At 51.4% G+C, this 230,686-nt stretch carries 202 protein-coding genes, 1 tRNA gene, 2 other RNA genes, 4 pseudogenes, 2 riboswitches and 2 other annotated features (1 of these 213 cut by a window edge); of the genes and pseudogenes, 87 read left to right on the top strand and 122 right to left on the bottom strand.

Annotation, left to right across the window (positions count from 1 at the left end):
- Nucleotides 1-3 precede the first annotated feature (3 nt).
- From MYB54_RS12175 to ihfA, 16 genes are all read left to right on the top strand, one after another.
- Nucleotides 4-1,227: an L-lactate MFS transporter gene (locus MYB54_RS12175; RefSeq protein WP_248720817.1), complete on the top strand. Its 1,224-nt coding sequence runs from the start codon at nucleotides 4-6 to the stop codon at nucleotides 1,225-1,227.
- Between the two features lie 251 nt (nucleotides 1,228-1,478).
- On the top strand, nucleotides 1,479-2,816 hold the full coding sequence (gene ugpB, locus MYB54_RS12170; RefSeq protein WP_104212035.1) for a sn-glycerol-3-phosphate ABC transporter substrate-binding protein UgpB: 1,338 nt from the start codon (nucleotides 1,479-1,481) through the stop codon (nucleotides 2,814-2,816).
- Between the two features lie 30 nt (nucleotides 2,817-2,846).
- Nucleotides 2,847-3,695, top strand: a complete 849-nt coding sequence (locus tag MYB54_RS12165) for a glycerophosphodiester phosphodiesterase family protein (RefSeq protein WP_248720816.1) — start codon at nucleotides 2,847-2,849, stop codon at nucleotides 3,693-3,695.
- Nucleotides 3,696-3,858: 163 nt separating this feature from the next.
- Nucleotides 3,859-4,740, top strand: coding sequence for a protease HtpX (gene htpX, locus MYB54_RS12160; RefSeq protein ID WP_010297866.1), 882 nt, complete (start codon nucleotides 3,859-3,861; stop codon nucleotides 4,738-4,740).
- A gap of 354 nt (nucleotides 4,741-5,094) precedes the next feature.
- On the top strand, nucleotides 5,095-6,261 hold the full coding sequence (gene ogl / locus MYB54_RS12155; protein WP_010275714.1) for an oligogalacturonate lyase: 1,167 nt from the start codon (nucleotides 5,095-5,097) through the stop codon (nucleotides 6,259-6,261).
- 213 nt (nucleotides 6,262-6,474) lie between these two features.
- Nucleotides 6,475-7,266 (top strand): DNA-binding transcriptional regulator KdgR, encoded by a 792-nt coding sequence (gene kdgR, locus MYB54_RS12150; RefSeq protein ID WP_010297863.1) that lies wholly within the window; start codon nucleotides 6,475-6,477, stop codon nucleotides 7,264-7,266.
- Nucleotides 7,267-7,509: 243 nt separating this feature from the next.
- The gene (locus tag MYB54_RS12145; RefSeq protein ID WP_205592785.1) at nucleotides 7,510-7,773 is read left to right on the top strand and encodes a YebO family protein; all 264 of its coding nucleotides are present in this window, start codon (nucleotides 7,510-7,512) and stop codon (nucleotides 7,771-7,773) included.
- A 127-nt stretch (nucleotides 7,774-7,900) separates the two neighbouring features.
- The gene (locus MYB54_RS12140; protein ID WP_039275153.1) at nucleotides 7,901-9,301 is read left to right on the top strand and encodes an amino acid permease; all 1,401 of its coding nucleotides are present in this window, start codon (nucleotides 7,901-7,903) and stop codon (nucleotides 9,299-9,301) included.
- A gap of 255 nt (nucleotides 9,302-9,556) precedes the next feature.
- A complete protein-coding gene (gene thrS / locus MYB54_RS12135; RefSeq protein WP_014915262.1) occupies nucleotides 9,557-11,485 on the top strand; it encodes a threonine--tRNA ligase in 1,929 nt (642 codons plus the stop codon).
- Between the two features lie 2 nt (nucleotides 11,486-11,487).
- Nucleotides 11,488-12,030 (top strand): translation initiation factor IF-3, encoded by a 543-nt coding sequence (gene infC / locus MYB54_RS12130; protein ID WP_071822580.1) that lies wholly within the window; start codon nucleotides 11,488-11,490, stop codon nucleotides 12,028-12,030.
- 95 nt (nucleotides 12,031-12,125) lie between these two features.
- Complete coding sequence (gene rpmI / locus MYB54_RS12125; RefSeq protein WP_010275699.1) at nucleotides 12,126-12,323, top strand: 50S ribosomal protein L35; 198 nt, start codon at nucleotides 12,126-12,128, stop codon at nucleotides 12,321-12,323.
- A 43-nt stretch (nucleotides 12,324-12,366) separates the two neighbouring features.
- The gene (rplT, locus tag MYB54_RS12120) at nucleotides 12,367-12,723 is read left to right on the top strand and encodes a 50S ribosomal protein L20 (RefSeq protein WP_005968887.1); all 357 of its coding nucleotides are present in this window, start codon (nucleotides 12,367-12,369) and stop codon (nucleotides 12,721-12,723) included.
- A gap of 85 nt (nucleotides 12,724-12,808) precedes the next feature.
- Nucleotides 12,809-12,933, top strand: a sequence feature (Phe leader region).
- Complete coding sequence (gene pheM, locus MYB54_RS12115; RefSeq protein ID WP_106120997.1) at nucleotides 12,814-12,858, top strand: pheST operon leader peptide PheM; 45 nt, start codon at nucleotides 12,814-12,816, stop codon at nucleotides 12,856-12,858. Its footprint overlaps the feature before it by 45 nt.
- Before the next feature lie 108 nt (nucleotides 12,934-13,041).
- On the top strand, nucleotides 13,042-14,025 hold the full coding sequence (gene pheS, locus MYB54_RS12110) for a phenylalanine--tRNA ligase subunit alpha (RefSeq protein WP_014915263.1): 984 nt from the start codon (nucleotides 13,042-13,044) through the stop codon (nucleotides 14,023-14,025).
- 14 nt (nucleotides 14,026-14,039) lie between these two features.
- A complete protein-coding gene (gene pheT / locus MYB54_RS12105; RefSeq protein WP_039286701.1) occupies nucleotides 14,040-16,427 on the top strand; it encodes a phenylalanine--tRNA ligase subunit beta in 2,388 nt (795 codons plus the stop codon).
- Nucleotides 16,428-16,431: 4 nt separating this feature from the next.
- Nucleotides 16,432-16,728, top strand: coding sequence for an integration host factor subunit alpha (ihfA, locus tag MYB54_RS12100; RefSeq protein WP_009112984.1), 297 nt, complete (start codon nucleotides 16,432-16,434; stop codon nucleotides 16,726-16,728).
- A gap of 60 nt (nucleotides 16,729-16,788) precedes the next feature.
- Here ihfA and MYB54_RS12095 read toward each other — a convergent pair whose 3' ends face one another.
- The 4 genes from MYB54_RS12095 to nadE all read right to left on the bottom strand — a co-directional run bounded on the left by MYB54_RS12095 (nucleotide 16,789) and on the right by nadE (nucleotide 20,991).
- Nucleotides 16,789-17,205 carry a nitrous oxide-stimulated promoter family protein gene (locus MYB54_RS12095; protein ID WP_039275136.1) on the bottom strand — a complete coding sequence of 139 codons (417 nt, stop codon included), beginning with the start codon at nucleotides 17,203-17,205 and terminating at the stop codon, nucleotides 16,789-16,791.
- A 134-nt stretch (nucleotides 17,206-17,339) separates the two neighbouring features.
- A complete protein-coding gene (locus tag MYB54_RS12090; RefSeq protein WP_248720815.1) occupies nucleotides 17,340-19,058 on the bottom strand; it encodes an ABC transporter ATP-binding protein in 1,719 nt (572 codons plus the stop codon).
- 132 nt (nucleotides 19,059-19,190) lie between these two features.
- Nucleotides 19,191-20,078, bottom strand: a complete 888-nt coding sequence (gene yddG, locus MYB54_RS12085; protein WP_205563574.1) for an aromatic amino acid DMT transporter YddG — start codon at nucleotides 20,076-20,078, stop codon at nucleotides 19,191-19,193.
- Nucleotides 20,079-20,166: 88 nt separating this feature from the next.
- Nucleotides 20,167-20,991, bottom strand: a complete 825-nt coding sequence (gene nadE, locus MYB54_RS12080) for an NAD(+) synthase (RefSeq protein WP_039469241.1) — start codon at nucleotides 20,989-20,991, stop codon at nucleotides 20,167-20,169.
- A 225-nt stretch (nucleotides 20,992-21,216) separates the two neighbouring features.
- Here nadE and osmE point away from each other — a divergent pair, with 225 nt between their 5' ends.
- Entirely contained in the window at nucleotides 21,217-21,546 is a 330-nt protein-coding gene (osmE, locus tag MYB54_RS12075) for an osmotically-inducible lipoprotein OsmE (RefSeq protein WP_039275129.1), read from the top strand.
- Nucleotides 21,547-21,691: 145 nt separating this feature from the next.
- Here the strand turns inward: osmE and MYB54_RS12070 are convergent, their stop codons facing one another.
- The 11 genes and pseudogenes from MYB54_RS12070 to MYB54_RS12020 all read right to left on the bottom strand — a co-directional run.
- Nucleotides 21,692-23,086, bottom strand: coding sequence for an L-cystine transporter (locus MYB54_RS12070; protein WP_039489631.1), 1,395 nt, complete (start codon nucleotides 23,084-23,086; stop codon nucleotides 21,692-21,694).
- A gap of 240 nt (nucleotides 23,087-23,326) precedes the next feature.
- Nucleotides 23,327-23,833: pseudogene (locus tag MYB54_RS12065) on the bottom strand (metal-dependent hydrolase); the annotation flags it as partial.
- An 80-nt stretch (nucleotides 23,834-23,913) separates the two neighbouring features.
- The gene (paeX, locus tag MYB54_RS12060) at nucleotides 23,914-24,867 is read right to left on the bottom strand and encodes a pectin acetylesterase PaeX (RefSeq protein ID WP_205568261.1); all 954 of its coding nucleotides are present in this window, start codon (nucleotides 24,865-24,867) and stop codon (nucleotides 23,914-23,916) included.
- Nucleotides 24,868-25,201: 334 nt separating this feature from the next.
- Nucleotides 25,202-25,933 (bottom strand): oligogalacturonate-specific porin KdgM family protein, encoded by a 732-nt coding sequence (locus tag MYB54_RS12055; protein ID WP_014915273.1) that lies wholly within the window; start codon nucleotides 25,931-25,933, stop codon nucleotides 25,202-25,204.
- 247 nt (nucleotides 25,934-26,180) lie between these two features.
- Nucleotides 26,181-27,473 carry an ABC transporter substrate-binding protein gene (locus tag MYB54_RS12050; RefSeq protein ID WP_014915274.1) on the bottom strand — a complete coding sequence of 431 codons (1,293 nt, stop codon included), beginning with the start codon at nucleotides 27,471-27,473 and terminating at the stop codon, nucleotides 26,181-26,183.
- A 15-nt stretch (nucleotides 27,474-27,488) separates the two neighbouring features.
- Nucleotides 27,489-28,616 (bottom strand): ABC transporter ATP-binding protein, encoded by a 1,128-nt coding sequence (locus tag MYB54_RS12045; protein WP_010275619.1) that lies wholly within the window; start codon nucleotides 28,614-28,616, stop codon nucleotides 27,489-27,491.
- A 13-nt stretch (nucleotides 28,617-28,629) separates the two neighbouring features.
- A complete protein-coding gene (locus MYB54_RS12040; RefSeq protein WP_010275614.1) occupies nucleotides 28,630-29,535 on the bottom strand; it encodes a carbohydrate ABC transporter permease in 906 nt (301 codons plus the stop codon).
- Nucleotides 29,528-30,418, bottom strand: coding sequence for a carbohydrate ABC transporter permease (locus MYB54_RS12035; RefSeq protein WP_039286676.1), 891 nt, complete (start codon nucleotides 30,416-30,418; stop codon nucleotides 29,528-29,530). The genes MYB54_RS12040 and MYB54_RS12035 overlap by 8 nt, the downstream gene beginning before the upstream one ends.
- 47 nt (nucleotides 30,419-30,465) lie before the next feature.
- On the bottom strand, nucleotides 30,466-32,097 hold the full coding sequence (pelW, locus tag MYB54_RS12030) for a pectate disaccharide-lyase PelW (protein ID WP_248720814.1): 1,632 nt from the start codon (nucleotides 32,095-32,097) through the stop codon (nucleotides 30,466-30,468).
- A gap of 272 nt (nucleotides 32,098-32,369) precedes the next feature.
- Nucleotides 32,370-33,131: a 2-dehydro-3-deoxy-D-gluconate 5-dehydrogenase KduD gene (gene kduD, locus MYB54_RS12025; RefSeq protein ID WP_010299965.1), complete on the bottom strand. Its 762-nt coding sequence runs from the start codon at nucleotides 33,129-33,131 to the stop codon at nucleotides 32,370-32,372.
- Nucleotides 33,132-33,214: 83 nt separating this feature from the next.
- Nucleotides 33,215-33,424, bottom strand: a pseudogene (locus MYB54_RS12020) (5-dehydro-4-deoxy-D-glucuronate isomerase); the annotation flags it as partial.
- A gap of 308 nt (nucleotides 33,425-33,732) precedes the next feature.
- Between MYB54_RS12020 and MYB54_RS12015 the strand changes: the two are divergent.
- Nucleotides 33,733-34,065 carry a cupin domain-containing protein gene (locus MYB54_RS12015; protein ID WP_010275594.1) on the top strand — a complete coding sequence of 111 codons (333 nt, stop codon included), beginning with the start codon at nucleotides 33,733-33,735 and terminating at the stop codon, nucleotides 34,063-34,065.
- Between the two features lie 95 nt (nucleotides 34,066-34,160).
- Here MYB54_RS12015 and hxpB read toward each other — a convergent pair whose 3' ends face one another.
- A complete protein-coding gene (gene hxpB, locus MYB54_RS12010) occupies nucleotides 34,161-34,826 on the bottom strand; it encodes a hexitol phosphatase HxpB (RefSeq protein ID WP_039286670.1) in 666 nt (221 codons plus the stop codon).
- A gap of 294 nt (nucleotides 34,827-35,120) precedes the next feature.
- Here hxpB and MYB54_RS12005 point away from each other — a divergent pair, with 294 nt between their 5' ends.
- Nucleotides 35,121-35,669, top strand: a complete 549-nt coding sequence (locus tag MYB54_RS12005) for a YniB family protein (protein WP_014915280.1) — start codon at nucleotides 35,121-35,123, stop codon at nucleotides 35,667-35,669.
- An 87-nt stretch (nucleotides 35,670-35,756) separates the two neighbouring features.
- Here MYB54_RS12005 and MYB54_RS12000 read toward each other — a convergent pair whose 3' ends face one another.
- The 5 genes from MYB54_RS12000 to MYB54_RS11980 all read right to left on the bottom strand — a co-directional run bounded on the left by MYB54_RS12000 (nucleotide 35,757) and on the right by MYB54_RS11980 (nucleotide 40,532).
- Complete coding sequence (locus tag MYB54_RS12000) at nucleotides 35,757-36,617, bottom strand: fructosamine kinase family protein (protein WP_039500846.1); 861 nt, start codon at nucleotides 36,615-36,617, stop codon at nucleotides 35,757-35,759.
- Between the two features lie 396 nt (nucleotides 36,618-37,013).
- Nucleotides 37,014-37,871: a metal ABC transporter permease gene (locus tag MYB54_RS11995; RefSeq protein ID WP_039469265.1), complete on the bottom strand. Its 858-nt coding sequence runs from the start codon at nucleotides 37,869-37,871 to the stop codon at nucleotides 37,014-37,016.
- The gene (locus MYB54_RS11990) at nucleotides 37,868-38,731 is read right to left on the bottom strand and encodes a metal ABC transporter permease (RefSeq protein WP_039514761.1); all 864 of its coding nucleotides are present in this window, start codon (nucleotides 38,729-38,731) and stop codon (nucleotides 37,868-37,870) included. The genes MYB54_RS11995 and MYB54_RS11990 overlap by 4 nt, the downstream gene beginning before the upstream one ends.
- Nucleotides 38,731-39,621 (bottom strand): manganese/iron ABC transporter ATP-binding protein, encoded by an 891-nt coding sequence (locus MYB54_RS11985; RefSeq protein ID WP_205537903.1) that lies wholly within the window; start codon nucleotides 39,619-39,621, stop codon nucleotides 38,731-38,733. Before MYB54_RS11985 ends, MYB54_RS11990 begins: the two co-directional genes overlap by 1 nt.
- Complete coding sequence (locus MYB54_RS11980; protein WP_039469270.1) at nucleotides 39,618-40,532, bottom strand: metal ABC transporter substrate-binding protein; 915 nt, start codon at nucleotides 40,530-40,532, stop codon at nucleotides 39,618-39,620. Before MYB54_RS11980 ends, MYB54_RS11985 begins: the two co-directional genes overlap by 4 nt.
- A 949-nt stretch (nucleotides 40,533-41,481) precedes the next feature.
- Here MYB54_RS11980 and MYB54_RS11975 point away from each other — a divergent pair.
- The 3 genes from MYB54_RS11975 to rlmA all read left to right on the top strand — a co-directional run bounded on the left by MYB54_RS11975 (nucleotide 41,482) and on the right by rlmA (nucleotide 42,808).
- Nucleotides 41,482-41,598 (top strand): DUF2627 domain-containing protein, encoded by a 117-nt coding sequence (locus MYB54_RS11975; protein ID WP_085996916.1) that lies wholly within the window; start codon nucleotides 41,482-41,484, stop codon nucleotides 41,596-41,598.
- A gap of 41 nt (nucleotides 41,599-41,639) precedes the next feature.
- Nucleotides 41,640-41,849, top strand: a complete 210-nt coding sequence (gene cspE, locus MYB54_RS11970; RefSeq protein ID WP_005968829.1) for a transcription antiterminator/RNA stability regulator CspE — start codon at nucleotides 41,640-41,642, stop codon at nucleotides 41,847-41,849.
- Nucleotides 41,850-41,977: 128 nt separating this feature from the next.
- Complete coding sequence (gene rlmA / locus MYB54_RS11965; RefSeq protein WP_248720813.1) at nucleotides 41,978-42,808, top strand: 23S rRNA (guanine(745)-N(1))-methyltransferase; 831 nt, start codon at nucleotides 41,978-41,980, stop codon at nucleotides 42,806-42,808.
- Nucleotides 42,809-42,875: 67 nt separating this feature from the next.
- Here rlmA and mntP read toward each other — a convergent pair whose 3' ends face one another.
- From mntP to manX, 5 genes are all read right to left on the bottom strand, one after another.
- On the bottom strand, nucleotides 42,876-43,448 hold the full coding sequence (gene mntP / locus MYB54_RS11960) for a manganese efflux pump MntP (RefSeq protein ID WP_010275549.1): 573 nt from the start codon (nucleotides 43,446-43,448) through the stop codon (nucleotides 42,876-42,878).
- 8 nt (nucleotides 43,449-43,456) lie between these two features.
- Nucleotides 43,457-43,675: riboswitch (yybP-ykoY riboswitch) on the bottom strand.
- Nucleotides 43,676-43,872: 197 nt separating this feature from the next.
- Nucleotides 43,873-44,331 (bottom strand): DUF986 family protein, encoded by a 459-nt coding sequence (locus MYB54_RS11955; RefSeq protein WP_039500856.1) that lies wholly within the window; start codon nucleotides 44,329-44,331, stop codon nucleotides 43,873-43,875.
- A 61-nt stretch (nucleotides 44,332-44,392) separates the two neighbouring features.
- A complete protein-coding gene (locus MYB54_RS11950) occupies nucleotides 44,393-45,235 on the bottom strand; it encodes a PTS mannose transporter subunit IID (RefSeq protein WP_014915287.1) in 843 nt (280 codons plus the stop codon).
- Nucleotides 45,236-45,249: 14 nt separating this feature from the next.
- Nucleotides 45,250-46,047 (bottom strand): PTS mannose/fructose/sorbose transporter subunit IIC, encoded by a 798-nt coding sequence (locus tag MYB54_RS11945; RefSeq protein ID WP_014915288.1) that lies wholly within the window; start codon nucleotides 46,045-46,047, stop codon nucleotides 45,250-45,252.
- Between the two features lie 178 nt (nucleotides 46,048-46,225).
- Nucleotides 46,226-47,194, bottom strand: coding sequence for a PTS mannose transporter subunit IIAB (manX, locus tag MYB54_RS11940; protein ID WP_248720812.1), 969 nt, complete (start codon nucleotides 47,192-47,194; stop codon nucleotides 46,226-46,228).
- Between the two features lie 569 nt (nucleotides 47,195-47,763).
- Between manX and MYB54_RS11935 the strand changes: the two genes are divergently transcribed.
- The 6 genes and pseudogenes from MYB54_RS11935 to MYB54_RS11910 all read left to right on the top strand — a co-directional run bounded on the left by MYB54_RS11935 (nucleotide 47,764) and on the right by MYB54_RS11910 (nucleotide 69,476).
- Complete coding sequence (locus MYB54_RS11935) at nucleotides 47,764-49,320, top strand: TerC family protein (RefSeq protein WP_075278093.1); 1,557 nt, start codon at nucleotides 47,764-47,766, stop codon at nucleotides 49,318-49,320.
- A 467-nt stretch (nucleotides 49,321-49,787) separates the two neighbouring features.
- Nucleotides 49,788-50,180: pseudogene (locus tag MYB54_RS11930) on the top strand (POTRA domain-containing protein); the annotation flags it as partial.
- Between the two features lie 114 nt (nucleotides 50,181-50,294).
- Entirely contained in the window at nucleotides 50,295-56,930 is a 6,636-nt protein-coding gene (locus tag MYB54_RS11925; protein ID WP_248720811.1) for a filamentous hemagglutinin N-terminal domain-containing protein, read from the top strand.
- Entirely contained in the window at nucleotides 56,893-68,658 is an 11,766-nt protein-coding gene (locus MYB54_RS11920) for a hemagglutinin repeat-containing protein (protein ID WP_248720810.1), read from the top strand. The genes MYB54_RS11925 and MYB54_RS11920 overlap by 38 nt, the downstream gene beginning before the upstream one ends.
- Before the next feature lie 4 nt (nucleotides 68,659-68,662).
- Nucleotides 68,663-69,061, top strand: coding sequence for a barstar family protein (locus tag MYB54_RS11915; RefSeq protein ID WP_014915292.1), 399 nt, complete (start codon nucleotides 68,663-68,665; stop codon nucleotides 69,059-69,061).
- Nucleotides 69,062-69,200: 139 nt separating this feature from the next.
- The gene (locus tag MYB54_RS11910) at nucleotides 69,201-69,476 is read left to right on the top strand and encodes a DUF6966 domain-containing protein (protein ID WP_014915293.1); all 276 of its coding nucleotides are present in this window, start codon (nucleotides 69,201-69,203) and stop codon (nucleotides 69,474-69,476) included.
- Nucleotides 69,477-69,596: 120 nt separating this feature from the next.
- On the opposite strand, the gene sdaA is transcribed toward MYB54_RS11910, so the two are convergent.
- The 3 genes from sdaA to pabB all read right to left on the bottom strand — a co-directional run bounded on the left by sdaA (nucleotide 69,597) and on the right by pabB (nucleotide 73,389).
- Complete coding sequence (gene sdaA / locus MYB54_RS11905; RefSeq protein ID WP_039496103.1) at nucleotides 69,597-70,961, bottom strand: L-serine ammonia-lyase; 1,365 nt, start codon at nucleotides 70,959-70,961, stop codon at nucleotides 69,597-69,599.
- 395 nt (nucleotides 70,962-71,356) lie between these two features.
- Entirely contained in the window at nucleotides 71,357-71,950 is a 594-nt protein-coding gene (locus tag MYB54_RS11900; protein ID WP_205567059.1) for a CoA pyrophosphatase, read from the bottom strand.
- Nucleotides 71,947-73,389: an aminodeoxychorismate synthase component 1 gene (gene pabB, locus MYB54_RS11895; RefSeq protein WP_248720809.1), complete on the bottom strand. Its 1,443-nt coding sequence runs from the start codon at nucleotides 73,387-73,389 to the stop codon at nucleotides 71,947-71,949. The genes MYB54_RS11900 and pabB overlap by 4 nt, the downstream gene beginning before the upstream one ends.
- 143 nt (nucleotides 73,390-73,532) lie before the next feature.
- Between pabB and MYB54_RS11890 the strand changes: the two genes are divergently transcribed.
- The gene (locus tag MYB54_RS11890; RefSeq protein ID WP_039275178.1) at nucleotides 73,533-73,781 is read left to right on the top strand and encodes a YoaH family protein; all 249 of its coding nucleotides are present in this window, start codon (nucleotides 73,533-73,535) and stop codon (nucleotides 73,779-73,781) included.
- Between the two features lie 47 nt (nucleotides 73,782-73,828).
- Here the strand turns inward: MYB54_RS11890 and MYB54_RS11885 are convergent, their stop codons facing one another.
- Nucleotides 73,829-74,173, bottom strand: a complete 345-nt coding sequence (locus MYB54_RS11885) for a RidA family protein (protein WP_248720808.1) — start codon at nucleotides 74,171-74,173, stop codon at nucleotides 73,829-73,831.
- Nucleotides 74,174-74,402: 229 nt separating this feature from the next.
- On the opposite strand from MYB54_RS11885, the gene yoaA reads away from it, so the two are divergent.
- The 5 genes from yoaA (at nucleotide 74,403) to rnd (ending at nucleotide 81,084) form a co-directional block, all read left to right on the top strand.
- Complete coding sequence (yoaA, locus tag MYB54_RS11880; RefSeq protein ID WP_039496115.1) at nucleotides 74,403-76,322, top strand: DNA repair helicase YoaA; 1,920 nt, start codon at nucleotides 74,403-74,405, stop codon at nucleotides 76,320-76,322.
- 115 nt (nucleotides 76,323-76,437) lie between these two features.
- The gene (gene tsaB / locus MYB54_RS11875) at nucleotides 76,438-77,139 is read left to right on the top strand and encodes a tRNA (adenosine(37)-N6)-threonylcarbamoyltransferase complex dimerization subunit type 1 TsaB (protein WP_205604886.1); all 702 of its coding nucleotides are present in this window, start codon (nucleotides 76,438-76,440) and stop codon (nucleotides 77,137-77,139) included.
- A gap of 99 nt (nucleotides 77,140-77,238) precedes the next feature.
- Nucleotides 77,239-77,862, top strand: a complete 624-nt coding sequence (locus tag MYB54_RS11870; protein WP_010275504.1) for a Slp family lipoprotein — start codon at nucleotides 77,239-77,241, stop codon at nucleotides 77,860-77,862.
- A gap of 201 nt (nucleotides 77,863-78,063) precedes the next feature.
- Nucleotides 78,064-79,749 carry a long-chain-fatty-acid--CoA ligase FadD gene (gene fadD, locus MYB54_RS11865; protein WP_014915302.1) on the top strand — a complete coding sequence of 562 codons (1,686 nt, stop codon included), beginning with the start codon at nucleotides 78,064-78,066 and terminating at the stop codon, nucleotides 79,747-79,749.
- A 210-nt stretch (nucleotides 79,750-79,959) separates the two neighbouring features.
- Entirely contained in the window at nucleotides 79,960-81,084 is a 1,125-nt protein-coding gene (rnd, locus tag MYB54_RS11860; protein ID WP_205604885.1) for a ribonuclease D, read from the top strand.
- Nucleotides 81,085-81,354: 270 nt separating this feature from the next.
- Here rnd and minE read toward each other — a convergent pair whose 3' ends face one another.
- From minE to minC, 3 genes are read right to left on the bottom strand one after another with little or no spacing between them, the layout of a single operon-like run.
- Nucleotides 81,355-81,624: a cell division topological specificity factor MinE gene (minE, locus tag MYB54_RS11855; RefSeq protein WP_005968801.1), complete on the bottom strand. Its 270-nt coding sequence runs from the start codon at nucleotides 81,622-81,624 to the stop codon at nucleotides 81,355-81,357.
- Between the two features lie 3 nt (nucleotides 81,625-81,627).
- The gene (gene minD / locus MYB54_RS11850) at nucleotides 81,628-82,440 is read right to left on the bottom strand and encodes a septum site-determining protein MinD (RefSeq protein ID WP_010299911.1); all 813 of its coding nucleotides are present in this window, start codon (nucleotides 82,438-82,440) and stop codon (nucleotides 81,628-81,630) included.
- Nucleotides 82,441-82,460: 20 nt separating this feature from the next.
- Nucleotides 82,461-83,147, bottom strand: a complete 687-nt coding sequence (minC, locus tag MYB54_RS11845) for a septum site-determining protein MinC (protein ID WP_039500867.1) — start codon at nucleotides 83,145-83,147, stop codon at nucleotides 82,461-82,463.
- Nucleotides 83,148-83,283: 136 nt separating this feature from the next.
- Here minC and MYB54_RS11840 point away from each other — a divergent pair, with 136 nt between their 5' ends.
- The 4 genes from MYB54_RS11840 (at nucleotide 83,284) to MYB54_RS11825 (ending at nucleotide 85,543) form a co-directional block, all read left to right on the top strand.
- Complete coding sequence (locus MYB54_RS11840) at nucleotides 83,284-83,541, top strand: YcgL domain-containing protein (protein ID WP_039464169.1); 258 nt, start codon at nucleotides 83,284-83,286, stop codon at nucleotides 83,539-83,541.
- 342 nt (nucleotides 83,542-83,883) lie between these two features.
- Nucleotides 83,884-84,540, top strand: coding sequence for a fumarylacetoacetate hydrolase family protein (locus MYB54_RS11835; protein ID WP_010275479.1), 657 nt, complete (start codon nucleotides 83,884-83,886; stop codon nucleotides 84,538-84,540).
- Between the two features lie 119 nt (nucleotides 84,541-84,659).
- Nucleotides 84,660-85,106 carry a cysteine cluster protein YcgN gene (gene ycgN / locus MYB54_RS11830; protein WP_248720807.1) on the top strand — a complete coding sequence of 149 codons (447 nt, stop codon included), beginning with the start codon at nucleotides 84,660-84,662 and terminating at the stop codon, nucleotides 85,104-85,106.
- Nucleotides 85,107-85,345: 239 nt separating this feature from the next.
- A complete protein-coding gene (locus MYB54_RS11825) occupies nucleotides 85,346-85,543 on the top strand; it encodes a DNA polymerase III subunit theta (RefSeq protein ID WP_010275471.1) in 198 nt (65 codons plus the stop codon).
- A 202-nt stretch (nucleotides 85,544-85,745) separates the two neighbouring features.
- Here MYB54_RS11825 and dsbB read toward each other — a convergent pair whose 3' ends face one another.
- Together dsbB and nhaB are read right to left on the bottom strand one after the other, a co-directional pair.
- On the bottom strand, nucleotides 85,746-86,276 hold the full coding sequence (gene dsbB / locus MYB54_RS11820; protein ID WP_039286627.1) for a disulfide bond formation protein DsbB: 531 nt from the start codon (nucleotides 86,274-86,276) through the stop codon (nucleotides 85,746-85,748).
- A gap of 195 nt (nucleotides 86,277-86,471) precedes the next feature.
- Nucleotides 86,472-88,052 carry a sodium/proton antiporter NhaB gene (gene nhaB / locus MYB54_RS11815; RefSeq protein WP_205592799.1) on the bottom strand — a complete coding sequence of 527 codons (1,581 nt, stop codon included), beginning with the start codon at nucleotides 88,050-88,052 and terminating at the stop codon, nucleotides 86,472-86,474.
- Nucleotides 88,053-88,282: 230 nt separating this feature from the next.
- On the opposite strand from nhaB, the gene fadR reads away from it, so the two are divergent.
- A complete protein-coding gene (fadR, locus tag MYB54_RS11810; protein WP_010275449.1) occupies nucleotides 88,283-89,002 on the top strand; it encodes a fatty acid metabolism transcriptional regulator FadR in 720 nt (239 codons plus the stop codon).
- Between the two features lie 104 nt (nucleotides 89,003-89,106).
- Here fadR and MYB54_RS11805 read toward each other — a convergent pair whose 3' ends face one another.
- From MYB54_RS11805 to MYB54_RS11770, 8 genes are all read right to left on the bottom strand, one after another.
- Nucleotides 89,107-90,648: a SpoVR family protein gene (locus MYB54_RS11805; protein WP_039279593.1), complete on the bottom strand. Its 1,542-nt coding sequence runs from the start codon at nucleotides 90,646-90,648 to the stop codon at nucleotides 89,107-89,109.
- Nucleotides 90,649-90,890: 242 nt separating this feature from the next.
- Nucleotides 90,891-91,790: a tagatose-bisphosphate aldolase gene (locus MYB54_RS11800; RefSeq protein WP_040038184.1), complete on the bottom strand. Its 900-nt coding sequence runs from the start codon at nucleotides 91,788-91,790 to the stop codon at nucleotides 90,891-90,893.
- Between the two features lie 37 nt (nucleotides 91,791-91,827).
- Nucleotides 91,828-92,361 (bottom strand): P-loop nucleotide/nucleoside kinase family protein, encoded by a 534-nt coding sequence (locus MYB54_RS11795; RefSeq protein ID WP_205545535.1) that lies wholly within the window; start codon nucleotides 92,359-92,361, stop codon nucleotides 91,828-91,830.
- Nucleotides 92,358-92,795, bottom strand: coding sequence for a PTS sugar transporter subunit IIA (locus MYB54_RS11790; protein ID WP_205545536.1), 438 nt, complete (start codon nucleotides 92,793-92,795; stop codon nucleotides 92,358-92,360). The genes MYB54_RS11795 and MYB54_RS11790 overlap by 4 nt, the downstream gene beginning before the upstream one ends.
- Nucleotides 92,796-92,801: 6 nt before the next feature.
- Nucleotides 92,802-93,080, bottom strand: a complete 279-nt coding sequence (locus MYB54_RS11785) for a hypothetical protein (RefSeq protein WP_205545537.1) — start codon at nucleotides 93,078-93,080, stop codon at nucleotides 92,802-92,804.
- Between the two features lie 44 nt (nucleotides 93,081-93,124).
- Nucleotides 93,125-94,462, bottom strand: coding sequence for a PTS sugar transporter subunit IIC (locus MYB54_RS11780; protein ID WP_014915314.1), 1,338 nt, complete (start codon nucleotides 94,460-94,462; stop codon nucleotides 93,125-93,127).
- 13 nt (nucleotides 94,463-94,475) lie between these two features.
- Entirely contained in the window at nucleotides 94,476-94,769 is a 294-nt protein-coding gene (locus tag MYB54_RS11775; RefSeq protein ID WP_039288047.1) for a PTS sugar transporter subunit IIB, read from the bottom strand.
- Nucleotides 94,770-94,779: 10 nt separating this feature from the next.
- The gene (locus MYB54_RS11770) at nucleotides 94,780-95,760 is read right to left on the bottom strand and encodes a 6-phosphofructokinase (protein ID WP_205592801.1); all 981 of its coding nucleotides are present in this window, start codon (nucleotides 95,758-95,760) and stop codon (nucleotides 94,780-94,782) included.
- Between the two features lie 484 nt (nucleotides 95,761-96,244).
- Between MYB54_RS11770 and MYB54_RS11765 the strand changes: the two genes are divergently transcribed.
- On the top strand, nucleotides 96,245-97,498 hold the full coding sequence (locus MYB54_RS11765; RefSeq protein ID WP_205592802.1) for a D-amino acid dehydrogenase: 1,254 nt from the start codon (nucleotides 96,245-96,247) through the stop codon (nucleotides 97,496-97,498).
- 37 nt (nucleotides 97,499-97,535) lie between these two features.
- On the opposite strand, the gene MYB54_RS11760 is transcribed toward MYB54_RS11765, so the two are convergent.
- From MYB54_RS11760 to yeaG, 4 genes are all read right to left on the bottom strand, one after another.
- Nucleotides 97,536-98,735, bottom strand: a complete 1,200-nt coding sequence (locus tag MYB54_RS11760; protein ID WP_180788787.1) for a multidrug effflux MFS transporter — start codon at nucleotides 98,733-98,735, stop codon at nucleotides 97,536-97,538.
- Nucleotides 98,736-98,924: 189 nt separating this feature from the next.
- Nucleotides 98,925-99,335: a hemerythrin domain-containing protein gene (locus MYB54_RS11755; protein WP_014915318.1), complete on the bottom strand. Its 411-nt coding sequence runs from the start codon at nucleotides 99,333-99,335 to the stop codon at nucleotides 98,925-98,927.
- A 139-nt stretch (nucleotides 99,336-99,474) separates the two neighbouring features.
- Nucleotides 99,475-100,749 carry a YeaH/YhbH family protein gene (locus MYB54_RS11750; RefSeq protein ID WP_010275403.1) on the bottom strand — a complete coding sequence of 425 codons (1,275 nt, stop codon included), beginning with the start codon at nucleotides 100,747-100,749 and terminating at the stop codon, nucleotides 99,475-99,477.
- Between the two features lie 36 nt (nucleotides 100,750-100,785).
- Entirely contained in the window at nucleotides 100,786-102,720 is a 1,935-nt protein-coding gene (yeaG, locus tag MYB54_RS11745) for a protein kinase YeaG (protein ID WP_010275400.1), read from the bottom strand.
- 455 nt (nucleotides 102,721-103,175) lie between these two features.
- Between yeaG and MYB54_RS11740 the strand changes: the two genes are divergently transcribed.
- Entirely contained in the window at nucleotides 103,176-103,925 is a 750-nt protein-coding gene (locus MYB54_RS11740; protein ID WP_039277523.1) for a MipA/OmpV family protein, read from the top strand.
- Between the two features lie 157 nt (nucleotides 103,926-104,082).
- Nucleotides 104,083-104,934, top strand: coding sequence for an aldo/keto reductase (locus MYB54_RS11735; RefSeq protein WP_205592803.1), 852 nt, complete (start codon nucleotides 104,083-104,085; stop codon nucleotides 104,932-104,934).
- A gap of 62 nt (nucleotides 104,935-104,996) precedes the next feature.
- Here MYB54_RS11735 and MYB54_RS11730 read toward each other — a convergent pair whose 3' ends face one another.
- Nucleotides 104,997-105,866, bottom strand: a complete 870-nt coding sequence (locus MYB54_RS11730; protein ID WP_039514915.1) for a D-hexose-6-phosphate mutarotase — start codon at nucleotides 105,864-105,866, stop codon at nucleotides 104,997-104,999.
- A 107-nt stretch (nucleotides 105,867-105,973) separates the two neighbouring features.
- On the bottom strand, nucleotides 105,974-106,969 hold the full coding sequence (gapA, locus tag MYB54_RS11725; protein WP_010295247.1) for a glyceraldehyde-3-phosphate dehydrogenase: 996 nt from the start codon (nucleotides 106,967-106,969) through the stop codon (nucleotides 105,974-105,976).
- A 344-nt stretch (nucleotides 106,970-107,313) separates the two neighbouring features.
- Between gapA and msrB the strand changes: the two genes are divergently transcribed.
- The gene (gene msrB / locus MYB54_RS11720) at nucleotides 107,314-107,733 is read left to right on the top strand and encodes a peptide-methionine (R)-S-oxide reductase MsrB (protein WP_029367374.1); all 420 of its coding nucleotides are present in this window, start codon (nucleotides 107,314-107,316) and stop codon (nucleotides 107,731-107,733) included.
- Nucleotides 107,734-107,869: 136 nt separating this feature from the next.
- A complete protein-coding gene (locus MYB54_RS11715; protein ID WP_010275380.1) occupies nucleotides 107,870-108,148 on the top strand; it encodes a YeaC family protein in 279 nt (92 codons plus the stop codon).
- A 51-nt stretch (nucleotides 108,149-108,199) separates the two neighbouring features.
- Here the strand turns inward: MYB54_RS11715 and pncA are convergent, their stop codons facing one another.
- The 3 genes from pncA to sppA all read right to left on the bottom strand — a co-directional run bounded on the left by pncA (nucleotide 108,200) and on the right by sppA (nucleotide 111,969).
- Nucleotides 108,200-108,847: a bifunctional nicotinamidase/pyrazinamidase gene (gene pncA / locus MYB54_RS11710; RefSeq protein WP_014915323.1), complete on the bottom strand. Its 648-nt coding sequence runs from the start codon at nucleotides 108,845-108,847 to the stop codon at nucleotides 108,200-108,202.
- A gap of 18 nt (nucleotides 108,848-108,865) precedes the next feature.
- Nucleotides 108,866-109,885 (bottom strand): asparaginase, encoded by a 1,020-nt coding sequence (gene ansA, locus MYB54_RS11705; RefSeq protein ID WP_203450450.1) that lies wholly within the window; start codon nucleotides 109,883-109,885, stop codon nucleotides 108,866-108,868.
- Nucleotides 109,886-110,118: 233 nt separating this feature from the next.
- The gene (gene sppA, locus MYB54_RS11700; RefSeq protein WP_039286598.1) at nucleotides 110,119-111,969 is read right to left on the bottom strand and encodes a signal peptide peptidase SppA; all 1,851 of its coding nucleotides are present in this window, start codon (nucleotides 111,967-111,969) and stop codon (nucleotides 110,119-110,121) included.
- 268 nt (nucleotides 111,970-112,237) lie between these two features.
- On the opposite strand from sppA, the gene MYB54_RS11695 reads away from it, so the two are divergent.
- From MYB54_RS11695 to MYB54_RS11685, 3 genes are all read left to right on the top strand, one after another.
- Nucleotides 112,238-112,789, top strand: coding sequence for an NAD(P)H nitroreductase (locus MYB54_RS11695; protein ID WP_205592804.1), 552 nt, complete (start codon nucleotides 112,238-112,240; stop codon nucleotides 112,787-112,789).
- Between the two features lie 96 nt (nucleotides 112,790-112,885).
- Nucleotides 112,886-114,811: a DNA topoisomerase III gene (locus tag MYB54_RS11690; RefSeq protein ID WP_205565978.1), complete on the top strand. Its 1,926-nt coding sequence runs from the start codon at nucleotides 112,886-112,888 to the stop codon at nucleotides 114,809-114,811.
- On the top strand, nucleotides 114,808-115,095 hold the full coding sequence (locus tag MYB54_RS11685; protein WP_010275356.1) for a YnjH family protein: 288 nt from the start codon (nucleotides 114,808-114,810) through the stop codon (nucleotides 115,093-115,095). Before MYB54_RS11690 ends, MYB54_RS11685 begins: the two co-directional genes overlap by 4 nt.
- Before the next feature lie 94 nt (nucleotides 115,096-115,189).
- On the opposite strand, the gene xthA is transcribed toward MYB54_RS11685, so the two are convergent.
- Complete coding sequence (xthA, locus tag MYB54_RS11680; protein WP_205592805.1) at nucleotides 115,190-115,996, bottom strand: exodeoxyribonuclease III; 807 nt, start codon at nucleotides 115,994-115,996, stop codon at nucleotides 115,190-115,192.
- A 411-nt stretch (nucleotides 115,997-116,407) separates the two neighbouring features.
- Nucleotides 116,408-116,503: riboswitch (glycine riboswitch) on the top strand.
- Between the two features lie 21 nt (nucleotides 116,504-116,524).
- On the opposite strand from xthA, the gene MYB54_RS11675 reads away from it, so the two are divergent.
- Entirely contained in the window at nucleotides 116,525-117,151 is a 627-nt protein-coding gene (locus MYB54_RS11675; RefSeq protein WP_039277547.1) for a trimeric intracellular cation channel family protein, read from the top strand.
- A gap of 185 nt (nucleotides 117,152-117,336) precedes the next feature.
- Here MYB54_RS11675 and MYB54_RS11670 read toward each other — a convergent pair.
- The 5 genes from MYB54_RS11670 to MYB54_RS11650 form a co-directional block, all read right to left on the bottom strand.
- A non-coding RNA gene (locus MYB54_RS11670) (RtT sRNA) lies at nucleotides 117,337-117,466 on the bottom strand.
- Between the two features lie 43 nt (nucleotides 117,467-117,509).
- Nucleotides 117,510-117,639: non-coding RNA, RtT sRNA (locus MYB54_RS11665), on the bottom strand.
- Between the two features lie 43 nt (nucleotides 117,640-117,682).
- Nucleotides 117,683-117,767: transfer RNA gene (locus MYB54_RS11660), tRNA-Tyr, on the bottom strand.
- A gap of 155 nt (nucleotides 117,768-117,922) precedes the next feature.
- Entirely contained in the window at nucleotides 117,923-118,771 is an 849-nt protein-coding gene (gene purU / locus MYB54_RS11655) for a formyltetrahydrofolate deformylase (RefSeq protein ID WP_010275347.1), read from the bottom strand.
- A gap of 83 nt (nucleotides 118,772-118,854) precedes the next feature.
- Nucleotides 118,855-119,322, bottom strand: a complete 468-nt coding sequence (locus tag MYB54_RS11650) for a YchJ family protein (RefSeq protein WP_180774146.1) — start codon at nucleotides 119,320-119,322, stop codon at nucleotides 118,855-118,857.
- Nucleotides 119,323-119,454: 132 nt separating this feature from the next.
- Between MYB54_RS11650 and rssA the strand changes: the two genes are divergently transcribed.
- From rssA to galU, 3 genes are all read left to right on the top strand, one after another.
- The gene (gene rssA, locus MYB54_RS11645; RefSeq protein ID WP_039500906.1) at nucleotides 119,455-120,360 is read left to right on the top strand and encodes a patatin-like phospholipase RssA; all 906 of its coding nucleotides are present in this window, start codon (nucleotides 119,455-119,457) and stop codon (nucleotides 120,358-120,360) included.
- An 84-nt stretch (nucleotides 120,361-120,444) separates the two neighbouring features.
- Nucleotides 120,445-121,461 carry a two-component system response regulator RssB gene (rssB, locus tag MYB54_RS11640; protein ID WP_010275338.1) on the top strand — a complete coding sequence of 339 codons (1,017 nt, stop codon included), beginning with the start codon at nucleotides 120,445-120,447 and terminating at the stop codon, nucleotides 121,459-121,461.
- Between the two features lie 205 nt (nucleotides 121,462-121,666).
- The gene (gene galU, locus MYB54_RS11635; RefSeq protein WP_014915333.1) at nucleotides 121,667-122,578 is read left to right on the top strand and encodes a UTP--glucose-1-phosphate uridylyltransferase GalU; all 912 of its coding nucleotides are present in this window, start codon (nucleotides 121,667-121,669) and stop codon (nucleotides 122,576-122,578) included.
- A 147-nt stretch (nucleotides 122,579-122,725) separates the two neighbouring features.
- Here the strand turns inward: galU and hns are convergent, their stop codons facing one another.
- Nucleotides 122,726-123,133 (bottom strand): histone-like nucleoid-structuring protein H-NS, encoded by a 408-nt coding sequence (gene hns / locus MYB54_RS11630; RefSeq protein WP_010275331.1) that lies wholly within the window; start codon nucleotides 123,131-123,133, stop codon nucleotides 122,726-122,728.
- 662 nt (nucleotides 123,134-123,795) lie between these two features.
- Between hns and MYB54_RS11625 the strand changes: the two genes are divergently transcribed.
- Nucleotides 123,796-124,392: a thymidine kinase gene (locus MYB54_RS11625; RefSeq protein WP_015840216.1), complete on the top strand. Its 597-nt coding sequence runs from the start codon at nucleotides 123,796-123,798 to the stop codon at nucleotides 124,390-124,392.
- A 154-nt stretch (nucleotides 124,393-124,546) separates the two neighbouring features.
- On the opposite strand, the gene adhE is transcribed toward MYB54_RS11625, so the two are convergent.
- The gene (adhE, locus tag MYB54_RS11620; RefSeq protein WP_248720806.1) at nucleotides 124,547-127,222 is read right to left on the bottom strand and encodes a bifunctional acetaldehyde-CoA/alcohol dehydrogenase; all 2,676 of its coding nucleotides are present in this window, start codon (nucleotides 127,220-127,222) and stop codon (nucleotides 124,547-124,549) included.
- Between the two features lie 1,081 nt (nucleotides 127,223-128,303).
- On the opposite strand from adhE, the gene oppA (MYB54_RS11615) reads away from it, so the two are divergent.
- The 6 genes from oppA (MYB54_RS11615) to oppF all read left to right on the top strand — a co-directional run bounded on the left by oppA (MYB54_RS11615) (nucleotide 128,304) and on the right by oppF (nucleotide 135,663).
- Entirely contained in the window at nucleotides 128,304-129,902 is a 1,599-nt protein-coding gene (gene oppA / locus MYB54_RS11615) for an oligopeptide ABC transporter substrate-binding protein OppA (protein WP_240346708.1), read from the top strand.
- A 191-nt stretch (nucleotides 129,903-130,093) separates the two neighbouring features.
- Complete coding sequence (gene oppA, locus MYB54_RS11610; RefSeq protein WP_014915336.1) at nucleotides 130,094-131,731, top strand: oligopeptide ABC transporter substrate-binding protein OppA; 1,638 nt, start codon at nucleotides 130,094-130,096, stop codon at nucleotides 131,729-131,731.
- 53 nt (nucleotides 131,732-131,784) lie between these two features.
- Entirely contained in the window at nucleotides 131,785-132,705 is a 921-nt protein-coding gene (oppB, locus tag MYB54_RS11605; protein ID WP_205592806.1) for an oligopeptide ABC transporter permease OppB, read from the top strand.
- Nucleotides 132,706-132,716: 11 nt separating this feature from the next.
- On the top strand, nucleotides 132,717-133,625 hold the full coding sequence (gene oppC, locus MYB54_RS11600; RefSeq protein ID WP_039500911.1) for an oligopeptide ABC transporter permease OppC: 909 nt from the start codon (nucleotides 132,717-132,719) through the stop codon (nucleotides 133,623-133,625).
- 11 nt (nucleotides 133,626-133,636) lie between these two features.
- Entirely contained in the window at nucleotides 133,637-134,632 is a 996-nt protein-coding gene (locus MYB54_RS11595) for an ABC transporter ATP-binding protein (RefSeq protein WP_039286583.1), read from the top strand.
- A complete protein-coding gene (gene oppF / locus MYB54_RS11590) occupies nucleotides 134,629-135,663 on the top strand; it encodes a murein tripeptide/oligopeptide ABC transporter ATP binding protein OppF (RefSeq protein ID WP_039286581.1) in 1,035 nt (344 codons plus the stop codon). The genes MYB54_RS11595 and oppF overlap by 4 nt, the downstream gene beginning before the upstream one ends.
- A 69-nt stretch (nucleotides 135,664-135,732) precedes the next feature.
- On the opposite strand, the gene MYB54_RS11585 is transcribed toward oppF, so the two are convergent.
- Together MYB54_RS11585 and cls are read right to left on the bottom strand one after the other, a co-directional pair.
- The gene (locus MYB54_RS11585) at nucleotides 135,733-136,056 is read right to left on the bottom strand and encodes an HI1450 family dsDNA-mimic protein (RefSeq protein ID WP_039286579.1); all 324 of its coding nucleotides are present in this window, start codon (nucleotides 136,054-136,056) and stop codon (nucleotides 135,733-135,735) included.
- A gap of 55 nt (nucleotides 136,057-136,111) precedes the next feature.
- Nucleotides 136,112-137,572 carry a cardiolipin synthase gene (cls, locus tag MYB54_RS11580; protein WP_010275301.1) on the bottom strand — a complete coding sequence of 487 codons (1,461 nt, stop codon included), beginning with the start codon at nucleotides 137,570-137,572 and terminating at the stop codon, nucleotides 136,112-136,114.
- 190 nt (nucleotides 137,573-137,762) lie between these two features.
- Between cls and MYB54_RS11575 the strand changes: the two genes are divergently transcribed.
- Nucleotides 137,763-137,939 carry a YciY family protein gene (locus MYB54_RS11575; RefSeq protein WP_085996914.1) on the top strand — a complete coding sequence of 59 codons (177 nt, stop codon included), beginning with the start codon at nucleotides 137,763-137,765 and terminating at the stop codon, nucleotides 137,937-137,939.
- An 87-nt stretch (nucleotides 137,940-138,026) separates the two neighbouring features.
- Here MYB54_RS11575 and MYB54_RS11570 read toward each other — a convergent pair whose 3' ends face one another.
- Both MYB54_RS11570 and MYB54_RS11565 read right to left on the bottom strand, forming a co-directional pair.
- Nucleotides 138,027-139,700: a Tar ligand binding domain-containing protein gene (locus MYB54_RS11570; protein ID WP_014915340.1), complete on the bottom strand. Its 1,674-nt coding sequence runs from the start codon at nucleotides 139,698-139,700 to the stop codon at nucleotides 138,027-138,029.
- Nucleotides 139,701-139,831: 131 nt separating this feature from the next.
- A complete protein-coding gene (locus MYB54_RS11565; protein ID WP_014915341.1) occupies nucleotides 139,832-140,128 on the bottom strand; it encodes a YciI family protein in 297 nt (98 codons plus the stop codon).
- A gap of 265 nt (nucleotides 140,129-140,393) precedes the next feature.
- On the opposite strand from MYB54_RS11565, the gene tonB reads away from it, so the two are divergent.
- Nucleotides 140,394-141,152, top strand: coding sequence for a TonB system transport protein TonB (tonB, locus tag MYB54_RS11560; RefSeq protein ID WP_014915342.1), 759 nt, complete (start codon nucleotides 140,394-140,396; stop codon nucleotides 141,150-141,152).
- A 102-nt stretch (nucleotides 141,153-141,254) separates the two neighbouring features.
- Here the strand turns inward: tonB and yciA are convergent, their stop codons facing one another.
- The 3 genes from yciA to MYB54_RS11545 all read right to left on the bottom strand — a co-directional run bounded on the left by yciA (nucleotide 141,255) and on the right by MYB54_RS11545 (nucleotide 143,218).
- Entirely contained in the window at nucleotides 141,255-141,677 is a 423-nt protein-coding gene (gene yciA, locus MYB54_RS11555; RefSeq protein ID WP_010275288.1) for an acyl-CoA thioester hydrolase YciA, read from the bottom strand.
- Nucleotides 141,678-141,696: 19 nt separating this feature from the next.
- The gene (locus tag MYB54_RS11550) at nucleotides 141,697-142,266 is read right to left on the bottom strand and encodes a septation protein A (protein WP_010275285.1); all 570 of its coding nucleotides are present in this window, start codon (nucleotides 142,264-142,266) and stop codon (nucleotides 141,697-141,699) included.
- A gap of 199 nt (nucleotides 142,267-142,465) precedes the next feature.
- Entirely contained in the window at nucleotides 142,466-143,218 is a 753-nt protein-coding gene (locus MYB54_RS11545; protein WP_010275282.1) for a YciC family protein, read from the bottom strand.
- 350 nt (nucleotides 143,219-143,568) lie between these two features.
- Here MYB54_RS11545 and ompW point away from each other — a divergent pair, with 350 nt between their 5' ends.
- Nucleotides 143,569-144,201 carry an outer membrane protein OmpW gene (ompW, locus tag MYB54_RS11540; protein ID WP_014915343.1) on the top strand — a complete coding sequence of 211 codons (633 nt, stop codon included), beginning with the start codon at nucleotides 143,569-143,571 and terminating at the stop codon, nucleotides 144,199-144,201.
- A 211-nt stretch (nucleotides 144,202-144,412) separates the two neighbouring features.
- Here the strand turns inward: ompW and MYB54_RS11535 are convergent, their stop codons facing one another.
- The 7 genes from MYB54_RS11535 to MYB54_RS11505 form a co-directional block, all read right to left on the bottom strand.
- Entirely contained in the window at nucleotides 144,413-145,141 is a 729-nt protein-coding gene (locus tag MYB54_RS11535; protein ID WP_014915344.1) for an oligogalacturonate-specific porin KdgM family protein, read from the bottom strand.
- A gap of 385 nt (nucleotides 145,142-145,526) precedes the next feature.
- Complete coding sequence (trpA, locus tag MYB54_RS11530) at nucleotides 145,527-146,333, bottom strand: tryptophan synthase subunit alpha (RefSeq protein WP_014915345.1); 807 nt, start codon at nucleotides 146,331-146,333, stop codon at nucleotides 145,527-145,529.
- Nucleotides 146,333-147,526, bottom strand: a complete 1,194-nt coding sequence (trpB, locus tag MYB54_RS11525; protein ID WP_174435753.1) for a tryptophan synthase subunit beta — start codon at nucleotides 147,524-147,526, stop codon at nucleotides 146,333-146,335. The genes trpA and trpB overlap by 1 nt, the downstream gene beginning before the upstream one ends.
- 13 nt (nucleotides 147,527-147,539) lie before the next feature.
- On the bottom strand, nucleotides 147,540-148,907 hold the full coding sequence (gene trpCF, locus MYB54_RS11520; RefSeq protein ID WP_014915347.1) for a bifunctional indole-3-glycerol-phosphate synthase TrpC/phosphoribosylanthranilate isomerase TrpF: 1,368 nt from the start codon (nucleotides 148,905-148,907) through the stop codon (nucleotides 147,540-147,542).
- Between the two features lie 7 nt (nucleotides 148,908-148,914).
- Nucleotides 148,915-149,913 (bottom strand): anthranilate phosphoribosyltransferase, encoded by a 999-nt coding sequence (gene trpD, locus MYB54_RS11515; protein WP_014915348.1) that lies wholly within the window; start codon nucleotides 149,911-149,913, stop codon nucleotides 148,915-148,917.
- A gap of 83 nt (nucleotides 149,914-149,996) precedes the next feature.
- On the bottom strand, nucleotides 149,997-150,575 hold the full coding sequence (locus MYB54_RS11510; RefSeq protein ID WP_010275261.1) for a glutamine amidotransferase-related protein: 579 nt from the start codon (nucleotides 150,573-150,575) through the stop codon (nucleotides 149,997-149,999).
- Entirely contained in the window at nucleotides 150,575-152,137 is a 1,563-nt protein-coding gene (locus tag MYB54_RS11505) for an anthranilate synthase component 1 (RefSeq protein ID WP_014915349.1), read from the bottom strand. The genes MYB54_RS11510 and MYB54_RS11505 overlap by 1 nt, the downstream gene beginning before the upstream one ends.
- A gap of 31 nt (nucleotides 152,138-152,168) precedes the next feature.
- Nucleotides 152,169-152,273: a sequence feature (Trp leader region), on the bottom strand.
- Nucleotides 152,274-152,481: 208 nt separating this feature from the next.
- Between MYB54_RS11505 and rnm the strand changes: the two genes are divergently transcribed.
- The 3 genes from rnm to rluB all read left to right on the top strand — a co-directional run bounded on the left by rnm (nucleotide 152,482) and on the right by rluB (nucleotide 155,220).
- The gene (gene rnm, locus MYB54_RS11500) at nucleotides 152,482-153,378 is read left to right on the top strand and encodes an RNase RNM (RefSeq protein WP_164671837.1); all 897 of its coding nucleotides are present in this window, start codon (nucleotides 152,482-152,484) and stop codon (nucleotides 153,376-153,378) included.
- A 167-nt stretch (nucleotides 153,379-153,545) separates the two neighbouring features.
- Complete coding sequence (locus MYB54_RS11495) at nucleotides 153,546-154,166, top strand: L-threonylcarbamoyladenylate synthase (RefSeq protein ID WP_014915351.1); 621 nt, start codon at nucleotides 153,546-153,548, stop codon at nucleotides 154,164-154,166.
- Between the two features lie 169 nt (nucleotides 154,167-154,335).
- Nucleotides 154,336-155,220 carry a 23S rRNA pseudouridine(2605) synthase RluB gene (gene rluB / locus MYB54_RS11490; RefSeq protein WP_014915352.1) on the top strand — a complete coding sequence of 295 codons (885 nt, stop codon included), beginning with the start codon at nucleotides 154,336-154,338 and terminating at the stop codon, nucleotides 155,218-155,220.
- Nucleotides 155,221-155,301: 81 nt separating this feature from the next.
- On the opposite strand, the gene cobO is transcribed toward rluB, so the two are convergent.
- Nucleotides 155,302-155,892 carry a cob(I)yrinic acid a,c-diamide adenosyltransferase gene (cobO, locus tag MYB54_RS11485; protein ID WP_039315090.1) on the bottom strand — a complete coding sequence of 197 codons (591 nt, stop codon included), beginning with the start codon at nucleotides 155,890-155,892 and terminating at the stop codon, nucleotides 155,302-155,304.
- Nucleotides 155,893-155,909: 17 nt separating this feature from the next.
- On the bottom strand, nucleotides 155,910-156,671 hold the full coding sequence (locus MYB54_RS11480; protein WP_039529032.1) for a YciK family oxidoreductase: 762 nt from the start codon (nucleotides 156,669-156,671) through the stop codon (nucleotides 155,910-155,912).
- A 356-nt stretch (nucleotides 156,672-157,027) separates the two neighbouring features.
- On the opposite strand from MYB54_RS11480, the gene sohB reads away from it, so the two are divergent.
- Nucleotides 157,028-158,074: a protease SohB gene (gene sohB, locus MYB54_RS11475; RefSeq protein WP_248720805.1), complete on the top strand. Its 1,047-nt coding sequence runs from the start codon at nucleotides 157,028-157,030 to the stop codon at nucleotides 158,072-158,074.
- Between the two features lie 75 nt (nucleotides 158,075-158,149).
- Here the strand turns inward: sohB and MYB54_RS11470 are convergent, their stop codons facing one another.
- On the bottom strand, nucleotides 158,150-158,419 hold the full coding sequence (locus MYB54_RS11470) for a YciN family protein (protein WP_039276201.1): 270 nt from the start codon (nucleotides 158,417-158,419) through the stop codon (nucleotides 158,150-158,152).
- Between the two features lie 369 nt (nucleotides 158,420-158,788).
- Here MYB54_RS11470 and topA point away from each other — a divergent pair, with 369 nt between their 5' ends.
- Both topA and cysB read left to right on the top strand, forming a co-directional pair.
- Complete coding sequence (topA, locus tag MYB54_RS11465) at nucleotides 158,789-161,389, top strand: type I DNA topoisomerase (RefSeq protein ID WP_039517280.1); 2,601 nt, start codon at nucleotides 158,789-158,791, stop codon at nucleotides 161,387-161,389.
- 380 nt (nucleotides 161,390-161,769) lie between these two features.
- On the top strand, nucleotides 161,770-162,744 hold the full coding sequence (gene cysB / locus MYB54_RS11460) for an HTH-type transcriptional regulator CysB (protein ID WP_005968651.1): 975 nt from the start codon (nucleotides 161,770-161,772) through the stop codon (nucleotides 162,742-162,744).
- A 130-nt stretch (nucleotides 162,745-162,874) separates the two neighbouring features.
- Here cysB and dtpA read toward each other — a convergent pair whose 3' ends face one another.
- The 11 genes from dtpA to MYB54_RS11405 form a co-directional block, all read right to left on the bottom strand.
- Nucleotides 162,875-164,392: a dipeptide/tripeptide permease DtpA gene (gene dtpA, locus MYB54_RS11455; RefSeq protein ID WP_248720804.1), complete on the bottom strand. Its 1,518-nt coding sequence runs from the start codon at nucleotides 164,390-164,392 to the stop codon at nucleotides 162,875-162,877.
- A gap of 689 nt (nucleotides 164,393-165,081) precedes the next feature.
- Nucleotides 165,082-165,717 carry an endonuclease III gene (gene nth / locus MYB54_RS11450; protein WP_248720803.1) on the bottom strand — a complete coding sequence of 212 codons (636 nt, stop codon included), beginning with the start codon at nucleotides 165,715-165,717 and terminating at the stop codon, nucleotides 165,082-165,084.
- Nucleotides 165,714-166,421 (bottom strand): electron transport complex subunit E, encoded by a 708-nt coding sequence (locus MYB54_RS11445; protein WP_119871647.1) that lies wholly within the window; start codon nucleotides 166,419-166,421, stop codon nucleotides 165,714-165,716. The genes nth and MYB54_RS11445 overlap by 4 nt, the downstream gene beginning before the upstream one ends.
- On the bottom strand, nucleotides 166,418-167,047 hold the full coding sequence (gene rsxG, locus MYB54_RS11440) for an electron transport complex subunit RsxG (protein WP_039555000.1): 630 nt from the start codon (nucleotides 167,045-167,047) through the stop codon (nucleotides 166,418-166,420). Before rsxG ends, MYB54_RS11445 begins: the two co-directional genes overlap by 4 nt.
- Before the next feature lie 10 nt (nucleotides 167,048-167,057).
- Entirely contained in the window at nucleotides 167,058-168,113 is a 1,056-nt protein-coding gene (rsxD, locus tag MYB54_RS11435; RefSeq protein WP_119871646.1) for an electron transport complex subunit RsxD, read from the bottom strand.
- A complete protein-coding gene (rsxC, locus tag MYB54_RS11430; RefSeq protein WP_248720802.1) occupies nucleotides 168,114-170,384 on the bottom strand; it encodes an electron transport complex subunit RsxC in 2,271 nt (756 codons plus the stop codon).
- Complete coding sequence (rsxB, locus tag MYB54_RS11425; RefSeq protein ID WP_010275193.1) at nucleotides 170,377-170,955, bottom strand: electron transport complex subunit RsxB; 579 nt, start codon at nucleotides 170,953-170,955, stop codon at nucleotides 170,377-170,379. The genes rsxC and rsxB overlap by 8 nt, the downstream gene beginning before the upstream one ends.
- Nucleotides 170,955-171,536 carry an electron transport complex subunit RsxA gene (rsxA, locus tag MYB54_RS11420; RefSeq protein WP_011093834.1) on the bottom strand — a complete coding sequence of 194 codons (582 nt, stop codon included), beginning with the start codon at nucleotides 171,534-171,536 and terminating at the stop codon, nucleotides 170,955-170,957. The genes rsxB and rsxA overlap by 1 nt, the downstream gene beginning before the upstream one ends.
- A 216-nt stretch (nucleotides 171,537-171,752) precedes the next feature.
- Nucleotides 171,753-171,968 carry a transcription modulator YdgT gene (ydgT, locus tag MYB54_RS11415; protein WP_010275188.1) on the bottom strand — a complete coding sequence of 72 codons (216 nt, stop codon included), beginning with the start codon at nucleotides 171,966-171,968 and terminating at the stop codon, nucleotides 171,753-171,755.
- A 293-nt stretch (nucleotides 171,969-172,261) separates the two neighbouring features.
- Nucleotides 172,262-173,767 carry an L-arabinose isomerase gene (gene araA, locus MYB54_RS11410; RefSeq protein WP_248720801.1) on the bottom strand — a complete coding sequence of 502 codons (1,506 nt, stop codon included), beginning with the start codon at nucleotides 173,765-173,767 and terminating at the stop codon, nucleotides 172,262-172,264.
- Nucleotides 173,768-173,804: 37 nt separating this feature from the next.
- Nucleotides 173,805-175,490 (bottom strand): ribulokinase, encoded by a 1,686-nt coding sequence (locus MYB54_RS11405; protein WP_248720800.1) that lies wholly within the window; start codon nucleotides 175,488-175,490, stop codon nucleotides 173,805-173,807.
- 373 nt (nucleotides 175,491-175,863) lie between these two features.
- On the opposite strand from MYB54_RS11405, the gene MYB54_RS11400 reads away from it, so the two are divergent.
- The 7 genes from MYB54_RS11400 to MYB54_RS11370 all read left to right on the top strand — a co-directional run bounded on the left by MYB54_RS11400 (nucleotide 175,864) and on the right by MYB54_RS11370 (nucleotide 183,672).
- Nucleotides 175,864-176,847 carry an arabinose ABC transporter substrate-binding protein gene (locus MYB54_RS11400; protein ID WP_039464013.1) on the top strand — a complete coding sequence of 328 codons (984 nt, stop codon included), beginning with the start codon at nucleotides 175,864-175,866 and terminating at the stop codon, nucleotides 176,845-176,847.
- Between the two features lie 111 nt (nucleotides 176,848-176,958).
- Nucleotides 176,959-178,482, top strand: coding sequence for an L-arabinose ABC transporter ATP-binding protein AraG (gene araG, locus MYB54_RS11395; protein WP_014915366.1), 1,524 nt, complete (start codon nucleotides 176,959-176,961; stop codon nucleotides 178,480-178,482).
- 18 nt (nucleotides 178,483-178,500) lie between these two features.
- On the top strand, nucleotides 178,501-179,487 hold the full coding sequence (gene araH, locus MYB54_RS11390; protein WP_014915367.1) for an L-arabinose ABC transporter permease AraH: 987 nt from the start codon (nucleotides 178,501-178,503) through the stop codon (nucleotides 179,485-179,487).
- 62 nt (nucleotides 179,488-179,549) lie between these two features.
- Nucleotides 179,550-180,482 carry an arabinose operon transcriptional regulator AraC gene (gene araC / locus MYB54_RS11385; protein ID WP_010275170.1) on the top strand — a complete coding sequence of 311 codons (933 nt, stop codon included), beginning with the start codon at nucleotides 179,550-179,552 and terminating at the stop codon, nucleotides 180,480-180,482.
- Nucleotides 180,483-180,596: 114 nt separating this feature from the next.
- Nucleotides 180,597-181,643 (top strand): oxidoreductase, encoded by a 1,047-nt coding sequence (locus tag MYB54_RS11380; RefSeq protein ID WP_014915368.1) that lies wholly within the window; start codon nucleotides 180,597-180,599, stop codon nucleotides 181,641-181,643.
- A gap of 329 nt (nucleotides 181,644-181,972) precedes the next feature.
- A complete protein-coding gene (locus tag MYB54_RS11375; RefSeq protein ID WP_014915369.1) occupies nucleotides 181,973-182,965 on the top strand; it encodes a bile acid:sodium symporter family protein in 993 nt (330 codons plus the stop codon).
- Between the two features lie 242 nt (nucleotides 182,966-183,207).
- Nucleotides 183,208-183,672 (top strand): SgcJ/EcaC family oxidoreductase, encoded by a 465-nt coding sequence (locus MYB54_RS11370; RefSeq protein ID WP_014915370.1) that lies wholly within the window; start codon nucleotides 183,208-183,210, stop codon nucleotides 183,670-183,672.
- Nucleotides 183,673-183,751: 79 nt separating this feature from the next.
- Here the strand turns inward: MYB54_RS11370 and add are convergent, their stop codons facing one another.
- From add to manA, 4 genes are all read right to left on the bottom strand, one after another.
- On the bottom strand, nucleotides 183,752-184,768 hold the full coding sequence (gene add, locus MYB54_RS11365) for an adenosine deaminase (protein ID WP_014915371.1): 1,017 nt from the start codon (nucleotides 184,766-184,768) through the stop codon (nucleotides 183,752-183,754).
- Between the two features lie 121 nt (nucleotides 184,769-184,889).
- Nucleotides 184,890-185,867 (bottom strand): arsenic resistance protein, encoded by a 978-nt coding sequence (locus tag MYB54_RS11360; protein WP_248720799.1) that lies wholly within the window; start codon nucleotides 185,865-185,867, stop codon nucleotides 184,890-184,892.
- A gap of 102 nt (nucleotides 185,868-185,969) precedes the next feature.
- A complete protein-coding gene (locus tag MYB54_RS11355; RefSeq protein WP_039496204.1) occupies nucleotides 185,970-187,529 on the bottom strand; it encodes a YdgA family protein in 1,560 nt (519 codons plus the stop codon).
- An 88-nt stretch (nucleotides 187,530-187,617) separates the two neighbouring features.
- Nucleotides 187,618-188,790: a mannose-6-phosphate isomerase gene (manA, locus tag MYB54_RS11350; RefSeq protein ID WP_180784315.1), complete on the bottom strand. Its 1,173-nt coding sequence runs from the start codon at nucleotides 188,788-188,790 to the stop codon at nucleotides 187,618-187,620.
- Between the two features lie 238 nt (nucleotides 188,791-189,028).
- Here manA and fumC point away from each other — a divergent pair, with 238 nt between their 5' ends.
- Nucleotides 189,029-190,426: a class II fumarate hydratase gene (gene fumC, locus MYB54_RS11345; protein WP_014915375.1), complete on the top strand. Its 1,398-nt coding sequence runs from the start codon at nucleotides 189,029-189,031 to the stop codon at nucleotides 190,424-190,426.
- Between the two features lie 63 nt (nucleotides 190,427-190,489).
- On the opposite strand, the gene tus is transcribed toward fumC, so the two are convergent.
- Both tus and MYB54_RS11335 read right to left on the bottom strand, forming a co-directional pair.
- Entirely contained in the window at nucleotides 190,490-191,425 is a 936-nt protein-coding gene (gene tus / locus MYB54_RS11340; protein WP_248720798.1) for a DNA replication terminus site-binding protein, read from the bottom strand.
- Between the two features lie 168 nt (nucleotides 191,426-191,593).
- The gene (locus MYB54_RS11335) at nucleotides 191,594-192,862 is read right to left on the bottom strand and encodes an MFS transporter (RefSeq protein WP_014915377.1); all 1,269 of its coding nucleotides are present in this window, start codon (nucleotides 192,860-192,862) and stop codon (nucleotides 191,594-191,596) included.
- A 114-nt stretch (nucleotides 192,863-192,976) separates the two neighbouring features.
- Here MYB54_RS11335 and MYB54_RS11330 point away from each other — a divergent pair, with 114 nt between their 5' ends.
- The 4 genes from MYB54_RS11330 (at nucleotide 192,977) to MYB54_RS11315 (ending at nucleotide 197,780) form a co-directional block, all read left to right on the top strand.
- Nucleotides 192,977-193,873, top strand: a complete 897-nt coding sequence (locus MYB54_RS11330; RefSeq protein WP_010275135.1) for a LysR family transcriptional regulator — start codon at nucleotides 192,977-192,979, stop codon at nucleotides 193,871-193,873.
- Between the two features lie 300 nt (nucleotides 193,874-194,173).
- Entirely contained in the window at nucleotides 194,174-195,391 is a 1,218-nt protein-coding gene (mlc, locus tag MYB54_RS11325) for a sugar metabolism global transcriptional regulator Mlc (RefSeq protein ID WP_039511393.1), read from the top strand.
- A 133-nt stretch (nucleotides 195,392-195,524) separates the two neighbouring features.
- A complete protein-coding gene (gene bioD / locus MYB54_RS11320) occupies nucleotides 195,525-196,190 on the top strand; it encodes a dethiobiotin synthase (RefSeq protein WP_010296067.1) in 666 nt (221 codons plus the stop codon).
- Nucleotides 196,191-196,292: 102 nt separating this feature from the next.
- Entirely contained in the window at nucleotides 196,293-197,780 is a 1,488-nt protein-coding gene (locus MYB54_RS11315; RefSeq protein WP_014915378.1) for an MDR family MFS transporter, read from the top strand.
- Between the two features lie 61 nt (nucleotides 197,781-197,841).
- On the opposite strand, the gene MYB54_RS11310 is transcribed toward MYB54_RS11315, so the two are convergent.
- The 11 genes from MYB54_RS11310 to MYB54_RS11260 all read right to left on the bottom strand — a co-directional run bounded on the left by MYB54_RS11310 (nucleotide 197,842) and on the right by MYB54_RS11260 (nucleotide 209,098).
- Nucleotides 197,842-198,141 (bottom strand): DUF1161 domain-containing protein, encoded by a 300-nt coding sequence (locus MYB54_RS11310; RefSeq protein WP_014915379.1) that lies wholly within the window; start codon nucleotides 198,139-198,141, stop codon nucleotides 197,842-197,844.
- Between the two features lie 104 nt (nucleotides 198,142-198,245).
- Entirely contained in the window at nucleotides 198,246-198,857 is a 612-nt protein-coding gene (locus tag MYB54_RS11305) for a hypothetical protein (RefSeq protein ID WP_248720797.1), read from the bottom strand.
- 143 nt (nucleotides 198,858-199,000) lie between these two features.
- Complete coding sequence (locus tag MYB54_RS11300; RefSeq protein WP_014915381.1) at nucleotides 199,001-199,351, bottom strand: DUF1283 family protein; 351 nt, start codon at nucleotides 199,349-199,351, stop codon at nucleotides 199,001-199,003.
- A 270-nt stretch (nucleotides 199,352-199,621) separates the two neighbouring features.
- Nucleotides 199,622-200,371: a bifunctional NADP-dependent 3-hydroxy acid dehydrogenase/3-hydroxypropionate dehydrogenase YdfG gene (gene ydfG / locus MYB54_RS11295; RefSeq protein ID WP_248720796.1), complete on the bottom strand. Its 750-nt coding sequence runs from the start codon at nucleotides 200,369-200,371 to the stop codon at nucleotides 199,622-199,624.
- Between the two features lie 207 nt (nucleotides 200,372-200,578).
- Nucleotides 200,579-201,763, bottom strand: coding sequence for a pyridoxal phosphate-dependent aminotransferase (locus MYB54_RS11290; RefSeq protein ID WP_248720795.1), 1,185 nt, complete (start codon nucleotides 201,761-201,763; stop codon nucleotides 200,579-200,581).
- Between the two features lie 309 nt (nucleotides 201,764-202,072).
- Nucleotides 202,073-203,290, bottom strand: a complete 1,218-nt coding sequence (locus MYB54_RS11285; RefSeq protein ID WP_248720794.1) for a glycosyltransferase family protein — start codon at nucleotides 203,288-203,290, stop codon at nucleotides 202,073-202,075.
- 1 nt (nucleotide 203,291) lies between these two features.
- A complete protein-coding gene (locus tag MYB54_RS11280) occupies nucleotides 203,292-204,146 on the bottom strand; it encodes a mannosyl-3-phosphoglycerate phosphatase-related protein (protein ID WP_014915387.1) in 855 nt (284 codons plus the stop codon).
- A gap of 203 nt (nucleotides 204,147-204,349) precedes the next feature.
- Nucleotides 204,350-205,312 (bottom strand): GlxA family transcriptional regulator, encoded by a 963-nt coding sequence (locus tag MYB54_RS11275; protein WP_039517331.1) that lies wholly within the window; start codon nucleotides 205,310-205,312, stop codon nucleotides 204,350-204,352.
- Between the two features lie 45 nt (nucleotides 205,313-205,357).
- On the bottom strand, nucleotides 205,358-206,134 hold the full coding sequence (locus tag MYB54_RS11270) for an MBL fold metallo-hydrolase (RefSeq protein WP_180791876.1): 777 nt from the start codon (nucleotides 206,132-206,134) through the stop codon (nucleotides 205,358-205,360).
- A 206-nt stretch (nucleotides 206,135-206,340) separates the two neighbouring features.
- Entirely contained in the window at nucleotides 206,341-208,179 is a 1,839-nt protein-coding gene (locus MYB54_RS11265) for a coiled-coil domain-containing protein (protein WP_248720793.1), read from the bottom strand.
- A gap of 28 nt (nucleotides 208,180-208,207) precedes the next feature.
- The gene (locus tag MYB54_RS11260) at nucleotides 208,208-209,098 is read right to left on the bottom strand and encodes a hypothetical protein (protein WP_248720792.1); all 891 of its coding nucleotides are present in this window, start codon (nucleotides 209,096-209,098) and stop codon (nucleotides 208,208-208,210) included.
- A 235-nt stretch (nucleotides 209,099-209,333) separates the two neighbouring features.
- Here MYB54_RS11260 and pptA point away from each other — a divergent pair, with 235 nt between their 5' ends.
- Nucleotides 209,334-209,564 carry a tautomerase PptA gene (gene pptA / locus MYB54_RS11255; RefSeq protein ID WP_014915392.1) on the top strand — a complete coding sequence of 77 codons (231 nt, stop codon included), beginning with the start codon at nucleotides 209,334-209,336 and terminating at the stop codon, nucleotides 209,562-209,564.
- Between the two features lie 21 nt (nucleotides 209,565-209,585).
- On the opposite strand, the gene yddG (MYB54_RS11250) is transcribed toward pptA, so the two are convergent.
- The 3 genes from yddG (MYB54_RS11250) to MYB54_RS11240 all read right to left on the bottom strand — a co-directional run bounded on the left by yddG (MYB54_RS11250) (nucleotide 209,586) and on the right by MYB54_RS11240 (nucleotide 213,600).
- The gene (gene yddG, locus MYB54_RS11250) at nucleotides 209,586-210,497 is read right to left on the bottom strand and encodes an aromatic amino acid DMT transporter YddG (protein WP_248720791.1); all 912 of its coding nucleotides are present in this window, start codon (nucleotides 210,495-210,497) and stop codon (nucleotides 209,586-209,588) included.
- A 211-nt stretch (nucleotides 210,498-210,708) separates the two neighbouring features.
- Complete coding sequence (locus MYB54_RS11245; RefSeq protein ID WP_205595137.1) at nucleotides 210,709-212,205, bottom strand: pyridoxal phosphate-dependent decarboxylase family protein; 1,497 nt, start codon at nucleotides 212,203-212,205, stop codon at nucleotides 210,709-210,711.
- 9 nt (nucleotides 212,206-212,214) lie between these two features.
- Complete coding sequence (locus MYB54_RS11240; RefSeq protein ID WP_248720790.1) at nucleotides 212,215-213,600, bottom strand: diaminobutyrate--2-oxoglutarate transaminase; 1,386 nt, start codon at nucleotides 213,598-213,600, stop codon at nucleotides 212,215-212,217.
- Between the two features lie 516 nt (nucleotides 213,601-214,116).
- On the opposite strand from MYB54_RS11240, the gene MYB54_RS11235 reads away from it, so the two are divergent.
- Entirely contained in the window at nucleotides 214,117-214,344 is a 228-nt protein-coding gene (locus MYB54_RS11235) for a hypothetical protein (protein ID WP_248720789.1), read from the top strand.
- 64 nt (nucleotides 214,345-214,408) lie between these two features.
- Here MYB54_RS11235 and MYB54_RS11230 read toward each other — a convergent pair whose 3' ends face one another.
- The gene (locus tag MYB54_RS11230) at nucleotides 214,409-215,701 is read right to left on the bottom strand and encodes a glycoside hydrolase family 10-like protein (RefSeq protein ID WP_248720788.1); all 1,293 of its coding nucleotides are present in this window, start codon (nucleotides 215,699-215,701) and stop codon (nucleotides 214,409-214,411) included.
- Nucleotides 215,702-215,706: 5 nt separating this feature from the next.
- Complete coding sequence (locus MYB54_RS11225; protein ID WP_014915398.1) at nucleotides 215,707-215,994, bottom strand: VF530 family protein; 288 nt, start codon at nucleotides 215,992-215,994, stop codon at nucleotides 215,707-215,709.
- A 187-nt stretch (nucleotides 215,995-216,181) separates the two neighbouring features.
- Here MYB54_RS11225 and MYB54_RS22090 point away from each other — a divergent pair.
- Nucleotides 216,182-216,274 (top strand): annotated as a pseudogene (locus tag MYB54_RS22090) (DUF6500 family protein); the annotation flags it as partial.
- On the opposite strand, the gene MYB54_RS11215 reads toward MYB54_RS22090, so the two are convergent.
- The 3 genes from MYB54_RS11215 to MYB54_RS11205 all read right to left on the bottom strand — a co-directional run bounded on the left by MYB54_RS11215 (nucleotide 216,264) and on the right by MYB54_RS11205 (nucleotide 218,217).
- Nucleotides 216,264-216,716: an SDR family NAD(P)-dependent oxidoreductase gene (locus tag MYB54_RS11215; RefSeq protein WP_248720787.1), complete on the bottom strand. Its 453-nt coding sequence runs from the start codon at nucleotides 216,714-216,716 to the stop codon at nucleotides 216,264-216,266. The pseudogene MYB54_RS22090 and the gene MYB54_RS11215 sit on opposite strands and share 11 nt — an antisense overlap.
- A gap of 198 nt (nucleotides 216,717-216,914) precedes the next feature.
- Complete coding sequence (locus MYB54_RS11210; RefSeq protein ID WP_248720786.1) at nucleotides 216,915-217,211, bottom strand: YciI family protein; 297 nt, start codon at nucleotides 217,209-217,211, stop codon at nucleotides 216,915-216,917.
- Between the two features lie 199 nt (nucleotides 217,212-217,410).
- Nucleotides 217,411-218,217, bottom strand: a complete 807-nt coding sequence (locus MYB54_RS11205) for an SDR family oxidoreductase (protein ID WP_180788745.1) — start codon at nucleotides 218,215-218,217, stop codon at nucleotides 217,411-217,413.
- Nucleotides 218,218-218,337: 120 nt separating this feature from the next.
- Between MYB54_RS11205 and MYB54_RS11200 the strand changes: the two genes are divergently transcribed.
- Nucleotides 218,338-218,652 (top strand): DUF1349 domain-containing protein, encoded by a 315-nt coding sequence (locus MYB54_RS11200; RefSeq protein ID WP_248720785.1) that lies wholly within the window; start codon nucleotides 218,338-218,340, stop codon nucleotides 218,650-218,652.
- Between the two features lie 548 nt (nucleotides 218,653-219,200).
- On the opposite strand, the gene MYB54_RS11195 is transcribed toward MYB54_RS11200, so the two are convergent.
- Together MYB54_RS11195 and MYB54_RS11190 are read right to left on the bottom strand one after the other, a co-directional pair.
- Nucleotides 219,201-219,440 (bottom strand): hypothetical protein, encoded by a 240-nt coding sequence (locus MYB54_RS11195; protein WP_014915401.1) that lies wholly within the window; start codon nucleotides 219,438-219,440, stop codon nucleotides 219,201-219,203.
- A 507-nt stretch (nucleotides 219,441-219,947) separates the two neighbouring features.
- Nucleotides 219,948-220,283: a nuclear transport factor 2 family protein gene (locus MYB54_RS11190; protein WP_014915402.1), complete on the bottom strand. Its 336-nt coding sequence runs from the start codon at nucleotides 220,281-220,283 to the stop codon at nucleotides 219,948-219,950.
- Nucleotides 220,284-220,439: 156 nt separating this feature from the next.
- On the opposite strand from MYB54_RS11190, the gene MYB54_RS11185 reads away from it, so the two are divergent.
- A complete protein-coding gene (locus tag MYB54_RS11185; protein ID WP_039314991.1) occupies nucleotides 220,440-220,706 on the top strand; it encodes a YjbD family protein in 267 nt (88 codons plus the stop codon).
- Between the two features lie 41 nt (nucleotides 220,707-220,747).
- Here the strand turns inward: MYB54_RS11185 and MYB54_RS11180 are convergent, their stop codons facing one another.
- The 7 genes from MYB54_RS11180 to MYB54_RS11150 form a co-directional block, all read right to left on the bottom strand.
- Complete coding sequence (locus tag MYB54_RS11180) at nucleotides 220,748-221,596, bottom strand: HTH-type transcriptional regulator ArgP (protein ID WP_014915404.1); 849 nt, start codon at nucleotides 221,594-221,596, stop codon at nucleotides 220,748-220,750.
- Between the two features lie 221 nt (nucleotides 221,597-221,817).
- Nucleotides 221,818-223,791: a methyl-accepting chemotaxis protein gene (locus MYB54_RS11175; RefSeq protein WP_100016896.1), complete on the bottom strand. Its 1,974-nt coding sequence runs from the start codon at nucleotides 223,789-223,791 to the stop codon at nucleotides 221,818-221,820.
- A gap of 156 nt (nucleotides 223,792-223,947) precedes the next feature.
- Nucleotides 223,948-224,448 (bottom strand): GNAT family N-acetyltransferase, encoded by a 501-nt coding sequence (locus MYB54_RS11170; RefSeq protein ID WP_248720784.1) that lies wholly within the window; start codon nucleotides 224,446-224,448, stop codon nucleotides 223,948-223,950.
- A 136-nt stretch (nucleotides 224,449-224,584) separates the two neighbouring features.
- Nucleotides 224,585-225,781, bottom strand: a complete 1,197-nt coding sequence (locus MYB54_RS11165; RefSeq protein ID WP_248720783.1) for an MFS transporter — start codon at nucleotides 225,779-225,781, stop codon at nucleotides 224,585-224,587.
- Between the two features lie 136 nt (nucleotides 225,782-225,917).
- On the bottom strand, nucleotides 225,918-226,475 hold the full coding sequence (locus MYB54_RS11160) for a TetR/AcrR family transcriptional regulator (protein ID WP_248720782.1): 558 nt from the start codon (nucleotides 226,473-226,475) through the stop codon (nucleotides 225,918-225,920).
- Between the two features lie 104 nt (nucleotides 226,476-226,579).
- Nucleotides 226,580-226,975, bottom strand: coding sequence for a cytochrome b562 (locus MYB54_RS11155; RefSeq protein WP_248720781.1), 396 nt, complete (start codon nucleotides 226,973-226,975; stop codon nucleotides 226,580-226,582).
- Nucleotides 226,976-227,281: 306 nt separating this feature from the next.
- Nucleotides 227,282-227,710, bottom strand: a complete 429-nt coding sequence (locus tag MYB54_RS11150) for an OsmC family protein (RefSeq protein ID WP_248720780.1) — start codon at nucleotides 227,708-227,710, stop codon at nucleotides 227,282-227,284.
- 319 nt (nucleotides 227,711-228,029) lie between these two features.
- Here MYB54_RS11150 and MYB54_RS11145 point away from each other — a divergent pair, with 319 nt between their 5' ends.
- From MYB54_RS11145 to MYB54_RS11135, 3 genes are all read left to right on the top strand, one after another.
- Nucleotides 228,030-228,719 (top strand): expansin EXLX1 family cellulose-binding protein, encoded by a 690-nt coding sequence (locus tag MYB54_RS11145; protein WP_010275007.1) that lies wholly within the window; start codon nucleotides 228,030-228,032, stop codon nucleotides 228,717-228,719.
- A 288-nt stretch (nucleotides 228,720-229,007) separates the two neighbouring features.
- A complete protein-coding gene (locus MYB54_RS11140) occupies nucleotides 229,008-230,420 on the top strand; it encodes an SrfA family protein (RefSeq protein ID WP_248720779.1) in 1,413 nt (470 codons plus the stop codon).
- Between the two features lie 2 nt (nucleotides 230,421-230,422).
- Nucleotides 230,423-230,686: the 5' portion of a virulence factor SrfB gene (locus MYB54_RS11135; protein WP_039286484.1), read on the top strand. 2,724 nt of this gene lie beyond the right edge of the window; 264 of the gene's 2,988 nt are visible here — the first part of the coding sequence; it begins with the start codon at nucleotides 230,423-230,425; its stop codon lies beyond the right edge, outside the window.

The following is a 230,686-nucleotide window of genomic DNA, read 5'->3' as shown; positions in this document are numbered from 1 at the left end:
CCCATGAATACCAAACCAGTTAACCGGGGATTGATCGTCCTCGGTACGATCATCACCCAAATGGGACTCGGCACGATTTACACCTGGAGTTTATTCAACCAGCCGCTGGTGGACAAATTTGGCTGGACGCTGAGCTCCGTTGCGACGACGTTTTCCATTACCAGTTTCTGTCTGGCCTTTGCCACGCTGTTTGCCGGTAAATTTCAGGAGCGTATTGGTCTGCGTCGCTTAACGATGATCGCTGGTATCGCACTGGGTGCGGGTCTGATGGCGAGTGCGGTAAGCCCGTCGCTAACGCTGATTTATCTGCTGATGGGCGTTGTTGTCGGTTTTGCTGACGGCACGGCATACATCACGACGCTGTCCAATCTGATCAAATGGTTCCCTAACCGGAAAGGGTTGATTGCGGGCATTTCTGTTGGCGCCTTTGGTACCGGAAGCCTGCTGTTCAAATACGTAAACAGCTTTTTGATTGCGGAAGTCGGTGTGTCAGAAGCCTTTTTCTACTGGGGCATTATTGTCATGGCGATGATTTTGGTTGGTAGCTCACTGCTGAAAGAACCTGCTGTAGTACCGGTTCAACAGGCTGCGGTTCAGGGGCAGGCGCGTGATTTCTTGCTGGCTGAAATGTTGGCGACCAAAGAATCGTATTTGCTGTTTATTATCTTCTTCACCGCGTGCATGAGCGGCCTGTATTTGATTGGCATTGTGAAAGATATCGGCGTGCAAATGGCCGGAATGGATATGGCAATGGCGGCCAATGCCGTGTCTGCGATTGCGATTTTTAATACCGTTGGACGGATTGTGCTTGGGGCGCTTTCCGATAATGTCGGACGTATGCGGGTGATCAGTTTTACCCTGTTCGTGACGATCCTGGCGGTGTCCGTGATGACATTCCTGCCGCTTAACCCGCTTCTGTTCTTTACCTGTGTCAGCGCCATTGCCTTCTGCTTTGGCGGCAATATCACCGTGTTCCCGGCGATTGTTGGCGATTTCTTCGGCCTGAAAAATCACAGCAAAAACTACGGCGTGATTTATCAGGGGTTCGGTATCGGTGCATTGTCTGGCTCGTTTATCGCCGCTCAGCTTGGTGGCTTCCAGGCTACCTTTATGGCCATCATCATTATGTCTGTCGTTTCGCTGCTGATCACTCTGTGGGTTAAACCACCGAAACATCAACCCGTTGCTGCTTCAATGCGTACGGATATGGCACACGCACAGAGCTAACCGAATACCGTGGCGGGCAGTCGAAGGGCTGTCCGCCACAACGTTTTTCTGACATAAGGTTTTTCTGCTACACGATTTCCCCTCTCTTACCTGCTGAAATATCGCGATACAGTTCATCACCTTCCCAGTCATCTACGTGTCACAGGCGAACTCTAGCGTCATTATCAGCACACCTTTTTCCTAAAACACGTTTTCCAAAATGAAATTTTCCTAAAAAAACGCGATTTTTAAATCGTACCGGAGAAAACATCATGATGATTCGGTTTAGGTTCACGTCTGTTTTTTTGATGCTGTTAAGTGTGGTCTTGCTCATTCCGCTGTCTGCCAGGGCGGCGGTTGAGCTGACGTTTTGGCATAGCATGGACAGCAACCTGAACACGGAATTAATACGGCTGGTCAACCGGTTTAATGAATCTCAGACGGCGTACCACGTTGAGCCTATCTACAAAGGCAGCTATGAACAGACGCTGGCCGCTGGCATTGCCGCTTATCGCACGGGTAACGCGCCGGATATTTTGCAGGTTTATGATGTCGGTACACCGAATATGATGCACAGCGGGGCGATTATCCCGGTGTTCGATCTGTTCAATCAGGTTGGTATCGATAATGACGAAAAAGCCTTTTTGCCTGCGGTGGGACTGTTTTACAGCGACAGTCAGACCGGACACCTGATTTCCCAACCGTTTAACAGTTCCACCCCCGTTCTCTACTACAACAAAGATGCGTTTATTAAAGCGGGGCTCGATCCTGATAAGCCGCCACGCACCTGGAATGAACTGGCATACGACGCGATGCGGCTGCGCGAGAGTGGAATGACATGCGGTTATACGAATGCAGGACAGCAGGGCTGGATATTACTGGAAGCCTTTAGCGTCTGGAACGGATTGCCGATTGCGACGAAAAACAATGGCTTCGATGGTGTCGACGCGCACCTGTTGGTGAACGGTCCGTTGCAGGTCGCCCACATCACCCAGCTTGCGGAGATGATGAAGAAGAAGGCGTTCAGCTATTTCGGCCGCAATGATGAAGGCACTACACGCTTTTATAACGGCGACTGCGGCATATTGACTACCTCATCGGGCGGGTTACGCAAGATTCAGAACTATGCCAAATTTCACTACGGTGTAGGCATGCTGCCTTACAGCGAGGAAGCGAAAGGCGCGCCGCAGAATACGTTCATCGGAGGGGCAAGCCTTTGGGTCATGAAAGGGAAAGCAGCATCGCATTATCAAGGGATCGCTGAATTCCTGCATTTCCTCACGCTGCCGGAAAATGCCGCCGAATGGCATCAGATGACGGGCTATCTACCGGTGACACAACCCGCTTACGAACTCACTCGCGATCAGGGATTTTATGCCCGATACCCCGGCAGCGATGTTGCGTTGAAACAACTCACTAATAAACCGCCACTGCCTTATACGCGCGGGTTCCGCTTGGGCAACATGCCACAAATTCGCACCATCATGGATGAAGAACTGGAGAAGGTCTGGGCAGAGCAAGAAACGCCGCAGCAGGCCCTGGACAATGTGGTTTCTCGGGGCGATCTCCTGTTGCAGCATTTCGCGCAGTCGGTTTCCCGTCACTCGTGACATTTCCCGTTTATTTGGAGTTTTCGACAGATGACAAGGCAAAATAGAGGCATAACTCAGGACGTAATTGCGGCGCAAAACGCGACGGTTCTGGCAGTAGCGCATCGTGGCGTTTGGGATTCGGCACCGGAAAATTCGCTGGCGGCGCTGCGTGAGGCGATTCGTCTGGGCGTTGATATCGTGGAGATGGATGCGCAATTGACGGCTGATAGCCACGTTGTCGTGATTCATGATGATACGCTCGATCGCACGAGCGATATGCGCGGCTGCATTGGCAAGATGACGCTGGCGGAGATTCGTCAGGCACGTCTACGCGGGAGCGATGGCGGTTCTGCATGGTCATTGAGCAACGAAAAAGTCCCGTTGCTGTATGAAGTTCTCGAAGAAGCGCGAGGACGTATTGTCATCAATGTGGATGTCAAACATGAGCACGAATTTGGTGTGATCGCCCGCGATATCCGCGATAAAGGCCTGAGTGCTGGCGTGATTATGAAAAGCCCGGTTGATCTTGCCTCTGCCCGTTTTCCCATTGCCTCACCGTCGCGGGATACCCAGGTGCCCTACATGCCGATGATCCACCTCAAACGGGGGAAAACCGTCGATATTTTGCGACAGATTGATGATATTGGCGTCGGCATTGTGGAAGCCAATTTTGATCATATTGATGCGGTGACCGAAGCGTATGCCGAGTTTCAACGGCTTGGGGTTCGGATTTGGGTGAACACGCTGGATTGCTCGCATTCGCTCGACTATAGCGACACACGAGCCTTAGCTGAACCTGACGCCGTATGGGGCGCATTAATTCGCGCGGGGGTGGGGGCGATTCAGGTGGATCACGCTGCCGAATTTATCGAGTTTCGGTCAACGTTGTCGCGCTGACATATCAGGATTGACAGCAGGCAGGATGCCGCTTTCCTTTTGAAAAGTGTAAAGTTATGTGGATTTAGTAACTGAAAAGTTAAGAATGCTTGAAAATGCCACGGCAACCCATACGATGTATGGGTGCAAACTTTATCTTTCTGCAAGAGGAAATCAGACCTTTATGATGCGTATTGCGCTTTTCCTGATCACCAACCTGGCGGTGATGTTGGTTTTCGGGCTGGTACTCAGCCTGACGGGAATTCAGTCCAGCAGTGTCCAGGGCTTAATGATTATGGCTGGGCTGTTTGGCTTTGGCGGTGCGTTTGTTTCACTGCTGATGTCTAAATGGATGGCGTTACGGTCCGTTGGCGGTGAAGTCATTGAACAACCACGTAACGAAACTGAACGCTGGCTGATGGAAACGGTTCGTTCACAGTCACAGCAGGCTGGGATCGCGATGCCACAGGTGGCAATCTACCATGCACCGGACATCAATGCGTTCGCAACGGGAGCCCGTCGTGATGCGTCGCTGGTGGCCGTGAGTACTGGTTTACTGCAAAACATGAGCCGTGACGAAGCGGAAGCCGTTATCGCGCATGAGATTAGCCACATCGCGAATGGCGACATGGTGACCATGACATTGGTTCAGGGGATCGTAAACACCTTCGTTATCTTTATCTCTCGTCTCATCGCGCAAGTCGTTTCCGGTTTCCTGTCCGGCAACCGTGACGAAGGTGAAAGCAGTAACGGTAACCCATTGGTTTACTTTGCTGTCGCCACCGTGCTGGAACTGGTGTTTGGTATTCTTGCCAGCATCATCACCATGTGGTTCTCACGCTACCGTGAATTCCATGCGGATGCCGGTTCAGCCAAGTTGGTGGGGCGTGAGAAAATGATCGCTGCACTGCAACGCCTGAAGACCAGCTATGAGCCGCAGGAAGAGAGCAGCATGATGGCTTTCTGCATTAACGGAAAATCGAAATCCTTCAGCGAACTGTTCATGTCACACCCGCCGTTGGATAAGCGTATCGAAGCGCTGCGCTCCGGCGAATACCTGAAGTAATTTACGATATTATCTTCTACCGTTATCTTCCCAAAGGCCCATTCGGGCCTTTGTTATTTCTGTGTTTATTGGTTCATCGCTCCTGCGTTTTCTCCGCCCGAATGTTTTCATTAGGTCTGAAACAGGTGGTGAAAATATGAAGAATGTTTTATAAAATAAAACCACGATCACGGAAAAATGAAACATTGTTTCTATAATGCCGATATAACAGGCGTCTCGCGTGAGATTGGTGGCCTGATTTTTGAACAACCGGTGTCGGGATGACCGATTTATCGGGCGATCGAAATGTCAGGTTATCGAAGAGTATGCGCGTGTGGCGTCAGATTCTTCATGATAAGTTCTAAGGATTTACGGATGGCCAAAGGTAACAAGATCCCCCTAACGTTTCATACCTACCAGGATTCAGCAACCGGCACCGAAGTTGTGCGCTTAACCCCGCCCGATGTTATCTGCCATCGCAACTATTTCTACCAGAAGTGTTTCTTCAATGACGGCAGCAAGCTGCTGTTTGGTGCTGCATTTGATGGCCCGTGGAATTACTATCTGCTGGATTTAAAAGAGCAGAGCGCCACGCAGCTGACGGAAGGCAAAGGCGACAACACCTTCGGTGGCTTCCTGTCTCCGAATGACGATGCGCTGTATTACGTTAAAAATACCCGTAATCTGATGCGTGTCGATCTGGCTACGCTGGAAGAGAAAACGATTTATCAGGTGCCTGACGATTGGGTCGGCTACGGTACCTGGGTTGCCAACTCCGATTGCACCAAAATGGTCGGTATTGAGATCAAAAAAGAAGACTGGAAGCCACTGACCGATTGGAAAAAATTCCAGGAATTCTATTTCACTAATCCTTGCTGTCGTCTGATTCGCGTCGATTTGATAACGGGCGAAGCGGAGACTATCCTTCAGGAAAATCAGTGGCTGGGTCACCCAATCTATCGTCCGGGTGATGACAACACCGTGGCTTTCTGCCATGAAGGCCCACATGACCTGGTTGATGCGCGTATGTGGTTCATCAATGAAGATGGCACCAACATGCGTAAAGTGAAAGAGCATGCTGAAGGCGAAAGCTGCACCCACGAATTCTGGGTTCCAGATGGCTCTGCGATGATTTACGTCTCTTACCTTAAAGACGATACCAATCGCTACATCCGCAGCATCGATCCGGTTACGCTGGAAGATCGCCAACTGCGCGTAATGCCGCCGTGTTCTCACCTGATGAGTAACTATGATGGTACGCTGCTGGTAGGTGATGGTTCTGATGCGCCGGTCGACGTGCAGGACGATGGCGGTTACAAAATTGAGAACGATCCGTTCTTGTATGTTTTCAATCTGAAAACAGGCAAAGAACATCGCATTGCACAGCACAATACATCCTGGGATGTGTTGGAAGGCGACCGTCAGGTTACTCACCCACATCCTTCCTTTACACCGGATAATAAACAAGTTCTGTTTACTTCTGACGTAGATGGAAAGCCTGCGCTGTATCTGGCGAAGGTTCCTGATTCAGTCTGGCACTAATAATACTAATAAATCCGCGTCACATTTTATGGCGCGGATTATTTTAAAATATTTTCTTACATATTATTTTATTAAGTCTCTGACACGGTTATTTCTCAAACTTAACTTGATTATCGTTATTGCTCCATTGCCATAATCAAAGCGTTCCCTTTATACTAAAACCATTGTTCTATTTTTTTTAAAACAAAAAACCTGAGTAGGGTAACCACAAAAATGGCTAGTGCAGATTTAGATAAACAACCCGATTCCGTGTCGTCCGTTTTAAAGGTTTTTGGTATTTTACAGGCATTAGGTGAAGAGAGAGAAATTGGTATTACCGAGCTTTCTCAGCGCGTCATGATGTCCAAGAGTACCGTTTACCGCTTCTTGCAGACGATGAAATCCCTGGGCTATGTTGCGCAGGAAGGTGAATCAGAGAAATATTCGCTGACGCTCAAGTTGTTTGAACTTGGGGCAAAAGCATTGCAGAACGTAGATTTAATCCGCAGTGCGGATATACAGATGCGTGAGTTGTCTGCACTAACGCGGGAAACGATCCACCTTGGCGCGTTGGATGAAGACGGCATCGTTTATATCCACAAGATTGATTCGATGTATAACCTGCGTATGTATTCACGCATTGGCCGCCGCAATCCGCTGCACAGTACCGCAATTGGTAAAGTGTTGTTGGCATGGCGCGATCGCAGCGAAGTGGAAGAGGTTCTATCGACCGTCGAATTCACTCGCAGTACGCCACACACGCTGTGCTCTGCTGAAGCGCTTCTCAACCAATTGGATGTCGTGCGTGAGCAAGGCTACGGAGAAGACAACGAAGAGCAAGAAGAAGGGCTGCGTTGCATCGCCGTGCCAGTATTCGATCGCTTTGGCGTGGTGATTGCGGGCCTCAGTATTTCTTTCCCAACGATTCGTTTTTCAGAAGAAAATAAACACGAATATGTCGCTACGCTGCACACCGCAGCGAGAAATATCTCTGAGCAAATGGGCTACCACGATTACCCTTTCTGATATTCCCTATCAATGCCTGAGCCTGTCCTTGCCGACAGGCTTTTTTATGGCGTGTCATCCCTGGTCGCCCCCCTGCGGGCCGTCGCAAGCGATGTCGAAAAACGTTCCTTTTATACCAACACGATAGCGATGCGTACCAACACGATGCGAATAACGGATAGGGTTGGGTATCGAACTTGGCTATGCCACGGTGGTAAGATAGCTCACAGGTACCTGTCATAAGTGGTTATAAGTGGAGTCGTTGTGAACATATTAGAAGTGGTTTTTGTCTTGCTGATTGTGCTGCTGGCCGCGCTGGTCTGGTTTTTTGTTAATCGGGCGAGTGTCAGAGCGAATGAGCAAGTGAAATTGCTGCAAGAAATCGTAGAGCAGCAACGCCAGCAGTTAGCGTTATTGAAAAAATTGTTGCCCCAGAATGCAGAGAAAAGTGAGACTGAGGCGCTTGCCGCTGAGCGCGATCGTGATGATGTGGAGTTAACGTTTAAAAGTGTCATCCCGGAACGTTAATGGCTCAATCACTGTGTAACGCGTAAAACACCTATCCTTTTGCCTGCTTACGTCATCCTTCATGCTGATGGCGTAAGCAGGCATTGTTATAAAATGAAGAAGGCTTTACAGGAAGCACAAAAACAACATGGCAAATGCTCAAAACAACATAGCAAACGATCAACAGGAATTGGTTCTAAAACGAGGGTTAAAGAATCGACATATTCAACTGATTGCGCTGGGTGGCGCGATTGGTACCGGATTGTTTTTAGGGATATCGCAGACTATCCAAATGGCAGGTCCGTCCGTTTTATTGGGCTATGCAATTGCCGGAATGATTGCGTTTCTGATTATGCGGCAGTTGGGTGAGATGGTGGTGGAGGAGCCGGTAGCGGGTTCGTTTAGTCATTTTGCCTATAAGTACTGGGGCGATTTTGCTGGCTTTCTGGCTGGCTGGAACTACTGGGCGATGTTTATTCTGGTAGGGATGGCTGAACTGACGGCCGTGGGAATTTATATTCAATACTGGTGGCCTGAAACGCCAACCTGGCTGTCCGCCGCGATATTCTTCGTGCTGATCAACCTTATCAATCTGGTTAATGTGCGGATGTTTGGGGAAACGGAATTCTGGTTCGCCCTGATCAAAGTGCTTGCCATCGTTGGGATGATTGTCTTCGGTAGTTGGTTGCTGCTAAGTGGCAACGGCGGTGAAACGGCAACGGTGCGTAACTTATGGATCCATGGCGGATTCATGCCGAATGGCGCAAGCGGATTGATCATGGCGATGGCGGTGATCATGTTTTCATTCGGCGGTTTGGAATTGGTGGGTATTACCGCTGCCGAAGCGGCCGATCCGAAGCGTTCTATTCCGCAGGCGACCAATCAGGTGGTTTATCGCATCCTGATTTTCTATATCGGCGCGCTGTCTATTTTGTTATCGCTTTATCCGTGGGGAAAGGTTGTCGATGGCGGGAGTCCGTTTGTCCTGATTTTCCATGCGCTGAATAGCAACATGGTGGCAAACATACTTAATATCGTCGTGCTAACGGCGGCGTTATCGGTTTATAACAGCGGCGTGTACTGCAATAGCCGGATGCTTTACGGTTTGGCAAAACAGGGAAATGCGCCGAAATCTCTCGCGAAGGTCAACGCGCGTGGTGTTCCCGTTCGTTCTATCGTGCTGTCAGCCTTAGCAACGTCGTTTGGCGTGGCGATCAACTATCTGATGCCAGGCAAAGCCTTTGAACTGTTGATGGCGCTGGTGGTGTCGACGCTGGTGATTAACTGGATCATGATCTGCTTTGCGCACCTGCGTTTTCGTCAGGCGATGATAGAGAAGGGCATTGTTCCTGCATTTAAAGCCTTCTGGTATCCGTGGGGTAACTACCTGTGTCTGGCATTTCTGGCGGGGATTCTGGTGATTATGCTGCTTTCGCCAGGAATTCGCATTTCGGTCATCTTAATTCCGTTCTGGATTGCCGTTATTTGGCTTGGTTTCCGATTCTCCCGCAAAAATAATGCCGCGATGAAGTCGGTGCAGACACAGTAACTCCCCGTAGCCTGTTCATCATGATGTAAAGATGAACAGGCCACTATCCGGCTTTAACACACCACTTATAAGGTGTATTATTGCCCCGACGTTATCCATGTCACGCTAATGCGCACCTTTAGTGTTCGCATCATGTGTATATATTTCACAGAGTAAAGAGAAATAGCATGGCTAACACTTTTGATTTTCAATTGATATACGATTTTTTGCATGTGAGCTTTCGTGTGGCTCACCACTGTAAATAAGGGAATTATAATGCCAGTTATCACCCTTCCTGATGGAAGTCAGCGTCATTACGACCACGCCGTTTCTCCCCTCGATGTTGCACTTGATATTGGTCCCGGTCTGGCAAAAGCCTGTATCGCAGGACGTGTCAATGGCGAGCTGGTTGACGCCAGCGATAAGATCGATACCGATGCGCAGTTAGCCATCATCACCGCTAAAGATGAAGCCGGTCTGGAAATTATTCGCCACTCCTGTGCGCACCTACTGGGCCATGCGATTAAACAACTGTGGCCAGATACCAAAATGGCGATTGGTCCTGTTATCGATAACGGTTTTTACTATGACGTTGATATCGACCGTACCCTGACTCAGGAAGACATTGAGCTGCTCGAAAAGCGTATGCATGAGCTTGCTGACACTGACTATGACGTCATTAAGAAAAAAGTCAGTTGGCAAGAAGCGCGCGATGCGTTCGCTGCACGCGGTGAGACCTACAAAATGGCGATTCTGGATGAGAACATCAGTCGTGATGATCGTCCGGGTCTGTATCACCATGAAGAATACATCGATATGTGCCGTGGTCCGCACGTACCGAATATGCGTTTCTGCCACCATTTCAAATTGCAGAAAACGTCCGGCGCTTACTGGCGTGGCGACAGCAAAAACAAAATGCTGCAACGTATCTACGGCACCGCATGGGCAGATAAAAAGCAACTAGCTTCTTATTTGCAACGTCTTGAAGAAGCGTCTAAGCGCGACCACCGTAAGATCGGCAAACAGCTTGACCTGTACCATATGCAGGAAGAAGCGCCAGGTATGGTGTTCTGGCACAACGACGGCTGGACGATCTTCCGCGAGCTGGAAGCGTTTGTGCGCATGAAGCTGAAGTCGTATCAGTATCAGGAAGTAAAAGGTCCATTCATGATGGACCGCGTGATGTGGGAAAAAACCGGTCACTGGGAAAACTATAAAGAAGCGATGTTCACGACGTCATCAGAAAACCGTGAATACTGCATCAAGCCAATGAACTGCCCAGGCCACGTACAGATTTTCAATCAGGGATTGAAATCATACCGCGACCTGCCGCTGCGTATGGCTGAGTTTGGTAGCTGTCACCGTAATGAACCGTCAGGCTCTCTGCATGGCTTAATGCGTGTGCGTGGCTTCACTCAGGATGATGCGCACATATTCTGTACGGAAGAGCAGGTTCGTGATGAAGTGAACAGCTGCATCAAGATGGTGTATGACATGTACAGCACCTTCGGTTTTGAAAAAATCGTGGTGAAACTGTCTACTCGTCCTGAAAAACGTATTGGTAGCGATGAGATGTGGGATCGCGCTGAAGCCGATTTGGCGGCCGCGTTGACTGAAAATAACATCGAGTTCGCCTATCAGCCGGGTGAAGGGGCGTTCTACGGCCCAAAAATTGAATTTACCCTGCATGACTGTTTGGATCGTGCGTGGCAGTGTGGTACGGTGCAACTCGACTTTTCATTACCGGGCCGTCTGAACGCGTCTTACGTTGGCGAAAGCAACGAGCGTCAGGTTCCGGTTATGATTCACCGGGCTATTTTGGGATCAATGGAGCGTTTCATCGGTATTCTGACCGAAGAATTCGCTGGTTTCTTCCCGACCTGGTTAGCCCCGGTTCAAGCGGTGATTATAAATATCACTGATAGCCAGTCTGATTATGTCAACGAATTGACCCGAAAACTGCAAGAAGCGGGCATTCGTGTAAAAGCAGACTTGAGAAATGAGAAGATAGGCTTTAAAATCCGCGAACACACTTTACGCCGTGTTCCCTATATGCTGGTTTGTGGCGACAAAGAGGTCGAGGCAGGAAAAGTTGCTGTCCGTACTCGTCGTGGTAAAGACCTTGGGAGCATGGATGTCAGTGAAGTCATCAGTAAGCTGCAGCAAGAGATTCGCAGCCGTAGTCTTCATCAATTGGAGGTATAGGTATTAAAGGCGGAAAACGAGTTCAACCGGCGCGTCCTAATCGCATCAACAGAGAGATTCGCGCACATGAGGTACGCCTATCAGGCGTCGAAGGCGAACAGCTGGGCATCGTAAGTCTAAATGAAGCATTAGAAAAAGCCGAAGAAGCAGGTGTTGATTTAGTTGAAATCAGTCCGAACGCCGAGCCGCCGGTTTGCCGAATTATGGATTACGGCAAGTTCCTTTATGAGAAGAGTAAGGCCACAAAGGAACAGAAGAAAAAACAAAAAGTTATTCAGGTTAAGGAAATTAAATTCCGACCTGGTACCGATGATGGCGACTATCAGGTCAAACTACGCAACCTGATTCGCTTTCTTGAAGATGGTGACAAAGCTAAAATCACACTGCGTTTTCGCGGTCGTGAAATGGCGCACCAACAGATTGGTATCGAAGTGCTTAACCGCGTTCGTGACGATCTGAGTGAACTGGCAGTGGTCGAATCCTTCCCATCGAAGATCGAAGGCCGTCAGATGATCATGGTGCTAGCACCGAAGAAGAAACAGTAAGGCATTCAAGTAGCAAGACCGTACAACCTTTGTGTTGTACGGCTTTGTTCGCCTTATCTGATTCGTTTTATTAACAATGCGAAGTGGAAATAACAATGCCAAAGATTAAAACAGTACGTGGCGCCGCTAAACGCTTTAAAAAAACCGCAAGCGGTGGCTTTAAGCGTAAGCATGCTAACCTGCGTCATATTCTGACCAAAAAGTCAACTAAGCGTAAACGTCACCTGCGTCCAAAAGGTCTGGTCTCCAAAGGGGATCTGGGTCTTGTTATCGCATGTCTGCCGTACGCATAAGTAACCTTTTTTTAATTCAGAATAAGACTTTAGGAGAGAGCATATGGCTCGCGTAAAACGTGGTGTAGTTGCCCGTGCACGTCACAAGAAAATATTGAAACAAGCGAAAGGTTACTACGGTGCCCGTTCGCGTGTTTATCGTGTTGCCTTCCAGGCAGTAATCAAAGCTGGCCAATACGCTTACCGCGACCGTCGTCAACGTAAACGTCAATTCCGTCAGCTGTGGATTGCACGTATCAATGCGGCAGCTCGTCAAAACGGTTTGTCTTACAGCAAATTCATCAACGGCCTGAAAAAAGCCTCTGTTGAAATTGACCGTAAGATTCTGGCTGATATCGCAGTATTCGATAAGTTAGCGTTCAGCGCGCTGGTCGAAAAAGCGAAAGCAGCACTGGCGTAAGTCAGTTGAGAGAGGGAGCTTTGGCTCCCTCTTTTCGTCGAGCTCTACACTTTCCGTTTTTATTATTTATAAGACAAAGGTAACGCAAGTATGAACGCTGCTATTTTCCGTTTCTTTTTTTACTTTAGCGCCTGAATTCAGGGGGCTTTGCGCGTAAGAAAAGAAACGAAAAGTAGCGCTTAAGCCTCCCCATAGGGAGGCTTTTTTGTTTACAATAATCGGTTTTTACTCTTGTTTTTAGTAACATTTATCGTTTTGAGTAAAACGACATTCTTCAATCATGACCGTTGGCCACATAGGCAGAAAAAGAGGAACACAATGCCACATCTCGCAGAGCTGGTTGCCAAAGCCAGAACAGCTATAGAAGAGGCTCAGGATGTTGCCGCACTGGAAAATGTGCGTGTCGAATATCTGGGCAAAAAAGGTCACTTAACCCTTCAGATGACCTCGCTGCGCGAGTTGCCGGCTGAAGAGCGCCCTGCTGCTGGTGCTGTCATTAACCAGGCTAAGCAAGACGTTCAGGACGCGCTGAATGCCCGTAAGCACATGCTGGAATCCGCTGAGTTAAATGCGCGTCTGGCGCAAGAAACCATCGATGTTTCCCTGCCGGGCCGCACCATTGAAAATGGTGGCCTGCATCCGGTGACCCGTACCATCGATCGCATCGAAACCTTCTTCGGCGAGCTGGGTTTTTCCGTGGTAACCGGGCCAGAAATCGAAGACGATTATCACAACTTTGATGCGCTGAATATTCCAGGGCACCACCCTGCGCGTGCTGACCACGACACGTTTTGGTTTGATGCGACACGTCTGCTGCGTACACAGACGTCTGGCGTTCAGATTCGTACCATGGAAAAGCAGCAACCGCCTATCCGCATCATCGCGCCTGGTCGCGTTTATCGTAACGATTACGATCAGACCCACACGCCGATGTTCCATCAGATGGAAGGGTTGATCGTCGATAAAGACATCAGCTTCACCAACCTGAAAGGCACGTTGCATGATTTCCTGCGTAATTTCTTTGAGGAAGATTTGCAGGTTCGCTTCCGTCCGTCTTATTTCCCGTTTACTGAACCGTCTGCTGAAGTGGATGTGATGGGTAAAAACGGCAAATGGCTGGAAGTTCTGGGCTGCGGCATGGTGCACCCGAATGTCCTGCGTAATGTCGGTATCGACCCAGAAGTGTATTCCGGCTTCGCGTTCGGTATGGGCATGGAGCGTCTGACGATGCTGCGCTATGGCGTGACCGATCTGCGTGCATTCTTCGAAAACGATCTGCGTTTCCTCAAACAGTTTAAGTAAGGCGGGTATACATCATGAAATTCAGTGAACTCTGGTTACGCGAGTGGGTAAACCCGGCGGTTGACAGTGAAACGCTATCTGAACAGATCACGATGGCAGGGCTGGAAGTGGATGGCGTTGAGCCTGTTGCTGGCGCATTCCACGGCGTGGTTGTCGGTGAAGTGGTTGAATGTGGGCAGCACCCGAACGCAGACAAACTGCGTGTGACGAAAGTCAATGTCGGCGGTGAGCGCCTGCTGGACATCGTCTGTGGCGCGCCGAATTGCCGTCAGGGCCTGAAAGTGGCTGTGGCGACGGTCGGTGCCGTCTTGCCGGGCGATTTCAAAATTAAAGCCGCCAAGCTGCGTGGTGAACCGTCTGAAGGCATGCTGTGCTCATTTTCCGAGTTAGGTATTTCCGACGATCACGACGGCATCATTGAACTGCCAGCAGACGCGCCGATTGGCACGGATATTCGTGAGTACCTGAAGCTGGATGACAACGCGATTGAAATCAGCGTGACGCCAAACCGTGCTGATTGCTTAGGCATTATCGGTGTGGCGCGTGATGTGGCCGTGTTGAATCAGCTGGCGTTGAATGAACCGACTATTGAGCCCGTTGCTGCGACGATTCAGGATACCTTCCCGATTCAGGTCGATGCGCCGCAGGCATGCCCGCGTTACTTAGGCCGTGTGGTGAAAGGCATCAACGTTAAGGCGGCAACGCCACTGTGGATGCGCGAAAAGCTGCGCCGTTGCGGTATTCGTTCTATCGATCCGGTTGTTGATGTGACGAACTACGTTCTGCTGGAACTCGGCCAACCAATGCACGCGTTCGATCTCGACCGTCTCAACGGCGGCATTATCGTGCGTATGGCGACAGAAGGCGAAACGCTGACGCTGCTGGATGGTAACGAAGCGAAGCTGAACGCGGATACGCTGGTTATCGCTGACCAGCAGAGTGCGCTGGCGATGGGCGGTATCTTTGGCGGCGAGCATTCTGGCGTCAATGAAGAAACGCAAAATGTTCTGCTGGAATGCGCTTACTTCAACCCGCTGTCAATTACCGGACGCGCACGTCGTCACGGTTTGCACACCGATGCGTCTCACCGCTACGAGCGTGGTGTCGATCCGGCGTTACAGCATAAAGCTATTGAGCGCGCGACTCGCCTGCTGATCGATATCTGCGGTGGTGAAGCCGGTCCGGTCGTTGATGTGACTAGCGAGGCAGATTTGCCAGCTCGCGCAACGATTACGCTGCGCCGTGAGAAACTGGATCGTCTGATTGGCCATGTGATTGCCGATGAGCACGTGGGCGATATTCTGCAGCGTCTGGGCTGTAACGTTGCGAAAACCGATGCAGGTTGGCAGGCGACGGCACCGAGCTGGCGCTTCGACATGGAAATTGAAGAAGATTTGGTTGAAGAAGTCGCGCGTATTTACGGCTACAACAACATTCCGAATATTCCGACTCAGGCTCCATTGATCATGACCTCGCATCGCGAAGCGTCACTGTCATTGAAGCGCGTGAAGACATTATTAGTCGATCACGGCTACCAGGAAGCAATTACTTACAGTTTTGTTGACCCGAAAATTCAGGGATTAATCCACCCTAATGAAGCGTCGCTGAGCTTGCCGAGCCCGATATCCGCAGAGATGTCGGTGATGCGTTTATCGCTGTGGAGCGGCTTGCTGAGCGCGGCAGTGTATAACCAAAACCGTCAACAAAGCCGACTGCGCCTGTTTGAAAGCGGTCTCCGTTTTGTACCGGATACCAGTGCTGACCTGGGTATTCGTCAGGATCTGATGCTGGCGGGTGTGATTACTGGCACGCGTTATGAAGAGCATTGGGATCTGGCGCGTCAGGCCGTTGACTTCTATGATTTAAAAGGCGATTTGGAAGCGGTACTGGCATTGACGGGCAAGTTGTCTGATGTTGAGTTCAAAGCCGAAAACAATCCGGCATTGCATCCAGGACAAAGTGCTGCTATTTATCTGTGCGGAGAACGCATTGGATTTATTGGCGTTATTCACCCAGAACTGGAGCGCAAGTTGGATCTTAACGGACGCACCGTGGTGTTCGAATTGTTGTGGGATAAGGTTGCAGACCGCGTATTGCCTGAGGCGAACGAGGTTTCCCGCTTCCCGGCGAACCGTCGCGATATCGCCGTTGTGGTCGCTGAAAATGTCCCTGCGGGCGATATTTTGGCCGAGTGTAAGAAAGTTGGCGCAAATCAGTTAGTTGGCGTAAACTTATTCGACGTGTACCGAGGGAAGGGCGTAGCGGAAGGTTATAAGAGTCTGGCTATCAGTCTGACCCTGCAAGATACCACGCGTACACTGGCAGAAGAGGAAATTGCCGCTACCGTTGCAGAATGCGTAGCAGCATTAAAACAGCGATTCCAAGCATCCTTGAGGGATTGAACCTATGGCGCTTACTAAAGCTGAAATGTCAGAATACCTGTTTGAGAAGCTCGGGCTGAGCAAACGGGATGCCAAAGAGCTAGTCGAGCTGTTTTTTGAAGAAGTTCGTCGCGCTTTGGAAAATGGCGAGCAGGTCAAGTTGTCAGGTTTTGGCAATTTTGATTTGCGAGACAAGAACCAACGTCCGGGACGTAACCCAAAAACTGGCGAAGATATTCCGATTACGGCGCGCCGTGTGGTCACGTTCCGTCCGGGGCAAAAGCTAAAAAGCAGGGTAGAGAACGCCTCTCCCAAAGAGTAACAGAGTCACCCAAAAAGGCCGCGTAAGCGGCCTTTTCCTATCTTATTCGCCTCATTTTGCCTATTTCAACGTCGATTCGGTATCTGCTGGTGCCGTATGCTGCGAGGCTAAACGCGTTGCTCGTCCATTTGGCGCAGCCTCTTTTTTCGGATAGTCCGGCACTGGCCGATGATCGTCAATTAAATGGCGTATTGCCAGAATCGGGTGGCGCAACAACATCCGCGGCCCCGACCAGCGCATAATCGCTTTGATCGCCTCACGTCGGGCGGGTTGATAGCAGTGAATGGGGCAATGCTTACACGCGGGTTTATCTTCACCGAATTGACAGCGTTCCAGACGCTTGATGGCGTAGTTGAATAAGTCTTTATGCTGCGTGTTATCGCCGGTTTCAGGATGATGCTTTTCATACAGCTCGATCATCAATCCGACGGTACGGATCTCCCGCTGTCGGTATTTTCCCAGGGGTTTTCTCGCCATGGCGTCATGTCCTGATGAAATCATAATAGATGTATTTTAAATGCAATTTATTGCGAGGGGAACCACTGAAATCACATCTATGTAGGAAAGCAGAGAGAAAAAGGCGAGGATAACCTCGCCGGGGAAGGTCGTAATCAGGCGTGACCGAACTGCGCCTGATGTAATCTGGCATAGATGCCACTTTGCTCCAGCAGCACCTGATGGCTGCCTTGCTCAATAATGCTGCCGTTATCTACCACCACAATGCGTCCCGCGTTCTGTATGGTTGCCAACCTGTGGGCGATGATCAACGTGGTACGCCCTGCGGAAAGCTCGCTGAGCGATTGCTGTATCGCCTGCTCTGTCGCGGTATCCAGTGCGGACGTTGCTTCGTCCAGAATCAGGATTGGCGGATTTTTCAGGAAGATGCGCGCGATAGATAAACGCTGCTTTTGCCCACCCGATAATTTAACGCCTCGCTCGCCGACCACGGTATCCAGCCCGTCAGGCAGATTTTCGATCAGCTCATCTAGCCGTGCACGCCGTGCGGCGTCCATGATTTCGTCATCGCTGGCATCAAGTTTACCGTAGGCGATGTTTTCCCGAATGGTACCGCCGAACAGGAAAACATCCTGCTGTACGATGCCGATTTGACTGCGCAGCGACGCCTGCGTCATCTGGCGGATATCCATGCCGTCAATGGTGATGGCGCCGCTGGTTAAATCGTAGAAACGGGGAAGCAGAGAACAAAGCGTGGTTTTGCCCGCACCGGAGGGGCCAACAAACGCCACGGTTTCCCCTGCGCGAATCGACAGGTCAATATTACGCAGAATCGGACGATCGGCAGAATACCCAAAGCTCACCTGATTGAACCGGATATCACCTTTCAGCGGCCCGGCATCATGCGCATCGGGGGCGTCGGCAATCTCAGGAACGGTGTCGATCAGTTGAGTAAAACGTTTGAAGCCCGCAATCCCTTTGGGATAGCTCTCCAGCACCGAGGTAATTTTGGCGACAGGTCGGAAAAACACTTCAATCAGCAGCAGGAAGCCGATAAAACCACCGTAGCTGAGTTCGCCCTGAATGACATACCAAATCCCGGCCAGCATTACGATAAGCTGTATCAGGCGCGTGCTGAGGTAGCTGAGCGTCATACTGGCGGTCATGATGCGATAGGCCTGCAACTTGGTACGGCGGTAGTTTTCGTTATCGTTAGAGAACAGTTTCTTCTCATGCGCTTCATTAGCAAACGCTTTAACGACGCGAATACCGCCAACGCTCTCTTCAATGCGGGCGTTGAAGTTGCCAACCTGACCAAAGAGTTGACGCCACGTCTCCGTCATGCGAGCGCCATAGCGGCTGACGAGAAACGTCATGAAAGGCACGATAATAATCGTCAGCAGCGCCAGATTCAGGTGAACCGTCGCCATCAGGATGAACGCACCAATAAACGTCATGATCGCGAGGAAGAGGTCTTCCGGGCCGTGGTGGGCAATTTCCCCGACTTCTTCCAAATCTTTGGTGACGTGGGTGATGATATGGCCGGTCTTCATATTGTCGTAGTAACGGAACGGCAAATTTTGCAGATGCTCAAAGGCCTGCCGCCGCATATCGGTTTCAATACCCACGCCTAGCGCATGTCCCCAATAGTTGACGATGGCCATCAGCGCGGTATTCAGCAGGTATACCGCCAATAGTGCCACTGACGCCAACAGGATCAGCGACCAGTCCTGAGCGGGTAATAATTTGTCGATGAACGCTTTAATCGCCATCGGAAACCCTAATTCAAGCAGGCCAGCGATAATGGCACAGCCGAAGTCGAGGACGAACAACCCTTTGTAAGGGGAATAGTAGGAAAAGAAACGCCTTAACATGTGTGACTATTTTTTAGGTAACGAAATGTGGAGATGACTATAGCAGGTTAGCGTGAAGAATGTGACCGCGAGCAGATTAGGGTTTTTTATTGGACGGAAAATTTAGCCGAAAAGCATGGGGATAGCTGCGAATCAGCTTGTGGGTGTACGTGTCGCATACCAGCAGAGTAGCGAACCTGCAGTGACCATGACGACGCCTTGCCAGAATGATATAGCGGGCGTGATATTGAGCCAGAGCGCGGCTAATAGTGTGGAAAGCACGGGCGTAAAATAAGAGGCGGTTGCCAGCAACGTCAGGTTGCCATGCTGAATACCGATATTCCAGACGGAATAGGCTAATGCGGTCGATGTTCCCATAAAGAGCAGTTGCAGCGAACTTGGTAAGGTTAATGAAATCGCCCCTTCGGCACTGAAGGCGTACTGAATCCAGAGCAGGAATGAGGCGACGAAAAAGAACAGCGAGACGCCGCTTTTACCCTGTCCGTAACGCCTGGTGATATTGCAGTAGAGCGCCCAGGTCAGGGCCGCAGAAAACGCCAGGCTGTAGGCCAACGGGTTAGCTAAGATGTTGTTCCACAGGAGTTCTGGTGTCCAGTCGCTTTCTCCTTTCATAATCCACACGATGCCGCCCAGCGAGAGCGCAAGGCCGGGCCAGAGCAGGAAACGACTTTTCTGCTGATTGATAAAAAGAGAAAAAAACACGGTCAAACTGGGCCACAAATAGTTAATCATCCCTATTTCTATCGCCTGCATGCGGCTATCCGCTAGCCCGATGGACAGCGACAGAAAGATCTCGTAGCAGACAAACATTGCGCCGCCTGCGAACAAATAGACTCTGGGCAGAGTCTTAATGCGGGGAAAACCGTAAAAGGCCAATAGACACAGTGTGCTGGTGGAGTAAATCATTGCGGCACCGCCGATGGGGCCGAGTGCTTCTGTCAGGCTACGGATAAGTCCGACGGATGTGCTCCATAAAACGATCGCCAGTAAGCCCGTGAGCGTGGCGCGCTGTGACGTCATATTCATACCTGGTTATGAAGTCTGTGCAAAAGAAACTAAGAGCAAACCAGACGCCGTTATCTGCATCCGGTTTGCTTATCACAATGATTTATCGCCAGAAATCATCAAAAACGGTAATCGGCGGACGACGCTTGTGTTCAGTTTTGCGATACCAGTTTTCGATAATGGCCGCATCCTTAGCTTCGATCTGCTTGCCTTCCAGATAGTCGTCGATCTTTTCATAGGTGACACCCAGCGCGACTTCATCGGGGAGAGACGGGCGGTCTTCTTCCAGATCGGCGGTAGGGGCTTTGGTATAAAGATGAGAAGGGCAGCCAAGTTCGCGCAGTAGCGCTTTACCCTGACGCTTATTCAACCGGAAAATCGGGTTGATATCGGTACCGCCATCACCGTATTTGGTGAAAAAGCCCGTTACCGCCTCTGCTGCATGATCGGTGCCGACGACAAGCCCGGCATTCATGCCCGCGATGCTGTACTGCGCTTTCATGCGTTCTCTGGCTTTCTCGTTGCCTTTTACAAAATCGGAAAGCTCCACGCCAATGGCACGTAAAGTGGCTTCACTGGCTTCAATCGCCGGCTTGATATTGACGGTTAATACGCGGTCTGGTTGGATAAAAGCGATGGCGTCCTGACAGTCGGCTTCATCCGCCTGCACGCCGTAAGGCAGTCGAACGGCGATGAACTGATAGCGAGAGTTTCCGGTCTCATTACGTAATTCCGTGATAGCCGTCTGGCACAGTTTGCCGGTCAGCGTAGAGTCCTGACCACCGCTGATGCCCAAAACTAACGACGTAACGAACGGGTGAGCATTCAGATAATTCTTTAAAAAATCAACGCTAACACGGATTTCCTGTGCTGGATCGATGCTGCTTTTCACTCCCAACGCAGTGATAATGTCGTTTTGTAATGACATGCCATCCCCTCCTGAACTTATTGATACTGCAAAAGAATTATTACGATTGCCTGAGTGTAAAACGAATTGGCGTGAAGAAAAAGAACAAGCTGTCAGGTAGTCATTTTCCCTATAGATAACCGGTTTTTGACTATCGGCCAATATGTTACATCCCTGCGTTATGATTTGAAAAAGTGGTCGCCGCCGACTAGCCTTAGGGTGACCCATTAATAATGAGGTGATGAGATGAAGAATAACAGATTACTGGTATGTATTGCGGCAGCTGGTGCTGTCATGCTGGCGGGATGTTCGGCTTATAACAAGGCAGAAAGCTATGTCAATGAGCCCGTGGTGAAAGATGTGAAAGTGGGAATGACGAAGCAGCAGGTTCATCAACTTGCAGGTAGCGGAGTAGAAAAACGTCTGGTAAATGCCAAAGGCACCTGTAGCGATTATCTGCTGAAAAACCGTGATGGCACAGCGCAGAACTATTTCGTTAGTTACAACGAAACGGGCCATGTTCTCAATAAAGGCTTCCAGAGCTGCCAGGCTTACGATACTAACCCGCAGCGCTAACTAGCCCGATGGCACGATATCGTTATTAGAAAAGTGTCATAAAAAATGTAGGGACCGTTTTTCAACGTTGTGCAGCAACGGCCCATCATAAAAAAACGCCGATAGCATCAGCCATCGGCGTTTTCTTTTGTGCAGCAAATGCGGCTTAGCGGTGCGTCAACTCAGCGTCATCCTGTGCGTTGAAAACCGTTTTGTCCGTCTGCTTCATCAACTGGCTGGTGACAGTACCGGCCGTCATAGATCCGCTGACGTTAAGTGCGGTACGACCCATATCGATCAGCGGCTCAATGGAGATGAGTAGCGCGACAAGCGTTACCGGCAGCCCCATCGCGGGTAGAACGATTAACGCGGCAAAGGTGGCTCCACCGCCCACACCGGCTACGCCAGCAGAACTGATGGTGACGATACCGACCAGCGTCGCGATCCAGACAGGATCCAACGGGTTGATGCCAACTGTTGGTGCGACCATCACGGCCAGCATTGCTGGGTAAAGCCCCGCACAGCCGTTCTGACCGATTGTCGTGCCGAAAGACGCCGCAAAGCTGGCGATAGATTGCGGCACGCCAATACGGCGCGTTTGCGCTTCAATGCTGAGTGGAATTGTTGCCGCGCTGGAACGGCTGGTAAACGCGAACGTCAGGACAGGCCAGACTTTGCGATAAAAACGGGCCGGATTGATGCCTGTGAACGACAGGATCAGCGCATGGACGCCGAACATAATCGCCAGCCCCAGATAGGACGCGACAACGAAGCTGCCCAGCTTGAGGATGTCTTGCAGGTTAGAACTGGCGACCATTTTGGTCATCAGCGCCATGACGCCGTAGGGGGTCAACTTCATCACCAGACGAACGAGTTTCATCACCCAGGATTGCAGCGTGTCAATGGCGGTTAAAACGCGTTCGCCTTTGACCGCGTCATCTTTCAGCAGCTGTAACGCCGCAACGCCGAGGAACGCAGCGAAGACGACGACGCTGATGATAGACGTCGGGTTCGCGCCGGTCAGCTCAGCAAACGGGTTTTTAGGAATAAATGACAGGATAAGCTGAGGCACGTTAAGGTCAGCGACTTTACCAGCATAGTTGCTTTCAATCGCCGTTAATCGCGCGGTTTCTTGTGCACCTTGCACCAGCCCGGTCGCCGTCAGGCCAAACAGGTTAGTCACAAAAACACCGACCAACGCGGAAATCAGCGTGGTGATCAACAGGGTAGAAAGCGTCAACACGCTTATTTTCCCTAATGATGAGGCATTATGCAGCTTGGCAACGGAATTGAGGATGGAGATAAAGACCAGCGGCATGACGATCATCTGTAACAGCTGCACATAGCCATTACCTACGATGTTAAACCATGAAATGGACTGCTTAACAACCGGGTTGTCACCACCATAAATCAGATGCAGTGCCAGACCAAATAGCACCCCGACAACCAAACCCAGCAACACTTTCTTTGCCAGACTCCAGGATGGGTTACGGCTGACGTAACCTAATCCGAGCAGTAATACGACAAATAGCAGAATATTTATGAGTAGCGGAAAATTCATCCGACTTTGCTCCCTATCAGTGAATCGCGTCATGCTGCCCACGATCTCGCGCGGTAGTGGAGATCGGCGGAGGGAGCGTGATTTTTTGCGATGAAAAATAACAAACGCGCACAGGATAGCAGGTCTTTTGCCATCATGTTACAGGGATATGTCTGACGGTAAGTAACGCTGTTACTTCACGTATTGAAAAAGGTAGGTTTGCGCGGACTGTAAAAAGCGAAATGACTGCTCATAGGTGCAGCAATCCAGATTCTTTTGTGGCTGATACAGCGAAAAGCCGATACAGGCAAGACACAGAAAGCGTTCCAACTGATTGCCTTTTTGGCTGTTTAAAATCGGCAAGCGGAAACGCCAGCGACAGGGCCAGAGCAGAGGAACGCCAGAGGGCGTCAGCATATCCGCGAGAATGTGGCTCAGATAACCGACGATCATGGCATGGTAGGCATCGGTCGGAATCGGCCAGTCTGGCGGCAGGCGCGTCTGAATAAAGAAAATACCGGCGGCGATGGCAAGGAGGCTGTGCGTAAACCCGCGATGGCCAAAGAGGCGGGCAATGGGCGAAGAAAGCCACTTCAGGCGCTGCCCGAGGACGGATTTAGGGTGATCGATATCGGGCAGCAGCGCGGTAAGGAGTGCACCGGGAATAATGTGCCACCAGTCTCCGGTAGCCAGCGCAGGCGATAGCTCAACTTTCTTAGCCAGAATCGCGCAGGCAACAGAAAACAGCAGGTGTCCTTCCGCAGTCATGAAACTTCTCAAATAAAACTGTTATTTTATACAGTATAAGAGATTATCCCTGTCTGCGGAAGCCGTGACGGCGTAACGATTTATTTCGACGGTTCGTTACTTACAGGTAAGACTCGCAGCCAATTGTCCAGCAACTGAGGCCAGGCTGCCGCTGGAAGTCCTTTGGTACCGCGCAGGCCGAAACCGTGTTTCCCCTTCTCAAAGAGATGCATTTCGACGGGGATCTGTTTTTCCCGCAGCGCGCTGAACATCACCAGACTGTTATCAACCGACACTGACGGATCGTCAACGGCATGCACCAGAAACGTGGGTGGCGTCTGAGCGGTAACCTGCTTCTCTGGAGAATAACGCAGCACCTGTGCTTCCGTCGGCTGCTCACCGATTAACTGTTTGCGCGAACCAGCGTGCGCAATATCCGCCTGCATCGAAATGACGGGGTACATCAGCACCATGAAATCAGGGCGTGCGCTTACGCTGTCAATGGCATCCGTCGCGGGGTAAACGGACTGGGCGAAGCGGGTTCCCAGGCTGGCAGCAACATGACCACCCGCGGAGAATCCCATAATACCAATACGCTGTGGGTTAATGTGCCACTTCTCGGCGTTGGCCCTCAGGGTTCTGATTGCTCGCTGTGCATCGGCTAACGGGGCGTCAGCGCCTTCTTTATGGCCTTCTCCGGGCATGCGATAGGTCATCACGAAAAGGGTGTAGCCCTGTTGATTAAAGAACGGTGCCAGATCGCTACCTTCCTTATCCAACACGACGCGCTGGTAAGAACCGCCAGGCGTAATGAGTAACGCCATACCATTGGGCTTCTCTGCTGGATAAACGGTAATTTCGGGGCTGCGAATCCCGGTTGCTGCCCGATCGGGAAGAGAGGGATCTTTACTCCGCTCGACCACTTGCGGCTGTAGCGTTGAAGAAGAGGCTCCCGGCGCTTCGCCGTGTGGCCAGACAGGAAAAACAGGTTGAGCGTAACTTAATCCATTTACAGACATCATAATGGCCCCGACAAGCAGAGAACGAACAATCATGATAGATCACCTGACAAAGGGAAGGAGGGGGAAAATCGTTGGGCGATGATAAAAAATAGGGTAGCCATCACATCGGAGAAAAAATGACTACCCTGAACCGCAAACTTTAATAAAGAAATAACATTCATACACGAAGAGGGTAAATCAGACACAGCAATTTCAACAGCTAAAACGCATTTAACGACACCACATGTAACAACGAAACGTAACTAACTTGCTTAACCTACGACGGACATCATAATAAAGGGACGTTAATGATAAAACTGAGTAAATCAATTAACACTAACATCCCTTTTGCCAACTAATAATGCTTATTTAAATAACAAGCCCGTTATTAGAAGCTGTATTGCACACCAACACGGTAACGAGTTTGACGATCATCGTTGGTACCAGAGTCAGCGATATTACCGATCGCCATATAAGGCTTCCAATTCTTATCGATTTTGTAGGAAAGCTTCACATCATGATCGATTTTCCAAGTTTCGAAATCAGATTGATAAAAACCTGCTTTGTTTGCTTTTTTATAATCCAGTTCGTAATCAACCTGGAAATCTTTCAGGAATTTATAGCTAACAACGGCAGTTAAATTGTATCCATTCTCTGAAGTATTTCTTCCACCAATACTGCCGCTGTTACGCTTATAATATGGACGATAGCGCAGTGAGGTAGACAGATCGTCAGTAAGATTCACTTTACCGCGGAGGTAAGGGCGGTAGTTGTTAGAGGTAGAGTTTGAATCTAAAGAGAAACCTGGTTCCAAAGAAAAGGTTTTATTGAAGTTGTAAACATAGCTGGCAACCACTTCAGTACCGTTGCTGACGGTTTCATGATACGGTTTATTTGGTGTTACGCGGTTTCCAACAGTGCTGTTATTGGGCTCGCCGTTTTTCCATTTTGCTTCAACGGAAAGGCCAAAACCATTAGCAAAACGGTGAGACATTGAAATACGATCTTTATGATCGCCTTTAGCGGTATCTTGCATTTCATGACGGTAATCGATTGTCACAGCCATTGCATTCACACTAATTAATGACGTAACTGCCAGAGCTAGTAATTTAAATTTCATTGTTATATTCCCTATTGGTTAGGATATCTCTAATAAAAAACACGCATTATGCTTTTTGGGACAAGTTCTATTTTATTTATTATTAAACTACGTTCTGTGATCGAGATCGTCTTGGGTAACAAAAAGTAAAATGGGGTTTCAAATTGTGAGGGAGATCGAATTGAATATCGCGGTTGTTTTAATTTAAATGAAAAATCCCTGCCGTCAGTGCGGCAGGGATGAATTACAGTCTAAAACGGGTACAACATTATTTCATTGCGCGTTTCAGAATACGTTCAGATTGACGCTGGAAGTATTTCGCAGCATCTTCCACAGATTTCTGACCGTAATCGATAGACTGGATGGTATCACCAAACAGAGAAACGATTTGCGGGTCATCGAAATAAGGGGAAACAGCAACTTCATGCGGCAGAGACAGCGCCAGTTTCAACCCGGCAACGGCTGGTGCATCATCTTTGATCACGCCATCAGCAGTCAGCTGAGCCACAGCGGCTTTACTCAACGGTACACCACGTTCCAGACCCAGAGCCTGAGCACCTTCTTTGCTGTTCAGCAGGAAGTTGATCAACTGAGCAGACTCTTTAGGATGCTTGGTTGACTTACCGATAGACAGCATCTGTGCTGGTTTGAAGAACAAGCCGGCATCTTTTGCACCTGGCAGCATTGGGTAGCTACCCAATTCCAGTTTTGCTGGTGGTTGCAGGTTGTCAGAGTACTTAGTGATAGTGGAGTTCCACATGTAAGTACCAGACCACTCGCCGTTGATCCATGGCTTCATTTCATACATGTTGCTCTTACCGAAAGACGCATAGTATTTCGCATCAGGCATGACATGGCTGTCGATCAACTTCTTATACATGCCAAAGAATTCAGCCCATTGCGCATCGCTATAGGCGAATTTCTGACCTTTTACATCAATCGCTGGAATGTTGTACTTCTGAACCATATAAGAGTTCAGCAGTGCCAGAGAATCTTGGTGTTCCAATACGATAGGGTAGTATTGGTCGCCCAGTTTTTCTTTGAACACTTTACCGGCGTTCAGCAGCTCGTCCCACGTTTTCGGATATTCCAGACCGGCTTTTTTCCAGCTTTCGGTGTTGAAATAGAAGACGCGAGCCGTAACGGAAATCGGGATACCGTTCAGTTTCCCTTCGACCGTGGTGTTTTGCAGTTCTTTTGACTCGAACTGGGTCAGATCCAGAGAATCTTTAACCTTGTTCAGGTCATAAAAACCCGTGCCGTTCTTAGAGAAAATCGGCAGCCAGTTCCAGTTGGTCTGCATCACATCTGGCTCGGTGTTACCGGCAATCTGTGTTGTCAGACGAGACAGGTGACCATCCCAGCCAGTATATTCCGCTTTCACGGTGATGTTCGGGTGCTGCTTGTGGAACTCTTCAATGGCTTTGAGCGTCTGCTGGTGACGGCTGTTGCCGCCCCACCAGGACATTCTCAATTCAACATTATCAGCGGCTAAAGAGGGCATTGCCACTAACGACGCCAGAGATGAAGCTATTAACGTGTGTAGGATCGCTTTTTTCATCGGTTACTACTCCTGTTAAAGAGAGATATTTTTTTCTGTTTTTGCATCAAAAATATGGCATTTTTCCATGTCGAACTGGAAATACACCGGACGATGCAGTCCCTTCTCGATAATCAGCCGACCTTCGTCATAAGGAATACGGCTGGTTAATTCAAAGCCATCAACTTTAATGTACATAAAGAATTCGTGACCCATGTTTTCTACGCGAACCAACTCACCCTGTGAGTGGCTGCCTTCAAATGGCGTATCTGACACGGAAACATAGTCTGGGCGAACACCGAAGAAGACGTCTTGTCCGATATAGCTGCGGACTTTGTCTTGTTTTGCAGCATTTAACACCAGCGCGTTATTCCCAACCACAACGCCAATCTGACCGTCTTTCTCGACCAGTTTGCACGGTTTAATGTTCATTTCTGGTGAGCCAATGAAGCCAGCAACGAACATATTGACAGGGAAGTGGTACAGGTTATCCGGTGTATCGACCTGCATGATGTGACCGAGTTTCATCACGCAAATACGGTCACCCATGGTCATTGCTTCAGTCTGATCGTGGGTAACATATACGCTTGTCGCCGCTTTACCGCTTTTCTTCAACTGCTTATGCAGGTCAGAAATACGGATACGCATGGATGCACGCAGTTTGGCATCCAGGTTTGACAACGGTTCGTCAAACAGGAACACATCTGGTTTTTTAACGATGGCGCGGCCTACGGCCACACGCTGTGCCTGACCACCAGACAGCTGGCGTGGCAGACGATCCAGCAGATCTTCCAGCTCCAGAATTTTGGCCGCTTCGGCGACCTGCGCTTCAATTTGATCTTTAGGCATTTTGCTCAGCTTCAGACCAAACGCCAGATTCTCTTTTACCGTCATGTGAGGGTAGAGGGCGTAGTTCTGGAACACCATGGCAATCCCGCGATCTTTCGGCGCCAGATTGTTAACAACGCGCTCGCCGATACGTACTTCACCGCCGCTGATGGTTTCCAGACCTGCCAGCATACGCAGCGTAGTGGATTTCGCACAGCCAGACGGGCCGACGATAACCATGAATTCACCGTCTTTAATCGTCAGGTCGATGCCGTGAACGGCTTTGAAACCGTTGGAGTATACTTTTTCCAGTTTATTGAAAATAACTTCAGCCATGATAAATCCTCTATTAACCTTTAATTCCGCTGCTGGTCACGCCTTGTACGAAGTAGCGCTGTGCCAGGAAGAAAACAATAATGGATGGCAGAATGGAGATGCTGGACATGGCCAGGATTTCATTCCACGGAGCGCCTTCAGTAACGTCGATAGACATTTTCAGCGCCAGCGCAATCGGATATTTATCCACGCTATAGACATAAATCAGCGGACCGATGAAGTCGTTCATTGACCACATGAACTGGAACAGCGCAACAGAGATGATGGCTGGTTTCAGAATCGGCACGACCACATACCACAGCACCTGGAAGGAGTTACAGCCATCGATCTGAGCGGCTTCTTCCATATCACGTGGTACACCACGCAGGAACTGGATCAGCATGAACACAAAGAACCCTTGTGTTGCAAACGCCAGCGGCAAGTACAGTGGCAGATAGCTGTTCAGCATGCCCATTTCGCGGAACATGAGGTACTGAGGAATCAACAGTACGGTGCTTGGCAACAGCATGGTGGTGATCAGTGTCGCGAACCAGAAGCCCTTCCACGGAATGTCAAAGCGAGCGAAGCCATAAGCCACAATCACCGAGGAAATAACGGTCAGAACCACTTTCGGAATCACGTACTGGAAAGTGTTAATCATGTAGTGACCGAAATTGTATTCCGTACCGGTTTTCCAACCGTTAACGAAACCATCCCAAGTGGCGTGAGCAGGCCACAGACCCAACGTGGTGAAAATCTCATGGTTCGGTTTGAACGACGCTGAGAACATCCACGCTAGTGGATAAAGCATCAGTAAACCAACGAACAGCAGTATCACGTAACGAATGGCGGCACTGAGTTTTTCTTTACGCAGCGTGCGGCGTACTTCTGCAGCAGCAACTTCTTGTGCTGTAGTCAGGTTTGAATGCATGTCAGCCATTTTTTCCTCCTTTATCAGCGGAGTAGAACACCCAGTATTTCGACGACTTAAAGGAGATAGACGCAAATACCGCAACAACCAGGAACAGAACCCATGCCAAGGCAGCACCATAACCCATATCGAAATACTTGAACGCCGTATCATAGATATAGAGCGAGAACAGATAGGTGTAGTGCGTTGGACCGCCGCCAGTAATGACGTAAGGTGCCGTAAACTCCTGGAATGCCTGAGTGGTCTGCATGATAAAGTTAAAGAAAATAACTGGCGTAATCAGCGGTACCGTTACTTTCAGGAACATTTGCCATTTGGATGCACCGTCGATCATTGCCGCTTCATACTGAGATTGCGGAACGTTCTGCAATGCAGCCAGGAAGATAACCATCGCGGAACCGAACTGCCATACGCGTAACAGCGTTACTGACATCAGTGCCAGCGACGGTTCGCCCAGCCAGTTGATGGCATCAAAGCCAAACACGCCGAGGAAGCTGTTTAACAAGCCATCGATGGCGAACAGTGCACGCCACAGAACGGCAATGGCCACGCTGCTGCCCAGAATAGAAGGCACATAGTAAGCAGTACGGAAGAAACCGATACCACGTAATTTGAAATTAAGTACAAACGCAATTAACAGTGCGAAGATTAATTTCAATGGAATGGTCAGAAATACATAGGCAAAGGTGACGCCCATGGATTTCCAAAAGAGATCATCCTCCATGAACATACGGTGATAGTTTTCTAACCCCGTAAATTCAGGCGGATTGATCAAGTCATACTCAGTAAAACTGAGGATAAATGACGAAACAAAGGGGAAAGCGGTAAAAACTATCAGCCCTATAATATAGGGGGAGATATAGGCTAACCCCAGCATTCTGTTTTCATTCATAATGCTTACCTATTGATTAATTGTGAACCATTAAAAAAAACATAAAATTAAGCTGTTAATAACTCTGGATAAATTAATTCCACGTCATAAACAATTCTATTTTCCCCGTTAACGTGAAAATCACCGTGAACATATCCACCTTGTGTCAGGTACGGCGGGATATCGTTTAATTTGTTGCGACAAGCGGCAACGAAAGTCAGTAAAGCCAGCGGATAGGTATCATCCAGACGAACATAACGATGCTGTGCGGAGCGAACGAACAAACCACGATGGAAGTGTTGTTCAAACAGAACGCCAGCCAACTGCGCGGCGTAATGTGCCCAGGATTCTGATTGTTTGTGATCGGCCAGTTCAATGACGGTCAACAAGAGTAACGGGCTGGCGATGTGCTGAATGTCTTCTTTATTCAGCCGCGTCAGCATGGTGTTAACCAGTGCGTACAGGTCCTCATCGCCACTCAGGCGATAAGCACGAACCAGCGGTAATAAATAATCACCTTCTAATGCAAACGGCTTTAATTCCGTACCCGCTTTACCATAATAGCCATCGCGTTTAAAACGGTAGCCAGTCATGTCCTGGCCGTTGTTCCACATTGGGCGCAGTGTATTGCTGGTGACATCGTAGGCGTACTGATAGTAATTTTTTAACCCTGAAATAACCCAGTCCAGAATTTCTGCATCAGGCTGCGTGCGGAGAATATCCAACATTGCCAGTGGGTTATCAATCAGCAGTGGGCGCATGTCGCGGAACAGCACATTGGCTTCGCGCGCGATTTCACCGAACTCTGGGCCAAACTGACGTTGGGCGCGATCGCCAAACCAGGACTGCGTCTGGTTGTCGTCTTCTGGTACCGGCTGGCGCTGCTGTGGTGAACTGAACTGATACACCGGCATACCGGTTTCTGGGTTGCGTGCCAAAACGTATTGGCGATAAAGATGCTTACCCCAGGCCGCGGCGTGGCTATCGCCTGTGTATTCTGCGTATTTGAACGCGGCATAAATCAGGTCTGTGCCAGCATTAACAAAAGTCAGTCCTTTCGTTAATGGCAGAACAGGCCACTGTGCCGGATCGACGACGTCATGGCGGGCATGCAGGAACACGTTTGGATCGCGTTTTTTGCTGTAATCACCATGACGACCCAGATCCAGTGAATCCCAGTCTTCAACGTGCGCGTTCCAGAAACCCTGAAAGAAATTCAGCGTCTTTTCCGCATTAACACGGTGCAACAACGCGTAATAGGGAAGGTGGTGCTTTAATTCATGCACTTGAGCTTTGGATTCTGGCCCTTCTCCTGCCAGCGTATCCAGATTAATAAAGCGGTGACCGCCCCAGAAGAACAGGCCGCTATTATCATCAACGAAATGATCCAGGAAATATTCGCTTTGTGCGATAGCGTGCTGCTGGTAACTCTCATTACCCGTAACGACGCTCATGGCACACAGCGTTCTTAGCCAATTTTGCTGGCTGGCAAAATTAGAAATAGGTGCGCTATGTCCATCTGGGAATTGCCACACCGCAGGTGCATAATTTTCCACATCAAAACCGTCAGCCAATAATAAGGTTGGCTGACTTTGGCTGCGGCCTTTATCCTGAACGCAGGCAATGTGGCTATCGAGTGCTGCAACCCATTCGTCGAGCTGCGATTTCCTGCTGGTGTATAAGCTTTCAAAAATACTCATGGAGTACCTTCTTATGGAACCGTGGAACAGTTCCTTATAAATAGAAACACTGTTTTGATTGATTATATTGCGCTATTAACCTTGTCGTCATGCACGCAATATCGAAAGTGTGATCAAAGTCGGAACGTTGTTTTGATTTTTTTTAAGAAAGGATTTTGGCAGGAGAAAGAATCATGAAAAACGAAATAAGAACTTGAAAAACAAATAAAAAGCACAACCGAAATTGTGCTTTTTATCGTAGGTTGGCGAAATGCCGCTAAGAAAAATTGCGCTTAGCGAGCCAGCCAGCCACCATCAACGGCAATCGTGTAACCATTGATGTAGTCAGATGCGCTGGATGCCAGGAAGACAGATGGGCCCATCAGATCCTGCGGCAGACCCCAACGGCCAGCTGGGATACGATCCAGAATTTCTTTGCTGCGTTCTTCATCGGCGCGCAGTTGCTGGGTATTGTTGGTAGCCATATACCCCGGTGCAATGGCGTTGACGTTGATACCGTGTTTTGCCCACTCGTTCGCCATCAGACGGGTTACGCCCATAACAGCGCTTTTTGATGCGGTATAAGAAGGTACGCGGATACCACCCTGGAAGGACAGCATAGAAGCGATATTGATGATCTTACCGCCTTTGCCTTGCTTGATGAACTGGCGAGCAACGGTCTGAGACATAAAGAAAACGCTCTTAATGTTCAGGTTCATTACGTCGTCCCAGTTTTTCTCGCTGAAATCGATCGCATCTTCACGACGGATGATACCGGCGTTGTTGACCAGAATGTCAACGTGGCCAAATTCAGCAACAGCTTTCTCTACCAGCTCTGCATGACCAGAGACATTGCTCATGTCGGCGGTCAGGCTGAGGAAACGACGTCCCAATGCGGTGACTTTTTCGATAGTGTCTTTCGGTTCAACGATGTTGACGCCGACGATATCACAACCAGCCTGTGCCAGACCGATAGCCATGCCTTGACCCAAACCCGTATCACAACCCGTGATCAGAGCAACTTTACCTTGCAAATCAAAAGAATTTAAAATCATATCTGTAATCTCTCTATAAGCGACAAAATACTTAGTCGTTAGCTGTTACTGTAGGGAACACCGGTAATTCCGGTCGAAAGCGATTAACGTAACTCGCTAACCTTGACGTGATCCATGTCACCGAAAACGTGATTCTCGCCAACCATGCCCCAGATAAAGGTGTAGCGTCTGGTGCCAACACCGGAATGCATCGACCAGATCGGTGAAACCACCGTCCGCTCGTTTTTTATTACGCTATGACGGGCTTCCTGTTGCTGACCCATCATGTGGAAAACTGCCGTTTCATTACTTACTGTTTCTGGTGAAAGCGCCGGGCGAAACAGATGATGTCGCGTGGCAGTGACAACGTCACCTGTTCCTCAACCTGCCCGGTTCTTTCTTGTTATGCGGGATGATAGTTTGGATGGGATGTGAATTCAATAAAAATGAAATAATGTTTTATTTATTTCTTGAGGGCCGTCATGGTTTTGCTTAATTTATGTTTCTTCTGGTACTGATGTGGCTAAAATGTCGCAATCCATAATCATACCCTCGTTGTCGTACACGGTTTGTTGACGCAATAGAAGGTATGGGCAATAAAAGCGTTAGAGGAGAGATGACGATGAGAAGATACTTTATTGATGATGAAACGCCGTGGGAAGAACTGGGCGGTGGCATTAAACGTAAAATCATGACTTGGAGCGATGAGCTGATGATGGTTTACGTGCACTTTGATAAAGGTGCGATTGGTACGCCGCACTTCCATGAGATTCACGATCAGATTGCTTATGTTGCTGCTGGCAGCTTTGAAGTCGTGATCGAAGGTGAGAAACGTATCCTGAAAACCGGCGACGCCTATCTGGCAGTGAAAAACGAGATGCACGGCGTGGTCTCGCTGGAAGACGGCAGCGTCCTGATCGATGCTTTCTCGCCTAAGCGAGCGGATTTCCTGTAATGCTTCAAAGCGTGGTCAGCTAATAGACTGATCACGCTTTCGTCATATCCCGCGATGTCCGCTTTTCTATTCTTCTACTTCTTTATTCCTAATCCCTAGACTAAATGCTCAGCGGTCAGCTGATTCAGAGAGTCCAGCTTATAATCGGCTAGCGCCCAGCGTGCGTCATCGCGAAACTCAGCCTGTGGAATAACGATTGAACGCATACGTGCCGCCTTGGTTGCGATCATGCCGTTCACCGAATCTTCCAACGTCACACACTGTGTCGGAGGAACGCCGAGTCCGTTTGCCGCATTCAAATACACTTCTGGATGAGGCTTGCTATACGGCAGTGTCTCGGCGGACATTAAGACATCAAAGTAGTGCTCCAGATTAAACATTCGCAGCACCTGCTGCTGCATGCGGAGCGGTGAAGCGGAAGCCAGCCCGATTTTGAGATTCTGTTCACGACACAGTTGCAGCGCATGTTCGACGCCGGGCAGGAGGGGACGCTGTTCGGCAACGAGTTCAATGGCGCGATCGATAATACGGCGGACAACCTCGTCCCGGGCCGGTGCCGCCCAGGGAGAGCGTTGATACCAGAGTTCGACCACCATATCGATGCGTAAACCCAGAGTATCTTTCATGGATTCTCGTAGTGAAATATCGACGCCAAGCGAGGCGATAACCTCCAGTTCGGCTTTGTCCCACAACGGTTCTGAATCAATCAGCAGCCCATCCATATCGAAAATCGCCGCGCGTATAGAAGAATCAAAGGACATACCACTGGCTCCGTCAGCAAAGGAAAAGAAAATTTACTGGTAAACTATACCTTAATAAGTTGAGTTGCAGGGCACTACGCAAGCATTTTGAACAACGTGCAGTGCTGGGCGTCAGGGATAGCCCTTGGAAGGGCTCAACGTACACGTAGCGTGATGTATGACGGAGTAAATCGCTATTGTGGCCGATCAGGCGGTGCGGGAGATAAAGTGTTGACTGCGCGTAAAGTTACAGTAGGCTACCCGTCGTACTAAAACGATACATTATCGATGTTGCGTCGCTAAGAAGGGGTTCTCATGACGTATCAACAGGCTGGCCGTATTGCCGTCGTTAAACGCATTGCCGGATGGATCCTTTTTATCCCCGCGCTGCTTTCAACCTTCGTCTCGCTAGCTAATTATCTTTACGCTTATACCCAGAAAAAACAGGGTATTGACGCTGTTCTTCTGGATTTTGTGCACCTGATGGTCGATATGGTGCGCTTTAATACGCCTTTCCTGAATATTTTCTGGTACAACTCGCCAGTACCCGATTTTACGCGTTTTTTCAGTGGGGCGACGCTGATGTTTTGGCTGATCTACATCCTGATTTTTGTTGGCCTAGCTTTGCAGGTGTCGGGTGCCCGCATGTCGCGTCAGGCGAAGGCCATTAAGGAAGGCATTGAAGATCAACTGATTCTGGAAAAGATGAAAGTTGATGGCGGGAATACGCGTGAGACGCTGGAATCACGTGTTGTTGTTCCTGGACACACGATTTTTGTGCAATTCTTTCCGCTTTATATCCTGCCAGTGATTGTCGCGGGTATTGGCTATCTGGTGTTACGTTTATTAGGATTGCCAGTCTGATTGACGGTCTGGCGCAATGATTGCGCCAGACGCCGTATTCTTCTCACCTTTAGAGCAAACACCTCATCTTCGTGCAACTGTCCCACCTTAGATCAAAAGCTGCCGTTCAATGAGCTGTTGCGCTTCAACAATATGCTTGCCGCCGAAAAGATTGGCGCGGTTGAGCAGATAATAAATCTGGTAAATGGGCTGGCGATCGATAAAGCCTTTATCCAGCGGCCACACGCTCTGGTAACCGTCATAAATCTGCGGGGGCAGGGCCGGGTAGCGCGGCAGCATCGCTAAATCACATTCTCTGTCTCCCCAATAGCAGGCCGGATCGAACAGATAAGCGCCATCCTGACTATTCGCACAGTTATCTGGCCATAGGTCACCGTGCAGGAGCGACGGTTGAGGCTGATGTCCTGCCAGACGTTCCTCAACGCGTGCGATCAGCGTTTCAATGTGACCGAAATGCATCCCTTTTTCCGCCGCCAACTGCAACTGCCAACCAATGCGCTGTTCGGCAAAAAAGGTCGCCCAGCGCCGCTGCCAGCTGTTTGGCTGAGGCGTTGTTGAGAGGTCGTTATCGAAATCCAGCCCAAATTGTGGCTGGTCACTCCACTGGTGCAGGCGAGCTAACTGTTCACCCAAGCACCAGGCGCTGTGCGCATCCAACGGTTTGACGGGAAGATATTGCAGAAGCAGGAAACTGTTATCGCGTGAGCTACCGACCCCATAGACGGTGGGGACACGCACCGTATTACTGCGGCTCAGCAAATGAAGTTGATCGGCTTCAGCCGTGAATTTGGCCAGCATTTCACGACTATCGCATTTTACGAAGACGTCATGCTCGCCGTAGCGGACGTACCAGGCTGGATGTATTTCACCGCCGGATAATTCGCGACGATCCTGAATATCCGCAGCACCGTGATGTTCTTCCAAAAGTCGGCTGATAGCTTGCCACATAAGGTCATCCTCCCGTTGATGTTGCCTGATACTCTGCTGTTCACTGGGGTGATTCGTTTACGGTAACCCATTGAGCGCAATAAAAATGGAATCTATACCTCAAATAATTCGAGTTGCGGGAAGGCGGCAAGAAAGGGAATCCCGATGAGCTTACTCAAGTAAGTGATTCGGGTGAGCGAACGCAGCCAACGCACATGCAGCTTGAAGTATTACAGGTATATAGCACAGTGATAACCATCGGTGGAGATAGCGCGAAACAAGTATAGTCGGAATTAAACATCACGGAGTTAGGATGGCGCTCAATCCGTTGGATGAAAAAATAAAATAGGGATAAGTGACGTAACCGGCGGTTGTTTTCCGGTTACGTCATGCTAAGGGACTTGTAGAAAGAAAGGATTACAGTGAGTCGGTGATAGCCTGAGAGGTTGCCTGACGACGCAGTTTAAGCTGGTGGTAGGTCAGTGCTAGCGTAAAGAACAGGGCCTGAACGATGACGATGCAAGGGCCTGTGGCGCCATCGATGTAGAAACTGATCAGGGTGCCGGCAATACATGAAATGACGGAAACTAACGTGGCGACGAGAACCATCCGCTCGAAGCGCTTACAAACCATAAAGGCAATAATGCCCGGTGCAATCAGCATCGCAATCACCAGAATAACGCCGACTGCCTGTAAGGATGCGACAATCGTCATCGCCAGCAGGCTCAGCAATCCGTAGTGCAGCAGCTTAACGGGCAGGCCAATGACGCGGGCATGATTGGGATCGAAGCAGTACAGCATAAAATCTCGGCGCTTTAACAAGATGATGGCCAGCGTCACCCCAGCGATCAGTAAGATTTGCGTCAGCTCTTGCTGAGTGATACCCAGCACGTTACCAAACAGAATATGGTTCAGGTGCTGATCGGTATCGATACGCGCAAACATCACGAGCCCCAGCGCAAACATGCCGGAAAAGATGATCCCCATGACCGTGTCTTCTTTGACCCGACTGTGTTCCTTCACGTAGCCCGTTGCGACCGCACAAAAAATACCGGAAACGAAAGCCCCGATGACTAATGGGATCCCCAGTAAAAACGCGACAACGATACCGGGCAACACGGCATGGGAAATGGCATCACCCATTAGCGACCAGCCTTTCAGCACCAGATAACACGACAGCACGGCGCAGACCGTACCGGTGACGACAGCGGCGAGTAACGCACGCTGCATGAACGGGTAGGACAGGGGATCGATGAGCCAGCTAATGAGCGTCATAATGCATCTCCTGATTGATCGCGTAACCGCAGGCGGCGCGATGCCAGCAACCCGTGCTTGGGGGCAAAGACAAACGCCAACAGGAAGACGACGGTTTGCAACGTGACAATCACGCCGCCGGTTGCACCATCAAGGAAGAAGCTTAGATACGCCCCGACGGCGCTGGTGATCGCACCCAGTGCAATAGAAATGACAACCAGACGACCAAATCGATCGGTGAGCAGATAAGCCGTGGCACCCGGCGTAATCACCATCGCGATCACCAAAATCGCCCCGACAGTTTGCAACGCTGCGACCGTACAGGCACTGAGAAGCGTAAAGAACAGAATTTTCAGCTTCAGCGGGGAAAGGCCAATGGAACGGGCATGGTTCTCATCAAAGAACACAGCCAGCAGATCTTTCCATAGCAGGCAGAGAATCACGAACGTCACGCCGATGATGATTTCAACCTGCAGAATATCTTCGTCAGCAATACCCAAAATATTGCCAAAAATGATGGATTGCACGTTAACCGATGTCGGGTTGAGCGAAATAATCAGCAGGCCGACAGCGAAAAACGTTGAGAAAATAAAGCCGATAATCGCATCTTCACGCAATCGGGTAATGTGACGAATCAGGGTCATCGCCAGCGCGGCGAGCATGCCGGTAAAAAATGCACCTGCCGCGTAGGGCAAGCCCAACGCATAGGCTCCTGCGACACCGGGGACGACGGAGTGGGAAAGCGCATCGCCCATCAACGACCAGCCTTTCAGCATCAGGTACGCCGAAAGAAAAGCGCACACGCCGCCGACAATCGCGCTGACCCAGATCGCTTTGACCATGTAGTTATAGTTGAATGGCTGCAATAGGATATCGATCATCAGGGCTTTTTCTCCTCCGGTATCACGCGTGACGCAGGAGGATCGCTCTTGGTCGACCCATAGAACACGGCAGGACGTTCATCGTCTGTTAACACCGTCACCGAACGGACATCGTCATCATCGTGAAGATGAGATCCCCCGAGGTTGATGTGTCGCAGCACGCCACCGAACGTTTTCTCCAAATTGCTTTGGGTAAAGGTGCTGTGTGTCGGTCCTGCGGCTAAAACGGTGCGGTTGACCAAAATAACGTTGTCACAAAACTCAGGAACGCTACCGAGGTTATGGGTTGCGACCAAAATCAAATGCCCTTCATCGCGCAAGGTGCGAAGCAGGTCGATAATCGCGTTCTCTGTTTTAACGTCTACGCCAGTGAAAGGCTCATCCAGCAGCAACACGCTGCCTTGCTGAGCCAGCGCCCGTGCCAGAAAGACGCGTTTTTTCTGTCCACCGGACAGTTCGCCGATCTGGCGATGTTGCAGCGTTGATAACCCGACGCGCTCCAGCGACTCCGCGACAATAGCGCGGTCCTGTTTACTGGGAATACGCAGGAAATTCATTCTCCCGTAGCGTCCCATCATGACCACGTCGGAAACCAGAACGGGGAAATTCCAGTCCACGTCTTCTGTTTGTGGAACATAAGCAACCAGATTCTGTTTCAGTGCCTGGTAGATCGGTTGCTGGTTGAGCAGTACCTGCCCTGAGGTTGGTTTGACCAACCCCATGATGCTTTTGAACAACGTTGATTTTCCACTGCCGTTTACGCCAACCAAGGCGCAAATTGTACCGCCAGTCAGGGAAAAAGAGGCATGGCGAATAGCCTGATGCCCGTTGCTGTAAGTAACCGAAACATCATTGACTTCTAATGACTGTACTGCTCGATCACCACTCATTGATTAAATCCTTTAGCGATAGTTTCCACCGTCACTTTTAACAGGTCGATATAGGTTGGCACGGGGCCTTTCTCTGTAGAGAGCGAATCAACATACAGTACGCCGCCATATTTCGCCCCCGTTTCTTTACTGACCTGTTTTGCCGGCTTATCGGAAACGGTGCTTTCACTGAATACAACAGGGATTGCCTTCTCACGCACGGTATCGATAACCCGACGCACCTGCTGCGGTGAACCTTGTTCGTCGGCATTGATTGGCCAGAGGTAGACTTCATTGAACTGATAATCTTTTGCCAGATAGCTGAACGCCCCTTCACTGGTGACTAACCAGCGCTGCTGTTCTGGGATACGGGCAAGACGTTCACGCAGCGGCGCATCGAGAGCCTTAATTTTTTCCGCATAAGCTTTGGCATTACGGTTATACGTTTCTGCATTCGCAGGATCGGCTTGCACCAGACCTTTGCGGATATTTTCAATATAGATTAATGCGTTGGAGGGCGACATCCAGGCATGCGGGTTTGGGTTGCCATTATAGGCACCTTCGCGGATAGGAAGCGGCGTGATGCCTTCCGTCACCACAACAGCGGGTACATTTTTTACGTTCTCGAAAAAGCGTGTAAACCAACGTTCGAGATTCATGCCGTTCCACAGCACCAGCTGTGCAGATTGTGTTTTCACAATATCACGTGGTGTCGGTTGATAATCATGAATCTCCGCACCAGGTTTGGTGATGGACTCAACCGTCGCGGCATCGCCCGCAATATTCTGTGCGATATCCTGAATGATGGTAAAGGTCGTGATGACTTTAAGCTTTTCAGCCGCCTGAGCAGAGGTACTGGCTAAAAGCAGTAAAGCGCACGGCAGCGCGATGCGACGGAATAGGGCAGGTAAATGAGCGTGAAAACCAATCATGCGGATATCCTTACAAACCGTGAAAGTGTTACTTGAGAATAATTATCAATATCATTTAAGTCAAGAGGCAGAGAAGGGCGGGGAGTGAATATTTGAGGGTGTCTCATGACACAAGAAATCACTGTTCGCAGGCACGTAGCACGCACTTGCGCGGGTAAGGAACGCATCATGCTCCTTTGATAACAGAAATGTTGCTTTAATTTAATGAATCGTACTTAAGGTTACAACGAAAGTCTAACGGTAACGGTAGTGAACTGTCGCGCGACTATACATAGCTATACACATGGTGAAATTTACGCCAAAAGAAGAGAGAAATCTGATGCATCCTTAAGAAAATGCCGACGACTGCCGATAAACCATAAAGAATGTGAGAGATGTCTCTATTGGATACAAAAGGACTGTAAGTGATATGAGCACAAAATCAGAACGACGTTGGAAGCTGGCAAGTTTCGTTTTATTGACTTTTTTGGTGGCATTATTAGCGCTGTTGATTCAAAGCAGTTAATTCCTAACGTGACGAAATGTTAGGTTATAAATAATTTCTATTATGTAATGTATTAATGGAAAAGATACAGATAGCATAAAAATGACAATCGATTTTAAACATTGATATAAGCGCGCCTGCAGTCGGGCGCGCTTTTTTGTTAATGGCCAATATTCTTTCATAGCAGATCGCCAATTATAGCTTTTTGTTATGATTGCCGATGCCTCTGTGCCAGAAATGCGACGGTTGTCGCGTATTTTTTTGCATAATAGAATCTGACGTACGCTTATTGTGTCGTACCAGAAGCCGCCAGTTAATATAGGTGTCAGCGGGCATTATCGTGTATTAATGAATCAAGGATGGCGCGAATTTGTGCGGCATGTCCACGACTGATAAAAAAGCCCTTGCCATCGTTTACATAGTGTGTAATAACGCTTCTGGGTAAAACGAGGTACAGTTCTGTATATGAATGGCATTTTCAGTAAAGAAGACTTAAGTACAACCTTTAGTGTTGCATGCTGCTTCTCTGCCGATCCTTATCTTAGTGCCTCAAGCAGTAACGACTTTGGTTTGTCTGTATAACGCCTTTTTGGCGGTTTAAACAATTAAAGGAAATATTTGAAATGGCAAAGATTAAAGGTCAGGTTAAGTGGTTCAACGAGTCTAAAGGCTTTGGTTTCATCACTCCTGCTGACGGCAGCAAAGATGTATTCGTACACTTCTCTGCAATTCAAGGCAACGGCTTCAAAACTCTGGCTGAAGGCCAGAACGTAGAATTCGAAATTCAGGATGGCCAGAAAGGTCCTTCTGCAGTAAACGTCACTGCGCTGTAATTTTACAGCTCTGTTGCAAAACCCGCCATGGTGCGGGTTTTTTGTTGTCTGCGTTTTATCTGCACCAGTGATACTTTTATCTACACCTGTAATGAAATGAAGACGTTTTTAATGAGGAAAATGTGCCGATGAGTTATCAGTGTCCGCTATGCCAGTTACCTCTGGAGCGACACCCGCGGCAATGGACGTGTGGTAAACATAGCTTTGACTGTGCAAAAGAAGGGTACGTCAACCTGTTGCCGGTACAGTTTAAGCGATCAAAACAGCCTGGCGACAGTGTTGAAATGATGCAGGCGCGACGCAGCTTTCTTGAAGCCGGTCACTATCAACCGCTACGCGACGCCGTTGCGCAGCACGTTGATCGTATTGTGGCGGATGACGCTGCGGCGCTACTGGATATCGGCTGTGGCGAAGGGTATTACACTGCAGAGCTGGCCCATCGTCTCACATCGCGCAGAACGATGACGATATACGGGCTGGATGTTTCCAAAGCGGCGATTCAGCGCGCGGCAAAGCGGTATGACAACGTTGAATTTTGCGTTGCTTCCAGCCAGCGGTTACCTTTCCAGGATCAATCCCTTGATGCTGTAGTAAAAATCTATGCGCCGTGTAATGACGCGGAGTTGCAGCGCACTGTTAAGGTTGGCGGTTGGGTGGTGACGGTGTCTCCGGGGCCACGACATCTTTATCAACTGAAAGCAGAAGTTTATGATGAGGTGTTATTACACCCGAGCAAAGATGAAGTGCTCGCAGGCTTTCAGCTTATGGATCAACAAATGCTTGCGTACCCAATGTCGTTATCCGGGAGTGAGGCTGCGGCGCTATTGCAAATGACACCCTTTGCCTGGCGAGCAACGCCAGACGTTAGCGAGCGGCTGCAGGCGGTAGCCACGTTTAGTTGTGAAACGGATTTTATTATCCGCTTGCATCAACGCATTGATGGCGGTGCAGTAGCATAATCGCGAAGAATAAAAACGGGCAGCGCGATAGTCGGGCTGCCCGTTGATGTGAAGTATGACGGGTATATCAGGCGGCGTAGCCGAGGTGCTCGTACAAGATATTACAGCCGATACCAATCAGAACCAGCCCGCCCATCACTTCTGCTTTTTTGCCGAGAATCGGGCCGATATAGCGGCCAATCATCATTCCGAGCGTCACCATAATCATGGTGGCGCAGCCTATCACCATCGCAGTATGGAAAATATTGACCTGAAGGAAGGCCAGACCGACGCCGATTGCCATGGCATCCAGGCTGGTGGCGACGGCAGTACAGATCAGCAGCGCCAGACTATGATTTTTGACTTTTTCGCAGCGGCAGTCTGAAGAACCTTTGAGGCCTTCAACGATCATGCGACCACCCAGAATCAGTAACAGCGTAAAGGCAACCCAGTGATCCCATTCGAGAATATATTGGCTGGCAAAAAAGCCCAGTGCCCAGCCGATGAGCGGGGTGATAGCTTCAATAACACCAAAGATGAGACCGGTGCGAATGGCATCGCGGAAACGGGGGTTGTGCAGTACGGCACCTTTACCGATTGACGCGGCGAAGGCATCCATTGACATACCAAATGCTAGGATAAGAGTTGCTGACATATTCATTGTAAAATAGCCTCGGCTGGACGATTAACCATATACACGCAGATCATCCCCAACCCGATGACGATACTACGTGTCTATGGTCTCGCCTGCCAATCACGCTTGGCCGCCCGCACCACGTCTATGCTCCGATGATAGGAGATAAAACGAGTATGTTGATACGAGCATTTCTGATGAATTATTGTGAGTGTTAATTAATCAGAAATCGGCTACTCCCCAATGACGGCGCAACCTTACCATATTATTTATGATGCAAACAACACTAAAAGTTTTAAGTGTTAATAATGCAATTGATAATTATTTTCATTTGATTGCCGAAATAGAACGATCGTACAAAATAACGACAAGGTTAATGTGGTTAAAATACCATCTAAAGAGAAGGTGTATACTTGTGCTTATTTTAAATAATTTTTCTGATGAGTTTACCCTATTGATTCTCAACCATAAATTTATATATTTTTTCTAAATCATCAAGCTGCGTAACCTGTATCAATAAGCGGCGCTTCTCCAGTTCGATGACTAATACACCATCCTCAGATAAATTCATATTTTTAATTCTGGTATAAGGAATGAATATATTTGCATAAAAGAAGCCGGTTGATTTAAACATCAGTTTGGGACGACGAATATAGGCCAGGTAGCACGCCATGAAGGCCAGAGAAATCAAAAGATAGGTAGTGATAATCGCGCCATTATTCATCACGTTTTGATAAATAAGAATACCCACTAAACCGATAAAAATCAGCGTATCGAGCCGGTTCATCCGCTTCAGCGGGACGAGGAGTTGGGTTTTGCCTTTGAGTTTATCCATGATGAACTCATCATAGATGGCATAAGCCAGTGCTAACGCAATTAACACAACCAGCGTGATATCTGTCATTGTCATCCGTATTACCCTTGTCCGTCATAAAAAATGGCCGGGCGTATTGGCACCCGGCCACTGAACATTACACGCCGAGCAGGCCGATCCAGTACCCGAAGATACCAATGGCGAAGAAGCCCATGATAAGCCACAGCGCGTTGACCTTGCGCCGTAACAGCCACATACAGCCGAACGTCAGCAGTAGGGGAACAAGTCCCGGCATGAGCTGGTCAAGGATGGATTGAACGGTGGTCACTGTGGTTTCCCCGTTCTGATTCGTCACTGTCGACACCACCATCGGGATGTTGACGTGAGTCCATTTATTGACCAATGCCCCCATGACGAACAAGCCGAGAATAGAGGCGGCCTCCGTCATTTTTTGCAGGAAACCACCGCCCATATCGCTGACGATATCGATCCCTTTACGGTAGCCGTAGGCGACGCCATAGTAACGCACCAGCAGGCGAACCAGGTTAAACAGGACGAAGAAGAGAATTGGCCCCAACAGGCTGCCGCTCATGGCAATCCCTGCGCCGAGCGCAGCGAATACCGGACGTGCAGTGCCCCAGAATATCGGGTCGCCGACGCCAGCCAGTGGCCCCATCAGCCCGACTTTCAGACCGTTTATTGCCGCGTCATCTATAGGAGCACCGTTCGCACGTTGCTCTTCCATCGCCATGGTTACGCCGAGTATCGGCGCGGCAACAAAAGGCTGTGTATTGAAGAACTCCAGATGGCGTTTGATTGCCTGTTTACGCTCTTCCGAATTTTCAGGATAAAGACGGCGAATCACCGGCACCATGGAAAAACAGAAGCCGAGCGCCTGCATACGTTCAAAGTTCCAGGAGCCTTGAAACAGGTTGGAACGGATAAACACCGCGCGGATGTCGCTGTCAGTGAGTTTTTTGACATTCGTATTTTCGACCATTTTTCTCACTCCTGTTAATCCAGTTCGTTATCAAGGTTGTTATTGCCTGATGAAACCGGCTGGCCTTGAACCTTGTTATATTTCGGGCTGAGCTGGATATACAGCACCGCCATCACAATACCAATTACGCCCAGCGCCACCAGGTTAAACTGGGTGAACGCGGCGGTAACGAAGCCAAGATAGAAGAACGGCATCAGGTAGCCCGCGCGCATCATGTTGATGACCATCGCATAACCCACAACGACAATCATGCCCCCGGCGATATTCAGACCGTTGGTCACCACTTCCGGGATGGAGTTCAGTAGCGCATGAACAGCGTCGGTACCAACGGAAACGGCAACGATTACTGCAGGAATCGCGATACGCATGGCCTGTAGCAGTAGGGCAGAAACGTGAATCCAACTGATAGCCGTTAGATTACCTCGCTCTGCCGCGCTGTCTGCCGCATGCTGGAACGCAACGGTGATGGTACGAACAATGATGGTTAATACTTGCCCAGCGGCAGCGAGCGGAATGGCCAGAGCAATCCCTGCACCGATCCCCTGACCGCCGGCAATGACCAGAATGGTTGAGATAATGGATGCCAGCGCCGCATCTGGTGCTACTGCCGCACCGATGTTCATCCAGCCTAACGCGATCATTTCCAGCGTACCGCCGATAATGATCCCCGTTTTTAAATCACCTAACACTGCACCAATCAGCGTACAGGCGACGAGTGGACGGTGGAACTGGAATTCATCAAGAATCGAACCCATCCCCGAAACACACGCGACGAGAAATATCAGCACAATTTGAAGTGTGGTAATCTCCATCGTACTTCTCCTATAAAATGTGTCTGAGTAAAAATAAATCGCCATCCCCCGTTGATTTCCTATGTCGACATAAAGCTTTTCAATATCGACATAAATGCATATCTTGAAAATCGTCAGGTCTATAAAGCTATTATTGATGGTGACATTAGCGTTAATAACCGTCGTAGCACGATAGGCATCAACGCGGCATTTTGTTAATTAAGTCCATCATTTTAATTCGGGAATCGGTTGATACTTTCCGAACCTCCAATTCAATACCGCGTTTATCTAATTCACGGAACGCCGCAATGTCCTTCTCATCGATAGAGACGGCATTATTGACCTGCGTTTTCCCCTGCTTGAATGCCATCCCGCCAATATTGACCGAGGTGATATTTACGCCATTTTCGATCAGCGTTAATACATCCGTCGGATTGGTGAACAGCAGCATCACGCGGTCGTCGGCATATTTCGGATTGTCATAAACACGAACGGCTTTTGCCACATCCACCACGTGCGCGGTAACGCCCGGTGGCGCAACCTGAGTCAGCAACGTTTTACGCACGTGATCGGCGGCGACTTCATCGCTGACAACAATAATGCGCGAAACATTGGTTTCTTTCGTCCAGCGGGTGGCGACCTGACCATGAATCAGGCGGTCGTCGATACGAGCCAGCCCAATCTTCATGTGTTCGCCGGGTCCTGCCGGTGTGGGTACAGCGTTGGCCTTTGGGGTTGGTGGAGGAGAAGGGGACGCGACTTTGGATTTTTCCTGATGTTTCAGGGCTTTTACGCCATCTCTGCCGGTTTCCAACGCGATAGAAACCAGATCGGAGAAGGACGGATTATCATCCCGGGCCATAAAGGTTTCCGCTAGCATGGGAATATTCACGCCGGCGATAACATCATGGTTTTCTTTGTCGGTGACGAGGCGGCTGGCGGCGTTGAATGGGCTGCCGCCCCAGGTATCAACGAGAAACAGCACGCCTTGTGATGTGTCTAACTGCGTGAGTTTTTCCTGATATTTTTCTATCAATGTTTCGGCGTTTTCTCCAGGAACGAAATCAATCCAGGCGACATTACTTTGCTCGCCAAGAATCATTTCTGCCGTCTTTAACAGCGGTCCCGCAGTGGCGCCGTGAGTGCATAACATGATTGCAATACTCACTTGCTACCTCCTCACGTTCACGATCAAAAAAGAGTCAATGTGTCAGGAAACCGGGTTAGCGTTCACGAGCTGAACGCTAACCGTCGCGGTATTAGTATGGCTGCAAGAAAAAATTTTACCGTGGATTCATGACATTCACTGTGTTCCTCCAGGTTGTCAGGCTAGAAATCGTGACTGACAGATTTATTTTACTTATCGAAAAAATAAATAGTGTGATGATGCTCTAATGCTGACCAGTTAAACCACGGGCTAAAAGGGCGCTAAATAGGAAAATTTAGACGCGTTATCAATGCGAAGCCGACCGGAAGAAATTCTTTGTGAAAATTGGTAACAACCTGTTAGAGTAAACGTCCCTTAAATTGCTTAGGAGCACCGGGCATCAGCCCTTCCCATGGACTGTCACCGACAAAACGTTCTCTGTTTTCCCGCTAATGCTGGCGGTTTTCTGTACTCAGCTGGTCACTCAGACCACATTCAGAATCTCTCTGATTCACACCAACTCTTTTTATTACCATTCAATGCGGCTCATGCATTGATGTCATCTGCTCGTTCATTTTCTGGAGTCTGACATGGAATTTTTGCTAGATCCTTCAATCTGGGCAGGCTTATTGACGCTGGTGGTACTGGAAATTGTTCTGGGTATCGACAATTTGGTGTTTATCGCCATTTTGGCGGATAAGTTACCTCCCAAACAGCGAGATAAAGCCCGCATTATCGGTTTAAGCCTGGCGCTGTTAATGCGTCTGGGGCTGTTGTCTTTGATTTCCTGGATGGTCACCCTGACGCGTCCACTGTTTAGCCTTGGCGATTTCAGCTTCTCGGGTCGTGACCTGATTTTGCTGTTCGGCGGCGTGTTCCTCTTGTTCAAAGCGACGATGGAGCTACATGAACGGCTAGAGAATAAAACGCACGACGGCAATGGCAATCGCGCCCACGCGAGCTTCTGGGCCGTCGTGGCACAGATCGTCGTGCTGGATGCCGTGTTCTCGCTGGATGCCGTGATTACTGCGGTAGGAATGGTGGATCACCTGGGCGTCATGATGACGGCGGTGATCATTGCGATGGGCGTCATGCTGATTGCTTCTAAGCCGTTGACCCGATTCGTCAATGAGCATCCAACGGTGGTTGTCCTGTGTCTCAGCTTCTTGCTGATGATTGGTTTGAGCCTGATGGCGGAAGGTCTTGGCTTCCACATTCCGAAAGGTTATCTGTACGCGGCGATTGGCTTCTCTATCCTGATCGAGCTGTTTAACCAAATTGCCCGTCATAACTTTATGAAGCATCAGTCGCACCGTCCTTTGCGTGAACGCACCGCAGAGGCTATTTTGCGCCTGATGGGCTCACGGAAAAACACGGACGATGTGGATGCGGATGAACCGCAGAAGAAACTCACTACAGAGGAATTCGCTGAGGAAGAGCGCAATATGATCAGCGGCGTGCTGACGTTAGCCTCGCGTTCGCTGCGCAGCGTGATGACGCCGCGTACTGAAATTTCCTGGGTGGATAGCGCAAGTTCTGTCGAACAGATCCGTATGCAATTGCTGGATACGCCTCACAGCCTGTTCCCAATCTGTCGTGGCTCGCTGGATGAGCTTATTGGCGTCGTCCGCGCCAAGGATCTGCTGGTGGCGCTGGAAACGCAGACCGATGTGGAAAGCTTTGCTGCGGCTAACCCGCCAATCGTCGTGCCGGAAACGCTGGATGTGATTAACCTGCTGCCTGTTCTGCGTCGTGCGAAAGGTAGCCTGGTTATCATCGCCAACGAATTTGGTGTGGTGCAAGGGTTGGTCACGCCGCTGGACGTGCTGGAAGCGATTGCGGGCGAATTCCCGGATGAAGACGAAACGCTGGATATCATCCCTGACGGCGAAGGCTGGTTGGTGAAAGGCGGAACGGATCTACACGCGTTGCAACAGGTGGTGAATAGCAGCGAGCTGGTTGATCCGAAAGAAGATTATGCTTCACTGGCAGGAATGCTGTTGGCGCATAGTGATGAGTTCCCGAAAGTCGGTGCCATCATCGAGTTGTACAACCTGCGCTTCCACATCATCGAAGTGTCCGAATACCGTATTGAACTGGTGCGTGTAGAACGCATCGTCGATAGAGAAGAGGATGAAGACGCGTAAGCCGTTCTGCGTAAGTAGATGACAAAATGAAGCCCGCCAATGTGGCGAGTGTTGAGCGTTTAAGAATATTTAAACGTTCCTGCCAGTAAAAGACAATCCGGAATCAGTCCTCTGATTCCGGATTTTTTATGTCTAAACCATGATATGGATTTCGTTGTTGATACCTTGTTTCTAAACGTAGGTTTTTCCTGCCTCTCTTCTGCATGGCCATGCTACCTCGTGTAATGACTAAGGTTCTGAATGCTGCGGAACGTGATGAGATACAAGCGTAGAGTCGATAAGAAGAGGTCATGAAATACGCAATATTGTATGACGGGGTGTCACCAATCTAAAATTATTGCTTAAGGAAGTATTTTATCGTGACTTAACGCAAACCCATTGTCATAAAATTATATATTACCTGACATATTGAGCTTGGTAATTAACGGTTCTACTATGCCAAAAAAATTATTATCAGGGATGAAGCCATGCGTGGTTTTTTCAGGCTGTTCGTTATCATGCCTGCGCTATTTTCTTATACCGTACTCTCCGCGCCGCTTAATTCGGCAGACAGAAATGATATTCAGCAGCGGCAGGCCGAGGTGATTGACCAGTCTCTGCAGCAGCGTGATGCCTTATTGCAGTTAAATCAAACACAAACGACGATAAACTCAAATGGAAGGAGCGATGCCGAGCACGCTTTTTCTACTAAGAGTATTAATGATCACAATAGATCTTTGTTAGATGAAAAAGATAAAAATAAGTTAAGTAAAGGACGCATTAATCGTTGTACTAATGTTAACAATATAAATCAACTCATTCATGACGTCGGTAATTGGTATATCGAACGGGGCTATATAACCAGTCTGGCTATTCCATCGTGAGTCTCGCCAGTAAAAACCGGATAGCACGGTTGTGTATTACCGCGTTGGGCTGTCTTTTTAATTTTTAACTTTTTGTTGTTCATGAGTAGTCATTAAGACCGGGGATCAGGGATGAAACCAATAAAAACCACACAGCGCCTGCTGGCGTATACGCTGATCCACCTGATTGCATTTCAGCCGCTGCTGCCAGCCATGGCGGCGGGGGTGCAGGTGGCGACGGGCAATACCGCGCTGGATCAGGCCGGCAATGGCGTCCCGGTCATCAATATCGCCACGCCAAACAGCGCGGGGATCTCCCACAACCAGTACCGCGATTTTAACGTCGACAAGCCCGGTCTGATCCTGAATAACGGCACAGAACAGCTCAATCCCACGCAGCTCGGCGGGCTGATCCAGAACAACCCTAACCTGAAAGGCAAAGCTGCCGACGCCATCATCAACGAAGTGGTGTCCAGCAACCGCAGTACGCTGGCGGGCTACCTGGAAGTCGGCGGCAAGCAGGCCAGCGTCATCGTGGCGAACCCCAACGGCATCACCTGCGATGGCTGCGGCTTTATCAACGCCCCGCAGGTGACGCTGACCACCGGAAAACCGCAGCTGGACGCGCAGGGGAACCTGCAGCATATCGACGTGAAGCGCGGCGATATCACGCTGACCGGGCAGGGGCTGGATGCGAGCAAGAGTGACTACCTGAGCCTGATAGCCCGCACCGCGCAGATTGATGCCGGGCTGAATGCCAACGATGCGAGGATTGTGCTCGGTGCCAATCAGGTCGATGCGACGGGCAAGGTGACGGCGCAGGCGGCGGACAGCGACGTGGCTGGCAGTAATGTAAAAGTCGCGCTGGATACGGGCGCGCTCGGCGGGATGTACACCAACCGCATCAAACTGGTTTCCAGCGATAAAGGCGTGGGCGTTAACGTCGGCAACCTGAGCGCGCGCAGCGGCGATATCACGCTGTCGGCCAACGGCAAGCTCAGCCTCGGCGATGCGGTGGCGAAAGGCACTATTCAGGCGGATGCGGACGCGTTGGCGCTGCGGGGCAAGCAGCAGGCGGGTGACGTGCTGACGCTGACCGCGAAGCAGGACATCACGCTGCAGGACGCCACGCTGCGGGCCGGGAAGGATATCGCTCTCCGGTCAGACGGGGCGCTGAACGCACAAAACAGTCTTATCAGTGCGGGCGTCGATGCACAGGGCACGGTCAACTCTGCCAATCAACTCATTCTCAAAGGTGACAATGTCACTCTTAACGCGACCCAGCTTGCCGCGGGCAAGGTGACGGTCGGGGCGGGACAATCGCTGCAGCAGGATGCGAAAAGCGGTATCAAGGCAGAATCGGCGCTTGAGATGCGCGGCGACACGGTGTCACTGGCGGGCAGCGCGGGCGCTGAAAACGTGCGACTGGAAGCAAAGACCCTTAACGGTGCCGGCAGCGCCCAGCTTCAGGCGAAGAACAATGCCACGGTGCGTGTTACGCAGCAGGGCGACTGGCAGGGGAATTTGACGGCCGGTAATGTGCTCACCGTTGACGGTGGGCGTCTGATGCAGCACGGCACGCTGGCAGGGAAAACCCTCGCGCTGACGTTAGAGACGCTGGATAACCAGGGCGATATCGCTGCGTTGCAGGCACTGACGTTCAGCGGCGGTGATATAACGAACCGCAGCACGCTGGCCGCCGCCGATCGGTTGGCGGTTAACGCGCAGCGCCTGGATAACCGCGGATTACTCAGCGCCCGGCACGAGGTGAAACTTGAACTGCAGGCGGCGCTGAACAATCAGGGCAATATCCTGACGGATAACTCGCTGTTTTTGCTGGCTGACAACATCACCAACGGTGGTACGCTGCAGGCCGCCACGCTGACCGCACAGGCTGACAGTTTCACCAGTCAGGGCGAGGTGACCGCAAACGCACTTGACCTGACCAGCCAGACGAGCGAAAACCACGGCGTTATCAACGCCCGGCAGATGCTGGCGCTGCACGGCGGCAGTCTGGTGAATCGCGGCACACTCAGCGCGGGTGAAAAACTGGCGCTGACGCTGGGTGACTCACTGGATAACCGCAGCCTGATGCAGGCGGGCAACACCCTGCAGATAACCGCTGACCGTCTCAGTAATGACGGCACGCTCACCGCCCCTGACTTACAGCTGCACACCGGCACGCTTGCCAATCAGGGGACGATTCAGGCTGACAACGCGCTGCAGCTGGACGCCACGCGTTCACTGACGCAGTCCGCCCGCGGTACGCTGCTGGCGGGCACCGACCTGACGATAAACGCGGGACAGGCGGAGACCGACGGTGCGATTCAGGCGCAGCAGTTCCTGCTGAATGCTGAGCGTTGGCTGAACGCGGGCAAAACCAGTATGACCGGCGACGGACAGATTACCGCCGGGCAACTGGACAACCGCGGCAGCTTGTTGACCGCAGGCAACTGGACGATCCACAGCGATGGAGCCAGCAATGCGGGGGCGTTGCAGGGTAATGCCCTGACGATTCACACCAATACCCTCACCAGCAGCGGGCAGGCACAGGCGAAGGGGGCGGTGAACCTGACCGTCGCCGATACCTTTATCAATAGCGGCGACTGGCTCAGTGGAGAGGCGCTGCATCTTCAGGCGGTGAAGACCGAGAACCGGGGCTCGCTGCAGGCGTTAACGGTGACGACAGACGGCGCGTCTTTCGACAACCGCGGTATGGTCAGCGGTATCAATACTCTGTCGCTCTTCTTAACCGGCCATCTGGCTAACGCCGGTACGCTACAAGGTAATGAGCTTCGTGCGAATGCGGTACAGCTTGATAATCAGGGCACGTTGCGGGGCACGGACGCGTTGACGCTGGCTGTCACTGGCCATCTGGCGAATACCGGTACGCTGCAGGGCAATCAGCTCCGTGTGGACGCGGCACAGCTCGATAATCAGGGCACGCTGCGGGGCACGGACGCGTTGACGCTGGCGATAACCGGCAACCTGTCGAATCAGGGTGAGTTACTGAGTGACGGTGACAGCAGCGCCACGGCACAGCGGTTTATCAATCGGGGCACGTTGCAGGCAAAAAACGTCACGCTGCAGGTGGATGAACTCGATAACGCGGGAAACATCCTCGGCGTGTCCTCGCTGACGCTGACGGCGGCCAACGGGCTGACCAACCGGCAGACGGGCAAGCTGCTGTCTCAGGGCGCGGCGGTGCTGACGGCGGCGGAGGGGGTGAATACCGGAGAGTGGCAGGCGAAAGCGCTGACGCTGACGGCGAATAATCTCACCAATGACGGCCAGATCCAGGGCGATGAGGCCTTATCCCTGACGCTGCCAGCGACAGACGGCAAAGGGACGTTAATCAACCGCGGCACGCTGACGACGGGTGGGGACGCCACGCTGTTCGCGCGCCTGATGGAGAATCAGGGCACGCTCTCCAGTCTGGGGCGTACTGAACTGACAGCAGTGTCGCTGATTAACGACGGGCGAGTGGTCGCGGCGACGGGGCTGTCGCTGCGCGGCGACTATCAGGGGCGTGGCCTGCTGAACACGGCGGGCACACTGACGCTGCACGGCGACACGCTGGCGAATAACGGGCACTGGGAAAGCCGGGCGCTGTCCCTGCAAGGGAAGCACTTGACCAATCAGGGCACGGTGCTGGGGAACACGGTCGCGCTGTCTCTGGATCGTCTGGTTAACCACGGTGACATCACCGGTGTCGATGCGCTAACGCTGTCGCTCGGCGACAGCCTGAATAATATCGGCACGTTGCGCAGCGACAGCCTGTCGGTTGCAGCGGTGGACGTGAACAACCGCGGCGACATGCAGGGTATTAATACTCTGCAACTGAACACCACCGGTCTGCTGGATAACGCGGGCGTCATCAGCGGCAGCAATACGCTGGCGGTGACAGCCGGTGACGTCAAACAGGGCGGCACGCTGGAAGGAAAAACCGTCACGCTGGACGCTGCCTCGCTGACCAATCAGGGCAAGATGCTGGGTGTGGATGCGCTGACGCTCGCCATTGTGGGCACGGTCACGAACAGTGGGAATGTGCTGACGCAGGGCACCGGTTCGGTTGCCGCTCAGCAGGTGGACAATAGCGGCCTGATGCAGGCAGCGTCCCTCTTGCTTGATGCGGATGAGGTTACTAATGCCGGGCAGCTGCTGGGGATTGACGCGCTGTCCATCACCGCACAGCATGGGCTGACCAATCAACAAACCGGCACACTGCTGACGCAGGGCGCGGCGGTGTTACAGGCTGCGCAGGCGGCGAACCACGGCGAGTGGCGGGCGGATAACCTGTCGCTGCGGGCTGCACGCTTCACCAACGCAGGACGGGTTCAGACCGAAGGTAATATGGACATCGCCATAGAATCCGCGGGTGCCCTTCATCAACGTTCACTCCTGCCAATGGCGCTGTCGCTGGCGGCAGATATCCAGCAACTCAATGCGCAGCCTTCCCCTCAGATTGGGTTACCTGTCGACGGCAAACTGGACAACCGCGGCACACTGGTCTCCGGGGGCGACATCCAGCTGCGCGCCACGCAGCTAGCCAATCAGGGCTCCCTCGCCAGCAACGGCACGGCAACCCTTATCGGTGAGACGGTGGCGAATGACGGCGATATCGTGGCCGTCACCGGGCTGTCACTGGTGGGCCATTATCAGGGCAGCGGGTCGCTGCAGACTGACGGTCTGCTGGACTGGTCCGGTGCGACGCTCACCAACCGCGGGCGCTGGCAGGCGAATGCCATTCAGTTGCAGGGAATAACGCTGGATAATCAGGGCACGCTGCTGGGGCAGCGCACCGACATCACGGCCGATAGCCTGTTTAACAGCGGCGAAGTCGCCGGGGTTGAGGCACTGCAACTGACTGTTGCCGATAGCCTGACCAATCAGGGGCAACTGTATGGGGCGACGTTAGGGCTGTCGGCGACCGACCTGTTCAATCAGGGTGAACTCTCCGGTGACGCGCTGCACCTGACGCTGCAGGATGCGGCTCGCAATAGCGGTCTTATCAGCGGCAGCCAGCGGGTACAGCTTGAGGCAGGTCAGGTCGACCAGTTGGGTTCACTGGAAAGCCGCCAGTTGCAGGTGCAGGCGAACGCACTGGACAATCAGGGCACGATGCTGGGTGTCGATGCGCTGACGCTGGCGATTAACACCACGGCGCGCAACAGCGGAAAATGGCTGAGTCAGGGCGACAGTACGCTGACCGCCAGCCGACTGGAAAACCGTGGGCAATGGCAGGCGAAGACGCTGACGCTGACGGCCGATGAGGTCGGGAATGCCGGCCAGCTGTTGGGACTGTCGGCGCTGACGCTGACGGCGAAAAACCGTCTGGACAATGCGAAAACCGGCCAACTGCTCACTCAGGGGCTGGCAGTGCTGAACGCGGCCGAGGCGAGCAATGACGGTGAATGGCAGGCAGACAGCCTGACGCTCGACGCGCAGAACCTGATTAACCGCGGGCACCTTCAGGGCGACCAGTCACTGAAGCTGACGCTGGCAAACGGTGATGTAGACAATAAAGGTACGTTGTGGAGCAAGAACACCGATATTGCTGCCCGTACGCTGACCAACGCGGGTGAGATGACCGGCGTGAACGGTCTGCAACTGACGCTGGATGAGGCCTTAACCAATCAGGGGGCGCTGAGCAGCTATCACCTGACCGCGCAGGCCGACAGGCTGGACAACCGAGGAAAAATCAACGGCCTTGACCAGCTCGAACTGACCGTTGGTGACAGCCTTGATAATCAGGGCACGCTCTACGGGGCAGCGCTGGCGCTGAACGCGAACGATCTGACCAATAGTGGCACGCTCACCGGCGTCGACAACCTGAATCTAAATCTGAATGGGGTACTGAATAACACGCGTGACATCAGCAGCAATGTGCTGACGCTCAAAGCCAATGATGTATTCAACCACGGCACCCTGACGGGCGTGAACGGGCTGACGCTGGAGCTCGGCAATCAGATGGATAATCAGGGCGCGCTGAACAGTCAGGCACTTGCCATTGCCGCCCGCGACGTGACCAACGGCGGACTGCTTAACGGCACGCGTGACCTGCAACTGACGCTGGGCGGCACCCTGAGCAACACCGGGGACCTCACCAGCCAGCGCATCGATATCACTGCAGCGGACGTGCTGAACCACGGGCAGGTGCTGGGCTCGGACGATCTGCAACTCGATCTGCGTAATAAACTGGATAACCGCGGTTTAATCAGCGGCAGCACCACGCTGGGTATCGTTGCGAACGATATCGACCAGCAGGGGACGCTGGAAGCCCGCGCGCTGACGGTGGACGCGCAGACGCTGGATAACCACGGAAAAATGCTGGGCGTCGATGCACTGACGCTGGCGATTGCGGATACGGCCCGCAATCAGGGGAAATGGCTGAGTCAGGGCAGCAGCACGCTGACGGCGGATCGGGTCGACAATCACGGGCAGTGGCAGGCAGGTGACCTCACGCTGCAGGCCAGCGAGCTGACTAACAGTGGGCAGATTTTTGGTATTGATGCGTTGTCGCTGAGCGCCGCCAACGGCCTGACGAATCAGCAAAATGCGAAACTCCTGTCGCAGGGCGTCGCGGTACTGCGTGCCGCTAGCGTGACAAACGACGGCGACGTGCAGGCAGACCGCCTGACGTTTGACGCCCAGCAGCTGACCAACCGCGGGCGGATACAGGGGGATCACGGGTTAGCCATCGCGCTGGACCGTACCAATCCGGCCAGCCGTGTTAACCAATCAGGGCACGCTGCTCTCCGGCGGTGACGGCTGGCTGAGCGCCAGCCAGCTCGACAATCAGAGCAGCGTGTCCGGCGTGGGTACGCTGACGCTCGACAGCGGGGCGATAAACAACGCGGGCACTGTGATTGCCGACGGGGCGCTGTCGCTTAATGGTGACTATCAGGGCGCAGGCCTGTTGCATACCGCCGACACGCTGACGCTGCGCGGCAATCAGTTGAACAATAGCGGACGCTGGGAAAGCCGGGCGCTGGCGCTGAACGGGGGTTCGTTCAGCAACACCGGTACGGTTATCGGTGAGCGCGGCATCACGCTGGCGCTGCGTGACGGCCTGACGGTCGGCAGCACCGGCCAACTGCTGACCAACGGGGTCCTGCAGGCACAGGCGGGCACGGTCATGAACGACGGGCGCTGGCAGGGCAACACGCTGACGCTGACGGCGGATGACGTCGGGAATGCCGGCCAACTGCTGGGGCTGTCGGCGCTGTCGCTGTCGGTGAAAAACCGTCTGGACAATGCGAAAACCGGCCAACTGCTCACACAGGGCCAGGCGGTGCTGAACGCGACCGAGGCAAGCAATGACGGTGAATGGCAGGCAGACAGCCTGACGCTCGACGCGCAGCAACTGACCAACACCGGTCATATTCAGGGCGACCAGTCACTGACGCTGACAAACGGTGATGTAGACAATAAAGGTACGCTGTGGAGCAAGTACGCCGATATTGCTGCCCGTACGCTGACCAACGCGGGTGAGATGACCGGCGTTAACGGTCTGCAACTGATGCTGGATGACGCCTTAACCAATCAGGGTACGCTGAGCAGCTATCACCTGACCGCGCAGGCCGACAGACTGGACAACCGTGGGAAAATCAACGGCCTCGACCGGCTCGAACTGACAGTCGGTGACAGCCTCACCAATACCGGCACGCTGTACGGGGCGGCGCTGGCGCTGAACGCGAATGACCTGACCAACAGCGGCACAATCACCGGCGTGGACAGCCTGAATCTAAACCTGAACGGGACGCTGAATAACACGCGTGACATCAGCAGTAATGCGCTGACCCTCAGGGCCAATGACGTATTCAACCACGGCACCCTGACGGGCGTGAACGGGCTGACGCTGGAGCTCGGCAATCAGCTGGATAATCAGGGCGCGCTGAACAGCCATGCACTGTCCATCACCGCCAACGATCTCACTAACGATGGTCAGATCAACGGCACACGCAGCCTGCAACTGTCTCTCAACGATGTGTTGACCAATCGCGGCGATCTTATTAGCCAGCAAATAGCGATAGCGGCTAATGATGTGCTGAACCACGGGCAGGTGCTGGGCTCCGACGATCTGCAACTCGATCTGCGTAATAAACTGGATAATCGCGGTTTAATCAGCGGCAGCACCACGCTGGGTATCGTTGCAAACCATATCGACCAGCAGGGGACGCTGGAAGCGCGCGCGCTGATGGTGGATGCGCAGACGCTGGATAACCACGGAAAAATGCTGGGCGTGGATGCGCTGACGCTGGCGATTGCGGGGACGGCCCGCAATCAGGGTAAATGGCTGAGCCAGGGCCGCAGCACGCTGACGGCGGATCGGGTCGACAATAACGGCGGCCAGTGGCAGGCGGGCGACATCACGCTGCAGGCCAGCGAGCTGACTAACAGCGGACAGATTTTTGGTATTGCTGCGTTGTCATTGAGTGCCGCCAACGGCCTGACGAATCAGCAAAACGCGAAACTTCTGTCACAGGGCGTCGCGGTACTGCGTGCCGCGAGCGTGACAAACGATGGCGACGTGCAGGCAGACCGCCTGACGTTTGAGGCACAGCAACTGACCAACCGCGGGCGGATGCAGGGGGACCACGGGTTAGCCATCACGCTGGATCGCGCCAACCCCGCCAGCCGGTTAACCAATCAGGGAACGCTGCTCTCCGGCGGTGACGGCTGGTTGAGCGCCAGCCAGCTCGACAATCAGGGCACCGTGTCCGGCGTGGGTATGCTGACGCTCGACAGCGGGGCGATAAACAATGCGGGCAACGTGATTGCCGACGGGGCGCTGACGCTCAATGGTGACTATCAGGGCGCAGGCCTGTTACATACCGCCGACACGCTGACGCTGCGCGGCAATCAGTTGAACAACAGCGGACGCTGGGAAAGCCGGGCGCTGGCGCTGAACGGGAGTTCTTTCAGTAACGCTGGCACGGTTATCGGTGAGCGTGGTATCACGCTGGAACTGCGTGACGGCCTGACGGTCGGCAGCACCGGCCAGTTGCTGACCAACGGGGCTCTGCAGGCGCAGGCGGGCACGGTCATGAACGACGGGTTCTGGCAGGGCAAGACGCTGGAACTGTCCGCAAACGACCTGACAAACGGTGGCACGCTGCTCGGTCAGGACGGGCTGCGTCTTGATTTGCCGGGCAGCTATCAGGGAAATGCACAATCTCGTTTGCTGAGCGACGGTGAGGCTGTTATCACGGCCAAGCGTCTGAGCCAGAGCGGTGAGATAGCCGCGGGCACGCTGCACCTGACCACCACTACGCTGGATAACAGCGGGCGCGTACTGGGCAGCAGTGGTCTGACGGTCACCAGCCGTGATGAGCTGATTAACCGCGCCGGAGCGGAACTGCTGACCAACGGCGCAGGCCGCCTCGACAGCGGCACGCTGAGTAATGCCGGTACGCTGCAGGCAAACGACCTGCAACTGCGCGCTAATGGAATCGACAATCAGGGGCGTATTCAGGGCACTGACGCGCTGCGTCTACTCGACGTGTTGCGCTATGTTGGCAATAAAAGCAGTCAGCTGCTCAGCAAAGGCGCGGCTACGCTCCAGGCTAAACAGGCAGATAACGCCGGTTTATGGCAGGCAGGCACGCTGACGCTGGACGGTGACACGTTCCGCAATAGCGGCACGGTGGCGGGGCTGAACCGCCTGTCGCTCAGCGGCGACGCACTGAACAATCAGGGCGAACTGTTCTCGCAGGGCACGGTGACGTTAACCGGCACGACGCTGGAAAACGGCGGCACGCTGACGGGCGTCGGCGGCTTTACGCTGCAGTTCACCGACCGCGTGGATAACCTGGCAACGGGGCGATTGCTGAGCGGCGGCACGGGCGAACTGACGACGGATGTGCTGAACAATCAGGGGTTGTGGCAGTCGGACGCGTTACACCTGACCGCCCGTGACCTGGAACAGCAGGGCAATCTGCTGGGCGTACAGCGCGGGACGCTGCAGCTGAGCGGGACTTATCAGGGCGCGCAGGGCAGCCAGCTGGTCAGCGGCGGCGACCTGAGTCTGACGGCGCATGACATCACCAACCGCGGGCAGATACAAGGCCGCACGCTGACGCTGGGCGCGGAGGCACTCGATAATCACGGCTCCCTGCGCGGCGACCGTGCGCTTAATGCCACCGTCACCGGCCAGTTTACCCATGCCTCGCAGGCGCGTTTAAGCAGCGACGGCACGCTGAACGTGCAGGCGGCGGCGCTGGACAATCAGGGCGACATCAAAGCCACCACCACCACGCTGACGGGGAATACGTTAACCAACGGCGGCACGGTGCAGGGTATCGCCGCCTTGCAACTGGACGCGACAGACAGGATTGTCAACCAGCAGGGCGGGCAGCTGTTATCCGATGGCACCACCACGCTGAACGCGGCGGCAGTGGACAACCTCGGCTGGCTGCAGGGGCGCGGACTGGCGCTGAACACCACACAGCTGACCCAGCAGGGCAGCCTGATGGCGCAGGACAAACTGACGCTGAAAATCCCGCGGTGGGTGAACAACGGGCTGGTGCAGGCGGGCGAACTGGAGATTATCGCCGATGAACTGGACAACCACGGCACGCTGCTGGGTCTGACACAGCTGGCGCTGCAGACGCAGCGGCTGATTAACCGTCAGGGGGCGAAGCTCTACAGCGCGCAGGACCTGCGCCTGAAAACGCAGGAACTGCAACAGGACGGACAACTGGTGGCGCTGGGCAACCTGAGCGCCGACATTACCGGGCCGCTGACCTTCACCCAAAGCATGGCGGCCGGGAAACAGCTGACGCTGAACGTGGCGGGCGACCTCGACCAGCGCGGCACCTTGCAAGGGCAATCCGTCCAACTGAGTAGCACCGGCACGCTGACCAATCAGGGCAATATTCTGGCGGGCGGCGGCGAATCGCGCCTCAGTGCCAAAGATATCGTGCAGACAGAAGCGGGCAGCATTCAGGCGGGCGGCAATCTGACGCTGATAAGCGACAATACGCTGAACAATAAAGGACTGATCGGCACCACGGGCGACCTGCTGGTGCAGGCTGGCGGCCTGTTACACAACAGCAGCATGCTGTATGCGGGCGGCAATATGCGCCTGCTGTCGGATTCGCTGACCAACGTGTTTGGCACCATTCTGGCGGGCAATAACCTGCTCATTCAACGTGATGACCAGGGGGCGGCCAGCACCTCGCTGCTCAACAGCTCCGGCACCATTGAAACGCAATCCGGGGATATCACCATTAACACCGGCACGCTGACCAATCAGCGTGAGGGATTTGTGGTGACGGAAACGGAATTGGCTGGGGACTCGGTGCCGGATTGGGCTGGTGGTACATCTGTTGCAATCCCTTTATCTTGGTTTAAACCAGACGAATATAAGCTTGACACTGATTTTGAATCCAAACGTACAGGTGGTACTGGTGGCAAAAATGGCTGCCAATGTGATTCTACAACAATGTATTATCTTTACAGGCCAAAAAACAACCAAAATAAAATGGTGATGGTAGGAAATAAAAAAATTTCCATTGATGGTAAATATGGTGCTGGGAATATTTACTCCGGAAAAGACACTTACATCAGTTCAACAAGATTGATTAATGATGCATCTGGTTTTTATTCTTTAAATAACACTAGGTTGAATTTAAATGAACTTGTTAATAAATCATATCAGTCAGGTATTTTTTATAGTTACTTAACATATAAATATGATGCTTCCTCGGCGAAAAAATATAGATCTACGGAAGCAAGTAGTGCGGGGAAATATATTCCTTATTCTTTGGTTGGCACCCCAACTACCGAAAAAACCGTTGGTGAAAGCTATAACGCGTTAATTCAGGCAGGCGGCACCATTACCGCCGACGTTAAGCAGGATATCAGCAATACCACGCTGCAGCCGGGCAGCGGCGGGTTTATGCCAGCGACCACCAAACCGGTGCTGGATGTCATCACCACGCTGTCGCCGTTGCAGAAACAGACCACGCGCCAGCTGGTCAGCCAGGATTCGTCGTTTAATGCCGGGGCGGTCGACGTCACCCAAGCAGGCAGCGGACAGGCTGCATTGTCAGGTAATGCTGCAGGCATGAATGCGACGGGTAAAGCGGTGACGCTGACGCAGCAGGCGGGTACCGCGCTGCAAGCGGGCGCGCAGGCGGACAACATCACCACGGCCATCGCGGCGCCGACTGCCTCAGGGCCGTTGACGCTGAACACCGGCGACGCGGTGGTGTTATCGCCTTCTGCTTCCGGTCATATCAGCAACCCCGATGCGGTCACGCTGACGCCACAGTCTGGCACTGCGCTGCAAACCGGCGCGCAGGCGGACAACATCACGGCGACGATTACGGCACCGACTGCCGCCGGGCCGCTGACGCTGAACGCCGGCGACGCGGTGGCGTTACAACCTTCAACCTCCGGCCATGTCAGCAACCCTGATGCGGTTGCGCTGTCGTCGACGGGTCAACGGCCCGATACAGGCAAGAGCCTGACGCCGGTTAACGTGGACAACACCGCGGCGGGCATCACGGTTGCGGGCACGGTGGGCACCCCTGCCACACTGGCGACACCGGGCATGGCCGCGATTGATGCACCGAAGCCGACGGTCAGTGCAGACACCCTGCCGAGCGGGGCGACGCCTTCTGCGCCACCACTGCTTTCTGCCGCAGACTTGCTGAGCGCCATCGGCAACGGGCTGCAAAACCTGAGCACCAACCCGCTTGCGGAGTACCCGCTGCCGACCGGCAATAACGGGCTGCTGGTTGTCGATCCGAATGCCGACAGTCGCTACCTGATCCACACCAACCCGAAACTGGAACAGCTGGGACAGGTCGACAATGCGCTGTTCAGCGATCTGCAGACGTTGCTGGGGCAACAGCCGTCAACGGTGGTGCCGGTTGAGACGCGCTCGCAGTGGACGCAGGCTGACCGGGTGCTGGGCTCGTCCTATTTGCTGGACAAGCTGAATCTGGATGCGGATCACGATTACCGCTTCCTCGGGGATGCGGAGTTTGATACCCGCTATATCAGCCAGGCGGTATTGAAACAGAGCGGACAGCGTTACCTGAACGGCACCGGCTCCGATCTGCAACAAATGCAGACGCTGCTGGATAACGCGGCGGCGGCGCAGACAGGCATGAACCTGCAACTGGGCGTCAGCCTGACGCCGGATCAGGTCGCGAACCTCAGCCAGAGTCTGGTCTGGTGGGAAAATATCGAGGTCAACGGGCAGACCGTACTGGCACCGAAGCTGTATCTGGCGCAGGCGGATAAAAGCAACCTGCAGGGCAGCGCGATTGTCGCGAATAAGGTCGAGCTGAACGCGGGCGGCAGCGTCACCAACAGCGGCACGCTCAGGGCGGTTGACGTGCTGGCAATCGCCAGCGGCGATAAAATTGATAACCACGAAGGCGGCCTGATTAAGTCAGACGGCGGCCTGAATCTGGTGGCGCTCAACAACATCACCAACAGCGGCAGCCGGATTGAGGGTAACACGCTGCAGCTCGCCAGCATCAACGGCGACATCATCAACCGCACCGAAAGCCGCAACTTCCAGACCGCGCAGCCGACCTCATCGCGCAGCGGCACCGGCTCGCTGGTCTTCACCGAACTGGGCAAAACCGCCGAAATCGTCGCGGGCAACAGCCTGACGCTCAGTGCGGGCAAGGATATCCGCAACGTGGCGGCCACGCTCAACGCCGGGCAGGACATGGCGCTGAATGCCAAAGGCAATGTGGCGATGGAGGCACTGACGCTGACTAATAATCGCGTCGATATTGGCTGGGGCAGCAGCAACACCGCGCTGAATACGGCCGTGCAGGGCAGCACCGTCACGGCGGGTGGTACGCTGAAAGCCGTCGCGGGTCAGGATATTCAGATCGATGCCAGCGCGCTTTCCGGTGGCACGGCGCTGACGCTGGCAGCGGGTAACGATATTCGCCTGACGGCACAGGATACGCTGAAAGAGACGCTCTATCAGGGCGGCAGCACCGCGCAGCGCCGCACGCAGGAGGTGGCAAACAGCCAGCTTCTGACCGGCGGCGATCTGAGTCTGGTGGCGGGACGGGATGTGCTGTCCGACGCAGCCAGCCTGAACGCCAAAGGCAATGCGACACTGGCCGCCGGACGCGATCTGAATCTGCTGTCTGAAACCGAAGAAACCTACAGCGGCAACTGGTGGAACCGTCACGCCGACTGGCAGCAAAACATCACCCAGCAGAGTACCGAGTTAACGACGGGCAAAGGCCTGAACCTGCAGGCCGGCAGAGACATCAACCTGCAGGCGGCACAGGGCGTGGCGAGCGGCGCGGTAACGGCGCAGGCGGGTAACGACATCAACCTGCTGTCGGCGACGGAAACGCAGCACACCTTCTTTGAAGAAACCCAGGTCAAGAAGAAGCGGTTTTCGAAGACGGTGACGCATACCGTTCGCGATAATTTCCGCAGCGACGAGAAAGAAAGTGTCCTGTCTGGCGATAAGGTTGTGTTGCAGGCCGACCATGACATCAATATGACGGGGTCGGTGTTGTCCGGTGAGCAACTTGTCGCACTCAGCGCTGGAAATGACATCGACATGGCGGCCAGCGTCGAAACACAGCGTGTTTATGAAAAGCAGACGAAGAAAAAATCCGGGCTGATTAGCGGTGGCGGTTTGGGGTTCACTATCGGGAAACAGTCCAGCAGCGCAGAATATAACGGTGCAGAAACGCGTCAGAGCGAGTCGCGCAGTGTCGTTGGTGCCGTCAATGGCGATGTCATGATGCAATCAGGGCAACGGATTGCGATTAGCGGCAGTGACATTATTGCCGGTGGTGGAGAGGGACAGCGTGGAAATATCACGATCCGCGCACAGGAGATCGACATTACCCCCGGCCAAGACACGCGGGATATCACGATCCGTTCTGAAACGAAAAGCAGTGGAATAGGTATTGCCCTGAAAGGCACGCCGTATGACAGCTACCAGAATTTGCGGGATATTGGAAAAACGGAAGGGGTAACACAGAAAGCCCGGTTATACCTGAGTGAAGCGGCTGCGATGGTGTTCGATGCGCCTCAGATTGCGCTCTCGATAGGCCGCAACAGCAGTAAAACAGAGCAACATACGCAAGGGGTTTATCAAACGGGCAGCTCGTTAACTGCCGCCGGTGATATCCAGCTTCAGACCACGCTTGCTGAAGGGACGACAAACGTATCCCGCCCCAATGCAGGAAATATTCTGGTGTCGGGGAGCTCACTTCAGGCTGGGGGCAACCTGTTAGTGGATGCCGTGCGGGATATCAACCTGCAAAGTGCCAGCGACTGGGAAAAAACGGCGGAAAACCGTACCCAGAGTGGCTGGTCGTTCAGTAATGCTATTCCGGGAATTGGATCATCGATTCGTCATCTCAGCGGTGGGCCTAACCATGGTGTCAGTCTGATACCGTTTGCCAGCGAGTCCGCACGTGAAAAACAGCAGGGTGATACGCTGGCACAAACTGCCAGTACCCTGAGTGGTAAAAATGTGACGCTGAACAGCCAGCAACGCGATGTTCTTATCACAGGCAGCGCGGTTACGGGGATCAATGCTGTTTCTATTTCGGCTAACAATGGCAATGTTATTGTTAATCCTGGGCAAAACCATGCACGCCATGAAACCGCTGGTAGCCGCAGTACCATCGGCGACCTGGGCGGCGATGGCTACAGCGGCACGGTAGGGTGGCAGTCGAGTCGCTATCGCTCAGTCGATGACGTTAGCCAGCAAAGTGCGATTCGCAGCGTTATTCAGAGTGGCGATGGTGATATAGGTATTGCCGCAAAAGAAAAGGTCGTGATTGCGGGAACGGATGTGCAGGCAGGTAAATCTCTGCTTGTGAGTGGCCGGGATATTACGGTCGATCCGGCAGTTGATACTGAGCATCGGCTGCGTGAGCAGCAAAGCAGCCAGTACGGTGTGACGACGGCCTTATCCGGCTACGCCGTGAGTGCCTTACAGGCCGTTGAACGCCTGTCTCAATCGGTCGAGGATAAAAGAGATCCGCGTCTGAGTGCGATCTATGCAGCACAGTCGGCGCTCAGTCTCGCAACACAGACGGTCGCAAGCAATATGAATGCGGCAGCGATCAAAGTCACGGTGAGTGTAGGCGGTGGCTCCAGTCAGAGCAAACAGCAACAAGATGCGGTGACGCGTGAAGGGAGTACCTTGTCTGCTAACAGCGATATTCGTCTGGACGCAGAAAAAGATATTACCCTTGCGGGCGCGAATGTTCGTGGCCGTCATATCGATTTGAACGCGGGTCATTCACTAACGCTGATGTCGGCGCAAAGTGAATCGCAGCTTACCGGGAGTAGCAGCAGCCAGCATGCCGGTGTGGGTGTCGGTTTCGGGCTGGGTGGACAACAAAACGGCTTTACGGTAGAGCTGTCTGCCAGCGGGCAGAAGGGAAAAGAAAACGGTAATAGCCAGACGCATCAACTGACGCACGTGACAGCGACTGAGTCGGTAAATCTCCGTAGTGGTTCTGATACCGTCCTGGATGGTGCCATTGTCTCTGGCAAGCGAGTGGAGGCCGAGGTTGGTGGTGACTTGCTTATCAGCAGCCCGCAGGATACGTCCCGCTATGATAGTAAGACGACCAGCGCGGGGCTGAATGTCAGCATCTGCGTTCCACCGATTTGTGGTGGGCAAGCGGTAGCGGGAAATGCCAGCCTGAGCCAGCAGATATTGAATAATCGCTATGCCTCGGTACAGGAGCAAAGTGGTATTCAGGCAGGGGAAAATGGCTTTACGATTCGTACTCGTGGTCACACTCAGCTTGATGGGGCGATTATTGCTTCTGAGGCAACGGCAGAGAAAAACCGGCTCAGTACAGGAACGCTGGGCTGGCAGGACATAGTCAATGTGTCCCGTTACAACGGGAGCGGATTTAGTCTCAGTGTGTCAACAGACAGTATGCCGACGGCGGGGCTGGGGTTGGTTAAGGGCTCTGCCACTGGCGTGACGTATTCTGCGGTGTCTCCGGCAACGATTGAGATTCGAAATAGCGACGCGCAACAGCAGGATGTGGGCACGCTCAGCCGTGATACCTCCGGTGCCAATGGCAGCGTAAAAGACGGCTTTGACCGGAGCAAGATTGAAGACAAACTAACCATTCAGCGAGAGGCGACGGCGCTGGGTGTACAGGCGCTTGATGCCTATAAGACAAGCAAAAAAGGCGAGGCGGAAGAACAGGCCAGAACCCGTCTGATAGCTGAAGGCGTACCTGCTGCTGAACTGAATGAGCGGATACAAACCAGCCATGAAGTGAAGCAGGTCGAAAAAGATTATGGTGTCGGCAGCGCCTTCTGGATGGCGGGGTCGGCGCTGACCTCTCTGGCATCCGGGGGACTGGGTGGGAACCTGAATGGGGCCATCAGTGGTGCGGCGGCACCCTATCTGGCTGCACTGGTGAAAGATGTCTCTGCGGGTAGCGAACCGGCTCGTATTGCATTGCATACGGCACTCGGTGCTGTTCTGGCGCACACGCAGGGGGGAAGTGCAGCAGGTGGAGCCGCCGGTGGATTGGTTTCTTCGGCGGGTGCAGACGTGCTGACCAGTTTGCTTTACCCGGAGGTGAAAAAAGGCGAACTCTCTGCCGAGCAAAAACAGCTGATCGCCAATCTGGTGACAATCGCCGGCGCTGGTGCAGGAGGCATTGCCGGTGGTAATCTCGCGGGTGCAGGGAGCGGTGCGAATACAGCGAAGAATGAGGTTGAGAATAATTCGCTACGTGTTTCGCAGATAGAGGATTTTGCGGTGCGAGCGAAAGGCTGTGAGGTTCGCGGTGATTGTAAGCAGATCGTGAAAGAAATGGAGGACTTGAGCCTCAATCAACAGAAAGAAATGATTGCGGTTTGTGCTTCTGATGCTTCGGCTTGTAAAGATAAATATGGCGATATTCCAGCTAACGGGATGCTGGTTCGCGAAGCTCTGGATCGCTTGTTTGATGCTGATGTTCCATCACAGATGAAGAATGATATCTCTTCATTCTGGGCGCAGCAGATGGAGGCGGAAGGTGTCGTATCAAGTACCGAGTTCGCTCAAGGGTTGCAAAGCCGATATGGAATTGATAAACAGCAGTCGGAAATTCTTGCAGGAGCTATTCTGGGGGCGGTTACTGGTGGAATGAGTAAAGGTGGTAAAACTTCGGAAAATTCTGTTAAAAATCCGGTTAGATTCATTGAAGGAGTGAAAGTAAAAGATATTAAGACTGGACAAACCTTTAGTGGGACAGTTGATTTAAAACCCACTTTAGATCGTATTGCTAGCGGTGGAGCATACCCACATAGAAATGATGGTACTGTTTTCAAAAACCTGCCAGATAGGGGAACAGGTAAAATAGGGCTTCCTTCACAACCTATTGGATACTATAAAGAGTATGTTCATCCTACCCCGAATATATCTGGACCTGGACCTCAAAGAATTATTGTTGGACAGAGCGGCGAAGCGTATTATACGAATGACCACTATAAAACATTTATAAAAATAAGGTAATGCGATGATGGCTGATAATAATGTAGAGTCATTTTTTAAATTCAAGTCCCCTTCAGTGTCATATGACACTGGAGAGGTTTTTTTTGTAAGGCTTGATCCATTGATTTCAAGTGCAGATGAACTTTTAAAATCAATGTATTATTTGTTATGGTTTCCTGGATATTTCGGCTTCAATTGGAATTCGTTATATGATTGTCTTCGTGATTTTGAATGGATTAGCTACACTAAAATAGTTATCGAACATGATTCATTGCCTAACATTCCTGATTTTGAGTTGAAGATCTATCTTGAAATACTTAGGGATGCTGTTATTGATTGGGATGGAGATGAACTTCATCAACTGGAAATTGTATTTGATGAAAAAGATAGAGTGCGGATTCATGATATTATTATGAAAAAATAAATATTATTTTTCGCGCCACGCTCAATAGTGACGATAACGGGCTGTTAGATGTTAAAAGCAATTTTTTCAGCTACTTATAGTCGAGTTTAGCAGCGGGACTGACTAACTGGAATTTAGGTGTTTCTGAAGAGTCTTTGTAATGACAAGATCGATTGAAATAAAAGACATACTGAATGAAATGGCGCGTTTATTAACTGACTGCGATATGAATGACTGGTCGGGTATGCTGTTGCGATTGCGTGCTTACATTGATGATGACTGGCTGGATGCGATTTATAGGATACTCAACTTGTATGGCGGTATGGGATCGTTGAATGATCTTGTTTTATATAAAAATGGGCAAATGCTGCAAGCAGAGAATGACACCTTTGATAACTTAAGAACGCGTTTGTATGCGTTATCTGTGTCTCGTTAGCATAAAAATGCCTTTGCTATGATATTCAGGTAGTCATGTCTCAAAAAGAAAGCACCGAAGGTATGAACGTTCGGTGCTTTTTTGTTTACGGGCTACAAACCCGTATGTGATGAAAATGAATTAATCACACTGCACTTTAATCGCCAGTCCGCCCCGTGAGGTTTCGCGGTATTTAGCGTTCATGTCTTTACCCGTTTCGTACATGGTTTCAATCACCTTATCCAGCGAGACGCGTGCTTCGCTGGTGCGGCGGGTTGCCATGCGGGCGGCATTAATCGCCTTAACGGAAGCAATCGCGTTACGTTCGATGCACGGAACCTGTACTTGGCCAGCGACCGGATCGCAGGTTAAGCCCAGATTGTGTTCCATGCCGATCTCGGCGGCGACGCAAACCTGTTCCGGGCTCGCACCCATCAGCTCTGCCAGTCCAGCGGCGGCCATGGAGCAGGCGACGCCCACTTCGCCCTGACAGCCTACTTCAGCACCGGAGATAGAGGCGTTCATTTTGTACAGAATGCCTACCGCGCCTGCCGCGAGGAAGTAACGAATATAAATGGTCGGGCTAACCGGCTCGATGAAGTGGTCGTAATAAGCGAGGACCGCAGGGACGATACCGCATGCGCCGTTCGTTGGCGCGGTAACCACACGGCCACCTGCTGCGTTCTCTTCATTCACCGCCAGCGCGAACATATTGACCCAATCCACCACGTTCATCGGGTCATTGGACAGCTTATCGGAAGACACCAGCATACGGCGCAGCGCAGAGGCACGACGTGGCACGCGCAACGGGCCGGGTAAAACACCTTCGGTGTTCATGCCGCGATCGATACAGGCACGCATCGTCTGCCAGATATCGGCAAAGTAAGCGTCAATTTCCTGACGGCTATGCAGCGCCAGCTCGTTACGCATTACCATCCCAGAAAGCGACAGGCCACTTTGTTTGCAGTGATCCAGCATCTCTTTGGCGGAATTGAACGTATAGGGAACGGATACATCCGTGGCGCTGTCTTTGCCAAAATTCTCTGCATCGACGATGAAGCCACCGCCGATGGAGTAATAGGTTTTGCTATAAATTTCTTTATTGCCGGCAAAGGCGGTGATAGTCATGCCGTTTTCGTGCAGCGGCAGATTTTCACTGCGGAAAACCATGCCACCTTCGCGTGGGAAATCTACCTCGTGCTGCCCGTTAGCCAGTAGCAGGCGTTCGCGTTGCTCAACATCGCGGATGAAACCGGGAATGGCATCAATATCAACGGTATCCGGCATGTTGCCCGCCAGTCCCATAATGATAGCGATATCCGTATGGTGGCCTTTACCCGTCAGAGACAGCGAGCCATACACATCGACGGCAATGCGCGTGGTGGCGGTCAGTCGATCCTGGGTGATCAATTCATCGACAAATTGCTTACCGGCTTTCATCGGTCCAACCGTATGAGAGCTAGAGGGGCCAATACCGATCTTAAACATGTCGAAAACGCTTATCACGCGAAACTCCTCAAAGACTCAGGGTCGTACCCACTCTTTATTATCCGATCGCCTGCATCCGGTTCCTTCATCATAATCAGATAGTTATGCTGCGAATTATCTGATGATTTCGGTTCCAGCGAGACATGACCTGAATTTTAGTGGATATATACCCAAAGATTAGAATAAAACTCGTCAAATCGCGCTATTGTAGTGTGGAATATGTTGTGTGGCTTTCTTTTTCGCATGAAATAAACTTATGTCATCACATAATTTAACTTATCCTAAATGTGAGTTAAGTCATTGTAAATTCTATAACTGAGTGCTTTTTGATCGCAAAGGCCGCTTTTTAAATAAGGATATTTAGCGAGGGAAAAGAAGTGGTGAGCCAAAAGCCGCTGAACGCGGCATTGAGCTTAGGGCCTGTCGGAAATCTGTAAGGCGAGCTGGTGGATGATGGCGGCGGTTAGCCCCCAGACAAACTGCTGCTGATACCAGGAAAGATAAACCCGATGACGCTGCTGCTTGCGCTCAATATCCAGTGGGTAATAGCGTGTCAACGCGAAGGCCTCGTCCAGCGGCATTTCAAACAGTTCAGCGACTTCGTCTTCATTGGGATGAAAGCGAGTCTGTGGGGCGATCAGCCCGACAACCGGTGTGACCTGAAATCCACTGACGCTGTCCAGCGGCGGTAATATGCCCAGCACCTGGACGTTTTCCGGTGGGATAGCCACTTCTTCTTGCGCTTCACGCAGCGCTGTTTCGATGATGGAACGATCTTCTTTATCCGCCGCCCCGCCGGGGAACGCCACTTGTCCAGCATGCTTACGCAGTTCGGCAGAACGTCGGGTCAATAACAGCGTGGGCGTAGGGTGACAAATAATCGGCACCAGAACCGCAGCCTGACGCTGCTGGTGCACAGGCCGCAGCGATGGCGGAAGCTGTAACTGAAAGCGCGTAATAAAGTCGTTCAGCGCAAAAGCCGTTGGCGGCAAGGCGATCTCACTCATTTATTCGGTACCTGAATTGTCTGGGATCCATCCAGCAGGGGAAGGATGCGACCCACTTTATCAAACGTTTCCTGATATTCAGCCTGTTCCTGACTGTCGGCGACGATGCCGCCGCCCGCCCAGCAGTAAATTCTGCCACGTTCGGTGAGTAACGTCCTGATGGTGATATTAGTATCCATGGTGCCGCACAGGCTGATGTAGCCGACGCTGCCGCAGTAGGCATTGCGGCGCTGAGGTTCCAGTTCTTCAATAATCTGCATCGCGCGGATTTTGGGCGCGCCGGTAATCGAACCTCCGGGGAAACAAGCGCGTAATAGCGTGGTTGCAGGGCAATCTTCCGGTAGCAGTGCTTCAATGGTGCTGACCAGATGGTGCACCGCGGGGAAAGGTTCGACGACGAACAGCTCCGGTACGCGGACGCTGCCCGGCACCGCGACGCGACCGATGTCGTTACGCAGAAGATCGACAATCATCAGGTTTTCTGAGCGATCTTTCTCTGAATTAGCGAGCCGCACCGCCTGTTGTTTATCAGCCTCCGGGTCTGCGAGACGCGGCAGAGTGCCTTTAATCGGGCGGGTTTGAATTCGGTGATTTTCCAGCCAGAGAAAACGTTCCGGCGATACGCTGATGACGGTATTTTCCGGCAGACGGAGGAAGGCGGAAAAGGGCGCCTTATTGCCTGCTGACAGTCGTAAAAATGCCTGCCATTCATCACCATCGTAAGCCGCAGAAAAGCGCTGCGCCAGATTGACCTGATAACAATCCCCTGCCAGAAGGTAGTCCTGTATTTTGCGGAATTTTTCGCCGTATGCCTCGCGTGACATATTCGGCTGCCAATTGCTGGTGAGGCTGAAATCGGTTTTCGGAGTATCAACGGGCGGATTGGCGAGCCAGTCGAGCCGTGCCTGAAGGGAATGATGTACGATCAGCGTTAACGTCTGCCGATGGTGATCGGCAACCAGTGCCCAGTCGTAGAGACCCACCGCTATATCCGGCAAATCGATATCTTGCTCGGCCTGTGCGGGCAGTGTTTCAATCTGTCGTCCTAGATCGTAGCCGAACAGGCCAAGTGCGCCTCCCTGAAAAGGGAAGTCAGGGTGTGTTTCCGTGGTCAACGCGAGTGAATCAAGCTGCTCTTGCAGTATAGCAAAGGGATCGCCGTCCACGATACTCGTTACACCGTCACGCATGATTTCCGTTTTGCCTCCGCGCGTGCAAAGTGTGGCTCGCGGATCAGCAACCATAATATCGAAGCGATTATGCGGATGATCGGCAAACCCGGAATGCAGCAACATCGCCCACGGCTGTTGGGAAAAGGGCGCAAAGCGATCGAGTAGCACGGTCGGATAGTAAGGCAGCGAGTGATAGAGAGCGGCAGAGCCCGTCGCGTTAGTCGAATCGCTGGTGTCGGTTACGTGAGTCGTATTGGCGGCAGTCATGTTCTTCGTGTTGTGTCTACAGTATGGCTATGTTGATAGCGCGTCGATTTTCCTGCCCACAGCGTACCACAAAGCAGAAATGCTGGTGTATGCCGAAGCGGGCATGCGATGATACGTGCGAATTTACCAACTAGGAAATTATCATGATTGCAGGTATGCCCGCGCTGACGCATAAGCAGCAGCAAGAGGCCGTTGAGCGTATTCAGGAACTCATGTCTGAGGGTATGAGCAGCGGCCAGGCGATAGCACAGGTTGCCGCGGAGATCCGTCAGAATCATCAGGGTGGCAACGTCGCGGTGATGTTTGACGAAGATGATGACGCATTTAATGACAGTAATGACAGCGACGAAGAACACCATTTTGACGATGGTGAAGAAGAGGAAGAGCAGTAAGAACAGTAACCACCTTTCTTCCTCTTCAGATTATCTAAGACGATAGCTTATATTGCCGCAATCGCTTTGATTTCGACTTTGAATTTTGGGTGCATCAGCTTAGCCTGCACGGTGCAGCGTACCGGTGCGCTGCCCGCCACGACCCAGGAGTCCCACGCGGCGTTCATCGCGGCAAAATCATCCGTATCGACGAGAAAAATTGTCACGTCCAACAGTTTGCTTTTATCCGTTCCCGCCTGTTGCAGGATCGCATCTAACGCGGCCAGCGCGTTTTCCGTTTGCGCCTGTGCGTCATCATCCAGATTTTCCGGCACGCTGGTGTAATAGAGCGTGTTGTTGTGGATGACGGCGTCTGACCAGCGGGCTTCAGGATTAATTCGTGTGATCGCCATGAGGTGGGGTTTCTCCATTGTGGTGATAATTAAAAATTGTGGGGATAGTTAAAATAGTGACATCAATCAATACCAGCCGCCAAGCCTAACACAGCAGGTTGCGGCACGCTTTCCTGATTTAAGGTGGTAGCGTCGGGTGACTCTTGGCATAATCAGCGCGATATTTTGCCACGACCTGAAACGGTTAGCGGCTTACAGATACAGCATTCCCTTGAACAAGAGAGCAGGCGTGACGAACGATCGTGTAATTGATGATTTTGCTAATGACGGCGTGCTGGCCAAAGCGATCACCGGCTTCAAACCGCGTGAACCACAGCGGCAGATGGCGCAGGCCGTCATGCGGGCCATCGACGATAAAACAGCGCTAGTGGTGGAAGCGGGAACCGGAACCGGTAAAACCTATGCCTACCTTGCGCCCGCCCTGCGTTCAGATAAAAAAGTCATCATTTCAACCGGCTCGAAAGCGCTACAGGATCAGCTCTATAGCCGCGATTTACCGACGATTGCGCAGGCGCTGAAGTACAAAGGCAAATTAGCGCTGCTGAAAGGTCGCTCGAATTACCTCTGTCTGGAACGGCTCGAACAGCAATCGCTGGGGGGCGGTGATTTACCCGGTGAAACGCTGAGCGAACTGGTTCGGCTGCGCGGCTGGTCATCGGAAACGACGGAAGGCGATGTCACGACCTGTTCAGGCGTCGCGGAAGACAGCGCGATCTGGCCGTTAGTGACCAGCACCAACGATAACTGTCTGGGCAGCGACTGTCCGCACTATAAAGAGTGCTTCGTGGTGAAAGCGCGGCGCAAGGCGATGGATGCCGATATCGTGGTGGTTAACCATCATCTCTATCTGGCCGATATGGTGGTGAAGGAGAGCGGTTTTGCGGAGCTGATCCCAGAAAGCGACGTCGTCATTTTCGATGAAGCCCACCAGATTCCCGATATCGCCAGCCAATATTTCGGCCAGCAGCTTTCCAGTCGGCAACTGCTGGATCTGGCGAAAGACATCATCATTGCTTACCGCACCGAAGTGCGCGATGCCTCTCAACTGCAAAAAAGTGCCGATCGCCTGACGCAAAGTACGCAGGATTTTCGGCTGGCGCTGGGCGATCCGGGGTTTCGCGGTAATCTGCGTGATGTGCTCGAACAGCCGTCGCTTCAGCGTGCGCTGGTGCTTCTGGATGATGCGCTGGAGCTGTGTTACGACGTCGCGAAACTGTCACTCGGGCGTTCAGCGCTGCTGGATGCCGCTTTTGAGCGCGCCACGCTCTACCGCAACCGCCTGAAACGGTTGAAAGACGTGCAGTTACCAGGTTACAGCTACTGGTACGAGTGTAATTCACGTCATTTCGTGTTGGCGTTGACGCCGCTGTCTGTCTCCGATCGCTTTCGTGAACTGATAAAAGAGAAGCCTGCGGCCTGGGTGTTTACCTCGGCGACCTTGTCTGTCAACGATCAACTTTTCCACTTCACCGATAGGCTGGGGCTGGATAACGCGAATACGCTCCTGTTACCCAGCCCGTTTGATTATGCCAATCAGGCGCTGCTCTGCGTCCCCCGTCATTTACCGGAAACCAATCGTCCCGGTGCGGCGAAAAGGCTAGCAGCAATGCTGCGGCCGTTGATTGAGGCGAATCAGGGGCGCTGCTTTATGCTGTGTACCTCACATCAGATGATGCGTGATTTGGCGGCTGAATTCCGCGCCACGTTGACGCTACCAGTGCTGTTACAGGGTGAAACTGGCAAGGCGCAATTGCTGTCGCAGTTTGTGGCGGCAGGTAATGCCTTGCTGGTGGCGACCAGCAGCTTCTGGGAAGGGGTGGATGTGCGTGGCGATACGCTCTCCTGCGTCATTATCGATAAACTGCCGTTTACCTCACCGGACGATCCGCTGCTGAAGGCGCGTATTGAAGACTGCCGCCTGCGCGGTGGTGAGCCTTTCGACGATGTGCAGGTTCCTGATGCGGTGATTACCCTGAAGCAAGGCGTGGGTCGCCTCATCCGTGATGTTGAAGATCGCGGTGTGATTGTGATTTGCGATAATCGACTGGTGATGCGTCCGTATGGTGCCGTATTCCTTAACAGCCTGCCGCCGACGCCGCGTACTCGCGATATCGGACAGGCGATTAATTTCCTGACGCGTAACACATAATTCCCAACTGGTGATTGCCACATGGGTCTGACCGATGGCGGAAGGGCTGCGGCACGACAGGGGCTTATGCTATGATACGGGTTGTTAAGATTTATTTATCCTGCCTGAGGTTGGCATGTCTACGCGAATTCTAGCGCTTGATACCGCAACGGAAGCCTGTTCCGTCGCACTCTGGAATGAAGGTGAAATTCATTCTCTGTTCGAAATTTGTCCCCGTGAACACACACAACGTATTCTGCCGATGGTTCAGCAGGTGTTGGCCGACAGCGGCCTGACGCTCAAAGATCTCGATGCGCTGGCCTTTGGTCAGGGGCCGGGAAGTTTTACCGGCGTGCGAATTGGCATTGGTATTGCTCAAGGTCTGGCGCTGGGAGCGGATTTACCGCTGCTGGGCATCTCGTCTCTGGCGACCATGGCACAGGGTGCTTTCCGCCAGACGCAGGCCACGCGAGTGCTGGCGGCCATTGATGCGCGGATGGGAGAAGTCTACTGGGGTTGCTATCAGCGTGATGCTGACGGCGGCTGGCAGGGTGAATCTGAGGAAGCCGTCTTGAAACCTGAACAGGTGCAGGCGTTAACTGCCGATCTGTCTGGCGAATGGGCTACGGTAGGCACCGGGTGGGAAACCTATCCTGAACTGGTCAGCCATGCTTCTCTGGTGTTAGCAAAGGGTGACGTGCTGCTGCCGCAGGCGCAGGACATGTTGCCGCTGGCCTGTCAGCTATGGCAGGCAGGCAAAGCGGTCAGCGTCGAGAATGCACAGCCGCGCTATCTGCGCAATGAAGTGACCTGGAAAAAGCTGCCCGGCCGCGAATAACAGAATGCACATTCGGCGTGAAGTATGCCCGTCATAAACAGCAACTTATTCAATGCTGAGCAGTCTAACTATCAGATGTCTGGTAGAGGGGGTTGTGCCATGCGTGTACAGATAAAAAGTATGCAAATGAAAAGTCTGTATCTGAATCAGAAAAAAGCACGCCTCGGTATAGTGGCGGCTACAGCGCTGCTGCTGTCAGGCTGTGTCACGGTGCCGGATGCGATTAAAGGCACGTCGCCAACGCCGCAGGACGATCTGGTGCGTGTGATGAATGCGCCGCAGATTTATGTCGGTCAGGAATCACGCTTTGGCGGACGGGTGGTCAGCATCCGCAATGAAGCGAATAAAACGCGGTTGGAAATTGCCAGCATGCCGCTGGATAGCGGCGCGAAACCGCTGCTGGATATGCCGTCAGAAGGGCGCTTTATCGCCTATGTGAATCGCTTTCTGGAACCTGTCGATTTTAAAGACCAACTGGTCACCGTTGTCGGGCCGATTGTCGGCACCGAACAGGGCGCTATCGGGGATAAACCCTATCGCTATGTCGTGATCGACGCGCAAGGCTACAAACGCTGGAATGTCGTGCAGCGCCTGATGGTACCACCCGGCGGCTATGGCCCATGGGGATGGCGTGCGGGTTACGGCTACGGCTGGGGGCCCGGATGGGGATTTGACGGCGGGTGGTCTGGTCCGGCACGGATTGAGAATGTCGTGACAGAATAAGAATCTACTCAGCAGGACTATTGAGATCAGGCGACGGAGGTTGCCTGATTTTTTTTGAATAAAGAATAAATTAGTGATCGATCTCGCAACCTTAACATTGTTTGTTAGCTAACTGGTAGGCTGAGTTAAAATAATGTTAATAACAATAAGCCTCTGAGGGCGACGACGATGCCACTAAAAAAATATCTCGGGAGTGACGTCTTGGAAAAAATTTGGTTATCACGCTATCCGGCGGATGTGCCGGCGGAAATCGATCCGGATCGCTATTCGTCGTTGATTGAGATGTTCGAAAGTAGCGTGAAGCGTTATGCCGACAGACCTGCATTCGTCAACATGGGTGAAGTGATGACGTTTCGTAAGCTGGAAGAGCGGAGTCGGGCGTTTGCGGCCTATTTGCAAAACCAGCTTAAATTGCAAAAGGGCGATCGTGTCGCGTTGATGATGCCCAACCTACTGCAATATCCCGTTGCACTGTTTGGCGTGTTGCGCGCGGGTTTGGTGGTCGTCAACGTTAACCCATTGTATACACCGCGTGAACTGGAACATCAGCTAAAAGACAGCGGCGCCAGCACGATTGTTATCGTGTCTAACTTTGCGCATACGCTGGAAAAAGTCGTTCATAACACGGCGGTGAAGCACGTAATCCTGACCCGTATGGGAGATCAGCTCTCCACGGCGAAAGGGACGCTGGTCAACTTCGTGGTGAAGTATATTAAGCGACTGGTGCCTAAATACCATCTGCCGGATGCGATATCGTTCCGTCGTGTTTTGCAGGAAGGACGGCGTCAGCAGTATATTCGTCCCGACATCATCAATACCGATCTGGCATTTCTGCAATATACCGGCGGCACCACGGGCGTCGCTAAAGGTGCCATGCTCACGCACCGCAATATGCTGGCGAATCTCGAACAGTGTAAAGGGGCATACGGCGCTATTCTGCAAGAAGGGAATGAGTTGGTGATCACGGCGTTGCCGCTCTATCATATTTTCGCGCTCACGGTGAACGGCCTTTTGTTCCTTGAACTGGGTGGTAAGAATCTGCTCATCACTAACCCCCGCGATATCCCGGCGGTTGTGAAGGAACTGAAACAATACCCGTTCACGGCTATCACCGGCGTCAATACGTTATTTAACGCGCTGCTTAACAACAAAGAATTCCACGAGCTGGATTTCTCAACGCTGCGTTTAGCGGTGGGCGGTGGGGCATCGGTGCAGCAAGCGGTGGCAGAACGTTGGGAAAAACTAACGGGTAAACATCTGCTTGAGGGATATGGACTAACGGAAAGTTCACCTCTGGTGGCCGTAAACCCCTACGATCTCAAACATTACAGCGGCAGTATTGGGCTACCGGTGTCATCAACGGACGTCAAAATCATTGACGATGACGGCAACGACGCCGGGCCGGGGGAATCCGGCGAGCTGTGGGTACGCGGGCCGCAGGTGATGTTAGGGTACTGGCAGCAGCCTGCTGCGACGGATGAGGTGTTAAAAGACGGTTGGCTGGCAACGGGTGACATTGTCACGTCTGATGATGAAGGATTCCTGCGGGTCATCGACCGTAAGAAAGACATGATTCTGGTTTCCGGCTTTAACGTCTATCCGACGGAAATTGAAGATGTGATCAGCCGTCATCCCAAAGTATCCGAATCGGCGGTGGTCGGAGTGGACAATGAGGTCTCCGGCGAGGCAGTCAAAGCTTTTGTCGTCAGACGCGATCAGTCGTTAACGAAAGAGGAACTCACTACCCACTGTCGCCGTAATCTTACGGGCTACAAAGTGCCGAAAGAGATCGAATTCTGCGACGATTTGCCAAAATCTAACGTGGGGAAAATCCTGCGCCGCGAATTACGTGGCGAGAAGAAGGCGAAGAAAGACGCCGCCGCCTGACGATTTTCCACGAAAACGACTGCCAGAGAGAGGCAGGACGCGATATGATGTTTTCACGCCGGTTTATCCGGCGTTCTTTTTTATGGCGAGCTTGTACTCGTCACCCTATGGGCCGTCGCTTGCGACGTTAAAAATGTCCGCCGGGAATTTTTACGGCGATACGGATTTGACCCAGAACCGTAAAGTAAAAACAACCAAGAGAATGACGTTTTGAATTATCAGTTGATCACTTCCGACATCGGGTTACAACAGGTTTGCTCCCAGGCGCGACGCTTTCCGCAGGTGGCATTGGACACGGAGTTCGTCAGAACCCGCACGTATTACCCGCAATTAGGGTTGATTCAATTGTATGACGGCGAACAGCTTTCACTTATCGACCCGTTAACGATTACCGACTGGGCACCCTTTCAGGCGTTACTGCGTGACGAACAGGTCACTAAATTCCTGCATGCGGGCAGCGAAGATCTGGAAGTGTTTCTCAATGCGTTTGGCACGCTGCCGACGCCTTTCATCGATACACAGATTCTGGCCGCATTTTTAGGCAAGCCGCTTTCTTATGGATTTGCTGCGCTGGTGGCCGACTACATGGGCGTGACGCTGGATAAAAGCGAGTCGAGAACGGACTGGCTTGCTCGTCCGCTGAGCGAAAAACAGTGCGATTACGCCGCTGCTGATGTGTTCTATCTGCTGCCGATGGCCATTCAACTGGTGGCGGATACGGAAGCCGCGGGGTGGATGAACGCGGCGCTGGATGAGTGTCTCCTGCTGTGTCAGCGTAAACAGGATATTTTGGCACCGGCACTGGCCTATCGCGAATTTGGCAACGCCTGGCAGCTGCGTGGCCGACATCTGGCTTGCCTTCAACGTCTGGCTGAGTGGCGCTTGCGTAAAGCGCGTGAGCGAGACAGCGCGGTGAATTTTGTCGTACGTGAAGAGAACCTGTTGCAGGTGGCGCGTTGTCTGCCGACTTCGCTGGGTGAACTGAGCTCGCTGGGGCTGAGCGGCCCGGAAATTCGCTACCACGGCAAAACGCTGCTGGATTGTGTTGCACAGACGGAGGGCCTTGCTGACGCGGATTGTCCACCGCCGGTGATTAATTTGATCGACTATCCCGGTTATAAAAAAGCGTTTAAAGATATCAAAGTGCTGGTGCAACGTGTGAGTGAACAGAGTGGATTATCCGCCGAGCTATTGGCTTCACGTCGCCAAATTAATCGTCTGCTGAACTGGCACTGGAAATTAAGCGGGCAAGATGCAGGAATGCCGGAAATGTTGTCTGGCTGGCGTGGCCAGTTATATGGCGATGAACTGCGTGAAATTGTGCAGGGTTATTAATCACCGATAAACACGTCTTATCAATAAGCCTTATTTGCTGTGATGATGCAATCATGAAAAAAAGCAGCAAATAGGGTGATAAGAATACGGTGAAAAACAAAAGTAAGAAATAAAAGACTGGCTAAATATACAGTTTAATGTAAATCATTTGGGTATTACGCAGGTGGAACGGAGAGGCAAAAATACCGATGATTTACTGACGTCAGTCATTTGAATGTATGCGGAATAGATATCCCCTACGTAAAAGCAGGGGATATCACAGCAGAAAAATCATTTAGGCGTTTCTTCCGCTTCCGGTAATGTAACGTTCAACTCAAGCACGGAAATATCATCTCCTTTTTGCTCAAGCTGAACCGTCACCATCTCAGGATCAATCTGTACATATCTACAGATAACCTCAAGAATGTCTCGCTTTAATTGCGGCAGATAATGGGGCTCGCTATCTCCCCGGCGTCGCTCCGCGACAATAATTTGCAGCCGTTCCTTGGCAATATTGGCTGTCGTTTTTTTGCGGGACAGAAAGAAGTCCAGTAAAGCCATAATTTATCCCCCAAAAAGTCGTTTAAGGAAACCCTTCTTCTCTTCTTCAACAAAACGGAAAGGACGCTCTTCACCAAGCAGACGTTCAACGGTATCCGCGTAGGCTTTACCTGCATCGGCTTCCGCATCCAGAATGACGGGTTCGCCCTGGTTAGAGGCGCGGAGTACGGATTGGTCTTCTGGGATCACGCCAACCAGCGGAATTCGCAGAATTTCAAGAACGTCTTCCATGCTCAGCATGTCGCCACGGCTTACCCGGCCTGGGTTGTAGCGCGTCAACAGCAAATGCTCTTTGATCGGATCTTCAGAACGCTCTGCACGACGTGATTTCGAAGACAGAATGCCCAGAATACGGTCGGAGTCGCGAACGGAAGAGACTTCCGGGTTGGTGGTGATAATCGCTTCGTCAGCGAAATAGAGCGCCATCAACGCACCCGTTTCAATCCCGGCGGGTGAATCACACACGATAAAATCAAATTCCATGTCGCCCAGATCGTTGAGCACTTTCTCTACGCCTTCATGCGTTAACGCATCTTTATCACGCGTTTGCGACGCTGGAAGAATGTAGAGATTATCCGTTCTCTTATCTTTGATCAGCGCCTGATTCAGCGTGGCATCACCCTGAATAACGTTGACGAAGTCGTACACCACGCGACGCTCACATCCCATGATCAGGTCGAGGTTACGCAGACCAATGTCAAAATCGATGACAACCGTCTTTTTTCCTTTCTGGGCTAAACCGGTAGCAATGGCCGCGCTTGATGTGGTCTTGCCAACGCCCCCTTTACCCGATGTAACAACAATGATGCGTGCCATAAATGTTTCCTTGGGAGATTCTAGTCTAGAGGTTTTATCGTTAAAACATTGTCCAGCTGGTTCAGATTGATCCGTGCTGGCTGCCCAAAATACGGTTCAGGAATCTGATCACTCAGCCAGTAACGGCCAGCAATCGAGACCAGTTCTGCGGCCAGATGCGTACAGAATATCTGGCTCTGAACATCGCCAGAAACGCCTGCAAGGGCTCGGCCGCGCATCATGCCGTAAATATGAATATTGCCATCGGCAATTACCTCAGCACCCGCGCTAACGCTGCTTGTGATGATTAAGTCACTGTTCCGGGCGTAGATCTGTTGGCCGGAGCGAACGGGGGTGCTGATGACTTTCGTTTTCACCGCAGCAGGAACGGCGGCGACGGGTTCGACTACCCGGCGTTGTGCTTTACCTTCGCTCAGAAGGGGAAGCCCCGCCTGCGCAATGGTTTTCTTTAATGCGTCGTCGGTACATCCGCTGACGCCAACAACATGCAGGCCGGTTGACGAAATGGCCTGCTGCAATTTTATCCAGTCGGTTTCCGCTGTTAATGCAGCAACATTAATGACAACGGGGGCATTTTTCAGGAAAGCAGGCGCTTGCTCTATTTTTTCCTGTAGTGCCTGGTAAATTACCTCGGGTTGGGAATCATGCAAATGAACAACCGATAAGGTAAAGCTGCTGCCTTTTAGCTCTATTGGCGTTTGTGACATCTATCCTGACTCAGTTTCAGCATCTTTTAATCCCTAGAGTAACATTTAAGGCATGATATTCCAGAGCGCTGTAAGCATGTTATAGTCACAATTATATACAGGCAAGATGGCATTCCCATCAAATAGAGTAAAAAAAATGTTTTGTGTGATCTATCGAAGTGCTAAACGCGATCAGACCTATCTTTATGTTGAAAAAAAAGACGATTTCTCACGTGTGCCGGAAGAATTAATGAAAAGTTTCGGCGTGCCGCAGTTAGCCATGGTTTTACCGCTGGATGGGCGTAAAAAACTGGCGAATGCCGATATAGAAAAAGTGAAACTTGCGCTACAGGAACAGGGCTTTTATCTGCAAGTTCCTCCACCGGTCGAGAGCTTATTAAACACGCCGGTATAAGTGTAAAAAAATAATACCAAGGCGTACTTTCAGATAAAGCCGCAAACATAATTTAGCGTGGAATATCTCAGCCGTTTGCAGGATATTCCGCGCGATAAATATTCACTTTTTGAGTTTTACCTCGCCACAATTTAATTGTTTCCCTTTTGGATGGGATAGGGCTTCGTTTCTCCCTCATAGGCTCCCCAGCCTCGCTCACCTGAAATCTGTTGGGGTAACCCCCGCTGCGATGATATAACGATGGTTTTGCACCATCGTGTTCTTATATAGCTGTTTTCCTTTTGGTCGTGTTCTGTGCCACGAAAGCAGCGATAATCCAACAGACAGGGCAGGAGAATACCCATGTATCAACACAGAGACTGGCAGGGCGCGCTGCTTGATTTCCCCGTAAATAAAGTCGTTTGCGTCGGGAGCAACTACTCAGAACACATCAAAGAAATGGGCAGCGCGACCCCGAGCGAGCCCGTTTTATTCATCAAGCCTGAAACCGCACTGTGTGACTTACGCCAGCCCGTTGCCATCCCTAAAAATCTGGGTTCGGTTCACCACGAAGTCGAACTGGCTGTGCTGATCGGTACGCCGTTAAAGCAGGCGAATGAAGAACGCGTTGCTCGGGCGATTGCGGGTTATGGTGTGGCACTGGATCTGACGCTGCGTGATTTGCAGTCCGACTTCAAAAAAGCGGGTCAGCCGTGGGAAAAAGCCAAAGCGTTTGACGGTTCCTGCCCGATCTCCGGTTTTATTCCGGTTGCCGAGTTTGGCGATCCGCAGCAAACCGATCTGGGTGTAAAAGTGAATGATGAAGTGCGCCAGCAGGGCAACACGCGTGATATGATTACGCCGATTCTGCCGCTGATTGCTTACATGAGTCGTTTCTTTACGCTGCGCGCGGGCGATATTATTTTAACGGGTACGCCAAAAGGGGTCGGTCCGATCCTGTCTGGCGATATGCTGACGATTACGGTCAATGACCGGACGTTAAGCACGCGTATTATCTAACGCTCCCCTGGCTGCCCGTGTTGAAGACGGGCAGCAGTATTTCCCCGCCGCGCCCGCCAGAATCACGTATCTTTATTTACAACGCTATCGATTTAACAACTAAGGTAACTGGAAGAGACATGACTGAACGCCCTTTTTGGCAGCAAAAAACGTTGTCTGAGATGTCTGACGATGAATGGGAGTCGCTGTGCGATGGCTGCGGTCAGTGCTGTTTGCATAAACTGATTGATGAGGATACGGAGGAAATCTACTTTACCAACGTCGCCTGTAATCAACTGAATATTAAAAGCTGTCAGTGCCGTAACTATGAGAAACGCTTCGAATACGAGCCGGACTGCATCAAGCTAACACGCGAAAATCTGCTGACGTTTAACTGGCTACCCGCGACCTGTGCTTATCGCCTGATTCATGAGCGTGAAGATTTACCGCAGTGGCACCCGCTGGTCTGTGGTACTAAAACGACGATGCACCGTGAGCGTATCTCCGTGCGCCATATCGCCGTGCGTGAGAGTGAAGTGGTGGACTGGCAGGACCACATTTTAAATAAACCTGAGTGGGCGCGATAGTTTCTGTTCGGCGCCAGGCGGTTATCTGGTTAAAACAAGAAGCCCCCTCAATCTGAATCACTCAGAAGAGGGGCTTTTTATCGGGGGCGATAATCAGCGTGCATTCGTCGTCCCCTCTGCTTTTTGCCTGTCACTTCACATTTCTCTTTTTCATTGTGCGAATCATGCTGTCATCTCCGGCACAAATCATGACGTGTTGTATAATTTTAAAGCAGTTAAACCAGAAGGAGGGAGAGCATGTGATTAACTTTGAGAAAATCATTCTTGAGTACAGCGAGCAGTACACCGATTTTGCTGCCTCCACCATTGCTTTTATGGAAAGTCAGGAAAAAAAGATCGACGCAGATGAAATATCACGAAGAATCCCGCAGGAAAAAAGACCTTTTTTTAACGAAAGATTAGGTCACTATCGCGATATCTACCGACCACAGCAGTGAGGGGTAGCACAAGCCTGTGAAGCGTAGAAACAGTTACCAGAAGCCCGACATATTGTCGGGCTTTTCGGCCTATACCCGTCATACTTCAAGTTGCATGTGCGTTGGCTGCGTTCAGTCACCCGAATCACTTACTTGAGTAAGCTCATCGGGATTCCTTCGCTTGCCGCCTTCCTGAAACTCGAATTATTTAGGGTATATATAATTAACGGCTGAAGAGGTCGCGACGCTTGGGGCGGAAAGGTTGAGCGATCAAGACCAGCACGGCAATCAACAGATAAGCGGCGAAGATACCAAGCAGCCATTGTGGCATTTCCATGGAAAGGAATTCCCACTGACGTACTGAGCAATCACCTGTCGCATTGAAAATGGCCGGAAGCCATTTGTCCAAAGGCAACCATGACGGGAAGCTGACAAAGAAATCACAGGTGGTAAACGGCGACGGATTTAACAAAATATCCGTGTGTTTCCATGCCAGTCGGACCCCTTCGTAAGAACTGTATATCCATAGCGCGATGGCTGGGTAACGCAACGCCGTTGATGGCGCGATGGCACCAACAATACCTGCCGCGAACACGCCCCACAGCGCACAGCGCTGATAGATACACAGCACGCACGGTTTTAATAACATCACATGCTGAAAATAGAGCGCGGTCAATTCCAACGCTAAAGCAGTAAACGCCAGCAGCAGCCACGCACCACGCCCGCGTGAGCAACGATTAAGAAATCGCAACATAAAAATATTCCATGCTAAACATGATTAAAGCAGCAGTGTAAACCGTTCAGGCTTCACTGCCATCATTTCACTGTGCAAAACGTAACGATATGTTTATTTGATGCTTTTTCTGTCATTTTACGGCGGCGAAAATCGTATTGATAACATCATCAAGGCCGAAATTGTCGCTGCCGCGATTACTATACACGATCGTGATTATGAGTGACTGCCCGATATGGTCAAGTCTGGCAAAGAAATCCATTGTTTATTCATCAAAAAGTCGGTGAACGGTACCAGCGTGAATTCAACGCAAAGTAACCCGACTAGGGTCATCACAATGGTATAAGGCAATGCCATGATCACCATGCGCCCGTAAGATAAACGGATCAGCGGTGCCAGAGAGGACGTCAGCAAGAACAGAAACGCCGCTTGCCCATTCGGCGTGGCGACGGAAGGCAGATTGGTGCCGGTATTGATCGCGACAGCGAGCAACTCAAACTGGGGTAGCGAGATTTTGCCGTTTTCAAAGGCGTTGCGCGCTTCGTTAATATAAACCGAGCCAACGAAGACATTATCCGATATCGAGGAGAGCAGGCCGTTGAACAGATAAAACTGCGTCAGCTGCGCGCTCTCAGAAGATTGCAGGACGTAGTGGATAATCGGTGAAAACAGCTGCTGGTCGATAATCACCGCGACGATCGCAAAGAAGACCGTCAGCAGCGCGGTAAACGGCATGGCATCCTGAAACGCTTTACCAATGGCATGTTCTTCGGTCACGCCGCAGAACGTCGTCGCCATAATAATCACGGAAAGGCCGATCAACCCGACCTCAGCCAGGTGAAACGCCAGCGCGACGATGAGCCAGACGCCAATCACCGCCTGCACGAGCAAACGCGCTTTATCCTGCGGCGTGCGCTTTTCTGTCATTTCCCGATCGTAATCCTCAAGCACGCGGCGCACGTTGTCTGGCAGGTTTACGCCGTAGCCGAAGAGTTTAAAACGCTCAACCAGCACGCAGGTCAGAATACCGCAAATAAACACCGGGACAGTCACGGGTGACATACGCAGGAAGAAGCTGACGAAATCCCAGCCTGCGCTTTTCGCGATAATCAGGTTCTGAGGTTCACCAACCATGGTCATCACGCCGCCGAGTGCTGTACCGACGCCAGCGTGCATGAGCAGGCTGCGCAAGAATGCCCGGAATTGCTCCAGCGTACGATGATGCTCCTCGCTGCTTAGCGCGCTGTCATCGCTGATATCGGCCTCGTCTTCACCCTGTTGGGAAGCGAAGCGGTGATAAATACCATAAAACCCGATAGCGACGCTGATAACAACGGCAATCACGGTCAGCGCATCAAGGAACGCGGAAAGAAAGGCAGCGGCGATACAGAAAGCAAGTGAAAGCAGCGTCTTGGAATGAATGCGCAGCAGCAGTTTGGTAAACACAAAGAGCAGCAGTTGCTTCATGAAGTAGATGCCTGCCACCATAAACACCAGCAGCATGAGGACTTCAATATTCCCCGTGACTTCATGCCATACCTGCTGCGGGCTGGTCATACCGATGAGAATGGCCTGTAGTGCCAGCAGGCCGCCAGGCTGTAACGGATAACATTTCAGCGCCATGCCTAGCGTAAAAATAAACTCCACGACGAGTAACCAACCGGCCCAAAACGGGCTGACAAAATAGAACAGCAGCGGATTAATCAGCAAGAAGCAAAAAATAGTCAATTTGTACCAGTCTGGCGCGTATCCCAGAAAATTTTTTAACAGCGTGCGGTGAAGGGGCTGGCCGATCATAATGGAAGGAGAATCCTTATTCGTTAGAATAGTTTGATGGTTTTTATCATATCGTAAAAACTTTACAAACGGGCAGAAGTCTACCGTTCTACGCCGCGAGAGGGCGGTTTGCAGTCACAATTTTTCATTGAAATGGTTCGGTGCCCGAGTGCGGCGCTATATCATGATTCTTTCGTCTGGTATTATGACTTGGCTTTTTTCGGCAATCACCGCTACGGATTATCAAACACATGGTTATAAAGGCGCAAAGTCCGGCTGGATTCGCGGAAGAATACATTATCGAAAGTATATGGAATAACCGCTTTCCTCCTGGCTCTATTTTGCCCGCGGAAAGAGAGCTTTCCGAACTGATTGGCGTGACCCGTACTACCCTGCGTGAAGTACTTCAGCGCCTGGCCCGCGATGGCTGGCTGACGATACAGCACGGGAAACCCACAAAGATTAACAACTTTTGGGAAACCTCCGGGCTCAATATTCTGGAAACGCTGGCGCGACTCGATCACGATAGCGTGCCGCAACTGATTGATAACCTGCTGGCCGTGCGCACCAACATTGCCGCGATTTTTATTCGGACGGCGCTACGCCATAATCCGGAAAAAGTGCGGGATGTATTAACTCAGGCAAGTGCGGTAGACGATAGCGCGGAAGCCTTTGCGCAGCTTGACTACAACGTGTTCCGAGGTTTGGCCTTTGCCTCTGGCAATCCGATTTATGGTCTGATCCTGAACGGCCTGAAAGGGCTGTATATTCGCGTAGGGCGTTACTATTTCTCCAATCCGGAAGCCCGCAAGCTGGCGGTGAATTTTTACGGTCGGTTGGAAACGTTGCGCAGCGAAGAACTCTACGATCAGGTGATGGATGTCGTCAGGCATTACGGTAAAGAAAGTGGGGCGATCTGGCACAGTATGCAGAGCGCGATCCCACGGGATATCGCGGAAGTACGCCGCTAAGACTCATACCGCTGCGTCATTGTGAAATATGAAAAGGGGATTCAGGTTGTTGCCTGAATCCCCTTTTTCTTGCGTCGTATCGCTGACCTGTGAACCGAGTTTCGTTATGTGGCTGCCGTCCCGTTACGCGGCGGGCAGCGTTCAATCAACTCGATGCTGCCATCCGTGTTAGCCTGCTCCAGATAGACGTCAAATCCCCACAGGCGGTGGACGTGCTTTAACACTTCCTGACTACTTTTATCCAGCGGTGCGCGATTATGCGGGACATAGCGCAGCGTTAGCGCCCGATTACCGCGTAAATCCACGTTCCAGACCTGAATGTTCGGTTCCAGATGGCTCAGGTTGTACTGGGCGGAGAGTTCCTGCCGGATCAAACGATAGCCTTCTTCGTCGTGAATCGCGGCAATTTCCAGATAATTATTGCGATCGTCGTCCAGAACCGTAAACAGCCGGAAATCACGCATCAATTTAGGCGACAGGAACTGGCTGATGAAACTCTCGTCCTTGAAGTTCTGCATCGCAAAATGCAGCGTATCAAGCCAGTCTTTGCCCGCGATATCGGGGAACCAGTAGCGATCTTCGTCGGTCGGTGACTGACAAATACGCTTGATGTCCTGAAACATCGCGAAGCCCAGCGCATACGGATTAATCCCGTTGTAATAAGGACTATTGTACGGCGGCTGATAGATCACGTTGGTATGGCTGTGCAGGAACTCCATCATGAAGCGCTCGGTGACCCGACCTTCATCATAGAGATGGTTCAGAATGGTGTAGTGCCAGAACGTCGCCCAGCCTTCATTCATCACCTGAGTCTGCTTCTGCGGATAAAAATACTGGCTGACTTTTCGCACGATACGCAGAACCTCACGCTGCCAGGGCTCCAGCAGAGGCGCGTTTTTCTCCATAAAATAGAGCAGATTTTCCTGCGGTTCTTGCGGAAAACGTCGGGCTTGCTCTGGGGCAGCACCTTGTTCGCGACGCGGTAAGGTTTTCCAGAGATCGTTAACCTGGCTTTGCAGGTAGGCCTCACGGCTTTTCTGCCGGGACTTTTCCTCTTCGAGCGAAATCTTCTGCGGACGTTTATAGCGGTCAACGCCGTAATTCATGAGCGCATGGCAGGAATCTAGCAGACGCTCCACTTCGTCCACGCCATAACGCTCTTCGCATTGCGCGATATACTGTCGGGCAAATAGCAGGTAATCGACGATGGAACTGGCGTCGGTCCAACTGCGGAACAGGTAGTTGCCTTTGAAGAACGAGTTGTGTCCGTAGCAGGCATGCGCCATCACCAGCGCCTGCATCGGCAGCGTGTTCTCTTCCATCAAATACGCGATACAGGGATCGGAGTTAATGACGATTTCGTACGCCAGCCCCTGCTGCCCGTGCTTGTAGCGCTGTTCGGTTTCGATAAATTTCTTCCCGAACGACCAGTGGGCATAGTTGATCGGCATGCCTATACTGGAGTAGGCGTCCATCATTTGTTCTGAAGTGATGACTTCAATCTGATGAGGGTAGGTTGCCAGACGATACAGCTTCGCCACCCGATCAATCTCATCAAGGTAAACCTGCAATAACTCAAACGTCCAGTCCGGTCCATCACTCAGGCGAAGTGTTTTTTTTACCTGATTATCCGTCGATATAGCCATCAGCGCGCCCCCTAACATAGCAAGTCTGTACGTGAGATCTCGTTTACTGCCTTCCCGCTGGCTCCTGTCAAAAAATCATCGTTGTTCATTTAGTTATAGCTGAGCTTTGGAAACGCGGCAATTGACGAATTGAGCGTATTTGAGGGAGAAAGGTCGCTGAGGGGATAAAAAAGAAGCCGGTCTTACGCTGTCGATTGATAGGGAAATGCGCTCCCCGGAGAGAGCGCGAAATACCACCAGAACTAGCGGTGTTGATACCGTTTTAACAGCGCCTGAATATCGTTGAGGCGGGAAACGGCAATGGTAGACAGCTTCTCTTTAGAAACGTTGCGATCGAGCGAGATGCAATCCTTCCACAGAGAGCGTCCGGCAATCACGCCAGAGGCACCATTTTTCAACGCGCTCTCTACCTGAGGGAGAAACGTCGCGTGATCGACGCCGGCAGACAAGACGGCCCAGGGAATATCACCGCAGAGTGCCGTCACGCGTGCACAGGCCTCATCCGATCCAGGGTAAGGGATTTTTAAGACCTTTGCGCCTTGGTCGATACAGGCCTGACAGCCTGCGGGAATGAGTTCGGGCAGGAGGCGGGTATAGGCGTCGCGAGATTCATTTTCCAGAGGATAGGTCAGGAATTCGACGACGAGCAGTAAATCTTCCTGCGCAAAATCCTGAATCACGGTACGGAGTGTGGCAAGGTTCTGGGTATTGGCGTCTGGTCTATCCGGGCGAAGGTAGATCATGATTTTTCCGCCGGTGGCACCCCATTCACGCACTTTACGTGCCGTTACGCCTTCAACCATCGTGGAGATGCGGTAGCCTTCTGGCGTTGTTTCCCAGCCTGACGCGTCAAGCCCGATAAGCAGGCCCGTATCGCGGGGCAGAATGTCTTCGTCTATCAGGCCCGGTATGGCGCAGATCGGATCAACCAGCACACAACCTGCCTCCGCCGCCAGATAGCGAGTGATGTCATATTTTGTTTTTCCTAATGTTTCATTGGTAATCGCGGCCTGTGCTTCTGATGTCGGTGCTAATAATGTTCGCATACCGCCACGTTGATCGCAGGCAATAACCATCATAGCGCCTGTTGAGTTACAAATTAATTGATATCCTCGGTGTTCAGCTGTTGTCATGGTGTTCATAATAATTACCCTCATAAAAAGTAATATAAATAAGCGATTAATCCAGGTGTGTTTTGATCCATTGAATTAATTCCTGATGATTAATTTCCTTATCCTGATCAACCGTGTAACACTTTCCAATACACATCGGTTTCGCCTGATGCGCGAGTGAAATTAATTCCGGGAGATACTCGTTTCCGGGATGGCCTTTTATTCTTTCATTAACTCTGGCTTGATATCGCGCCGCAACCCGCTCGGATGAGATGGCATTCCATATTTCAAGCGTATGGTGGATGCCACACGAAGCCAGGTAGTCCTGTAATACGGATCTCTCGCGAAATCCAAACCAGGCGTCGAGAATCAGAATGCTATTTTCAGGCGCCTGTCTAACAATATTAAACATGGCCTGATAGGCGGCATATCCCAGTTTTCTGTTTAACGTTCTATCAATTGCATCGCAGAACTGCATCATGAACGGTTCTTTTATTTCATCAAGGCTTAACCGTGGGAAGCTCAATTCATCCGCAATAATACGTGCTACCGTGCTTTTCCCTGATGCGGGAATACCATTTACTAAAATAAGCTTTTTCATAATACTCCGACAATATCATCTGCCGTAGTGGCATTTCGAATACGGGAGAGCATGTCGTCCTTTTCCAATAGATTGATGATTGAGGCGATGCCTTCTGTAATATGCGCATCGCTGTTAATGCCGCCGAACATAATTAAAATATCCACCGGTTCACTGCCCTGAATAGAGAGCGGTGTCTGGAGTGTCAGTAAACTAAAACAATTCTCCTGAACTCCACACTCGGGGCGCGCATGGGGAATAGCGATACCTTCATCAAAAACATAATAAGGCCCGTATTCCTTCGTGTTTTCTATTACCGCGATGGGATAGTGCTTTGTGATACATCCTGCGCGAATTAACGGTTGCGCGGCGCAATAAATAGCCTCTTCCCATGTCTCACATATTACGCCAAGTTGAATGCAATCATGCTGCAAAAGGAAATTTTTTATGCTCATAAATCCTCATATATTTTTCCGAATGGTATTTCTGAGTTCATCTATCTGAATGAAAATACGATCAACGCGATCCCGATAGTCAGGATGCGCAGAAAATAACTGAATGGCCTGGTTGTATTTAATCATTAGCGCTTTTTGCGTTTCACTATGGGCCGGTTCCTGAACTAAGCGAGACTCAAGCTCCGCTAATTCTTCCTCAATTTCCCTGATGCGATTGTCATCCTTATTATCGCGCGGGTCGGAAGCGGGACCCGGGGATAAAAAGCGTTTGAGTAGAGAAAACATAGTGACTCCTTAAGCTATTTGCATCATGACAGCAGGCCAATACGCTATTGCGATAGTTTACGATTCGCAATAAAAGCAATGAAGGCAACGAACGCGACAAAGGCGGCGACAAATAACCAGTCTTGCTGGAAGGCATGTCCTAATATCAGGCCAGTTCCGATGACATCGGAATCACTGAAGGTGACGCCAGTAAATCCGAAGACTTCCAGTAATGGCACCAGAATGGCGGGCAAGAGCGTAATAAAAAGACCATGAACCACGCCGCCGATGACTGCGCCACGCCGTCCTCCCATGGCGTTACCGAAAATACCCGCTGTCCCGCCCGCAAAGAAGTTGGTCAATAAACCTGGCAAAATCATCGCTAGTCCAAACATCGGGAAGATCAGCATTCCCAGAATGGAACCGACGGTGGTGGCGAGGAAGCCAACAATCACGGCGTTGGGCGCATAGGGGAAGAGCACCGGGCAATCCAACGCGGGTTTGGCGTTAGGAACCAGCCGCATGGCGATACCTCGAAATGCGGGAACCAGCTCATTAAGCAGCAGACGGACACCGCTGTAGAGAACGAAAACGCCTGCGACAAACTGCATGGACTGCATGAAGGAATACATCAGATAATTGACGCCGTTCGCGTACTGCGCGATGTAGGTCGGTCCCGCCGCCACGGCAGGGATGAGGTACATCGGCACCATGACCACGGCCATCGACAGGTAGGTATCCTGCAAGAATTTGAAATTATCAGGCAGCGTTAAATCTTCCGTGGATTTGGAATTTTTACCGACTAACCGCGCGACGGCGGCCTGCACCAGATACCCGATGGTACAAAAATGCCCCAGTGCAACATCATCGGAATTCGTGATTTTACGGACAATCGGCTGCGCCAGCGCGGGCATCAGCACGGCCATAATGCCGCCAAATATGCCTCCGGTTAAGATCAGTGTCGCGCCGGTCAAGCCTGATTTATAGCCGATCACGGTGCCGATGGTTGCCATCCACAGCAGAGCCTGTCCCGTTAGGAAGATATATTTAAAGGGAGTAATGCGTGCAATAAGGATGTTAACGGCAAAGATCACCATGAGCGTCAACGCGACTTCTGACCCAAGTTCGCGGTTTGCCAACCCGGCGATGGCGGCGACATCGGTGATGTAGCCTTTCATGCCAAAGCCTTGGGTAAATATGTTGTTCAAATAAGTCAGGGTATCAACGATGATGTTAATCCCTGCCATCATGATGAGGAAACCCAGCAGCGTCTTGAAGGTTCCCTCTGCAATTTTTCCTACTGATTTCTTCTGCAGAATCAACCCGATCATGGCGATCAGCGCGATTAATATGGATGCCTGGCCTAATAAATCTTTCACAATGAAATTGATAACGGTGTTCATTTTTCACCTCATGCTATTGATGAGCCTGGATATAAGTTAAAATTTTTTCTTCTATTTCATCTTTATCAGTCAATTTATTAAGAATGATGACTCTTTTTTTCTCATCTTCACTGGCATCGCTATTCAGAATGTCAGCAAATATTTTCTGGGTTAGGATAACGTCATAATTGAAGGCTGAGGCCTCTGAAATCGTGGTGTGATTTATTTCTGCATCAATACCTAATTTTTTTAGTACGGATTTGGCTGTCATTTCGATAGCGAAACTGGAACCTAATCCACAACCGCAAACGCAAAGTACTTTCAACATAATCATGGCCTCATATAAGGTGATGGGCTTTCGCGAGCTTATAAAAGTGACTGTCGACATCAACCAAACGTCGTTCGGAATCCTCCAGGTCGATAGGAATAGCCTTGTTGTTATTATTGATAATGATAATTTTATTGGTTAGTCCGGCGTTAATACACCGAACCACTTCTTCTGCTAATAGGGTGCCCTGAATAATTTCTTCCCCGGTGGGCGCGCCATTTCGTAAACCATATCCCAAAATGGTTTTTCGGATACGGATGCCAATCTTATGCTCTAGTTTCTTGATAATGGTATCGATAGCGCCCTGAAAGCCAGGAGTATACTCATGGGTATAGCCTTCAGAGCATAAAATGATCACGCTGTTTTGTTCTGCGATTTTCTCCCGAATACATTGTGATAATTTATCAATATCCCACGGTGATTCTGGAATGAGTGCGATGTCTGCATTGCTCTTTAATGCCGCCTGCAAGGTTAATTCGCCACAATATCCACCGAGTAATTCAATCATGAACACCCGGCCTTGTAATCCCCGGCCTGTATTTCGTAATTTCTCTACTTCACTCATTACTTGCTCGCAGGCGGTAGAAAAACCAATCGTATAGCTATTCCCTGAAATGTCATTATCAATCGTCATGCCTACGCCATAGCAATGAATGCCATAGTGACTGAGTTTTTTTAAAAATTGAAATGAGCCATCTCCGCCAGCCATAATGAGCGCGTCGAGTTTTTGCTTTTGAATGTTTTTGACGATTTGTTCATAGTCTGTTTTTCTACACTTTCCGGTTTTTCTCCCTGAAGTAATCAGGGGCATTGCCGAGATGGAATAATCCACTAAATCGCGGCGAGTGAGGACTTTACAGCAGTTATCGATAAGGCCATTAATTCCACCATCGAAAATGACGATGTCAGAGGCAGTCATTCTATTCACCTGAAAGATGAAGTTATTTATTCCGCTAACGTCGCCGCCGCTAATGACTAATCCAATTTTCATCGTCGCCCTCTGGAAATATGAATAACCACTGTGTGAACACAATGTTATTAAACTGATAAGGCGTTTTTTTGATGAATGTCGCAAATTTGTATTTAATTACTGGGCTAAGTGTCTTGACAGTGATGTTGATTATTCGATTGATGTGATGAATATCACGATTTAAAAATAAGCAATCCAACTAACTTATTAATTAACCTGGACTTTAACATTTCCCCCTTTTTTATTTTTATTATGCTTTTCAGCTAAAAAACGAATACGTATTTTGTGAATGATTTCACAGTTATTTTGTTACGATCCCAATGGAGAAGCAGCGGATCGAAGAGATAACAATAGATAAATGTTATCGTCGAGATTGGTGACAATTCCTTCCCAAATGCTAGAGTAGTCTTCAGTTTTACCTTTTAACTAGTGTTTTATTCCATTAAATAAGCATTTTTCCAGTAGATTAGACGGTCTTTAGCGGAGAGAAAGGGAGAGCGGTAGCATGCGGGTTGTGATTCTGGGAAGTGGCGTCGTTGGTGTAAGTACCGCCTGGTATCTTGCGCAGGCAGGGCATGATGTTACCGTGATCGACAGGCAGCCGGAGCCCGCGTTGGAAACCAGCGCCGGAAATGCCGGACAGATTTCCCCCGGCTATGCCGCACCTTGGGCTGCGCCGGGAATACCGCTGAAAGCGATAAAGTGGATGTTTCAGCGTCATGCTCCGTTGGCCATCCGGCCGGACTTCACGGCAGCACAACTGTGCTGGATGTGGCAAATGTTGCTCAACTGCGACGCGCGCCACTATAAAACGAATAAAGCGCGGATGGTGCGTCTGGCGGAATACAGTCGCGACTGTCTGCAAGCGCTGCGGCGAGATACCGGTATCCAATACGAGGGTCGGCAAGGTGGAACGCTGCAACTGTTCCGCACTGAGCAGCAGTATGAAAACGCGACACGCGATATCGCCGTGCTGGAAGAGGCTGGCGTACCGTATCAACTGCTGACGCGTTATGAGTTGGCCTCGGTGGAACCTGCGCTGGCACACGTGGCGGGAAAACTGACTGGCGGGCTGCGTTTACCGCATGATGAGACCGGCGACTGTCAGCTGTTCACTCGCCAACTGGCGGCGATGGCTGCCGATGCCGGTGTCACCTTTAAGCTGGGGCGTAACGTTCGCCAGTTGCGGGTGGAAGGGCAAAGCGTCACGGGCGTCCAATGTGACGATGAAATGATCGTGGCAGATGCCTATGTGATGGCCTGCGGCTCCTATTCCACCGGATTACTGCGTCAGTGGTTCGATATTCCGGTTTATCCGCTGAAAGGCTATTCACTGACGATTCCGCTGGCGGATGACGCTTTTGCACCGGTTTCTACCGTACTGGATGAAACCTATAAAATAGCGATTACTCGCTTTGATCGTCGCATTCGCGTCGGAGGCATGGCAGAGGTCGTGGGTTTCAACACCGAGCTGAATCCCAAGCGCCGTGAAACGTTGGAAATGGTGGTGCGCGATCTCTATCCTCACTGCGGCCCGATTGAGCAAGCAACCTTCTGGACGGGATTGCGTCCGATGACACCGGACGGCACGCCGCTGGTAGGGCGCTCGCCGCTGAAAAATCTGTACCTGAATACGGGACATGGCACGTTGGGCTGGACGATGGCCTGTGGATCGGGGAAATTGCTGGCGGATATTCTGTCGAACAAATCACCGGAGATTGAAGCCGATGATTTGTCCGTGGAAAGGTATGCTCGTTAGGTTTGAACTACTGAGTTTTGAACTACTTATTTTTGAACTACGTACGGGGCAGCGATGTAATGCTGCTCTTATGGTGCCGCGTAAGCAGGCGGGCGCGTATCGCCAGCAGAGCGGCACAGAGCATGACCAGCGCCAGTGATACTTTTGACGGCAGAGGAATGGCCATAGCAATCAGGCCCAGCGCCGCGCCGCCCGCCATCTGCACAAATCCTACCATCGCCGACGCAATCCCCGCCTCATTAGAATAAGGCTCCAGCGCATAGCTGGTGGACGGCCCGATCAAAAATGCCAGACCAGCACAGGCCAGCGCGACAGGCAGCATGTAGGTTGGCCAGGTGTTTTGCATCGCTTCGGGTAAGAGAACGACGCCGCTAAGCAGCGAAAGAAACCCTGCACCCATCAGCAGGCTACCGATAGCCAGACAGCGCGGTCGGCCGACTTTGCGGATAATACGATTTGCAAAGAAGCTGACCAGCATGATCCAAAAACCGTTTACGCCAAAGGCAATGGAAAACTCAAGCGGCGTGAGCCGGGCCTCATTCATCAACACCACGGGAGAGAAGGTGACATAGGTCAATGCCATCCCCATGGCACCCGCATTGACTGAGGCGAATCCCAGAAACTGGCGATCGGATAACAGACGTGCATATTGGCGCAGCGGCAAGCCGTGTACGGGCAGCGTTGAGTCTGGGCGCGTTTCAGGCAGAAAGCGGATGACGAGTGCCAGTACCAGAATGCTGTAGCCCGCGAGGAACCAGAAGGGGGCTCGCCAGCCGAAGGCTTCGGCCAACAGTCCACCCAAGAGCGGAGCCAGTGCCGGCACAATGTTCAGCGTGCCGTTAAGAAAGCCATAGGTTCTGGCGGCATCGTCGCCGTTCAGTTTGTCACGCACGCTGCTGAAAATGGCGACGGCGGTACAGCAGACGGCCAGCCCCTGAAAAAGACGTGAGAGGACGAATAGCGTGGCGCTGGTGGCTAGCGCGGCCATGATCGCACCGATGAGGTAGATAATCACGCCAGCCAGCGCCATAGGGCGTCGACCGTATTTATCGACCAGCGGCCCTGCTAGCAGTTGGCCTAATCCCATGATCAGAATAAACAGTGCGACGGTGGATTGAATCAGCGATTCAGGGCTGTTCAGCGCCACGGCGATGGCAGGAATAAGCGGTAAATAAATGTCGATGCCCAGAGGGCCGAGTAGAACCAGAGTCAGTAAAATCAGAACAAATCGTTGCATAACAAAAACAGAAATCTATGTTTTATGGGTTCGACAGGGTAATGCGCACACTGGCGGAAAGAAAGTGTTATCTTTGTGACAATGTCACGATGATGTGAAGGGAAGTAGCGTGGCGAGGTTGCATGAAGGCGCTAATCAACAGGGCGGAGCAGAGATTTTCCGCCCTTTAGTCAAACGTGCTTAATCCACTCAGACCGTTTCAATGCGGGGATAAAAATCGTGATTCTCCCGCTGCATACGTTCATAGACCTTACGCAACACGTTATTGGCATCAGCCCGGAAATCCCTATCGTGCCCTATCAGTTGTGAAGCCGTATTCCAGCGACGGGAAAACGCATCGTAATCTGCGGCAATGGTTTGCATTTCATTCTGATAATGCTGACTCATCTTCGTTAACTGCTCGTCACCGCTGCGCTGAAGCGAAGGGTAAAGCACGCGATCTTCTGCGGAAAGGTGCAGCTTGATGGTTGAACTCATGGCGACGATGGCGCGGGCGATGTCAGTGGCGTTCTCCGTCACGCCTTCTCGTGATAGCCGACGCAGGGTATCAATGCTTTCGAGTATTTCGTTGTGCTGGTGTTTGAATTTATCAATGTTCATAAGCGATTCTCTGTGCAGGTATAATGCTATTTATAATACATGCATTTTAAATGCATGTTTATAGAAAAATGCCCGGAAAGAGAAAATCAGCCAGCTAACGATTAATCATTAACAGATAACTGGCTGATTGAGAGGTGGGTCAATGCCCTACAGTTTGTTTACGGAAGAGTTCACGGAAGACAGGGTAGATATCATCCTGATCGCGGATATGCTGCATGGCGAAATTGTCGAACGTATCGCGCAGCGTTTCATATTCGCGCCAGAGCGTCTGGTGTGAACGCCGGGTGATTTCAATATAGCTATAGTAACGCACCATCGGCAGAAGCTGATTTGCCAGAATCTGGTGACACAGTGGTGAGTCATCGGCCCAGTTATCGCCATCCGACGCCTGTGCCGCATAGATGTTCCACTGTGACGGATCGTAACGCTCGCGAACCACTTCCTCCATCAGCTTTAACGCACTGGAGACAATGGTGCCGCCGGTTTCCTGAGAGTAGAAGAACTCCTGTTCATCAACCTCTTTCGCCTGCGTATGGTGGCGAATGTAGACGACGTCGACGTTTTTATAATTTCGGCTGAGGAACAGATACAGCAGAATATAAAAGCGCTTCGCCATGTCTTTCGTCGCCTGATCCATCGAACCGGACACGTCCATCAAACAGAACATCACCGCCTGGCTAGACGGTTCGGCCCGACGCTCGTAGTTCCTGTAGCGCAGGTCAAACGTATCGATAAACGGCACGCGGGCGATTTTCTGGCGCAGTTCGTTAATTTCCTGCCGCAGCCGTTCCTCTTCCAGCAATTGTGCAGGTTCGGTATGCGCAAGCTGTTCCAGCGTCTCTTCCAGTTCATGCAGCGTACGCCGTTTACCCGCTGTCATCGCCATACGGCGTGCCAGCGAGTTTTGCAGCGAACGTACCACGCTGATATTGGCAGGAACGCCGTTAGCGGTGTACCCGGCGCGGTGCGTTTTGTACTCGGTCATCTGCCGATGCTGGGTCTTCTTCAGATTCGGCAGCGCCAGATCTTCAAACAGCAGGTCCAGATATTCGTCTTTGGAGATCTGAAAGACAAATTCATCTTCGCCTTCGCCATCTTTACTGGCATCCCCCTGACCGGAACCACCGCCGCCACCTCCTTGTGGCCGCTCGATTTTGTCGTTCTGTACAAAGTGATCGTTGCCCGGGTGGACGCGGTGGCGGCGTCCTCCACGGCCTTGATGGAACATCGGTTCGTTGATGTCTGCATTGGGGATCGAGACTGACTCCCCGCTTTCGATGTCGGTCACCGAACGCTTATTAATGGCCTCGGAAATCGACTGTTTTATTTGCGACTTATAGCGGCGCAGAAAGCGTTGGCGGTTCACCGTGCTTTTGTTTTTGCCGTTCAGTCGTCGGTCAATAAAATAGGCCATGTTTCCCCCAAACGCTGTTGCCAGCATCGTGCGTCATTATGATGACTTCCTCACCCGCAGATACCATTCGCACAGCAAACGAACCTGTTTCCGGGTGTAGCCTTTCTCCATCATGCGATCGACGAAGTCATCATGTTTTTTCTGTTCATCCGTTGAGGTTTTGGTATTAAACGAAATCACAGGCAGCAGCTCTTCCGTATTGGAGAACATCTTCTTCTCAATGACCGTACGCAGCTTCTCGTAACTGGTCCAGTTTGGATTCCGGCCGCTATTGTTGGCACGGGCGCGCAGGACAAAGTTGACGATCTCGTTACGGAAGTCTTTAGGGTTGCTGATGCCCGCAGGCTTCTCGATCTTTTCCAGTTCGGCGTTTAACGATTCGCGGTCAAACAGCTGGCCAGTATCTGGGTCACGGTACTCCTGATCCTGAATCCAGAAATCCGCATAGGTAACATAACGGTCAAAAATGTTCTGGCCGTATTCGGAATAGGATTCGAGATAGGCGGTCTGGATCTCTTTACCGATGAATTCGGCGTATTTCGGTGTCAGATAGCCTTTCAGGTGCTCTAAATATTTTTCTGCCAGCTCCTGCGGGAACTGTTCGCGCTCGATCTGCTGCTCCAGCACGTAGAACAGGTGTACTGGGTTAGCCGCGACTTCGCTGTGATCGAAGTTAAAGACGCGTGACAGAATCTTGAACGCGAAGCGGGTCGACAGACCGTTCATTCCCTCATCCACGCCTGCATAGTCGCGATATTCCTGATAGGACTTTGCCTTCGGATCGGTATCTTTCAGGCTTTCGCCGTCGTAAACCCGCATCTTGGAGTAGATACTGGAGTTTTCCGGATCTTTCAGACGCGACAGAATGGAGAAGCGGGCCAGCGTTTCCAGCGTGCCGGGCGCGCAAGGAGCGTGCGTCAGTTCGCTGTGATCCAGCAGCTTGTCGTAGATCTTGACCTCTTCGGACACGCGCAGGCAGTACGGCACCTTCACGATATACACACGGTCAAGAAACGCTTCATTATTCTTGTTGTTACGGAACTGCACCCACTCGGATTCATTGGAGTGCGCCAGAATAATTCCGTTGAACGGCAGGGCGGCAATGCCTTCCGTCCCGTTATAGTTGCCTTCTTGTGTCGCAGTCAGCAGCGGGTGAAGCACTTTGATCGGCGCTTTGAACATTTCGACGAATTCCATAATGCCCTGGTTCGCCCGGCACAATGCGCCGGAGTAGCCGTAGGCATCGGGATCGTTCTGAGCATAGTGCTCCAACTTGCGGATATCGACTTTACCGACCAGCGCTGAAATGTCCTGATTGTTCTCATCACCGGGCTCGGTTTTCGCGATCCCGATTTGCGCCAGAATCGATGGCCATACTTTGACGACTTTGAACTTGGTAATGTCGCCGCCAAATTCCTGAAGGCGCTTGGCGGCCCACGGTGACATGATGGTGCCGAGGTAGCGCCGTGGGATGGCATACTCTTTCTCAAGTATTGCGGCATCTTCCTGCGGGTTGAACAGGCAGAGCGGATGATCATTCACCGGGCTGCGTTCGCCGTTGGCACTGAGGATGTAAATCGGTACGCGCTGCATTAGCGCCTTCAGGCGTTCGGCAAGAGAGGATTTCCCGCCGCCGACTGGCCCCAACAGATACAGAATCTGTTTCTTCTCTTCTAATCCCTGCGCGGCATGTTTCAGGTAAGAGACAATCTGTTCGATGGCCTCCTCCATGCCGTAAAATTCTTCAAAAGCAGGGTAGCGAGCAATCACCCGGTTTGAGAATAGGCGCGACATTCGTGATTCTTGGGCGGTATCCACCATTACAGGCTCACCGATAGCCGTTAACAATCGTTCAGCCGCGTTCGCATAAGCATTGCGATCCTGCTGACAGATGGTAAGGAATTCCTGCAGAGTGAACTCTTCGTCCTTGGCAGCGTCGTAACGCTGGCGGTAGTGATCAAATATGTTCATAGCGATGCCCGTCCTTCGTCGATTAGCACAGATTAAGAGAGCGTGTGGAATATATGCCTATTAATGTATTGCCCTCCGAAAGAAGAAATCTCCTGAGTCCAGCAACCCTTATGCCAACTTGTCGCGTCAGGGCGTCGTGATTTTATTCATTCCTGCTGGTCAGGAAGACGTCACCTTCTGTATTAAAGCGTAGTTTGCATCCGTAAAATTTCCTCTAGTCCACAGACGTATTTTTAAGATATTTCAAGGACTCACTTTCAGGAAAATCCGTGTAGCATTATAGAGAACGGGCGTTGAGCCTTAAGGACACGGCCTATTACCGACGTTAGCGCACGTAAAACCTATCGAATATATAGGTTATTCGTTAATGTTATTTTTATATAACCTGAACGCGAACGTGTGTAATTGGCTTATCATGTTTCATGATATTTATCTGTAATAGGAAATAGAAAACTGTGAAAAAACCTCAACTATGTATGCTGGCCGCACTGGTTTCTGGTGCTGTGCTCCTGCCTTCAGCCTATGCCGCAGATGTCTCTCTGGGCCTTGGCGCTGCGGGTTCAACGTCCGTGTACCGTGGTGTTGATAATGACGTTTATCCGCTTCCTGTACTGAATTATGAAAGTGAAAATTTTTATTTCCGCGGGCTGGGTGGTGGATACTACCTGTGGAATGACGGCGCAAATCGTTTCTCTTTAACGGCCTACTACCTGCCTTTAGGGTTTAAGCCGGGAGATAGCGACGATCTGCGTATGAAGCAGTTGGACAAACGCCGCGGTACGCTGATGGCGGGTGCGGCTTATCGTCATACTGCCGACTGGGGTGAAATTCGTACGGTGCTGGCAGGGGATACGCTGGATTACAGCAACGGCTTCGCGTGGGATACCGCTTACCTTTACCGTTTCTCAATGGGCGATCTGAGCATCACCCCCGGTATTGGTGCGACTTGGTTTAGTGAAAACATGAACCAGTATTACTACGGCGTGAGTGCGCAAGAATCTGCGCGTTCTGGTTTTAACCAATACAGCCCTGGTGATGGTTGGGCCCCGTATCTTGAACTGAGTGCTGGTTATCAGATTAACGAAAGCTGGAGCGCCTGGGCCGTGGGCCGTTACACGCGTCTGTCTGACGAAATGAAAGACAGCCCGATTGTTGACAGTAATCACAGCATCTTAATGAGCGCAGGCGTCAGCTATCGCTTCTGATGCTTTTCGTGAGCGCTTTTAATGCTCTTCGTAAGCATAGTGCATCTGCCGTACAATAATGGGGTGATATCACCCCATTTGCACATTTATGGTGCGCCAAACGTCATGTTAGGTTGACGGCAAACCCGTTACGTTGACGGCAGGCAAGGAGGAACGCGTGACAAAAGCGATTCGTTTTCCAGATGACACCCGCGTACCGGCGATCGGTCAGGGAACGTGGTACATGGGTGAAGATGCCCGAATGAAAGCGCAGGAAGTGACGGCGCTGCAAACGGGTATCGATCTTGGGTTAACGCTGATTGATACGGCCGAAATGTATGCCGAAGGCAGGGCGGAGGACGTCGTCGGTGAAGCGATACGTGGCCGCCGTGATAGCGTTTATCTGGTGTCGAAAGTCTATCCGCACAATGCGGGAGGCGAAAAGGCGATACAGGCGTGTGAACGCAGCCTGAAGCGACTGCAAACCGAGCGCATTGACCTGTATCTGCTACATTGGCGCGGTGGCATCCCGCTAGTGGATACGATTGCGGCGATGGAGCGATTACAGCAGGCGGGAAAAATCGGCCAGTGGGGCGTCTCCAATCTCGACTTTGAGGATATGCAGGAGCTCTGGTCGCTAAACGGCGGAAAACGCTGCATGACCAATCAGGTGCTTTACCATCTGGCATCGCGCGGTATTGAGTTTGATTTGTTACCGTGGTGTCAGCAACAGCAGCTTCCGGTAATGGCGTATTGTCCGCTGGCGCAGGCAGGGCGCTTGCGTGAGGGATTATTCTCGCATCCGGTAGTGAACCGCATTGCACGCGAACATAGCATCACGCCAGCTCAAGTGTTACTGGCGTGGGCAATTCGTCAACCGGGCGTGATCGCGATTCCTAAAGCCAGCTCTGTGAAGCATGTTCAGGAAAATGCGAAAGCGCTAGACGTGGTGCTATCGAAGGAAGATATTGCGCAGCTCGATCAGGCCTTTCCACCGCCGACGCGTAAACAGCATCTGGATGTGGTGTAGCAGAAGCGAAAGGATTTGCAGAATCGGGTGTATGGCGAAATCGCCATACACCTATCGCGTGGTTATTTCTTGATGCGGATAACCGTTGCCAGACGCGCAGGCGCGTTGACGGATGCGACAAACGGTTGATTAATGCGCGCAGTTTCCACACACACGAACGTTTTATATCCCTCATCGGTCATATCGCTAATCGTACGAGAGAGCTCAGCACCGGGGTTCCATGACACGACATCGCTATGGTGCGTATGGTGCACTTCGATAGCACGTTTCAGCACTGCGTCATGTACCACACTGGTGTCCTGCGGCTGGGTATAAATGCGGTCTGTACGGTCGGTAAAGACCAGATCGCCTTGCTGCGTTGCCAGCTTGCCCTGATCCACCTTATCAATGAAAGACTCGCCCAGGCCAGCAATGCGGATATCGCTGATATCGCCGATATTGAAATAGGTATGCAACGCGCTAGTAATGCTGTAATCGCCATGCGCTTCCAACTCAATGCCACATTCCTTGCCCAGCTTGAAGCGGGCGATGAGCGTGAACGCATGCGGCCAGCTCTTGCGCGTTTCTTCATTATCCTGCAGCGTGAACGTGAGCTGTACGCCGTGTTCATCTTCGCTGTGGGCGGTAAATTCCCACGGCAGCAGACGGGCAAAACCGTGATTAGGATCGGCGAAAGGGCCAAACCAAGGGAAACAGATTGGAACACCGCCGCGAATAGCAACGTGATGAGTAAAAGGCGTATTGTCGCTCAGCCAGAGCACCGGCTCTTCGTTTGTTGGCTGCCAGCTGAGCAGGTGCGCACCTTGTAATGCGACTGCCGCGCGCACTTCAGGGTGATCAACGACAATGATGGGTAATTGGTCCAACTGACGCTGGGTGAGGGTGGCGCTAATTTGTTTCGTGACGGGGAGTGAGAACATTGTGTTATGCATGATAGTGCCTTTTTTTGATTGTTTTTCGTGGTAAAAAGAAATCTGCAATAAACAATAAAAAAGGGCGACATCACGTCGCCCTTTTTTCACAGAATCATCGCTGACGCTTATTTAGAGATGTGAGCGATCAGATCCAGAACTTTGTTTGAGTAACCAGTTTCGTTATCGTACCAGGAAACCAGTTTCACAAAGTTGTCGCTCAGAGCGATACCCGCTTTAGCATCGAATACGGAAGTCAGTTTTTCACCGTTGAAATCGGTAGAAACTACTTCGTCTTCGGTGTAGCCCAGAACGCCTTTCAGCTCGCCTTCAGAAGCGGCTTTGATTGCTGCACAAATTTCTTTGTAAGAAGCAGGTTTTTCCAGACGTGCAGTCAGGTCAACAACAGAAACGTTCGGGGTAGGAACGCGGAACGCCATACCAGTCAGTTTGCCGTTCAGCTCAGGAATCACTTTACCTACTGCTTTAGCAGCACCGGTAGAAGATGGGATGATGTTCTGTGCTGCGCCGCGGCCGCCGCGCCAGTCTTTGTGAGACGGGCCATCAACCGTTTTCTGCGTTGCAGTGGTTGCGTGAACGGTGGTCATCAGTGCTTCAACGATACCGAAGTTGTCGTTGATAACTTTTGCCAGCGGAGCCAGGCAGTTAGTGGTGCAAGATGCGTTAGAAACGATTTCCTGACCAGCGTAAGTTTTGTGGTTTACGCCCATAACGAACATTGGGGTATCATCTTTAGATGGACCAGTCAGAACGACTTTCTTCGCACCAGCAGCGATGTGTTTACGTGCAGTGTCGTCAGTCAGGAACAGGCCAGTTGCTTCAGCAACAACGTCTACGTTGACTTCGTTCCACTTCAGGTTTGCAGGATCGCGCTCTGCGGTAACACGAATGGTTTTGCCGTTAACAACCAGGTGGCCATCTTTAACTTCAACGGTGCCGTTGAAACGACCATGAGTTGAGTCGTACTTCAGCATGTACGCCATGTAATCAGCATCTAACAGGTCGTTGATTGCAACGATCTCGATGTCAGAACGCTCTTGCGCAGCGCGGAAAACAATACGGCCGATACGGCCAAAACCGTTGATACCTACTTTGATAGTCATATATTCCACCAGCTATTGGTTTGTGAATAAAAGGTTGGTTGTAAAATTACAAAAACCTTGCTGAGCGTCAAGCGGAATCGTGTCAATAGTTGCTGTAAGTCAAACCTATGACCAAACTTTGTGCGAAAACCGCTCGACCCTGTAACTAAGTAACATCTAAGCCTGATATGAGGGTGAAATGCATCATATAAAGCCTGTGTGATCTCAATATGTGATGTGTATCACAATTAAATATTGATGCTAATAACATTCCTAATATTAGGTCAGAACAGCCTGTTAGGTTGTTAATTTTTTGTTATAATCAATGATTAATTGAATTGATAACACCCGCCGTGAGACTTCCTATGACTAACGACTCTGCTTCGCGTACCCCATCCGACAATACTGAATTGACAGAGATGCAGCGCTATGTCACCCAGCAACGTGGTACGGAACCTGCGTTTTCAGGCAAATTGCTGCATAACAAGCGCACTGGCGCTTATCACTGTCTCTGCTGTCAGGCTCCGCTGTTTTATTCCGACAGCAAATACGACTCCGGCTGTGGCTGGCCGAGCTTCGATCAGCCCGTATCTTCAGAGGCGATTCGCTATCTGGAAGATGATTCACACAATATGCGCCGTATCGAGATTCGCTGCGGGCAGTGTGATGCGCACCTAGGCCACGTTTTCCCTGATGGCCCGAAAACCACGGGTGAACGTTACTGCGTGAATTCGGCTTCACTGAGTTTCATCGACGACGTTGATGGCGAACGCGTTGACGGGTAATCTGTTTGCGACAGGTGCGACGGCGATAAGCGAGATGATAACTTGCTTTAAACGATTCAGCTACTAAAAACGCTGTTAGCACAGCACAGAAACCTAATAAGAATAAACCTGATCTTTCTCGGAGCAGAAACCGGATATGGAACTCAATGATCTGATCGACGCCATGACGCCAGAAATTTACCAGCGGTTAGTCACGGCGGTGGAGTTGGGCAAATGGCCAGACGGTGTCGCGTTGACGGCTGAACAGAAAGAAAACTGCCTGCAAATGGTGATGATGTGGCAGGCTCGCCATAACGAACAGGCTGAGCACATGACGATTGGCACTGATGGCGAAATCGTGATGAAGAGCAAGCAGGAGCTGAAGCGTGAGTTTAACATCGCTGACGCTATTATTACGCTAAAACCCGACGCGTAAAACAGAAACAGGCAGCCGCAACGGCTGCCGCTATTCCGGTTGTCAGTAGCGCTAGTGCGCGGCAGACAACGCAGCAAGAAACTGCGTCATATCTGTTAGTATCGCCCCACGCTGTGCCATTTCCCGTAACGCAGATTCGCTGTCATCAGGCGAAAGATTCACGCCACGACACCCATCCACCAAGACTTCGGTGTGATAGCCCAGCGCAATCGCATCCAGCACGCTGAACTTGACGCAATAATCGGTCGCCAGCCCTAGAATAATCAAATGGGTGATCTGGTTGGCGTGTAGCCACGCATCCAATTCGGTTTTCACCCGATGTCCGTTATCGAAAAAAGCGCTATAACTGTCGATCTCCGGCTGAGTCCCTTTTTGTACGATCCACTGAATGGCTGACTGATTCAGTGCTGGATGAAAATCAGCGCCGGTGGTTCCCTGTACGCAGTGAATGGGCCACCAGATCTGCGGCCATCCGTTTAACTCACCGAGTTCTCCGACCTTGGTATGCGCATTAACAGCAAAACTGCCGTGATTAGCGGGGTGCCAATCCTGACTGGCAATCACTGGAACGCCAGCGGCTACGCAGGCTTCAATAGCGCGGTTAGCCACCTCAATGACGCGGTCGCCTTCGTTAACAGCCAATGCACCGTCGGGACAAAAATCATTTTGCAGATCAACTAATAGCAATGCTTTTTTCATGACGACTCCGTGATTAACTCAATCTTTATCGCTCAATTCCCCATGCAGGTTCTGCTGCATCAATTGGCGAATGTCATCGGCGCTTAGGTCCTGCTGGCTCAGTAAGTAATGCAGTTTGGTCAATGCGGCTTCGACGGTCATGTCAAAGCCACTGATAACGCCCGCATGCGCCAGCGCATTGCCCGTCGCATAGCCGCCCATGTTTACGCGCCCGGAAATGCACTGCGTCAGGTTGACGACCACAATACCGCGTGCGGAGGCTTCACGTAATTCGTGCAGCAGCCCGGGGCTTTGCGGCGCGTTGCCAACGCCGTAGGAACGCAGGATAAGCGCTTTCACCGGCTGACGGAGAAAATTGCTGATGACATCGGCAGAAATGCCGGGGTAAATCGTAATTACCCCGATAGGCTGTGGCGTAATGTGATGCACTTCCAGCGGCGGACAGTTGCTACATTCCACAGTCGGTGCCAGCCGACGAATATGGATACCGGCTTCCAACAGCGGCGGATAGTTGGGGGAGGCAAAGGCATCAAAGCCATCCGCGTGGGCTTTGGTGGTGCGGTTGCCGCGCAGCAGTTTGTTATTGAAGAAGAGGGCGACTTCATTAATCGGATGATTAGCCGCAACATACAGCGCGTTCAGCAGGTTGGTCTGACCGTCCGAGCGCAATTCCGCTAACGGAATTTGTGACCCTGTCACGATAACCGGCTTGGCAAGATTTTCCAGCATAAACGAGAGTGCGGAGGCGGTGAACGCCATCGTGTCAGTACCATGCAGAATCACGAAACCGTCGTAGTCATCGTAATGGTTTTGAATATCGTCCGCGATGGATTGCCAATCCGCTGGCGTCATATCAGACGAGTCGATCAGCGGATCGTATTCATGAATCGTGAACGACGGCATCTCTTCGCGATGGAATTCCGGCATTTTTGCCAACTGCTGTTGTAAATGACCGGATACCGGAACATAGCCATTAGCAGAGCGCTGCATGCCGATGGTGCCGCCCGTATAGGCGACATAAATGGATTTCTTTCGCATGGTGGTGTGAGTCAGGATTAAACCGAGAATTATAGAGGGAAAAACAGCCCGATAATACTATCATAAGCAATGACTATTACCGGGCTATACCCGTCATACTTCAAGCTGCTTGTGCGTTGGCAGCGTTCAGTCACCCGAATCACTTACCTGAGTAAGCTCATCGGGATGCCTTCTCTTGCCGCCTTCACGCAACTCGAATTATTTAGGGTACATATTGGCGGCTACTGTAAACGCTACCGGACTTCTCCGCAGGTGAGGCAAAATGCATACCGGTTCTGCGGGTCGTTCAGGTTATTCATGATGGACGGCTGTGACCGCATGGCTTCCGCCAGCTGTGCGACCGGTGCTGGCAGCATAGACTGGACGGCAACGGGCAGCAGGGCGTACACGGAGGCGTTCACCTGATTCAGCATCGTGTCCAGCAGACCCGGCTGTTCGGCATACCAGTTCAACTGATACTGTCCCAGTTTTGCTAGCTCAGCCGCTTTCTTCACGGCATCATCAAAATCACCGATCTGATCGACCAAACCATTTTCTTTCGCGTCGCTACCGATCCAGACGTGACCTTGCGCGATCTGATCGATTTGCTCAGGCGTTTTCTTACGCGCCTGCGCCACGATATCAATGAAGTTCTTATAACCGCGCTCGATACTTAACTGCATCATCTGCGAGAATTCAGGTGGCAGTGATTTCGTGATCGACAGATCGGCCAGTGGCGAGGTCGCTACGCCATCCGTGTGGACGCCAAGGTTTTCCAGCGAATCTTCGAACGTGGTAATCACGCCAAAAATACCGATAGAACCTGTCAGCGTACTGGCGCTGGAGATGATTGCGTTTGCTGGCGTTGAGATCCAGTAACCGCCTGATGCCGCCATACCGCCCATGGAGACCACGATCGGTTTACCTGCCAAACGGAGTGCCATCAGTTCCGAGCGAATCAGTTCCGACGCGGTGACGCTACCGCCAGGGCTATTGACGCGCAGTACCAGCGCTTTGACTTTAGGATCGAGGCGCGCGGCGCGGATCTGTGCCGCCGTGGTATCGCCACCGACCATTCCCGGTGTTTCCGGGCCATCAATGATGGCGCCATTGGCAAATACAACCGCGATCTGGTTGTTATTTTGCACCGGCGGTTTGATGGTGTAGTCGTAAATGCTGATGAAATTAAAGTTGTTCTTCTGGCTATTCCAGCCGAACGCTTTAACCAGCGATTGCTCGGTCACGGAACGTGATGCCACTTCATCGACCAGCTTGTTATCCAGCGCATAGCGTGCGGTATCGCCCTGGACGGCCTGCAAGCCTGCAATGATGTTGGTTGCACCCGGGAAGAGCTGCTGAGGCGTAATCTGGCGGTTAGCGGAAACGGTATTTAAATACTGCTGCCACAGAGCATTGATCCAACGGCCATCGGCATCGCGCGCCGCAGGCGACATATCGTCACGCAGATACGGTTCAACGGCTGACTTATAAGTTCCCACGCGGAAGATATTGGTGGTCACTTTCAGCTTGTCCAGCATGGACTTGAAGTAGAGATTGTTGGTCGCGAAACCGTGTAGATCAACACTGCCTTGTGGCGTCAATGACACCGTATTGGCAAAACTGGCCAAATAGTATTGAGACTGGTTGTAGCTGTCGCCGACTGCATAAATAGGCTTACCGCTATCGCGAAATTCGCGCAGTGCCTTGCCGATATATTGCAGAGACGGTTGGTCGGCACCGGTAAAGTCGCTGAGATCCAGCACCATTCCCGTGATGTTGTCGTCACTCTTTGCCTGACGAATACTGTCGACAATATCGAACAGTGAGTTCTCCTGGCGACGGTTGTTCGATGCACCGAAGAATTCACGTCCTAATTGACGCAGTTTGTTGTTAACGGTGGGTTGATCAACGACCACGCCCGTCAGATCGACCAGCAGCGCACCCTTCGTGGCCTCTTCCGGCGTCGTTTTTACCTGTGAGTAGATCCCAACACCAACTAAAATCAGAGCAATAAGGAAAATATTGAGAATAAATTCTCTGATAAAATTAAGCAGACGCCATGTCCACTTAAAAAATCCGCTAAAAATTCGCCACAATGTGCGCATGATATCTCCATGAACGGGTAAACAGCGTGTGCCCTACGTCCTTCAACTCGCCCTCTGGCAAGTGATGAAGCACAAGGAGTGATAGTATCCTAATGAGCGGACAGTAAAAAGTCAGCATTAAATCGCCGCAGAAGCGCACCCTGTCGGGGTTATCTTGTAACAAAACTTCTACTTGTGCTAACGTGGCGCGCAACGTTGCCGTACAGTCGTTTCTACCGTAGAAGTGGGTTGTACCGCAGAAATTATATTGCCAGACAGGAGATGTGCGATGGATGCTCTTGAATTGCTATTGAATCGTCGTTCGGCCTCGCGCCTGACCGCGCCAGCACCGACGGGTGACGCATTGAATAACATTATCCACGCCGGTATGCGTGCGCCGGATCATGGTGCCATGCAGCCGTGGCGCTTTTTTATGATCGAAAATGACGGTCTGGATCGTTTTAGTTCGCTACTGACCCGTGCGGCGCAGCAGGAAGGGTTAGACGAAGCCGGTATCGATAAAGCGCGTCAGGCGCCTTATCGTGCACCGCTGATTATCACCGTTGTTGCGCATTGCGAAGAGAACCCTAAAGTCCCGCTTTGGGAGCAAATTGTCTCCGCAGGCTGTGCGGTTCAGGCCATGCAGATGGCTGCATTGGCGCAGGGCTTTAACGGTATCTGGCGTAGCGGTGCCTGGACGCACAATTCGCTGGTGCGTGAAGCGTTCAACTGCCGCGAACAGGATGAAATTGTCGGTTTCCTCTATCTGGGGACGCCACAGCTCAAAGCATCGACGACGGTCACGCCGTTTGATACCGACGCGTTTGTTCACTACTTCTGATCGTCATCTCTTGAATAATATCGATTTCCACCCCGTTTTACAGCGTGCTTTCCCGCGAGTTATGCGGGAAATGCCCAGTCTGCTTGATGGTGAATAATGCGACTTTTTATTGCCGAAAAGCCCAGCCTTGCGCGGGCGATTGCAGACGTGTTACCCAAACCGCATCGACGCGGTGATGGCTTTATTGCCTGCGGCCAGAATGATGTTGTGACGTGGTGCGTGGGGCACCTGCTGGAGCAGGCGCAGCCGGATGTTTATGATGCGCGCTATGCCCGCTGGTCGCTTGCCGATCTCCCTATCATTCCTCAGAAATGGCTGTTGCAGCCGCGGCCCTCGGTCAGTAAGCAGCTCAACACCATAAAGAAGCTCCTGAATGATGCCACCGAAGTGATTCACGCGGGAGACCCCGATCGTGAAGGACAACTGCTGGTGGATGAGGTGCTGGAATACCTTTCTCTGCCGGAAGAAAAACGCCAGCAGGTACGTCGTTGCCTGGTTAACGATCTCAATCCACAGGCGGTAGAACGTGCCGTTTCTCGTCTTCGTGAGAACCGAGATTTCATCCCTTTGTGTGTGTCGGCGCTGGCGCGTTCCCGTGCAGATTGGCTCTACGGCATTAACATGACCCGGGCCTATACGATATTAGGGCGCAATGCGGGCTATGACGGCGTGCTGTCGGTTGGCCGCGTGCAGACGCCGGTGTTGGGGCTGGTGGTGCGACGAGATGAAGAGATAGAAAACTTCGTTTCCAAAGATTACTTTGAAGTGAAAGCCCATATCGTGACGCCTGCCGATGAGCGTTTTGTCGCGCTATGGCAGCCCAGCGAGTCCTGTGAACCTTATCAGGATGAAGAAGGGCGATTGCTGCATCGCTCGTTGGCGGAACATGTCGTCAAGCGTATCGAAGGCCAGCCTGCGATTGTTACCAGCTATAATGATAAACGGGAATCAGAAACCGCGCCGTTGCCTTACTCGCTGTCGACGTTACAGATCGAAGCCGCGAAGCGTTTCGGGCTTAGCGCGCAGCAGGTGCTGGACGTGTGCCAGAAGCTCTATGAAACCCATAAGCTGATTACGTACCCGCGTTCTGACTGTCGCTATCTGCCAGAGGAGCATTTTGCCGGGCGTCATGCCGTTTTGAATGCCATATCCGTACACCAGCCCGATCTGCTGCCACAGCCGGTAATGGATGTGGATCGACGTAATCGCTGCTGGGACGATGGTAAGGTTGATGCTCACCACGCGATTATTCCCACCGCCCGCAGTGCAAGTGCCTCGCTGACGGAGAATGAGCGCAAGGTGTATGGTCTAGTTGCGCGGCAGTACATTATGCAGTTCTGCCCGGACGCCGTGTTTCGCAAGTGCGTCATTGAACTGGATATCGCGGGGGGTAAGTTTATTGCCAAAGCGCGGTTCCTGGCCGAAGCCGGGTGGCGTACGCTGTTAGGCGGTAAAGAGCGAGACGAAGAAAACGAAGGCATGCCGTTGCCCGTGGTGGCAAAAGGTGATGAGTTACTGTGTGAACGCGGCGAGGTCGTTGAGCGCCAAACACAGCCGCCGCGGCCGTTTACCGATGCCACGCTGTTGTCGGCGATGACGGGCATCGCGCGTTTTGTGCAGGATAAAGAACTGAAGAAAATCCTGCGGGCGACCGATGGGTTAGGAACTGAAGCGACGCGCGCGGGTATTATCGAGTTATTGTTTAAACGGACATTTCTGTTTAAGAAAGCCCGCTATATTCACGCGAGTGAAGCGGGGCGGGCGTTGATTCACTCACTGCCTGCGAGCGCGGCGCATCCTGACATGACAGCACATTGGGAAGCCACGTTGACGCAAATCAGTGAGAAGAAATGTCGCTATCAGGATTTTATGCAGCCGTTGACCCACTCCTTGCAGGAGCTGATTCAGCAAGCGAAACAGAATGGCGCGGTGAGAGCGTTTAAAGGGCTTTCTGCACCGCCGTCAGGTGCTTCAAAACGGCGTAAGCCTCAGACTAAAAAAACGAAGGAGCAGGAGCAATGAAATCGTTAGTGTCTTTGTGTTTCGCCAGTGTGATGCTGGTGCTGCCCACGCTGGCGCAGGCTAATCGTGGTGGAACGGACATAGTCGTGCCCGTTCCACCAGAAGTATGGGGCGCAGGGACGACGGTGCGCGAGCAAAATAACACCTGCCTGCGCTGCTGCGTGTATGAAAACCGGAACTATTCTGAGGGCGCGGTGGTAAAGGTCGAAGGGGTGATTCTGCAATGCGTGCGGGACAAGCAAACGCTGGGAACGAATAACCTGATATGGCAGTTGGTTAAGTAATAACCGTGCGTTAAAAAGCACTACGACTAATTTTAATCACCGCTGTGGCTTTGATGCACAGCGGTGATGTTATTTTTACTTCGTACGATCTCTTTTACAGCGAAAACTGTGCCCAGATCGGTGCATGGTCGGACGGTTTTTCCATCCCTCGAATATCGTAATCAATACCAGTGGCAATGCAGCGTTCAGCCAGAACTTTACTAGCGAGAATCAGGTCGATACGCAGGCCTCGGTTGTCATCGAACCCGGCAGAACGGTAGTCAAACCACGAAAAACGATCGTTGCTGTCTGGATTAGCGGCACGGAAGGTGTCGATAAGCCCCCAGCCTTGCAAACGCGCCATCCATTCACGCTCTTCCGGCAGGAAAGAACATTTACCCGTACGCAACCAGCGCTTACGGTTCTCTTCGCCGATGCCGATGTCCAGATCGGTAGGGCTAATATTGACATCACCCATCACAATCAGCGGTTGTTTCGCGCTGTGGTGCTGTTCCAGATAGATTTGTAGATCCTGATAAAAGCGCGTCTTCGCGGGGAATTTCACCGGATGATCGCGGCTTTCTCCCTGTGGGAAATACCCGTTAACGACCGTGAGCGTGCCGTGCTCGGTGGCAAAATCCGCCATGATGATCCGACGCTGCGCATCGTCTTCATCCGTTGGGAAACCGCGACGAACCGCAATGGGCTGCGTTTTACACAGCAGCGCGACGCCGTAGTGACCTTTTTGTCCGTGGTAATAAACGTGGTAGCCGTATTGGCTGACATCCTCTAACGGAAACATGTCATCGTGGACTTTGGTTTCCTGCAACCCGATCACATCCGGCTGGTGTTGTTCGATAATGGCGGCCAACTGATGAGGGCGCGCCCGCAGGCCATTGATATTAAAAGATACAACTTTCATGTTCGCTGCCATTCGCTAAAAAATGTGACCAGATGGTAGCAGAAAATGAGGGATGCCGTCACGGTGAGGCTGCGCTTTCTAACGGCGTGGCTGGGCTTATTACTGTGTCTTCAGAGACGGTTGGCGCAGATGAGAATCGTTAAAAATAAGATTCACTTATATTCAGTTGAACACGAGGCTTGTCGACCGTTATACTCCGCACCTCGCAGGAGAGAGGGCGTATACCCGTCATACTTCAAGCTGCATGTGCGTTGGCATTCCTCGCTCACCCCAGTCACTTACTGGTGTAAGCTCCTGGGGATTCACTGTGTCGCCGCCTTCATGCAACTCGAATTATTTAGGGTATATATAACGCTCCGCCGAAGGCGCAAACTCCCATAATCGCTCAGGCTACCCTAACTGCGAATTCCATTGAAGCCAACTGGAGAGAGGTTGCCATGCAACCCACCGAAGGGGCAAGCAGCACTGCTGCGTAAACTCTCAGGTAAAGCGGACAGAGGGAGTGGCACATTTCACAGGATAACTTGTGTGCTGACTTACATCTATCTGATCGCGATTACGGCTGAGGGGATGTCCGGGGCGCTGGCCGCTGGACGTCGTAATATGGATATTTTTGGTGTAGGCATGATTGCCTTTATCACCGCGCTTGGCGGTGGCACCGTTCGCGATATTCTTCTTGGTAATTATCCCATCGGCTGGACGCAGCATCCCGGCTATATCTACCTCACCATTGGTGCGGGTCTTTTCACGATTATCATTGCGCGATTCATGCATCATCTGCACCGGCTCTTTCTGGTGCTGGATGCGATGGGGCTGATAGCCTTTACGGTTATTGGCTGCAACGTCGCACTGCAACTGAATTATTCAACGACGGTGGTGGTTATGGCGGGTATCGTAACCGGAATTTTCGGTGGGATATTGCGTGATATTTTCTGTAATCGTACGCCCATGGTGCTGAAAAAAGAGCTGTACGCCAGCGTCTCGCTTTTAGTCGCACTTCTCTATCTTGGACTAAAGTCGCTTAACGTTAATCACGATATTAACCTGCTGGCGTCATTCAGCATTGGCTTGGCCGTGCGCCTGGCGGCAATCCGCTGGTCGTGGCAGCTTCCTGTGTTCTCTTATGTTCCTGGGCGCTGGAAAGGGAAGGCATAAAGCTATTTTTCCCCATTCTATATAGCGCGCTGATTATTGGTGCGAGTGACGGTGGGGGAAATAACGCTGCGCGTTGCTCAAAACCGTACCGGTTTTGTCGAACCTTGGTCGAAGGTTCTCACCTTCCCCTGACGGGAATTTGATGTTTTGGCGTTGGGATGTAATTCAGAGGTGCTGCTGTGAAATGGTGGTGGGGGAAGGATAACTCGGTGCTTCGCACCTCACCCTGCGGGTCAACGCTGCGCGTTGCTCAAAACCGTGCCGGTTTTGTCGAACCTTGGTCGAAGGTTCTCACCTTCCCCTGACGGGAATTTGATGCTTTGGCGTTGGGATGTAATTCAGAGGTGATGCTGTGAAATGGTGGTGGGGGAAGGATAACTCGGTGCTTCGCACCTCACCCTGTGGGTCAACGCTGCGCGTTGCTCAAAACCGTGCCGGTTTTGTCGAACCTTGGTCGAAGGTTCTCACCTTCCCCTGACGGGAATTTGATGCTTTAGCGTTGGGATGTAATTCAGGAGTGTTACTTTGAAATGGTGGTGGGGGAAGGATTCGAACCTTCGAAGTCTGTGACGGCAGATTTACAGTCTGCTCCCTTTGGCCGCTCGGGAACCCCACCACTGGCCTTGCTGCAAGACGCTTTCGCTTCAAGCGGGGCGCATCATATCAAATGACGCGCCCCTGTAAAGCGGTATATATCAAAAATAAATGCGGTTGCCGTTTTTTTATTCCGTTCGGCGCATCCTTATACAAAAAAGATGCCCGATCAACCAATTACAGAATAATGGTGCGGTTACCGTAGACAAAAACACGCTGTCCGAGCACGCGATACAGCGCACGACTCAGGACATTTTTCTCAACGTCACGGCCTGCACGCATCATGTCATCTGCTGAGTACGTATGGTCGACGTGAATAACGTCCTGCATGATGATCGGGCCTTCATCCAGATTATCGTTGACGTAGTGTGCCGTCGCGCCAATGATTTTTACGCCGCGCTCATAAGCCTGATGATAGGGGCGAGCTCCGATAAAGGCGGGTAAGAACGAATGGTGAATGTTGATCACTTGATTCGGGTAGTGCTGAACAAACGCCGGGGTCAGAACTCGCATATATTTCGCCAGCACGACGTAATCGGGTTTGTATTGATCGATCTGCGCGATCATCTTTTGATCGTGCTCTTCGCGAGTCAGTCCTTCATGGCTGACCAGATGGAAAGGAATATCAAACCGCTCGACCAGCGTCTGCAAGGTATCGTGGTTGCCGATGACGGCAGAGATTTCTACGTCCAGACCACCGTAGGCGCTTTTCATCAACAGATCGCCCAGACAGTGGGCTTCTTTCGTCACCAGAACGACGATGCGACGACGTCCTGCTGCGGTTAATTCGCGAGAAGAGCCTTCGGGAAGCGCGCTATCCAGATCGGCTAACAGCGTGGTGTCGTTGAAAATCCCTTCCAACTCGGTCCGCATGAAAAAGCGACCGGTGCGATGATCGACAAACTCATTGTTTTGCACGATGTTCAGTTCGTGCTTATAACAAATATTCGTAATTTTCGCGATGAGCCCTTTTGCGTCGGGGCAAATGGTTCGTAATACTTTTCTTTGTATATTTTGGGATTGCATGAGCGTGTGGATCCTGTCCAAAAACTAAAATAACGATCTTATGGTAACGCAGCAATAAGGCCGCGTGGGCGACTGCCTGTGTTCTATTGTCCGCAACATTTTTTGTATTTTTTGCCGGAACCACACGGGCAAGGTTCATTTCTGCCCGTCTGCAAATGAACGCCGTCTATATAGTACCAGCGATTATGCTGGCGAAGGAAGCGTGAGCGCTCTCGCATCACTTCTGTTCGCTGGTTGTCGCTTTCAGATATATAACGTGCGGCGAATTCCACATAGCCCTCATCGGGCGTTTTTCCGGGAGAGGTTGCCAGTATAGTAAGGCCGAGCCATTGCGAATTCTGGCAACTTTCCGCGAGGGACTCGCGCCATTTTTCGGGTTGAAGATCGGGATGCCAGGTGGCGATAAGGTAATCGACATCGTGTTTGACATAGGCGGTATAGCGCGATCGCATTAATATGGCGGGCTCAGCCGCTGTTGCGGCATGCGTGAGGTAGGGTTGACAGCATGCGTTATACTGCAATCCACTGCAACAGGGGCAAGATTCTGACACGACGTCTCCTGAAGAAAATTTAAGATAAAAACTGATAGATAATAGACAGATCACTATGCAGGATGCCGATATGTTACCTAAGAAGCTCTACGTGTAGCAATGTGCGCTAAAATGAAGACAGGTGGAACGATCATGCAGCGGAAAAAAATTGGAATAGCCTTGGGATCAGGGGCAGCGAAAGGATGGGCGCATATTGGTGTGTTTAATGCGTTAACCGAAATGGGAGTAAAGGTTGATGTTGTAGCGGGTTGTTCTATCGGTGCGCTGGTTGGTGCGGCGTATGCCACAAACAATCTATCTTCGATGGATCGCTGGGTGAGGGCGTTTGGTTACTGGGACGTGATTCGACTGATGGATCTCTCCTGGCAGCGTGGCAGTTTGTTGCGTGGCGATCGTGTTTTTAATAGTGTGAAACATTTGTTACATACAACACAGATTGAAGACTGTGATATCAAATACGGCGTAGTGACGACAAACCTCAGCACAGGGCGTGAACTCTGGCTGACGGAAGGTGACTTGCATCAGGCTATGCGTGCGTCTTGCAGTATGCCAGGCCTGCTATCCCCCGTTCGATTTAACGATTACTGGCTGGTGGATGGCGCGGTGGTTAACCCTGTTCCCGTTTCTCTGGCGAGGGCAATGGGGGCCGATGTCGTGATCGCTGTTGATCTCCAGCACGACGCGAGCCTTAATCATCAGGATTTGCTGTCGATCAAACCGACGGCGTCCGACATTGATGTGGAGAATGTTCCGCAAGATTGGCGTAGCAGAATTCGGGAACGCTTACTGCGGGGACGGCGTCAGCCAGCGGAAAGTTCGCCAACGGCGATGGAGATAATGAGTACGTCGATCCAGATTCTGGAAAATCGGTTGAAAATGACGCGGATGGCAGGCGATCCGCCCGATGTGTTGCTGCAACCGCATTGTCCCCAGATTGCTACCTTAGATTTTCATCGGGCGCAGGAGGCGATTGAGGCGGGTTATAAGGCGGTGGAAAAGATGCGTGATGAATTGTTGCCGCTAGTGAAAGAGGCATAGTGAAGAAGACAGGGTGTGCCGTCTATCCGGCATACTGGCGCTAAAGCAGGTGTGATTATTCGGTGTTTGAAGTAAGGGGTACTGATGGAACAACCACTAGCGGGTAAGCATATTTTAGTCATTGATGACGAGGCCGTTTTTCGATCTGTGCTCGCTGGTTATCTGACTTCTCTTGGGGCTTCAGTTCAGGAAGCCATTAATGGATTAGATGCGCTGAGTACTCTTGAACATTACCAACCCGATTTAATGATTTGCGATCTGAATATGCCGACGATGGGAGGAATTGAGTTCCTTGAACGTCTGCGCCTGAAAGACAACGACACGCCAATACTGATCATTTCTGCAACCAGCCAGATGGCGGACATTGCCAAAGTCTTACGGCTTGGTGTTCAGGATGTGTTGCTGAAACCGATTCGTGATTATGCTCGTTTGCGTGAAGCCGTGATGTCCTGTCTGTATCCCGATATGTTCACCTCACAGTTGAATGAGATGGATCAACTCATGCAGGACATGGACTCCCTGAATCAATCTCCTGAAGCGGTTACCAAACTGCTTGCTCAGCTACAGCCGCCTGTTCAGCAAACGCTTGCTCGCTGCCGTGTTAACTATCGTCAGTTAACGGCGGCGGAACAACCGGGGCTGGTGCTGGATATTGCCGCGCTTTCGGAGACTGAGTTAGCGTTCTATTGCCTTGATGTCACTCAGGGCGTCAATAATAGTGGGACGCTGGCAGCGCTACTGCTTAGAACCTTGTTTAATGGGGTGCTTCAGGAGCATTTGGCCGATCAACAACACCGTTTGCCGTATCTGCCGACGTTGTTAAAGCAGGTAAACCAGTTGTTGCGGCAGGCGAGCCTGGATGGTCGTTTTCCTTTGCTCGTGGGGTATTACCATCAGCAGTTAAAACAGCTGATACTGATTTCCGCTGGGCTAAACGCGACGCTGAATGTTAACGAACAGCAGATAGCGTTGAATAGCGGAGTCCCTTTAGGCACGCTTGAAGGGGCTTACCTCAACCAGCTGAATTATCAGTGCGAGGCATGGCAATGCCAGATATGGGGCGGCGGCGGCCGTTTACGACTGATGTTGACGACAGAATAGTCTGATAGCGCGAGAGGGTACTGGTTTCAGGTAATACCCATCTTTCGGTATTATTTTTTATTTCCTACTATGTAGGGAGTTATCTTATTTTTATTGAACGGTAACGTTGGGACAAGCGTGCTCTTGTTAAAGTCGTTATACTCTTGCGGTTATCTTGATTAGATAAATAAAGTTCATTATTTGAACGGTATATAAGAGGCTGTTTATGTCTATTGTGAATAAAAAAGTAAAAAAAGCGGTCATACCGGTTGCTGGATTAGGGACGCGTATGCTGCCTGCCACCAAAGCCATTCCTAAAGAAATGCTGCCGTTGGTAGATAAACCGCTGATCCAATATGTTGTTAATGAGTGTATCGCAGCAGGGATTAATGAAATTATTCTCGTTACACACTCTTCTAAGAATTCTATCGAAAACCATTTCGATACCAGTTTTGAACTGGAAGCCATACTGGAAAAACGCGTTAAGCGTCAGCTGTTGGAAGAGATTCAATCTATCTGTCCTAAGCACGTTACCATTATGCAAGTGCGTCAGGGGTTAGCCAAAGGGCTGGGCCATGCCGTATTGTGCGCGCATCCGTTAGTTGGGGATGAGCCTGTCGCGGTTATTCTGCCGGATGTGATTATTGATGAATATGAATCCGATCTGACGAAAGATAACCTGAGCGAAATGCTGCAACGCTTTTCTACGACGGGCCGTAGCCAGATTATGGTTGAGCCCGTTGAAAATGTAAGTAGCTATGGCGTGGTTGATTGCAAAGGCGTGGAATTAAAAGCAGGGGATAGTGCACCTATGGTTGGTGTGGTTGAAAAACCGAAAGCTTCCGAAGCACCGTCTAATTTAGCCGTCGTTGGCCGTTATGTCCTTTCTGCGGATATTTGGTCTCTGCTGGAAAAAACACCGCCAGGCGCAGGTAATGAAATTCAGTTAACCGATGCTATCGCGATGTTGATGGAAAAAGAAACAGTAGAAGCGTATCACCTGAAAGGTGTGAGCCATGACTGTGGTAATAAATTAGGTTATATGCAGGCATTCGTGGAATATGGTTTACGCCATGATGGTTTAGGCCAGGAATTTGCGCAGTGGCTGCAGGAAACGATTGAAGCAGAAGAAAAATAACAGAATGTAATGATTGCCCTCTGTTTACAAAAAACAGAGAGCAGCCAAAATGGCGACATATCTGTTTTCTCTTTGCAATATGCGTTACCAAAGAAAAACCCCCGATAGTTATCGGGGGTTTTTTTTGTATTCAGTACTTATAAACGATTACAGCAGGAAATCGTCTAAAGATTTACCTTGCTCTTCGATTGCTTTCTTGATTACTGCCGGTGTACGACCCTGGCCAGTCCAGGTTTTAAGTTCGCCGTTTTCGTCAGTGTATTGATATTTTGCCGGGCGGGCAGCGCGCTTGCTTTTACCTGCAACCTTAACTGAACCTAAGGACTGCAATAATTCGTTAGGGTCAATACCGTCTGCAATCAGCATATCGCGATATTGCTGCAATTTACGCGCACGTTCTTCAACTTCAGCCTGAACCTGGCTATCTTCTTCGCGGCGTTCATTAACCACGACTTCCAGTTTTTCCAGCATTTCTTCCAAAGTATCCAGGGTGCATTCTCTTGCCTGGGCACGCAGAGTACGGATGTTGTTAAGAATCTTTAGTGCTTCGCTCATTGTGATAATCTCAAATAATATTATTGGTGGCGTGTAGTGTGATAATAGAGTGCTATTTTCCTTTCTGCAATAGTCAAATTTGTAAGTTTGTTAAAAAACATCATTTTTAAAACAGATCTCACATCGTATGTTACATAAATATAAATACTTTCCTGTTATCAAAAAAATACATTTGGTATGCCGCTTTTCTACCTCAAACGGCAGAGAATGACTTATTGATGCCGCGCCGTTGTTATAAGGAACGTTTATATCTTTTATCATAACAGACCGTCGCTGGCGGACGTATGGACAAAATGTGGCCGAGGAATAGCCCATTGCGCAGCGTGAAGACGAGTTGTTACAATAAGTGTTTACGACACGAATATCATATACTCCAAATAATTCGAGTTTCAGACAGGCGGCAAGAGAAGGACAAATTCGTCGGGAACGAATTTACTAGCCAACGGCTGGCCTTCGGTGAAAGATAGGATGTCTCTCATTTAATCCCGATGCGCTTACACCGGTAAGTGATTCGGGTGACAAATCTGCCGGGAGCAGATTTGAACGCTGCTAGCCGCGGCTCTTTAGGGCGAGGCCCACGACGGGCCGAGTATTTAAACGTTGCCAACGCACATGCAACTTGAAGTATTACGAGTATATAGCCTGCCTTTTGGAGTAACCGAGTGGCCCAACTTTATTTTTATTATTCTGCAATGAATGCAGGGAAATCGACGGCGCTATTGCAGTCGTCATATAACTACCAGGAGCGTGGGATGCGCACGCTGGTGTTCACTGCGGAAATAGATAATCGGCATGGCGTGGGGATAGTCAGTTCACGGATCGGCCTTTCTTCTCCGGCATTATTGTTTAATCCGCAGACATCGTTATTTGGATTGCTGGAGAAAGAGCACCGCGCTCAGCCTGTAGATTGTGTATTAATTGACGAATGTCAATTTTTAACCCGTGAGCAGGTGAGTGAGCTTTCCGATGTCGTGGACCAATTAGATATTCCGGTATTGTGCTACGGGTTGCGTACTGATTTTCGTGGCGATTTGTTTTCCGGGAGTCACTATTTATTAGCGTGGGCCGATAAGCTGATTGAGTTAAAAACGGTCTGTCATTGCGGCCGTAAAGCCAACTGTGTATTGCGGTTAGATGCACAAGGTAATGCCGTTCATGAAGGTGAACAGGTCGTTATTGGCGGCAATGAGAGCTATGTTTCCGTGTGCCGTAAGCATTATAAAATTGCGCTGGGATTAACCCGTAAAGAAAGCGAGTAAGGCGGTTAAATATCCGACAGGCAGGGCGATGAATAAACGGCGTAGTGATGCGTGTCTATGCTGAGAACGAGTAATAAAAATGCCCAACCTTAAAAGGGTTGGGCATCGTTAAGAGATAAACCGCCTTTACGTTGAGGCGGCAACAGTCAGAACGTTACTGTGCGGCTTTTTTGCCGGTTTTAGCCGCTTTCACTGCAGGCTCAGCCGCTCCCGTCTTTTCTTCTTCAGAGAACTTACGACCATAGTAAGTATCCAGCAGAATCTGTTTCAGCTCGGAAATCAGCGGGTAACGCGGGTTAGCGCCAGTACACTGATCGTCGAACGCATCTTCTGACAGCTTATCGACCTTAGCCAGGAAATCGGCTTCCTGTACACCCGCTTCACGAATTGACGTTGGGATCCCCAGCTCGGTCTTCATTTCTTCCAGCCAGTTCAGCAATTTCTCGATTTTCTGCGCGGTACGATCGCTTGGTGCCGTCAAACGCAGGTGGTCGGCTATTTCAGCGTAACGACGGCGAGCTTGCGGACGGTCATACTGACTGAACGTCGTCTGCTTAGTCGGGTTGTCGTTCGCGTTATAGCGAATCACGTTTGAGATCAGCAGGGCGTTAGCCAGGCCATGCGGAATATGGAACTCTGAGCCCAGTTTATGCGCCATGGAGTGACAAACGCCGAGGAAGGCGTTGGCAAACGCAATCCCTGCAATCGTCGCGGCATTGTGCACACGCTCACGGGCAACCGGATTTTTTGCCCCGTCGCGGTAGCTGTCTGGCAGGTTTTCCTTCAGCAGTTTCAGCGCTTGTAACGCCTGTCCATCTGAATATTCGTTTGCCAGAACAGAAACATAAGCTTCCAGCGAGTGGGTTACCGCATCGAGTCCACCAAACGCACACAGCGATTTCGGCATATTCATGACCAAATTGGCATCAACAATTGCCATATCTGGCGTCAACGCATAGTCCGCCAGCGGGTATTTCTGTCCGGTTACATCGTCGGTCACTACGGCAAACGGCGTCACTTCAGAACCGGTACCGGATGTGGTGGTAATCGCTACCATTTTGGCTTTGACGCCCATTTTCGGGAACTTGTAGATACGTTTACGGATATCCATAAAGCGCAGCGCCAGCTCTTCGAAGTGCGTCGTAGGATGCTCATACATCACCCACATGATCTTCGCGGCATCCATTGGAGAACCGCCACCCAGTGCAATAATCACGTCCGGTTTGAAGGAATGCATTTGTTCCGCGCCTTTACGCACGATGCTCAGCGTAGGGTCTGCTTCAACTTCGAAGAATACTTCGGTTTCCAGCCCGTGCTGTTTCAAGACGGACGTCACCTGATCGACATAGCCATTGTTGAACAAGAAGCGGTCGGTCACGATAAATGCACGTTTTGCACCATCGGAAGCGACTTCTTCAAGGGCGATAGGCAGTGAACCGCGACGGAAATAAATGGATTTAGGAAGTTTATGCCACAACATATTCTCTGCTCGCTTGGCTACCGTTTTCTTGTTGATCAAGTGCTTCGGACCGACGTTTTCGGAGATGGAGTTTCCGCCCCAAGAGCCACAGCCCAGCGTCAGAGACGGAGCGAGTTTGAAGTTGTAAAGATCGCCGATACCACCCTGAGAAGCTGGCGTGTTAATCAGGATACGCGCCGTTTTCATCATATTACCGAAATGATTCACGCGCTCTGGCTGATTGTCCTGATCGGTATATAGGCAGGATGTGTGACCGATGCCACCCATGGCGACCAGTTTTTCCGCTTTAATGACGGCATCGTTGAAGTCTTTCGCACGATACATCGCCAGCGTTGGAGACAGTTTTTCATGGGCAAACGGTTCGGATTCATCGACGGCCGTCACTTCACCAATCAGCACTTTGGTATTCGCAGGGACAGTGATACCCGCCATTTCTGCGATCTTCGGTGCAGGCTGGCCCACGATGTCGGCGTTCAGTGAACCATTTTTCAGCAAGATACCCTGTACGGCATGCAATTCTTTGCCTTTCAGCATGTAGCCGCCGTGGGTGGCAAAACGTTCACGCACAGCATCATAGACGCTGTCTACCACGATAACGGACTGTTCTGATGCACAAATTACGCCGTTATCGAAGGTTTTCGACATCAGAATAGACGCCACGGCACGCTTGATATCCGCGGTTTCGTCAACGACAACGGGCGTGTTACCGGCACCTACGCCGATCGCTGGTTTACCGGAGCTGTATGCGGCTTTCACCATGCCTGGGCCGCCAGTCGCCAGAATCAGGTTGATATCGGGGTGGTGCATAAGCTGGTTGGACAGGTCGACAGACGGTTGGTCGATCCAGCCGATGATGTCTTTCGGGGCTCCTGCCGCAATTGCCGCTTGCAGCACAATGTCAGCGGCTTTATTGGTCGCATTTTTTGCACGTGGATGGGGAGAGAAGATAATCCCGTTACGGGTCTTCAGGCTGATCAACGCTTTAAAAATGGCGGTAGAAGTGGGGTTGGTGGTGGGAACAATACCGCAAATCAGGCCAATAGGCTCGGCAATCGTAATGGTACCAAAAGTGTCATCAGTAGAGAGGATGCCGCAGGTTTTTTCATCCTGGTAGGCGTTATAAATGTACTCGGATGCGAAGTGATTTTTGATGACTTTGTCTTCCACAATCCCCATGCCAGATTCGGCAACCGCCATTTTTGCCAGCGGGATACGGGCATCTGATGCAGCGAGTGCGGCAGCGCGGAAGATTTTGTCCACTTGTTCCTGAGTGTAAGTGGCAAATTCCTGCTGTGCCTTTTTCACTCTTTCGACCAATGCGTTAAGTTCAGCAACGTTGGTTACGGCCATAATGCTCTCCTGATAAATGTTAAACTCTTTCAGTCAATTGTTCGCCGGATAGAACAGTATAGATAAACGAGCGGGGGGCGTTTTCGTTACCTTGCTATTCTTTTCTGTCTATTTCGCATTAATTGACTCAAAGAGCTTGTCAGCCGCCGTTGTGGCGCGATTGTTGCTTTTTAAAATACTGTAACCGCCGATATCGTAAATTTTTAAAATATTGTTTTGAAATTACGTAAAAATTAAGAATATCTGCGCGTCAATTACGGTATGAAATGAGCATACCCATTTATGGGTGCTTTTTTTGTGATCAATATCGAATTTTCTTTAAGCTGACACCATTCAGCAGGTTGGTGTTGATAACGACTATCATTAACCAGACAAAATTAGCGGCTTTTCTACCCAAAAGGGATTGTAAGAGAGGGGACTGCATCGGAGTGTGACATTGTTAGGGGCACATTCCAGGCACGACGATGTGCACTATAGTGGGAATGACCTGTTCGTATAAAACGTGCTCGTATAAACGACGCTTATATCTTAATCGAGTGAGTTATTCTACGCGTAACCTACCGTAAGGGAATCGTGTGCTATTGTCGTGCAAGATGGGTAACGGAATTGTTAAAATAATAACATTCTGGTCAGGTAATGACGCGGACAGGTAAGCATACATCATCATTTTTGTGCTGTGAAAATGATAAAACCCACTACGATGTTTTTTTGTTCAAAATATATAAATTGCTGAATATTTAAAAAATATCTGCAAATAAATAGAAAAAACATTGTTTATCATGGGGTTAATGATTGCATCAGATGATTGAAATAAAACGTTTACCGGGCTGTAGTAAAGAAAATTAAGCAACATCAATGTAAAAATATTGGCGAATGTGTCTGCTTTTGATAGCTTCGAGTGTCGACCTGCTATTCGTTATTCACCCATAAATTAATTTTATGATTTATTTGGATAATGGGCGATCTTTTCTGCTCTATGTGACGGCGATTTTTACGCATGGAGTCCGGTATGGCGTTGTATCAAGACAGGGGCGTTTATAAAGTGAAAACTCGCAAAACAAAACGATGCTTTGTTACCAGTATGATTGCCGCAGCAGTGATGGCGTCATGCGTGAATGTTCAGGCTGCGACTGTACCTGCCGGTGTTGAGCTGGCGAAAGAGCAGGTTCTGGTGAGAAACAATGGCGCTGAGGTGTCATCACTGGATCCGCATAAAATAGAAGGTGTGCCGGAATCCAACGTCGCGCGCGATTTATATGAAGGGTTGGTGATTTCCGATCCTGATGGACACCCGATTCCTGGCGTCGCTGAGCGGTGGGAAAGCAGCGATTTTAAAGTCTGGACATTCCATTTACGCAAAGACGCCAAGTGGTCAAATGGCGAACCGATTACTGCGCAAGATTTCGTCTATAGCTGGCAGCGTCTGGCCGATCCGAAAACCGTTTCTCCTTACGCCAGCTATTTACAATATGGTCATCTGCTGAATATTGATGACATTATCGCCAGCAAGAAATCTCCTGATACGTTAGGCGTAAAAGCGCTCGACGACCATACGCTGGAAGTGACATTAAGCGAACCAATCCCGTACTTTTATAAATTACTGAATCACTCATCGATGTCTCCGGTCAATAAAGCGACGGTGGAGAAATTTGGTGATAAATGGACTCAGCCGGAAAACTGGGTAGGAAATGGTGCTTACCGTCTTAAATCCTGGGTCGTGAATGAGCGGCTTGTGCTGGAGCGTAATACCCAATATTGGGATAACGCCAAGACTGTGATTAATCAGGTCACCTATCTGCCGATTGCGTCTGAAGTGACGGATGTTAACCGCTATCGTGCGGGTGAAATTGATGTCACCAATAATAAATTGCCCATCGAGCTATTTCAGAAGCTAAAAAAAGAAATCCCACAAGAAGTTAACATCAATCCTTATCTCTGCACCTATTATTACGAGATCAATAATCAGAAACCGCCATTTAATGATGTCCGGGTCCGTACGGCTCTGCGCATGGGGCTGGATCAAGACATATTGACCAATAAAGTTAAAAATCAGGGCGATATTCCTGCCTATGGCTATATTCCTCCGTTTACGGACGGCTTGAAAGCGCATACGCCAGAGTGGTTTACCTGGCCACAGGCGAAACGTAATGAAGAAGCAAAAAAACTGCTGGCAGAAGCGGGCTATACCGCAGAGAAACCGCTGACATTTAATTTGCTCTATAACTCATCCGATCTGCATAAAAAAATGGCGATCGCAGCGGCATCGATCTGGAGACAGAATCTGGGCGTTGACGCGAAGTTGGAAAACCAGGAATGGAAAACCTATCTCAGCACGCGTCATCAAGGCAATTATGACGTTGCGCGTGCCGGATGGTGTGCGGACTATAACGAACCGACATCGTTCCTGAACAGCATGCTGTCAGACAGTAGCAACAACACGGCGCATTATAAGAGCGAGGCGTTCGACAAGCTGATGGCGCAGGCGGTTCAGGCGAAAACGGACGATGAACGTGCGCAAGTTTATCAGCAGGCAGAATCGCAGTTAGATAAAGACGCGGCCATTGTACCGGTCTATTACTACGCGAATGCCAGACTGATAAAACCTTATGTCGGTGGCATTACCGGCAAGGATCCGTTGGATAATATACGGGTGAAGGATCTCTATATCATTAAGCATTAATCCGCAGCTGTTTACGGTTTGATGCAAATGAAGTGAGCAAGCAGTGATTAATTTGGTGTTTAATCTCTGGTTACCCATTCCTGCCATGTGGGAATGGGTCGTGAGTCGAATCGATTAATCGTTTTCTCACCGGGCTCTAATTCAGGAATCGTGCTGGGATAACTAGCACGACAACATTACAGGAGAAAATAATGACACACATCACAACTAAAAAAAGAGTAGCTGCCGCTATTATCGCGGCATTAAGTAGCACGATGGCTGTTTCTGCCTTCGCCGCGACCGTTCCCGCAGGCGTTCAGTTAGCAGAAAAACAGGAGTTGGTCCGTAACAATGGTGCCGAAGTTTCCTCCCTTGACCCGCATAAAATCGAAGGCGTACCGGAATCCAACGTGTCGCGCGATCTGCTGGAAGGGTTGGTTATTTCCGACGTTAACGGCAAAACCAGTCCCGGCGTAGCAGAAAGCTGGGATAACAAAGATTTTAAAGTGTGGACATTCCACCTGCGTAAAGATGCCAAATGGTCCAACGGTGAACCGGTTACCGCACAAGATTTCGTCTATAGCTGGCAGCGTCTGGCCGATCCAAAAACAGCATCGCCTTACGCCAGCTATCTGCAATATGGTCATCTGCTGAATATCGATGACATCATCGCCGGCAAAAAATCTCCGGATACGCTGGGCGTGAAAGCGATCGACGATCATACTTTTGAGGTTACGCTTTCTGAAGCGGTGCCTTACTTCTATAAGCTGCCTGTTTACGTAGCCATGTCACCGGTGAATAAAGCGGCAATCGAAAAATTCGGTGAAAAATGGACGCAGCCGCAAAACTGGGTCGGCAACGGTGCCTACAAGCTGAAAAGCTGGGTTGTGAACGAAAAAATGGTGCTGGAGCGTAACCCGCAATATTGGGATAACGCCCACACCGTCATTAATCAGGTGACGTATCTGCCGATTGCGTCTGAAGTGACGGACGTCAACCGCTACCGCAGCGGTGAAATCGACATGACGTACAACAACCTGCCAATCGAGCTCTTCCAAAAGCTGAAGAAAGAAATCCCGGATGAAGTGAAGGTTAACCCGTATCTGTGTACCTATTACTACGAAGTTAACAACCAGAAGCCGCCGTTTAACGATGTACGCGTTCGTACCGCACTGCGTCTGGGTCTAAGCCAGGATATTCTGACTAACAAGGTGAAGAATCAGGGCGATATTCCTGCCTATGGCTTTGTTCCACCGTATATCGATGGCCTGAAAGCATCAGTTCCAGAGTGGTTCACCTGGCCACAGGCGAAACGTAATGAAGAAGCGAAAAAACTGCTGGCAGAAGCGGGTTATACCGCAGACAAACCGCTGACGCTGAACCTGCTGTACAACACCTCCGATCTGCACAAGAAAATGGCGATCGCAGCGGCTTCTATCTGGAAACAGAATATCGGTGTGGACGTTAAGCTGGAAAACCAGGAATGGAAAACCTTCCTCAGCACGCGTCATCAGGGAACCTATGATGTTGCACGCGCCGGATGGTGTGCGGACTATAACGAACCTTCAACCTTCCTGAACAGCATGCTGTCAGACAGCAGCAGTAACACCTCGCACTATAAGAGCAAAGAGTTTGATGCACTGGTGGCGAAATCCTTGCAGGTGAAAACCGATGAGGAGCGCGCTGCGGTTTACCAGCAGGCGGAATCGCAGCTGGATAAAGACGCTGTCACCATACCGGTCTATTACTATGCGAATACCCGACTGGTGAAACCTTATGTTGGTGGATTAACGGGCAACGATCCGCAGGATAATGTTTACGTGAAAGATCTTTATATCATCAAGCACTAATAATAATGGCTGGCGCACGCTGTTGTGCTGCCAGCCTTTTATAGGTACGAGCAATGTTAAAATTTATTCTTCGCCGCTGTTTAGAGGCGATTCCGACACTATTCATCCTGATCACCATCTCGTTTTTCATGATGCGATTGGCACCCGGCAGCCCTTTTACCGGTGAGCGTAATTTGCCGCCGGAAGTGATGGCGAATATTGAAGCCAAATACCATCTGAACGACCCCATTATGACGCAGTACGGTAACTACTTGCTGCAATTGGTGCAGGGTGATTTCGGTCCTTCGTTTAAATACAAAGACTATTCCGTGAACGATCTGGTCGCGACGTCTTTCCCTGTTTCTGCAAAACTGGGGGCCGCGGCATTCATTCTGGCCGTCGTTTTTGGTGTGAGTGCCGGCGTGATCGCCGCGCTGAATCAGAATACGAAATGGGACTATACCGTGATGGGCTTTGCCATGACGGGGGTGGTGATACCCAGCTTTGTCGTCGCGCCGTTGCTGGTGCTGATTTTCGCCATTACGCTGCGGTGGCTGCCCGGCGGTGGGTGGAACGGCGGGGCACCCAAATACATGATTTTACCGATGGTGGCACTGTCTTTGTCTTATATCGCCAGCATCGCGCGTATTACCCGAGGATCGATGATCGAGGTTTTACACTCTAACTTTATTCGCACCGCGCGCGCCAAAGGGCTGCCGATGCGCCGCATCGTCCTGCGCCATGCGTTAAAGCCTGCGCTGCTGCCTGTGCTCTCTTATATGGGGCCGGCGTTTGTGGGGATTATTACCGGTTCGATGGTCATTGAAACCATTTTTGGTTTACCGGGTATTGGGCAACTGTTCGTTAACGGTGCACTGAACCGCGACTACTCACTAGTACTGAGCCTGACGATTCTGGTCGGCGGCTTAACCATTTTATTTAATGCGATCATTGACGTGCTCTACGCTGTTATCGATCCGAAAATTCGCTATTAATTGGGGGCGTTATGTTTTGGAATCGAAAAAACGTTGAAGCGTTAGAGAACTTCACCGAGCAGGCTGATATTGAAGGGCGTAGTTTGTGGCAGGATGCGCGTCTGCGCTTTATCCACAACCGTGCTGCACTGGCCAGTCTGCTTGTTTTGGCCGTGATTACCCTGTTCGTGATCTTCGCCCCGATGCTGTCTGCATTTGACTACGCGGATACGGACTGGGGAATGATGTCAGCGGCACCGGATATGACGTCTGGACACTATTTTGGTACGGATTCCTCCGGTCGTGATCTGCTGGTCCGTGTTGCCATCGGGGGCCGCGTCTCGCTGATGGTTGGCGTTGCGGCGGCGCTGGTTGCGGTGATCGTCGGAACGCTGTATGGCGCGATGTCCGGCTATCTGGGCGGGAAAGTGGATTCGGTGATGATGCGCCTGCTGGAAATCCTTAACTCATTCCCGTTCATGTTCTTCGTTATTCTGCTGGTGACGTTCTTCGGGCAGAACATGCTGCTGATCTTCGTGGCTATTGGCATGGTGTCCTGGCTGGATATGGCGCGTATCGTGCGTGGTCAGACGCTGAGCCTGAAACGTAAAGAGTTCATTGAAGCGGCGATGGTTTCCGGTGTATCCACGCGCGGTATCGTATTACGCCACGTTGTGCCTAACGTGCTGGGCGTGGTGGTTGTTTATGCCTCTCTGCTGGTGCCAAGTATGATCCTGTTCGAATCCTTCCTGAGCTTCCTGGGTCTGGGAACGCAGGAACCGTTAAGCAGCTGGGGCGCCTTGCTGAATGATGGTGCGAACTCGATGGAAGTGTCGCCGTGGTTACTGTTCTATCCGGCGGCGTTTCTGGTTGTCACGTTGTTTTGTTTTAACTTTATCGGCGATGGCCTGCGTGATGCCCTCGACCCGAAAGATCGCTGAGGAATATCGACATGAGCAAGATTGAGTTAACTGGTGCGCACGACGCGCTGCTACATGTTCAGGATCTCCGGGTAACGTTCAAAACGCAGGATGGCGACGTGACGGCGGTTAACGACCTGAACTTCACGCTCAATGCCGGTGAAACGCTGGGGATTGTCGGTGAATCCGGCTCCGGTAAATCACAAACCGCGTTTGCGTTGATGGGGTTGCTGGCTCGCAATGGTCGTATCGGTGGCTCGGCTCGTTTTCGTGGTAAAGAAATTCTCAATTTGCCTGAAAACCAGCTGAATAAGCTGCGTGCTGAAGAAATTAGCATGATCTTCCAGGACCCGATGACGTCGCTGAACCCTTACATGCGCGTCGGCGAACAGCTGATGGAAGTGCTGATGTTGCACAAACGCCTGAGCAAAAGCGAAGCGTTTGAAGAATCCGTCAAAATGCTGGATGCGGTCAAAATGCCGGAAGCGCGTAAGCGCATGAAGATGTATCCGCATGAGTTTTCCGGTGGGATGCGTCAGCGTGTGATGATTGCAATGGCGCTGCTGTGCCGTCCGAAGCTGCTGATTGCCGATGAACCGACAACGGCACTGGATGTGACGGTTCAGGCGCAGATTATGACGTTGCTGAACGAGCTGAAGCGCGAGTTTAATACCGCGATCATCATGATTACCCATGACCTGGGGGTTGTTGCCGGTATTTGTGACAAAGTGCTGGTGATGTACGCCGGGCGCACGATGGAATACGGCGTTGCACGCGATGTCTTTTATCATCCGAGCCATCCGTATTCCGTCGGCCTGCTCAATGCCGTGCCGCGTCTGGATGCGGAAGATGAGGTGCTGGCGACCATTCCAGGTAATCCGCCTAACTTATTACGTTTGCCGAAAGGGTGTCCGTTCCAGCCACGCTGCCCGTATGCGATGGATGTTTGCCATAGCGCACCGGCGCTGGAATCTTTTGGTGATGGCCGCTTGCGCGCCTGCTTTAGAGCGATTGAGGAGGTGGTATGAACAACGCAGACGAGAAGAAGGTGTTGTTAGAAGTGGACGAGTTGAAAGTCCACTTTGATGTCAGAGATGATAAGCAGTGGTTCTGGCAGCCACCGAAAAAATTGAAAGCGGTCGATGGTGTGACGCTGCGTTTATATGAAGGCGAAACGCTTGGCGTAGTGGGGGAATCCGGCTGCGGCAAGTCTACGCTGGCGCGTGCCATTATCGGGCTGGTAAAAGCGACTGACGGACGCGTTACCTGGCTGGGAAAAGATCTGCTGGGTATGAGCGCCGATGAATGGCGCGCCGCGCGGAGTGACATTCAGATGATATTCCAGGATCCACTGGCGTCGCTGAACCCGCGTATGACCATCGGCGAGATTATTGCCGAGCCGTTAAAGGTTTATCATCCAGAGCTGGATCGACAGACGGTGAAAGATCGTGTGAAAGCGATGATGCTGAAGGTTGGACTGTTGCCGAATCTGATCAACCGCTATCCGCATGAGTTCTCTGGCGGGCAGTGTCAGCGTATCGGCATAGCGCGTGCGCTGATTCTGGAACCGAAGCTGATTATCTGTGACGAACCGGTTTCCGCGCTGGACGTGTCGATTCAGGCACAGGTGGTTAACCTGCTGCGTCAGTTACAGCGTGAAATGCGCCTGTCGCTGATTTTCATCGCCCATGACCTGTCGGTCGTGAAGCACATTTCCGATCGTGTGCTGGTGATGTATCTGGGTCATGCTGTAGAGCTGGGAACCTACGATCAGGTCTACCAAAACCCGCAGCACCCGTATACGCGTGCGCTGATGTCTGCCGTGCCGATTCCCGATCCCGATCAGGAACGCAACAAGAAGATACAGTTGCTGGAAGGGGATTTGCCTTCACCGATCAATCCCCCATCGGGCTGCGTGTTCTGCACGCGCTGTCCGGTTGTCGGCCCTGAGTGCTCGAAAACTCGGCCATTGCTGGAAGGGAGCTTTACGCACGCGGTTTCGTGTTTGAAGGTCGATCCGCAGGCGCTGTTACCGGTGGCAGAAGCTGAATCACAGTAATCCGTTATCGGCTACTGATGTAAAAAAGGCGTCTCCTGTGGGAGACGCCTTACGTTTAAGCAAGAGAAATTATTCTTTCCACAAAATGTGGCAAAGTTTGTGGTCTTTTTCCCGGCAAATTAGCACGCGGGCAAAAATATCTGTGATCTCTTCACCGTCTTCTTCGGCCAGCCCAATGACGACTTCGGCAAAAAAGTCAGGATTCAGGTCGAAATCAACGTGATCGGCCCAGTCTTCAGCAGGATCGAATAACTCTGCGCCGCCGCGCTCTTCGAATTGCAGATTGAACAGCAGAATATCTGCTGGATCGAGGTTATCAGCCGCGAGTTCCAAAAAGATGTCGTAGGCCTGTTCCAATGCTTCGTCTTCGGTCAGGCGATTATTCAAATCCATAACGTAATTCCTGTTAATTCCCAATAGCCTTATTAGAACACGGGAAAACGCGTATTTATAGCAGGGGGCTGAAAAAGTAGAACAGCCGCTCGACGATACGTTGCCAGTAAGGGCGGTTTTGCCACTGTGTCGCGTTTAACAGGCGTGAGCGGGCGATATAATCTTCCTGCACGCAGGCTAAATCGCTGCCGAATCCGGCATCGTCAATCACCAGCGTAATTTCAAAATTCAGCCACAGACTGCGCATATCCAAATTTACCGTGCCGACCAGGCTAAGCTGCCCATCAACCAGTACGCTTTTGGTGTGCAGCAGGCCGTCCTTGAATTGATAAATTTTTACGCCAGCGGCCAGCAGTTCCGTGAAGAACGCGCGACTGGCCCAGCCGACCAGCACGGAGTCATTCTTGTGTGGAACAATAATGCTGACATCGACCCCGCGCTGAGCGGCGGTACAGATGGCGTGCAGCAAATCGTCGCTGGGTACGAAGTAGGGTGTCGTCATGATCAATTGCTTACGTGCCGAATAGACGGACGTCAGCAGCGCCTGATGAATCATTTCTTCCGGGTAACCGGGGCCGGAGGCAATAACCTGAATGGTGTGGCCGCTCTCCTGTTCGAACGGCATAACGTTAACATCCGGCGGTGGCGGAAGCAGACGCTTGCCTGTTTCCATTTCCCAGTCGCAGCAGTAAATAATCCCCAATGTGGTCGCCACCGGGCCTTCAATACGCGCCATCAGGTCGATCCATTGCCCAACGCCAGCATCTTGTTTGAATAGACGGGGATCGACCATATTCATGCTGCCGGTATAGGCAATGCGGTTATCGATTAGGATAATTTTACGGTGCTGGCGCAAATCCATGCGGCGAAGGAAAGCACGGAACAGATTAACTTTCAGGGCTTCGACCACTTCGATCCCGGCAGTACGCATTAACTCGGGGTGATGCTGGCGGAAAAATTGTACGCTGCCGGCAGAGTCCAGCAGAATACGACAGTGTACCCCGCGTCGTGCTGCGGCGATAAGGGAAGAGGAGACTTGCTCAACCAGGCCGCCGGGTTGCCAGATGTAGAACACCATTTCGATGTTGCTGCGTGCGAGTTCAATATCACGCAATAGCGCTTTAATGGTGTCATCAAACGTGGTCATCAACTGCAACTGGTTGCCTTTTACGCCGCCAACTCCTTGCCGTCTCTCACACAGCTGAAATAACGCGCTGGCGACCTCACTGTTTTCCGTCGCAAAAATACGGCGATATTCTTTTAATTCGCGTAGCCATTTTGCCGTTGATGGCCACATTTTGCTGGCACGTTCGGCTCGGCGTTTGCCGAGATGGAGCTCGCCAAACGAAAGATAAGCGACAATACCGACAAGTGGCAGAATATAAATTACCAACAGCCAAGCCATCGCAGAAGGCACCGCCCGACGTTTCATCAGAATACGCAGGGTCACACCTGCAATCAGCAACCAGTAGCTAAAAACCAGTAACCAACTTATTACGGTATAAAATGTCGACATAAAAGCAGCACAGTTCCCTTCTGCAAAGAATTAACAAAGTGTACGCATAGATTTATAAAAGGGGAAATGCCTTTCCTCTGAATAAAAGTGATGAGCAAGAAGATAATAGTTGAGAAAGGGATTCACTGATTGTCGCCGTGAATTAGGGGGGTATAATGCCCAGCGCGAGTGTATTAACAAGAGTCGCATAATGAAACGCAGTCGGAATGAAGTGGGTCGCTGGCGGATGTTACGTCAGGTCCAGCGCAGAAGAAGTCGCTGGTTGGAGGCTCAATCACGTACGTATCGTCATATTCGCTCTGCCCGTTATCTGCAACAAAAGCAGCAACGACGAGCATTGCTCTATGCGGTAACCTACGACTGGTAAGCCAGTGAGGAAAATAGCGGCCCGAGGTCTGGTCGCTATTTTTTTATCACACGGTTTACCACACGCGAGGTTTATTCCCTCATCGGCTCATCCCATCACCGGAATGCGCTGCGCCATTGCGCTCTGATCGATCATCGGGTTAATGCCATCCTCCGTCGAGGGCAGGATAAACAGCGATACCGACGTATTTAAGCGTTCCGTTTGCTCCAGCAGTGAGGTGAAGGTGTGTGCGGAGGCTTCAACCTGTCCCGCATTTTCCCTTACGGTGTCGTTCAGCGTGCTGAGGCGGGCGGTGACTTCATGGATGCTCTCGTTCTGCTGGTGCGATATCTCCGAAATCTCGCTCAGAAACGTGCCCGTGCCTTTCGCGGTCTGAATGATGTGTTGCAGGCTGTCATTCAGTTTGTTCACCAGTCGTGTTCCTGCGGCTACGCTGTTATCTGAATCACGAATCAGCACATTAATATTTTGTGCAGAATGGCTGCTTTGCGAAGCCAGCGTGCCGACTTCCCGCGCGACAACGGCAAAACCTCGTCCCATCGTTCCAGCTCGTGCGGCTTCAATGGCGGCGTTCAACGACAAAATATGCGTCTGAAACGCCACGTTCTCTATCATTCCAATGGCTTCTGTCATCTCACGCGTTCTGCCTGCAATGTCTGACATCGCCACCTTGACGTCATTCATCATCGTCTCACCCTGTGCGGCGATCTTGCTGGTATCTTCCGCGTGCAAATTAGCCTGTTGGGTATGCTGGGTATTTTGTTCCAGATGCTGGCTAAGCTGAATAATATGTTCTGTGGTGACTTTGAGCTCGTGGGATTGGCGGTTTGCCTGTTCGGAAAGTCGATGATTATCTGCCGCGACCCGATCGACCTGCGTCACCATATGGTCGACACCCTGACGAACCTGATTGACCAGATTCACCAGACCTTCCTGCATTTGAATGACGCTGGTATTAAGCTGTTCAACTTCGCGTGTACCGCGCGTCTGTGTATTGACCGCATGCGAAAGGTCGCCCGCCGCGATTAGTTTTAAATGGGCAATAATGTGCGTCAGCGGACGAATAATGATCCGACTTACGCCAATCCACACGGCGATGGCGATTGCCAGCAAGAGCCCCAGAACCGTAATGAAAATCGTTTTTGCGTTATCAAGAGAGGATAAAAATTGTTGGCCATGCTGCTTTTGCAGCGCATCGGTATCTTGCAGATAGTGTGAATACTTCTGGGTAAAATCGCTTTGGTAAGCCTGTACCGGAACGGCAAAGAAAATATCAATCTGATTAGTGGTCTTTATTCCTTCGGCCAGCTCGACAAGCCCGGAATAAAGCTGGCTATAGCTCTTTTTCAAATCGATAAACGCCGCGGTGTCTGCTTCAGCCGTCGTGGCCGTCCCCAGTAATTGGTAGTGCTCCTGCGCCTGTTTGAGAGACACTTCCGCTTCATCCATCAGGCTGTGCCAGCTACCTTCAGACCCCGTTTCTTTGTCTACCAACAAATAAATGCCCGCGCGGTTGAGCTTGTCGCTGGCATTCATCACTTCCATCCGTGCTTTATCCATTAACGCTTGTTGCTGACGCAGGCTCTCGTTAGCGGAAATATCCTGCCGAACCTGAGTCATCGTTTGAGAAATGACGCCGACGGACACCAATTGCAATAAAGAAAATAACCCAATGATCAATAACAATCCGGAGAGAATACTGAGGCGATGACGGCGGCGGATACGTGCAACTCCGTTTCGCAAAATCGCAGGCATTAACATGATTGTTGACCCTCTATAGATGAATAGCGGTCAAACTATCACTGTTAAATGACTAAAATATTTCAGCTTTTGACGGGAGCGAAAAGGGCCATGGCTTTTTCATGCAACCATGACCTGTATCAATTGGATGTTTAAAACACTTTTTTGAATGGCTTCACGCTGACGTGTTTATAGACGCCTGCTGCGAGGTAAGGGTCGGCGTTGGCCCATGCTGTTGCCTCATCCAGCGATGTGAATTCGGCGATAATCACGGAGCCGCTAAAGCCAGCCTGACCGGGATCCTCGCTGTCGATTGCAGGCAAAGGGCCAGCGGTAATCAGTCGCCCTTGATCGCGCAATGCCTGTAAACGGGCAAGATGGTCCGGTCTGACCGACAGGCGTTTTGCTAATGAATCAACATTATCTTCAGCATAAATGACGTAGAGCATAGCGACCTCACAGGTGGGAAGGTACCCTTCATCGTTTGGGGTGCCGGGTTTGAGACCCCAGCGGTCAAACGCTATCGGGTAAGAGAAACGAGTTTCTATCATCATACGTGATGTTGTTTGAAGACAATAGTGCGAGGACAATAGGTTGATTTGCCAGAGTAATCCCCCCGCGATTTCGGTTTTTTTAACAATTCCACGGGTTGTTATTGAATATGATTGCTATTTGCATTTAAACTTGGGCGGCATAAGAGGATAAAGACAGACTATGCCGCAAAAAAAGTTTTTTTTGACCCGCCGTTACTCATGGCCATTCATACTTTCAGCCGGTTTTCACGGTTCACTGATTGCAGGTTTGCTGTACGCATCATTTAATAATTCAATCGAATTACCGCAGGAATCTAAGCCCATCAGCGTGGTGATGGTGAATCCTGCGGCCTATGAAGCGGCACCTGCTGCGAAATCTGCCCCGGAGCCAGAGCCGGTTAAGCAGCCCGAACCTGAGCCGGAACCCATTCCAGAACCGGAGCCATTGCCGCAGCCGGTTCCTATGCCATTACCTGAACCAAAACCCAAGCCACCGAAACCTAAACCGGAGCCTAAGCCGGTGAAGAAAGTTGAGCAACCGAAGCCGGTTAAACGTGAACCGACGGTTGAAAAACAGCCGCCTTCGCCGTTTACCAGCACAGAGCCAACGCGCAATGTAACTAATGCGCCAGTGAAGCAGGCACCGGCACCCGCAGCAAGCACGCAGTCAAGCGGGCCACGTCCGTTGAGCCGCGCACAGCCTCAGTATCCGGCTCGCGCGTTTTCTCTGCGCGTTGAAGGGCGGGTGAAGATGCAGTTTGATGTGGACGAGTCCGGACGTGTTGACAACGTGCGCGTGCTTTCTGCTGAGCCACGTAATATGTTCGAACGTGATATCAAACAGGCCATGCGTAAATGGCGTTATGAAGCGGGTAAACCGGGCAAAGATTTGGTTGTGACCATCGTCTTTAAAATTGACGGCGGGGCGGCAGTCGAATAATTCATGCCAGTACAAAGAAACGGGACGTCATCTTTAGCAGAGGACGTCCCGTTTTCGTATCGATCGCTATTCAAGGCAGCTTACGACGATGAACGCTAAACGTTACTCGCTTGGTGTGAAGTTGCTTTTACCTGCGGGCAGTTCGCGCGGATGGCCTTCTTCATCTACGGCAACGTAGGTGAATAACGCTTCGGTAGCCCGATAGCGCTGACCAATCGGCTCAGAGGAAACTTTCTTCACCCACACTTCAACGTTGACGTTGATAGAGCTACGGCCAGTACGTAAACAACGTGCATAACAGCAAACCACATCGCCGACGGCGACAGGTTTTAAGAATGACATCCCATCAACCCGTACGGTAACGACACGTCCTTCGGCAATTTCTTTCGCCAGAATCGCGCCGCCGATGTCCATTTGCGACATCAGCCAGCCGCCAAAAATATCTCCGTTCGCATTGGTATCGGCTGGCATTGCCAGCGTGCGGAGAACCAGTTCGCCCTGTGGTAACACGTTTTGTGTGCTCATTGTGTCTATCTCGCTTTGGCTATTGCTGTTGCTCGCTTTTTTCTTCTTCTGACTTTTCCTGATCGTTAGGCAAGTGACGATAGATATAAACGCCACAAATCAGCGTAAACAGCAGCGTCACACCGGTCAGACCAAAGACTTTGAAATTAACCCAAACGTTTTGCGGTAACCAGAAAGCAATATAGATGTTAACCAGTCCACACACCAGAAAGAACATGGCCCAGGCGAAATTCAGTTTCCCCCAGACGGGCTGCGGAAGGGTTAACTCTTTACCCAGCATTTTCTGAATCAGGGTCTGTTTCATCACAAACTGGCTAACCAGCAGAGCGGCGGCAAATAACGCATAGATAATGGTGACTTTCCACTTGATAAACAGATCGTTATGGAACACCAGCGTTAGCGAACCGAAAACGACGACCATGGCAAAGGTGACCAGCGTCATTTTCTCTATTTTACGATACATCACCCAGGTGACCACGAGTGACAGCGCCGTTGCGGCAATCAGTGCACCCGATGCGATATAGATGTCATAAAGTTTATAGGCCGCAAAAAAAACGACCAACGGTATAAAATCAAGAAGTTGCTTCATTATGTCAATCCATCACTCAACAGTGTCGTAATCATAACCCGCGAGAGTTATCCGATAGCTCATGCCATTATCCTTTATTGTGGAACACCATTCCCGAGATATTGTAATAATTTGCAGAAAATTACGATTGGGTAGATAGCGAACGGAGATTTGGCAGAACCTATGCCACCAGAGCGATGGCATAGGCAGAGAGCGGCAGTTAAGCGCGCAGCAGCATATAAAGGCGGAACAGATAAATGAGCAGGATCGCGGAGATCAGGTTGCCCAAGCCATTCAGAACCACACCGAGCACTGTCGGTGAGGAAATCGGTAACTTCGACACGATCAGCAAAATAGCGATTTTAGCCAGTAGCCACATCACGATGGCAGGCGCGGTTGCACGCAGGTTACCGTAAGCCAGTTTGGTACTCACTTTAATGGCGTTGAAAATCCCGCTTTTTTCCGTGACGACAATCACGGGTGACAAACTCAGCGCAATAGCGAGCAGCACGCCAGGAATGACCAGAAGCATCATGCCAAGCTGAATGAGCAGAGTGCACAGCAGGATCAGGATAAGCAGGCGCAGTAAAAAAGGTGCAGAGGCACCAATCGCGCGCAGTGCACTGGTGCGCTGTCCGTCAGAAACCAGCTGGATCAGCATCAGAACCCCGCCCGTCAGCAGCGCATTGCCCACTAACGCAGCAAAGGTGCCTGCTGCCGACATTTTCAGTAACACGGTTTGTTGTTCCGGCGTCATCTGCTGAATCATATCCATCAAGCCAGCTTCGACAGAAGATGACAGATCGCTGCTGGAACTGCTCAGAATCTGTAACTCGTCTCCAGAAGGCGATAGCGCATGATTCAGTATGACAGTAATGAATGCCGTCAACAGTGACATCATTAAGATGCTGATGAACTGGTTACGGGTGAAATTCATCGTGTCACGGTACAACGTGTTAGCCGTGATAGGCATGCAGGCTCCTTGAAAAAAGATAAATCGACAGAGAGAACTTAACTCCCAATTGTAACCTGTTAATTCGCGCTGTGGCACCCCGTCAACGACGCAATGATGCTTTTCGCCTCACTATGAGGTCAGTGTGGTATGGCTACTCATCGTGGCGCTTATCGTCACCTGCGGCGTATTCGATATCCTCATACCACTATTGATCTGGATCAATTTCATGAATTCTAATGAGTTAGCGATAAATGATTCAGTTCAATTTGGACGTAAAATCTTTAAAAGATGTGATCTGGCTTAAAACAAGAATACCTACTTAGGGGTATATTTCGCTCGAAATTTAAACCCTATAAATGGAGTGGGTAATGAAAAAGACATCTTTCTTATTGTTGGCAGCGGCGCTCATGCCTGCATTGGCACAGGCTCATCAAGCGGGTGATTTCATTGTTCGGGCAGGTTCAGCAACCGTGCGACCTGCTGAAAGTTCGGACAACGTACTGGGTTTAGGCGAGTTTCAGGTTAGTAACAATACGCAACTGGGTCTGACTTTTAGCTACATGGTGACGGACAATATTGGGGTTGAATTGCTTGCCGCCACGCCGTTTAAGCATAAAGTCGGCACACCGGGAACGGGGACTATTGCGGAAGTTAAGCACCTGCCGCCTTCACTGGTCGCGCAGTACTATTTTGGTGATACTCAAGATAAATTACGTCCTTATTTGGGCGTTGGTTTGAATTACACGATGTTCTTCGATGAGAAATTTAATGACAAGGGGACGGGTGCGGGCCTGAGCGATCTGAGTCTGAAGAATTCCTGGGGCCTTGCTGCGCAGGCAGGGTTGGATTACAACCTGGATAAAAACTGGCTGCTTAATATGTCCGTGTGGTGGATGGATATTGATACCGATGTAAAATTTAAAGCCGGTAATAATCAGCAAAGCATCCATACCAAACTTGATCCCTGGGCCTTTATGTTTGGCGTAGGCTATCGCTTCTGATTGTTAATGTAGTTTGATGTGAAGAATAAAAATTTTCGGGAGCAATTTTTAACGTTGCATCAGCAACGGCCCGGAAGGGTGGCAGCTAAGGATGGCACGCCATAAAAAAACGGCGACGTAAATAACGTCGCCGTTTTTATAGACAGGAAATAACAAACCAATAAAGAGAACGCTATTTTTATTACAGCAATTATCTAGATGGCGTTAGCCATTAGAAATTGTACTGTACACCAACACGGTAGCGAGTTTGACGCTCGTCAGTGTTTTTGCTGCCAACAACGTTGCCGACTTCAGCGTAAGGCGTCCAGTTTTTGTCATATTTATACGCTAATTTAACGTTGTGAGTCAGGCCATAGTTGTCGTTGTCGGCGATGTAACCAGGAGCGCCTGCTTTAGTTTTCTTATCATATTCAAATTCGTATTCAACCACAAAGTTCGCAGGCAGTTTATAACCCAGCGTACTGGTGATGGTGTAGCCTTTAATATCGGTAGGGTTCGTTACACTTGATTTACCGATATCATCACTAACGCGAAGATATGATGCGCGATAACGCAGGCCATAATACAGCGAATCGGTGATGTTGGCCGTTCCTTTGATATAAGGACGGTAGTTGTTGCTGGTTGACGTGGAAACCAGATTCAGACCGCCTTCCAGTCCAAAAGTTTTATCGAATTTATACAGGTAGCTGGCGGTGACTTCAGTACCGTTGCTGACTGATTCGTTAAACGGTTTATTTGGTGTGGTATCTTTACCTGATTGACCCCATTTGCCTTCCAGTGACAGGCCAAAACCGTTGTCAAAACGGTGGGACATCAGCAGGCGATCTTTATGATCGTTCTTTGCCGAATCATTCATTTCATGACGATAGTCAATCGTCACTGCCATGGAGCTTAAGCTGATTAAGGAGGTTACCACCATCGTCAATATTTTAACTTTCATTTTATTATCCCAAGTCAAAGAGAATTATTATTTAAAAACGCGCTGCCACTTTTGTTCAGCAGTTCCATTCTATTTATTATTTCTTACAGTAATGTGAACAAGATCGTTAAAAAGAGATAATTTTAAATGATCTCAATTCTGTGATTTTCTTCGTATTTTATTCGTGGGATTTATGCGGTTTCAAAATTAAGAGGTAATTAACTTATTTTTTCGGTGTGAAATTAAATAATTATTTCAATTTGAAAACATTTCTTACAATTATAATAAAGTGGAAACTAAATACTAATTGGAGATGTTTCGCATTAATTAAATAGGAAATAATTTGAAACATTATTAGGCGCGCGATAGGACTTGTGTGAAGCACAAATCGCGCACCTGAAAAGTGTTATGAACGCGTAGCGGCTTTCATTTCACTCACAAAGGCGTGTAACTCGGACAGCATAACGTCAGGCTGGTTCAGATTTTTTTCGATAATCCGTACGATCGCGGAGCCAGAAATGGCGCCCGCTGCGCCTGAGGCTAACGTTTCCCGTACTTGAGCGGGATCGGAAATGCCAAATCCTTGTAACGGAGGGGCAGCATGATACGCGTTCAGTTTGGCAACCAGATGATGCAGCGGCAGTTGCGCGCGCTTTTCTGCCCCAGTCACGCCCGCACGTGACACTAAATAGGTATAGCCGCGACCATAAGAGGCGATCTCGCGCAGCAGTTCATCGTCAGCATTGGGCGGACAGATAAAAATGGGGGCGATGCCGTGTCGCAGCGCAGCCGCACGGAAAGGCGCAGATTCTACTACCGGGACATCCGCCACTAACACCGAATCGACGCCAACCTGTGCGCAGCGCTGATAGAATTCATCAATGCCGTTGCTGAACACCAGGTTGGCATACATCAGCAGGCCAATCGGAATTTCCGGGTATTTTTGTCGTATGGTCGCCAGCATTTCAAAGCATTGGTCCGGCGTGACGCCTGCGGCAAACGCACGCAGATTGGCATCCTGAATGGTCGGGCCATCCGCCAACGGGTCAGAGAAGGGCACGCCCAGCTCCAATGCATCGGCACCGGCCGCAATCAGCGTATCGATAATTTTCAGGGACTGCTCGGGAGAGGGATCGCCCAGCGTAACAAAGGGAACGAACGCGCCTTCCTTGTTCTCTGACAGGCGGTTAAATAACTGTTGATAGCGTTCCATTAGATTTCTCCCCGATCTTTCAAAATATCGTGCACGGTAAAGATGTCTTTATCACCACGGCCGGACAGGTTGACCACCAGCAGTTGCTCCTTCTCTGGTTCTGCTTTGATCATCTTCAAGGCATGTGCCAGCGCGTGGGAGGATTCCAGCGCGGGAATAATCCCTTCACCGCGGCAGAGCGCTTTGAAAGCATCCAACGCTTCATCATCGGTAATCGATACATAGTCGGCACGGCCAATGCTGTTCAGATAGGCGTGCTGCGGCCCTACGGACGGGAAATCCAACCCGGCAGAAATCGAGTAAGATTCTTCAATTTGTCCGTCGGACGTTTGCATCATCGGGGACTTCATGCCGAAATAAATACCAACGCGGCCGTGTTTTAACGGTGCGCCGTGCTGCCCGGATTCAATACCCAAGCCGCCAGGTTCAACGCCGATCAGACGGACGGTCGTATCGTCAATGAAATCAGCGAACATCCCAATCGCGTTAGAACCACCGCCGACACAGGCTAATACCGCATCCGGCAAGCGACCTTCTTTTTCCAGAATCTGCGCTTTGGTTTCTTCACCAATCATGCGTTGGAACTCGCGCACGATAGTCGGATAAGGATGCGGGCCAGCAGCCGTTCCCAGCAAATAGTGTGCCGTTTCATAGCTGCCAGACCAGTCACGTAGCGCTTCGTTGCAGGCATCTTTCAGCGTGGAAGAACCGCTGTGAACCGGAATTACTTCCGCCCCCATCAAACGCATGCGGAACACGTTCGGCGACTGGCGCTCAACGTCTTTTGCTCCCATATAAACGCGGCATTTCAGGCCGAGCAGGGCGCAAGCCAACGCCGTTGCGACGCCGTGTTGGCCCGCACCGGTTTCGGCGATGATTTCACTTTTACCCATGCGCTTAGCCAGCAGAGCTTGTCCGAGTACCTGATTGGTTTTGTGCGCACCGCCGTGCAGCAGATCTTCGCGTTTCAGGTACAGCTTGGTTTTTGTCCCAGCTGTCAGGTTTTGACACAGGGTTAACGCGGTCGGACGACCTGCGTAGTTTTTCAGCAGGTCGGTAAATTCGGCCTGAAATTCAGGATCTTTTTGTGCGCTGACGAAAGCCTCTTCCAGCTGGCGTAACGCCGGGATGAGGATCTGCGGAACAAACTGCCCGCCGAATTCACCGAAGTAAGGGTTGAGTAATGTCATAATTTTCCCGTCTGTTTTAGTGCTGCGGCTGACGTAATGTCGCAAAAACCGCAGCAATTTTATGTGAGTCTTTTTTTCCCGGTTCGCTTTCTACCCCGGAATTGAAATCCAGCCCTGCGCAACCTTGCTGTGCCGCCAGTGCGCAGTTATCGCTATTCAGACCGCCAGCTAGCAGCACGTTATCCAATGACTGATTCGCCAGCAGCGACCAGTTGAAGGTTTTCCCGCTGCCGCCCTGACCGTTGTCAAACAGGTAGCGATCGACGTGGGTGAGATTGCGTTCTGGAAAGGTGTCCGTGATGCTCAGCGCTTTCCAAATCTGGCAGGTTGCGGGTAACTGCTGACGTAGTTTGTCGATGGTCTGTTGATCTTCATCGCCGTGCAGTTGAACGGCCGCTAATCCCAACTGCGTTGTGATCGCAACGATGTGTTCGACGGGCGCATTGCGAAAAACACCGACATAGCGCAGTGGGGCACCCGTCATCACGTCGGCGGCTTGTTTGGCGTCAACATAGCGTGGAGAGCTGGCGACGAAGATTAAACCGCCGTAGAGCGCACCCGCTTGATAGGCGGCCTGTGCATCAGCTGCGCGCGTCAGGCCGCAGACTTTGTTCTCACCCAGAATAACGCGGCGTACCGCACCGTTCAGATCCGGCTCAGACATTAGTGAACTGCCGATCAGGAAGCCCTGAGCAAAGGCGCTGAGTTCACGAATCTGTGCCTGACAGTTGATACCGGATTCGCTGATCACGGTGACGCCTGCGGGCAGACGCGGTGCGAGCGTCCGGGTACGGTTGAGGTCAATGGAGAGATCGCGCAGGTCGCGGTTGTTGATCCCAACGACGCGTGCTTCGAGCTGAATGGCCCGCAGCAGCTCTTCTTCATTACTGACTTCTGTCAACACGCCCAGTTTCAGACTGTGCGCCACTTCGGCCAGTTGCTGGTATTGCTCGTCGTCCAGCACGGATAGCATCAGCAGAATGGCATCGGCCTGATAGTAGCGTGCCAGATAGATCTGGTAGGGCGAAATGATAAAGTCTTTGCACAACACCGGTTGATGCACTGCCGCGCTAACCTGCGGCAGGAAGGCAAAATCGCCCTGAAAGTACTTTTCGTCAGTCAAAACGGAAATAGCAGACGCGTAATCTTTATAGACCTGAGCTATCGCTAACGGGTCAAAATCATCGCGAATCAATCCCTTCGACGGTGAAGCCTTTTTGCATTCAAGAATAAAGGCAGGTTTGTCTTGTTTCAGCGCCTGATAAAAATCACGCTGGCTGGGAACGATCTCATGCTGAAAAGAGGCCAGCGGCTGTGCTTTTTCGCGTTCCGCAACCCAGAGCGCCTTATCGCGCACAATTTTATGTAATACGGTTTCCTGCATGGTTTCATTATCCTCTGGCGGACAGGGCGATAACGCGCTGATAAGCCTGTCCGCTATGAATGACTTCAAGCGCTTGTTGCGCATTTTGGCGCAGATCTTCTTGTCCAAATAATCTCAGGAGCAGCGCAACGTTGGCGGCAACCGCGGCGGCGTGCGCACGTTCACCTTTACCTTGTAGCAGTGACGCGAGAATGTCACGATTTTCTTCTGGCGTACCGCCTTGCAATGCCGATAGCGGATACGCATCCAGCCCGAAATCGCGGTGCGTCAGTTCGTAGGTTGCGATCTCGCCATGGTTCAACTCGGCAACCTGCGTCGGTGCATGAATCGCGACTTCATCCATTCCGCCACCGTGTACAACCGCGGCACGCTGGTAGCCCAGCACTTTCAGCGTTTCGGCGATAGGGCGAACCAATTCGGGGCTATACACGCCAATCAGCGCCAGTGGTGGACGAGCGGGGTTAACCAACGGCCCCAGCACGTTGAAGACGGTGCGGGTTTTAAGCTGTTGACGCACTGGCATGGCATGACGGAAGCCCAGATGGTATTGCGGAGCAAACAGGAAACACACGCCCAGGTCGTCCAACGCCTGACGGGAATCCTGTGCGCTCATATCCAGCTTAATGCCGAAAGCGGAGAGCAGATCGGAGGAACCGGAACGGCTGGATACGCTGCGGTTGCCGTGCTTGGCGATTTTCAGACCACAGCTGGCGGCAACGAAGGCACTGGCCGTCGAAATGTTGATACTGTTGGTGCCGTCACCGCCTGTGCCGACGATATCGGCAAATAAATAGTCAGGGCGCGGGAACGGCTGTGCATCGGCCAGCAGAGCCGTGGCAGCACCGGCGATCTCATCGGGATGTTCGCCGCGTACTTTCATACTAATCAACGCCGCTGCCAGCTGGCTGGCTTCCAGTTCACCGCGAATAATGGCACCAAACAGCGCCTGACTTTCCTGACGGCTGATAGGAGTCGCGCCGTATAATTTTTCCAGTATGTGTTGCATGGTAATGACATCCTGAGCAGTAGACGGTTCCCGGGTCTTAGAAGATTGTTGTATAGAAGACAGTTGCATAATCGTATCCCTCGTTAAGCCAGCGCCCAGTCCAGCGTTTGTTCCAGCAGTCGAGCGCCGTGCGTGGTCAGGATCGACTCAGGATGGAATTGAAAACCGCAGACGCGATCGGCATCGTTCCGCACGGCCATGACCATCGTGTTGAAGTGTGCGTTGACGGTCAGCGTCGACGGAATGTTGCTGCCGACCAGCGAGTGGTAGCGAGCGACGGGCAATGGATGCGGTAAACCGCTAAACATGCCGCTGGCATCGTGGTCGATAGCAGACGCTTTGCCGTGCAGGATTTCACCCGCCTGACCAACATGGCCGCCATAGGCTTCCACGATAGCCTGATGGCCGAGGCAAATGCCGATAATCGGCAACTGACCGCGCAGGCGCTGCAGCAGTTCCGGCATACAACCCGCTTCGGCTGGCGTGCCGGGGCCGGGAGAGAGCATCAGGATCGGTTTTTCCATTTGCTGTAACCGCGCGATGATGACGTCGGCAGGCAGATGGTTACGGTAAATCACGACCTGATGACCGCTGGCACGCAGCTGATCCACCAGGTTGTAGGTGAATGAATCGATGTTATCGAGCAGTAAGATGTCGGCCATCAGAAAATCTCCTTTGCATGGTGCGCGCTGGCAATGGCTCGCAGTACGGCCCGGGCTTTATTACGTGTTTCGTCGGCTTCGGCCTGAGGGTTAGAATCCAGCACCACGCCCGCACCCGCCTGAACAGTGGCAATACCGTCTTCGACATAGGCGGAGCGGATAACGATGCAGGTGTCCAGATCGCCGTGAGCGGTGAAGTAGCCCACCGCGCCGCCGTAGCTGCCGCGTCGGGTTTTCTCACTTTCGGCAATCAGCTGCATGGCCCGGACTTTCGGTGCACCGCTCAGCGTGCCCATATTCATGCAGGCGCGGTAGGCGTGCAGCACATCTAAATCTTCACGCAGCGTACCAACGACGCGGGAGACCAGATGCATCACAAAGGAATAGCGGTCAACTTTGGTCAAGTCAGCAACGTAACGGCTACCCGGCTGACAGATGCGCGCCAGATCGTTACGCGCTAAATCTACCAGCATCAAATGCTCAGCCAGCTCTTTATGGTCGGTACGCATTTCTAACTCAATACGGCTATCGAGATCGCGATCCAGCGAGCCATCGGCACGGCGACCGCGTGGGCGAGTACCAGCAATGGGATAGATTTCGATTTGACGGCTGTCGGCGTCGTATTTCAGCGAGCTTTCCGGCGAGGCACCGAACAACGTGAAGTCCTGATCCTGCATGTAAAACATGTAAGGGCTGGGATTGTTATCCTTCAGTGTTTGGTAGGCGGCCAGCGGTGAAGGGCAGGGCAGAGAAAAACGGCGCGACGGCACGACCTGGAAAATTTCACCGATGCGGATAGCTTCCTGCATCTGGCTGACGACTTCCCCGAAGGCTTCATCGCTCTGGTTGCAGCTCAGCGTCATGTCTTCGATGGACTGACGTGGCAGCGCAGGTGCTGGTTGGGTGAGCTGAAGCTGTAGCTGTTCCAGACGCTGTTGCAGACGCTGCTTTTCGCTATGGTGCGGTGTAAACAGGCTGGCTTGTAGCGCGGTTACACGTTTTTGGTGGTCAAGCACCAGCAGCGTTTCTGCCAGATAGAAGCAAAAATCCGGGCAACGCTGCTGCTGGCTCAGCGCGGGTAATTCTTCAAACCCTGCGACCAGATCGTAGGCGAAGAGGCCGCCGAGAAACATGGCTTCACGCTCATCTGCCGGGCAGGCGACCAGCGTCAGAATCTGACGTAAGGCATCAAACACGGACAGCGAACGCAGGCGAGCATCTTCGTCCTGCATGGCGTCTGCCAGTGGGAACGTGAGTTCACGGCCGTTCGGACGCGGTTGATTGATAATCTCCACTGGCAGCGCGGCATCCAGAAGCGGCAGGAGGCTGGCGCCGTTTGCCGTCAGTGCCTGAATGGAAACGTGCTGGCCCAGTGCGGTGATGCGCAGTGCGCTATCTACGATCAACAGGCTTTTCAGGTTTTCCTTGCTGTCGATTTCAGCCGACTCTAACAGCAGCGTTGCCGGTCTGGCACCGCAGAGCTGATGGAAGATCGCGCTGGGGTCGTTACGGTAAACGGCCTCAATACGCAGCAGTTCCAGTTTAGGTTGTGTTGTTTGCATTCTTGCTACCCGTTTAATGTTGTGCCCATCAAATAAAAAGCCCGCTTGGTTAAGCGGGCCTGGGAATATCTGCATGTGTGATAACAGCGATGCGTGATTAGTCCACCCGCGAGAGGGAAGAGCGCCACCAACCATGCTTCATCATTTTCTGCGTTGCCATTATCATCATCTCACTGTTTGTATACTGATTACTGTCTGCGCACTGCGCTTGCGTACTAGTTAACTGGTTCGACGATAAAATGTCAACACCTTCAATAGGATTATTTTATTACTCAGGGAAAGGGCAGGCATTACCATTTACGCCCTATTGATGGCATCATGCGGTCTTCGCATTATTCTTGTTAATGGATAGGCTTGTGCCAGAAGATTCTCAACCGATATCGTCGTTCCCACTTTATGATTTGCATAGCCATACCACGGCATCTGATGGCCTTTTAACGCCGACGGCGCTGGTCAGTCGCGCGGTAGACATGCGGGTGAGCGTGCTGGCTATTACCGATCACGACACGACGGCTGGGCTTGACGAAGCGCAGGATGCGATTGCACAACAGGGGCTGCCGCTGAGATTGATTCCCGGCGTAGAGATCTCCACGCTGTGGGAAAACCATGAGATCCATATTGTCGGACTGGGGATGGATAGTGCACACCCAGCGTTGACGAGGCTGTTGCAACAGCAGGCGGAGTGCCGGCAGAGTCGGGCGGAGCAGATCGCGGCTCGTCTGGAAAAAAACCGCATTCCTGATGCGCTGGCTGGCGCACAGCGTCTGGCGACGGGCGGACAGATTACACGCGCGCATTTTGCACGTTATCTGATTGAACTGGGCATCGCGGCGAATATGAATCAGGTGTTCAAAAAATATCTGGCGAAAGGCAAAATCGGTTACGTGCCACCGCAGTGGTGCACCATCCCGCAAGCGATCGAGGCGATTCATCAATCTGGCGGTGTATCGGTGTTGGCGCATCCGGGGCGCTACGATTTGACGGCCAAGTGGCTAAAGCGTCTGTTAGCTACCTTCGCAGAAAACGGCGGGATCGCGATGGAAGTAGCGCAATGCCAACAGGCACCGGATGAACGGACGCAGTTGGGACGCTATGCGCGGGATTTCAACCTGATGGCGTCGCAAGGATCGGATTTCCACCTGCCGTGTGCCTGGATTGAGCTGGGCCGCAAGCTGTGGCTACCTGCCGATGTCGAACCCGTTTGGCACCATCCGCTATTGGTGGAGGCTGGCAGCGCATAATTATCGATCAACCGATACCACGTTGATGCCATGACGCTCTCTTTGAAATAACAAATCATGGAATAACAATCTTTTACCGCCAACACGTTCTATAATCATCCTTATTGCACGATGAAGCGGGTTGGAATGAACAGCGCCGCGAAATGTCAGACGTACGAGGTAGGGTTATGAGCCAGTTTTTCTATATTCACCCACAGAATCCGCAGCCGCGATTGATCAATCAGTCGGTGGAATTTTTGCATAAAGGTGGGGTGATTGTTTATCCAACGGATTCCGGTTACGCGTTGGGCTGTATGTTGGGCGAAAAGAACGCGCTGGAACGCATCTGCCGGATTCGCGATCTGGGGAGCGATCATAACTTCACGCTGATGTGTCGCGATCTGTCCGAACTGTCGACGTATGCCCATGTTGATAACTCGGCTTTTCGGTTGATTAAAAATAACACACCCGGTAATTACACGTTTATTCTGAAAGCGACGAAAGAGGTTCCTCGCCGCTTAATGAATGAAAAGCGTAAAACCATCGGCCTGCGCGTGCCGTCCAATCCTATCGCACTGGAGCTGCTGGCCGCGCTGAATGAGCCGCTGATGTCGACGACGCTGATGCTGCCGGGAAATGATTTCGCCGAATCCGATCCAGAAGAAATTCAGGACAGATTGGGAAAACAGGTGGATTTAATTATTCATGGCGGTTCGCTGGGTCAACAACCGACGACGGTTATCGATTTAACCGAGTCCGTGCCACGCGTCGCGCGTGAGGGCACCGGTGATGTCACACCGTTTTTATAACGAGCGGTAACAATGGGAATACAAATGGCGCGAAGATCGGTATAATCGCGCCAGTTTTTAATATGACGAACGATTTTTACGTACACACTATTTTTACGTAACTAGCTGAATTTTATCAGCAGTTATGACTCCCCCCGACGCCTGGGAAGGCGACACTAGAGGTTGCTCAATGAGCGAAAAGTTACAAAAAGTTCTGGCGCGTGCCGGACATGGCTCACGCCGCGAAATTGAAGTTATCATTCAGGCTGGACGCGTCAGCGTTGACGGTAAGATTGCCACTCTGGGCGATCGCGTTGAAGTGACGAAAGCCACCAAAATCCGTATCGATGGTCATGTGGTTACCGTTAAGGAAACCGAAGAGTCCGTGTGCCGCGTACTGATGTACTACAAACCGGAAGGTGAGTTGTGCACCCGTAACGATCCTGATGGCCGCCCGACAGTATTTGACCGTCTGCCAAAAATTCAGGGTTCTCGCTGGGTTGCTGTAGGGCGTCTGGACGTGAATACCTCCGGCCTGCTGCTGTTCACGACCGACGGTGAGTTAGCCAACCGCCTGATGCACCCCAGCCGTGAGGTTGAGCGTGAATACGCCGTGCGTGTTTTCGGTGAAGTTGACGACGAAAAAATTAAACAGCTGAGCAAAGGCGTACAGCTGGATGATGGCCCGGCGTCATTCCGTACCATCCGCTATCAGGGCGGTGAAGGGTTGAACCAGTGGTATAACGTGACGCTGACCGAAGGGCGCAACCGTGAAGTTCGCCGTCTGTGGGAAGCGGTTGGTGTGCAGGTTAGCCGCCTGATTCGCGTGCGCTACGGTGACATTACGCTGCCGAAAGGTATTCCACGCGGTGGCTGGACAGAAATGCCACTGGAACAGCTGAACTATCTGCGTGAATTAGTGCAGCTTCCGGCAGAAACGGTATCGAAACTGCCGGTTGAGCGTGAGCGCCGCCGAGTGAAGGCGAACCAGATCCGCCGTGCGGTAAAACGTCACAGCCAGATCAACAGTGCTCCGGCGCGCCGTACCTCGCCAAAACCTAAGCGCAACGGGTAATCTTCTCTCTATACGCTTCATGGGCAGCTTTCGCTGCCCGTTTTCATTTGCGCTCGGCTTATCACTAATGAAAGCTAACGGCTACCAGTCAATGCCTTGCTGGGCCTGAATTCCGCTATCAAACGCATGTTTTACCGGTCGCATTTCCGTCACGGTATCGGCCATTTCCAGCAAGTCACGATGGCAACCGCGGCCGGTAATAATGACCGTCTGTCCGGCAGGGCGCTGCTTCAGTGCAGTGACAACGTCACTCAAATCTAAATAATCATAGCTAATCATATACGTCAGTTCGTCCAATACGACGAGATCGAGCTGTGGATCGGCCAGCATGCGTTTGCCATGCTGCCAGACGAGTTGTGCCGCTTCGGTATCCGTCTGGCGATTCTGCGTATCCCAGGTAAAGCCCGTCGCCATGACCTGAAATTCCACGCCGTGCTGTTGTAGCAGATTCTTCTCACCGTTAGGCCATTCACCTTTAATAAACTGGATCACGCCCGCCCGTAACCCGTGGCCTATCGCTCGCGTGACGGTACCAAAGGCCGCAGTGGTTTTTCCTTTCCCGTTACCGGTGAAGACGATCAGGATACCGCGTGTTTCATTCGCGGCGGCAATACGGGCGTCGACCTTTTCTTTCAGGCGCTGTTGGCGTTGCTGGTGGCGTTCATCGCTCATCGTGCGTGCTCTTTCTATTATTCGGCTGGACCGGCTTTTCTGCCCGGCTGTGCGTCAAAACTCATCCCCGTCTTACGGCGGCTGTCATCGCCCATCAGGTAGAGATACAGCGGCATAATATCTGCTGGCGTTTTCAGTCTCATTGGATCTTCGTTGGGGAAGGCTGACGCACGCATTCCTGTTCGCGTTCCGCCAGGATTGATGCAGTTCACGCGCAGATTGTGTGAACTGTATTCTTCTGCCAGCACTTGCATCAGGCCTTCTGTCGCAAATTTGGATACGGAATAGGCTCCCCAGCCGGCACGACCTTCACGGCCCACGCTGGAACTGGTGAAAACCAGAGAAGCGCAAGGCGATTTCAATAATAGAGGCAGCAGCGCCTGTGTCAGCATAAAGGTCGCGTTGACGTTGACCTGCATAACCTGATGCCAGATCTCAGGCGTTTGCTGTGTGATAGGGGTGATTTCTCCGAGTAATCCGGCGTTGTGAAGAACCCCATCCAGGTGCGGCACAACCTGTGCCAGTTCGTCAGCCAGTTGAAAGCATTGCGCGGAGGATAAGGCCAGCATATCGCAGACAACCACGTGCGCTGGCGTACCGTGTTCTTGCTCGATCTGCTGTTTAACCGATTGAAGTTTACTTTCTGTCCGCCCTAATAAGATGACGTGCGCGCCGTAGCGAGCGTAGGTCAGCGCGGCTTCCCGGCCAATGCCGTCGCCAGCACCGGTGACCAGAATGATGCGGTTTTGCAGTAAATCGATTTTAGGCTGGTAATGCACAATGAATTCCTCTTGCCGTGGCGCAAAACAGCCACGCTTCAGATAATAGACCTGCCATCGCGTATCGGCACGGCGAGATGCGTCGGTCGTGCCGCTCGGAACGTCAGATAACGGCGCATCCGGGCAGGATGAATGGGGGTGTTATGCCTCAAATGTCGACTGTTTTCAATGAGACTGCCTCTATTTATCCCTGTGCTGTTGTAAAAAGCAGCAACAGGCGTAAAAACCGCAGGAATAACATCGCCATATTGCGTGCCATCAGTTAGGTTATAGGAAGGGAATGGCGCACGACGTCAACGCCATGGTTGGTGAGTAAACCAACATTAATTAATACGCAGTCAATGAGGACGGTGTTTGTGGAATTACTTTCTCTGTACGGTTTATTCCTGGCTAAGGTACTCACCATCGTGGTGGCGATTGGTGCGTTAGTCGTTCTGGCATTCGGGATGACGCAGCGTAAGCGCCCGCATAAAGGTGAGTTGCAGGTCACGAATCTGGGTGAACAATATCAGGAAATGCAGCGTGAAATGCAGACCGCCTGTATGAGTGACACCGAGCGTAAGCTGTTATCTAAACAAGAAAAGAAGAAAGAAAAAGAAACTGCTAAGCAAGATAAACAGCGTGCCAAACGTGGCGAAGAGAAGAGTGTTAAACCGTTTCTGTACGTGCTCGATTTCAACGGCAGTATGGATGCGGGCGAAGTCAGTTCGCTGCGTGAAGAGATCTCCGCCGTGCTCGCTGTGGCGAAACCGAAAGATGAGGTCTTGCTGCGTCTGGAAAGCCCAGGTGGTGTGGTGCACGGTTATGGCTTGGCGGCCTCGCAATTGCAGCGTTTACGCCAGGGCGGCGTACGTTTGACGGTCTCCGTGGATAAAGTGGCTGCCAGCGGCGGATATATGATGGCCTGCGTGGCTGACCGCATCGTAGCGGCACCGTTTGCGATTGTAGGGTCTATTGGCGTTGTGGCACAAATCCCCAACTTCCACCGTTTGCTGAAAAACAAAGACATTGATGTTGAGCTGCACACTGCGGGTGAATTCAAGCGTACGCTGACGCTGTTTGGTGAGAACACCGAACAAGGTCGTGAGAAATTCCGTGAAGATCTGAATGTCACGCACACGCTGTTTAAGGATTTTGTACAGCAGATGCGTCCTTCGCTGGATATTGATTCGGTGGCGACGGGAGAGCACTGGTTTGGTACTCAGGCGAAAGATCTGGGGTTGATTGACGCTATCGGTACCAGTGACGATCTGCTTATTGCTGAAATGGCCAGTCATGAAGTGTTAAGCGTTCGCTATACACGGCGTAAACGCCTGCTGGATCGTCTGACGGGCAGCGCTGGCGATACCGCAGAACGACTGATGTTGCGCTGGTGGCAACGTGGTTCAAAGCCTCTACTGTAATTAATAAAATAGTAAGCTGTACACAATCAAATGCCCGCGAATTTGCGGGCATTTGTATTTAATCGATCAAGCTATTTAATCGATCAAGTCGTATTTTTCGGATAAAACATGCGCAAGATGCTTGAACATGTTAAATACCGCGGTGCTTTTTAAGGTTGGTATTCCGTTCTCATCGAGAAAAAACTCACCGCGAAAAACCAGCACGCCGTTTTTTTGTTCTACGCTATCAGCGACCATACCATGCAAATAATCATCGTGATGCTTAATGATGTCATTGGCTTCAATTAATAAGCTCTGGCGGTCAATAGGACGCTTTTCTTCGTTTACCTGATGTTCAGGTGACATGATTGTTACTCCTGTACTCACCCTTGAAAAAAGGGGGCGTTGCACTATATCAACAAGGCTATTTCTAAAATCAACACCGCGATTTCAAAACGCATTGCGGTTATTTCAAAAGTCGCATCAAGAGGAAGGGTACTGCGATACGGTTTCAGCGTAAAGCGTAGATTATGATGTAAATGGACTACATTTTAGGCGCTTACCTGCCGATATTCAGTGTGGCGGGAAGCGGATAAAACAGGGTTTCCATGCTAATTAGGTTGCGTGGCAATATTTATCAGGTAGAGTGTGGGATTTTGCGCAGTCAGTAGAATCCGCTCTGGATGCCCCGAAAAATATCTGATTTTCAGAAGAATTCAGCAGGTAATAGTACATATGGGTAAAGCTCTCGTTATCGTCGAGTCCCCGGCAAAAGCCAAAACGATCAATAAGTATTTAGGCAATGACTACGTGGTGAAATCCAGCGTCGGTCATGTGCGCGATCTGCCGACGAGTGGCTCAGTCAGTAAAAAGAGCGCGGACTCAACGACTAAAGATAAAACGAAAAAGAAAGTCAAAAAGGATGAGAAATCCGCGCTAGTTAATCGTATGGGCGTCGACCCTTATCATGGCTGGAAAGCCAACTACGAAATACTGCCGGGTAAGGAGAAGGTTGTCTCCGAATTAAAAACGCTGGCGGAAAATGCCGACCACATCTATCTCGCAACCGACCTTGACCGCGAAGGGGAAGCCATTGCCTGGCACCTGCGGGAAATCATTGGTGGTGACGATCAGCGTTTCAGCCGCGTGGTGTTTAACGAAATCACGAAAAATGCCATTAAACAGGCGTTTGAAAAACCCGATACGTTGAATATTGACCGCGTGAATGCCCAGCAGGCGCGTCGGTTTATGGATCGCGTGGTGGGGTACATGGTTTCCCCGTTGCTGTGGAAAAAAATTGCTCGTGGCCTGTCCGCTGGGCGCGTACAGTCGGTTGCCGTGCGCCTGATTGTCGATCGTGAGCGCGAAATCAAAGCGTTCGTGCCGGAAGAATATTGGGAACTGCACGCTGATTTGCTGGCAGGCAGCGATATTCAACTGCAAATGCAGGTGACACATCACAACGGCAAGCCGTTTAAACCGGTTAATAAAGAACAAACGCATGCGGCGGTCAGCCTGCTTGAGCACGCGCGTTATGTGGTTGCCGATCGTGAAGATAAGCCGACCAGCAGCAAACCGGGCGCGCCGTTCATCACCTCCACGCTGCAACAGGCTGCCAGTACGCGCCTTGGCTTCGGCGTGAAAAAGACCATGATGATGGCGCAGCGTCTGTACGAAGCGGGTTACATTACCTACATGCGTACCGACTCAACGAACCTCAGTCAGGATGCCTTGACGATGGTGCGTGGCTATATTGGCGAAGAGTTCGGCAAGCGCTATCTGCCGGAGTCAGCGAACCTTTACAGCAGCAAAGAAAACTCGCAGGAAGCGCACGAAGCGATTCGTCCTTCTGATGTTGGCGTGCTGGCTGACAACCTGAAAGATATGGAAGCCGATGCGCAGAAGCTGTATCAGCTGATTTGGCGTCAGTTCGTCGCCTGCCAAATGACGCCTGCGCAATACGATTCCACCACGTTAATCGTCGAAGCTGCCGATTATCAACTGCGTGCCAAAGGCCGTACGCTGCGTTTTGATGGCTGGACGAAAGTCATGCCTGCGCTGCGTAAAAATGATGAAGATCGCACGTTGCCGACTGTGGCAGTGGGCGAATCGCTGGCGCTGCAGAAGCTGCTGCCAGGGCAACACTTCACTAAACCACCGGCACGTTACAGCGATGCCTCTCTGGTTAAAGAGCTGGAAAAACGTGGGATTGGCCGTCCGTCTACCTATGCTTCTATTATTTCCACCATTCAGGATCGCGGCTACGTTCGAGTGGAAAACCGCCGTTTCTATGCCGAGAAAATGGGTGAAATCGTTACCGATCGACTGGAAGAAAACTTCCGCGAACTGATGAATTACGATTTCACCGCACGGATGGAAAGCCGCCTCGATCAGGTCGCCAATAATCAGGCGGAATGGAAAGCGGTACTGGATGAATTCTTCAACGAATTTAGCCAGCAGTTGGAAAAGGCTGAACAGGATCCTGAAGAAGGCGGTATGCGCCCCAATGCGATGGTGTTAACCAGCATTGATTGCCCAACCTGCTCTCGTCAAATGGGTATCCGTACTGCCAGTACCGGGGTGTTCCTGGGCTGTTCCGGCTATGCACTGTCGCCGAAAGAGCGCTGTAAGACCACGATCAACCTGATACCGGAAACTGAAGTACTGAACGTGTTAGAAGGCGACGATGCCGAAACCAACGCGTTGCGTGCCCGCCGTCGCTGCGAAAAATGTGGTACGGCAATGGACAGCTACCTGATTGATAATCAGCGCAAGCTGCACGTGTGCGGGAATAACCCAGCCTGTGACGGGTATGAGATAGAAGCCGGTGAGTTCCGCATCAAGGGCTATGATGGCCCGATTGTTGAGTGCGAGAAGTGTGGTTCCGAAATGCACCTCAAAATGGGACGTTTCGGTAAGTACATGGCGTGTACCAGCGAGACCTGTAGTAACACGCGTAAGATCCTGCGTAATGGCGATGTTGCGCCACCGAAAGAAGATCCGGTGCCGTTGCCTGAGCTGCCTTGCGAGAAGTCTGATGCCTATTTCGTCTTGCGTGATGGCGCAGCAGGCGTCTTCCTTGCGGCCAATACGTTCCCGAAATCTCGTGAAACGCGGGCACCGCTGGTAGAAGAACTGGTGCGATTCAAAGATCGTTTACCGGAGAAACTTCGCTATCTGGCGGAAGCGCCAGTGGTCGATAAAGACGGCAACAAAACGCAGGTGCGTTTCAGCCGTAAGACCAAACAGCAATATGTCTCGTCAGAGAAAGACGGCAAGGCAACGGGCTGGTCAGCGTTTTACATCGATGGAAAATGGGTTGAAGGGAAGAAGTAACCCCTTTCAGTTACCCCGCGCATAACTGAGTTATGTGTAAAACATCGCTAAATCAAGCCAGCCGCAAGGCTGGCTTTTTTGATCGCAGAAAATATCTCGATAAAACAGATGCATGAAGATTGTCCTGCGGTAGCATGAGGATTGTTGATCCGTGATAGAGAATGATGCGGTTTACCTCGGTGATAATCGCATGCACCGCGTTCTTTATCGTTGCCGCCATGCAGAAATGGTTATATAAAAATAGTTTTTATGATTAAATGACATTAATTGATGGAAATATGCGCCAGGTGGTTAAGACGCAATCAAAATCAATAAAACGGAACGTCGTCAGAACGTTGTGAGATGCCACGCGCACACTTCAATTGGGAATGGGATAAATTATGAAACTACAACAGCTTCGTTATATTGTTGAAGTTGTTAATCACAACCTGAATGTGTCTTCTACCGCAGAAGGGTTGTACACCTCCCAGCCGGGGATCAGTAAACAGGTCCGCATGCTGGAGGATGAGTTGGGCATTCAGATTTTTGCCCGTAGTGGAAAACACCTGACACAGGTGACACCAGCCGGACAGGAAGTCATCCGCATCGCGCGTGAAGTGTTGTCGAAAGTCGATGCCATCAAAGCGGTTGCCGGAGAGCACACCTATCCCGATAAAGGGTCGTTGTATGTCGCGACCACGCACACGCAGGCGCGCTACGCGCTGCCAAGCGTCATTAAAGGTTTCATCGATCGCTATCCTCGCGTGTCGCTGCACATGCATCAGGGCTCACCGACGCAGATTGCTGAGGCCGTTGCGAAAGGCTCTGCGGATTTTGCTATTGCGACCGAAGCGCTGCATTTGTACGACGATCTGATCATGCTGCCGTGCTACCACTGGAATCGCGCGGTGGTGGTAAAACCGGATCACCCGCTGGCGTCTAAGACCGATATCACCATCGAAGAACTGGCCGCTTATCCTATCGTCACCTATACCTTTGGTTTTACCGGACGCTCCGAGTTGGATACCGCGTTTAACCGCGCTGGCCTTACGCCGCGCATCGTCTTTACCGCAACGGATGCCGATGTGATTAAGACCTACGTGCGTTTAGGATTGGGTGTCGGGGTTATTGCGAATATGGCGGTCGATCCGCAGACGGAAACCGATCTGGTGACCATCAACGCGAACAGCATCTTCAGCTACAGCACGACGAAAATTGGCTTCCGCCGCAGCACATTCCTGCGCAGCTACATGTACGATTTCATCCAGCGCTTTGCGCCGCACTTAACGCGTGATGTCGTCGATTCTGCCGTTGCGCTGCGTTCGAATGATGAAATTGAAGCGATGTTCAAAGATGTGACGTTGCCTGTGAAGTAAACGTCATTCAGGACGGATCAACCCGCGTAAAAAAGCCAGACACTGTCTGGCTTTTTATCATCTGGCTATCTCTAACGCTTCACCAGTAACACGTCATACCGTCATTGGCGTGACGTGTTACGGCGGGTTATCAGGCAGAGGCTGTCGTCGTGACGGCGTCTGCAGGGGCGTCGGTGACATCCTGCGTCATACGCGTCAGTTTCGGCGCGGTCAGCAGCATCAGAACGGCGATGATGCCCGTGACGATACCAATCTGCATGAAGACATTGCTATAAATCTCAAGAGACGCGTGCGGGTCTACGACGTTCTCTGGCACGGCCATCATATTAGCAACGTAGCCTGCGATAATGGCGGCACCGGCTGACGTCAGGAACCAGGCACCCATAATGAAGCCCATCAGGCGCTGTGGTACCAGTTGAGCGACCATCGCCAGACCCAGACCGGAAATCATCAACTCTCCGATACTTTGCAAGCCATAGCAGAGGATCAGCCAGTTGACGGACACAATACCTTGTTCGTTTGCCATGCTGGCACCCCACGGCAGCACCAGAAACGCGCCAGAGCACAGCACCATACCAACCGCAAACTTGTGCGCCATCGGCAGCTGGTCGCCCATTTTGTTGTAAACCGCAGCCAGAATCGGGCTGGCAACCATAATCCAGAACGGGTTGAGCGCCTGATACTGCTCTGGCTCAAAGGTAAAGCCTAAAATCGAGTGCTCAACGTTGCGAATAGCAAAGAAGTTCAGCGAGGTTGGCATCTGGTTGTACAGCACAAAGAAGACCACCGCTTCCAGCATCAGCAGAAGCGCGACAATCATTTTCCGGCGTTCTGCTCCGCTCACCGCCAGCATCTCTTTGATGAAGATGGCAACAACGGCCAGTGAAATAAGCGTCAGAATCCAACGTGCGATGCTCTGGTTGTGCAGCAGCCAGGTGGAAAGTGCGACCAGCGCGACAATACCTGCGAGCGTGACAGCGAGCTTCTGCAGATTGATCGGTTGGAAATCTGGCTGAGAACCTTGTGTGCTGACCCACTTGCGGCAGAACATAAAGTTAACCAGCGTCAGAATCATACCCACGACGCTCAGGGAGAAGGCCACGCTCCAGCCATAGTTCGCGGCAAGTACCGGTGTCGCCAGCATAGAAAAGAAGGAGCCGATGTTCACCGCCATATAATACATGGTGAAAGCACCGTCCAGGCGTGGATCGTCTTTCGCATAGCTGGTAGACAGCAGGGCTGACGGGTTGGCTTTAAACAATCCGTTACCGACGGCAATGGTCGCCATGCCGACATACACCCACGTCACGCTGTGCCCTGAGTAGGCAATCATGGTGTAACCGATCGCCAGTACGATAGCACCCAGCACGATTACACGTTTAGTGCCGAGGACTTTATCACCCAGCCAGCCGCCAATAGCGACAAAACCGTATACCAGCGCGCTGAATGAGGAGAAAAGGGTAATGGAGTCGGTTTCGGACATGCCCAGCATTTTGACCAGATAAACCGCCATAATGCCTTGCAGACCGTAGTAACCAAAACGCTCCCACAGCTCGATGCTGAAGATGAGATAAAACGCTTTTGGTTGTTTGAAAGCGTTCATGCTGACGCTTTCAGGGGATTCGCTGTTGTTGTTTGCTGTTGACACAAAGACCTCTGATTTTACCTATCTCGTTTTTTTTAACGAGAAAATAACAAGAGTGAAACAGTGAAACTGCAACCTCTTTTGACTAGTTATGGGGAGGAAAAACGGCGCTATATTGACGTGATTTTACGGACAGGCAAGTCATTTGACATGTTTTGTTACAAGTGGTTTTGGTTGTTGGATAAAACTAGAAATTAAATGTTATGCAGAGTTTAATTTCATAACTTTCTTTTGCTTCAAATGATTATATTGGTTTCACCCATTTATTTTTTATAAAAGGGATATAATCTGCCTTTTACTTAAAATCAAGACAATATCATTAACTATGAATGAATATGCGGTTTAATGTTTTGCATATCACTAAATATGCAGTGAGTATAAAAATGCATCAATAGCAAGCAATAAGATAAATATCGATATAGTCACTCAAAGTGACTTTCAATCACTAAATTTTCTATTAAAAATAACTTATTAGCCTTAAATAGTGGTTACTTGTACTTTTATACAGGCTTTTTGCTAGAGGAATACGCTACAGTGCATCGAATAAACCGCCTGAGAGCATCGTTGTCTGAGCCGTAAGATGCAGATAACACGCGGCTCGCTTTGCTAGTGAGAGAGCGAAAGACGAGGCGGAGTGTGGAATAACGGAGAAGAAGGTCTGGCGAGAGGGGATTCCACCAGACCTGGACAGATTAGGCGTCGACCTTTTCGCCAAATTCACATAAATCTTCAATCAGGCAGGAACTACAACGCGGTTTACGGGCAATACAGGTGTAACGACCATGCAGGATTAGCCAGTGATGACAGTCGACTTTAAATTCTGCCGGAACGACTTTCAGCAGTTTTTCCTCTACCTGTTCGACATTTTTACCCGGCGCGAATCCTGTCCGGTTACTGACACGAAAGATGTGCGTATCAACGGCAATCGTCGGCCAGCCAAACGCGGTGTTCAGAACGACGTTTGCCGTTTTTCGTCCTACGCCGGGTAAGGCTTCCAGCGCAGCGCGATCTTCGGGAACCTGTCCCTGATGCTTTTCCAACAACAAACGACAGGTTTTGATGACGTTTTCTGCTTTGCTGTTAAACAGGCCGATCGTCTTGATGTAGTCTTTCACGCCGTCTACGCCGAGCTCAAGCAGGGCTTCGGGCGTGTTGGCGACAGGGTAGAGTTTTGCCGTTGCCTTGTTCACGCTGACATCGGTTGCCTGCGCGGAAAGCAGCACGGCGATGAGCAGCTCAAACGGCGTACTGAACTGCAATTCAGTCGTCGGATGGGGATTGTTGTCGCGTAAACGCGTTAAGATCTCAATCCGCTTAGCCTTATTCACAGCGATTCCCCTACGGTGCCGGTTGCCGGCGTGGCTTTTTCTTCGGTGACAGCCGCGCGAGCTCGACGTTGTTTCATTTTCTCATCGATCAAATATTTCACAGCCAGCAACAGTCCCAGACCGATAAACGCGCCCGGTGGCAGCATCGCCAGAAGGAAAGGGGAATCGAGGTGAACCACCTCAATGCGCAGCGCTTTAGCCCAATTGCCCAGCAGCAAATCCGCGCCGTCGAATAGCGTGCCGTTACCCAGAATTTCACGTAGAGAACCGAGCACCACCAGTGCGCTGGTGGCTCCCAGCCCCATTGCCAGGCCGTCAATGGCGGACGGGAAAACCGCATTCTTGGAGGCAAAGGCTTCTGCCCGGCCGATAACGATACAGTTCGTCACGATTAGCGGGATAAAAATCCCCAGAGATTGATATAAGCCGTAGGCATAGGCGTTGATCAACATCTGCACGGTGCTGACCACCGAGGCGATGATCATGACGTAAATGGGAATACGGATTTCCGCTGGCACCCAGCGACGCAGCGCGGAGACGGCCATGTTGGTACAGGTAAGAACCAGCGTGGTTGCCAGCCCTAATCCCAGCGCGTTAGTCGCGGTGGATGACACGGCCAGCAGGGGGCAAAGGCCCAGCAATTGAACCAGTGCCGAGTTGTTCTTCCATAACCCTTCAACGAAAAGTGCTTTGGTTTGACTCATTGGTTCTCTCCACAGGCGGACAGCGTGTTGATTTGTGGCGGCAGCGTTTGCAGGTAAAGGGCGCTGCGTTTTACGCTGTTAATCACGGCGCGCGGCGTAATGGTGGCTCCGGTAAATTGATCAAACATGCCGCCTTCTTTCTTCACAGCCCAGCGGGCATCCTGCTCACCCTGTACCGTTTGTCCGCTGAATCGGGTGATCCAGTCAGAAATTCGTACTTCGATTTTATCACCCAGTCCCGGTGTTTCATGATGCTCGGTAACGCGAACGCCGAGTACCTTACCGTGAAAATCGGCACCAACCAGCAGTCGAATAGCACCAGAATAGCCATCCGGTGCGGTACTTTCCAGTGCGGCGGCAACCGGCTCACCGTTTTGGCGGGCGATGAACACGCGGTGTGGCGCTGACGATCCTAATGCCGGATCGGTGACAACGTAACACTCTTTTTGAATGTCACTATTGTATAATTCGGCGGGAACCACCTGATCCAACAGCATTTTTTGCTGCAGCATGGCCTGATGAGAGATCGTGGGCTCCGTCAGCATATTCACCACTGCCGTGACTGCGGTGGTGGACGCGGCGAACAGGGCCAGCGTTGTCGCGTGGCGACGCATTGTTGTTATCATGGGCGTCTCCTCAGCGATGGTGGCCGTAAGCGCGTGGCTTAGTGTAATAGTCGATCAGCGGCACAGTGATGTTTGCCAGCAGAACGGCAAACGCGACGCCGTCCGGATAGCCACCGTAGGTCCGAATCAGCCAGACCAGTAACCCAATCAGTGCCCCGAAAATCAGACGTCCCCGGTTGGTGGTTGATGCGGTAACGGGATCGGTCGCAATGAAAAATGCGCCGAGCATGGTGGCCCCGGACAGCAGATGTAGCATCGGTGGCGCGAATTTCTCCGGCGAAATGATCCAGCTTAGTGAGGCGCAGAACAGCAGCGACAGCAGGAAACTGACCGGAATATGCCAGCGAATGGTGCCGCGCATCAGCAAAAACAGCCCGCCGATAAGAAAACCGATATTCACCCACTGCCAGCCAATGCCAGACAGCGATTGGGCAAACATCGGCTGTTGCAGAATGTCCTGCGGCGTTTGGCCGGAGCGCAGGCTGGTTTTAAACGTGTCCAGCGGGGTAGCCTGACTGACGCCATCAACGTTGTGCATCAGCTGCTGCATGGTGTACCCGTCAGGCGTGTGTCCGGTAAAGATGATGACGAGCGCATCATGGAAACCGACGGGAATGGTTTGCAGCGGTGCGGGCGGCAGCCAGCTTGTCATCTGGACTGGGAAAGAGATCAGCAGCACCACATAGCCAATCATCGCGGGGTTAAAAGGGTTTTGTCCTAAGCCGCCATACAACTGCTTGGCGATAATGATAGCGAAGACGGTTGCCATGACCACCATCCACCAGGGGACAAGCGGTGGCAGACTGATGCCGAGCAGCACGGCGGTCAATAGTGCGGAATTATCAGCCAGCGTGGTGCGCACGGCGAACTTTCTCAGTGACAGTGTCACACCTTCTGCGATAAGCGCGGTAGCGGACGCCAGCCCAACCTGAATCAGGTTACCGTAGCCAAAGAAGTAATACTGCGCCAGCATACCCGGCAGGCAGGCCAGAATGACCAGCATCATGATGCGCTGTGTGCGCTGCTGGTTATGTGTAAACGGTGAACTCGCAATTCTAAAAGCCATTTATTCCTCTTGATATGACGATGCCTGCGCGGCTTTACGGGCTTTAACGCGAGCGATAGCGGCAGCAACGGCAGCCTTACGTGGATCTTCTGGCTCTTGTACTTCAACAACGGCAATCGGCTCTGCCACCATGTCAGGAACTGCCGACGGAACAGGTTCTTCCACGCTTGTTGCAGATTGCTGCGCGGCTTTACGGGCTTTAACGCGCGCGATAGCTGCGGCAACGGCTGCTTTGCGCGGATCTTCTGGCTCTTGTACTTCAACAATGGCAATCGGCTCTGCCACCACGTCAGGAGCAGCCGACGAAACAGGTTCTTCCACGCTTGTTGCAGATTGCTGCGCGGCTTTACGGGCTTTAACGCGCGCGATAGCTGCGGCAACGGCTGCTTTGCGCGGATCTTCCGGCTCTTGTACTTCAACGGCGACAACCGGTTCTGCCGCTACGTTGGAAACCACAGGAGTCGCCGCTTCTTCCGTGCTTCCTGAGCTTACTGCCTCAGACTGCTGTGCAGCCTTACGCGCTTTAACACGTGCAAGGGCGGCGGCCACGGCTGCTTTGCGTGGATCGTCAAGCTCGGCAGAGGGAACCTCGACCGTAGGCGTTTCCTGCTGCGCCTGTTGTTCACGCAACTGTTTTTCACGTGCTTGTTCTTCACGTACTAATGCCTTGCGGGCAGCCCGCGCGGCGATGGCGGCGCTGTTATCCGGCTCTGCATCGGGGATGACGGCGATAGGCGAACCGACCTCTGTTGCGGCGGTTTGCTTACGGCGAACGCGCTCCAGCGCGGCCTGAACGGCATCTTTATCCGTGGTGGATACGCCAGCCGCCGCCTGTTTGTGGCGCAGTTCGCGTGCGGCTTTTTCTCGCGCCAGACGAGCCTGTTTAGCATCAAAGCGCACTTTGGCCTGTGCGGCACGCTGTGCCTCTTCGTCGATGGCCCGAATTTCGGCCTTTTCCTGACGGTAGTACTGCACTAGCGGAATATTGCTGGGGCAGACGTAAGCACAGGCACCGCATTCGATGCAGTCAAACAGATGGTGATTGCGGGCTTTTTCGTGTTCCTGCCCGCGACTGAACCAGTAAAGCTGCTGCGGTAGAAGGCCTGCCGGACAGGCATCGGCACATTTGCTACAGCGAATGCAGGATTGTTCTTCAGCAACCGGCTCCATTTCCGTATGTGACGGCGCGAGCAGGCAGTTGCTGATTTTAACGATAGGGACATCCAGCGACGGCAGGGTAAAGCCCATCAGCGGACCGCCCATCACCACCATTGGCTGCTTATTGACGTGGAAGCCGCCCTGTTTGAGCAGGTGACGTACCGGTGTCCCCAGTCGTGCCCAGACGTTGCCGGGCTGGCGCAAGGCTTCACCAGTCAGCGTCACCACGCGTTCGGTGAGCGGCTCGCCGTCGATCACGGCGCGTTTGATGGCGAAAGCCGTTCCGACGTTCTGCATCAGTACGCCAATGGCGGCGGAGTGTTTACCGAACGGGACTTCCTTGCCAGTCAGAATCTTGGTGAGCTGCTTGGCACCGCCTGACGGATACTTGGTTGGGATGACGCGCAGCTGCATGTCGCTGCGTCTACCCAAGGCCAGCCGCAGGGCGCTGATAGCTTCCGGTTTGTTATCTTCGATCCCAATCAGAATGCGTTTCGGCTGCAACAGGAATGACAGAATCTCGACGCCCTGAATAATCTCCTCTGCGTGCTCCTGCATGAGCCGATCGTCGGCGGTGATATAGGGTTCACACTCTGCGCCGTTGATAATCAGGGTTTCAATCCCGCGCATCCCGCCTTGTAACTTGGCCGCGGTAGGGAAGCCTGCGCCGCCCAGGCCTGCAATGCCAGCCTGATGCAGATGGGCAAGCAGGGTATCGACGCTATGTTCACGGTAGTCTGTAAAGGTCTGACGTTCACACCAGCGATCTTCGCCATCTGGCACGATGATGATACTGAGTTCGGACAGACCAGACGGATGTGCCGTCGTGTGCTGACGAATCGCGTTCACCGTTCCTGACGTCGGTGCATGAACGGGCAGCGTACGGCCTTTTCCCCGCGTTAGCGGTTGACCGCGCAGGACTTTATCGCCGACGCTGACGCAGATCTCGCCTTCCGGCCCAAGATGCTGCTTGAGCGGAATAATGAACTGTTCTGGCAGCGGAATCTGGCGCAGTGGCGTCTGGCTGGACTGCGTCTTCATTTCCGGCGGATGAATGCCTCCGTCGAAATCCCAGATCCTGTCTTTTTTAAAGGCGGAAAACAGCTTAAGCATGTCGTTCTACTTGAATAACGCGTACTGGAATCGTATCGAGATCCCATTTCCAGTTAGCGGGAGTCGGCGCGATAGGACGTAATTCGATACAGTCCGTCGGGCAAGGGGAGACGCAGAGATCGCAGCCGGTGCACAAATCGCTGACGACGGTGTGTACCGCTTTGGTACTGCCGATGATGGCATCAACCGGACAGGCCTGAATGCACTTGGTGCAGCCGATGCAGTTGCTTTCATCGATCCAGGCAACCTGGCGCGCGGGAGCTTGAACGTCGGCGTCACCTTCCAGCGGTTGCGGATCGACGTTGAGCTTTTCAGCCAGCTTCAGCATCATCGCTTCGCCGCCGGGGCCGCATTTATTAATACTTTCACCATTCAGCGCAACCGCTTCGGCGTAGGGCCGACAGCCGGGGTAGCCGCACTGGCCGCACTGACTTTGTGGCAGCATGGCTTCCACTTCTTCCACGATCGGATCGTTTTCAACTTCAAACCGACGGGAGGCGTAGCCGAGCACCAGACCGAATGCCAGTGCGAGGGCGCTGAGTGCCGCAATGGCAATCCAGATAGCGATCATCAGAATTTCACCAGTCCGGTAAAGCCCATAAATGCCAGCGACATGAGGCCTGCGGTGATCAGCGCGATAGACGAACCGCGGAACGGTGCGGGAATATCCGACACGGCGAGACGCTCACGAATGGCGGCAAAAAGCACCATCACCAACGAGAAGCCGGCCGCGCCGCCAAAACCATAAATCGTCGATTGCAGGAAACCGTGTGACAGGTTGATGTTGAGCAGAACAACGCCAAGCACCGCACAGTTGGTGGTAATCAGCGGCAGGAAGATCCCCAGCAGGCGATACAGCTCAGGGCTGACTTTGCGCACGAACATCTCGGAAAACTGCACCACCACGGCGAGCACCAGAATAAAAGCCATGGTGCGCAAATAGAGAATATCGAGCGGAACGAGAATAAATTCGTTGATCAGCCAAGAGAACATGGAGCCCAGCGTCATCACAAACGTGGTCGCCATGCCCATGCCAATTGCCGTCTCGAGTTTTTTGGACACTCCCATAAAGGGGCACAGCCCAAGAAACTTCACTAAGACGAAATTATTTACCAGAAGGATGCTAACAAAGAGCAATGCGTATTCGGTCATTACGGTGCCTAGAAAACAAAACCGGACTATTATCAGGCATTGTTGGGTTTTCGACAACATACCCAAAGTAGGGTTATCGCCGTCCCCTTCAAGGGGCGGAAGGTCAGATTCGCTTAATAACAGAAGCGCCGGGCTATTATACAGTAACGAGCTGAGCGTTCTGCGTAATATCCCGGAAGGAAATTATTGCATAACTATTCTTTTTGTTGCTAACAACTACAGAACGTGATGCCAGACGGATTTTGGCACGCAGCCGAGATCGAACAAGCGCCCGCCGGATGCCAACTCAGCCCGCCGATGGTCCGCAGCACGATACATGTTGATGATTTCCTGACTGTCTGTCAGAGAATAATTGAGGTGATCAAAGAGTTTTTCCAGACTTTCTGTTGAACTGACTTTCCTGAATTTGAGCAAATAGTCATGAACGGTCATCGTGATTGGTCTAATAGTTATGTGGTTGAGATGACTAAGTATATTCAAGCAAGAAGGTCTGTCTAGAGGGCGATGTAATAAAGTACGCTTATTTTTCAACAACAAACAAATGAAAATGAAAAATAACGGATTGACAGAAAAAGGTTATGGCGTTTCGGACAATGTCGGGCGACAGGGCGATGGAAAATCAGAGCGTGAGATGGAAAAGGCTTATAGATAAATAAAAAGTACCGATAAAGGGGCAGATTGTTCACGGACACGTATCCATAGACAACCGGCCCCTGAGCGCGTGCTTAGCGGCTACAAAGTTTGTAATACACCTCGTTCCAGCGCAGCGCATCTTTGAATTCGTGGAGCCGAGTTTCGTTGTCGATCACCAGCAGTTCAATGTTCTGCATCTCGGCGTAGAGCCGCATGTGTTCGAGATCCAACGCCTGACTAAAGACGGTGTGGTGTGCACCGCCAGCCAGAATCCAGGCTTCGGCCGCCACTTCCAGCGACGGTTGGGCTTTCCAGATGGCACGAGCAACCGGCAGTTTCGGCAGCGGGCGCGGCTGTTCGATGGTATCGACCAGATTAACCAGCATTCTGAAACGGTCGCCCATGTCGATCACGCTAGCGTTGAGGGACGGCCCAGCCGGCGTGGAGAAAATCAAACGGGCAGGATCGGCTTTGCCGCCAATACCAAGGTATTGCGCATCCAGAATCGGTTTCTGTTCTTTCGCAATCGTTGGGCAGACTTCCAGCATGTGGGAGCCGACGACCAGATCGTTGCCGTTCTGGAAGTTATAAGTGTAGTCCTCCATGAAGGACGTCCCGCCCGATAACCCGCCGGCCATCACTTTCATAATGCGCAGCAGCGCGGCGGTTTTCCAGTCGCCTTCGCCACCGAAGCCGTAGCCTTGCTGCATCAGACGCTGTACCGCCAGCCCCGGCAGCTGTTTCAGACCGTACAGGTTTTCAAAATCGGTGGTGAACGCGTGATAGCCGCCTTGTTCCAGAAAGCGTTTCATTCCGAGTTCAATCTGTGCCGCATCCAGCAGGTTCTGACGGTTCGCGCCGTTGAGTTTCACCGCGTCTGTTAGCTGGTAGCTGGCTTCGTACTCTTCGACCAGCGCATTGATATCGCCTTTGGATACGGCATCAACCACGGCGGTTAAATCGCCCAGACCCCAGGCGCTGACGGAGTAGCCGAATTGGATCTGCGCGCCGACTTTATCGCCTTCGGTGACGGCGACTTCACGCATGTTGTCACCAAAGCGCGCAACCTTCAGCTGTTTGCTTTCCTGAATGGCGGCGGCAACCCGCATCCATTTGCCGATACGGGCATGGGCGTTCTTATCCTGCCAGTGGCCGACGACAACCTGATGCGCCTGCCGCATCCGGGCACCGATGAAGCCAAATTCACGTCCACCGTGCGCGGTTTGGTTCAGGTTCATGAAATCCATGTCCATGGTGTCCCACGGCACTTCGGCATTGAACTGGGTATGGAATTGCAGCAGTGGTTTAGTGAGTACGCTCAGGCCGCCAATCCACATTTTGGCCGGAGAGAAGGTATGCAGCCAGGTCAGCAGGCCGATACAGTTATCCTGATAGTTGGCATCGCGGCACAGTGCCAGAATTTCGTCCGGCGTTTTCACCAGCGGTTTCAGTACCAGCTTAACGGGCAGGTTGGCCTGTTGATTCAATCCGGCGACGACTTTTTCCGCGTTCTCTTTTACCTGACGTAACGTTTCTGGCCCGTAGAGGTGTTGGCTACCGATGACGAACCAGACTTCAAGCTGCTTAAAATGATCCATGATGACTCCTGTAACGTGATCCCCAGAGGGATAAAAATTAGTTTTTTGCCGTAGACGTTGGGCTATAAGCCGGTTCCGCGAGGCGGCACCACTGCTGATAGCGCTCATAAAGCTGCTGATAACGGGCGACGCGCTGGCTGTCCGGCATTAACGTGCGCTCGATGCCGCTGGCCATATGCTGCTGTGCCGTTGGGATATCGCCGTGAACGCCAGCGGCGACGGCGGCAAAAATCGCCGCGCCGAGCGCACAACACTGATCGGAAGCGACGATCTGCAAGGGACGATTCATCACGTCGGTACACACCTGCATGATGACGGGGGATTTCCTTGCGATGCCGCCCAGCGCCAGCACGTTCTCGACGGGAACGCCCTGATCTTCAAAGCATTCCATAATCGCGCGCGCGCCAAAGGCTGTGGCAGCAATGAAACCGCCGAACAGCGTAGGGGCATCGGTGCCCAGATTGAGATCGGTAATCACGCCTTTCAGGCGCTGATTGGCGAATGGCGTTCTGCGGCCGTTGAACCAGTCCAGCACGACAGGCAGGTGATCCAGCGTCGGGTTCTCCGCCCAGCTGTGCGTGAGTCGCTCCAGCAGTTTGCCTTCCATCGCCTGTAATGACGTTTTGAGTTCAGGATGATCTTTCGCTGCTTCCTGTAACGACCAGCCCAGCAGTCGCCCGAACCAGGCGTACATGTCGCCGAAGGCAGACTGCCCGGCTTCGAGGCCGATATAGCCGGGAACCACGCTGCCGTCGACCTGCCCGCAGATACCCGCGATGGTGCGATCGGCAATGCGTGCGTCGTCGGCGATCAGAATGTCGCAGGTGGACGTGCCAATCACTTTGACCAGCGTATACGGCTGTGCGCCTGCGCCGACGGTGCCGACGTGGCAGTCAAACGCGCCGCCCGAGAGGATGACCGTTGCGGGGATGCCGAGCCGCTGTGCCCACTCGGCGGTGATGGTGCCGACCGGCTGTTCGGCGGTCCAGGTATCGGTAAACAGTGGGTACTGTAATGTCTCCGTCAGGCAGGGATCGAGCGCGTGCAAGAAGTCTTTCGGCGGCAGCCCGCCCCAGCTCGGGTGCCAGAGTGATTTGTGTCCGGCGCTGCACCGCCCACGGCGAATATCGGCAGGTGCTTGCGTACCGGAAAGCAGGGCGGGCACCCAATCGCACAGTTCGATCCAGGAAACGGCTGACTGACGCACCGCTGCGTCGGCGCGCGAGACATGCAGAATTTTGGCCCAGAACCACTCGGACGAATAAACACCGCCGATATAGCGGGTGTAATCCGGAAATTGGCCGCTCCGGCACAGCGCGTTGATGGCTTCTGCTTCTTCTATTGCCGTGTGGTCTTTCCACAGCACGAACATGGCATTGGGGTTGTCGGCAAATTCGGGGCGTAGGGCGAGGATCTGACCTTGCTCATCAATCGGTGCGGGGGTTGACCCGGTGGAGTCCACGCCAATACCAATGATGTTCTGCCGCTGTTCGTTCGTCAGGCGCGAAACCACGACCTTAACCGCCTGTTCCAGCGATTCAATATAGTCCAGTGGATGATGTCGGAACTGGTTGTTGGCAGGCTGACAATATTTCCCCTCGCGCCAGCGGGGATAGTAGACCACTTCTGTTTCCAGCTCTTGCCCGCTTTGGCAGTCAACGGCTAAGGCGCGCACCGAATCACTGCCGAAGTCGAGACCAATCGTAATAGCGCCCGCACTCATGCTTTGCTCCTCATTAATCCCAGATCGTTGGTGTGTACGATGGCAGGGATAACGAGAGGCGGTGAGGAGCGGTTAGCTGGAAGTATGTATTTTTCTGTCGCTCGCAGCCATTTTGTGAAGCCGGTCAAAGGTTAATGATTGGTTAAATTCGCTAAATGTATGCACAAACCTGTCATTGTTCCGGACTGTGATAAAGCTCTACATTCTTACCGGAAATAACGACTAAAACATAAAGCGTCTGAATGCTACTGAGTAAAGGAATCGTGCTAAGTCTGTGTTTTTCCTTTATCCAGACCGGAAATACCCCTACCAGGAACTCGAACTCGTTTCAGCGTTGCTGACGAATGAAAAGATAATTACACCGGAGAACATCATGCATAAATTCACTAAGGCGCTGGCAGCAATCGGGTTGGCCGCTGTTATGTCACAATCAGCTATGGCAGAGAACTTGAAGCTGGGTTTTCTGGTTAAACAACCGGAAGAACCGTGGTTCCAGACGGAATGGAAGTTTGCTGATAAAGCAGGAAAAGACCTTGGTTTTGATGTGATAAAAATTGCGGTTCCCGATGGTGAAAAGACCCTGAACGCGATCGACAGTCTGGCGGCCAGTGGAGCGAAAGGCTTCGTTATCTGTACGCCGGATCCGAAGTTGGGGCCAGCCATTATGGCGAAAGCACGCAGCTACGATCTGAAAGTGATCGCGGTTGATGACCAGTTCGTGAATGCCAAAGGTCAACCGATGGATACCGTGCCGTTGGTGATGATGGCGGCCACCAAAATTGGCGAGCGTCAGGGTCAGGAATTGTATAAAGAGATGACCAAACGCGGCTGGAAAGTAGAGGAAACCGCTGTGATGGCGATTACCGCTGATGAGCTGGATACCGCACGTCGCCGCACGTCTGGCTCCATGGACGCGCTGAAAACCGCAGGATTCCCGGAAAAACAGATCTACAAAGTGCCAACCAAATCTAACGATATCCCCGGTGCATTTGACGCCGCTAACTCTATGCTGGTTCAGCATCCGGGCGTGAAAAACTGGCTGATTATCGGTATGAACGACAACACCGTACTGGGTGGCGTGCGTGCAACGGAAGGTCAGGGCTTTAAAGCTGAAAACGTCATTGGTATCGGTATCAACGGCGTGGATGCGGTGAGCGAGCTGTCTAAAGGTCAGGCAACGGGCTTCTATGGTTCACTGCTGCCGAGCCCGGATATCCACGGTTACAAGAGTATCCAGATGCTGAATGACTGGGTGACCAAAGGCGTTGAGCCGGAGAAATTCACCGAAGTGACCGACGTGGTGCTGATCACTCGTGACAACTTTAAGGTCGAACTGGAGAAAAAAGGCCTGATGTAATCACGCCTGATTTCGTAAAGACGCGGATAACGCCGGTCAGCATGACGCTGGTCGACGTTATCCTGATCTAAGTTATCCGCGCTCTACCTGCATCGTTATGAGGAAACAGACATGACAGCACAGTCACCCTATTTGTCGTTTCATGGGATTGGTAAAGAATTTCCCGGTGTTAAGGCGCTTTCGGATATCAGTTTTTCCTGCCATGCCGGCCAGATCCATGCATTGATGGGGGAAAACGGGGCGGGCAAGTCGACGCTGTTAAAGATCCTGAGCGGTAACTATTCACCGTCAGCGGGTGAGATCCATATTCAGGGTAAACCTGTGCAGTTCAACAACACGATGGATGCCCTGAATGCGGGCGTTGCCATCATTTATCAGGAACTGCATCTGGTGCCGGAAATGACCGTCGCCGAGAACATCTACTTAGGTCAGCTGCCGCATAAATACGGCATGGTGAACTATTCGCTGCTGCGCTATGAAGCCAAACTTCAGTTGCAGCATTTGGGACTGGATATCGATCCTGATACCCCGCTGAAATACCTCTCTATCGGGCAGTGGCAGATGGTGGAAATCGCCAAGGCGCTGGCCCGTAACGCTAAGATTATTGCTTTTGATGAACCGACCAGTTCGCTGTCTGCCCGTGAAATCGAGCAGCTTTTCCGTGTGATTACGGAATTGCGCAGTGAAGGCCGGGTCATTTTGTACGTTTCGCACCGGATGGAAGAAATTTTTGCGCTGAGCGATGCCATTACCGTGTTTAAAGATGGCCGCTACGTGCGCACGTTCGACGATATGCAGCAGGTGAACCATGAGTCGCTGGTACAGGCGATGGTAGGGCGTAACTTGGGGGATATCTATGGCTATACGCCGCGTCCGCATGGCGAAGAACGTCTGACGCTGAAAGACGTAAAAGCGCCGGGCGTCAAATCCACGGTTTCCCTGAACGTGAAGCAGGGGGAAATTGTCGGGCTATTTGGTCTGGTGGGGGCTGGCCGTAGCGAACTGATGAAAGGGCTGTTTGGCGCGACCAAAATCACCAGTGGTCAGGTGTTGCTGGATGGCAAACCGCTGGTGGTGAATTCTCCCATTGATGCGATTCGTCAGGGCGTGATGCTCTGCCCGGAAGATCGCAAGGCGGACGGCATTATTCCAGTGCACTCGGTACGCGACAACATCAATATCAGCGCAAGGCGTAAGAGCCTGAAAGCTGGTTTTATTATTAATAATCAGTGGGAAGCGGATAACGCCTCGAAGCGCATTGCGGCGTTGAACATCAAAACGCCGTCCGATGAACAGCTGATTATGAATCTTTCCGGGGGAAACCAGCAGAAAGCCATTCTTGGCCGCTGGCTGTCCGAAGAGATGAAGGTCATTTTGCTCGATGAACCCACGCGCGGCATCGACGTCGGCGCGAAGCACGAAATTTATCATGTCATCTATGAACTCGCGAATCAGGGGATCGCGGTGCTGTTTGCCTCCAGCGATTTACCAGAAGTGCTTGGGCTGGCCGACCGGATTATCGTCATGCGCGAAGGTGCCGTCTCTGGCGAACTGCTGCATACCGATGCCACAGAGCAGAAGGTGCTCAGTCTGGCTATGTTACGAACCCCCGATATCGAATCTGCGGTTGCCTGACCGCGAAGGAGCAAAATAATGTCAACGGTTACGTCTACAACCTCAGAAAAGAAGAAAAGCGGTATGGGATTGTCCCGCATTTGGGATAACTACGGCATGCTGGTGGTGTTTGCCGTGCTGTTTCTTGGCTGTGCGATTTTCGTCCCGAACTTCGCGACGTTTATCAATATGAAAGGGCTAGGGCTGGCGATCTCCATGTCCGGTATGGTGGCCTGTGGGATGCTGTTCTGTCTGGCTTCCGGTGACTTTGACCTGTCGGTCGCGTCAATCATTGCCTGTGCCGGTGTGGCGACGGCGGTGGTGATCAATATCAGTGAAAGCCTGTGGATCGGTGTCAGCGCCGGGCTGCTGCTGGGCGTGGCGTTCGGTTTGCTCAACGGTTTCGTGATTGCCCGTTTGAAGATTAACGCGCTGATCACCACGCTGGCAACGATGCAGATTGCGCGCGGCCTGGCGTACATCATTTCCGATGGTAAAGCGGTAGGGATTGAAGATGAGCGTTTCTTCGAACTGGGCTATGCCAACTGGCTGGGCTTGCCGGCGCCAATCTGGATCACCATCGGCTGCATGATTCTGTTTGGTCTGCTGCTGAATAAAACCACCTTTGGCCGCAATACGCTGGCGATTGGCGGTAATGAAGAGGCGGCGCGTCTGGCCGGGGTGCCGGTCGTGCGTACCAAAATCATCATTTTCGCCTTGTCCGGTCTGGTATCGGCGGCGGCAGGGATCATTCTGGCATCGCGTATGACCAGCGGCCAGCCGATGACCTCCATCGGGTATGAGCTGATCGTGATTTCTGCCTGTGTGCTGGGCGGTGTGTCGCTGAAAGGCGGGATCGGTAAAATTTCTTACGTGGTGGCCGGCGTGCTGATTTTGGGGACGGTGGAGAACGCGATGAACCTGCTGAACATCTCTCCGTTTGCCCAGTATGTGGTGCGCGGCCTGATTCTGCTGGCGGCGGTTATCTTCGACCGCTACAAACAGCTGGCGAAGAAAACGGTATAAATGCCTGTGCGGCAGGTAAGAGCCTGCCGCTTTCTCTCTTACTAGCGTGTACCGGAGGCTCGATGTATCACCGTATGGCGCATGAATCTCAGCCTAATCCGCTGCTGCCGGGATATTCGTTCAACGCTTATCTTGTGGCCGGCCTGACGCCGATTCTGGCAGAAGGGCCGCTCGACTTCTTTATCGATCGTCCCGATGGAATGAAAGGCTACATCATTAACCTCACCATGAAAGGACAGGGTCAGGTCTTTGATGGCGATGAGACCTTTTTCTGTAATCCCGGTGACCTGCTGTTGTTCCCGCCGAAATCGAAGCATTTTTATGGCCGTTCGCCGAGCAGCGATTGCTGGTATCACCGCTGGGTCTATTTTCGCCCGCGTGCCTACTGGGCGGATTGGCTGGAATGGCACACCAAAAGCAGCGGCATTGGTCGCATGAGCCTGCCGAATAACCAACTGCTGCTGGAATTCGACAGGCTGTTTGCCAATATCGAACAGACGCAGCGTTCCGGACGTCGTTTCTCAGAAGAATTAGGCATGAATCTGCTGGAGCGTCTGCTGCTCCGCGCGATGGAAGAAGATCCACAGAGCCCGCAGAAAATCATGGATCCGCGTGTGATAGAAGCCTGCCAGTTTATTACCAGCAATCTGGCTGGAGAACTGCGTATTGACGAAGTTGCGCGGCACGTTTGTTTGTCACCGTCGCGGCTGGCGCATTTGTTCCGTGAACAGGTGGGCATTAATATTTTGCGCTGGCGTGAAGATCAGCGCGTAATTCGCGCCAAACTGTTATTGCAGACGACGCAGGAATCTATCGCCAACATCGGTCGCGTGGTGGGGTATGACGATCAGCTGTATTTCTCACGCGTGTTCCGTAAGCGGGTCGGCGTCAGCCCCAGCGATTTCCGCCGCCGCAGCAGTGAAATCAACTATCCGGCAGCCAAAACGCTGCCCGTGGCATGGGGAGAGCGGATGCCCAGCGCCGTGAGCGGCTAGCGAACGAAAACGAATCAGATTCCCCTAGCTATTATCCCTCTCTGCAATCTGACGGATGACGGGTATATACTGAGTGAGAAATCACAAAGTCAAAATAAGCTAAGGGGAATCGTCATGAGTGAGACCGTTCGTGTTGGGCTGCTGGGCTATGGCTATGCCAGTAAGACATTCCACGCGCCGTTGATTGCAGGTACGACGGGTATGGAGCTGGTGGCCGTGTCCAGCAGCAGTGCTGAAAAAGTGCATGCAGATTGGGCAAATCTGCGAGTAGAGAAAGACCCTCAGGCGTTATTTAACGATCCCGATATTGACCTCATTGTTATTCCTACCCCCAATGACACGCACTTCCCGCTGGCAAAACAGGCGCTGGAAGCGGGCAAGCATGTCGTTGTCGATAAACCGTTTACGGTGACGTTGTCACAAGCATACGACTTGGGCGCTATAGCCGACCGTGTCGGAAAAATGCTTTCTGTTTTCCATAACCGCCGTTGGGACAGCGATTTTCTGACGCTGAAACAGCTGCTGGCGGCGGGAACGTTAGGAAATGTGGTGTATATGGAATCGCATTTCGATCGCTTCCGCCCCGAAGTGCGCCAGCGCTGGCGTGAAGACGGCAGCGAAGGCAGCGGAATTTGGTACGATCTGGGGCCGCACTTGCTGGATCAGGCGCTGGAACTGTTTGGCTTGCCGGTGGCGATTCAGGTAGATATGGCACGGTTGAGGCCTGGCAGTAAGGCGATTGATTATTTCCACGCGACGCTGATTTACCCACAACGCCGGGTTGTCCTGCACGCCAGCATGCTGGTGGCGGCGGCGTCTGCCCGCTATATCGTGCATGGCACACGCGGCAGCTTTGTAAAATACGGTCTTGACCCACAGGAAGATCGCCTGAAAGCGGGTGAACGTCCACCGCTGGCCGACTGGGGTCAGGATAAACACGATGGCGTGCTGACGCTGTCTCGCGATGGCATCACGGCGGAGCAAACGATCGCCACGATTCCGGGTAATTATCCGGCTTACTATGCGGCAGTGCGCGATGCGCTGACGGGTAAAGGCGAAAACCCCGTCAGCGTGCATCAGGCGATTCAGGTGATGGAACTGATCGAGCTCGGGCTGCTTTCCCACGAGCAGAAAAAAGCCGTCACGGTGAAAAATAGCTAGATTTACCGCGTTTTATTCCAGATAGTTAATGGTTTGTTTAAACAGGCGATCTTAGGATCGCGCTAGACTGCTGAGAAAATCAATCGAACGGTGATAATGGTCGAGGGTAAAAATGCAGTACATGCGTCTTTCACGCTCGATTTACGGTGTTCGGAAGGCGCTTCTGATGCCTTTATCTCATTACCACCGTTTTCTGTCTGTAAACAGATTTATCGACTCAGATTTCTAGATTCACATTTAGTCATAGATAACTTTGGGCGATCCTCGGATCGCCCGTCTTGTTAGAGTGTTCATTCGGCGGATAACAGGCTAGGGGAAAGGTGTCGGGCATGGGGTGGTTACAACGGTTACGCATTGATAAATTCTTATTGGTTCTGATTTTGGTGGTGGTGACGGCGTCGGTTCTTCCTGCTGAAGGCTCCGTGAAGGTTTTCTTTGAGCGCCTGACCACGGCGGCGATTGCTCTGCTGTTCTTTATGCACGGCGCGAAGCTATCGCGTGAAGCGATTAGTGCGGGTATGGGGCACTGGCGTTTGCATCTGGTGGTGTTTGCCAGCACGTTTATTCTGTTCCCGCTGCTGGGAATCGGTATGAGTCTGCTGTCGCCAGTGGTACTGACGCCGACCTTGTATCTGGGTTTCCTCTATCTGTGTGCGCTACCAGCGACAGTGCAGTCGGCGATTGCTTATACCTCAATGGCCGGTGGTAACGTCGCAGCGGCGATTTGTAGCGCCTCGGCATCCAGTATTTTGGGCGTGTTTCTCTCGCCGATTCTGGTCGGTTTGCTGATGCACACGCAAGGGGGAGAAACGGATACGCTGCACGCGATTGGCTCTATTATCATGCAGTTAATGGTGCCTTTCGTGATTGGTCACCTGTCTCGCCCGTTGATTGCCAAGTGGGTTGAACGTAACCGCAAGCTGATTAATATCACTGACCGGTCATCAATTCTTCTGGTGGTGTATGTCGCTTTCAGCGAGGCGGTTGTGCAGGGGATTTGGGGACAGATCAACGTCTGGTCATTGCTGGCCGTCGTCGGTTGTTCGATCGTGCTGCTAGCGATTGTGCTGGTGGTGAATACGCTGGTTGCCCGGAAGATGGGCTTTAATACCGCCGATGAAATCACCATCGTATTCTGCGGTTCAAAGAAGAGCCTGGCGAATGGGATCCCGATGGCAAACGTGCTATTTCCTGCCGCTGCTGTCGGTGCAATGGTGCTGCCGTTGATGATTTTCCACCAAATCCAGCTGATGGTCTGCGCTGCGCTGGCTCAGCGCTATGCCAAGCGGATAAACAAGGAACAGGATACGCCTCGTCAGTAAGCGATTACCGCTCTCTCGCATCATGCAAAACGCCCTCGGTCTTACACAGGCCGAGGGCGTTGTCATTTGTAACAAGCACTGTAACTATACGGAAATACAAGAAATAATCTATTACAGTGATAGTTTCATTGTGGTGTTACTTTTTTGTTGCGTTACGTTATAACAATAGTCGCTCATCGAGAGGAATTGTCGATAGAGCAAGACACAGTTGATGATAATTATTATTTGAGAACGAGGGAAATATGTTTAAAAAAACGGTGTTAACTTTAGCGATGTTAGGGACGTTGGCTTCCGCATCTGTGCAGGCTGCGCAGAGTATGGAATGTGTGAAAACCAGCCAAAAAGAAATTGCGTCGTTATTTGACCGTTGGAACGCATCGCTGCAAACAGGGGATGCGAAGAAGGTGAATAGAAACTATGCGTCGGATGCCGTGCTGTTGCCGACGCTGTCCGATCAACCGCGTACGACTGACGCCGAGCGTATTGATTACTTCGAACATTTCCTGGAGAAAAAGCCGGTTGGTAAGATTGATACCAGCACGATCCGCATCGGCTGTAATAAGGCTGTTGATACCGGAACCTACACCTTCACATTCGGTGATGGTAGCGTAGCCAAGGCACGCTATACCTACACTTATGCCTGGAACGCGAAACAGAAGCAGTGGTTGATTACCACGCACCATTCCTCGGCAAACCCGGCCAGTTGATCTCTGTAATTTATCGGTAATAAACTTGTGTCAAACGGCTAACGAAAGTTAGCCGTTTTTCGTGAGCGGCTGACCCAAACTACTGGGTTGCACCACGCTTACGCAGAACCTTTTCACGCAACAGCTGCTTTTCCTGCTCGCTGATAAACGCAATATTCAGGCCGTTTTCCTGTGCTTTGCGGGTTTCTACCGCCGTCAGGCCAGCAAGTGGGGCCGCGACCTCATATTCGTGACGGATCTCTATGCCCTGAACCGCAGGATCGTCCGTGTTGATGGTGGCGGGGATTTCATAGCGTAGGAAGTGGATCAGCGGATGTTTATCCAGTGATTCCACGGTGCTGGTTTGAATGTTAGAGGTCAGACAGGATTCGATGCCGATGCCATGTTCCGCCATGTGCGTCATCAGACGCGGATCGATAATCGCGGTTACGCCATGCCCGATGCGCTCTGCACCCAGATGGTTAATCGCCTGCCAGATACTTTCCGGTCCGGCCGCTTCACCTGCGTGAACCGTAATGTGCCAGCCAGCATCGCGGGCTTGTCGGAAATGAGAAGTAAACTGCGCACCTGGGTAACCCAATTCATCACCGGCCAGATCGAGCGCGACGATGCGATCGCGCTGGGATAGCAGGGCGTCCAGCTCTTGCTGGCAGGCCTCGGTGCCGAAGGTCCGACTCATGATGCCAATCAGACGGATATCAGTATCGAAATCGCGGCAGCCTGCGGTAATGCCGTCGATCACTGCCTCAACAACACCAGCAATCGGCAGTTTATGATTCATCGCCATATAGTAGGGAGAGAAACGCAGTTCTGCGTAATCCAGCCCGGCTTTCACGGCATCTTCAACGTTCTCGTAAGCCACGCGGCGGCAGGCATCCAGTGAACCAAGTACGGCCACGCCCCAGTCGAGCTTTTGTAAAAAGCTCAGTAAGTCAGGTTCGTTTTTGGTGACCTGAACGTGAGGACGGAGCGCGTCAAGATCGCTGGCGGGTAACGCTATATTGTACTGGTGACCTAGATCCAGAATAGTCTGGGCGCGGATATTACCATCTAAATGGCGGTGGATATCCGTCAACGGCAGGAGTGAATCAATCATAATGTTATTGTCTGATTACTGTTTTTCATACGACAAAGTATAAAAAGAAATCGAGGTAAATAGCCAACAGTTAGCGCCAAAACCCCACTATTCTGAACAATCATTAAGCAAAAACAACCTGTTACTGCTTTTCCTGACCCGTGGCACGAGCGTTCAACTTAGGAATAGCTCGGATATAAATGAGCTCGCTGAGCAATTCTACTAACGTTTGGCTGACGATCGCGGCCGGAAGTAGCGGCAGTGCGCCGGGTATTGCTAACGCCAGCGGCAGAATAACCAGAGAATTTCTCGTGCTGGCGCTAAAGGCCACAGCGCGCCCGCCAGCCGAATCCAACCTGAACAGTTGGCTAGTGAACCAGCCGAGCAGCGGGGCCAGCAGCGCGAAGATCACATAAAATGGCACCGCGAGTAGTACCGATGCCCAGGTGGTGCGCAGCTGGGGAATGACCGCCGCAACGACGATAAACAGCACCAGAGCGGTAGCCGGAACGGGAAGATAGCTCAATGTATCCGAAAAGGTTGCCATCGTGCGCTGTCGCGCCGCTAGCCATTGCAGAAGTGCGGCCAGCGCTAAAGGCACGGCAATCAACCAGATAAATGCATCGATAAAGGGCGCGAAGACGATAAGTCCAGAGGCGTCCTGGCCGAGAAATAACGTCAGGTAGAAGGGCAGCGCCAACATTTGCAGTATCAATAAAATAGGCGTCGCAGCCAACAGGCGGGCGGCATCTGCGCGCCCCAGATGCGCGAATGTCACCACGTAGTCAATACAGGGGGTGAGTAGCACCAATATAATGCCTAGCTTCACCAGCGGTTCGGCGGGGAGGAAGGGCAACAGTACCGCGACGAACAAAGGAATCACGATGAAGTTGGCAGCAAGTAACGCGCCGATGAATCTGACCTGAGTGAGGCTCTTTCCGATCGTGGTCAGCGGCACTTGCAGGAACGTGACAAACAGCATCAATGCCAGAGCTGGATTAATCACGATATCGAGTTGCTCCGTTCCCGGCAGCACCAAGGCGGTTGCCACTGCCGCTATCACGGCAACAAAATAGATCGCAGCCTGATGGGCTTCCATGAAGGGTTTCAACGCGGACATGGTGTCATCTCACTATGAAGCAGAAAGTGTAGGGCAGAAAAAACGGCGGCTGCAAATGCGGCCACCGTGTGTTTTAGCACCTAATTATTACGATGTGTTGGCTTACTGCGCCGGTGGTGTGACGGGTTCTTCCTGTGCACCAGGCAGAGACTCTTCACCTTCTTCCGTTGGAACGGAGAAATACGGCGCGATGAAATCGGCTAGCGATATTTTGTTGCCGTTGAAATCAATTTGGCCATCAGCATAGTGCAGCGAGCTGGTAATCGCGTTGTCCTTCGTGACGCTCAACTGATTCATCTGGCCGATGCCCGCCATCATCTTCGCTTGCTGCTGCGCCATTTCTGTCGCCTGCTTTTGCTCTTCATCGTTGGCCGGTTTCGGCCCCGCCTGCACCATTAATTCTGCCAGCATATCCAGCGGTACATTGAGCTTGGCATCGAGTTTTTTCACCGACTGACGAATGATTTTTTCTTCATCTGACAGGGTGGCATCGTTCGCTTTATCCGTGCTCTGCAACGGATCGGTTAAATCCAGCGCCAGCGTGAACGTGCCTTCACCTTTGCTGTTTTTCCAACTGATCGGTGAAATAGCAATGCTTGGGTTGCCTTTCAACAGCTGCGGCAGGTATTGCAGAACCGACATGGCGACTTCGTGCTGATAAGTATCGGGATCCGTTACGGCTGGATCCTGCAACAGTTTCTGCATTTTTTCCTGATAGGCGGTGACGAACTGTTTGGTACCTGCACCGTCAAGCTGTGAGATAGACATATTCACGTTGCCTGATCCCAGGTTGCGGTCGCCGATAACTAACGAGCCCAGCGTCACGGCCAGTTTGCCTGCCAGATTTTTGTCATCTTCCGTTGCGCTGCTTTGCAAAGAGAAGTCGTTCAAGGTAACCGGTTCTCCGCCTTCTACAGTAAACGTCATCGCTTTAAAGGACAGGTTGCCATCACCTATATCAAGATCGAATTTGCCTTTTTGATTGGTTCCCTTGATCGAGAAATCGGTGAGATCGACGTTCTCTGTTTGGCCCCAGGCATTTTTTCTTTCCATCTTCACGCTGCTGATGGTGGTATCCAGCTTGCTGCTGCGCAGGTCGTGCCCGATATCTACCAAGGCTTCCGCGCCGCTGAAGGAAAATTTCTGTTCTGGCGACTGATGGTCGATAGGGGCCAGCGTAACGAGTGACTGCGTATCTCCGCTGTAAGCGACGCGAGTTTCGGCCGTAAAGAACGGCTTATCTTTCGTCAGTTCAAACCAGGCTTTGACGGCGGGTGTGTTGGCCAACTCGGTATGGACAGACGCCATTGCAGGGATGAGGTTGAACTTCTTAAGCTGTGCCAGCGGGAATGGCCCGTGAGACACGGTTTCGTTGAAGACGAGCTCTTCACCGGGCGCAAGGATCTTCGCGCCTTCTGCTGTGCCTATCGAACCATCCGCTTGCAGCACATAGGAGAGAGTGCTGCTGAATACGCCGCCCTTATAGTCGCGATAGACGACTTTCAGGCCCGCGTTCGGGTAGGCTTGCTTGAGTTTGGTATTCAGCGTATCGGTAAAGCCATCAATTTGCTGAGCCATCTGCTTGCCGGTGTACCAGGATGCGCCGGTCCAGACGGCACCCAGAGCAACAATAACGCCTACGGCGACTAACGACTTCTTCATTTTTATTCATCCTTTAGTAAAAAAATGCGCGTTTTCAACGCGAAACGCTGGCAACTTACCCGTAGGTAACCGCAGCGTATGGAACAAGTTATCGGTTAAATACGCGAGCGAGACGCCCCTGTCCCTCAACCGTTATCGGTGATTCGCTGGCGGAAATGAAGCAGGATTCTCCCGGACGTAGCGAGAGCCGCTGCTCATTTTTTTGCAGGACGGCATGGCCGTCAATACAAAATACAATGGCGGCACTATTCTGGCTGAGCGTCTGCGGGCTCTGGCTCAGTTCGTGCAGCGAAAAAGCAAAATCCTCAACAGGAATCGGGAAACTGAGTTCATTACCCTGTCGGTGTGGCGTCGTCAGCAACTGGTTTGCAGGTTTGGCTTCAAACACGACATTATCCAGCAGTTCTGGAATATCAATATATTTCGGCGTTAGCCCAGCGCGCAGCACGTTGTCTGAGTTCGCCATGACTTCTAATGCCACGCCTTTCAGATAAGCATGCGGCGTTTGCGCAAACAGGAACATGGCTTCGCCGGGTTGGAGCGTAATGACGTTCAGCAGCAGCGGGGAGAACAATCCGCTGTCGTCGGAATAGTATTGTGTGATCGCGCGGATGGTCGCCCACGGTTCGTCATTTTGACTATTTAGCGCGGCCTTCAAGACGCCGAGCGCACGCGATTTTTGCTCACCTTCCATACTCAGCAGGTTGGTGAAGAGCATGGCGAGATTCTTCGCATCGGGCTGTTGTAAAAACGCGGAGATGGACGGATGTGCGCTGGCAACTGGCTCCAGCAACTGCACAATTTCAGATAATTCTCGGAACCCATTCATGGCCTGAAAGGGCGTTAATGCGTAGACCAATTCCGGTTTGTGATTGGCATCTTTGTAGTTTCTTTCGGCCGCATCGAGCGGGATACCCGCTGCATTCTCTTTCGCAAAGCCTTGTTCTGCCGACGATTTACTGGGATGAACCTGAATGGAAAGTGGCTGTTCCGCGCACAATACCTTAAACAAAAAGGGCAATTCGCCAAAACGTTGTGCGATCGTTGCGCCAAGATGGGTAGTCGAGTCTTCAGCAATCACTTCTCGCAGGCTGCGGGTGTTGCCTTTTTCATCAATAATCGCCGAACTGCTTTTAGGATGGGCACCCATCCAAAGTTCCGCCATCGGTAAATTATTAGGGTTATCAATGCCATATAGCTCAGTTAAGGCGTGTTTGCTGCCCCAGGCGTAGTGCTGGACGCAATTGAGCATTTTTTGCATGTCGGCTCCCTGCTATTACATTAATTGTTAATTTCTGTGATGCTGGCTGTTAATTACTTGAGTGATTATGAATACACTGCATCTTCTTCGCTTCATGGTAATGTTTTATGTAGCGCGATGCCAGACAGTGTTAGTAGACCAATAAGCGTGATAAGGCCAGTGAGTGTGATCAGAATAGGCCCGGCGATGTGATTCGATGTCTTCTACTATTTGAATGTGTGTTTAAGGAGGAAAGGTAATGAGCACGACGCGTAGTGAAAAAGACTCAATGGGACCGATTGATGTTCCTGCTGAACGGTTATGGGGCGCACAGACACAGCGATCGCTGGAACACTTCCGTATTTCTGAAGAGAAAATGCCCCGTGCGCTGATTTATGCACTGGCGCAAACCAAGCGCGCGGCAGCCCGCGTCAACATGGATCTCTCGCTTCTGCCTGCCGATCGGGGAAATGCGATTATTCAGGCGGCGGACGAAGTGTTGGCTGGTCAGCATGCCGGGGAATTCCCGCTAGCGATCTGGCAGACGGGGTCTGGCACGCAAAGCAATATGAATATGAACGAGGTGTTGGCTAACCGTGCCAGTGAACTGCTGGGGGGAGAGCGGGGCAACAATCGTCTGGTTCATCCGAATGATGATGTCAACAAAAGTCAGAGTTCCAACGACGTCTTCCCGACGGCGATGCATGTCGCCGCTGTTGTCGCGATCAACGAACACCTGATTCCTGAATTGAAAGCGTTACACGCCACGCTGGCGTCCAAGGCCGAGCAGTTTAAGGATATCGTCAAGATCGGCCGTACGCATTTACAGGATGCCACGCCGTTGACGCTGGGGCAGGAAATCTCCGGCTGGGCCGCGATGTTGCAGCATAACCTGAAGCATATCGAAAACAGCGTGCCACACATTTGTGAGCTGGCGCTGGGCGGCACTGCGGTCGGAACTGGGCTAAACACGCATCCCGAATACGCGGTGCGTGTGGCAGCAGAACTGGCGAAACTGACCGGTCAACCGTTTGTGACCTCGCCGAATAAATTCGAAGCGCTGGCGACCTGTGATGCGTTGGTTCACGGGCACGGTGCCTTGAAGGGGCTGGCTGCATCGTTAATGAAGATTGCCAACGATGTGCGCTGGCTGGCGTCCGGCCCGCGCTGTGGTATCGGCGAACTGAGCATTCCTGAAAACGAGCCGGGTAGCTCCATCATGCCAGGCAAGGTCAACCCGACCCAGTGTGAAGCGCTGACGATGCTGTGCTGCCAGGTGATGGGCAACGATGTCGCCGTGAATATCGGCGGGGCGTCCGGTAACTTTGAGCTGAACGTCTATCGTCCTATGGTGATTCATAACTTCCTGCAATCAATTCGCCTGCTGGCTGATGGTATGAAGAGCTTCGATGAGCACTGTGCGGTGGGGATCGAGCCGAATCGCGATCGCATCAATCAGTTGCTGAATGAATCGCTGATGCTGGTGACGGCGCTCAACACACATATTGGCTATGACAAAGCGGCAGAAATTGCCAAAAAAGCGCACAAAGAAGGGCTGACGCTGAAGGCGGCCGCGCTCAAACTGAACTACCTAACCGAAGCACAGTTTGATGAGTGGGTTCGACCGGAAGATATGGTCGGTAGCCTGAAAAAGTAATGGCACGATAGTCAGCGTTTTATCCTATAGCCTGCCGGTGTTTACCCGCAGGCTTTTTCTTTTTTATTCCGGCGCATCGGTATACAGGTGCAAACGCGGAATGAGCAGGCGAAGTTCGGCCGCTTTCGGTTTGTGTTTATGCTTGATGTTATTGGCGTCATAAGGATTGAGTTCACCGATAATGGGGATCTCGCCGCCGGATTCTTGCTGACAAAGCACAAGCAGGGGAGACGGGCAGGGATGCTGAACCTGTTTTTGCTGTTCGGGATACCACACGCGGGCGATAGGCTGGACTTTGACCGGGCGTTTAATTTTCAAAATGGCGTCTTCCGGCAGCGACAAGACCGCGTCAATTTCCTGCTCGATATGTTCAATCCACTGCGCTTTGGTATACGGCGTCGTATGCTTTGCCGCATTCAGACTCTTGGTGAGTTTCTCCAGCAGCTCCACACGCGTCATATTTTTGATGACATGCTTATTCGCCCAGCCAAAACGAACTGATGCCGGATTCGTTATGAGCGTCAGCGAACGGTAAGCGCTAAGCGTGATCAATCCTTTCAAATGCGTGTGGACGAACTCAAAGCGCTGTTCCGGCTCTAGCCCCGATTCGACGGTAATAATCTGCTCCAGTTCTTTTTTCAGTGCGTTAATTTCCGCAATGAGCAACTGTGCCTGCTGATACTGCGCGGCGTTGACGGAAAAGCAGAGTGCGCCCGGCAAGCGTATAGCGCTTTTACTGCTGAGCGTTTCCGGGTAGTGGTGAATGAACAGACGCTGAAAGTGCGCTAGCCCTTTATCGCGCGCTTCCTGCCCGACGTACTGCGTGACGGTGATATGTTCGATAGGGTCGTGCTCCGTTCCTTTTTCCACATGCGGAAGGGAATAGACGCGCCCGGCCAGCAGCCGATACTCGGCAAACTGTTGCTGCATCAGCGCAAGTTTCTGTTCTAACGTCTGGAAGCAGTGGTTCATGCGATCGATTAGCGTATAGCGGTTCATAGCAAAAGCCTTTTTAGTTACAACATACTTATCTTTATACTGATAAATGGACACTTCAGCAATCGTGGTCGGTATTATTTCAAGCAGGTTCGACGGGGGTCATAGAGAGATAACGTGGAAACAGCGCGGAGTTTACCTGATTCAGGCAAACTCCGGTAAGAAAGGCGTTTAAAGGCGATGCTTGAGTATCAGGCTAACGACCAGCGCGAGAAGTAACAGAGTGCTCAGGAACGCGGTGATCCCCATCCAGCCGAATGAATGCCAGAAGAATCCCCCCAGCGTACCGGCCAGACTGGAGCCCAGATAGTAAGAAAAGAGATACATTGATGACGCCTGACCTTTCGCACGCCGCGCCCGTTGGCCAATCCAACTGCTGGCTACCGAATGGGCGGCGAAGAAACCGGCGGTAAAAAGCATCATCCCGCTAAAGATCGCGAAGAGCGAGCTCAGTGCCGTCATCCCCAGTCCCGTTAGCATCAGGAGGATCGCAATGCTTAGCACTGGGCCGCGTCCGTAGCGAGCCGTTAATGCTCCGGCTTTTGGCGAGCTGTAACTTCCGGTGAGATAAACCACGGAGAGTAAGCCAACCACCGCCTGACTGAGTAAATAAGGCGGAGCCAGCAACCGATACCCAATGTAGTTGAACAGGGTAACGAACGCGCCCATCAGCAAAAATCCCTCAAGGAACAGCAGCGGCAAGCCCGCATCGCGCCAGTGTAATTTGCTATTCAGCAGCAGCGTTTTTGGACGCAGCGAACCGGGTCGGAAATGTCGTGAGTCGGGCAGAATACGCCAGAATGTTATCGCGGCAATGAGCGCCAGTACGCCGATCGTACCGATGGCGACTCGCCATGGGAAATAGTCCGTTAAGACCCCGCTGACCAGACGTCCGCTCATGCCGCCAATGGAGTTACCGCTGATATATAACCCCATCGAGAACGCCAGCACGCTGGGGTGAATTTCTTCACTCAGGTAGCTCATGGCGACGGCAGCGACACCGCTTAACGACAGACCCATCATGGCCCGCATGACCAATACGCCATTCCAACTGGTCATAAATGCGCAAATCACAGTACAGAGCGCGGCCAGCATCAAGGACACGACCATCACATTCTTACGACCGATGGTGTCGGAGAGTGGTCCGGTAAACAGCAGCCCAAACGCCAGCATCACCGTTGAAACGGAAAGCGACAGACTGCTGGTCGCCGGAGAAATACCGAAATCCTGAGAGAGCACCGGCAGCAGCGGCTGAACACAATACAGCAGGGCAAACGTTGCTAACCCGGCAGAAAACAGCGCCAGTGTGACGCGCATAAATTGTGGCGTACCACGCGTGATATAAGGCGTTTTACCAGAATGTTTCGGGGCAATATCATCCGCATCGTCGGCCGTAGAAAGAGGCCACTCGTTCGATGCAGAAGATGGCAGGTTACTCACAATAATTCCTTACCGGAAAGGGTAAATCAGGCGTAAAACAACAATGGGAGGATCATAGAAGAGTGATATTATTTTGTATAATATATTAATAATCATGATTGATATGTTTAAAGTATGAATATCGAACTACGTCACCTTCGCTATTTTATCGCGGTCGCGGAAGAGCTGCATTTTGGCCGAGCCGCAGAACGATTACGCATTTCACAGCCGCCACTAAGCCAACAGATTCAGATTCTGGAGGAGCAGGTGGGGGCAAAATTGTTGGCGCGCAACAACCGGAATGTCCAGCTCACGCCAGCAGGCGAGATGTTCCTGAAAGAGGCCTGGTCGATTATCAGTCAGGTTGATCAGGCGGCGGAACGGGCGTCCCGCATTCAACGCGGTGAAATTGGGGAATTAACGATTGGCTTTACCTCGTCCGCACCGTTTATCAAAAAGATCTCCAGCAGCCTGCTGCGTTTTCGCCAAACATACCCGGAAGTGCATATTCAGATGATGGAGCTTAACACCAAGCAGCAAATTGAACCGCTGCTGAACGGTAAGCTTGATATCGGCATTATGCGCAATAATCCGTTGCCAGACGCGCTGGATCATCAGTTGCTGCTGCGTGAACCGCTGATCGCTGTCGTGCAGGAGTCCCATCCGCTAGCGCAACAGGACGCAGGGCGAGCAATCAACATCACACAGCTGGCAAATGAGCCGTTCGTTTTCTTTTCGCGCGCGGTTGGAACGGCGCTGTATGACGATACGCTGACGCTGCTGAAACGCTATGGCATCAGCCCCTACATTACGCAGGAAGTGGGCGAGGCGATGACCATCGTCGGCCTGGTATCCGCGGGATTGGGCGTGTCCATCTTGCCAGCATCGTTTTTGCGTATTCGGGTCGATGGCGTGAAATATTTGCTGCTGGAAGAAGAAGACGCCACAACGGAAGTCTGGCTGGTGACGGCACGACATCAGCCGCAAAGTGCTGCTGCGAAAGTGCTGATGTCGCTGATGCTGGGCGGATAATCGTTAAAATATGCGCGCTAAATCACATAACGAATCAAATATTTGACGAGTTTAGTGAAAAGCCCCACCATACCCGCAGTTTTTTTATTTTGCAGCGTGAAAAATAGTCATGCCGCAATAATAAAGATAAATTTTTCAACAGCAGTGCCAGATATACCCTAAATAATTCGGGGTGCAGGAAGGCGGCAAGGGAAGGAATCCCGATGAGCTTACTCAGGTAAGTGATTCGGGTGACTGACTGAAGCCAACGCACATGCAGCTTGAAGTATGACGGGTATATAATGAGTAGGAGCCAGGTTTGTGATATCCGACGGTCAACCAGGACACATCGATCAAATCAAACAAATGAATGCCGGTGCGGTGTATCGGTTGATCGATAAGTACGGCCCGATATCACGTATCGAACTGTCCAAACGCGCTCAGCTCGCGCCCGCCAGTATTACCAAAATCGTCCGCGAACTGCTGGAAGCCCATCTGGTACAGGAAACCGAATACCAGGATGTGGGCAGCAGGGGGCGTCCCGCAATCGGCCTGATTCTGGATACCGAAGCCTGGCACTATCTTTCCGCACGTATCAGCCACAATACCCTGTTATTGGCGCTGCGCGATCTCAGCAGCAAGCTGGTTGTGGAAGAGGAAATCCCGCTTCCCGCTACGTCATCGCAGCCGCTGCTTGAACGTATTCTGAATGAGATTGACCAATTTTTTATTCGTCATCAAAAGCGGCTGGAGCGACTAACGGCAATCGCCATTACCGCGCCGGGCATGATTGATGCCAGCAAGGGCATCATTCACCGGATGCCGTTTTATGACGTTGAGGAAATGGCGATTGGCCCCGCGCTGGAACAGCGCACGGGGTTGCCCGTGTATTTGCAGCACGATATCTGCGCCTGGACGATGGCCGAAGCGCTATACGGCGCATCGCGCGATTGCCAAAATGTGATTCAGGTGGTGATCGACCATAACGTCGGCGCGGGCGTAATTACTGGTGGCCGTATCCTGCACGCAGGGAGTCGAAATCTGGTCGAAATCGGGCACACGCAGGTCGATCCTTATGGCAAACGTTGCTATTGCGGCAATCACGGCTGTCTGGAAACCGTCGCCAGCACGGAAAATATGCTGGAACTGGCGCAACAGCGCATGAATACCTCCATGAGTTCACTTCTGCACGGTTCGCCGCTTAGCGTTGAGAACCTGTGTGACGCGGCGCTCAAAGGCGATCAGTTAGCCAAAGATATCATTAACGATGTCGGCCATAACGTAGGGCGAATAGTCGCCATCATGGTGAATCTCTTCAATCCCGATAAAATTCTGGTGGGCTCCCCCCTGAATAAAGCGGCCAGTATTTTACACCCCGCCATTTTAGGCTGTATTCAACAGCAATCATTCCCGCCCTATAGCCACAACATCCAGGTGGAAGCGACCCAGTTCTACAATCAGGGTACGATGCCTGGAGCGGCACTGGTAAAAGACGCGCTCTATAACGGATCGCTGCTGGTTAAATTGCTACAGGGATAACCATAAAGGCGTAGAGCAACAAAACATTGCGCTAACGCAAACCGCCCGAATGAGGCATAGCCTAGACTTTCACGCTTGGAAAGCATTTTGGCTGTGCTTGTTTTTTGGTATTCAGGTGGTCTGGAGTTATCCCATGTTGAAACGTATTTTTGTCACTGGTACTGATACCGCCGTTGGCAAAACGGTGGTATCCAAGGCGCTACTGCAAAAACTGGCGCTGGCAGGCAAATCGGTTGCGGGCTACAAACCGATAGCAAAAGGGTGCGAAGAGACGGAAGCAGGCCTGCGTAATAAAGATGCACTGTTGCTACAGGCGGCCTCGACGCTCGAATTGCCCTATAACATGGTTAACCCTATCGCATTGCGGGAAGATGAAATCAGCGCCAGTGAAGGAACCATTGATTACTGCACGATGACGCAAGGCCTGCGCCACATGGGTGAGACGGCGGATATCGTGGTGGTTGAAGGGACAGGCGGATGGCGAACCGTCATGAACGATCTGCGTCCGTATTCCGAATGGGTGGTGCAGGAACAGCTACCTGTCGTGCTGGTTGTTGGCATCAAACTGGGCTGCATCAGCCATGCGCTGCTGACGGCACAGGCGATCATCAACGATGGTTTGCCGCTGGTTGGCTGGGTCGCTAACCGTATTAACCCCGGACTGGCGAATTACGCAGAAATCATTCACGTTCTGCGGAAAAAAATTCCGGCACCGCAGCTGGGTGAACTGCCTTACTTGCCGCGCGCCGAACAGCGGGATCTCTCGTCTTATATCGATCTTTCTGCCGTCAGTTACTAATTTCTTTCGTCTTCTATTCCCGCTTCTCTGCGGGAATAAATTTTCTCCGCCACGCCACCTGTTATACTCACAGGCAGTTTTTCTTCTTATCCTGAAAATATAATGAAAACAGAGAATAACCAGCAGCAAACACCTGTCCCACATCGCCATTGGATTTTAATTGCCTGTATGTTGGCTATGTTCACGGCCGCGATTGAAGTGACGATTGTCGCCACCGCGCTGCCGACCATCATCGCCGATTTAGGCGGGTTTTCCCTATTGGGCTGGGTCTTTGCGGGTTATTTGCTGACACAGTCGATCAGTATTCCAATTTATGGCCGATTGGCCGACCTGTATGGCCGCAAAAAGATATTCTTCTTCGGCATGATCGTGTTCTTGCTGGGGTCGATTCTATGCGGATTCTCGACGCAGATGGGCTGGCTGATCGTCTTCCGCACTTTGCAAGGGCTGGGGGCGGGCGCGATTACGCCGATTGCCTTCACCATTGTTGCTGATGTGTATAGCTCAACCGAGCGTCCGAAAATACAGGGCTATTTGTCCAGCGTGTGGGGCTTTTCCGCGATTATCGGCCCGCTGCTGGGGGCGTTTATCGTGCAACACTTCAACTGGGCGCTGGTCTTCTGGGTCAACGTGCCGATTGGGCTGTTCTCCATCTTCCTGCTGGCGCGTTATCTGCCAACGATCAATGCCGTACGCCAGCATCAACTGGACTGGATGGGGGCGTTCTATCTGATTGTGTCCGTCGCCAGTTTGCTGATGGCGCTGCTACAGGCTGAGGTGTTTGGCTACTGGGTGATCCCGCTGCTTGCGATCTCTGCTGTCGGCAGCATTCTGTTAGTTCGACAGGAAAAGCGTACGCCGGAGCCGCTGTTTCCGCTGGCGCTGTGGCGCAATCGGGTCATTATCGCCGGTAATCTCGGTGGCTTGGTCGTCGGGGCCGCCATGATGGGTGTGAGCGCCTTTTTGCCAACGTTTATCCAGGGCGTGATGGGGAAAACGCCGCTGGAAGCCGGCAGTATACTGGCGATGATGTCGATTGGATGGCCACTGGCCAGCACGCTGAGCGGGCGCTTAATGCTGTGGACGTCTTACCGGTTTACGGCAATGCTCGGCGGTATTGTGTTGATTATCGGTAGCCTGACGCTGCTAACCGTTCAACCGGACAGCAACCTGATGTGGGCGCGGCTCGCGGCATTTTTGATCGGTTCAGGAATGGGGCTAAGTAGCACCACGTTTCTGGTATCGATACAAAACTCGGTGGACTACTCCATCCGCGGCATTGCAACGGCCTCTGCCATGTTTACCCGCATGCTGGGTTCCGCACTGGGAACGGCAATCCTTGGCGCGACGCTGAACATCAGTCTGCACTGGCGATTACCGGAAGTGAGCGATCCACTCCAGACGCTGATGGATCCCGCTAAGCGTATCCTGCTGAGCGTAAACCAGCTCGATACGCTGGCATCGCAAGTCGCCTCGTCTATCCACGGCGTATTTATCGTTTCTGCACTCATCGCGGCTATCACGCTGCTTTCCGCCAGAATGATCCCCGCGAGCCAGCGACCAGGGCAGGTTGAAACCCGACAAAAATAAGGCAAAAGAAAAGGCGCGAAAGCGCCTTTTGAACATTTATTTTGAACATCCAGAGGAAGGGTTACGGTGTGGTCGTCGGTTGACCTTCTGCTGGCGCTGGCGCACTTTCTGTATTGGCGTCGCCCTCAGCATGGCGGGTGTAAACAATCTTGTGAGTATCACTCTCGCAGTGACCAACCACCTGACCTCCGGCCTGATTCACCTGATCGTTCGGGACAATATCCAGCGTAAAACCGGATTCTGGTACGCCGTTGGCGATGATTTTCTGGGCAATATCCGCTTTCACGCTCTCGCAAGATGCCTGTGCAGCCAACGGAGCAACCAGGAATAACGCGGCACCAAAAATGACGGTTTTTTTCATCTTTTGATCCTTTTCTCTGAAAAAAGTCTCTTTGAGTATATCAAACGATGACGATAACGCGAAAAAGCCGCGGATTCAGGCCATCAATGATGGCCCGGAGAAGGTTAAACGCAGGGCCCGGTAGCGCAGCCATACATCATAAATAGCGGGAAAAGGACAACGGCTGGAATCATGAGGGGAGCAAGCAGCACCTCTTTGCCGGAGTTATCACTGCTGTTGATGACTACTGGAATAGGCTGCGGCAGACGCCCATTTTGGGTCGAGCTGACCAGTGAACCTTCTTTCTTACTGAATGTGCCGTTTGCGCTAAAGGTGACTTCACCTTTCCCATTTGTCGTGGGAATGTTCGCCGCGTAGAGTTCGCGTAAATCGACTTCCTGCTCTTTGGTTAATCGGCGAGTATCAATCACGTTTTTATACCTCGCATAGACCTGACCATTACGGAGAGAAAAATCGACCCTCACGCCGGTGATGATGTCTTTGTAATCACGATAAAATGCGTAATAGTCCTGATACTCTTTTTGAGCGCGGGCGTCGGAGAATTTATAAACGTAGTCAGCAGACTCAGCGATAAGCGTCCCATTGTTATTGGTGATAGCTGTGATGTTATCCGTCTTCGGATAAGTGCTTGCACACGAACTGACCAAGAGACACATGATAAACACGCCCCACAGTTTGAGGTGAAAAGCGCGTGGAAATAATCGTGCTAAATCCATATTCATCCTGATGCACTCCATTTGAATAAAAATGCGTGTTGGTACGAGCGATAATCGTTGAGTTTAACGGTGATGGCACCTTCGGGCGCAGGCTACGACAAAGAGAAAAGGGGAAACCCACGCCAGAAGGCGTGGGTGAAAAATCAGGGGGTAACGGGGCGGCCACTGCGGCGGTCGAGACAGCGTTCTGTCGTGCTTTCCCAGTAAGCATTGACGTTATAGCTGGCGTTGCATTTTTCACGCCCATCAATCGCTTTTTCCGTTTTATCGAATTCTTTCTCAACGCGGTTATTCACTTTATTACGCAGTGAGCGGGTTGAGTCCCATTGCTCTTTGCTTTGACGCGCGGCTTCTTTCGACAATGCGCTGTCGCCGGAATCAACAATGATGTGGCGCGTATCTGCCAGTGCGGCAGGCTGCCAGGCAGCGGAAACGATAACCAAAGAAAGCGGGATGAGAGCCCGAATCAGAGAAGAAAAAGAGTAGTGGTTCATGTTTCACCTTGACAGAACGAATGATAAAAACAAACGCCGGTGCCGCGGAACGATAAAGCGCACGGCAAGCGATAGACAACAAAAGACGACCGCCGTTCCCTGTAACCTCCGCGCATTGTGCAAAAAGGAAGGTTACCTATAGCGAGAAGTATACATCCTTCGCTTCAACGGCACTATAACCGCTCAGTATCTGGCAAACTCCAGTGTGTGACCCATAGAAAAGGGCATGAAACCGTGTTCATGCCCTTAATTCTTGTGTTTCAGTAATGATTAGCCTTCGCGGTGTACGCTTAACCCAGCAAAAGATTGGCTGACTGGCATCATTTCCAGCGTATTGATATTGACGTGTGCTGGCAGGGTGGCGACCCAGAAAACGGCTTCGGATACATCTTCGGCGGTCAGCGGCGTCGTGTTGTCATAGGTTTTACTGACTTTGTCATCGTTACCTTTGAAACGCACGGCCGAGAACTCCGTTCCACCGACCAAGCCCGGTTCGATATTCGTTACACGGATTCGGGTACCAGACAGATCGGCACGTAATCCCAGGCTAAACTGCTGTACGAACGCCTTGCTGGCACCGTACACGTTACCGCCTGCATATGGCCAATTTCCTGCGGTAGAACCGATATTGATGACGTGACCGATATTACGTTCCACCATGGCAGGCAGCAGCGCACGTGTCATGAACACCAGCCCTTTGTTGTTGGTATCGATCATGTCTTCCCAATCGTCTACCGAGGCTTTATGCGCAGGTTCCAGACCCAGTGCTAGCCCGGCGTTGTTCACCAGCACATCAATTGTCTGCCATTCGGCTGGCAGTGCAGCAACAGCCTGTTCAATCGCCTGACGGTCGCGCACATCAAGTTTTAACGGATACAGCGCATCGCCCAGTTCTGCCTTCAGCGCATCCAGACGTTCCTGACGGCGGCCAGTTGCGATCACTTTATGGCCTGCACTAATGAATTTACGCGTAATTGACTCACCAAACCCAGCCGTTGCACCGGTAACAAAAATAATCATGCTCTTATTTCTCCCTGACCGTTTTCATATGTTGCTTGTGCCTGATATCAATATAAATAATGAAAGGCATGCGATCATTTAGCCGCGCAATTCCCCGTGGGTCAAGCGTTACTCCGGTTTCAACGATACGGTTCAGGAATAATCGCCCCTCAGAACGAGAGGCGAATGTCGGCCACTGCGGTGCGGCAAGGTGGGTATTACGAAGGATTAAATCCAGTTCTTGTTACGGAATTCGCACATGGTATCCGCGACCCACTGCATTTCCTGCGGTGTCCCTAACGAGATACGACACCAGTTATCCGCCGGAGGAAACGCGCGACCAATCAACACGCCCGCGTCTGCCATATGCTTTTGGTAATCCTTCAGCGGCACGACCAACTGGTGGAAAACAAAATTTCCCTCTGACGGTAAGTAAGGCAGTTTCAGATCATCCAACGCTTTCAGCAGGATTTGACGTGACACATCATTACTCTTTTTGCTGTAGGTAATGAATGCTGCATCGTCCATGGATGCCAATGCGGCATCCACGCCGCTAAAGTTGATTTTTTCGCCCGCGACATACCGTCCCATCAACGCAATGACGTTGGGATGGGCGACGGCATACCCAACGCGCATACCGGCCATAGCATGTATTTTGGAGAACGTTTTGAGCAAAATAATGTTCTCTGCCCCCTGCGTGATCATCGGTGAAATTGAGCGAAAGCGCGGGTCATTGACGAACTCGGCATAAGCCTCATCGACGATAAACATCGTATTGGCTGGCTTGCTGGCAATCCACGGTTCGATGAAATCCGCTGGCGTAATCGTGCCCGTTGGGTTATTCGGATTGACCAGATAAACGATGGAAGGGCCGCTGTAACCTGCCACGGCGGCTTTTAGTCCTTCAATATCGAAGGCCCAGTTATCGAGCATCTTGACTTTCGTCACCTTGATTCCGGCAATTTTGGCGAAATGCTCGCCGTCGCCATAGGTTAGTTCAGGAATCACCAGTTGTGCATCCAGCGACGCGTAGGCTTCGATTGCTGCTCGAATACCCTCGGACGATCCGGCCGTCAGCAAGATGGAAGGAGCCTCGACCTGATGATGTGCCGCCAGTTTATTGCCAAGCAGTAAAATTTCATTCTTTGCATAGCGGTTGGCTTTCACGACAGCCTCGCGCGCGGCGGCTTGCGCTTTGGGCGACATACCGAGAGGATTTTCATTGAAGTTAATACGGATTGGGTTAGTGGCCGACGGTGCGGTAAATGCAGCATTCTCGGGTTGAGTCTCGGCAAAAACCCGCGAGCTTAACCCTGTTGTTACCGCCGCCGTTCCCAGCAGGGCGCCCGAAAGTTTTAATAATGCTCTGCGTTTTGGGTTTAACACGTCGCTTTCATTGATTAAAAAATTCATCAAAACACTCTCCTTAGTTACATAATGACAGGAGAGCTAAAGCATAAAGCGCGCCAACTTCATTAATCGATTGAACGCTAATGCCTTGTCAAATAGGTGAAATAATATTTTCTTACGACAAACATGCCCGCCTGGCGGGAAATGCTGCACTTTCTGACGTGTCGATTAAAGGTAAGAAAAATTGGTTTATTCATTGAGTGATAAAATCGAATGATATGAATTACTTATGCAAGAGATCCATCATGACGCAGCCAATGATGCATCATGATGCGTTTGCCCTATGGGATAGCGAGTACATAGCGGAAGGCATCACGTTTCCTGATTGTCGGCTTCTACCGCCGCATACAACCGCTCAAGGATATCGGGAAACGCGGACTGCACGCGGTTCCAGCTCGGCACAAACGGTTTGTCACCCAGGACATCGCTATAGGCATGACCAGCAAAGGTGATGACATCAGAAAATAACTCCACCGCCGACTCCTCTTTATGACGGTCGAAACTCAGGCCGTTCATACGTGCGTCATGCTCGAAAGCATCGATCATATCAAGCGCGGTGCGATAGTAGGTCGCCCGCAGGACGCGAAAAGAGTCCGTGGAGATATTCACACCGAGAATCGCCAGCTTGCGATACAGCGCTTTTGTGATGTCCGCCGCCATGCGCTGCAACCCCGCGTTAGGATCGCCTTCAGACATCGGCTGATGTTTATGGTCGTAGCGATCGGCGATATCCACCTGACAAATGCGGCGGGTGGCGGTTCCGCGATAAATTTCTGACAGCACGCCAATTTCCAGTCCCCAATCGCCAGGAATACGCAGGTTGTTCAGAATGGTGGTGCGCATCGCAAACTCACCGGAAAGCGGATAGCGGTAACTGCGCATGTAATCCAGATAGTCGGAATTGCCGTAGACCTTTTGCAGCGATTTCAGTAACGGATAGACCAGCAGACGCCCCACACGGCCATTCAGTTTTCCCTCTGCAACACGGGCGTAATAGCCCTTGCAGAAGTCGTAATTAAAGTGCGGATTCGCCACGGGATAGAGTAGGCGAGCCAGCATTGCACGGTCATAGGTGACAATGTCACAATCATGTAGCGCGACACAATCAGAACGACGCGATGCCAGCGTGTAACCGACACAAAACCAGACATTCCGGCCCTTGCCCGGTTCCTCCGGTGCCAGTGACTTTTCTGCCAGTTCGTCGCTGAGCGCTTTCAGGCGCGGGCCATCGTTCCATAGAATGCGATGTCGATGCGGCAGGCGAGAGAAGAATTTTCGGGCGTAAAGAAACTGCTCCCGATCGGCGCGATCCAATCCAATCACAATTTCGCCAAGGTAAGAAACCTGAGACAGTTGATCGACAATGTGGCTCAGCGCGGGGCCTTCCAGCTCAGAGTACAGCGATGGCAGAATCAGCCCCATACTGTTTTGCCCAGAAAATACCTGAAGTTCAGACTCCAACTCTTCCGTGCTTCTCTGAGTGAGATTGTGAAAATTGGTAATGATGCCATCTTGATAAAATTCGCTCATCCTATGCACCCCATACTCTCTTGCGGCTATGTCGTGCCGAGAAATACTCGTTGCCGATAAAATGATCCAGTCCTTCACTCCAGCCTTGGGGCCCTGACTTCTGCGTGCAATATTGCTCGCCGCTGTACGATTCAGGCAGGTTAATTATTTGATTTACCTTTCTTTTAATTAATACGGCGTAGTCCACCGCGCATAACAGAGATATATCGTTCGGACCGTCGCCCAGCCCAAGTGTTTTGACGTCAGTACCGTATTTCTCGATATACTGTGTTTTTATCCAGTTAACCATGAATCCCTTACTCGTTTGGGCACTCATGGCGTGATAAAAGCGACCACCTTGAGTCAGAGCCAGACCCGCCTCTGCCAATAACTGGCAAAAACGCAGTAGGGCATTTTGCTCATCCAGCCATAGCAGCGGTTCAGTGGCTTCTCGCTGTTGCGCCCGCTGGGCGTCTTGCGTGACTAATCCCGTCATCTCTGCTATTTCCGTACAGCTCATATCGCCAAAGCCTTTGAAACGGAAACCGGATGCGCGCAGCGATTCCAGCTGAGTGCGGATAACGGAATACCCTGCACCAATCCTCTTCCTTGGATAATCAGGATGTGATTGCCATGTCGTCGGCAGCACGGCAATGGCGCCGTTTTCCGCAATATAGGGATACGGTTCCAGCCCGAGCGCCCGCCGTAAGGGCTCAACTTCAGCCGCCGTTTTACTGGTGGTGATAATCAGTGGAATTCCTTCATTCGCCAGTCGCGTCAGCCACGGTTGCGCGGCATCCCACCGATAAGTCTCATGATCGAGTAACGATCCGTCGAGATCGCTGAAAATAATCAGCTTCGTATTACGCGTTTGCATGGGTTCTCCATGTTTTATCGTGGATAAACAGAGAGTAACGATGAATGATTAGCGTTAGTCAGAAAGGGCGCGTGTTTGTCAGTGAGGTGTTGTGTTCGTGGTATTAATGATTGTGAGCATAATCACACTTTAAGGATAGGAGGCAATCCGTATCTTCACCAATAATATAATGATCTGGCTATTTTTCGGCAGGCTGATGAGCATCAGCGGACGCAGCTTTTATCCTGGAACGTTTTACGCCAGTCGGTCGGGCTAACGCTAAAACGCTGTTTGAACTGCTGTCGAAAGGTTACTACTGACTGAAAACCCACATTATCCGCAATCGCTTCGATGGAGTGGGAGGTCGATTCCAGCAATGCCTGGCTATGATGGAGCCGTTCCGCCGTTAACCAGTCGCTAACCGTCATGCCTGTGGCTCGGAAGAAATGTCGGGTAAATGTCCTGCGACTCATCTGCACACGGCTTGCCAGCGCATCCAAAGAGTGGGGCGAACTGAGATGGCTGCGCAGATAGTCCAGCAGTTGATTGATTTTACTATCCCGTGTATTTTCCGGCACCGGATGTTCAATAAACTGAGCCTGTCCACCTTCACGGTAAGGCGGGATCACCAGACGGCGGGCGGCGCGGTTAGCGATAGCGCTGCCGCAATGTTGACGAACCAGATAAAGGCAGCAGTCTATTGCCGCTACCGTGCCCGCAGACGTAATCAGATGTTCGTCTTCGACATAGAGCGCGTTGGTATCCAACTGTACATGAAGAAAGCGGGCGATAAAATCCTGCTCAAACGCCCAATGTGTCGAGGCGCGGCGGCCATCTAGTAACCCGGCATAAGCCAGAACATAAGTCCCCAAGCATAATCCTGCGATCTGTGCTTTGCGGGCTTCGGCAATGCGTAACGCATCCAGAAGCGGTGCAGAAGGGCGCGTTTCCGGATGGCTCCAGTGCGGGACTACGATAAGGTCGGCTTTTTCCAACGCGGAAAATCCGTGTTCAACGTTGATAGAAAATCCGTGTTCTGATGCCACCATGCCCGGTTTTTCTGCACAGAAAAAGATCTCAAACTGTTTTTTTTCATAGAGCATGTCGCTGAAAACCATGCTCGGTATAGATAAATGAAACGGGCTAAAATTCTCGGAGACAACCACCGCAACGGTTAGCACAGCCATAATAGCCCTCATTAAATCATCAATAGGTTCTGGTTATTACCCAGTTCAGAATTGTACGCTTTCGCCATCGTTCGGTACGTGCGCGACGGACTGAAGTTTTTCTTCGTGCAAATAGTCACGCAGTTCAACACGACTCAGAAGGCAATGGTTCACCGCTTCCATATGCGTTGCGACTATCGCTGCATTGGGTACAAGCTGATGCACACGTCGTACATCTTCTTTTCCCATGATAATAGAACCGAAGCCGGGAATAACCGCATTGCCGATATTCAGCGCCACCACATCGGGAGTGTGGTGCGTCAGTGCAGCAATAACATGCTGATTCCAGACGGTATCGCCCGCCAGATAAAACGATTTTTCATAGGCATGTCGAAAGACAATCCCGCAGACATCACCCAGTCGTTCCGCCATCTGTGGATTAGCATAGGTTTCATCAGAACCGTGTTGGCCGGATGTTTTGATCAGCGTTATGCCGTCGTATTCCGTCTGCTCACCCAATACACGTACGGAGGTAAACCCCGCTTGCCGAATGATGTCAGCATCCTGTGTATTTTGGCTGAAGATCGGCATTGTTTTCGGGATAGCGTCGATGGCTGCATCATCCCAATGGTCGAGGTGCGTATGCGTCACAATCACGGCATCAACATCCAGAATTGCCGCCATAGGCAGAGGAAGATCGACCAGTGGATTACGCAGATGTGCATTTGCCGTTCCCGGGAAGCCGGGATAGGTCGCCTTTGGTGCCAGCATCGGGTCAATAAGAAACGTTTTTCCACCAAATTCCAGTCGTAATGTCGCATTGCGAATCTGCGTTATTTTCATCTTATTGCTCCCATCTCCGGTTAACTGGTAGCGCTGTTACGCGCCAAACAGGAGCAGTATAAGAATCTGGCAGATCGCTAACAGTGGCCTGAATGACACACTTCGATGAGTTTAGGTCAATTTGTCTCAAGCGGATTGTTTATCATCAGCTAGCTGAAATTCCTGCCTCAGAATGAGGCAGGAATAAGGGTAACCACTCGGTTGATTTACGCTTTCGACTGTATGCGATCGCGATACCGGTTTAGTTCTTCCAGTTTGGCCGATGCAGCCTGCTTACGTTTGAAGGCGATGTCCTCGATCTGGCTTGCCGAGGTAGTGAGATAGGATTTCAGTTCATCACCAGTCAGGTACGTGCCGCTCAATTTATTCAGCTTGCTCCAGCCGTCTTTGAAGTTATCCACAAACTTGGCTGACACGATGCCAACGGCCTGCCATTCAGCCGTTTGAGTGATGAAGAAATCATTCGTGTTCCGTTTGATGCGCTTCGTGAAACTTTTCGTCGGCTGATTCCGATCGAGCGCTTTCTGGAGCAGGTCTGACTGCTCGGTTGAACTTTCTACGACGCTCTGCATGAAATTCGCAAACGTTTTGAAGAAAAAAGAGATTTCGACAATAATTTCACGCATCCGCTTCAGCGCTTTGAGGCTCAGGCCCAAAGACTGGATCGCCAGTTGAATGGTTTCCTCTTCGGTTCGTTGTCCCTTTAGCAGGGCGTTGATTTTTACCAATTCCGCAGCTTGGGTACGTTTCTCTTTTTCATAAGCCTCGACCTTTTCCAGCATTTTCATCTGCATGTCGCGGAGACCCGTCGCCTGTTTTTCTTGTTTCTCTGCCATTCTTCCCATGTTATCGCCAAGGGATTCCAGCGCGGCATTTAAGGCTTTCAGCGCGGTTTCTGCCGCCGAAATCTTGCTGACCTTTTCTTTGATTTCCGCACTGTTGTCTTTGATTCTGTTATCGAGAGATTCCAGCTGTACCGCTTTCGCGTCTGCATCGATCTGTGCGTCCTCTTCAATTTTTTCCTTTTCGGCCGTCAGCTCCTGATTCTTCTTCTCCAGCTCAGCTTTTTCACGCTCAGCGGTCGTTTTTTCGGTACGTTTGTCAGCAATTTTTCCCTTAGTTTCTATTGCCTTCGCTGTTGTGTCGTTCTCTTCTGTCGCCGTTTCCGCATTGATCAACTGCCGTGCCGTAGAGTTGACTGAGGCGGCAACCAGCGATGCGCCTCCCGTGGCGACCCCTGTGATGCCAGCGGTAATTGCCGGAACCATGGATGAAATCATCTGTGCGCCGACGCTCACGATAGACATGATAAAAGCGCGATCCTCAGCCGTTTCTGCTTGCGATTTATATTCGTTCGCCATTTTTTCATACTTGGCGATATCGTTTTGCAGGTCTTGTACCAGGCTGTCCAGTTTTTCGCGTTGTGCGTTGTTCTCAGCAATTTCTTTTTCTATCTTTTCCTTATTTTTCAAACGCGCAGATAGCGCCAGCTCTCCCTGCTGTGTCGTCTTGGTGGTATCGTCAATAATGCTATCGTAGGTATTCGCGATCTTTGTCAAATCGGCACTGACTCGCTCAGCCCGTTTCTTGATTTCTTTGGCCAGATCCACTAAATCCTCGCCAATGAAATCTTGCAGGTCCTGAGGATTATTGCTGTCACGGGCCTCCGCCCAGTCACTGAACAGGGTGCGTAATAATTTGAGAATCCGTTCAGCATCCGTCGACGCGCCGCGCATTTTCTGTTCGCTTTCCTGCTGAGCCGCAATCAGGCGACTCATCAACTTATCAATTTCGACCCTGATCTTTCCTTCTTCCTGGGGCGTTGTGTTGTAGGCGATATAAAGCAAATCGATAGCGTTATCGGTGTCTTCCTTGGATCGGGAAACGTCATAGGTGCCCTCAATCCTCCTGATGTAATCCTCAACCAGAGGGTGGTTAACATCAGGCAACGCCACCTTATTACTGTCCAGAATTTCCTCGACTTGGGCGTCAATACGTTTATTGACATCGAACTCGATACTGATGATTTTATTTTCAGCAGCCATGTTTCTCTCCTCAGATTCAGCAAAAAGGTTAGTTTGTGCAGATACGCTCGCCACCCGGAAGTTGCAGGCCGTTTATGTCGAGCAATTCTTGAGACTTAAGCAGTAAAGCATTCAACGATTCAGATTCTTGGCGCAGGCGATTCACAACAAACCGCCGGTCTGAGGCTGGGTCGAGACCGTTAAGTTCCGCAATAGAGTCGGTAAACCTGGCGAGTAGGGTGGCGTTATCTTGTTTGAGCTTTCTGATCTCGGCTAATGAGACTTTGAGCATGCCGATCTTGTTTTCGACTGCCGCAATATCAGCGCTGTTTTGCTCAGACTTCATCTGGTTTTCATGTAACCGTACTTCAGCCTGATTATTTTCATTGCGTGCTGCCTCGTACCGTTCTTTGGCTGCGGAGGCCCGAATGTCGATTTCCTTCCTTGCGCCGTCCAGCCTGCGCAAATCCCCGTTCAGGCCCGTAATTTCTCCGGCAAAGTCACACATGAAACCCAAAAAACCAAACTGACGTTTGCAATTGTCAAGTTCAGCCTCTCTTGCATGAATTTGATGCTTGATTTCCTGCATCTGGTTTTCCAGATCATGCCGTTCCCTCGATGCCATTTCGAAACGGTTGGAAAACTCCTTAGCGGCAAATGCTGCATGCTCTAACTCGGTAGCTAATTTCTGTTTCTGGGCGTGCAGTTCACCCGCCGTTTCCTGTAATCCATTACTATTAGCCTGAAATTCTGCTTCCTTGTCGCTGTAGCACTGTCCTTTGATGGAGAGGGTTGCATCAATACGCTGCGCGTTAGTAATCTGCGCATTGAATGCTTCAATTTCGGATGGCGTCAGCGTTTGAGTTGCCGCTGACAGAGAAAGGGATGTAGCAAAAAATATGGTGAGAAAAGCAACCCAGAGATAGTTCAAGTGCCGCATGTTGGATTCTCCCTATTAATGTTACCCGTGAGGGGCCGTCATTCTACGGGCTACGGTAACAATAGGGCACATTGCTGCCTATACGGCATTTAGCCGTTTGGCGAATGTCATACGCGTGGAGGTAATATCTGAGAACATGATGTTATTTGTGCGCTGTGCCGTCTTCATGCACACTAGCTATCTTAACTGGCTATCTAAACCAACGTGCTGTTTCATCACTGAAAAGGACCATTCCATGCCCCATATTGATGTCAAACACTTCCCAAGGAATCTGTCTGAAGAAGAGAAAAAAGCCGTCGCAGAAGATCTTGCTGCGGTCCTGAAGAAGCATTTCGGTTCTTCCGACGAATCGCTTTCTGTCGCGTTGAACGAAATCCAGCCGGAGCGCTGGAAAGATGACGTTTACGACCCGTTCATCAAACCGCAGTTGGACACGTTGCCGAAAAAGCCAGGATATTCGTATTAATTTTCCCCGCATCCTGGCGTATTAATTGGCCTGCTCCGAGACGTTTTTCAATGTAGCGGAGCGGGTTGACCACCAACACAGCAGCGACCCCAGACTAACCATTGCCGCACCTTGCCAGAAGGCCACGGTTAACGTCGAGTTGAGAATAAATGCCGCAAGCGCAGCGGAAATGACGGGAATGAAATAAGACGCAGTCGCCAGAACGGTGACATTACCGTGCAGAATACCGATATTCCACGCCGCGTAACCAAACCCCATCGCGCCAGCGGCGAGAAGTAAACTGATAATAACGGGCGTACTGATAATAAATGCAGGTTGAGGAGCGAGCAGATATTTAACCCACAGCGTTAATGCCGTCAGGATAAAGAAGAGAGTAATACCGTTCGCGCCGTTAGCGATTTTCTTTGTCACCGCGCAGTAAATCGACCAGATAATTGCCCCGCAAAAAGCCAGCCCATAGCTTAATGGATTGCTATAGAGGTTATTCATAATACTGCTCAGGGATAACCCTTCATCACCACCTAATACCCAGCCAATCCCCGTGATGGCAAGCAACATGCCGGGGATAATAACCAGACTGGTTTTTTGCCGATTAACCAATACGGATAAAAGGATCGTCAGGCTCGGCCAGAGGTAATTAACCATGCCGACTTCTATTGCCTGCGTGCTGTTGTTGGCATAGCCGAGAGAGAGGGAGAGACACAGTTCATAGCAAACAAACAGAATACTGCCGGTGATGAGGTAGGGTACCGGGAAGGTTTTTATCTTAGGAAAACCCACCGTCATTAATAGCATCACCGAGCTTAACGTATAGATTATCGCCGCGCCGCCGACGGCGCCGAATCCTTCACTCACGCTCCGAATTAGCCCGACAATCGCGCTCCACAGCACGACCGCGATTAACCCTATTAGCGTTGCTTTTTGTGATGTCATTTATTCATCTATCCCAGAATTTCTATTTATTCCGTAGCCACGGCATCAGCGCGCCCGCGAAATAATACGGCCAGAAAGCCCGATATGATGAAGCATGATGCAGTGCGGATTCAACCGTTAATCATGCATTGTGAACGAGGAAATTCATCATAAAAAAAGCCGATAACCTGTTATTGTTATCGGCTTTTCACGATGCAGTAAAGCAGGGGAATTACGCGGTCAGCAGAGGCTGTGCCGTGCTTTCAACCAGATCCAGCAGAACTTTGACATCGTCCAGACTGACCGTTGGATTCAGCAACGTCAGTTTCAGGCAGGTAACACCGTTAAATTCGGTGACACCTACGTTGGCACGACCTGATTCCAGCAATGCATCGCCAATGCGTTGGTTAAGCAGTGCAATAGTCGCGTCATCCGCTGTCGCCAGCTGTTGCGGGCGGAAACGGAACAGAACGCTTGCCAGCTGTGGCTGCATCACCAATTCCAGCGAAGCATGCTCATCCACATACTGTGCAACCTGTTGTGCCAGCGTAACGCCGTGATCGATGATCGCCGCGTACTGCTGTTGGCCCAATGCTTCCAGACCCATCCACAGTTTCAGCGCATCAAAACGACGCGTCGTCTGCAATGATTTCGACACCAGATTAGGGACGCCCTGTGCTTCATCGAACTCAGAGTTCAGGTAAGCCGCCTGATAGCGCATCAGCTCATAGTGACGCGCTTCTTTCAGCAAGAAAGCGCCGCAGCTGATGGTCTGGAAGAATTGTTTGTGGAAATCCAACGTAATGGAATCCACCAATTCAATGCCGTCGAGATAATCGCGATACTTCTCGGACAGCAGCAGTGCGCCGCCCCAGGCTGCATCAACGTGTACCCAAATCTGATGCTCTGCCGCCAGTGTTGCAATCGCCCGTAAAGGATCAATCGCACCCGCGTCAGTGGTACCAGCTGTTGCCACAATCGCCAGAATCTGTTCGCCGTTAGCCTTGGCCAGCGCTACTTTCTCCGCTAAATCGTTCAGATCCATCCGCGCGAAGCGATCGGTTTTCACCAGCGTAACACATTGATAACCCAGACCCAGTAAAGCCATGTTCTTTTGCACCGAGAAATGGGCATTTTCAGAACAGAACACTTTAATTTTCTTCAGGTTACCAACCAACCCATCTTGCTGGATCGAATGTCCCTGACGGGCAAAGAAGGCATCACGCGCCAGCATCAGCCCCATCAGGTTACTCTGGGTGCCACCACTGGTGAACACGCCCGCATCGCCAGACTGATAGCCAACCTGAGTACGCAGCCATTCAATCAGCTTCATCTCGATGATGGTGGCTGACGGGCTTTGATCCCAAGAGTCCATGCTCTGGTTCGTGGCGTTAATCAAGACTTCCGCCGCCTGACTGACCACCAAACTCGGGCAGTGCAGGTGAGCGACGCACTGCGGGTGGTGCACCGACAGGCTGTCTTTCAAAAAGTACTCAATCGCACGCTCGATAGCGACCTGGTTACCCAGGCCTTGCGGATTAAAATCCAGCGTGATGCGTTCACGCAGTTCAGCAACGGTTTTGCCCTGATACATTTCAGGCTGTTGCAGCCACTGCATAACAGCTTGGCTACTCTGCGTAATCGCTTCCTGATAGGCTTCGATACTTTGTGCAGAAGAGGCCAAAATCGGGTTTAGTTCTGTTTCAACTTGCTTGGACATCGTGGTCATTCGCTCCACTCAGACTGGCTTCACGCCAGCAGACAGCAGGGCGTTTTCAAATTTATCCAGGAAGATTTCCAACTCAGCATTGCTGATCAGCAGGGAAGGCAGCAGACGCAGAACGCAACCATGACGGCCACCGCGCTCCAGAATCAAGCCCGTTTCAAAGCATTTTTTCTGCAACAGGGCAGACAGCTCGCCGTCAGCCGGGTAGCAACCCATGTGATCCTGTGCTTCGTGAGGCTTAACAATCTCAATCCCGATCATTAATCCCAGACCGCGAATGTGACCGATCACCGGATAACGTTTTTGCAGTTCAGCCAGTTTGGCTTTCAGCCATTCACCTTGCTCAGCGACTTTGTTTGCAACCTGATTGTCTTTGAGGTGCTTCAACGTCGTCAGGCCGGTTGCCATCGCCAGTTGGTTACCACGGAAGGTACCGGTATGGTGGCCCGGTGACCAGGCATCGAACTGCTTCTTGATACCCAGTACAGCTAATGGCAAGCCGCCACCTACTGCTTTAGACATCACGATGATATCTGGCTCAATGCCAGCGTGTTCAAAGGCAAAGAATTTACCCGTACGAGCAAAACCAGCCTGAACTTCGTCGATGATCAGCAGAATACCGTGTTCCTGCGTTACTTTACGGATGCGTTGCAGCCACTCGACAGGGGCCGGGTTAACGCCGCCTTCGCCCTGAACGGCTTCCAGAATGACCGCCGCAGGTTTGCGTACGCCACTCTCAACGTCGTTGATCAGGTTTTCAAAGTAGTAGGTCAATGCTTTAACGCCAGCTTCACCGCCAATACCCAGCGGGCAGCGGTACTGGTGCGGATAAGGCATAAACTGGACTTCTGGCATCATGCCGTCGACCGCTTCTTTCGGTGACAGGTTACCCGTTACCGACAGCGCGCCATGCGTCATGCCGTGGTAGCCACCGGAGAAGCTGATCACACCAGCACGACCGGTGTATTTTTTTGCCAGTTTCAGCGCAGCTTCAACAGCATCGGCACCAGAAGGGCCCGTAAACTGGAGGCAGTACTCTTTGCCTTGGCCAGGCAGTAAGGAAAGCAGATACTCGGAGAACTGATCTTTCAACGGCGTTGTCAGATCAAGTGTATGTAACGGCAAGCCGCTAGTAATGACACGTTGGATGCTTTGCAGCACGTCAGGATGGTTATGTCCAAGCGCCAGCGTTCCCGCTCCGGCCAGACAATCAAGATATTGATTATTCTCAACATCGGTGATCCACACGCCTTCGGCTTTCGCAATTGCCAGAGGCAATTTGCGTGGATAACTCCTCACGTTCGATTCAAATTCAGCTTGTCTTGCCAAATAGGTTTCATTGTTTCCGTTTAATGAATTCGCACCTAAACTGTCAATACGGACTTTATCCGTCATCATATCTCTCCTACAACCGTGAGCTCACAGGCAACCACAGTTGAATAAATGAATTAAACACGTAACGACTATAAGAAAAACGCGGCCAATATAGGTTTTTTCAGTCACCGACTCAATGATTTATTTCGTTTCGAAACTTTTATTTTTTCACATAAAAATCAACCGGTTGATTGCATTTCTACGAATCATGATGCCATGGCTATTTTACATGCTTATTAAATAAGCAAAAAAATCCTCCTGCCACTGGGAGAAAAACGAACAGGAAGATGGACAATCACACAGCAAACCTCTCGCCAAATACCCTATGCCAAGACCATTTTCTATTCATGAAAATCAAACAAAATACTTATTTATCATGATATTGCATGAAATTTTAGCGACACAGGTAAAAAGTCATATGCCGTTCCATCGCTGGTGAGTGCCCATATCGCATTTTATTATCGAACATGCCACAGCGGGCTGAACGATTCCTGTGGCATTTATCGACATTAACGATCAGAGACGGATGACGGAGGAAAGATGGCTATTTATATGACTCAACAGATGAATAATCCAAAAACCATTACTATCACGTACTACCGTAAGCAGAGCAGCGCGCATGTCAGCCACGACGAATCAGGGCGTTTTACGCAGGATGCGGTGGCGAACTATGCACAATTTAATAATCTCCGCCCAGAAGACGTTGTTCGGGGAAATTACAAGAGTGGGCAAGGCGTGCCAGTAGGCGGTAAGGTTTTTGAAATTTAAGAATTAAAAAGAAAGCCCGCTAAGTCTGTTATCAGGCCTTATGCGGGCTTATTTTCGTATAGCGCTAACTGCCCCAGCGGTTTCTGAGGTAATTAACCGCTTCCTGGGTCTGTGGTTGATTGAGATAGTTCTCTCTGAACAGAATCGTCCCGTTGATTTGCGGCAGAGACTCATTCAAGTCGAGCTGCTTTTTCAGCTCCGGCACGCCGCCATTTATCGTCCAGTCAGGCTCATTCTTTGAAGGTTCCCCCACTTTATACAGCGCAACGCCAATATAAAGGCGTGTGTTTGTGGGCTTCACCACATCCGCCCACCATTTTGCCAAGACATCATAACGCGCCGCGTCACGAGCGAAAGGCCAGTAGATCTGCGGGGCAATGTAATCCAGCAGCCCTTGTTGCACCCACAGACGGGTATCAGCATAAGCTTCATCGTAGGCGGCCGCGCCTCGCGTGTCGGAACCTGCCGCATCGTGTGACCGGTTGCGCCATACGCCTGCTGGGCTGACGCCAAATTCAACCTCGGGTTTCAACTGCTTGATTGTGCGCGACACCTGCTCAATCAACAGCTGTGTATTGTGCCGCCGCCAGTCTGCCTTTGAGCCAAATCCCTGACCCTGTTTTTTAAAGGTTTCACTATCGTTAAGCATCGAACCGGATGATTCGGCATAGAAGTAATCATCGAACTGCACACCATCAATAGGGTAACGCGCAACGACTTCGGCCACGATACTGGTGATCCAGCTACGTGCTTCTGAAATGCCCGGGTCGAGCACAAAGCGATCGCCTGCCGTGCGGATCCAGTCACGGTGCAATACAAATACGCTGGCTGGATTTTGCGACAAGGTGCGATTTAGCTCCGTCACAGTTGACGGCTTAGTGTTAACGGAGACGCGATAGGGATTAAACCAGGCATGGACTTTCATACCGCGCTTGTGCGCTTCATCCAGCATGAACTGTAGCGGATCGTAGCCCGGATCTTCACCAATCTTGCCCGTTAGCATATCTGACCAGGGCAATATCTTAGAAGGCCAGAGCGCGGTACCATCAGGCTTAACCTGAAAAAATACGGTATTGATACCGAGGCTTTTCAATTTATCCAGCTTGCCTGTCAGCGCTTCCTGCTGCTGAGTAATACGGAGCGCAGGGCTGCTGGCATTGACGGATGCTACCGGCGGCCAATCCAAGCGGGAAACGGTCGCCAGCCAAACACCACGCATGGGTTCCTTATTCTGCTGAGATTTCGCCGGAAGCGGCTGTTTAACCGGAGGAAGGGGGGTGACAAGCGAACTCGGTGGTTTAGACGCGCAACTGACAAGTAGAAGCGCAGCGGCAATCAGTACGACTGGCTTTTTCACGTTGGTTAGCTCTTATTTCTGCGACTATTAGCCCAGGGATCAACAGCGCTATCATCTGGTTTTACGGGAGCGGAGCCGTCCAGAGAATCAAGGTACAGTGCTTCAACTTCCGCACGCGCCCAGGGTGTCCGACGCAGAAACTTTAAACTGGATTTAACGCTTGGATCGCTTTTAAAGCAATTGATGTTGATCCGTTTACCCAACTCAGCCCAGCCAAAACGGGCAACCAGTGCATTGACTTGCATTTCAAGCGTGACGCCATGCAAAGGATCTTTAGAAGTATGAGCTGTCATGTAACGTCCAGTAGTTTCAGGTTTTTGTGTTCAGGATTCGGCTTGTAGCAAGGGAAGGTTACAAGAAAGCGGGGCGAGCGGCAATGCTATGCAGCCATGTGAATATGACAACGTTGGCACCAATACAAAGGATTACATCAGCAAAGTGCTAATATGAGCATCCTTAGTGATCATCAAGGAAAGGTAATTACTCATGGAAGTCGCTCAATGGTGGATCATGGCGATGAAGCTAGACCACTTTGAAAAAACCAGAAAGATCATATCTCTCCTTACACGCTAGACAATAATAAATAAGGGATTTTAATGCTATGTAAATCGACATCGGTGACTTTGCCTCTGCTTTCCCTTACCATCGCTTTTACCGCAGCAGAAGCGAGAAGGGTGGGTGCAACAACGTTAAGCTGCAGAAGATTTTGCATCTTCGCTGACTCTGCTTCTGCAAATCCGCCCGCCAAACCTGCACCTGCATTGTTGACAAGAATATCAATGAAAGGGCCGTTCTGAAGGCGCTGAACTACCTGTTCGAGTTGGACATTGTCTGTCAGATCGGCAGTGATCACCTCGATGTCAACGGCATGAGCGCTGCGCAATTCAGTAGCCAAGCTTTCGAGATGCTCAGTTGCGCGTGCAACCAGTACTAGGTTGTGACCACGTGCTGCGAGGCGGCGTGAGTATTCAGCACCGATGCCACTGGAAGCACCGGTAATAAGGGCTGTTGTCATATTTTACATTTCCTAATCATTATTCAATAATGAATATGTAAAAAAGAGAGTTAACATCACGATGAAAACCGTATTACCTGCACCGCTTAGCTGTTTAAAGTAAGCGGATATATCCTAAGCTTGAATCTATTGGTAAATAAATACTCACTTTGTACTTCAATAAGTAATAAAATTATTATTCATCATGAAATAGAATTATCAGCCACGAGACTTAAGGCTGAGCATCACATAATGCTCATAATGTCCCACGCCATTTTTCACAACCGGATCTTCTGAGGTTAGTTCACTGATATCCTGTTCATCGGCAATTTGAAACAGCGATACACCATAACCACCACTTTCATCAATGACAGGACCATGAGCAATGATAGTGCCACGATCCATCAGGCTATTAAGGTAAATACCATGCTGAGTCATCAATGGTTTCTCATGCTCAGTCATTGTTGACAGAAAGTCACTTCTTGGCGGGATAAATTTGCACAAATAAGATTTCATAATTCTCTCCTGGTACAGGATGTTTTTTAATATGAACAGGTGTTAATTAACACGGTCCAGAATCATCATAATCACCGCAGATTTAACCCGGAATATGATAAGGGCACATTCATCACACAGAGTTATTTAAACAGGCATTATCTCAATGCATGAATGTAAAACTTCTCCGTGTCAGCTCAGAAAAATATGTGAATGCTGATCACCCAGCACTCTTCACGCTCTTAATAATTGAACTTTCAAACACGCCAGGCGCATACTGTTGCAGGAAAAGAATCATCCCCGTCATCTTGCCAACCGGATTACTGAATTTTGGTTTTTTTGCTTCAATGAGATTACCGATAGTTCTCACTACGGCTTCCGGAGATTCGGCGTCCTCAATTCCTTTTTGCGTAGCGGCATTGGCCTGAAGACGATAAGAATCATAATCCTCAATACGTTCTCCGGTGGCTGCGACGGCATTATGGCCAAGATTCGTTTTAAACCATACCGGTTCGACCATACTCACGCTGATGTTGAAATGATCAAGTTCAAAACGCAGTGATTTGAAGTAGCCTTGTACTGCATGTTTTGACGCGGTGTAGTAGGAGAGGTTGGGTGGCCCTATCAGGCCGACAATCGAACTGACCGTGATAATTTGCCCATGTTTTTGTTCCCTGAATAAAGGGAGAAGAGCATTCGTTACCCGCACAGTTCCCCAAAAATTGGTTTCGAACTGCTTCCTGCCCAAATCGATCGATGTTTCTTCAGCCAGGCCCGTCACCATATAGCCAGCATTATTGATAAGTACGTCTAAACGGCCGACTTCACTTATCACATTTTGTCTGAAAGCGGCAACGGAGTCCTCATTGTCAATGTCAAGTTTCAGCAATTTGAATGGGACATTGTGTTGGTGCTTCTCGGGTTCACGGCTGGTACCAATGACTGTATGCCCGATTTTTTGCAGACTTTTGGCAACGAGCAATCCAAAACCTGAGGATGCTCCCGTGATGATGATCGTTTTTTTCATGCTGTTGTATCCTGTGAAGCACCGCTAACAAGCGATTTTTATGAAACCTAATGCACTTAGCTGACAACAACCGACGCTGCTATTACCCGCAACTGCAAATCAATAAGCAGTGCTGCTGGCGTGTCAGAAAAGAGGCCCTTGTCTATCATCGGATGCGTTGTTACTGACAATAACTCTGACTGGTCGACGGGGGTTTTTCCGGGAAATCCAGGCGACTTTTGGATGAGGGTCACATCTAAAAGCGACGTCATACGCATCCAATATTCGATTGACGGGGAAAATTGGCCTCTGCTCAGGTTGTGCAGATGGCCGGGGGCAGGGAAAAAATTCATTGGTGTGATGTGCTGTTCTCCTAAAAGAAAGGGTTTAAGCGCCGAGTTTACCGACATTTTATTGACTCCTCCGCTCGATAGGGAACTTCACGACCTTTCATAGTAGGCACAGCTGGCGTGTGATGCGCTGCAGATGGCGCACTGTGGCGGTATCTGCCCGGAACAGTTTGAAAATCAGCCCCTCGCTTAGCGTCGTGTTCCACATTACACGGGTAAGATCAAAGTACGACGTGGGCAAGTTGAGAAGTTGAGATTTTACCGCAAGGTCTAGCGTGGCCTTCGCAGTAGGACAGATAAACGGATATTTTGGATCCCAGGTTAATACAGGATTCATATTATAGGGGCGTAGAACCTGTAGATTTATCGCAACGTGGATGTGGCTTATGAATTTATTTACCATTACAGGACATTTAACATAATATACATTATGCGAACCTGTAGAGGTTAACGCAGGAACTGGCCGTTCAACTGAGCAAATCCCCACATCCGCAAAACACTTTTTCTGGCATCAGTTATCATCCTGACGTTATGCTAAAGAGGCCACTGCGGGAGAGATTTTCACAGCGGCCTTTTCAACATAACGAGTCGTAAATTATGCGAACAAATAACGGAATGGCGGGAACGCCAGTTCCCGCCTCTGTCATTTGGTCATTATGACTTCATATCTTCCATTGTGTCGTAGAGATAATGCCCCTTCGCATACTCATAAAACTTCGGACGATCAGTGATGATGGTCACATCATTGTCTGATTTATAGTCATCACCAATGAGTTTAAGGATGTCAAAATTATCCTGAGTAGCCCTTTTATCCAATTGATAATAAAGGATGTGTTCCATTTCATGAGGACTAGGGTCGGTAAAGTTGATTGCTTTATGATCGCTAAATGTCATTTGATTCCTCCAGAGAAAAATGCGGATAATCCCGCGCTAAAGATATGGGGATTAGTTTGAAGATCTCAAGGCAAAAAACATTATGTAATCCGCCAAGGAGAAACGCTGCCGCGCCGAATCAGCCACAAAGCAAAAAATAAACCAGGGAATATAATTTCCTTTTTTATCAACGCAATGCTTTATCCATATAATGGTTAAGTTATTCACTATGCTTACGTGCTGGGGATTCTCCATTCTAGTCAGGCAGCAATTTTCCACGCCGCAACAAACGTGCGGCATTTTTGAATTCAGCACTGTCAGTCGAAAAATTAACAACTGAACTCAGCGGCAAACCCCACAGCATAGCCATTTCTAGCAAACGAGTTAGAAGTAACAGACTTGCTTAATAATTGGCACTTCTGTGATGTTAATTAGTCGCTCACATCGACAGGATTACACCCCTGCCGATTTTTGTCAGATATCGAAATAAGAACTTACTTCAGAAGTATATTGGCTACATTGAATTTACTAAGAAAAGAAAAACCAAGCTGTATTAATAAGCCCGTTATCTACCTCAAAGACGGCAACACTTTCTATAGGTTCTGCCGCAAGCCCATGTATCAATTCATGGTCAAATACCTTATTGCCTAACACGGTACGAGATACCAATTCTGCTCTCAGTTTTGGGTTGTTGAATCGGTTATTCACGTAAAATTCTCTCAGCGCTTCTTTTCCTACCATCGACGGCGTTTCTGCTGGCATACGGTACGCTTTGAAATCAGGTGCAAAACATGACACGAATGCATCGATATCATGTTCGTTATAAGCCTTAAACTGTGCCGCTACGGCCGATTCTGGTGACATGTTTTCTCCCTACTATGTGTTTTTCTACTGTGTCTGAATAAATAATTTGTGTGCCAATTATCAAGAAATCAGGAAGGCTCGCGGTACGATTTATCTGGGCCTCAGAGCGTTTTCCTCTACAATGTACTTTCCAGCCCGCTTATCAGGTTCATTCCCATGCAAAGATTGACTCAGAAAGACATGACCGAAAGTGAACAACGTCAGCTTAAGACGTTACTCGATCAGGCACGAAAAAAACAGGGCCGCACGCTGACCAATTCTGAGAGTAATCATATTAAAGATGATTACATCGATAAGCTTATGAAGGAACGTGAAACCGTAGCAAAACAGGCGAAGGCTGAGAAGAAGAAAAATAAGTTTAAACCTGATTCCTCAGCAACATATGAATGGTCAGCCAGTACAAACCTACGGGGCCGCCGCTAGCATTTACGTCAATGGTCGCGGTGTCCCAGGCTTGACGCTATTTACCGAAAAAGATGCCGAACAGCCGCAGTTCGCACGCTCTGGCTTAACGCTTCCAGCGATGCAGAACGGATATTCCAACGGTGCCAGTACAGACGAATATCGATAGGATTTCCGGCTTGAAACGGTACTAATTCGCCTTTTTCCGTATGAGATGATGCCATATGTTCTGGGATCATCCCCCACCCTAGCCCTCTGAGAATGGCACCGACAAAAGCCGCCGTTGAAGGAACGAATTGCTGCGGCGGTTTAATCGTTGCCGGAACCAACGATGCTATAAATAAAGACTGTAATCTGTCCTTATTGTTAAATATCAGGAGCGGCGCTTTTTGCAAACTGTCCGCATTGATGCCATCCGCAAAGTACGTCTCGTGAAAAATCTGTGAGCAATACGCGCGGTAACGCATCGTTCCTAAATATTCTACGCCACAGCCTTGAATCGGTTCCGGGCTAGCGCTAACTGCCGCCATGACGCGACCTTCACGCAGCAAGGTTGCCGAGTGCTCCTGATCCTCGACGAGGATATCGAGCAAAATACTGGATTGGTGACAGGCATCGTCCATCGCATCCAGAAACCATCCGTCTATTGAATCCGCATTCACAGCCACTGAAAGACTCTGTCTGGCCGGCATTTCAAGCGTGCTGAAAAGCTCACTCTCCAACATATCTATCTGTTCTGCATGTCGAAGTAACGCTTGCCCTGTCAGCGTTGCCCGACACGGATTGCCCCTTACGATCAGTACCTGACCAAGCTGATCTTCTAACTGCTTGATACGCTGGCTGATAGCAGACGGTGTGACGTGGAGTTTACGAGCCGCAATTTCAAAGCTGCCGCTACGGACAATCTCCATGAACGCTCTCAAACAGGGGTAATTCAGGTGCATGGTTATTTTTTCTTAACAATATCAGGATGATTTAATTTGCCTTAATTAAAGGTTCGATACAACTTTCACAACGTGACGAATGCCATATGCGATGTTGAAGAAAACTCAGGGGGATGTGGAGCAAAAATTACGGAAGGATTGAAGATGTCACCCAGCAACCGTTAGGCTGCCGAGTGACGGTGTCACTTTTATTTTAACAACGCACGAGGTGACACGTGCTGCTGTTCTAAACGAAAATGCTCTATCGCCTGCGCTAACGACATGGACTGATCTTCCAGCGAACTAGCGGCAGCCGACATTTGCTGTACCAGCGCGGAGTTTTGCTGCGTGACGCCATCCATTTCATTGACGGCAATCGTGACCTGGCTAATGCCTTTCGCCTGCTCATCCGATGCCGTGACAATCTCACCGATGATACTTTGTACCGAGCTGACGGCGTGTGTCATATCCTGCATGGTTTTACCGGCATCGTTCACCAGTTTAACGCCGCTTTCAACGCGCTGGCTGGATTCCTCAATCAGTGCGGCAATCTCTTTCACCGCGCTGGCGCTGCGCTGTGCCAGGCTGCGAACTTCCGATGCCACAACGGCGAATCCTCTTCCCTGCTCGCCCGCTCTCGCCGCTTCTACCGCGGCGTTCAGCGCCAGAATGTTGGTCTGGAAAGCGATGCTGTTAATCATGGCGGTAATATCGCCAATCTTCTTCGCACTCTCATCAATCTGCGCCATCGTCTGAACCACCTGACTGACCAGCGATTCGCCGCGCTGAGCAATCTTCGTGGCATTCTCTGTCAGCGTCGTGGCCTGATGAGCATTGTTGGCATTGTGTTTCACCGTAGCGGTGATCTCCTCCATACTCGCCGCGGTTTGTTCCAGCGCAGCAGCCTGCTGCTCCGTACGCGATGCCAGGTTGAGGTTACCGCTGGCTATTTCCGCCGCGCCTTGTCGCACGGAATCACTGGCGTCTTTGATCTGTCCGACCACCTGACGCAGCTGTGACTGCATCGTACTCAGCGCGAAGAATAGGCTGTTACGATCGTTGGGTTGCACGTCAATCACATTACTCAGTCGACCTTCTGCAACAGCCAGCGCAATGGTGGCCGCTTCGCGTGGTTCGCCACCCAGTGGTTTAAGCACTTTACGGCTGAATACCCAGCCCAGCAGCGCGCTCACCAACAGGATACTGATCACCATCATGATGACGGCATTCATTAACTGACGTTCAGACGCCGCCATCACCTGGCTCACAGGGACAACAATGGCCAAATGCCATTTATCTGTGCTGTTGCCGATAGCAATGGGTTGCCAGGTAACCAGCGCTTCTTCACCCAAAATGGCATCGTCGTGTTGTACCACTGAGGACGTGAAGTTGTCCGTCGGCCCTTGCCAGGCTTTGCTCGTCTGGGATTTATCCGGATAAGAGATGACTTTACTCTCACTGGATAGCAGCATCGCGTAGCCGCCGCCTTCCCAAGGCTTAATCTGGTTAACTTTTTGCTGTAATGACGCAAGGGAGATGTCTGACGTAACGACGCCCCACAGTTTACCCTGGCTGACAATCGGTGCGGCGACTGACGTCAGTAGCGTAGGTACGCCGTTGTAAGCATAGGAGTAGGGTTCGATGAGCGTATCTTTCTGGCTCTTTTGCGGCAACAGGTAGTAATCGCCCTGGCCGGGAGTCAGGTAGGACTGCAGAGGGTGCATCTTGTAATTGCCAGCCTGATCGCGGTCGACAAACCAGGCGTAGCGGCCTTTAGGTGCCTGACCCGGCTGATCGGCAAACTCGGCGTCACGACCGTCAAACACATTCTCTTCAAAAATGACTGAAATCGAGAGGTATTCTGGGTTATCCCTCAGGGCATATTCCATCATTTTATCGACCACTGCGCGGTCTTTAATGCCTGCAGCGGGCAACGCAGCCAGCCCTTGTCCGAGGTTATGCGCCACATCCCGGGCGTAGTTGAGTTCCTGTTGAATTCTTAATGCTTCGCTTTGGGCTATCTGCTGTAAATAGCGCTCGGCCAGAGATTTTTGTTCTTTACTAGACTGCCAGCTGAGCACCCCTATGGTGACAGCGAAACCGAGTGCGATAGTTAATGCGCCAGTTAGCAGCACTTGAGCGCGGGTACTCATTGTTTTTTTTTGTATTAATTGTTTGGCCATTATGGCTCCCCTAGAGTTGATACTTATCGTAATCAACATTCCGTTGCAATGAGCTCCTACTATTTGTTTATCGGCGTCTTTTTTTTGAACTTTAGTTACACAGATGTAAACAAAATGGTGACATTGGGGGCCTGTGGTCGTTGAGGTGTACTTGCCCTATTTCATCGGGTTAATGGCGGTCTGATGAGGGTTCGGCTCCAGGTTTTTGTGCATGTTAAAACCGGTGATTTGGAAGCCATTTTTTTCATATAACGTCTTGGCAACCGGATTATGTGCAGCCACTCTTAGCCCGATTTCGCCAATACCTAATGCCGTGAGCGCGATGTCCATCGCGGCAAGCGAGGCTTTACCGAAACCACGGCCCCGCCACGCGGGCAGAAGGCAAAAATCAGAGACCCAGGCTGCGTGTTCTTTCAGAACTACCCACAAGTAGCCAATGATGACGCCTGAATTATCTGAGGAATGAATGCACCATAACTTATTAGCTCTCGTGTGAACGCCCTGCGGTAGCGCAATATCGATCGATTGCGTGGCGATCGCCCTCGCCTTTTCCGCGTCATATCCCCGGGATTCTTGTAGATCCTGAGCATATTCAAGAATAAAAAACTGGCGATATTCGGGGTAACCCCTCTCAGCCATATCCGTTATATTTACCATTGTGTTCACTTTCCCAGTTAAGAGTAACGGCCAGTCTCGCAACCGTGATTTATCACATCACTTATAATCAACGTAATCAATAGCGTGGAACAGATTGCGCGGTTCCGGTAACACGAAACGGAACCGCACAGAAACGTCAGTATGGGGTGTCAGATGCCGTTCTGGTGGCACGTTCACGGGCGGAAGACGAACAGATAAATGCCAAAATCACCATGACAAGTACCGGCAGCATGGCGATGCGTAACCCCGCGACCTCGCCAAGGAAGCCCAGAGCAGGCGGGCCGACGAGGAAAGCAAAGTAGCCCAGCGTTGCCGCAATCGTGACGCGAACGGCACTGTTTTCTCCGCTTCCTGCGGCAGAAATGGTGAGCGGGAACCCCAGCGATGCACCGATACCCCAGAAGATAACCGCAGCGGCGGCCAACAGCGGCGCATTAGAGAAAATGACCAGCGTCAGCCCAAGTGCGGCGGAAGCGGCGCTGAAACGGAGCATATTGACCTTACCGAAGCGATCGACAAAGTACCCGCCGGCAAAGCGCCCTAGCGTCATACCGGCAGTGAAGCCGACATAAACCAGCGTCCCCGACGTGTGACCAAAGTTGTGACCATCGATCATCAATAGTGGCAACCAGTCGTTGGCAGAACCTTCGGCAAGCGCCATCGCAAGAATAACCACGCCAAGAATCAGCAAACGGCTGTCTTTAAGCTCATTGAAGACCTGCGTCTTGTAGTCGCCCTTTTCCTCTTGCTCAGAACGCGCCAAATCGCTCAGCCACGGCATTTGGCGCATCAGCACAATCGCGGTAAGTATCGACAGTGCTACAGCCACCACAAAATGCAGCGTAGTATTGATGCCGAACGCCGTCATCGCCATCCCTGTCAGCGCGCCGACCAGCGTTCCCAGACTAAAAAAACCGTGCAGCGTGGTCATCAGGCTTTTATTCAGATGCTGTTCAAACGCCGCCCCTTCAATGTTGATAGCAATATCAACCAGGCCGACGCCCGCGCCGAAAATCAACAATCCCATAAAGGCGCTGGGCGTGCTTTGAATCGAAAGCGACGCAGCAAGCATAAGTAGCCCAAGAAGCAGCAGTAGGAATCCTCCGGCCATGGTTTTACGGATGCCGAGGACATTAATGACTTTACCTGCCCCCAATACGCCGAGCATGGAACCACATGAAAAACCAAACAGAATCATGCCCATCGTTTCCGTTGAGGCATTCAGAACGTCACGCATCACAGGGGTTCGGGTCACCCAGGTTGCCCACGTAAAACCGGGAATGAACATCAGCCCGAACAGTGCAAATTTATTGATAGCGGGTTTTGTGGTCATAGCTCTCGTCGTCTTTATTTAAATGGTTTCGTACATATGTACGAATAACTATCGCACGAATATACACCGTTTTGCATCTGTTTCATTAGGTTCTTTTTTTAATCGGAAATGCCTGACAAGATCGCGCCAGGCGAAATCAGGAGGTCAGTTTGATTACCGTATTGAGGATGTCTTCACGGCTGACAGCTTCATTATTGAGATAGTTATGGATCGTATATCCTTCAATCACCGCATCCAGTGAACACGCGGTTGCAATGCTGAAATGGAGGTGAAGCGATTTTCTGCTGCGCGTCATCCACTCCTGCAATATCAGCCGATACTCTTCTTTTCGCGATGCCAGCGCGTACAGTTCAAAACTTAACGTCAGGTGACGCGGCGTTGCCCAGATGTCTCCACAGATCAGGTCAACCACGGCTTCACGCGCGCTGTCGATATCCTTTGCCTGCTTGAGGCGGACACGGAATGCATGTGAGATACCATCGACCATATAGATGAACGCGCTGCTCAACAGCAATTCGATACTGCTGTAGCGGTAGGTTAGCGTCCCCGGAGACAATCCGGCCTGCTGCGCTATTTTTCGGTAGGTTGCCCCTCTCACGCCGTGATCCAGTATGACTTCCAACGCAGCTTCAAGAATTCTGCTTTGTGTATCTTTGCCATCATGCGTTGCATCGTGTGATGGTGGTGACGTCATCCTGTTTCCCCTTAGCTGGCAATTCTGACTGTCATAACGTTTATAATAAAAAAACCGCCAGTGAGTGCGATCCCACTGGCGGCTTATGGTAAACGAAAAGCGGCTTAACCTCTCAATTTACTGTGGTATTCGCCTTTCAATGTGTTGATTTCAGCTAATACCGCTTTGGCTTCGCTCAATTTACCGGCATCCGCCAGAGCCTGTGCGCTGTCCACTTTTTGCAAAATCTTATCCAGACCTTCCACATAGGCTTTTCTGTCTGGGCCATCGGCAGGCTGTTTGGCGAAATCAGGCGGCACCTGCGTTTTAGCGTGCTCGACGTGCTCACGGAATGTGCTCAGCGCGGTTTTCAGCGCAACGGCATCATCCGCTTTAGTGGCGGCGGTATAACTTTTCTGCATACCACGCATGTCTTCCGACGTGCTGGCGTTTGCCAAAACAGGGGTCAGCAAACTACCGGCCAACAGCACAGAAAAACAGATCTTGGTCATTTTATTCATCTTGAACTCTCGCTTGTGTTCCACAGCACGACATACTCAGAGAATCTGACCGCCACAAACCGGCCAGCCCAATATTGCTCTTGTTATATTGCGTCCTACGCCATAGCCCGTATCACGCAGCGATGACAATGCTAATTTTATGGTTATTATCGTAAAGATGTTAAATTATTTTTAATCGTTTCGTTGTTTTTAATTGTATAAATGTAAAAAGGCTTACCAGCACGACGCCGGTAAGCCTTTTTATCAACACAAGTTTTATCGGAACAACCTGGCTCAGCAGCGTGTTCTTAGTCCAACTACTCGCACTTAATTCAACTGATAGGCCAGCGTAATCTCGGCCTTGAGCACTTTGGACACCGGGCAGCCCGCTTTCGCTTTTTGGATGATGCTATCAAACGTCGCTTCATCAATACCCGGCAATTTCACCGTACTGTGCAGTGCGATTTTAGTGATGGCGAACCCGCCATCAACTTTATCCAGCGACACATCCGCCGTGGTATCGATCGACTCAGGTTTATGTCCTTCTTCGCTTAACATCAGCGATAGCGCCATAGAGAAACAGGCCGCATGGGCCGCGCCAATCAGCTCTTCCGGGTTCGTGCCGGGCTTGCCTTCAAAACGGGTATTGAAGCCGTAAGGTTGTTGTTGCAATGCACCACTTTCCGTTGAGATGGTGCCTTTTCCTTGCTTGATATCACCTTCCCAATGCGCTTGCCCTTTCTTATGAATGGTCATACAGTCTCCTCTTCATCGTTCTAGATTAGCCATTGGCAGCAATCCGCGTTGGCGCGAAATAATGCTGTCGTTCTACCCTTTAAACCGTAGAACACATTCTGAATAAATCCAAATCGATTATTTATTCATATAATCATTTCACTCTATAGATATAAACCCGGTGATATATTCACTGCTTTACTCTTTTAAGATAAAACCGATTTACCTATTTATACAAAAGGCCGATTATTCGCGTGCCAAAAAATGGATTTCCGTTTTGGCGCTTTTATTTTTACCACTCACCTATGTTATTAATCTTGAATCATATTGGATGTGAAACATGAATAAAATAACCTCATTAGCCTTGTCTGCATTATGCGTTATTCCCCTAATTAATACCGCTCACGCCCAGTGGGAGTTGGACGACATCTGTTACGGCTACGCCACCGCAACAGGCTCTGGCTATCAGGGCGGTGCCCTTTTGCTGGATCCGATCCCGCAGAACATGGAGATCACGGCGTTAAACCGGAACCAACTGGATTACCGTGGCGTGAAGGCATCGCTGGCTGGGGCCTACCTGAAAGTAAATGGCCCAAAAGGTAGTACGGTGGTTTATGTCACTGACCTCTATCCCGAAGGTGGCGATTGTGCACTGGATTTATCGTTTAACGCTTTTGAGAAAATAGGCGATCTACGAGATGGGAAAATTAATATCGACTGGACGTTGATCGAAGCGCCAGTAAATGGCAACGTTATTTATCGTATAAAGGAAGGTTCAAATCCTTATTGGGCAGCGGTGCAATTCAGGAATGTAAAATATCCCGTTATTGAAATGAAATATATGCGCAATAACCAATGGATTGCTGCACAGAAAACCGATTATAACCACTTTATTGTTGAGCACGTTGGAATGAACGATATTCCCATTGAATTTACCGACGTAAAAGGTAATGTCCTCAGCGATACGCTGCCGCCGATGTCACAAAGCACCTCATCCGCTTACCTGATCACGGGTAACGTCCAGCTTTAATTCTCACGACCTTGAGGGAGGCTGACGTCGCGCAGCGTCCCTCGTTTCCGCAAATCACTACTGAAAGAGAATGCATCGTTTTTATCAGCGTTTTCATCATATTATCTGGACGTGGTCAGCTGCACGTGCGTACACTTCCCGTTTCCCACTTTTTCTATTGCTCAAATATTTGTTAGTTTTATCACTTCTTTAAGCGTTTGATTCGCCATCATTCGCACTACAGTATACCCTGTCGCAGATTACACTCTATTTTCTGCTTTAGGCATCATTAAAAAAGGTCTCTTTTGCGTGGCAAAATTATTTTTACGTAGTGGAAGTTTGGATGATTTTCTGGCGCTGGGTGAGAACGGGCAGCCAGTTTACGCATCAGCACTTCAATTGCGGGAAACGTTACGTCTCAGAAAACAACAGCAGATTGCCGATTGCCTGGCGATTCCCCAACCCAACGAGCATGGCGACCGCATTGACTGGTATTCGCCGGTTGACGGTAAAGTCACCTCCTGGATTGCCGCAAGCGAAGAAGAACGAGAAAAGGCGCTGGCGTTACTGGAAACCTATCAAGCTGCGGTTGCCGACATCAGCCAGCGTGCGCAAAATGCAGAAAAAGCCGGGCAAAAACTTTTCGGTGTCCTGCTGGCAAAAGCGATACAGTTCCCTGGCGCGAACCACGTCTATCTGGTTGATGGCAAGCCCGTCTTAACGTTCTGGGGCTTCGTCAATCTCGATAAAAAATCTCGTCTTGATGCGTTAGACTGCCTGCGACCTGTCATCAAGGAAGCGGAACCGCTTTTTGTTGCACCCGTCCCCGCAGCAAGCACACCCACACTGCCGCTGGTTGAACCTGTTTCCGAGCCTGAACCTGAGCCACAGCCGGTCAGCCCACCGGAAGCCGTCGAACCCGCGCCAGCCGTCGCCGCAGCGGCACCAGCTCGCCCGCCATTTTTCCGCCTGTGGTGGCTGTTACCTGCCACCGCGCTGTTAGCGATTTTGTCATTGCAGATACGTGGCTGCGTGTCAGGGCAAGACGACAAGCCAGCATCCGATTTAGCCGCGACGGTCAAACCAGAAAAACGCGCCCTGCCATCTTCTACTCCGGCTGAACCTGCGCCGCAGCAAGAAAGCACACCTGTTCCACCTGTCGCAGAAAAAGAGATCGTGAAAGCCGCTGAGCCATCAGTCGCTACGGCACCGGTTGTTGCTGCACCTGTAGCAGAAGCGGTCAAACCGGAAACTCCTGCGGCCACGGAACCAAAAGAACCTGTTGCACCGCCAGTTGAGCCCGTTGTTGAGCAAGTGCCAGCGATTCCTGCGGGCAAAGACGATCTCGTCATGCCAGCCGATGCAGTGAAAATCGGCTCCATCAAATTCCTGAACGGCAACTGGCGCGTCATTGTTGATGGCAAAGCGCCGATTACCGGCAGGCCGCCTAGCCTGCGCTACCAGATTCAAAATGGAAAAGGTACGGCACGTATCACTCATGGTGACGGTGTCACGTGTCGCGCTAACGTTGAGGCAGGATTAATGAGCTCTGGCAATCTGATCATCAACAGCCGTTCCGGTGCCCGCTGTTCCGATAATTCTCGTTTCCAAATGCCTGAACTGGTCTGTAAACAAGGCGCTTCCGGCGCCGCTGCGGAGTGTATCGGTCGTTACGACGCAGACACCGTTTTCCCGATGACGATAAAGCGCGAGAGTAAATAATCATGCTGGCGACGATTACCGATTATAAACAACGCATTACGTTGATTCAGGACAGCGGAATTCAGTTTTTGGATTTTGCCTTAAAGCCGCAGTTTTCAGCTGAGCAGCCTAACCGCTATGTGCGTAAAAGTGCCAACGGCCCTCTGCTTCACCTGCTGTACGATGAACACTCGGACAAATTCCTGCTGCCTTCTGCCACCGGGATGCCGCCGGAGGTAGTGAAGCCTGAGCTGAGTATTTCGCTTGAGCAATCGCTGAAGCTGCTG

Origin of the sequence: Pectobacterium nicotianae (assembly GCF_023272715.1) — a bacterium.
In the GTDB taxonomy this organism is placed as follows: Bacteria; Pseudomonadota; Gammaproteobacteria; order Enterobacterales; family Enterobacteriaceae; genus Pectobacterium; species Pectobacterium brasiliense.
The sequence above is the reverse complement of the archived record's forward strand: the minus strand, read 5'-3'. Positions and strand labels throughout refer to the sequence as shown.

Bases quoted from the DNA above. Each gene is read 5' to 3' on its own strand.
- MYB54_RS12175 (WP_248720817.1), top strand. From the start codon at position 4: ATGAATACCAAACCAGTTAACCGGGGATTGATCGTCCTCGGTACGATC.
- ugpB (WP_104212035.1), top strand. From the start codon at position 1,479: ATGATGATTCGGTTTAGGTTCACGTCTGTTTTTTTGATGCTGTTAAGT.
- MYB54_RS12165 (WP_248720816.1), top strand. From the start codon at position 2,847: ATGACAAGGCAAAATAGAGGCATAACTCAGGACGTAATTGCGGCGCAA.
- htpX (WP_010297866.1), top strand. From the start codon at position 3,859: ATGATGCGTATTGCGCTTTTCCTGATCACCAACCTGGCGGTGATGTTG.
- ogl (WP_010275714.1), top strand. From the start codon at position 5,095: ATGGCCAAAGGTAACAAGATCCCCCTAACGTTTCATACCTACCAGGAT.
- kdgR (WP_010297863.1), top strand. From the start codon at position 6,475: ATGGCTAGTGCAGATTTAGATAAACAACCCGATTCCGTGTCGTCCGTT.
- MYB54_RS12140 (WP_039275153.1), top strand. From the start codon at position 7,901: ATGGCAAATGCTCAAAACAACATAGCAAACGATCAACAGGAATTGGTT.
- thrS (WP_014915262.1), top strand. From the start codon at position 9,557: ATGCCAGTTATCACCCTTCCTGATGGAAGTCAGCGTCATTACGACCAC.
- rpmI (WP_010275699.1), top strand. From the start codon at position 12,126: ATGCCAAAGATTAAAACAGTACGTGGCGCCGCTAAACGCTTTAAAAAA.
- rplT (WP_005968887.1), top strand. From the start codon at position 12,367: ATGGCTCGCGTAAAACGTGGTGTAGTTGCCCGTGCACGTCACAAGAAA.
- pheS (WP_014915263.1), top strand. From the start codon at position 13,042: ATGCCACATCTCGCAGAGCTGGTTGCCAAAGCCAGAACAGCTATAGAA.
- pheT (WP_039286701.1), top strand. From the start codon at position 14,040: ATGAAATTCAGTGAACTCTGGTTACGCGAGTGGGTAAACCCGGCGGTT.
- ihfA (WP_009112984.1), top strand. From the start codon at position 16,432: ATGGCGCTTACTAAAGCTGAAATGTCAGAATACCTGTTTGAGAAGCTC.
- MYB54_RS12095 (WP_039275136.1), bottom strand. From the start codon at position 17,205: ATGGCGAGAAAACCCCTGGGAAAATACCGACAGCGGGAGATCCGTACC.
- MYB54_RS12090 (WP_248720815.1), bottom strand. From the start codon at position 19,058: ATGTTAAGGCGTTTCTTTTCCTACTATTCCCCTTACAAAGGGTTGTTC.
- yddG (WP_205563574.1), bottom strand. From the start codon at position 20,078: ATGACGTCACAGCGCGCCACGCTCACGGGCTTACTGGCGATCGTTTTA.
- nadE (WP_039469241.1), bottom strand. From the start codon at position 20,991: ATGTCATTACAAAACGACATTATCACTGCGTTGGGAGTGAAAAGCAGC.
- osmE (WP_039275129.1), top strand. From the start codon at position 21,217: ATGAAGAATAACAGATTACTGGTATGTATTGCGGCAGCTGGTGCTGTC.
- MYB54_RS12070 (WP_039489631.1), bottom strand. From the start codon at position 23,086: ATGAATTTTCCGCTACTCATAAATATTCTGCTATTTGTCGTATTACTG.
- paeX (WP_205568261.1), bottom strand. From the start codon at position 24,867: ATGATTGTTCGTTCTCTGCTTGTCGGGGCCATTATGATGTCTGTAAAT.
- MYB54_RS12055 (WP_014915273.1), bottom strand. From the start codon at position 25,933: ATGAAATTTAAATTACTAGCTCTGGCAGTTACGTCATTAATTAGTGTG.
- MYB54_RS12050 (WP_014915274.1), bottom strand. From the start codon at position 27,473: ATGAAAAAAGCGATCCTACACACGTTAATAGCTTCATCTCTGGCGTCG.
- MYB54_RS12045 (WP_010275619.1), bottom strand. From the start codon at position 28,616: ATGGCTGAAGTTATTTTCAATAAACTGGAAAAAGTATACTCCAACGGT.
- MYB54_RS12040 (WP_010275614.1), bottom strand. From the start codon at position 29,535: ATGGCTGACATGCATTCAAACCTGACTACAGCACAAGAAGTTGCTGCT.
- MYB54_RS12035 (WP_039286676.1), bottom strand. From the start codon at position 30,418: ATGAATGAAAACAGAATGCTGGGGTTAGCCTATATCTCCCCCTATATT.
- pelW (WP_248720814.1), bottom strand. From the start codon at position 32,097: ATGAGTATTTTTGAAAGCTTATACACCAGCAGGAAATCGCAGCTCGAC.
- kduD (WP_010299965.1), bottom strand. From the start codon at position 33,131: ATGATTTTAAATTCTTTTGATTTGCAAGGTAAAGTTGCTCTGATCACG.
- MYB54_RS12015 (WP_010275594.1), top strand. From the start codon at position 33,733: ATGAGAAGATACTTTATTGATGATGAAACGCCGTGGGAAGAACTGGGC.
- hxpB (WP_039286670.1), bottom strand. From the start codon at position 34,826: ATGTCCTTTGATTCTTCTATACGCGCGGCGATTTTCGATATGGATGGG.
- MYB54_RS12005 (WP_014915280.1), top strand. From the start codon at position 35,121: ATGACGTATCAACAGGCTGGCCGTATTGCCGTCGTTAAACGCATTGCC.
- MYB54_RS12000 (WP_039500846.1), bottom strand. From the start codon at position 36,617: ATGTGGCAAGCTATCAGCCGACTTTTGGAAGAACATCACGGTGCTGCG.
- MYB54_RS11995 (WP_039469265.1), bottom strand. From the start codon at position 37,871: ATGACGCTCATTAGCTGGCTCATCGATCCCCTGTCCTACCCGTTCATG.
- MYB54_RS11990 (WP_039514761.1), bottom strand. From the start codon at position 38,731: ATGATCGATATCCTATTGCAGCCATTCAACTATAACTACATGGTCAAA.
- MYB54_RS11985 (WP_205537903.1), bottom strand. From the start codon at position 39,621: ATGAGTGGTGATCGAGCAGTACAGTCATTAGAAGTCAATGATGTTTCG.
- MYB54_RS11980 (WP_039469270.1), bottom strand. From the start codon at position 40,532: ATGATTGGTTTTCACGCTCATTTACCTGCCCTATTCCGTCGCATCGCG.
- MYB54_RS11975 (WP_085996916.1), top strand. From the start codon at position 41,482: ATGAATGGCATTTTCAGTAAAGAAGACTTAAGTACAACCTTTAGTGTT.
- cspE (WP_005968829.1), top strand. From the start codon at position 41,640: ATGGCAAAGATTAAAGGTCAGGTTAAGTGGTTCAACGAGTCTAAAGGC.
- rlmA (WP_248720813.1), top strand. From the start codon at position 41,978: ATGAGTTATCAGTGTCCGCTATGCCAGTTACCTCTGGAGCGACACCCG.
- mntP (WP_010275549.1), bottom strand. From the start codon at position 43,448: ATGAATATGTCAGCAACTCTTATCCTAGCATTTGGTATGTCAATGGAT.
- MYB54_RS11955 (WP_039500856.1), bottom strand. From the start codon at position 44,331: ATGACAATGACAGATATCACGCTGGTTGTGTTAATTGCGTTAGCACTG.
- MYB54_RS11950 (WP_014915287.1), bottom strand. From the start codon at position 45,235: ATGGTCGAAAATACGAATGTCAAAAAACTCACTGACAGCGACATCCGC.
- MYB54_RS11945 (WP_014915288.1), bottom strand. From the start codon at position 46,047: ATGGAGATTACCACACTTCAAATTGTGCTGATATTTCTCGTCGCGTGT.
- MYB54_RS11935 (WP_075278093.1), top strand. From the start codon at position 47,764: ATGGAATTTTTGCTAGATCCTTCAATCTGGGCAGGCTTATTGACGCTG.
- MYB54_RS11925 (WP_248720811.1), top strand. From the start codon at position 50,295: ATGAAACCAATAAAAACCACACAGCGCCTGCTGGCGTATACGCTGATC.
- MYB54_RS11915 (WP_014915292.1), top strand. From the start codon at position 68,663: ATGATGGCTGATAATAATGTAGAGTCATTTTTTAAATTCAAGTCCCCT.
- MYB54_RS11910 (WP_014915293.1), top strand. From the start codon at position 69,201: ATGACAAGATCGATTGAAATAAAAGACATACTGAATGAAATGGCGCGT.
- MYB54_RS11900 (WP_205567059.1), bottom strand. From the start codon at position 71,950: ATGAGTGAGATCGCCTTGCCGCCAACGGCTTTTGCGCTGAACGACTTT.
- pabB (WP_248720809.1), bottom strand. From the start codon at position 73,389: ATGACTGCCGCCAATACGACTCACGTAACCGACACCAGCGATTCGACT.
- MYB54_RS11890 (WP_039275178.1), top strand. From the start codon at position 73,533: ATGATTGCAGGTATGCCCGCGCTGACGCATAAGCAGCAGCAAGAGGCC.
- MYB54_RS11885 (WP_248720808.1), bottom strand. From the start codon at position 74,173: ATGGCGATCACACGAATTAATCCTGAAGCCCGCTGGTCAGACGCCGTC.
- tsaB (WP_205604886.1), top strand. From the start codon at position 76,438: ATGTCTACGCGAATTCTAGCGCTTGATACCGCAACGGAAGCCTGTTCC.
- MYB54_RS11870 (WP_010275504.1), top strand. From the start codon at position 77,239: ATGCGTGTACAGATAAAAAGTATGCAAATGAAAAGTCTGTATCTGAAT.
- minE (WP_005968801.1), bottom strand. From the start codon at position 81,624: ATGGCTTTACTGGACTTCTTTCTGTCCCGCAAAAAAACGACAGCCAAT.
- minD (WP_010299911.1), bottom strand. From the start codon at position 82,440: ATGGCACGCATCATTGTTGTTACATCGGGTAAAGGGGGCGTTGGCAAG.
- minC (WP_039500867.1), bottom strand. From the start codon at position 83,147: ATGTCACAAACGCCAATAGAGCTAAAAGGCAGCAGCTTTACCTTATCG.
- MYB54_RS11840 (WP_039464169.1), top strand. From the start codon at position 83,284: ATGTTTTGTGTGATCTATCGAAGTGCTAAACGCGATCAGACCTATCTT.
- MYB54_RS11835 (WP_010275479.1), top strand. From the start codon at position 83,884: ATGTATCAACACAGAGACTGGCAGGGCGCGCTGCTTGATTTCCCCGTA.
- ycgN (WP_248720807.1), top strand. From the start codon at position 84,660: ATGACTGAACGCCCTTTTTGGCAGCAAAAAACGTTGTCTGAGATGTCT.
- dsbB (WP_039286627.1), bottom strand. From the start codon at position 86,276: ATGTTGCGATTTCTTAATCGTTGCTCACGCGGGCGTGGTGCGTGGCTG.
- nhaB (WP_205592799.1), bottom strand. From the start codon at position 88,052: ATGATCGGCCAGCCCCTTCACCGCACGCTGTTAAAAAATTTTCTGGGA.
- fadR (WP_010275449.1), top strand. From the start codon at position 88,283: ATGGTTATAAAGGCGCAAAGTCCGGCTGGATTCGCGGAAGAATACATT.
- MYB54_RS11805 (WP_039279593.1), bottom strand. From the start codon at position 90,648: ATGGCTATATCGACGGATAATCAGGTAAAAAAAACACTTCGCCTGAGT.
- MYB54_RS11800 (WP_040038184.1), bottom strand. From the start codon at position 91,790: ATGAACACCATGACAACAGCTGAACACCGAGGATATCAATTAATTTGT.
- MYB54_RS11795 (WP_205545535.1), bottom strand. From the start codon at position 92,361: ATGAAAAAGCTTATTTTAGTAAATGGTATTCCCGCATCAGGGAAAAGC.
- MYB54_RS11790 (WP_205545536.1), bottom strand. From the start codon at position 92,795: ATGAGCATAAAAAATTTCCTTTTGCAGCATGATTGCATTCAACTTGGC.
- MYB54_RS11785 (WP_205545537.1), bottom strand. From the start codon at position 93,080: ATGTTTTCTCTACTCAAACGCTTTTTATCCCCGGGTCCCGCTTCCGAC.
- MYB54_RS11780 (WP_014915314.1), bottom strand. From the start codon at position 94,462: ATGAACACCGTTATCAATTTCATTGTGAAAGATTTATTAGGCCAGGCA.
- MYB54_RS11775 (WP_039288047.1), bottom strand. From the start codon at position 94,769: ATGTTGAAAGTACTTTGCGTTTGCGGTTGTGGATTAGGTTCCAGTTTC.
- MYB54_RS11770 (WP_205592801.1), bottom strand. From the start codon at position 95,760: ATGAAAATTGGATTAGTCATTAGCGGCGGCGACGTTAGCGGAATAAAT.
- MYB54_RS11765 (WP_205592802.1), top strand. From the start codon at position 96,245: ATGCGGGTTGTGATTCTGGGAAGTGGCGTCGTTGGTGTAAGTACCGCC.
- MYB54_RS11760 (WP_180788787.1), bottom strand. From the start codon at position 98,735: ATGCAACGATTTGTTCTGATTTTACTGACTCTGGTTCTACTCGGCCCT.
- MYB54_RS11755 (WP_014915318.1), bottom strand. From the start codon at position 99,335: ATGAACATTGATAAATTCAAACACCAGCACAACGAAATACTCGAAAGC.
- MYB54_RS11750 (WP_010275403.1), bottom strand. From the start codon at position 100,749: ATGGCCTATTTTATTGACCGACGACTGAACGGCAAAAACAAAAGCACG.
- yeaG (WP_010275400.1), bottom strand. From the start codon at position 102,720: ATGAACATATTTGATCACTACCGCCAGCGTTACGACGCTGCCAAGGAC.
- MYB54_RS11730 (WP_039514915.1), bottom strand. From the start codon at position 105,866: ATGCATAACACAATGTTCTCACTCCCCGTCACGAAACAAATTAGCGCC.
- gapA (WP_010295247.1), bottom strand. From the start codon at position 106,969: ATGACTATCAAAGTAGGTATCAACGGTTTTGGCCGTATCGGCCGTATT.
- msrB (WP_029367374.1), top strand. From the start codon at position 107,314: ATGACTAACGACTCTGCTTCGCGTACCCCATCCGACAATACTGAATTG.
- MYB54_RS11715 (WP_010275380.1), top strand. From the start codon at position 107,870: ATGGAACTCAATGATCTGATCGACGCCATGACGCCAGAAATTTACCAG.
- pncA (WP_014915323.1), bottom strand. From the start codon at position 108,847: ATGAAAAAAGCATTGCTATTAGTTGATCTGCAAAATGATTTTTGTCCC.
- ansA (WP_203450450.1), bottom strand. From the start codon at position 109,885: ATGCGAAAGAAATCCATTTATGTCGCCTATACGGGCGGCACCATCGGC.
- sppA (WP_039286598.1), bottom strand. From the start codon at position 111,969: ATGCGCACATTGTGGCGAATTTTTAGCGGATTTTTTAAGTGGACATGG.
- MYB54_RS11695 (WP_205592804.1), top strand. From the start codon at position 112,238: ATGGATGCTCTTGAATTGCTATTGAATCGTCGTTCGGCCTCGCGCCTG.
- MYB54_RS11690 (WP_205565978.1), top strand. From the start codon at position 112,886: ATGCGACTTTTTATTGCCGAAAAGCCCAGCCTTGCGCGGGCGATTGCA.
- MYB54_RS11685 (WP_010275356.1), top strand. From the start codon at position 114,808: ATGAAATCGTTAGTGTCTTTGTGTTTCGCCAGTGTGATGCTGGTGCTG.
- xthA (WP_205592805.1), bottom strand. From the start codon at position 115,996: ATGAAAGTTGTATCTTTTAATATCAATGGCCTGCGGGCGCGCCCTCAT.
- purU (WP_010275347.1), bottom strand. From the start codon at position 118,771: ATGCAATCCCAAAATATACAAAGAAAAGTATTACGAACCATTTGCCCC.
- rssA (WP_039500906.1), top strand. From the start codon at position 119,455: ATGCAGCGGAAAAAAATTGGAATAGCCTTGGGATCAGGGGCAGCGAAA.
- rssB (WP_010275338.1), top strand. From the start codon at position 120,445: ATGGAACAACCACTAGCGGGTAAGCATATTTTAGTCATTGATGACGAG.
- galU (WP_014915333.1), top strand. From the start codon at position 121,667: ATGTCTATTGTGAATAAAAAAGTAAAAAAAGCGGTCATACCGGTTGCT.
- hns (WP_010275331.1), bottom strand. From the start codon at position 123,133: ATGAGCGAAGCACTAAAGATTCTTAACAACATCCGTACTCTGCGTGCC.
- adhE (WP_248720806.1), bottom strand. From the start codon at position 127,222: ATGGCCGTAACCAACGTTGCTGAACTTAACGCATTGGTCGAAAGAGTG.
- oppA (WP_240346708.1), top strand. From the start codon at position 128,304: ATGATTGCCGCAGCAGTGATGGCGTCATGCGTGAATGTTCAGGCTGCG.
- oppA (WP_014915336.1), top strand. From the start codon at position 130,094: ATGACACACATCACAACTAAAAAAAGAGTAGCTGCCGCTATTATCGCG.
- oppB (WP_205592806.1), top strand. From the start codon at position 131,785: ATGTTAAAATTTATTCTTCGCCGCTGTTTAGAGGCGATTCCGACACTA.
- oppC (WP_039500911.1), top strand. From the start codon at position 132,717: ATGTTTTGGAATCGAAAAAACGTTGAAGCGTTAGAGAACTTCACCGAG.
- MYB54_RS11595 (WP_039286583.1), top strand. From the start codon at position 133,637: ATGAGCAAGATTGAGTTAACTGGTGCGCACGACGCGCTGCTACATGTT.
- oppF (WP_039286581.1), top strand. From the start codon at position 134,629: ATGAACAACGCAGACGAGAAGAAGGTGTTGTTAGAAGTGGACGAGTTG.
- MYB54_RS11585 (WP_039286579.1), bottom strand. From the start codon at position 136,056: ATGGATTTGAATAATCGCCTGACCGAAGACGAAGCATTGGAACAGGCC.
- cls (WP_010275301.1), bottom strand. From the start codon at position 137,572: ATGTCGACATTTTATACCGTAATAAGTTGGTTACTGGTTTTTAGCTAC.
- MYB54_RS11575 (WP_085996914.1), top strand. From the start codon at position 137,763: ATGAAACGCAGTCGGAATGAAGTGGGTCGCTGGCGGATGTTACGTCAG.
- MYB54_RS11570 (WP_014915340.1), bottom strand. From the start codon at position 139,700: ATGTTAATGCCTGCGATTTTGCGAAACGGAGTTGCACGTATCCGCCGC.
- MYB54_RS11565 (WP_014915341.1), bottom strand. From the start codon at position 140,128: ATGCTCTACGTCATTTATGCTGAAGATAATGTTGATTCATTAGCAAAA.
- tonB (WP_014915342.1), top strand. From the start codon at position 140,394: ATGCCGCAAAAAAAGTTTTTTTTGACCCGCCGTTACTCATGGCCATTC.
- yciA (WP_010275288.1), bottom strand. From the start codon at position 141,677: ATGAGCACACAAAACGTGTTACCACAGGGCGAACTGGTTCTCCGCACG.
- MYB54_RS11550 (WP_010275285.1), bottom strand. From the start codon at position 142,266: ATGAAGCAACTTCTTGATTTTATACCGTTGGTCGTTTTTTTTGCGGCC.
- MYB54_RS11545 (WP_010275282.1), bottom strand. From the start codon at position 143,218: ATGCCTATCACGGCTAACACGTTGTACCGTGACACGATGAATTTCACC.
- ompW (WP_014915343.1), top strand. From the start codon at position 143,569: ATGAAAAAGACATCTTTCTTATTGTTGGCAGCGGCGCTCATGCCTGCA.
- MYB54_RS11535 (WP_014915344.1), bottom strand. From the start codon at position 145,141: ATGAAAGTTAAAATATTGACGATGGTGGTAACCTCCTTAATCAGCTTA.
- trpA (WP_014915345.1), bottom strand. From the start codon at position 146,333: ATGGAACGCTATCAACAGTTATTTAACCGCCTGTCAGAGAACAAGGAA.
- trpCF (WP_014915347.1), bottom strand. From the start codon at position 148,907: ATGCAGGAAACCGTATTACATAAAATTGTGCGCGATAAGGCGCTCTGG.
- trpD (WP_014915348.1), bottom strand. From the start codon at position 149,913: ATGCAACACATACTGGAAAAATTATACGGCGCGACTCCTATCAGCCGT.
- MYB54_RS11510 (WP_010275261.1), bottom strand. From the start codon at position 150,575: ATGGCCGACATCTTACTGCTCGATAACATCGATTCATTCACCTACAAC.
- MYB54_RS11505 (WP_014915349.1), bottom strand. From the start codon at position 152,137: ATGCAAACAACACAACCTAAACTGGAACTGCTGCGTATTGAGGCCGTT.
- rnm (WP_164671837.1), top strand. From the start codon at position 152,482: ATGGATAGGCTTGTGCCAGAAGATTCTCAACCGATATCGTCGTTCCCA.
- MYB54_RS11495 (WP_014915351.1), top strand. From the start codon at position 153,546: ATGAGCCAGTTTTTCTATATTCACCCACAGAATCCGCAGCCGCGATTG.
- rluB (WP_014915352.1), top strand. From the start codon at position 154,336: ATGAGCGAAAAGTTACAAAAAGTTCTGGCGCGTGCCGGACATGGCTCA.
- cobO (WP_039315090.1), bottom strand. From the start codon at position 155,892: ATGAGCGATGAACGCCACCAGCAACGCCAACAGCGCCTGAAAGAAAAG.
- MYB54_RS11470 (WP_039276201.1), bottom strand. From the start codon at position 158,419: ATGTCACCTGAACATCAGGTAAACGAAGAAAAGCGTCCTATTGACCGC.
- topA (WP_039517280.1), top strand. From the start codon at position 158,789: ATGGGTAAAGCTCTCGTTATCGTCGAGTCCCCGGCAAAAGCCAAAACG.
- cysB (WP_005968651.1), top strand. From the start codon at position 161,770: ATGAAACTACAACAGCTTCGTTATATTGTTGAAGTTGTTAATCACAAC.
- MYB54_RS11445 (WP_119871647.1), bottom strand. From the start codon at position 166,421: ATGAGTCAAACCAAAGCACTTTTCGTTGAAGGGTTATGGAAGAACAAC.
- rsxG (WP_039555000.1), bottom strand. From the start codon at position 167,047: ATGATAACAACAATGCGTCGCCACGCGACAACGCTGGCCCTGTTCGCC.
- rsxD (WP_119871646.1), bottom strand. From the start codon at position 168,113: ATGGCTTTTAGAATTGCGAGTTCACCGTTTACACATAACCAGCAGCGC.
- rsxC (WP_248720802.1), bottom strand. From the start codon at position 170,384: ATGCTTAAGCTGTTTTCCGCCTTTAAAAAAGACAGGATCTGGGATTTC.
- rsxB (WP_010275193.1), bottom strand. From the start codon at position 170,955: ATGATCGCTATCTGGATTGCCATTGCGGCACTCAGCGCCCTCGCACTG.
- rsxA (WP_011093834.1), bottom strand. From the start codon at position 171,536: ATGACCGAATACGCATTGCTCTTTGTTAGCATCCTTCTGGTAAATAAT.
- ydgT (WP_010275188.1), bottom strand. From the start codon at position 171,968: ATGACCGTTCATGACTATTTGCTCAAATTCAGGAAAGTCAGTTCAACA.
- araA (WP_248720801.1), bottom strand. From the start codon at position 173,767: ATGGATCATTTTAAGCAGCTTGAAGTCTGGTTCGTCATCGGTAGCCAA.
- MYB54_RS11405 (WP_248720800.1), bottom strand. From the start codon at position 175,490: ATGAGTGCGGGCGCTATTACGATTGGTCTCGACTTCGGCAGTGATTCG.
- MYB54_RS11400 (WP_039464013.1), top strand. From the start codon at position 175,864: ATGCATAAATTCACTAAGGCGCTGGCAGCAATCGGGTTGGCCGCTGTT.
- araG (WP_014915366.1), top strand. From the start codon at position 176,959: ATGACAGCACAGTCACCCTATTTGTCGTTTCATGGGATTGGTAAAGAA.
- araH (WP_014915367.1), top strand. From the start codon at position 178,501: ATGTCAACGGTTACGTCTACAACCTCAGAAAAGAAGAAAAGCGGTATG.
- araC (WP_010275170.1), top strand. From the start codon at position 179,550: ATGTATCACCGTATGGCGCATGAATCTCAGCCTAATCCGCTGCTGCCG.
- MYB54_RS11380 (WP_014915368.1), top strand. From the start codon at position 180,597: ATGAGTGAGACCGTTCGTGTTGGGCTGCTGGGCTATGGCTATGCCAGT.
- MYB54_RS11375 (WP_014915369.1), top strand. From the start codon at position 181,973: ATGGGGTGGTTACAACGGTTACGCATTGATAAATTCTTATTGGTTCTG.
- MYB54_RS11370 (WP_014915370.1), top strand. From the start codon at position 183,208: ATGTTTAAAAAAACGGTGTTAACTTTAGCGATGTTAGGGACGTTGGCT.
- add (WP_014915371.1), bottom strand. From the start codon at position 184,768: ATGATTGATTCACTCCTGCCGTTGACGGATATCCACCGCCATTTAGAT.
- MYB54_RS11360 (WP_248720799.1), bottom strand. From the start codon at position 185,867: ATGTCCGCGTTGAAACCCTTCATGGAAGCCCATCAGGCTGCGATCTAT.
- MYB54_RS11355 (WP_039496204.1), bottom strand. From the start codon at position 187,529: ATGAAGAAGTCGTTAGTCGCCGTAGGCGTTATTGTTGCTCTGGGTGCC.
- manA (WP_180784315.1), bottom strand. From the start codon at position 188,790: ATGCAAAAAATGCTCAATTGCGTCCAGCACTACGCCTGGGGCAGCAAA.
- fumC (WP_014915375.1), top strand. From the start codon at position 189,029: ATGAGCACGACGCGTAGTGAAAAAGACTCAATGGGACCGATTGATGTT.
- tus (WP_248720798.1), bottom strand. From the start codon at position 191,425: ATGAACCGCTATACGCTAATCGATCGCATGAACCACTGCTTCCAGACG.
- MYB54_RS11330 (WP_010275135.1), top strand. From the start codon at position 192,977: ATGAATATCGAACTACGTCACCTTCGCTATTTTATCGCGGTCGCGGAA.
- bioD (WP_010296067.1), top strand. From the start codon at position 195,525: ATGTTGAAACGTATTTTTGTCACTGGTACTGATACCGCCGTTGGCAAA.
- MYB54_RS11315 (WP_014915378.1), top strand. From the start codon at position 196,293: ATGAAAACAGAGAATAACCAGCAGCAAACACCTGTCCCACATCGCCAT.
- MYB54_RS11310 (WP_014915379.1), bottom strand. From the start codon at position 198,141: ATGAAAAAAACCGTCATTTTTGGTGCCGCGTTATTCCTGGTTGCTCCG.
- MYB54_RS11305 (WP_248720797.1), bottom strand. From the start codon at position 198,857: ATGGATTTAGCACGATTATTTCCACGCGCTTTTCACCTCAAACTGTGG.
- MYB54_RS11300 (WP_014915381.1), bottom strand. From the start codon at position 199,351: ATGAACCACTACTCTTTTTCTTCTCTGATTCGGGCTCTCATCCCGCTT.
- ydfG (WP_248720796.1), bottom strand. From the start codon at position 200,371: ATGATTATTTTTGTTACCGGTGCAACGGCTGGGTTTGGTGAGTCAATT.
- MYB54_RS11290 (WP_248720795.1), bottom strand. From the start codon at position 201,763: ATGAATTTTTTAATCAATGAAAGCGACGTGTTAAACCCAAAACGCAGA.
- MYB54_RS11285 (WP_248720794.1), bottom strand. From the start codon at position 203,290: ATGAGCGAATTTTATCAAGATGGCATCATTACCAATTTTCACAATCTC.
- MYB54_RS11280 (WP_014915387.1), bottom strand. From the start codon at position 204,146: ATGCAAACGCGTAATACGAAGCTGATTATTTTCAGCGATCTCGACGGA.
- MYB54_RS11275 (WP_039517331.1), bottom strand. From the start codon at position 205,312: ATGGCTGTGCTAACCGTTGCGGTGGTTGTCTCCGAGAATTTTAGCCCG.
- MYB54_RS11270 (WP_180791876.1), bottom strand. From the start codon at position 206,134: ATGAAAATAACGCAGATTCGCAATGCGACATTACGACTGGAATTTGGT.
- MYB54_RS11265 (WP_248720793.1), bottom strand. From the start codon at position 208,179: ATGGCTGCTGAAAATAAAATCATCAGTATCGAGTTCGATGTCAATAAA.
- MYB54_RS11260 (WP_248720792.1), bottom strand. From the start codon at position 209,098: ATGCGGCACTTGAACTATCTCTGGGTTGCTTTTCTCACCATATTTTTT.
- pptA (WP_014915392.1), top strand. From the start codon at position 209,334: ATGCCCCATATTGATGTCAAACACTTCCCAAGGAATCTGTCTGAAGAA.
- yddG (WP_248720791.1), bottom strand. From the start codon at position 210,497: ATGACATCACAAAAAGCAACGCTAATAGGGTTAATCGCGGTCGTGCTG.
- MYB54_RS11245 (WP_205595137.1), bottom strand. From the start codon at position 212,205: ATGACCACGATGTCCAAGCAAGTTGAAACAGAACTAAACCCGATTTTG.
- MYB54_RS11240 (WP_248720790.1), bottom strand. From the start codon at position 213,600: ATGATGACGGATAAAGTCCGTATTGACAGTTTAGGTGCGAATTCATTA.
- MYB54_RS11235 (WP_248720789.1), top strand. From the start codon at position 214,117: ATGGCTATTTATATGACTCAACAGATGAATAATCCAAAAACCATTACT.
- MYB54_RS11225 (WP_014915398.1), bottom strand. From the start codon at position 215,994: ATGACAGCTCATACTTCTAAAGATCCTTTGCATGGCGTCACGCTTGAA.
- MYB54_RS11215 (WP_248720787.1), bottom strand. From the start codon at position 216,716: ATGACAACAGCCCTTATTACCGGTGCTTCCAGTGGCATCGGTGCTGAA.
- MYB54_RS11210 (WP_248720786.1), bottom strand. From the start codon at position 217,211: ATGAAATCTTATTTGTGCAAATTTATCCCGCCAAGAAGTGACTTTCTG.
- MYB54_RS11205 (WP_180788745.1), bottom strand. From the start codon at position 218,217: ATGAAAAAAACGATCATCATCACGGGAGCATCCTCAGGTTTTGGATTG.
- MYB54_RS11195 (WP_014915401.1), bottom strand. From the start codon at position 219,440: ATGACATTTAGCGATCATAAAGCAATCAACTTTACCGACCCTAGTCCT.
- MYB54_RS11190 (WP_014915402.1), bottom strand. From the start codon at position 220,283: ATGTCACCAGAATCGGCCGTAGCGGCACAGTTTAAGGCTTATAACGAA.
- MYB54_RS11185 (WP_039314991.1), top strand. From the start codon at position 220,440: ATGCAAAGATTGACTCAGAAAGACATGACCGAAAGTGAACAACGTCAG.
- MYB54_RS11180 (WP_014915404.1), bottom strand. From the start codon at position 221,596: ATGGAGATTGTCCGTAGCGGCAGCTTTGAAATTGCGGCTCGTAAACTC.
- MYB54_RS11175 (WP_100016896.1), bottom strand. From the start codon at position 223,791: ATGGCCAAACAATTAATACAAAAAAAAACAATGAGTACCCGCGCTCAA.
- MYB54_RS11170 (WP_248720784.1), bottom strand. From the start codon at position 224,448: ATGGTAAATATAACGGATATGGCTGAGAGGGGTTACCCCGAATATCGC.
- MYB54_RS11165 (WP_248720783.1), bottom strand. From the start codon at position 225,781: ATGACCACAAAACCCGCTATCAATAAATTTGCACTGTTCGGGCTGATG.
- MYB54_RS11160 (WP_248720782.1), bottom strand. From the start codon at position 226,475: ATGACGTCACCACCATCACACGATGCAACGCATGATGGCAAAGATACA.
- MYB54_RS11155 (WP_248720781.1), bottom strand. From the start codon at position 226,975: ATGAATAAAATGACCAAGATCTGTTTTTCTGTGCTGTTGGCCGGTAGT.
- MYB54_RS11150 (WP_248720780.1), bottom strand. From the start codon at position 227,710: ATGACCATTCATAAGAAAGGGCAAGCGCATTGGGAAGGTGATATCAAG.
- MYB54_RS11145 (WP_010275007.1), top strand. From the start codon at position 228,030: ATGAATAAAATAACCTCATTAGCCTTGTCTGCATTATGCGTTATTCCC.